This is a genomic window from Nonomuraea sp. NPDC049269 (assembly GCF_043197155.1).
In the GTDB taxonomy this organism is placed as follows: domain Bacteria; phylum Actinomycetota; class Actinomycetes; order Streptosporangiales; family Streptosporangiaceae; genus Nonomuraea.
The window spans coordinates 1-226,708 of record NZ_JBICSO010000008.1 but is presented as its reverse complement, the minus strand read 5'-3'; the positions used below and the strand labels follow the sequence as shown (position 1 = coordinate 226,708).

Sequence of the window (226,708 nt, the reverse complement as noted above, 5' to 3'; positions counted from 1 at the left end):
TTCATCTTGGGACGGTCAAGTCTGATCGTGGCGATCTGGTCGGCCACTTCTACGTGTACGAACTCACCCATGCTCAGGACACTACAAGCTGCTGACGGCGGACCAGGTCCAGCAGGTCGGTACGCGGGGTCCAGCCGAGCAGCGAGTGGAGGCGGCGGGTGTCGGCCAGCGAGTCGCCGGGCTCGTCAGGCGGCGCGGGTACGACGTCGAAGGTGAGCGAGGCCCCGGTCACCGTGGCCACCGCCTCCGCCATGGACCGGAGGGTCTGGCCGTGGCCCGTGCCGAGGTTCACGATGCCGGGGACGCCGATGAGCTCGATCATCGCGCGGGCGGCCTGCCGTACGTCGGTGATGTCGCGGGTACGGTCGAGCGAGCCGAGCACGCGCAGCGGGCGGCCCTCCTGGGCGGCGCGCAGCCATACCGACAGCGCCATGTCGGGCCGCTGCCCCTCCCCGGCGACGGTGAACGGCCGGACGATCGTGACGCCGGGACGGTCACGACAGAGTCGCTCCAGCGCGACCTTGCTCATGGCATAGCCGCCAATGGGACGAAGCGGATCCGACTCCGCGCTGGGGCGAACGGCGCCGAACTGCGCGCCGGACCGGCCGCGCGACACCCCACCACCCGGATCCGATTCCCCGCCGGACCGGCCGCGCAACGCGCCGCCGTACACGGAACTCGACGACGTGACCAGGAGCGGGACGCCAGGCGGCGTGATGGCCAGCACTCGCGCGCCCGCCAGCACATTGTCCCGCTGACGCCGCCACCCGATCCCAGGAGCGGCGTCACGCACACCCGCACACCCGGCCAGGTGATAGACCGCATCGGCGTCGGAAAAAACATCAGAAACGTCCAAGAGATCGGCCGTGATCACGGTGAGCCCCGGCCGCTCCTCGACCGGCCGGCGGTCGATGGCGACGACCGGCGAGCCGGACGACAGCAGGGCCGACGTCAGCGCACGGCCGATGAATCCGGCCGCACCGGTCACGATCGACGTCACCCGCCCCACCATAGGGCGTTAACTGCTGAAAAATATCTTCGCAAAGCTCTCGCCAGAGAAGGAAAATGTTGAAACGCTGACTCCGTCATTCCCCCAGTCGAGGAGCAGTAGATGCGCAGAGCGCTGGCGATCGCGGTGGTCGCCCTCCTGCCATTAGTCAACATGACACCGGCGGCCGGCACCACTGCCGAGGAACCCCCCGACCGGCAGGCGGCGTTCGCCGCGGCGGCCAAGGAGTTCCAGGTTCCGGAGAGCGTGCTGCTCGGTGTCTCCTATCTTGAGTCGCGCTGGGACGCCCACGCCGGGCAGCCCAGCAACGACGCCGGGTTCGGCCCCATGCACCTGACCGACGCGGCCGCCTTCACCGGGTCCAACCACCACGGCGAGGGCGAGGAGGACGCGCGCGGCGACGACGGCAGGCCGCTGGCCCCTGTAGCGACGACGGTCGCGCCCACGGAGATCCCGGCCTCGCTCAAGACCATGGACAAGGCCGCCGAGCTGACCGGTCAGAGCCACGAGGCGCTGCGGACAGACGCCGCCGCGAACATCCGGGGCGGCGCGGCGCTGCTGGCCGACTACCAGAAGTCGATCGGCGCGCCACTGAGCGCCGACCCGGGCGAGTGGTACGGCGCGGTCGCCAAGTACTCGGGCGCCGACGAGTCCGAGGCGGCCAAGGTCTTCGCCGACGAGGTCTACAGCACGATCGAGGACGGCGCCGAGCGGGTCACCGACGACGGGCAGCAGGTCAAGCTCACGCCCATCCCCGGCCTGGACCGGATCGAGAAGTGGCTGGAGAAGCTCGGCCTCAGGCCGCCGCGCCGCGACGGCGTCGAGTGCCCGAGGTCGATCTCCTGTGAGTGGATCCCCTCGGCCTACGCGCAGAAGCCGAACGGCGGCTACGGGCACTACGACCTGGCGAACCGGCCCGTCAGCCAGAAGATCAAGTACATCGTCATCCATGACATGGAGGGCTACTTCGGCCCGTCGATCGGGCTGAACCAGGACGTCAACTACGGCGCGAGCTGGCAGTATTCCGTGCGCTCCACCGACGGTCACATCGCCCAGCACATCAAGGGCAAGGACGTCGCCTGGCAGGCCGGCAACTGGTACATCAACGCCAAGTCCATCGGCATCGAGCACGAGGGCTTCCTGGCCGAGGGCAGCACCTGGTACACCGAGGCGATGTACCGCTCGTCCGCCAAGCTCGTACGCTACCTGGCGCTCCGGTACGATATCCCGCTCGACCGGGCGCACATCCTGGGCCACGACAACGTGCCGGGCACGCTGCCGACCACGGTGCGGGGCATGCACGAGGACCCGGGCCCGTTCTGGGACTGGAAGCACTACTTCGACCTGATCGGCGCGCCGCTGCATGGGTTCGGCGGCCCCAAGGCGGGCTCGATCATGATCAGGCCCGACTTCGCCACCAACAAGCCGTACTTCTACGGCTGCGACCGCAAGAACCCCGAGAACGCCTGCCCGCCCCTCAGCGCCGGCACCGTGTGGCTGCGTACCGAGCCGCGCGACGACGCACCGCTGATCAAGGACATCGGCAAGCACCCGACCGGCACCAACGACTCGCTCTACAGCGTGTACGACCACAGCGCCAGGGCGAGCACCGGCCAGCGGTTCGCCGTGGCGGAACGCCAGGGCGACTGGACCGCGATCTGGTACCTCGGCCAGAAGGGCTGGTTCTACAACCCGGCCTCGAAGCCGACCGCCGTCCCGTCCGCGGGCCTGGTGGTCACGCCGAAGCCGGGTCTGGCGACCGTCCCGGTGTTCGGCAGGGCGTACCCGGAGCAGGAGGCCTACCCGGCCGACATCCCGTACCAGGCGGTCACCCCGCTGCAGTACAAGTTCTCGGCCGGCGAGAAGTACACGCTGGCAGGAGAGGCGGCCAACGAGTACTACCGGGCGGTCACCTTCGACGAGGCCAGCCACAAGGTGGTCAAGGGCAAGACGAAGTACCTGCAGATCCAGTTCGGGCACCGGGTGATGTTCGTCAAGGCTGACGACGTACGGGTGTCGCTCGCCTGGTGAACTCCTTGACGGCGCGCCTGGTGCTCTGCAACGCCTCCTGAGAGGAGTCGAAGGTGCGCTGGGCGACGCCGACGAACACGCAGTCGACGACGAGGAGCTGGCTGATCCGGCTGGCCAGGGCGCCGGGACGGAACTCCGTCTCGCGCCCGGCCGAGATCAGCACGTGTTCGGCCAGCTCCGCGATCGACGAGCGCGGGTTGTTGGTGATGGCGACAGTCGTCGCGCCGGCCTCCCGCGCTCGCGACAGCGGTTCGAGCACGTCGGGTGTCTCGCCCGACGTGCTGATGCCGATCGCCACGTCGCCGGGCTTGAGCAGCACGGCGCTGACCAGCGCCAGGTGGACGTCCTGGAAGGCGTGGCTGGACAGCCCGATGCGCAGCAGTTTCTGGGCCACGTCCTCGGCCACCAGCCCGGAGGCGCTCACGCCGTAGGCGTCGATCCGCCTGGCGCCGACGATGGCGTCGACGACCAGGCCGAGGCGCTCCGAGGTGAGCTGGGCGACCGTGTCGTTGATCGCCTCCGACTCGGCCCTGGCCACCTTCTGGATGACCTCCGACAGCGGGTCGTCGGGCGCCAGGTCGCCGGGCACCAGCCGGTCGGGCTGGGCGGCCGCCGCGGCCAGGGCGAGGCGCAGCTGCGGGTAGCCGGCGAAGCCCAGGAGCCTGGCCGTGCGGACGATCGTCGCCTCGCTGGTGCCCGAGGCGGCGGACAGCTCGGTGATCGTGCTCCGAGCCACCGTCGCCGGGTCCTCCAGGATGAGCCGGGCGACCGTCTGCGCGGCCGGGGTCAAGGACGGAAGCACACCTCGGACCGTCGCCACCAGAGTGTCTGCCCGCAGGCCGTTCCCGCTGTCGTCCACCACGGTCCCGATTATGACGCTCCCCGAGCATTTTCCCTATTGTGCGGTCCAACCGGTCCGTTCACCGGAGCACGCCATTGGTCATGCCGGCGGGTTCCTCGGGAACGGCGATGAGGCCGAGCTCGGCGCGGGAGGCGGCCAGCGCGTGGTGCGGGACCACCCGGACCGTGTAGCCGAACGGGCCGGTGCGGTCCAGCGGGATCACGCCCGCGTAGTGGGCCCGGCCGTCGTCGTCGGAACCGTCGGTCCGCAGCGCCATGTACGCGGGGTGGACCAGCTCGTCGTGCGGCCCCACCCGGCCGTAGGCGGCCTCGACCAGGACGTCGCCCGGCTCCAGGTCGCCGAGCGCGACCGTGGCGTGCAGTTCGAGCGCCGCCCCGACCTCCGGGGCGTCGCCGATGCCCGACGCCTCCACGTGTTCGACCCGGACTCCCGGCCAGGCCCGTGCGACACGCACCCGCCAGGCGGCGAACCCCTTGGCCGCGGCGTAGGACTCGGCCGACAGCGCGCGGGCCGACAGCGCGGCGGGGAGGTACAGCCCGACCACGTAGTCGCGGAGCATCCGGCCCGCGAGCACCTTGGGGCCGAGCGAGGTGAGCGTGTGCTTGACCATCTCCAGCCAGCGGCGCGGCAGCCCGTCACCGGCCCGGTCGTAGAAGCGGTCGGCCACCTCGTGCTCGATCAGGTCATAGAGGGCGGCGGCCTCCAGCTCGTCGCGCCGGTCCTGGTCGGTCACCCCGTCGGCGGTGGGGATGGCCCAGCCGTTGGTGCCGTCGTACCACTCGTCCCACCAGCCGTCGCGGATCGACAGGTTGAGCCCGCCGTTCAGCGCCGACTTCATGCCCGAGGTGCCGGAGGCCTCCAGCGGCCGGAGCGGGTTGTTCAGCCACACGTCGCAGCCCTGGACGAGCAGCTGGCCGAGCGCCATGTCGTAGTCGGGCAGGAACACGATGCGGTGCCGCACATCGGCCCGGTCAGCGAACTTGACGATCTGCTGGATCAGCTTCTTGCCGCCCTCGTCGGCGGGGTGGGCCTTGCCCGCGATCAGGATCTGGACCGGCTTGTCGCTGTCGAGCAGCAGGTCCGTCAGCCGCTCGGCGTCGCGCAGCATGAGCGTGAGCCGCTTGTAGGACGGTACGCGCCTGGCGAACCCGATCGTCAGCACGTCGGGGTCGAGCGCGTCGTCGATCCAGCCGAGCTCGGCGTCGGAGGCGCCGCGGTCGCGCCATGCCTGGCGCAGCCTGACCCTGGCCCCTTCGACGAGGCGCCGCCGGAGCGTGCCTCTGATGTCCCACAGGTCTGCGTCCGGGACCTTCTGGACGCCTTCCCAGCCACGCGCCCGCTCGATCAGCGAGGGCAGCTCACGACCGGCCAGCTCCATGAGCTCGCGACCGACCCAGGTGGGCGCGTGGACGCCGTTGGTGATGGAGCCGATCGGCACCTCGTCGAGGTCGAAGCCGGGCCACAGTCCCTTGAACATCTCGCGGCTGACCGCGCCGTGCAGCTCGGACACGCCGTTGACCCGCTGGGCCAGCCGCATGCCCATGATCGCCATGTTGAACCGGCCGGGCTGCTCCTCGGCGCCGAGCGCGAGGATGCGCTCGACGGGCACGGTCGGCCAGGCGTTGCCGCCGCCGAACTGGCGCTCGATCATGTCGACGGGGAACCGGTCGATGCCCGCGGGCACCGGCGTGTGCGTGGTGAAGACCGTGCCCGCGCGTACGGCCTCCAGCGCCTCGTCGAAGGACAGGCGGGACTCGGTCAGCTCGCGGATGCGTTCGAGGCCGAGGAAACCGGCGTGGCCCTCGTTGGTGTGGAACACCTCGGGTTCGGCGTGCCCGGTGATGCGGCAGTACGCGCGGATCGCCCGTACGCCGCCGACGCCCAGGAGCAGCTCCTGCATGAGCCGGTGGTCGGTGCCGCCGCCGTAGAGGCGGTCGGTGACGTCACGGGCCGCGATGTCGTTGTCGGCCACGTCGGAGTCGAGCAGCAGCAGCGGCACCCGGCCCACCTGCGCCACCCAGAGCTGCGCGTGCAGCACCCGATCGTCGGGCAGGGAGATGCGGATCTTGACGGGTGTGCCGTCCTCCTCCTTCAGGAGGGTCAGCGGCAGGCCGCCCGCGTCGAGCGACGGATAGTGCTCCAGCTGCCAGCCCTCTGGCGAGAGCGACTGGGTGAAGTAGCCGTGGCGATACAGCAGGCCGACCGCGAGGATCGGCACCCCGAGGTCGCTGGCGGTCTTGAGGTGGTCTCCGGCCAGGATGCCCAGGCCGCCCGAATACTGCGGGAGGGCGGCGGCTATGCCGTACTCCGGGGAGAAGTAGGCGATGGCGTGCGCGGCGTCGGGCAGTGTCTGGTACCAGCGCGGCGCGGTCATGTATTCGCGCAGGTCGTCGGCGGCGTCGGCGAGACGCCGTAGGAAGCGGCGGTCAGCGGCCAACTCGGCAAGCCTGGCGTGGTCGACGGCGCCCAGCAGGGCGACCGGGTCGTGGCCTACCTGCTCCCAGAGGCGGGGGTCGACCTCGGCGAAGAGGTCGGTCGTCTCCGGATGCCATGACCAACGCAGATTGTGCACGAGCTCGCCGAGGGAGGCCAGCTCCGTGGGCAGGACGGTGCGGACGGTGAACCGGCGGATTGCTCTCACGTTTTCGAACCCTATGGGCTAGGAGGGACCTCTGAGTCCCTCACCTCCAGCAAGGCCGTTCAAACCCCTTCCGAGAAGAAGCATGAAGAGGAACTATTTGGGCAACTTCCCCCAATGTTGGTTCTCCTGGGGACACTCGGGAGGTCCTCCACTGCTGCCCACAATTTACATGCAAGGATCGTTCCTACCACGGAAGCCTCCGGCGGTACCGAGCGTGCCGTCGCAACCTTGAAATGCGATGATCGGACGAATTCCCATCACGGACATCTCCCCCGTCGTCGACTGCGGGCAGTGGCCCGCCAAGGCGGTCGCCGGCGAGACCTTCCAGGTCTCGGCGACCGTGTTCCGAGAGGGCCACGACGCCGTGGCCGCGGGCGTGGTGCTCACCGCGCCCGATGGGCAGCGCGGTCGCCTGAGACCGATGCGCGAGCTCGCGCCGGGCACCGACAGGTGGGGCATCAGCGTGTGCCTGCCGACCGAGGGTGACTGGCTGTTCCGGGTTGAGGCGTGGAGCGACCCCTTCGCCACGTGGCTGCACGACGCGGAGATCAAGATCCCGCGTGGCATGGACACCGACCTCATGTGCGAGGAGGGCGCCCGGCTGTTCGAGCGGGCGGCCAGGGCCGTACGGCAGGCCGATTGTCCCGCCCCCGGCAATGGAAACGGGAACGGAAACGGGAACGGGAACGGGAACGGGAACGGCAACGGTGACAGCGCGTGCGGGCACCGCGCCGCGCTGCTGGGCATCGCCGCCACGCTCCGCGACGAGCAGCTCGACCCGCGGGCCCGGCTGTCCATCGCGCAGTTGCCGGAGACGGCGGCGCTGCTGGAGGCGCATCCGTTGCGCGCCCTGGTGACCAGGGCGCGGCCGCGGAAGATCAGGGTGGACCGGCGCAGGGCCCTGTACGGCTCGTGGTACGAGTTCTTCCCCAGGTCCGAGGGCGCGGTCGTCAGCGACCTGGGCATCTCCAAGTCCGGAAATTTCCAGACCGCGGCCAAGCGCCTGCCCGCGATCGCCAAGATGGGCTTCGACGTCGTCTACCTGCCGCCGATCCACCCCATCGGCCACACCTTCCGCAAGGGGCGCAACAACACGCTGAGCCCCGAGCCCGACGAGCCGGGCTCGCCCTGGGCGATCGGCTCGGAGGACGGCGGCCACGACGCGATCCACCCCGACCTGGGGACGATCGAGGACTTCGACGAGTTCACCGCCCGTACCCGCGAGCTGGGCATGGAGGTCGCGCTCGACTTCGCCCTGCAGTGCTCCCCCGATCATCCGTGGGTCAAGGAGCATCCGGAGTGGTTCACGATCAGGGCCGACGGCACGATCGCCTACGCCGAGAACCCGCCGAAGAAGTACCAGGACATCTACCCGGTCAACTTCGACAAGGACCCCGTCGGCATCTACACCGAGGTGAAGCGGGTCCTGCGCCACTGGATGGACCACGGCGTGCGGATCTTCCGGGTGGACAACCCGCACACCAAGCCGGTGGGGTTCTGGGAGCGGCTGCTGGCCGACATCCACACGACCGACCCTGACGTGATCTTCCTGGCCGAGGCGTTCACCCGGCCGGCGATGCTGCAGACGCTGGCCAAGGTGGGCTACCACCAGTCCTACACGTACTTCACGTGGAAGAACTCCAAGCACGACGTGGAGACGTACCTCTCCGAGCTGGCCGGGGAGACCTCGCACTTCCTGCGGCCCAACGTGTTCGTCAACACTCCGGACATTCTTCACGAATACCTACAGCACGGCGGTAACCCGGCTTTCCGCATCCGGGCCGCGCTGGCGGCGCTCGCCTCGCCCACCTGGGGCGTCTACTCGGGGTACGAGCTGGGGGAGAATGTCCCTGTCCGTCCGGGTAGTGAGGAATACCTAGATAGTGAGAAATATCAGTACAGACCTCGCGACTGGGCGGCGGCTGAGCGGGCAGGGTGGAGCCTGGCGCCTTTCATCACTCACCTGAATTTGTTCCGAAGAGCCCATCCGGCGCTGCAGGAGTTGCGTAATCTACGGTTCCACCAGGTCGACCAACCGGACATCGTGTGCTTCTCCAAGCGGCTGCCGGGCGCCTACGACCCGGCCACACGACGGCACGGGCTGGGCGACGTCGTTCTGGCGGTCATCAACCTCGACCCACACCACACCCACGAGGCCACGGTCGAGCTGGACATGCCGGCGATCGGTCTCGACTGGAATGCCGAGTTCGTGGTGGACGACGAGCTTTCGGGCGAGTCGTATCGTTGGCGGCAGAACAACTACGTTCGCCTCGATCCCCACATCCAGCCTGTCCACATCTTCACCGTACGAGCCGCGCCACGGTAGAACAGAATTCAGCGGGGAGTCTTCAACGTGTGTGAAAGCGCCTCCTTCATGAGCACGAGGGAGTGCTCATGAGCTCCACACCCATTCCCAATCCCTTCGACGACGAGAAGCCGCACGATCCTTACTGGTACAAGCGCGCGGTCTTCTACGAGGTCCTGATCCGGGGCTTCGCCGACTCCAACGGCGACGGCACCGGTGACATCAAAGGTCTGATCGGCAAGCTCGACTACCTGCAGTGGCTCGGCGTCGACTGCCTGTGGCTGTTGCCGCTGTACGAGTCACCGCTGCGCGACGGCGGCTACGACATCGCCGACTTCATGAAGATCCTGCCGGAGTTCGGCGACCTGGGAGACTTCGTGAAGCTGGTCGACGAGGCCCACAAACGTGGCATGCGCGTCATCGCCGACCTGGTGATGAACCACACCAGCGACGCCCACCCCTGGTTCCAGGCCGCCCGCCACGATCCGGAAGGGCCGTTCGGCGACTTCTACGTCTGGTCGGACAACGACAACGCCTACCCCGACGCCCGGATCATCTTCATCGACACCGAGACGTCCAACTGGACCTATGACCAGGTCCGCGGCCAGTACTACTGGCACCGCTTCTTCCACCACCAGCCGGACCTCAACTACGAGAACCCGGCCGTGCAGGACGCGATGCTGGAGGTGCTCCGCTTCTGGCTCGACCTGGGCATCGACGGGTTCCGCCTGGACGCCGTGCCGTACCTCTTCGAGGAGGAGGGCACCAACTGCGAGAACCTGCCGCGCACGCACCAGTACCTCAAGCGGATCCGCAAGGAGGTCGACCGGCTCTACAACGACCGGGTGCTGCTCGCCGAGGCCAACCAGTGGCCGTCCGACGTGGTCGAGTACTTCGGCGACCCGGTGGGCGGCGGCGACGAGTGCCACATGGCGTTCCACTTCCCGCTGATGCCGCGCATCTTCATGGCCGTACGCCGGGAATCGCGCTACCCCATTTCCGAAATTTTGGCCCAAACGCCGAAGATTCCGGAACATTGCCAGTGGGGGATCTTCCTCCGGAACCATGATGAGCTGACGCTCGAGATGGTCACGGACGAGGAACGCGACTACATGTACACCGAGTACGCCAAGGACCCGCGGATGCGGGCCAACGTCGGCATCCGGCGGCGCCTGGCGCCCCTGCTGGAGAACGACCGCAACCAGATCGAGCTGTTCACCGCGCTGCTCCTGTCGCTGCCCGGTTCGCCGGTGCTCTACTACGGCGACGAGATCGGCATGGGCGACAACATCTGGCTCGGCGACCGCGACGGCGTACGCACGCCCATGCAGTGGGACCCCGACCGCAACGCCGGATTCTCCGACTGCGACCCGGGGCGGCTCTACCTGCCGGTCATCATGGACCCGATCTACGGCTACCAGGGACTCAACGTCGAGGCGCACCAGAAGAACAACGGTTCGCTGCTGCACTGGACCAAGCGCATGATCGAGATCCGTAAGCGGCACCCGGTGTTCGGCCTGGGTGAGTTCATCGAGCTCAACTCCTCCAACCCGAGCGTGCTCGCGTTCGTCCGAGAGCTGGGCGACGACCGGATGCTCTGCGTCAACAACCTCTCGCGCTTCCCCCAGCCGGTCGAGCTTGACCTGCGCAGATTCGTCGGCGTCTCACCTGTTGAGACGATGGGTGGGGTACCATTTCCGGCAATTGGCGAACTTCCGTATCTTTTGACGCTTCCCGGGCATGGTTTCTACTGGTTCACACTCCCACCGGCAATCACCCAGGAGGAGTAAGACGTGCTTGACGAGCTCCTTGCCGCATGGATCAGTCGCCAACGATGGTTCGGCGGCAAGGGGCGCGCGATCGACTCCTTGTCGATCGAGTCGGACGTAGTGATCTACGCCGACGACCCGGGACTACGCCACCTGATCGTGTCGGTGTGGCAGGGCGCCTCGCGAGACCGCTACCAGATCATGCTCGGTATGCGCACCGAGCTGCCCGACCGGCTGAAACACGCGTTGATCGGCACGCACGGCCACTACGCCTTCGATGACGGCCCCGGCCATCACGAGTGGTACGTCTACGACGCCGTCCACGACCAGGCCCTGACCCACTGGGTCCTGGAGTGCATGGCCCAGGGCTCCGGCTGGGACGCCGTGCGCTTCCGGCACCTGCCCGGCGTCACGATCGACACCTCACCGCGCAGCCTGGTGCTCGGCGCCGAGCAGTCCAACACCTCGCTCGTGTACGGGGACGCCTACATCTGCAAGTTCTTCCGCCGCCTGATCCCCGGCGTGAACCCGGAGCTGGAGATCATCACCGCGCTGGCCGTCCGCGAATCCCCGCACATCGCCAAGCCGTACGGCTGGATCGAGACCGACCTCGACGGCACGCCCACGACGCTCGCCATCATGCAGGAGTACCTGTCCACCGCCAACGACGGCTGGGACCTGGCTCTGGCCAGCGTGCGCGACCTGTACGCCTCGATGCCCGAGCTCTCGGCGGCCGACGTCGGCGGCGACTTCGCCGCCGAGGCGCACCGGCTCGGCGAGGCCACCGCCCACGTCCACCGGGAGCTGGCCGGCGCCTTCCCCACGGACGTGATCGAGGTGCACGAGGTCAAGCGGATGGCCGAGGGCTTCCGGCGGCGGCTGGGCCGGGCCGTGGGCGAGGTGCCGGAGCTGCGCGAGCACGTCCACGCGCTGGAGGACGCCTATCACCAGGTGGAGGAACTGACCGTCGAGGTGCCCGTGCAACGGGTGCACGGCGACTACCACCTCGGCCAGGTGATGCGTACCCCGATCGGCTGGGTGGTGCTCGACTTCGAGGGCGAGCCGGGCCAGCCCCTGGCCGAACGCCGGGCGCTGTCGTCCCCGCTGCGTGACGTGGCCGGGATGCTCCGCTCGTTCGACTACGCGGCCAGGCACCTGCTGGCCGACCACTCGGAGCCCGAGTCGCTGGAGCCGCGGGCCGCCGAGTGGGCCGACCGCAACCGGCACGCCTTCCTGGAGGGCTACGCCGAGGGCGGCGGGGTGATCACCCCGGCGGACGCGGCCCTGCTGCGGGCGTTCGAGCTGTCGAAGGCGGTGTACGAGGTGGTGTACGAGGCCCGCAACCGGCCCTCGTGGATCAGCATCCCGATGGCCGCCTTCCGCCGTTAGCGCAACTCTTCGATCAGGCCCGCCAGGCCCTGGGCACCGTGGCCGGCCGCCACCCGCCGGTCGAGGATGTCCTTCATGGGGAGCAGCAGATCCGGCTTCACCCCCTGCTCCTCGAAGGCGCGGAGCAGGTTGACCATGCCGACCCGGTTGACCTCCAGGTTGGAAACGTCGGTGGCGTAGTCGCCCGCCTCGATGTCGGCCGCCAACCGGGGCTGCATCGTGGCCATCGCGGTCAGCCACGGCACCAGCAGCTCCGAGGTGAACTCCGCCACTGGCCGCTTCTCCGAGGCGATCAGCGCCGCCGCCTCCAGGAACCCGGCGATCTGGCCGTACATGCCGGTGAGCATGGCCAGGTCGTACAGCGACGCGAGCCCCGCGTCCGCACCCAGGTAGCGCGGCCTGGCCAGCGCGCCCAGCGCCTGCTCGTACCGCTCGAAGGCGGGCTGCGAACCGCTGTAGAGGATCAGCGCGCCGGGCGTGCCGATCATCTGGGGCACGGCCATGATGCCGCCGTCCAGGTAGTCGCCGCCGCGCGCGGCCACCCACTCCGCCAGCTCCCTGGCCTCGGCGGGCCGGCCGTTGGTGAGGTTCAGCAGGACGCGGTCGTCCAACTGGACCGAGCCGAGGATCTCCCGTACGGCCGCGTAGTCGAGCACGCAGACGATGACCAGCGGACTGGCCTCGACCGCCTCCGCCGCGGTCGCCACGCTGGTGGCTCCCAAACCATCTGCCTTGCCGTCCGTACGGTTCCACACGGTGACGCTGTGACCGGCCTTCACCAGCGTCCGGGCCAATGCCTGACCCATGAGCCCCAGGCCGAGAATAGAGATACGCATGCTGAGCAGTCCTTTCCGTTGACGGCTTCCACACTGCTGGCCGGGGGTTATGGTCGGATTCGGACTGGATTACGGGGGGTTGATGAGATTCGGGGTGCTGGGCCCCCTCTCGGTGTGGACGCCGGACGGGCAGCCGGTCCAGGTGCCCGAAGCCAAGGTCCGCGCGCTGCTCGCCGACCTGCTGGCGCACCGCGGCCGGCCGGTCTCCACCGACCGGCTCATCGACGACCTGTGGGGCGACCGGCCGCCCGGCGACGCGCTCGCCGCGCTCCGGGTCAAGGTCTCCCAGCTGCGCCGGGCGCTCGGCGACCGTTCGCTGGTGGTCTTCCGGCCGCCGGGGTACCTGCTCGCGGTGTCCCCGGAGGCGGTGGACGCGGACCTGTTCCAGTCCCTTCTCGCCCGCGCCGGGCGGAGCGACGATCCGCTGGTACGGAAGGCGCTGCTGACCGAGGCGCTGGGCCTGTGGCGGGGGACTCCGTACGCCGAGTTCGGCGACTTCGCCCAGGCGGCCGCGGCCCGGCTGGAGGAGCAGCGCCTGGTGGCTCTGGAGGAGCTGGCCGAGACCCGGCTGGACCTGGGCGACCACGGGGCCCTGGCGGCCGAGCTGGCCGGCCTGGTGGCCGCGCACCCGCTACGCGAACGGCTGCGGGCCGCGCATCTGCGGGCGCTGTACCGGGCCGGGCGGCAGAGCGAGGCCCTGGCGGGGTACGGACAGCTGCGCGAACTGCTGGCGGACGAGCTGGGCATCGACCCCGCGCCCGAACTGACGGCCCTGCACACGGCAATCCTCCGCCAGGACCCCACCCTCGCCCCACCCCGCCCCGCTCCCCCGCCCTCCGGTCCACCACCCCTCGGCCCGGCCGCGCCGGACACGGATCTGCCGCACTCCGAGCCGCCCGGACCGGCCGGGGACCTCCCGCATGGCGAACGACCCGCGCCACTTGCGGGCCCGGCCGCGCCGGACGCGGGGCTGCCGCACTCCGAGGCGACTGGACCGGCTGTGGGCCTGCCGCGTGCCGGGGTGGCCGGACCGGTTGGCGGGCCGCCGGGGACGAATCTGCCCGCGTCGCTTACCGGGCTGATCGGGCGGGGCGTGGAGGTGGCCGAGGTGCGGGCGCTGCTGCGGGGCGGGCGGCTCGTTACGTTGACCGGGCCGGGTGGGGTGGGTAAGACCCGGCTTGCCCTGGAGGCCGCGGCCGAGCCCGGTCGGTCGTTTCCCGGAGGGGTGTGGCTGGTCGAGCTGGCGGCGATCACACCGCCCGCTGAGCCGGGTGTGGTGGCTGAGGCGGTGGCGTCGGTGTTGGGCGTCAGGGACGATCTGCCCGGGTCGGCGGTCGACCGGCTCGCCGCCGCGCTGCGTACCCGCGCGACGCTGCTCGTCCTCGACAACTGCGAGCACTTGGTCGAACAGGTCGCCGAGCTGGCCGAGCGGCTGTTGCGGGCCGCGCCCGAGCTGCGCGTGCTGGCGACCAGCCAGGAGTCGCTGCGTGTCCCCGGTGAGGTGCTGTGGAGTGTGCCGCCGCTCGGGCCGGAGGCCGCCGCGGAGCTCCTCGCGGCGCGGGCGGGCATCGAGGCGGGTGACGACGGCGTGGCGGAGATCTGCGCGCGGCTCGACGGGATCCCGCTCGCGCTGGAGCTGGCCGCCACCCGGCTGCGCGCGCTCACCCCGCGCCAGCTCGCCGCCCGGCTCGACGACCGGTTCCGGGTGCTGGCCACGGGGCATCGGGGCGCGCCCGCGAGGCAGCGGACGCTTCGGGCGATGATCGACTGGAGCTGGGAGCTGCTGACCGAGGGCGAGCGGCTGGTGCTGCGGCGGCTGGCCGTGCACGCCGACGGGTGCACGCTCGAAGCCGCCGAGGCGGTCTGCGCCGAACCCGGCCTGGACGTGCTCGACCTGCTGGCCAGGTTGGTGGACAGGTCGCTGGTGGTACGGGTGCCGGGCGGCAGGTACCGGCTGCTGGAGTCGGTCGCCGCGTACTGCCTGGAACGGCTGTCCGAGGCGGACGAGACGGTGGCGGTCCGGCTGCGGCACGCCCGCCACTACGCCGACCTGGCGGAACGCGCCGAGCCCGGCCTACGCGGACCCGAGCAACCGCGGTGGCTCGCGCTCCTCGACGCCGACGCCGCCAACCTGCGCACCGCGATCGAGACCTCACTCCGCCTCACCGCCCCGCAAGACGCCGTCCGGCTGGTGAATGCGCTGGCCTGGTACTGGGTGCTGCGTGGCAGGCTCGGTGAGGGGCAGCGGGCACTTGAGGCGGTGCTGGCCGTCGCCGACGACGCGCAGGCCCGTATCTGGCTGGCCGGGCTGCGGATGCTGGCGGGGCAGGGGCGGGCTCCCGACCTGGAACGACTGGCCGACATCGCGGATCCGGCGCGCCGGGCCAGGGCGCAGTGGTTCCTGGCCTTCACGCTGTACGGCTACGACGACCCGGCGGCCACCGACGCCTACCTGGACAGCGCCATGGAGTCCTTCCTCGCCGCGGACGACCGGTGGGGCACGGCGGCGGCGCTGAGTCTGCGGGCCAGGCGGGCGCTGCTGCGCGGTGATCTGGCGGCGCTGAGGCGGGACGGAGAGCGGGGGCTGGAGCTGTTCCGCGAGGTGGGCGACCGGTGGGGCGTGATGCGGGCCGCCGAGAACCTCGGCACGCTGGCCGAGATCACCGGCGACTACGAGCAGGCCGCGGAGCTGCGACGCGACGGGCTGCGCATCGCCGAGGAGCTCGGGCTGTGGAGCGAGGTGTCGGGTGCCCTGTCCAGGCTGGGCCGGGTGGCGCTGCTGACCGGTGACCTCGACGGGGCTCGGGAGCTGCACGAGCGGGCCAGGCGGCTGGCCGTCGCCAGGTCGGATGTGCCGTTGGAGGAGTTCGCCGAGGTCGGGCTGGCCTTGGTGGCGCGGCGGCAGGGACGGCTCGACGAGGCGGAAGGGCTGCTGCGCCGCTGGTTGCGCTGGGTGCGTCAGGTGGCGGGTGAGCCGGGGGCGGCGTTGATCCTGGCCGAGCTGGGGTTCGTCGCCGAGCTGCGCGGGGACGCGGCGGCCGCGCTGGAGTGGCAGCGGGAGGGGCTGGCGGTTGCGCGGCGGGTGGGCGATCCACGCGCGATCGCGCTCGCAATGGAAGGACTGGCGGGAGCCCAGGCGCTCGGCGGTCGGCACGAGGAGGCGGCCCGGCTGCTGGACACGGCCGGCGCGCTCAGGGCGTCGGTGGGCGCGCCGCTGCCCGATGCGGAACGCGGCGACGTCGATCGGATCGCGGCCGCGGTCCGGGTGGCGCTCGATCTGCGACGGTCGCGGGCCGCCACGACAGACCATTCCTGACCTGCAAATATCCGGGTTTGGCAGTCAAGGTAATGATTCACCATTACTCTTCGTGGGCGTTCCCGTACACACAGGAGTGATGGTGTTTCTCCAACTCGCGCTCGCCCTGTTCGTCGCCGTCGCCGGGCACGCAGGCGTGGTCGGCGCAGACCATCCGCTACCCAGCGCAAAGCGGCATTTCGCCCTGGCGGCTTCTCTCGATAAACCCAAGATTCCGCACTTTCGGTGATTGTCTCCGTGATTGCGGGCAGTGGCCTGGGTTGGAGGGTTGACGTAGGGCAAGGTGGGAGCATGCCGATGAGGACAGAGCTCGACCGACTCGCGGGCGGAGCGCACCACGATCCGCATTCCGTGCTGGGAGCGCATCCCGTCGAGGGGGGTGTCACGTTCCGCACGCTGCGCCCGCTCGCTGAGCGGGTGCGCGTGGTGATGGACGACGGAACGGCCCACGATCTGAAACACCAGGCCCATGGGGTGTTCGAGGTCACGGTCAAGGGGCTCGACAAGGTGCCCCCCTACGCCTTCAGCGTCCAGTACGCAGGCGCCGAGCCGTACCAGGCGCGTGATCCCTACCGTCACTGGCCCACGCTGGGGGAGGTGGACCTGCACCTGATCGGCGAGGGGCGGCACGAGCGGCTGTGGGAGGTGCTCGGCTCGCGCGTGATGCGGCACGAGGACGTCGACGGCACCGCGTTCGCCGTCTGGGCGCCGAACGCGCGCGGCGTCAGGGTCGTCGGCGACTTCAACCACTGGGACGGCACCGCCTACCCGATGCGCTCGTTGGGGCGTTCCGGGGTGTGGGAGCTGTTCATTCCCGATATCGGGCCCGGTGAGCGGTACAAGTTCCACATCCTCGGCGCCGACGGCGTGTGGCGGGACAAGGCCGACCCGATGGCCCGGCGGACCGAGGTGCCGCCGCAGACCGCCTCCGTGGTCGAGAAGTCGGCCTACACCTGGGACGACGCCGCATGGATGACCGAGCGCGCCGAGAAGGACGCGCAGCGGGGCCCCGCGAGTGTCTATGAGGTGCACCTGGGGTCGTGGCGGCCCGGCCTGTCCTACGTGGAGCTGGCCGACCAGCTCGTCGACTACGTCCACGACATGGGCTTCACGCATGTGGAGCTGCTGCCGGTGGCCGAGCACCCGTTCGGCGGGTCGTGGGGCTACCAGGTGACCTCCTACTACGCGCCGACGGCGAGGTTCGGGTCGCCCGACGAGTTCCGCCACCTGGTGGACCGGATGCACCAGGCCGGGATCGGGGTGCTGCTCGACTGGGTGCCCGCGCACTTCCCGATGGACGACTGGGCGCTGGCCCGCTTCGACGGCACCCCGCTGTACGAGCACGCCGACCCGGCCCGCGGCGAGCACCCCGATTGGGGGACCTACGTCTTCGACTTCGGCCGCCGCGAGGTGCGTAACTTCCTGGTCGCCAACGCGCTCTACTGGATGAAGGAGTTCCACATCGACGGGCTGCGGGTCGACGCGGTCGCCTCGATGCTCTATCTCGACTACTCGCGGCGCGAGGGCGAGTGGACGCCGAACGTCTACGGCGGCAGGGAGAACCTCGACGCGGTGGAGTTCCTCAAGGAGATGAACTCCGTCTGCTACCGGGAGGCTCCGGGCATCACGACCGTGGCCGAGGAGTCGACGGCGTGGCCGGGTGTGTCGCGGCCCGTGCACCTGGGCGGCCTCGGATTCGGCTTCAAGTGGAACATGGGCTGGATGCACGACACGCTCAGCTATCTACGACATGAGCCGATATTTCGCCAGTACCACCACCATCAGATGACTTTTTCGCTCATGTACGCCTACTCCGAGAACTTCGTGCTGCCGCTCTCCCACGACGAGGTCGTGCACGGCAAGGGCTCGCTGCTGGGCAAGATGCCGGGCGACGAATGGCAGCGGTTCGCCCAGCTCAGGGCCCTGCTCGCGTTCATGTGGGCGCATCCGGGCAAGCAGCTGCTGTTCATGGGCGGCGAGTTCGGCCAGGGCTCGGAGTGGTCGGAGGAGCGCGGGCTCGACTGGTGGGTGCTGGAGTTCGACGGGCACGCGGGCGTACAGCGGCTGGTCCGCGACCTGAACCGGCTCTACCGCGAGAACCCGGCCCTGTGGGAGCAGGACGCGTCCCCCGAGGGCTTCCGCTGGATCGACGCCGACGACGCGCGGGGTAACACGTTCTCGTTCGTCCGCTATGCGACCGATGGGTCCGCGGTGGCGTGCGTGGCCAACTTCAGCGGCGGGCCGTACGAGACCTACCAGCTCGGCCTGCCGTACGGCGGGCAGTGGGCGGAGACCGTCAACACCGACGCCTACGAATACTGGGGCAGCGGGGTCGGCAACATGGGCTCGGTCCAGGCCGTCGAGGAGCCCTGGCATGGCCTGCCGTACTCCGCCACGCTGCGGGTGCCGCCGCTGGGCGCCGTGTGGCTGCGTCACGACGGGCTGGGAAGTTGATGCCAGTTCGCTGAGAAAGGCGCGCCACCCCTGTGCGCGCCGGATAAATCCGCCTAAACTCCAAGATCGTGCGACTTCGCCCCTTAGTAGTGTGCGCGATCCTGCTGGCCTTGGTGCCCGCTGCTCCGGCCTTCGCCGACGACCCGACGCCTACGGCGACCCCCTCGCCGAGCGCGTCCCAGGAGAAGCTCGAAGACGGTCTGGCTCTCGATGGCGGCACCGTGCGCGCCATCGTCGAGCTGGCCGACCCGGGGCAGAACGCACCCGTCGCCAGCCAGGCGGCGGCCGACAGCGTGGACGTCGTCCTTCGGCCGGAGAGCCAGCCGTTCATCGTGGTCCAGGGCACCGCCGAGGAGCTCGCCGCGCTCGCCGAGGACTCGCGCATCACCTCGATCCACCGCGATCGCGCCTATCCCCCGACGGCGGCCAACAACCTCGTCCAGATCGGCGCCGACCAGGCGCACGCCCAGGGCTTCACCGGCACCGGTCAGGCGGTGGCCGTGCTCGACACCGGCATCGACGAGGACCACCCGAACTTCGGCAACCGGATCGTGGACGAGGCGTGCTTCTCCGCGGTGGACACGGGCGTGCAGTCGCTCTGCCCGAACGGCCAGACCTCGCAGACCGGCAAGGGCGCGGCCAACGCCATGACGGCCAAGTGCCTGGCGAACGGCGTGAACCTGTGCGAGCACGGCACCCACGTCGCGGGCATCGCGGCGGGCGACAGCGGCGTCGCGCCCGGCGCGGGGATCGTCGCGGTGCAGGTGTTCAGCCGGGTCGACGACGAGTCGGTCTGCGGCGAGGCGTCGTGCCTGCTGGCGTACGAGTCGTCGCTGCGGCTGGCCCTGGACTACGTGGCCGCTTCGACGCAGCCGATCGCCGCGGTGAACCTGAGCCTGGGCGGCGGGCTGTCCGAGACCTCGTGCGACGACAGCGAGGAGGGCGCGATCTTCAAGCCGAAGATCGACGCCCTGCTGGCCAAGGGCATCGCGACCGTGGTCGCGGCCGGCAACGAGTACTTCGAGGGCACCTCCTTCCCCGCCTGCATCAGCTCCGCGGTGGCCGTGGGCGCGAACGACGACAGTGACGCGATCGCCGACTTCTCCAACCGGGGAGCCGGGGTGGACCTGTTCGCGCCGGGCGTGGACATCGAGTCGTCGGTGCCCGACGACCAGACGGCCGTCTACAGCGGCACCTCGATGGCGACTCCGCACGTGGCGGGCGCGCTGGCGCTGCTGAAGGCGCAGTCCCCGCAGACCTCGATGCCCGACCTGATCACCAAGCTCAAGTCGGCCGGCCGCCCGTACGTCTATCAGGTCGGCGAGACCCAGGTCACCACGCCGCGCCTGGACGTGCTCGCCGCGCTGACCGGCAGCACCCCGCAGCCGCCCATCACGCAGACTCCGGCGCCGGCCCCCGAGGACCCCGACCCGTCCGACCCCGACCCCGAGCCCGACCCGTCGGACAGCAGCGGCCCCTCGCCGTCGCCCGAGCCGTCGGCGACGAGCACGACGACACCGGTCCCGGTGCCGACCCTCACCGTGACCGTGACGGTGACCGTCACCCCCACGGCTCCCGCCACGGTCTGTACGCGCGGCACGACCGGCACCCGCCTGACGGCCAAGAAGTGGGCCGTGGAGGTGCACCGGAGCAGCGGCAAGCTCTCCGACGCCACGCTCACCTGCTATCTGAAGCTGGTGCAGAAGGCCAGCACGGTCTTCCCCGAGCTGACCAAGGCGTCATCCCTGGGCACCGCGTACCGGGTGCTGAAGGCCAAAAAGACGAACAGGGAGAAGCTGGACGCCGCCCTGCTGACGGGCTGGCTGAACTGGGCCAACGGAACGAACGGGACCGCGACCTTGAAGTCCGCCGAGAAGGTGCGGCTTTCCGCGAAGTCCACGACCACCGCGCTGAAGAAGGCGGCCAAGACCGTCCTGCCGAAGTAGCGCAAAGGTTTCACTGGCTTACATGCGTCACTTGGGAAACAACGACATCACGGTTCACGTGCGTGGGGACTGAGCAGGCAATATAGCTCACCCCACCACGGAGGAACCAGTGAAGCTACGACCGCTGCTGACCGGCATGCTCGCGCTCGCCACGATCTCGGCCGCGCTCGTCGCGGCCCAGGCGGGCCACGCGGACAGCCTCGGCGCCGGTGGCCCGCTCATCAGCCCGGCGCTCGTCGAGGAGATGAAGACGACGCTGCGCGTCCGCTCGATCGTCGAGCTGCATCCCGGCCAGGACGCCGAGGCCGTCGCCCGGGACATCATCGCGGCCTCCGAAACGGCGCGGATCATCGAGACGGCGAAGTCGCCGAACTTCTTCGTGGCCGAACTCGACGGCGTGTGCCTGGACAGGCTCAGGAACGATCCCCGCGTCAAATCCGTCTACAAGGACGAGCTGAGCTCGGCGTTCCTGGACGAGAGCACCAAGGTGATCGGCTCCGACCAGGCCAACGCGGCGGGCTGGACCGGCAAGGGCACCACGGTCGCCGTCCTCGACACCGGCATCGACGAGGACCATCCGTTCTTCGCCGGCCGGATCGCGGACGAGGCCTGCTTCTCCTCCGCGAACCCGAGCGCCGAGGCCGTCTCGCTCTGCCCGAACGGGCAGCCCAGCCAGACGGGCCGCGGCGCGGCGAACGCCGAGACCCCGCTGTGCATCACGGACGGGCTCAACCAGTGCCGCCACGGCTCGCACGTGGCGGGCATCGCGGCGGGCGCGATGGTGCGGGGCGCTCCGTCCAACGGCGTGGCGCCGGGTGCGGCCATCCTGCCGATCCAGGTCTTCACCCGCATCAACAGCGCCGCGGCCTGCTCGGCGGCGGGAGCCCGTTCGGCTCCGTGCTTCCTGAGCTACACCTCGGACCAGAAGCTCGGACTGGAGTACGTCGAGAAGGCGGCGAAGAGACTGCACATCGCCGCGGTCAACCTGAGCTTCGGCGGCGGCATCTTCACCCACCCGTGCGACGACGATCCGCGGGCCGGCGCGCACAAGGCGCAGTTCGACGCCCTGCGGGCGCTCGGTGTCGCGCCCGTGGTGGCGGCGGGCAACTCCGGCCACGACGGCGTCGCCTCTCCGGCCTGCGTCTCCAGCGCCATCACGGTGGGCGCCACGGACGACACCGACCAGATCGCCTGGTTCTCCAACCGCGGCACGCTGCTGGACGTGTTCGCGCCCGGAGTCAAGATCAACTCATCGGTGCCCGACGACACCTGGGCCGAGCTGAGCGGCACCTCGATGGCCGCGCCGCACGTGACCGGCGGGTTCGCGGTGATGAGGCAGGCCTTTCCCACCATGAGCGTCGAGGAGATCGCGCGGCGGCTGCAGAGCACCGGCATGGACATTCCGTACAGTGCCTCCTTCTCCCAGGTGAACACCGAGCGGATCAACCTCGCCAAGGCCATCGGGCCGGCCCGGCCCGGCGTCTGAGGCCGCGCCGCGTCACGGGCGCTGACCACGTCCGGCCATCGGCAGGAGTTGGGTAACCCATGACCGACTCCTGCCGCTTAGGGTGGCTTTTATGGACGCAGGCAAGGCGATCTTGGACACGGTTGACAGGTATCGCCAGCGGCGCACCGCCCCGCTGGTGCTGGAGCTCGATCTCACCGAAGGGCTCACTGAAGGACCGCCGGCGGACCCGCTCTCCGCCGTGCTGTCCATGCGCAAGACGCGACTGTCCGATGTGCTGTCGGGGCTCAAGCGGGCCAGGCAGGACTCCAGGGTCAAGGCGCTGGTCGTGAAGATCGGCGGCAATCCGCTCGGTCTGGCGATGGTGCAGGAGCTGCGCCAGGCGGTGGCCCACTTCCGCGCCTCGGGCAAGCTGACCGTCGCGTTCGCCGAGACGTTCGGGGAGTTCGGCAACGCCACCGTGCCCTACTACCTGGCCACCGCGTTCGAGCGGATCTACCTGCAGCCGAGCGGCGACGTGGGCTTGACGAGCGTGGCGTTGGAGCAGCGCTTCGTCAAGGGCAGCCTGGCCAAGCTGGGCATCGGCTACGAGGGCGGCCAGCGGCACGAGTACAAGACCGCGGCCAACATGTTCACCCAGGACCACATGACCGAGCCGCACCGCGAGTCGATGACCCGCATCGTCGAGTCGGTCATCGAGCAGGTCACCGCGGGCATCGCCGAGGGCCGCCGGCTCGACCCGGCCAAGGTGCGTGAGCTCGTCGACCGCGGGCCCTTCATCGGCGCCGAGGCGCTGGAGGCCGGGCTGGTCGACGGCCTGGCCTACCGCGACGAGGTGTACGACGAGGTCAGGCAGGCCGCGGGCGGCGACCCGCACCTGCAGTACGTCTCCCGGTACGCCAGGGCCGCGGCCGTGCGCAAGCTGCCGCACCCGACGGCCGACGGCATCGCGCTCGTCCACGGCCACGGGCAGATCAGGTCCGGTCGCAGCGGGCGCAGTCCGCTCGGCGGCGGCGGCGCGATGGGCTCCGACACGGTGAGCGCCGCGCTGCGGGCCGCCCGGCGCGACGAGCACGTCAAGGCGATCGTGTTCCGGGTGGACAGCCCCGGCGGCTCGTACGTCGCCTCTGACACGGTCTGGCGCGAGGTCGTGCTGGCGCGAAAGGTCAAGCCGGTGATCGTGTCGATGGGCGACGTGGCCGCGTCCGGCGGCTACTTCGTCTCGATGGCCGCCGACGTGATCGTCGCCCAGCCCGGCACGCTGACCGGCTCCATCGGGGTGTTCGCCGGCAAGCCGGTGATGCGCGAGCTGCTGGAGAAGGTCGGCGTCAACTCCGAGCTGGTGGCCGAGGGCACCAACGCCGGCATGTTCTCCGCGACGCGCGCCTGGTCCCCCGAGCAGTGGGAGCGGGTCAACGCCTGGCTCGACCGTATCTACGATGACTTCGTGGGCAAGGTCGCCGAGGGTCGCGGCCTGACCCGCGACCGCGCCCACGAGCTGGCCCGCGGCCGGGTCTGGACCGGTTCCGACGCGCGGTCCTGCGGCCTGGTGGACGAGCTGGGCGGCCTCGAAGACGCGCTCGGCATGGCCAGGAAGCGCGCGGGCCTGGGCGCGGAGGCACCCGTGCGCGTCTATCCGCGGCTCAACCCGCTGGAGCGGCTGCGCGGACCGGAGTCGAGCGAGGACAAGGCCGCCGCGCTGACCCGGGTCCGCCTGGAAGCCTGGGGGCCGTTCGCCCGGCTCTCCGCCGAGCTGGGCTTCCCGGCCGCCGGGCCGCTGTCCCTCCCCGCGTGGTACAGGATTCAGTGATCCTGCCGGTCAGGAGCCCATCGGGCGGTAGCGGCCGCGGAGTCGTACCAGCGGCTGGACAGAGGACGTGACGTACGGCACCGCGAGCACGCGCGCGATGAACAGCGTGTGATCCCCGGCGGGGACCACCTGGGTGGTCTCCGCCTCCAGGGCCGCGACACCGTTCTCGACGACGATCGCGTCCGAGTGGGCGCCGCGGTGGTGCGCGATGCCCGCCACCAGGTGGCGGGCGCTGGGCCGGCCGGCGGCGGCGAATCGGCTGGCGATCGCGGCCTGCCCGGCCGACAGGAGCGAGGCCGCCCAGCGGTCCTGGCGCAGCAGCACCTCGCAGAGGTAGCCGTCGCCGCGCAGGCTCACCAGCACCAGCGGCGGCTCCAGTGAGACGGACATCAGCGCCGATACCGTGGCGCCCAGGTCGTCGCGGTCGTCGCGCACGGTGACCACCGCCACGCCCGCCGCGAGCTGCGCCATCGCCTCGGTGAACTCGCTCACGGCGAGAGCCCCCGGAGTCCGGGGACCCTCGCCGGGCGGGTCAGCCGAGGCCGTTGGAGGTCAGCCATTCCTTGGCCACCGTGGCGGGCTCGTCCTTGTTGACGGCGATCTTCTGCATCATGTCGAGCAGCGACTGCGTCGAGAGCTTGCCCGAGATGGCGTTGAGCGTGGTGGTGATCGTGTCGTTCATGGCCGCCTTGTTGACCAGCGGCGTCACGTTCTGGGCGGCGAAGAGGTTCTTCGTGTCCTGGAGCGAGACGAGGTTGTTGGCGGCGATCTTCGGGTCCGTGCTGAACACGTTGCCGACCTGGACCGTGCCGTCCTTGATGGCGTCGGCCGTGGTGGCGCCGGTGGCCTTCCAGTCCTTGAACTCGATCCCGTAGACCGACTTCAGCTCCTTCTCCCAGCGCTGCTTGAACTCGGGCGGAGCGCCGATGACCCAGGTCTTGGAGACCTTGGCCAGGTCTTCCATGGAGTTGAGCGACCCCTTGGTCTGCTCGTCCTTGGTGATCGTCAGGGTGTCCTTGTCCTCGGCGGGCGAGGAGTCGAGGACCTCCAGCTCGGGCGGCAGCTTCGTCTTGAGCTCCGCGTTGACCTCCTCGGTGGTCTTCGCCTTGGTCGCCTTGTCGACGAAGGCCAGCAGGTTGCCGTTGTACTCGGGCACTATGGTCAGCCCGCCGCTCTTGACCTGGTCGTAGATGACCTCACGGGTGCCGATGCCGGGCTTCTCCTCGACCTGTACGCCCTTGGCCTCCAATGCCTGGGCGTAAATGGAGGCGAGCAGCGTGTTCTCGTCGAAGTTGGCGGAACCGATGATCACCTTGCCCCCGCCACTGGCGGACGCCGAGCCGCTGGGCGCCGCGCTCGTGGTGTTGAGCGGATTGCCTCCACTGCCGCCGCCCCCACACGCGGCCAACGCGAGCGTCGCCGACAGCAGCACCGCCGCAGTGCTGAACATGCGTTTCATTCTTATTTCCTTCCTAAGCGGCAGGTATTAGAGAGATTAGCGGACCTTGACCCGCTGACTCACCCCTGGGGAGACCGTCACCCGCCGAACGACGGTGAACAGCACCTGCACGACAAGCGCGAACAACACAATCAGTACTGAACCCCCGACCACGCTCGCGTAATCCTGCGTGGCGAATCCGTCGATCACGAATCGGCCGAGCCCGCCCAGCCCGGTGTAGGCCGCGATCGTCGTGGTGGCCACCACCTGGATGGCCGACAGCCGGAGTCCCAGCAGGATCAGCGGCAGCGCCACGGGCACCAGCACCCGCCCGAGCACCTGCCCGCCGCGCAGCCCCATCCCGTAGGCGGCGTCACGGAGCTCCGGGTCCACGCCTCTGATGCCCTCGAAGGTGTTGACCAGGATCGGCGGTATGGCCAGCAGGACCAGCGGGATGATCACCGGCAGGATCGACGCGGTGCCGAGCAGCAGCACGAACAGCACCAGCAGCCCCAGCGTAGGCAGCGCCCTGGCCAGGTTGGCCGTGACGACCACGCCGAGGCCGCCCTTGCCGGTGTGCCCGATCAGCAGGCCGAGCGGGATCGCGATCAGCACGGCCAGGGCCAGCGCCATGAGCGAGAATTCCAGGTGTTCGAGCAGCCGCGTGGGGATGCCCGCCGGTCCCGACCAGTTCTCGGCCTTGCCGAAGAACTCCAGCAGCCAGTTCACGCGGACCTCCTAGCCCTGACCCAGGGGGTCAGCAGCCGCTGCGCGAGCACCAGGAGGCCGTCGGCGACCAGGGCCAGCAGCACGATCAGCACGATGCCGACGAGCGCGGGCGGCACGAACGGGTTCTGGTAGGCCCTGGTGAACAGCATCCCCAGACCGCCCTGCCCGATCAGCGCGCCGACACTCACGAGGCTGATGCTGGAGACGGCGACCACCCGGAGCCCGGCGAGCACGACGGGCGTGGCGATCGGCAGCTCGACCTGCACCAGGCGGCGCAGCGGCGTGAACCCCATCGCGACGGCCGACTGCCGCACGTGCTCGGGCACCGCGCCGAGCCCGTCCACCACGGACGGGATGAGCACGGCGCAGGCGTAGAGGGTCAGCGGCACGATCACGGTCGTCTTCGACAGGCCGGTGATCTGGATGAGCAGCATGAAGACCGGCAGCGAGGGGAGCGCGTAGAAGATGTTCATCACGCCGGACGTCGGCTGGAAGAGCCAGCGCCACCGTACGCAGGCCAGCCCCAGCGGCAGCGCCAGGACCAGCGCGACGACGATCGGCACCAGGGACATGACCAGGTGGTCGCCGAGCAGGTTCTTGATGCTGTCGACCCGTCCGGTGTCCCAGTTGCGCGCGATCCACTCCCATACGGAAGGGGGGCCGTCAGCCATCGGCCGCCTCCGCCAGAGCCTCGTCGAGCGCCTCTCTGGTGGCCACGCCGACGACCTTGCCGTCCTCGTCCACGGCCACCGCGCAGCCCGACGGCGACAGCAGCGCCGCGTCGAGCGTCGAGCGCATCGAGTCACGGCCGAGCACGAACATCCCGTACGACTCCAGCTCGCCGGGCCGCTCGCGCGAGATCCAGCCGACCGGCCGGTCATCAGCGGTGACGACCAGCAGCCACGGCTCGTCCGTCGGGCCCTCGAACCCCTCGGGCACGGTCAGGTCGGAGCGCAGGCGCAGGCCCTGCGTCGAGATGAACTGCAGGCGCCTGATGCCCCGGTCATGACCGAGGAACTCGCGGACGAAGTCGTCGGCGGGCTCCGAGAGCAGCGTCTTGGGATCGGCGAGCTGCGCCAGCTTGCCGCCCACACGCAGGACGGCGACCCGGTCGCCGAGCTTGATGGCCTCGTCGATGTCGTGGGTGACGAAGACGATGGTCTTGTTCAGCTCCGACTGCAGCCTGAGCAGTTCGTCCTGGAGGCTGGTGCGCACGATCGGGTCGACCGCGCTGAACGGCTCGTCCATGAGCAGCACCGGCGGATCCGCCGCGAGCGCCCTGGCCACGCCGACACGCTGCTGCTGACCGCCGGACAGCTGGAACGGGTAACGCTCGCCCATGACCGGGTCGAGCCCCACGCGTTCCAGCAGCTCCATGGCCCGATCCCGGGCCTTCTTGCGGTCCCAGCCGAGCAAATAGGGGACGGTGGCGATATTGTCAACGATCTTCCGGTGCGGGAAGAGCCCCGCCTGCTGGATGACGTACCCGATCCCACGCCGCAACGTCGGCGGATCGATGCCCTGCACGGGCACGCCGTCAAGGAGGATCTGCCCTTCTGAGGCATCGATCATCCGGTTGATCATTCGCAGGGACGTCGTCTTCCCGCACCCCGAGGGGCCGACGAACACGGTGATTTCACCCGTCGGCGCCTCAAGGCTCAGGTGATCAACGGCGACCGTGCCGTCCGGGTAGCGTTTGGTGACGTCGTCAAATGTGATCACGCGCGACCTCTCGCGTTCGTGGCGGGGACCGCAGCTCCCCCCTGCTACAGCCGCCGCATGATCTCTCAGAGCGACAAGACTACGGCGATCCTGACCGCTCTGTCCCCTCAGTCCCATCTGAAACGCTTCAGGTAGCTGCAAGTTTCATGCGAAATACGGTGCTGGTAGTGCGCTTTACCTGGGTAAGTTGGCATGATTACCACCAAAGACATCGACGCCGCACCCCCCACCCTCAAGCGTCCGCATTTCAGCAAGAGGATCCGGCCCCGTGACACACTCGCTCACCGATCACCCCTCCCAGGCGGAACTGATCGCGGAGCTCTACGACCGTTACGCCGCCGGGCTGTTCGCGTACTGCGCTGACCAGCTCGGGGACCACGGTTCCGCAGCCGACGCCCTGGTGTCCGTCCTCTCCAGCGTCCCGGCGACGCCGCCGCCGCGCGCCGCGCTGTTCGCGTTCGCCCGGCGCGAGATCCACCGCCGCGACGTCGTCTACGCGCCTTCGGTGGTCGACCCGCTGATCGACCCGGCGTCCGCGCTGGTGGAGCGGGCGCTGCGGGAGTTACGCCCGCACCAGCGCGAGGTGCTCGTGCTGGGCGAGGTGTGCGGGCTGGATCTCCACGAGCTGGCCTGGGTGCTCGACGTGGCGCCCGACACGGCGGAGGAGCTGGCCACCAGCGCCGCGCTCCGCTACCGGCAGGCGCTCGACACCGCGCTGGCCTACGTCGGTCCCCGCGTGTCCAAGCCGGTGGCCGACGTCTACGGGGCGCTCGGCGTCGCGCCGCTGCGCGACGTGCTGGGGCGGCTGCCGTGGCCGCCGCCGCCCGAGCATCTCCACTCGCGCTTCGCGTCCCAGGGCAGGCGCGGTCGTACGGCGGCGCCGATGTTCGTCAAGCCGCTCTGGCCGGGGCCGCCGACGTGGCCGCTACCGTTGAGCGAGGCGGATCCGGCGACCAGCACGGGGATCTTCCCGACGGAGCTGCTGACGCCGCCGTCTCCGTCCCGGGTGCCGGAACACGAGGCGCCCACTGCACCGATGCCGAAACTCCGGTTCGGGCCTGACGAGGCGCTTTCCGGGCCTGGCCAGGCGCTTTCCGGGCTCGGGTGGCGGCTGGAGGGGCCTGGCCGCGTTCCGCCCGGTCCCGATCAGGCGCCGCTCGGCGCGGACCAGGCTCCCGCGAGGCAGCGGTTCTTCACGCCCCGGCCGGCGAGCGCACGGTCAGCCTGGGAGGCCCTTTTCGGCGCGCGCCCGCCCAAAGACCTGCCCTCCAGCGCGAAGCCATCCCAGGATGCGTCTACTGACGCGAAAGGGGCACAGGACGCGTCCGCCAGCGCCAAGCGGCCCCAGGACCTGCTCTTCGGCGCGCGACCGGCCAAAGATGCGCCCGCAGGCGCGAGGCTGTCCAAGGACCCGCTCTTCGGTGCGTGGCCGCCCGAAGACACGCCCTCGGGCGCGAAGCCGTCCCTGGATCCGCTTTTTGGTGCGTGGCCGCCCGGAGGCGGGTCCTCTGGCGCGAAGCCGGTGCACGACGGGCCGTTCCGTCTGCCGCAGCCCGCTGAGCCAGTCTCCGGTAAGCCGGTCGGCGAGCCCGTAACGAGGCCGCCGTTCCCGCTCTCGGCGTCCATTCCGGGGGACGTGCTGGACGACGACGCGGTGACCCAGGAGCTGCCCGCCATCGGCGACATCCTCGTGCACAAGGGCCCGGCCAGGGAGCCGGGCGCTCTCTTCGTCCCGAGGTCCGCCGCCAAGGAGCCCGTCTATCGGATGCCGGCCCCGCTGATGTTCCCGCCCACCGTGGACGACCTGCCCATCGTGGACGACCTGCCCGACGATGTCCCGGACATACCGGCCGTACCGGAAGCCCGGGTACGGCCCGGCCGGGACAAGCACTACGACTGGGCCTGGGAGCTGGTCGGGTTCCTGGTCTGCGTCATCATCGCGATGATCGTGTTCTTCGCGGTGCCGCTCATCATCGGCCCGTGACCTTCGGGGCGCCCGGTCAGTCGGGTCAGTCGGCCGAGAGGATCAGGCCGCTGGTCGGGACGCCGGTGCCGGCCGTCACCAGGACGTTGCGTACGCCGCCCACCTGATTGGCGGAGGTGCCTCTGACCTGGCGTACGGCTTCGGCGATGCCGTTCATGCCGTGGATGTAGGCCTCGCCGAGTTGGCCGCCGTTCGGGTTGACGGGCAGGCGGCCGCCGAGCTCGATGCCGCCGTCCTGGAGATAGCCGGGGGCCTCTCCCCGGCCGCAGAATCCGAGCTCCTCCAGTTGGGCCAGGACGAACGGGGTGAAGTGGTCGTACAGGATGGCTGTCTGGATGTCCTGCGGGCTCAGGCCGGACATTTCCCATAAGCGTCGCCCGACGACTCCCATCTCGGGCAGGCCGCTCATGTCATCGCGGTAGTAGCTGGTCATCATCATCTGCCCCACGCCCGTGCCCTGCGCGGCGGCCGTGATCACGGCCGGGGAGCGGCGCAGGTCCCGGGCCCGTTCGGTGGTCGTGACCACCAGGGCCACGGCCCCGTCGCTCTCCTGGCAGCAGTCGAGCAGGTGCAGCGGCTCCACGATCCACTTGGACGCCTGGTGCTCCGCCAGCGTGATGGGCCGGCCGTGGAACCAGGCGGCGGGGTTCGTGGCGGCGTGCCTGCGCATGGCGACGGCCACCCGGCCGAAGTCCTCTGATGTGGCGCCGTAGGTGTGCATGTACCGCTGGGCGAACATCGCCACCCACCCTGCGGGCGTCATCAGCCCGAACGGCACGTGCCAGCTCATCTCCAGCCCCTGCGAGGTCGGCTGCCCGCCCAGGCGCGCGTCGGGCTGCCCGAACCTGCGGCCGGACCGCTCGTTGAACGCCCGGTAGCAGACGACGGTGCTCGCCGCTCCGGTCGCGACGGCCATGGCGGCCTGCGCCACCGTGCCGCACGCCGCGCCGCCGCCGTACTCGACCCGCGAGAAGTAGGTGAGCTCACCGGCGCCGATCTCGCGGGCGACGGCGATCTCCTGGTTGGTGTCCTGGGTGAAGGTCACCATCCCGTCCACGTCGCCTGGCGCCACCCCGGCGTCGTCGAGCGCGGCGAACACGGCCTCGGCGGCCAGCCGCAGCTCCGACCGCCCGGACCGCTTGCTGAACTCGGTGGCGCCGATGCCCGCGATGGCGGCTTGGGACTTGAGCACTTACCGCTCCTTCGTTGAGGTGATCAGGTCTCGTGCCGCCGTTGCGTTGGCAGGACCGCCCGCGAGGTCAGGGGGCCGAGGGGAGGGTGAGGGTGATCGTGCCGGTGGCGTGGTCGCCGAGGCTGACCTTGCCCCGCACCTCGACCGTGAACTCCCCCGCCTCCCGCGAGACGATCGTGCCGTTGAAGCTCAGCCGGTCGCCCGCGTACGCCGGGACGCCGAGTTTGACCTTGATGCGCCTGATGATCGCCTCGGGACCCGCCCAGTCCGTGACGTACCGTTCCACCAGCCCCATCGTGGTCAGGATGTTGAGGAAGATGTCCTTGGAGCCCTGCGCGCGGGCGCCCTCGACGTCGTGGTGGACCGGGGTGTAGTCCATGGTGGCGAGGGCGGTGGAGACGACCACTGTGGGCGTGAGGTCGATCGACAGCTCGGGAAGCACCGAACCGATCTCGACCTGGTCTTCGGTCAGCGTCCGCATCACGACTCCCATGGCGCCCACATAGGAAGAACAAGTTCGTCGTCCAAAGCACGATATGTCGTACGCAATGCCATGCCGATACCCACGGCGTCGGGCGGGCAGTCCACGATGTTCCCCACAATCCTCACCCCTTCTGGCAGCTCCACCACTGCCACCACAAACGGCGTCTCTCGTCCCGGGACCGGGGGATGGTGGTGCACGACATAGCTGTAGACGGTGCCCTCGCCGCTCGCCACGGTGTGGGTGCGGTTGGTGGAGCGGCAGGCGGGGCATATCGGACCTGGCGGGTGGCGTAGCTCGCCGCAGTCGGCGCAGCGCTGGATGCGCAGCTCGCCCTGCTGAACGCCTTCCCAGAAGAAGGCCGTGTCGTCGTTGACGGCGGGACGCAGCGGGTACGGCTTGCGGCTCGCCTCTGGGGAGGGTGCGGCGGCAGGCGGCGGCTGCTGCTGCGCGGCGGTGCGTGGGCGAAATTTCAGGATTCGGAACAGCATCTCGGCCACTGGGTCGTCTGCTTCGCCGTACCAGGTGACGTTCCAGGTGGCGAAGTAGCCCTCGCCGAGTGCCGTTCGCTTCGGGCCCACGAGGCTGGTGAAGCGGGTTGACGGGGTCAGGCGCTCGCCCAGCCGGGCGTACCGGTGATAGGTCTGCTCGCAGTTCGTCGCCACCACGCCCGTGTAGCCGTGGGCGTTCAGGGCGGTGATCATATCGTCGACCGGCGAGCGGTCCTTGGCCTCCCGGCGGAGGCCCTGCATGGTCCAGACCTGGATCATCGCGGGTGGGGCGAGGCCTTTTTCGAGGTAGGCCGGGTTCGTGTCGCCGAGGGCGTCCAGCCAATGCCTGATCATGGGCACGTTGATCGGGTCCGGGGCGGCGGCACCGCGCACCTCCCCGAGGGCGGCCTGCTTGTCCGCCAGCTCGCGCAGCTCCCTGTCCGCGCTCGGGGCGCCGATCGGCTGGTCGGTGGTTGTCGGGTCAGCCGTCGGCTGGGCGGTGCTTGTCCGGGCGTCCATCGGCTTGGCGTCCGTCATCGGGGCGGCCTCGGGAGGCTCAGTCCGAGCATCGCGATCAGCTCGCGTTGCACCTCGTTCACCCCGCCGCCGAACGTCAGCACCACCGCGCCCTTCACCCCGTGGTCGAAGCGCTCCAGGAGTTCAGCCGTCTCCGGGTCCGACGGATCCGCGTAGCGGGCCAGAATGTCGGCGATGAGCCGGCCGACCTCCTGTACCCGCTCCGAGGCGTAGATCTTGGTGGCCGACGCGTCGGGCGCGCCCAGCCAGCCGAGGTCCATGTTCGCCGCGACCTGCCAGTTGAGCAGCTCGTTCGTGCGGAAGTAGGCCCGCACCCTGCCCAGCGCCCGCCGTACGTCCGGCTGCTCCACCAGCCCGGTACGGCGCGCCCAGGCCAGGAAGCGGTCGTAGGTCTGGCCGAGGTTCCCGGCGGGGCCGAGCGTGACGCGTTCGTGGTTGAGCTGGTTGACGATCAGGTCCCAGCCCTTGTCCACCTCGCCCACGACCATGTTCGCCGGGACGCGGACGTCGGCGTAGTAGGTGGAGTTCGTGTGGTGGCGGCCGTCCATGGTGACGATCGGCGTCCAGGAGAAGCCCGGGTCGTCGGTCGAGGCGATCATCATCGTGATGCCCTTGTGCTTCTTGGCATCGGGGTTGGTGCGGGTGGCCAGCCAGATGTACTGGGCGTAGTGGGCGCCGCTGGTGAAGATCTTCTGGCCGTTGACGACGTAGTGGTCGCCGTCGAGCACCGCCGTGGTCCGGAGCGAGGCCAGGTCCGTGCCGGCCTCGGGCTCGCTGTAGCCGATCGCGAAGTGGCACTCCCCTGCCAGGATGCTCGGCAGGAACTTCTCCTTCTGCTCCGGCGTGCCGTACTGCATCAGGGTCGGCCCGACCGTCTGCAGCGTGATGAGCGGATACGGGACGCCCGCTCGCGCGATCTCGTTGGCGAAGATCTGCTGTTCGAGCGGGCCGAAACCGCCGCCGCCGTACTCCTTCGGCCAGCCGAGGCCGAGCTTGCGGTCGCGGCCGAGCCTGCGGCAGTGCTCCATGTAGGCGGTGCCGAACGGGTCCTCGGCGATCTTGCGGCGGTCCTCCTGGGTGAGGCAGTTCTGGAAGTACTCGCGCAGCTCGTCGCGGAGCCTGCGCTGGTCGGGGGTCAGGTCGATCAGCATCAGACGAGCGCTCCGATCAGGTCGAGCTGGGCGTCGGCGCCGCCGAGCAGGTGCGTCAGGTGCTTGGCGTGCGCGAAGTAGCGGTGCAGCGGGTACGTCACGTCGAGGCCCAGGCCGCCGTGCAGGTGCTGGCAGGTGTAGAGCGCCGTGAACGCCTCGCTGACGTGGAACGCGGCCACGGCCAGGTCCTCCTCGGCCGGCAGGTCGTTGGCGAGCAGCCAGGCGCCCGACCACACGGCCACGTCGAGCGCGCGCGTGGCGATGTAGACGTCGGCGATCTGCACGGTGACCGCCTGGAACTCGGCCAGGGCCCGGCCGAACTGCTTCCTGCTCTTGATGTACTCGGTGGTCAGTTTGAGAGCGCCGGCCAGCACGCCACTGGCCTGGGCCGCGACGGCCGCCGTGAAGAGCTGCCGCAGACCGGCGACCGCCTCCGGACCGGCCAGCCGCTCGGCCGGAGTCCGGTCGAACACGACAGTGGCCAGCGCCTCGCCGTTGGAGGCGAACTCCGGCTGCGCCGTCCATGAGCCGGTGGCCACGAACACGCCTTCATCGGCGGTGACCAGCACGTACGCGGCCTCGCTCCCGTACGGGACCCCGACCTTGCGCCCGGTCAGCACCCAGCCGTCGCCGTCCCGCTCGGCGGTGGTCAGGGGCGGGTCCGCCAGTGCCCTGCCTGGTTCACGGAGTGCCACCGTGCCGACGCTGTCAGCCGGCTGCTCCGGTTCCGGAGACGTGCCCACTGTCTGCCCGTATCGAGCCAGCGCCAGCGTGCTGACCAGCGTCGCCAGCGCGGGCACCGGTGCGGCCCGCGCGCCGACCTCGCGGAGCACCACGGCCAGTTCGACGGGCCCGAGCCCGGCGCCACCCGCGTCCTCCGGCACGCACACGCTCATCAGCTCCGCCTGGGACAGCGCCTGCCAGAGCCGCTCGTCGTATGGCAGACCGCTCTTCTCGTGCGCCTCCAGCCGCTCCGAGGTCGCCTCCTTGCCCAGGAGGTCGGCGGCCAGGATGCGCAGGTCCTGTTGAGTGTCATCCAGGTTGAAATCCACTATTTCTCCAAAAGGTGTTGCCGGCCGTGCCGGGCGAACTCCCGCTCGATCGCCGCGACGTCCTCGCCCTTCAGTAATCGGATCTCCGCGCCGGTCGGACGCCACCAGACCGGGTCGGCCGTCCACCAGCCCTCCTTCACCAGGACCCGCTTGACGACCTTGTGCGAGGAGGTCTGGGGCAGACCATCGGAGATGCGTACGTACCGGGGGAACGACTTGGCCCCCAGGTCGCGGCGAGAGGCGAGGAAACCGGCGAACGCGGCGGGGTCGAACGGCGCCTCCATGACGAGCGCCGCCATGACCTGGTCTCCGGCCGCCGCGTCCGGCACCGGGTAGACGGCCGCCTCGATCACGCCCGCGAACTCCCGCAGGACCGCCTCGATCGGGGCCACCGCCAGGTTCTCGCCGTCCACGCGGAGCCGCTCGGTGCCCCGCCCGGCGAAGAACACGTAGCCGTCGGCGTCCGCGTATGCCAGGTCGCCCGACCAGAACGCGCCCTCCCGCATGCGCTCGGCGTCGGCGTCCGGGTCGTTGTAGTAGCCGTCGAACAGGCCGAGGCCGCCGGTGTTCACCAACTCGCCGACCGCTTCGTCGGGGTTGAGCAGCCGCCCGTCCTCGACGCGGCCCGGCGTGCACGGCAGGCCGGTCAGCGGGCTGCGGATCTCGATGCCCAGCGGCAGCCTGCCGAGACAGCCGGGCGGGCCGGTCGGATCCGGGCTGAGCGAGATGGCCGTCTCCGTCGACCCGAACGCGTCGATCACATGGCAGCCGAACCGCTCCCCGAACCGCCTGGTCGCCGTGGCGCTCCCCTCGTTGCCGAAGGCGAGCCTCAGGGGGTTGTCCGCGTCGTCCGGCTGCCGGGGGGTGGCCAGGACATAGGAGAGCGCTTTGCCGACGTAGTGGAGGTACGTACAGCCGTAGCGTCTGATGTCCGGCAGCAGACCCGACGCGGAGAACCTCCGCCGCAGCACCAGCGCGGCCCCCGACGCCACGGCCGGCGCGTAGGCCGCCATGACGGCGCCGGAGTGGAAGAGCGGCATCGCGCAGTAGACGGCGTCAGTGGGGGCGAGCATCGCGGCGAGCGAGACGCCGGGGACGGCGATCTTCCGATGCGTGATCCGCACCGCCCGCGGCCGGCCGGACGTGCCGGAGGTGAAGATCAGCATGACCAGCGCACCGGGATCCGGCGCGTGCGTGTCCGGATCGCGTACGTCCGGCACGTGCGCGTCCAGGTCCGGATCCGGGTCGCGTACGTCCAGGTCCGGATCCGGGTCGCGTACGTCCGGGCCCGTCGTGAGCGCCGAGCCCCAGTCCGGGATGGGCGCCGATGCCACTCCCAGGGCGTCGGCCACGGAGTGCGCCATCGCCTCGTAGGGGCCGTCCCACAGCAGCAGGCCGACGTCGGTGGCGCGGGCGTCGCGGGTCAACTCTTCCACCGAGCGGGTGGGGTTCAGCGCCACCAGCACCCGCCCCGAGAGCGCGGCGCCGCCCAGCAGGAACACCATCTCCGGCACGTTGTCGCAGAGCACCCCCACGTGCGGCGGTCCGTCGAAGGCACGGGCGTTCAGCCAGGCGGCGGCGGTGCGGCAGGCGGCCACGTGCGCGCGCCACGACCAGACGCGATCCTCGAAGACCAGCCCCGGACGATCGTCGCCGGCCCGGGCCAGCAACAGTGCGGCGAGCGTGTCCGCGGCCATCGACCCTCCTAGCAAGCGCCCGGTCAACAGTTCCGCAAACTAGAACAGATTCTAATCTCTGTCCATAGGCGACACATCACAACAACTCCGGATATATGCCTGTAGCGGCTCAGACATGCGTCTATACAGGTTCTTTGTGACTCGTGGGTAACAAGCCGAGTTATCGAGAAATCAGATAACGTGTTCTCATGCGTACCCCGCAGCCGTCGTCCGCCGCGCCCCCCAGCGACACCGAGGGGATCATGGAGAGCCATTCCACATCCGGCGGTCACAGCGTCCGTACGCGTAGCCAGCACCAGCGCCGCAAGCGCATCGTCCAGGCCGCCGCCGCCCTCGCCTCGCGCGGCGGCGTCGAGGCGATGCAGATGCGCACGGTCGCCGAGCGGGCGGGCGTCGCGCTCGGCACCCTCTACCGCTACTTCCCGTCGAAGATGGACCTGGTCGTGGCGGTCGTCGGCGAGGAGATCGACCTGCTGGAGAGCAGCATCGAACGCCGTCCGCCGAGCGCCTCCACCCCGGCCGGCCGCGCGGTCGACGTGCTGATGCGGGCCACCCGTGGCCTCATGCGCGAGCCCGAGCTGGCCGACGCGCTGATCCGGTCGCTGATCATGGCCGAGGTGGAGACCCCGTTCGGCGATCGGATGACGGGACTGCTGCTGCGGGTCTCGGCCGGTCTCACGCGGGATCGGGCCAGCGAGGTGCAGCTCGACCTGGCGGGGTCGCTGTCCAGCGTGTGGGTGCAGGAGCTCCTGGAGATGCTCCGTGGCCGCCGCACGTACGAGCAGATCCAGCGCCGCATCGAAATCGCCGCCGCCAGGCTGGTGAATGATCTCTCTGCGCCGTAGTTTCACGGCTCCGCCCGCCGTACGGCCTGGCCCCTGATTCCTCAGCACCGCCCGCCGTACGGCTCAAAACACCTCTATTTTTTACGGCACCGCCTGGCCGCGTCAGACCACAGCCCTGAAGGTGCGGCGATACGTGTGAGGGGACACTCCCAGCGACGCGTGCAGGTGTTGTCTCATCGAGGCCGCCGTGCCGAAGCCCGACCACTCCGCCACCCGGTCCACCGGCAGGTCCGTGGTTTCCAGGAGGTGTCTGGCCAGTTCGATGCGTTGCTGGGTCAGCCATTGGCCGGGGCTCTGGCCTACCTCGTGGCGGAAGTGCCGGGTGAAGGTGCGTCGGCTCATGCCCGCGTGTTCGGCTAGGTCGGCCAGTTGGAGAGGGGTGGACAGGTGTTGGAGGGCCCAGGCTCTGGTGGGGGCGGTGCCGGTGGCCGATGGTTCGGGGACCGGGCGTTCGATGTACTGGGCTTGGCCGCCGTCCCGCCACGGGGGGACGATGCAGTGGCGGGCCACCTGGTTGGCTATCTCGCTGCCGTGGTCGCGCCGTACCAGATGCAGACAGAGGTCCACGCCCGCTGACGCGCCCGCCGAGGTGAGTACGTCGCCGTCGTCCACGAACAGCACGTCGGAGTCCATCCGCACCCCCGGGAAGAGGCGGGCGAAGCGCTCGGCATGCCGCCAGTGGGTGGTGGCCGGGCGGCCGTCGAGGAGACCCGCGGCCGCCAGGACGAAGGTGGCGATGCAGATCGACACGACCCGGGTGCCCGGACGTACCAGGGCGAGGGCGTCGAGCAGTCCGGGAGGCAGCGACTCCGGGCCGGTGATGTCCGCGAAGCCGGCGGCGGCGGCGATGACGACGGTGTCGGCGGTGGCCAGCGCGCTCGCGTCGTGTTCGACGGCGATCGCGTAGTCGGCGGCCGTGGCGACGGGGCCGCCGTCGAGCGTGCAGGTGATCACCTCGTAGAGCGGCTCGTCTCCCGGGCCCCGTGCCGTACCGAAGATCCTGGACGGCACGCTCAGCTCGAACGGGATCACGTTCGCCAGCGCCAGTACGACCACACGATGCATGGCCCGATCTTTACACATCTTGGCCACTGGGCCACTCGCAGACCGGTACCCAGGCGCAGCAGGCTTGGTGGCATGAAGATGCGCGCGATAAGCCAGGACACCTTGGGCGGACCAGAAGTGCTGAAGACAGTCGAGTTGGACAGGCCCACGCCGGGGCCGACCGAAGTACTCGTGCGGGTGCACGCGGCCGGGGTCAACCCCGCAGATTGGAAGACCCGGGCCGGCGGCGGTCATCTGGGGGTGCCGTTCGTGCTCGGCTGGGACGTCTCCGGCGTCGTCGAGCAGGTGGGCCTGGGCACGACCATTTACCAGCCCGGCGACGAGGTCTTCGGCATGCTCCGCTACCCGTACGGCAACGGCGCCTACGCCGAGTACGTGAGCGCCCCCGCCCGACATTTCGCCCCCAAGCCCGCGAACCTCGACCACACCCAGGCGGCCGCGATCCCCCTCGCCGCGCTGACCGCCTGGCAGGCGCTGGTGGACACGGCACGGCTGACGGAAGGCCAGCGGGTGCTCGTACACGCCGCGGCGGGCGGTGTGGGGCACTTCGCCGTCCAGATCGCCAAGGCACGCGGCGCGTACGTCATCGGCACGGCCAGCGCCGCCAAGCACGACCTGCTCCGCGACCTCGGCGCCGACGAACTGGTCGACTACCGCGACGAGGACTTCGCCGAGGTCGTCCGCGACGTCGACGTGGTGATCGATACCATCGGCGGCGACTACGGCCCGCGCTCGCTGCGTACCCTGCGCGAGGGCGGCACGATCGTCTCGCTGACTCTCTCGCTCCTGGACGCGGGCCTGCACGCGCAGGCGGCCGAGCGGGGCATCCGGTCGGCGGCCATGCTCGTCGAGCCCGACCACGCCGCGATGAAGGCGCTGGCCGCACTGGCGAAGGCCGGGAAACTGCGGGCCGAACTGGCCGCCGTGCTGCCGCTGGCGGACGCGGCCAAGGCCCACGAGCTGGGCGAGTCCGGCCGTACGACGGGGAAGATCGTCCTCTCCGTACGACAGTAACCGGGCCGGCCTCCGGGAATTCATCAGTCTGTCGGTGGCGGGAGCTATACAGGGGGTATGACTGAGAGGCCGTCAAACGAGGACTTCCTCCGGCAGGCTGATCCGCTGCGGCGTGAGTTGCTGGCGCACTGCTACCGCATGCTGGGGTCGGTGCACGACGCCGAGGACCTCGTCCAGGAGACCTACCTGCGCGCGTGGCGCGCTTACGACGGGTTCGAGGGGCGTTCGTCGCTGCGTACCTGGCTCTATCGCATCGCCACGACGGCCTGCCTGACGGCGCTCGACAGCCGGAGCAGGAGGCCGCTGCCGACCGGGCTCGGCGCGCCGGCGTCCGAGGCGACCGGCCCTCTGGTCGAGGGGGATGAGGTGCCGTGGCTGGAGCCCATACCCGACGGGATGGTCGGCGCCGGGGCCGGTGACCCCGCCGCCATCGTCACCTCGCGTGACAGCATCCGGCTCGCGCTCGTCGCCGCGCTGCAGCACCTGCCGCCCCGGCAGCGGGCGGTGCTGATCCTGCGCGACGTGCTCAAGTGGCGGGCCGCGGAGGTGGCCGAGGTGCTCGACACCACGACCGTCGCCGTCAACAGCAGCCTGCAGCGCGCCCGGGCCCAGCTCGACGAGGTGTCGCCGAGCCTCGACGACCCGGTCGAGCCGTTGACGGCCGAGCAGCGGGCCCAGCTCGACCGCTATGTGGCGGCGTTCCAGAACTACGACGTGGCGGGCATCGTGGAGCTGTTCACGAAGGACGCGGTCTGGGAGATGCCGCCGTTCACCGGCTGGTATCAGGGTGCCGACAACATCGGCCGGCTCATCGCGACCAACTGCCCCGCGAAGCAGCCCGGCGATCTGCGGCTGGTGCCGATCGAGGCGAACGGGCAGCCGGCGTTCGGGATGTACCTGCGGCGCGGCGACGTCTACGAGGCGTTCGGGCTGCCGGTGCTCACGTTCACCGGCTCGCGGGTCAGCCATGTCGCGATGTTCTTCGACCTCGGCCTCTTCGACACCTTCGGGCTGCCTCACACACTGAGCGGGACTTCCACCGGAAACTAGAACGCGTTACAGTCACGACCGGAGCATCGTTCTGGAGGCGACTGTGGGCACACCGGTGATCGTCGAGGCCGTCCGCACCCCCATCGGCAAGCGCGGCGGCTGGCTGGCCGAGCTCAAACCGCAGCAGGTGCTGGCCACCGCGCTCAACGGCCTGATCGAGCGGTCCGGGATCGACCCGGCGATCGTCGAGCAGGTCTTCGCCGGGTGCGTGACCCAGGCGGGCGAGCAGGGCGGGCATGTGGGGCGGCACTCCTGGCTGTACGCGGGCCTGCCGTACCAGGCGGGGGTGACCACGGTCGACGCGCAGTGCGGATCGTCGCAGCAGGCCGTGCACCTGGCGGCGGCGATGATCCAGGCCGGCGTGATCGACGTGGGCATCGGGTGCGGGGTCGAGGTGATGAGCCGGGCGCCGCTCGGCAGCAACGTCCTGCCCGCCAAGCCGAAGCCCGACGACTGGAACATCGACCTGCCCGACCAGTTCACCGCGGCCGAGCGGATCGCGGAGCGGCGCGGGCTGACCCGCGAGCGGCTCGACTGGTTCGGGGCGCGCTCGCAGCAACTGGCCGCCAAGGCGTGGGCCGACGGGCGGTTCGAGCGGGAGATCGTGCCCGTCGGGCAGGTACGCAGGGACCAGGGCTTACGCGAGACCACCGTCGACGGGCTCGCCAGGCTCAAGCCGGTGCTGGGCGAGAACGGCAGGCACACCGCGGGCACCTCGTCGCAGATCTCCGACGGCGCCGCCGCGGTGCTGGTGATGGGCGAGGAGACGGCCGCGCGGTACGGCCTGCGGCCCCGGGCGCGGATCCTGGCCCAGGCCCTCGTCGGCGCGGAGCCGTACTTCCACCTCGACGGGCCGGTGGACGCGACGGCGAAGGTGCTCGCGACGGCCGGGATGGCGATCGGCGACATCGACAGGTTCGAGGTGAACGAGGCGTTCGCGTCGGTCGTGCTGTCGTGGGCGAGCGTGCACGAGCCCGACTTCGACCGCGTCAACGTGAACGGCGGCGCGATCGCACTCGGCCACCCCGTGGGCGCCACGGGGGCACGGCTGCTCACGACGGCGCTGCACGAGCTGGAGCGCTCCGACTCGACGACCGCGCTGGTCACGATGTGCGCGGGCGGCGCACTGGCCACGGCCACGATCCTCGAGCGCATCACGTGACCCACCCCGGTTGAAATCCGGTACCAATCTCACGTTCCTTTCCCGCACACTCGACCGAGAACCAGCACGCTCAACGGGGGACACTGGATGAAGACGACCCGGCGCAGGCCGTACGCCGAGCAGCGCCCGCAGGACCTCGGCGGCGGGGTGTGGAGCGTGCCCGTGCCGATCCCCGGCAACCCGCTCGGCTACACACTCGTCTACGCCGTCGACTCCCCCAAGGGCCCCGTGCTGGTCGACGCCGGCTGGAACCACCCGGACGCCTGGGCGGCCCTCAGCGGCGGCCTGCGGACGCTCGGCCTCGACGTGACCGCGGTCCGAGGCGTGGTCGTCACCCACTTCCACCCCGACCACGCCGGGCTGGCCGGACAGGTCAGGGCGGAGTCCGGCGCCTGGATCGCGATGCACGAAGCGGACGCCGCGCTGGTCAGGCTCATGCACAGCTTCGCCGACGGCGAGCACCGTGACTTCCAGGCCGAGATGCTCCGGCGGGCGGGCGCCGGGCAGGACGACGTGGCGGTCGCGACGGCCGGCCGCCCGGACACGCCCGCACTGCCCGACCGCGAGCTGCGCGACGGCGACCTGGTCGACCTGCCGGGCCGAAAGCTGCGGGCCGTGCACACACCGGGCCACACCCCCGGCCACATCTGCCTGCACCTGGAGGACGCCGACCGCCTCTTCACCGGCGACCATGTCCTCCCCGACATCACCCCCCACGTCGGGATTTATCCCTATGACCGGGATGATGTTGATCCTTTGGGTGATTTCCTGGAGTCCCTGGACCGCGTCGGCGAGTTGGGCCCGCTGGACGCGCTGCCCGCCCATGAGTGGATATTTCCAGATGTAGCCGCGCGCGCCGCCGAGATCCGCCACCATCACGAGGAGAAGCTCCAGCGGCTCGGCGCCCTTCTGTCCGAGCGCGCGGAACCGCTGACCATCTGGGAGACCGCCGCGATGATGACCTGGAACCGGCCCTGGGACGACCTGTCCCCCGTACTTCGCGGCATGGCCGCGGGCGAGGCCGCGGCGCACCTGCGCACGCTGGAGGCGCGTGGCGCGATCCGCCGCGTCCCCGGAGTCGATACGGTGCGCTTCCAGGCCCTAGAATCCTAGACATCCGATGTCTAGGGAGAAAAGCGTGGCGGTCACCGACGCGGCCATCGACAAGATCAAGCAAATGATTCTCTCGGGCGAGCTCACGCCCGGCGACCGGCTGCCGAAAGAGGCCGACCTGGCCGAGCGGCTCGGCCTGTCGCGCAACTCGCTCCGTGAGGCCGTACGCGCGCTGGCGCTGATCAACGTCCTCGACGTACGTCAGGGCGACGGCACCTACGTCACCAGCCTCGAGCCGCGCCTGCTGCTCGACACCATGTCCTTCGTGCTCGACCTGCACCGTGACGACACGGTGATCCAGTTCTTCGAGGTACGCCGCATCCTGGAGCCCGCGGCGACGGCGATGGCGACCGAGCAGATGACCGACGCGGAGGTCGACGAGCTCCGGGTGATCCTGGAGTCGCTGCCCGCCGCGCCCACGGTGGAGGAGCTCGTGGCCAACGACCTCGACTTCCACCACCGGATCGCGCGGGGTTCGGGCAACAGCGTGCTCTGCTCGTTCATCGAGAGCCTGTCCGGGCCGACGACCCGGGCGCGGATCTGGCGCGGGCTGACCCAGGAGGGCGCGATGGAGAAGACGCGGGAGCAGCACACCGCGATCTACGAGGCCATCGCCACCCGCCAGCCCGACGTGGCGCGCTCCTGGGCCACGGTGCACATCGCGGGAGTGGAATCCTGGCTGCGCAAGGCCCTCGACTAGGGGTAGAAACCCTGCGTGCCCGACAAACTGGAGAAATATCGCAGTAAACGCGACGCCAGCCGTACCCCCGAGCCCGTCCCCGGCGCGGCCCCCGAGCCGGGCGACGGCGCGGCGTTCGTGATCCAGGAGCACCACGCCCGCTCCCTGCACTGGGACCTGCGGCTGGAGCGCGACGGCGTGCTCGTCTCGTGGGCGGTCCCCAAGGGGCTGCCCGCCGATCCGAGCACCAACCACCTGGCCGTGCACACCGAGGACCACCCGATGGAGTACCTCGACTTCCACGGCGAGATCCCCAAGGGCGAGTACGGCGGCGGCACGATGACGGTCTGGGACCGCGGCACGTACGAGACGGAGAAGTGGTCCGACCGCGAGGTCAAGGTCGTGCTGCGAGGCTCGCGGGCCTCGGGGCGGTTCGTGCTGTTCCAGACGGACGGCAAGAACTGGATGATCCACCGCATGGACCCGCCCTCCCGCGACCCCCTGCCCCCGCTCGACCCGATGCTCCCGGTCGAACGGACCCGGCTGCCGCGCGACGCGGACGGCCACGCGTTCGAGTTCGCCTGGGGCGGGGAACGCGTGCTGGTGCCGATCGACGGCGGGCGTACGGAGGCAGCGCGGCGGTATCCGTGGCTGCGCCCGCTCGCGGCGTCGTTCGGCAGCCGCGCGGCGGTGCTGGACGGCGAGGTCGTCACGCTGGCGGGCGCGGAGGTCCTGGTCTGCTACGACCTCCTCTACGACGACGGTCACTCACTGGTCGCGCTGCCGTACACGGCCCGCCGCGCGGCCCTCGAAGCGCTCGGGCTGGCGACCGCCCGCTGGCAGACCGCCCCCGCATGGCCGGGCCAGGCCAAGCCGGTACGGCAGGCGGCCCGCGAGCAGGGGCTGCCCGGCGTGGTCGCCAAGCGCCTGGACTCCCCCTACGAGCCGGGAGAGTCCAAGTCCTGGATCTTCGTCCCCGCCTGACGATCTTCACCCCCGTAGGGCGCCGACCGGTTCGTCGGGTGTGAAGTGCAGGGCGGGCATGGCGTCCGGCGTGAAGACGTCGTCCAGACGCCAGGTCGCGTAGCGGTGCTCGCACGGCGGGCCGGTCGCGATGGACAGGACGCGCTCGTCGAGGTCCATCACGATCGAGTACACCGTGGTGGACAGGTCGGCCTCCGCGGCGGCCGGATCGCGGTGGCGGCAGATCCCGTCGGGGAAGGAGAAGTGGTCGCGCAGCGCGGCCACGATGTCCTCGACGGTCAGCGCCCGTACCCGGGCCGCGTCCTCCAGCAGGTGACGGATCCGCGCGGGCCGCAGCAGCGTCAACGCCGAGGCCGCCACCTTCTCGTCGTGCAGCGGGAGCGGGCACTGGAAGTGGTTGGAATGCGCCAGCAGGCCGTCCTCCGGCAACAGGTGCCCGAACACGCCGGGCGCCACCTCCAGATCGATCGCCTCGCCTCCGGCGTCGGCGATGAGCACGTTCCCCGAGGAGACGCGGGTGACGTTCAGCGTCCTGCGCAGCGCGGTGCTCATCCGTGGCGCGTTCAGCACCCCGCGCAGCAGATAGTGGTACGGCACGCCCTCGCCCCCGGTGTCCCGGTCGGAGACGAGCAGGTTGGCGCAGACCCCGAGGCCCGCGGAGTTCAGCCCGCTCTTGGCCAGCATGCCCGCCTCGGCCAGCGTGAGCACCGAGAAGCCCTCGGTGTCGCGGGTCGCCAGCAGGAACGTGACGGGTCCCTGCTCGGGGTGCCAGTCCCAGTTCTGCGCGAGCAGGGTGTGGTCGTCGCGCGTGTACTGCGGCAGCACCGCCAACGAGGTACAGCCCTCGTCGTGGTAGCCGGTGCCGTAGAGCAGCTCGGTGCGCGCGTTGAGCGCCGTGATGTGCTCGACGCGCCTGCCCGCGCCCTCGGCCAGTCCCTCCAGCATCTCCGCGATCGTACGGTCGTAATCGCGCGCCACACGGAGATAGGTGGCGCCCCAGCGCAGCACGTCCGCGTCCGACAGCCCCGCGTCGTCGCGGAACCTGCGCAGGTACGTCGCCAGACTCCGCTCGACGAGATCGCTGGTCCTGCGGCCGATCTCGGCCCCCATCTCACGGGGCGTCCCTTCGACGGCGACGAGCGGCGGGCCCGCCGCCGGGTTGGGCTGGCCGTATTCGATCATGAATCCTCCAGTCGTCGGAACGCGCTGCGCACCTAGAAGCTGCCCCGGTTCAGCAGCCCCATTACCGGCCTGCCCAGAATCCGGGATTGGCCGGGGAATGCGACGGCAACCGATTGCGTCGTTCAGGGACCGAACGGGTCCGAGGCTATGCCGCACCGGTGGCGCCCTGGCGGGGTCTCTACGGGACCGGCGACCAATTCGTCACGATCATGGCGGCCAGCGCGTCATGAAGGTAGCGACCAACGCGTCATGGAAGTGGCGACCAGAACGTCACGATCATGGCGACCAGCGCGCCATCAGCGGCTGTTCGTGAGATGCTCAAGCCGTGGTCAGCAATGCGATGAACGGCGTCATTCCGCGTCATGCCGAACGTGCTGTGACCGAGGCTCTGGCGGACACTCGAGTCGTCTTCATCAACGGGGCTCGTCAGTGCGGCAAAAGCACGCTGGTACGAGTGGTCGCCAAAGGCCGGACCGCCGAGTGGCGAGACCTCGACACCGTGATCAACCGACAGGCAGCCACGGCCGATCCCGAGGGATTCGTGGCATTCCCGGATCTGATGGTCATCGACGAGATCCAGCGCGTGCCCGATCTACTGCTCGCCATCAAGTCGCAAGTCGACCGGGACCCAAGGCCGGGCCGTTACCTTTTGACCGGCTCGTCCCGCCTACTGGGTCTACGAGGACTGCCCGACACGCTTCCCGGACGGATGCAGACCATCGAGCTCTGGCCCTTCTCCCAGGGCGAGATCGACGGCACGCCCGATGGTTTCGTGGACGCCGTTTTCGCCGAAGGCGCCGAGTTGCATCACACGTCCGGCATTTCGCGAGGCGACTACGCCGAACGACTCGTCAGAGGCGGTTTCCCCGAGGCTGTCGCTCGGCCGACGGCCAAGCGCAGGCAACACTTCTTCGACTCGTACGTGGGCGACCTGATCGCGCGCGATGTCAGCCAACTGGTGGAGATCGAACGGACCACCGAAATGCGGGCCTTGATTCGGCTGGTCGCGGCCCGCTCCGGCCAGCTCCTGGTCGGCACCGGTCTGAGCAACGAGCTCGGCATCTCGGCCAGCACCGTCCGCCGCCATCTCGCCCTGTTGGAAGAGGTGTTCCTGATCAAGCGCATCCCCGCGTGGTCGAGGAACGTCAGCAATCGGGCCGTCGGAACACCCAAAGTCGCCTACGTCGACTCCGGCATAGCCGCGAACCTGGTCGGCGCCGACGCGCGCAGCCTGGTCCGGCCGGGCAGCCTGTTCGGCTCCTTGCTGGAGGGGTTCGTGCTGATGGAGCTCGCCCGCCAATTGACGTGGTCGTCGGAAAGAGTGGAGCTGTTCCACTTCAGGACCAAGGACAAGATCAAAGTCGACGCGGTTCTCGAGAACCGGCAGGGCCAGGTGATCGGGATCGAGGTGAAGGCCGCGTCAACCGTACGAGGTGAGGATTTCAGGGGGCTGAGGCATCTGGCTGACCGACTCGGGGACGACTTCGTCGCGGGCCTCGTGCTCTACACCGGCGATCAGACCTACTCGTTCGGAGACCGGATGCGAGCGATGCCGGTGAGTGCATTGTGGGAGATCGGTTAGGTGGATACTCAGGGGATGCGGATTTCCGAAATATCGCCTGATGGTGAGTCGGTGGGGCCTCGGTTGCTGGCTGTTCAGCATGCTGCTTACGCGATCGAGGCGAAGATCATCGGTGATGATCGTATTCCTCCGTTGAGTGAGACGCTCGAGGAGTTGCGGGCGCAGCCGTTGCGGTGGGCAGGGGCGTTCGACGAGGGTGAGCTGCTGGTCGGGGCCGTCGCGTGGGAGGAGACGGTGGATGAGGTGGACATCAACCGGCTGGTGGTCGATCCCGGGGCGCATCGGCGGGGAGTGGGCCGGGCGCTGGTCGAGAAGGTCATGAGCCGGGCGGATGGCCGCAGGATCGTGGTGTCGACCGGCCGGGACAACACTCCGGCGCGGCGGCTGTACGAGCGGCTGGGGTTCGCCGGCCTCGACGAGGTGGAGGTGATCCCGGGGCTGTGGATCGCCAACTACGCCTACGGCGGCTGAGCCAACCACCCTTGCCGGGCTCGTCGATGCCTGCGGTCACGGAGCCAGGTACGTCTGCCGGTGGATCTCCTACCGGGCCAGGAAGCGGGCCGCCCAGCATCAGGCTGCATAGCGGACCATAGACGCACAATGCCGAAGGGCACCGGGCCGACCGGTAATTGTGCGCAGACCGCGCGAGGCAGCGGAGCGACTCTGCGAGGACAGGGAACCGTGCTCCCCGAAGATCGGGGAGGTCCCCACGCGCCCACTACTCAGAGAAGGCTCTCTTGCCTATCGCGACAAAACGCACCTGGGTCACCGTCATCTCGCTGGTTCTCACACTGTCCGCCGTCATCGTGACGGTGCCGGCCAGTGCCTCATCCGCCAACATCCCCGACTACGAGGTCGTATTCGACACGAGCGGCAACACCTCGGGCAACAAGGGCGCCGATGTCACCTGCCCTTCGGGCACACGCGTGCTCGGCACAGGAGCCGAGATCATGGGCCCGAGCGGCGACGTCGTCATCGACGAGGTGGTACCGACGACGTACACGGTCAGCGCGTTCGGGATAGAGACCGGAGCGGGCACCTCGTCCTCCTGGATGATCCGCGTGTGGGCCGTCTGCGGCGACCCGGACGAGGCGACCAGGATTGTCAGCCGGACCGCCCCGCGGAACGGGCTGCTCCCCCTGACCGTCACCTGCGACCCCGGTGAGTTTCTGCTCGGCAACGGCTACCGGCTGGACGGAGCGGGCGGCAAGGCCGTCGTCGACTACATCAAGCCGCAGCTCAACGCGGTTCACGGCCACGCGACGTGGATCTCCTCATCGGCAGCACCGTATTGGACGCTCGAGATGTTCGCGATATGCGCGGAAGACGCACCACCGGGGCTGTGGATCTACAGCGACTCCACCGTGAACAGCCCGGCCCCCACCCTGCCCAGCAAGGAGCTCGACGTGGCCTGCGGCGGCGCCGGTGACAGGCAGGTGGTCCTGGGGACCGGGTTCGCCGTCCAGGACGAGATCGGATCCATCCCGATCACCGACATCACCCTCGACTATCTGGTCCCGAGCCGCGAGAAGGTCGAGGCCAAGGCGGCGGAGGTGGTGCCCGACAGCAGGTACTGGAACCTCGTGGTCTACGCGATCTGCGCCTACGAGGACTGACACCGCAGAGATCAGTGCGGACCCAGGCCCTGCATGCCTACCTGAGCTGCCGAAACGCTAACGCCCGCCACCGGGATGTCCTGGCAGCCGAACGACGTGAGCGCGTCCGAATCCGCTGCGAGAGGGGCATCCGCTGGGGGACGCCCGCAGAGGCTCCGTCGGGTCGGCGACGAGGCCACGGTCGTCGTCACCGAAATCGACTGCCTCAACACGGCGAACCTCTGCGGTCACAGCATTAGCTCGATCGTGGGAGAAGGTCCTCGGCCTCCAGTTCCGACCACAGGTTGTCGGGGACCGGGCGATCCCAGAGTGTGGCGTTCGTCGCGACCTCCTCCGGTGAGCGGGCGCCGATGACGATGGACGCGACCGCCGGATGCCGGAGCGGGAAGGCCATGGCCGCCTGCGGGAGCGCCACGCCGTACCTCTCGCAGATCTTGGCGATCCGTCTGGCGCGGCCGAGGATCTCGGCGGGGGCGGGCTCGTAGTCGTAGGTGCCCGAGGGGGTGGAGGTGGCCAGCAGGCCGCTGTTGAAGACGCCCGCCGCCAGCACCCGTACGCCCTGGTCGGCGCAGGCGTCCAGCAGTGGGAGCCCCGACTGGTCGAGCAGGGTGTAGCGGCCGGCCAGCATGACCACGTCGATGTCGGTCTCCTGGACGAACCGCAACGGCACCTGCCACTGGTTCATGCCGATGCCGACCGCGCCGATCACGCCCTGTGAGCGGAGTTCGGCCAGGGCGGGGTACGCCTCGGTGAGCGCCTGGTCGACGTGGTCGTCCGGGTCGTGGATCAGGGCGATGTCGACGCGGTCCAGGCCGAGGCGTTCGAGGGACTCCTCCAGCGATCTCCGTACGCCGTCGCGTGAGAAGTCCCAGACGCGCTCGAAGGCAGCCGGTACGTCGAAGCCCTGCTCGTCCCGGCCGACCCCGCCGGAGGGGACGAGCAGGCGGCCGACCTTGGTCGAGAGCACGTAGCCCTGGCGACCGGCGAGCGCGGCGCCGAGACGGCGTTCCGACAGGCCGACCCCGTAGTGCGGGGCCGTGTCGTACAGGCGCACGCCATGAGACCAGGCGGCGTCCACGGTCGCGCGCGCCTGCTCGTCGCTGACCGCCTGGTAGAGCCCGGCGATCGGCGCCGCCCCGAAGCCGTGGCTGGGCAGCTTGATCACGCCGTCCCTCAAAGCGTCCGTCGTCACGTCATCTCCCAGACCAGCGGCAGCGTTCCGGCGCCCTTGTCGAAGTCGCCGTCGAGCAGCCGGTTCATCTGGATCTGCCACGCCTGGTCGGCGGGATCGTCCTTGAGCGCCGCCTGCAGCGCGGCGTAGTCGTCGACCTCCACGAAATGGAACAGGTCGAGTCCGTCGCGGAAGATCCGCCAGGAGTGCACACCGTTCGCCCGCATGACCGTTTCCAGCTCGGCGGGGATCCGCGCGTGCTCCCGGTCGTATGTCGCCTCGTTACCGGGTTTGAGCCGGGTACGCAGTGCGATCCGTTCCATCAGTCCTGGGCCTTTCCGCCGGCGATGCGGCTGATGATGAGAGCGATCAAAATGATGCAGCCATAGACGACCGGCTGCCAGAAGCCGGAGACGCCCTTGAGCGTCAGGATGTTCTGGACGAGGCCGATCACCAGCACGCCGGTGAGCGCGCCGAGGATCGTGCCCTTGCCGCCGTCCATGCTGACGCCGCCGATGACGGCCGCGGCGAACACCATGAAGATCCAGCCCACGCCCTGGTTGGAGCCGATGGCGCCGAGCCGCCCGGTCTCCAGGACGCCGGCCAGCGCGGCCAACGTGCCACCGAGGATGAACACGCCCCAGAGCACCCGGTCCACCCGGATGCCCGCCGCCCGCGCCGCGTCGGCGTTGCCGCCGATCGCGTAGAGCGCGCGGCCGAGCCGTAAGTAGCCGAGCCCGGCGATGCCCGCCGCGAACAGCACGGCCGCGATCCAGATCGCCGCGGGCAGTCCGAACCAGGTGGCGCTGCCCAGATAGAGAATGGATTCGGGCAGCTCGAACAGCGTCTTGCCCTCGGTGGGGCCCAGTTGCAGGCCGTGCACGATGATCAGCATGGCCAGCGTGACGATGAACGCCGACAGCTGAAACTTGATGATCAGGAACCCGTTGAACACCCCGATCGCCGCCCCGACCAGCAGGCAGAGCGGGATCACCAACGGCCCGGGCAGGCCGAGCCCGAACCCACCGGCCGACGCCGGGATCACCAGCATCACCGCGATCGCCGGGGCCATGCCGACCGTCGACTCCAGCGACAGGTCGAACTTGCCGGCGATCAGGATCAGCGCCTCGGCCAGCACCAGCAGCGAGATCGACGCCTGCTGCTGGAGCACGTTCGTCAGGTTGCCGACCGACAGGAAGATCGGGTCCAGGAACGCGCCCACGACGAGCAGGATCAGGATCACCGGCACCAGCGTCAGGTCCCGGAACCTGGCGAGGCGCACCCGAGGGGGCGGCGCGGTCAGTGTTGTCACTCTTGTCGTGGTCACTCTTCGATGCCTTCCATCACGGCCACGAGCTCGTGGTCGGTCCACCCACGCGGCATGTCCTTCACGACCCTGCCGTGGAACATCACCAGCACCCGATCGCAGATGCGAAGGTCGTCGAGCTCGTCGGAGATCAGCACGGCCCCGGCTCCCCGCTCGACCGCGTCCTCGACGGCGCCGAGCAGGGCCTGTTTGGCCTTGACGTCGACGCCGGCGGTCGGGTTGATCACCACCAGCGCGGCCGGGTTGTCGACGAGCGCCCGCGCGAACACCACTTTCTGCGCGTTCCCTCCTGACAGGTCGCCGACGGGCTGGTCGGGCCCCTCGGTCTTGATGTCGAGCTCCCTGATCAGCTGTACGGCCTTGCTCCTGCGTCTCGCCGGTGAGATGACGCCGTACCTGCCGAGCTTGCGGGCGATCGGCAGCGTGCCGTTCTCCCCGACCGACAGCAGGGGGACGAAACCCTCGCGGTTGCGGTCCTCGGGCACGAAGCCGAGGCCCGCGCCCAGCGCGGCCGGGACGTCGCCCGGTCTGACCCGGGTGCCGTTGACCGTGACCGTGCCCGAGTCCGGTTTGTGCAGGCCGACCAGGGTCTCGGCCAGGCCGACCTTGCCGCTGCTGCCGGATCCGGCCAGGCCGACCACCTCGCCCGCCCGGACGGCCAGATCCACCGTCTGGAAGCGGCCGGCCAGCGACAGGCTCTCGGCCGACAGGACCACGGTGGCGTTCGCCGCGCCGCGGGTCCTGGCCTCGTACGCCGTCGTGGCCTCGCCCGTCATCGCCGCGACCAGTTCGTCGTGCGGCAGCGCGGCGACCGGTCTGGTCATGACCTGCCGGGCGTCGCGGAAGACCGTGACGCTCTGGCAGATCTCGTACACCTCATCGAGGTGGTGGGAGATGTACATCATCGTCACGCCCTGCTCGCGCAGCGCCCGCATGCGGGCGAACAGCCGCTCGATGGCCGGGCCGTCCAGCCGGGCGGTCGGTTCGTCGAGGATGATGAACCGCGCGCCGAACGACAGCGCGCGGGCGATCTCCACGAGCTGGCGCTGTTCGACGTTGAGATCACCCGCGAGCGCCTCCGCGTCCACGTCCACCTCGTACGTGCTGAGCAGGTCGCGGGCCTTTGCCCGGAGTGTCCGCCAATTGATCAGCCCGTTGGCGGTCTGGCGGTTGAGGAACAGGTTCTCGGCGACGGTCAGCGCCGGGATGATCGTCGACTTCTGGTACACGCAGGCGACCCGCTGCCGCCAGGCGTCGCGGTCGGCGAGGGCGGGCGCCGCCTCTCCCGAGAACAGCACCTCGCCCTCGTCCGGCCGCTGGAGCCCGGTGAGGATCGACACCAGGGTGGACTTTCCCGCGCCGTTCCTGCCGACGAGCGCGTGGGTCTCCCCCTCGGCGATCGTGATGCCCGCGCCGTTCAGCGCGACGGTCGGACCGAAGCGCTTCACGATATTTCGAGCTTCAACGTGATTTTTCATCACTTGACCTGGTTGCCCCAAAGGCTCTTGTCGTCCACATTGTCCTTCGTGACGAGCGGGGCGGGAAGCTGGTCCTCCAGGCCGTTCGGCAGCTGGATGATCGTGCTGTCGTGGTCGGTCGGCCCCGGCTTGAAGGTCTTGCCGTCGATCGCCGCTTTCGCGTAGTAGAGGGCGTACTTCGCGTACAGGTCGGCGGGCTGTGACACCGTGGCGTCGATGTCGCCCTTGCGGATCGCCTCGAACTCCTGCGGAATGCCGTCGTTCGACACCACGAACACGTGCTTCGCGTCGGTCGGCGGGACGAGCAGGCCCTTCTGCTTCAGCACCTGCAGCGTCGGGGCCAGGTGCACGCCACCCGCATGCATGTAGATCCCCTTGATGTCGGGGTTCTGCTCAAGCCTGGTCTGCAGCATGGACGCGGCCTTGCTGCCCTCCCACTCGGTCGGCTCCTCGAAGACCGTGATCCCGGGGAACTTGGTCTTCATGCACTCGCGGAACGCCTCGGCCCGGTCCCGCCCGTTGATCGAGCTCAGGGAGCCCATCAGCTGGACGACCTTGCCCTTCCCGCCGAGCTTCTCGCCGAGGAACTCGCAGGCTTTCGTCCCGTACGCCCGGTTGTCCGCGCGTACGACCATGTAGACCTGACCCTTGTCCGGCCTGGTGTCGACGGTCACGACGGGGATCTTCTTGTTCGCCAGCGTCTGGAGGGTCGTGGCGATCGCGCCGGTGTCCTGGGGGGCCATGACGATCGCCTTGGCCCCCTGGCCGATCAGCGCCTGAACGTTGTTGACCAGCTTGGTCACGTCGTTCTGCGAGTTGGTGGCGGGCATCAGGTCGACCTTGAGCTCGCTCGCCATCTGCGGGACGTACTTGATGTAGGAGTTCCAGAAGTCGGAGTCGGCGCGCGGGTGGTCGATGCCGATCTTCCCACCTCCTCCGCCGCCGCCTCCGCCTGTCGTCTGAGCTCCGGAACCGCACGCGGTGATGACCGCGAGGAGGGCCGCGCCTGCGGCTAAAGGACCTAGCTTCATGGTGGGGGGTTACCTTCCTCGAATGCCTTGCCTTGCCTGACGGGCCCTCGAATGCTTAGTTGACAGGCCGCAGCCGGAGTCCCTGCATGCCTCCGTCGACCGCGAGCGAGGTCCCGGTCGTGGCCCCGGCGTCGGGCCCGGCCAGGTAGGCGATCGCCGCGGCCACCTCCTCCGCGCTGACCAGGCGGCCCATCGGCTGCCTGGCGTTGAGCGCCTTCCGCTCCGCCACCGGGTCGTCGGCCGAGTCGAGCAGCCTGCCGACCCACGGGGTGTCCGCGGTGCCCGGGTTGACGCAGTTGACCCTGATGCCCTCCCGTACGTGGTCCGCCGCCATCGCCAGCGTGAGCGACAGGACCGCGCCCTTGGTGGCGCTGTAGAGCGCCCGGTTCGGCAGGCCCGCGGTGGCCGCGATCGAGCACGTGTTGACCACCGCCGCGTGCTCCGACTGCCGGAGGTACGGCAACGCCGCCCGGGTCACGCGGACCATGCCGAAGACGTTGACGTCGAACGCCTTCTGCCACTCGCTGTCCGGGTTGTCCTCGACGGTGCCCTGCGCCCCGATGCCCGCGTTGTTGACCACCACGTCGATGCCGCCGAGCCGCTCGGCCGCCTCGGCCACGGCCGCGCGTACGCCGGCGTCGTCCGTGACGTCCACCTTGATGCCGATGAACGGGTCGCCGGGCGGGTTCACGTCGAGACAGGCGACCTTCATGCCGCGCTCGGCCAGTAACGTGGCGGTGGCCAGGCCGATGCCGGAGCCGCCGCCGGTGACGATCGCTTTGAGACTCATGCGTCCCTCCAGATTTCGCCGCCGGGGAAGGTGTGGGCGGCGATCGATTCGGGGTGCATCGCCGCGCTGAAGCCCGGCGCGCTGGGGGCGGCGTAGCGGCCGTCCACGATGACCACGGGGTCGACGAAGTGCTCGTGCAGGTGGTCGACGTACTCGATCACCCGGTTCTCCATCGTGCCGCTCACCGCCACGTAGTCGAACATCGACAGGTGCTGCACCAGCTCGCACAGCCCGACGCCGCCGGCGTGCGGGCAGACCGGGATGCCGAACCTGGCCGCGAGCAGCAGGATCGCGATGTTTTCGTTAACACCGCCGACCCGGGCAGAGTCCAGTTGCAGGTATGAGATAGCACCCGCCTGCAGGAGCTGCTTGAACACGATCCGGTTCTGCACGTGCTCGCCGGTGGCCACCGGGATCGGCTTGATGCCCTCGGCGATGGCGGCGTGGCCCAGCACGTCGTCGGGGCTGGTCGGCTCCTCCACCCAGTGCGGGTTGAACGGTTTGAGAGCGTTCACCCAGTCGATGGCGGCGGGCACGTCCCAGCGCTGGTTGGCGTCGATCGCGATCGGGAAGTCGGCCCCGCACACCTCGCGGGCCACCCGGAAACGTCGGATGTCGTCGTCGAGGTCGGCGCCCACCTTGAGCTTGATCTGGCCGAAGCCGGCATCGAGCGCCTCTTTGCACAGCCTGCGCAGCTTGTCGTCGTCGTACCCGAGCCAGCCCGGCGAGGTGGTGTAGGCGGGGTACCCCTCACGCTTGATGTGTTCGACCCGCTCCCCCTTCCCCTTTTCGGCCTTTTTCAGGATTTCTAGGGCTTGTTCGGGCGTCAGCACGTCGCTCAGGTACCGGAAGTCGATGAGATCGACGATCTGCTCGGGCGTCAGCTCGGACAGCAGCAGCCAGAGCGGCTTGCCCGCCCGCTTCGCCTTCAGGTCCCACAGCGCGTTGACCACGGCGGAGATCGCCATGTGCATGACGCCCTTCTCGGGGCCCAGCCAGCGCAGCTGCGAGTCGTAGACCATCTCCTTGTAGAGGGCGCCCAGGTCCTCGACGTCCCGGCCGATCACGTAGGACTCGAGGGCGCTGATCGCCGCGGTCTGCACGTCGTTGCCGCGCCCGATGGTGAACGCGAACCCGTGCCCCGCGTAGCCGTCGTCGGTCTTGAGGACCACGTAGGCGGCGGAGTAGTCGGGGTCGGGGTTCATGGCGTCGGAGCCGTCCAGCTCACGGGACGTGGGAAAGCGGATGTCGTGCGTCTCCAACTCCACGATCCGGTAGCCGCTGGGTTCGGTGGGAGTCGTCATGCCTGGCCCACCGTCTGGCGCTGACGGCCGAGCCCCTCGATCTCCAGCTCCATCACGTCACCCGCCCGCAGGTAGGGCTGGCCGGGCATCCCCATGGCCACCCCGGCCGGCGTGCCGGTGTTGATCACGTCACCCGGATCGAGCACCATGAACTGGCTCAGATACCGGACGATCTCCGCCACGTCGAAGATCATGTTCTTCGTGACGCCGTCCTGACGCACCTCACCGTTCACCGACAGCCGCATGGCCAGGTTCTGCGGGTCGGGCACCTCGTCGGCGGTCACCAGCCACGGCCCGAGCGGATTGAACGTCTCGCACGACTTGCCCTTGTCCCACTGGCCACCCCGCTCCAGCTGGAACTCCCGCTCGGAGACATCGTTGGCCACCGCGTACCCCGCGATGACCTCGCGCGCCTCCTCCCGGCTGCCCAGGTAGCGGGCCCGCTTACCGATGATGACGGCCAGCTCCACCTCCCAGTCGGTCTTCAGGCTGTTGCGCGGCACGAGCACCTCGTCGTACGGGCCGACCATGGTGTTGGCGGCCTTCATGAAGACCACCGGCTCCGACGGAACCTCCGCGCCGGACTCGGCCGCGTGGTCGCTGTAGTTCAGGCCAATACAGACGATCTTGCCTGGCCGCGCGACAGGAGCGCCGACCCGCAGCCCCTCGGCCGCGATCACCGGCAGCGCATCGCGCTCGAGCGCGTCGCGGACGCGCGCTACTCCCCCGGAAGCGAGGAAAGCCCCATCGATCTCGGGCTCTCCGATGTCGCGCAGGTTGCCGGCGCCATCCATCACCACCGGGCGCTCCTGGCCGACAGGTCCTACTCGCAGCAGCTTCACACCGCATCCTTAGGTTATACATCCGATGTATCTAGCCCCGATGCTGGTCGGCCTCGGTGGGGCCTGTCAAGCCTTCACGCGCCGATACATCGGATCCGTGAAATCGGTCTTACGGCGAAGCCGCACTACAAACGGTTGCAATGGCGGGCAAAGAGCTGACATGCCTGACAGATTTCTGTCATACTAGCCGCATACATCGGATGGCATGCCGTCCACATGCCGGACTCCTTTCACCGGTACAACGGGTAGATCCTCGGATGTCTAGCGCGAATCGCTAGGCGGAGCCGAGGACATCCACCCCGCAGCCTTCCCCATCCGCCTCCACCACATGCCTCGCTTAACGGGTAAATCTCCCCAAAAGAGCCACAAACACCCGATGAATCGGCTGACCTGCCTCAACAGCCGGAATCGTTTACGGCAATCCCCGCGCTCACGCACCGCCACACCAATTGACGGACCCGACGGAGCGAGGAGCCCGGACGAAGGGATCGGCTCTTTGACCGCGGGGCGCGCCGAGGCGGTAGCCTCGAAGGAGTGATCAAGGTGCTGCTCGCCGACGACGAGGCTCTGGTCCGGGCGGGCGTACGAGCCGTCCTCGCCGCCGCCCCGGACATCGAGATAGTGGCGGAGGCGGGCAACGGACGGGAGGCGCTCGAACTCGCCCGCGCCCACCGGCCGGACGTGGCCCTGCTCGACATCCGGATGCCACTGCTGGACGGCCTGGGCACGGCGGCGGAGCTGCGCCGGGCGGCCCCCGAGATCGCGGTGGTGATGCTGACGACGTTCTCCGAGGACGACTACATCACCAAGGCACTGGACGGCGGGGCGAGCGGCTTCCTGCTCAAGTCGGGAGATCCGTACGAGTTGATGGCGGCGATACGGGCCGCGCACGGCGGCGCCGCGTTCCTCTCGCCGCAGATCGCCCACCGGGTGATCCGGCAGGTTAGCGGCGGCCGGATGAGCCGGCAGTCGGCGGCCAAGGAGCGGATCACGATGCTCACGCCGCGCGAGCGGGAAGTGCTGGCGCTGGTCGGCGCCGGGCTGTCCAACGCGGAGATCGGCGAACGGCTGTTCCTTGTGGAGGGGACGGTCAAGGCCTACGTGAGCGCCATACTGGGCCGCCTCGACATGAGGAACCGTGTCCAGGCGGCCGTGCTGGCGTACGAGGCCGGGCTGGTCCCGCACGACTGACGGGGCGGTTCACTCAGGCGTCGCGCCCGCGCATCACCCACGCTCCCGTGACGGCCGCCGCGACGGCCCACGCGATGAGCACGAGGCCAAAGGCCGTATCGCCGGCCATGAAGCGCTCCCCGGCAGGGCCGGGCGTGAAGTCCGCGACCGTGTTGAGGAACTCGGCGTTCAGCGACGAGGCGAACCCCTGCAGGCCGGTCGGGAGCACGTACAGCAGCGCGAACAGCACAGTGAGGGTCCCGGCCGATCTGCGGATCAGCGTGCCAAGTCCGAGGGCCAGCACGGCGATGAGCGTCATGTACGCCGCGATGGCGAGGATCCGCCCGGTCACCTGCCCGAGGTCGAATTCCCAGTATTTCCGCAGCAGCGGCGCGCTGGACGCCACACCGAGCGCGGCGATGAGCCCGCCGGCCGCGAGCGTCGCGGCGCCCACCACGGCTGTCTTGGCCAGCAGCAGCCGGGTCCGGGACGGCGTGCAGGCCAGCGTCACCACGATGCTGCGGGTGGCGTACTCGCCGGTCACCGCCAGCATGCCGAACGCCCCGAAGATGAGCTGCACCCATTCCACGGCCGCGAGGACCGAGGACACCGGCTCGACCGGTTGGCCCTGCCTGCGCAGGAAGCCCGCCGTGTCCTCCGCCTCCATCACCGCCACCAGCAGCATCGTCAGCAGGGCACCCCCGGCGAACCACCAGGTGGAGCGGATGGAGCGGAGTTTCAGCCACTCGGCGGCGGCCGCGGGCGTCAGGGCGGTCATGCTCGGGCTCCGAACTCGGTGCTGTCGGCGGTCAGCCGCATGTACGACTCTTCCAGCGAGGACTCGACGGGCCGCAGCTCGTACAGCGGCAGCCCCAGCTCGTACGCCCGCCGGCCGATCTGCTCGGTGGTCTGACCGGCGACGGTCAGCTCGTCCGGGCCGGTCCAGCGCGCGGCGGGCAGGACGTCGGCCAGGGGTCGCAGTCGCGGTCCGCGAACCCGCACCTCCGAGCCCGCGACCAGGCGCTCCATCGGCTCGTCGGCGATCAGCCGGCCCTTGCCGAGGACGATCAGCCGGTCGGCGGTGCGCTCCATCTCGCTCATCAGATGGGAGGAGACGAAGACCGTGCGGCCCTCGGCCGCGAGCGATCTGAGCAGGGTCCGGATCCACCGAACTCCGTCGGGGTCGAGGCCGTTGACGGGTTCGTCCAGCATCAGGACCTGAGGATCGCCGAGCAGCGCGCCCGCGATGCCGAGCCGCTGGCTCATGCCCAGCGAGTACGTCCCGGCGCGGCGGCGGCCCGCGTCGGCCATCCCGGTGAGGGCGAGGACCTGTTCGACCCTGGAGAGGGGCAGGCGCTGGCTCGCGGCCATGGCACGCAGATGGTCCCGGCCGCTGCGGGCGGGGTGAACGGCCTTGGCGTCCAGCAGGGCCCCGATCGTGCGCAGCGGACGGTCGAGCTCCGCGTAGCGGCGGCCGCCGATCAGGGCGGTGCCCGAGGTGGGGGAATCCAGACCCATGATCATGCGCATCGTGGTGGACTTCCCGGCGCCGTTGGGGCCGAGGAAGCCGGTGACCGTGCCGGGGGTGAGCTCCAGGGTGAGGCCGTCGACGGCGGTGATGTCGCCGTAGCGTTTGGTCAGTTCGGTCAGAGCGATCATCACTCGACCGTAGGAGTCCGGGGGTGAGCGCGGTCATGAACGATCGGCAACGGGCACCCCTGACTTTCGTCAGGTGTCGCGGCGCGCGGCACCGCATAGCCTCATCGCCATGAATCGGCTCCGGGACATGGTCGTGAAGGCGTTCCGGGACGGCGATCTGCTGTTGTGCCTGGCGATCACCTTGCCGATGTTCCTGGCGAACGAGTCGCCCGAGGTGGGGCAACCGCCCGGTCTCCCGCTGTCCTGGGTGCGGATCGCCGCCGTGCCGCTTCTGGCGCTCGCCGTGGCCGTGGGCCGGCGGCGGCCGGTCGTGGCGGCGGGCGTGCCCGCGGCGCTGGCGCTGGCGGTGACGCCAGAGCTGTACACCGACGGCTTCATGATCAGCCAGTTGCTGCTGGCGTTCCTGCTGGGGCGGCGGACCGCCGGCATGCGTCCCGGACTGCTGTTCTTCGCCGGGGTCTGCCTGGCCGGGCTGGCGGCGGCCAACCTCACCCCTGGCGCCACGCTGTCGACCTGGCTGTCGCTGGTCACCACCGCGGTGGCGATCATCCTGCTGCCCTGGCTGGCCGGACGGTACGCCCGCCAGCACGACGAGCTCGTCCGCACCGGGTGGGAGCTCGCCGAGCGGCTGGAGCGGGAGCGGGACCTGATCGGCGAGCGGATGCGGTTGGTGGAGCGCTCCCGGATCGCCGGCGACATGCACGACTCGCTGGGACACGAGCTGAGCCTGGTCGCGCTGAGCGCCGCCGCGCTGCAGGTCCATCCGGGGCTGGACGAGCCCGCCCGCAAGGCCGCCGCCGAGTTGCGCGCGTCCGCCGCGAAGGCCACCGAGCGGCTGCACGAGATCATCGGGGTGCTGCGCGAGGACGGCGAGACCGCGCCCGTGCTGCCCTCAGGCGACACCGTGGCCGCGCTGGTCAATCGGGCCGCCGCCGCGGGGATGGCGGTCCGGCTGTACGACGAGGTGGGGCGGCTGACGCCGATGGCCGACCGGGCGGCCTACCGGGTGGTGCAGGAGTCCCTCACCAACGCCGCCAAGCACGCGCCGGGCGCCGCGGTCACCGTACGGCTGGACTCGGATCCCGCGGCCGGGAAGGCGGTGGTCAGCGTAGTCAACACGGCGCCCCCGGCCGGGGCGGAATTCGACGCGGGGGCCCGGCCGGACCAGCGGCCCAGCCGGAGGCCGCCCGAGGCGGGATCCGGCGGTTACGGGCTGGTGAGCCTGGACGAACGGGTCCGGCTGGCCGGAGGCACGCTGCGGGCGCGGCCCGCCGACGGCGGCTTCGCCGTCACCGCGCGACTGCCGCTCACCGCAGAGGCCACGCTTACCGCCGGGGCTGCGGCGCTCACCACGGAGACCGCCGCGCTCACCACGGGAACCGCGGAAATCGCGGCCACACCGCCCGACTCCCGGCGGGAGCTCGCGCTCGCCCGCCGCAAGATACGGCGCAGCGTGATCGACGCGATCTGGATGCCGGTCGCGGCGGCCGCCGCCCTGCTGCCTCTGACCTCCGGCTACGACCTCTACACCGCGCACCGCTCGGTGCTGGACGCCGGGGTGTACGGCGAACTGCGCGTCGGTCAGAGCCTGGCGTCGCTGGAGTCACGGCTGCCGGCCTACCAGGTGGACGACGGCGGGCGGCCGAGAGGCGCACCCGCGGATCCCCAGGGCACCGACGAGTGCCGCTTCTACCGGATCAGTGCGAACTCACTGTCGCCGGCGTACCGGCTGTGTTTCACCGGCGGACGGCTGTCACACAAGGACGAGGTGCCGACCGTACGACGCTGACCAGCACGACCTTGTCGAGCCCACCCAACAGGAGGAGACCGGAGTGGGACGCGGGACCGGGAACGGGCGGGTGGCGACAACCGGGGCAGGTGGGCGGGCTAGCATGATCACGAACTGAGTGGACAATTGCGACATGGGGTGGAGCCGGGATGATGGCGGGGCGGGCGATTGACTGAGACGGCGCGGCGTAATAGAACACGTTTCAATAAGGTGCTTAACCAAGCGCTTGATCAGCCCATAGGCCCGAGGTGACTTCGAGTGCATATCAACCTTGTTGACCAGGACCACTACGCGACCTCCGGCCCACCACACGAGCAGCTACGCTGGCTGCGCGCCAATGAGCCCGTATACCGGCACGTGGACGAGCCCGACTTCTGGGCCGTCACCCGGTATGAGGACGTCGTCCATGTGTCCCGGCACTCGGACCTGTTCTCCTCGTCGAGGAAGCTGGCGCTCTTCAACGAGGTCACCGAGGAGCAGCGGGCGCTGCAGCGGCTGATGATGCTCAACCAGGACCCGCCGGAGCACACGCGGCGCCGGTCGCTGGTCAACCGGGGCTTCACACCGCGCACCATTGGAGCGCTCGAACAGCACATCCGCGACATCTGCGACGACCTTCTCGACAAGTGCTCGGGCGAGGCCGACTTCGTCACCGAAGTGGCGGCCCCGTTGCCGCTCTACGTGATCTGCGAACTGCTCGGCGCCCCGGTCACCGACCGGGACAAGATCTTCAACTGGTCGAACCGCATGATCGGCGCGCAGGACCCCGACTACGCCTCCTCCCCGGACGAGGGCGGCGCGGCGGCCATGGAGGTGTACGCGTACGCCAACCAACTGGCCGCCCAGCGCAGGGCGAACCCGCGCGACGACATCGTCACCAAGCTCATCCAGCCCGACGAGAAGAGCGGCGAGACGCTCGGGGAGGATGAGTTCGACCTGTTCGTCCTCTTGCTGGTGGTCGCCGGGAACGAGACCACCCGCAACGCGGCCTCCGGCGGGATGCTCGCGCTCTTCGAGCATCCCGAGCAGTGGCAGCGGCTCGTGGCGGACCCGGGACTGGCGGGGACGGCGTCCGACGAGATCGTCCGGTGGGTGTCGCCGGTGAACCTGTTCCGGCGTACGGCCACGGCGGACACGGTGCTGGGCGGGCAGCAGATCGGCGAGGGCGACAAGGTCGTGGTCTTCTACTCGTCGGCGAACCGGGACACCTCCGTCTTCCCGGATGCCGAAGTGTTCGACATCGGCCGCGACCCGAACCCGCACATCGGGTTCGGCGGCGGCGGGGCACACTTCTGCCTGGGCAATCACCTGGCGAAGCTGGAGCTGCGGATCCTGTTCGAGCAGCTGGCCCGGCGGTATCCACGGCTGCGGCAGACGGGTGAGGCGCGACGGTTGCGGTCGAACTTCATCAACGGCATCAAGGAGCTGCCGGTCGTCATGGGGTGATGGCCAGCCAGACGTTTGGTCGGCTGGTCATCATGGGTGATCGCGAGCCAGCCGGCCCGTAGACGCTGCCCCATACTTCATCTGGCGTGACCGAAGAGCAGGTCCCTCCACATGTCATGTGCCACGTGGAGGGACCAGCGATCACTCTCATGAATGACGGTCCTCTCGTTCCGGAAAGCTGTCCGGCGAATGAACCGCAACCCGCCGACCACGATCAGCTCGTAAAAGACCTCTGTGCAGTCGCAGGTCCACTTCACAACCCGACCGTCCGGCTCGCCCTGGCGTGGAGGGTGCCACGTCAGTTGGTCGTAGTGAGACTGCACGGCTGACACGTGCAGCGCCGAGCACTGAGGGGGAAACCGCCAGTGACCGAGCACCCAGCTCACCTCGTCACCACACCTTCTGTGGCGACCCCCGCAGCCACGCCTTCCCCAGCGCATCCAGGCACCGCCTGACCCGTGAACGTCTCTGCCCAGACCGCGCGCTGCCCCGCACCCAGCAACCGCACGCCCCACTTGAGCGAGACCTGCTCGACCAGCCACAGACCACGCCCGTGACAGTCGTCATCGCCGGACTCGCTCGATCGAGGAACCGTGTCCGCCCCGTCATCGGTCACCTCAACGCGAACGATCTCGGCATCAACCGCGATGACCTCCACCGTGATCACCCCGCCATACAGTCCGGAAGCGGTATGAATCAGCGCATTGGTGACCAACTCGCTGACGATCAATCGCGCATTCTCCACGTCTCGGTACCCTGCCGACGAAAGCATCTCCCCGACGCAGCGACGAGCCACCGCCACCGAATACGCCACCCCCGGCAACACGACCTCACCAAGAAACCGCTCCTCCACCGCGCCACCTCCCAGACCCGCGTAGCCGCGTCCACGTCGTACGCATCCACCCACCGACCCCGACCATGAACCCACGTGGAAATCCACTGCTCACCCCGCAAAGCGGCCCTCACGTACAGCGGACCCCGCGCCCTGCGTATGGTGATGAACGGCTCAACCCTCGACGGATACTCCACCGCCAGCGACAGCCCGAATTGCGACAGATCCCACGACAATCGCGCTAAGTGAATGAATCACTCCTATCCGTAGTCGAATTTGCGCATGCGGAACCTCCCTTGCGGGGGCGTCTTTAGGGCACGGCTGACGTTCGATTTCGCGCCGATCGAACCATGGCGAGGATGCGATGGTGCGACGATGGCCAGTGTCTATCGACAGGCTGCAGATTGGCAAGTGCCAGATAGCAGTTGCTAACTTGGTTGCTTGCTTGCCTGAGAGTGGAAGACTGGAAAGGTGATCCCGATGGCGCGCCCAGCACCCAGTCCGACCGTGCGGCGACGTCAGCTTGCGGCCGAGCTGCGTCGCCTACGCGAAGATCGCAATCTAGGTCTCGAACAGGTCGCCGAGCAGCTCGATTGGCACCCAACCAAGCTCAGCCGGTTCGAGACTGCTCGTCGGGCGATCCAGCCCAGCGACGCCCGAGCGCTGTTGGGCATCTATGAAGTCGACCCTGCCGAGCGGGACGCGCTGCTCGCGTTGGCGCGTGAGGCTCGTCAGCGTGGCTGGTGGCACGCCTACGGACCGGCAGTCCCTGAGTGGTTCGAGGTCTACGTGGGTTTGGAATCGGCAGCATCCGCGTTGCAGATCTATGAGAGCGAGTTCGTGCCGGGCCTGCTACAGACCGAGGATTACATCCGAGCGGTGCATCGAGCCTCTCTGCCCGACGTGCCGAGCGAGGACATCGAGCAGAGAGTTGCTGTCCGGCTGACGAGGCAGAAGCTTCTAACTGGCGAAAGTGCCCCGAATGTGTCCATGGTGATGAATGAAGCGGTGATTCGCCGTGTTGTCGGCGGCTCCGAGGTGATGTACGCCCAGCTTCAGCGGTTGCTTGATGTGGCAGACCTGCAGAACGTGACGCTGCAGGTACTGCCCTTCGCGGTCGGCGCGCATCCTGCTATGGACGGGGCGTTCCATGTCCTGTCCTTCGAATCCGCAGACCCGCGCGTGGTGTACATCGAATACCGCACCGGTACCCTCTATTTGGAGAAACAGCACGAAGTAGATCGGTATACGGTGATGTTTGACCACCTGCGCGAATCGGCGCTGCCCGCTGATCAATCATCGGCACTCATTCGGCAGGTAGCGCGCGATCTCCGGGCGTAGCAGACCAACCACAGAGAAGGGGGTGCGGGATGTCGAAAGATGACCTGTCCCGTGCCGTTTGGCGAAAGTCTTCCAAGAGCAACGGTCAGGGTGGTGCCTGCGTGGAGGTTGCCAGCAACCTGCCTGGCATCGTGGCCGTCCGTGACAGCAAGAACCCTGACGCCCCCGCGTTGGTGTTCACCCACGTTGAGTGGGAAGCGTTCCTCGATGGCGTGAGCAAGAAAGAGTTCGACTTGCCATAGGCGCTTTGACTAGGCCGTTTCTATGTTGAAGTGGCCATATCAAAGAGTGCCCGGTCGCCTTCCTGGCGACCCGGGCACTCTTATGTGGCCCTCAACTTTGAGCGGCGTTCGATCGAGCCTCCGGCGGGAACTCCGCTCCAGAATGATCTCCCGGAGCAACTCCGAGAGGCTGCCGCCAGCCCCGCGGAGACGCAGGACACTTTGGCCAACATACTTGCAGATCAAAGTGAAAGCAGGTATTGAGATGACTGGTGAAGCCATTGATTTGTCTGGTGTTGAATGGCGCAAGAGCAGCCTTAGCGCCCCAAACGGCCAGTGTGTAGAGGTCGCCTTCATCGGCCAACGCGTAGCCGTGCGAGACAGCAAGCACCCTAATGGAGCGGCATTGATCTTCACATCCGACGAGTGGCGAGCCTTCACCGGCGGCGTTCACTTGCAGGAGTTCGAGCTTCCCTCAGACTGAGCAGCCGGACATGCCTTAGAGCCCTCACTACTCCCAGATAAGGGCTCTACTGGTACAACATGGTGGAATTCGTAGGCGCTCAGCTCGTCGCCTGCGAACCCGATCCGCTTGATCGTCTCGCCATCAAGCGTGTCACTGTCGAATGCGGTCGAACTTCATCAACGGCATCAAGGAGCTACCGGTCGTCATGGGGTGATCGCCAATCAGACGTTCGACCGGCTGGTCCTCACGGGGTGATCGCGAGCCAGCCGGCTTGTAGACGCGGGCTCGCACCGCGTCTGCTCTGCGGGGCGTTCCTGTCACAACTTGCCGGGCTGTCCTGTCTAGACGGATGTAACCCCACCAACAACGGCAAGGAGTACATCGTGGATGCCCGCTTGAACCTCTTCGGCAACCCGATCGCAGGCAAGGTCATGAAGCACATCGTCTCGGCGGACAGGGTGATCGTGGACTCGACGCTGCCGGCCGCGACGCGGGAACTGGTGAAGCTCCGCGCCAGTCAGATCAACGGCTGCGGCTTCTGCACCGACATGCACACCAAGGACGCCACGCACGCCGGGGAGACCTCGGTACGCCTCAACCTGGTCGCGGCCTGGCGGGAGGCCAAGGTCTTCACCGACGCCGAACGCGCCGCCCTGGAGCTGACGGAACAGGGCACCCGCATCGCCGACGCGGCCGGTGGCGTCACAGACGAGGCCTGGGCGAACGCCGCAAAGCACTACGACGAGGACCAGCTCGCCGCCCTGGTGGGCCTCATCGCGCTCATCAACGCCTTCAACCGGCTGAACGTCATCACCCAGCAGCCCGCCGGCGACTACCAGCCCGGCCAGTTCGGATAACAAGCAGAAACCGGCCGCCCGATGCATGCCTTCCTCCACACGATGGCAGTATCGGTCGGCTGCGTCCTGGCCCTCGCTCCGGCCCTGCTGCCCTCCGCGCGCCCTGCCAGGAGGTGGCCGCACGTTGTCATGGCGCTCGGCATGGCAACCGGCCACTTGGGCGGCATGTTCCTCTCTGTCACGGTGCTCGCGTTGCTGACCGCCGCCTGGCTCTGCGGCTCCCCGTCCCGGCGCGCGGAGACCGGTCATCACATCCAGGACTTCGTGGTCATGTCCCTCCTCCTGGTGCTCACAGCGTTCAGGGGGCCTACCCTCGCCGTCGCTCCGTCCGGGCACGCGCATGGAGGCGGGTCTCTGACCACGGTGGCCCTGGTCATCGGGCTGGCCTGGACCTGCGCGCGGCTCATCCGCGTCCTGACCGAGCGGGGCGCGGACCGAAGGTCACTCAACCAGAACGCGTGCTCAGCCGGAATGGCGGCCAGCATGGCCTTCATGGCCCTGCTGGCCCTCTGATGCCGGTGGAAATTGCGTTTGACCAAGGTCACGTCTGATCAGGATCATGTCCCGGCATGAGGCTTAGGTGGGCGGTTGTGGCGTTGACGACAGCGCTGGCGACCAGCGGAGCGGCTGCGGCCGCGGCAGATGTCCCTGCGGGGATGAAAACGCTGGGTGGGACAGTTGCGAACGGCGTCGACGATGTGATGGAGCAAGGGGACTCGCCGCTGCCTCCGCCCAAGGGGCCGTGGCCGAAGTCCGGGACCCTCTCGGTTTTTCTGTGCTCGAAGAACATCGCGACGCCGAACTGCCACGGCAAGGCGACGACGGCGGAGCAGAAAAGGAGACTCGAGAAGCTCCTCAAGCGGCTGCCTGAAGTTTCCGGGGTGCGGTTCGTGGACCAGGACGAGTCCTACCGGAAGTTCCGCGAAGACTTCAGTGACAACAAGGCCCTGATCGCAGCCAGCCGCAAAAGCGACATGCCCGAATACTTCGATGCCAAGGTCAAGGTCGTGAACGCCAAGCAGGCCAACAAGCTGGCGAAACTGCCCGGGGTCGCCTCGGTCTATGAGTGGCGAACGGACTTCTGGCTCGGCAAGGCCCACGCCCAGGTCCGTCTCTGTGCTCCTCGGAATGACCAAGGGGCCTGCCAGGGCCGAGGTCAGACCACAGACCTTGAGCGTGACGCCATCTTCGAGGCGCTGCGAAACGTCGAAGGCGTAAAGAAGATCTACTTGGAGCCGCGAGCGCACGCGGTCAGTAACTGGCGGAATATCTTCGTCGGCAGCACCTCCAACTCGAAGGCCATCGCGTCAGTCACCGGTGAGAGCTTCCACCTGGTACTGGCCAACCCGTCCAACCTCACCCCGATCACCGCCGCGCTCAAAGGGCTTCCCGGGGTGGAGGAGGTCGCGCGACATCGCTGATGTCGCCTTTAGGGCGTTGTCACACATTGGGGCGCTGTCTTGTCTGAGCTGGTGAACGGCCGGATCGAGCCGGCCACTGACCCGCGAGGGGAAGCCTCATGAAAACCGATCACACTCACCACCTCGACAACCCCGACAAGAGCGGCCCGCCGCCGAAGCTCGACGTGGTCGGCACCGTACCGGGGGCACCGCCCGCGCCGGAGGGAGCGGAGGCGATGACGATCCTGGTCACGCTGCCCCCGAACAGCCCCGGTGCGCCGCCTCACCGCCACTCCGGGCCCGCGTACGGGTACGTGATCAAGGGGGCCGTCAACTTCGAGCTCGAGGGCGATCCCGTGCGGGTTGTCCGGCCCGGGGAGACGTTCTGGGAGCCCGGTGGGGACGTGATCCACTACCAGGACGGCAACCACCTCGCCGACGAGGAGTCACAGTTCGTGGTGACGATGTTCTGCGCACCGGGGCAGCCGATGCTGATCCCGGTCAGCCCGGAGGAACTGGAAGCTCGGCGAGACCGCCGCGCACCGCGGTCATGACCAAGGTCCCGCTGACCGCGCTCGTCCGCGATCACCTCACGCTTGCCCGTGAGGCGAACAGTGGCCGCAGTGCCACCACCATCCACGGTGGACACGATCGTTCGTTGCGGCAGACCGTGATGGCGTTGCGGCAGGGCGAGCACATCCACGAGCACGAGCATCCTGGCGAGGTCACGGTGCAGGTGCTGCACGGGCAGGTGCGGCTTGTCGCCGGGCCTGACTCGTGGGACGGGCTGCCGGGCGATCTGCTGGTCATGCCCGAACGCAGTCACCGCGTGGAGGCCGTGCAGGACAGCGCGTTCCTGTTCACCACCGCACGCTGAAAGCCGAAGAAGGGCGGGAACCGGGTACGGTTCCCGCCTTCAGCGTTGCCGGCGGCGGCGAGCGGCTCTGATGCGGGCGAGGATGCGGACCGTCTGGCGAGCGCCTGGTTGCCAGCCCTGCTGGATGAGGGTGTCCGCCACCTGATGGAGGAGGTCGGCGGTCTGGCCGGGGAAGACGTCTCGGCGGACGGCGATGATCCGCCAGCCGAGACCGCGTAGCTCCGCGCGGCGTCGCTCGTCGTGGAGTTGGTCCGCGGACGACGTGTGGTGCTGCTGACCGTCGTATTCGACCGCCACCTGGAAGTCCGGCCAGCCGAGGTCGAGGTAGGCGAAACGGTCGTCGGCCAGCGAGACGCGGATCTGGGTGCTGGGCCTGGGGAGGCCGCCGTCCACGAGGATGACGCGTAGCCAGCTCTCCCGGGGCGACCCGGCGCCCCGGTCGGCGAGGCTGAGCGTGTCACGTTGGTGCCATGAAGTGGAGAGGTGCCAGAGGGCCTCCAGGTCCACGCCGCGACGGAGGAACTGGTCCAGGGCGGCCACGGCCTCCATGCGGGGAAGCCAGCGGACGCAGTCGAGGGCCGTGCGCTCCTGGGTGGTGAGCCGGACGCCCTTGTGCTCCGTGATGTCGTCGGCGGGCAGGGTGGTCACGTGGGTGACACAGCCGGGGATCGCCAGGTGGCCGGGGGCAATGAGCTCGACCGGCCAGCCGTCTTGGGTGGCGTCGAGGCTCAGCACGTGCAGGCCCCAGACGTGGGCGGCCGTCCGACGGCACGCGACCGCCTGGGGGACCGACTGTGTGACGCGCCGGGCCCGCTCCGCCAGAGAGGAACGGGACGAAGGGGATGGCTCCGGGAGGGGTTCGTTCACGCCGTCCAGGATCAGGGAAAGACGGGGCGGCGTTGGGCGCCGAACCGCGTTCTGTGGACAGCCACAGCGGCTACGACGCGGACGCCCGCAACGCCGGAAGGACGTCAGTGGCCAGCCGTTCCAGTTGCCCGCGGAAGTCCGCCCCCACAGGCATGAGGTTCAACGAGGTGAACCCCAGCCCGACCAACCCCCTCAACCCCTCCACCACCTCCTCGGACGAGCCCGCCACCGTCGAAGGCTCGTCCGAGGTCCCGCCCACCAAAACCGGCACGTTGTACACGCACTCCACCTCCCGCCCCACTCGACCCGCAGCCGCCAGCATCCGCGCACGCATCTCCATCGCCACCTCAGGCGGCGCGAACCCCAGCGACGGGATCCACCCGTCCGCCAGCTCCCCCGTGGCCGCCAGCGCCCGGTTGCCGTAGGTGCCCAGCCATATGGGGATCGGACTGGCCGGTTTGGGCTCCAGCGCGGCGTCCAGCGTGTGATAGCGGTCGCCCTGATAGCTGAACAACGGTGACGACCACAGCCCTCGGATGATGTGGATCGCCTCCACCATCCCGTCGACCTTCTCCCGCGGCGTCGGCACCCCCAGCCCGAAGGCCCGGAACTCCTCGTCCGAATAGCCGCCGCCGAGCCCCAGGATCAACCGCCCCCCGGAGAGCCGGTGCAGTGACTCCGCCATCTTGGCCACCATCGCGGGCGGCCGGTTCGGCACCCCGAGGACCCGTGTGGCGACACGGATCCGCGAGGTGGCGGCGGCGATCCAGGTGAGCAGCGTCCAGATCTCGTACGTCGGCGACGTGCCGCACGGGTGGTCGGACGTCGACACGAAGTCGAACCCCAGCTCCTCGGCCAACCGCGCGTCCCCGACCGGATCGGCGCCCGGAGCCGCCGAAGCCGAGATACCCACACCGAACATGCGCGCCCGCCTCCCAGATTTGGTTTACATGGAACCTAGAACCAAAGTTGGTTACACGTCAACTAATCTGAGCGCCATGGGTGACCCGCGCTGGTTGGATGACGCCGAGTTCCGGGCCTGGCTCGGCTACCGCCGGATGCGGCTGCTCCTGGACGCCCAGGTGAGCCGTGATCTGCTGCGGGATTCGGGGCTGTCAGCCCCCGACTACGACGTGCTGTCGAACCTGTCGTCGACCGAGGGGCACCGGTGGCGGCTCACCAAGCTGGCCGAGCGGATGCTGTGGTCGAAGAGCCGGCTGTCGCGGCACATCTCACGGATGGAACAACGCGGCCTGGTGACCCGCGAGGAGTGCGAGACGGACGGCCGCGGCGCCGTGATCGTGCTGACCGAGGAGGGGCTGCGGGCCATCGAGGCGGCAGCCCCCGATCATGTGGAGTCGGTACGCCGCCACTTCATCGACCTGCTGACTCCGGAGCAGATCGACGTCCTGGGGGCCGTCGCGAGCACCGTGCTGACCCACCTGGGCGAGGAGAGCGACTAGGACACCCAGATGGGGCTCCAGTCGGCCACCTCGTGGAAGCGGCGCAGCTCGGAGAGCCCGGACAGGATGCCGCACCAGGCCGCGTACGGCGACCGACCGAAGCCGCTCTGCACCAGCGTCAGCCGCGTCTTGCCGCCGGACTCCGCCAGCTCCCAGGTGCCGATCCCGGCGCCGCCCCAGTCGACAGACAGCCGGCGCCCCGGCTCCAGCTCGACGATCTTCGCCGGGTCGGGGTTGTTCTCCAGCCCGCCCATGGCGAAGCGGCCGCCGACGTACGGCTCGATCTCGATGGGGAACCCGAACCAGCGGGTCGCCGACTCCGAGTCGATCAGCGAGTCGAAGACCTTCTCCGCGGAAGCGGCGATCAGCACTTCCGCCCGCAGGTCGGAGGCGGTGAAGTCGGCCTTCGGGGTCAGCGGGCGGCCCGCGAGGTGCTCGGCGAGGTTCGCCAGCATGAGGCACCAGTACGTCTGGATCACCCCGCGGATCGTCGACTCCGCGAGCGCCTCCTGGAAGTCGAAGTGGGTCTGCGACACCGACACGACGGTCGTCTCGGGTCCCTCCTCCGCCAGGCCGAACTCGACCGTGGTGTCCTCGCCGTCCAGCAGCCAGGAGAACCGCACCGTGCGCTCGTCGACGTGCAGTGGGCGCTGGTGCGGCGCGTCGCCCTCGGGGGTGTACCGGCCCCAGAACGCGTAGCGGTCCGGCAGGTCCACCTCGGCGTGCTCGGCCAGCCAGAGTCGCATCGTCGCGGCGTCGGTCAGCGCGTGGTGCACCTCCTTCACCGGTGCCTGGACACGGGCGCGGACAGTCATGGGCTCACTCATGTTCGTCTCCCTTGGGGTAGCAGGCGACGGCGAGCTTGAAGGCGTCACCTTCCGCTCCGCCGTACCTCGTGAACAGGTCTTGCAGCATCCCCTGCAGCTCGTTCAGGAACTCCTGACGGTCCTCGGGGCGCACGTGGATCTCCCCCGACAGCCCGATCGACGGCAGCTCCGTCGCGGTCCTGTCGAGTCCCGCGATGTCCGCCTGCACCTCTTCCATCAGGTCCAGCAGGTAACCCAGGCTCAGCTCGTCCTGCGTCCTGCGCAGACCGATCCGGCCGACCAGGCGGGGTGACAGCCAGTACGAACGCGCGCCCGCCTGGTAGATGCCCTCGTGGACACCGCGCACCTTCCGCTCCGACACCAGGTCGACCAGGCCCGCGTCCACCAGCCGTTTGACGTGGTAGTAGACGCGCTGTGGCGTCTGACCGAGCCGGGCCGCGACCTCTGTGCAGGTGCGCGGCTCGGCCAGTTGCCGCAGCACCTCGACGCGCTGCGGCTTGAGCAGCGCCTCGGCCTGCTCGATCTGTTCCAGGTACAGGACATCTCTCATCGCAAAAACCATCCTTTACATAAAATAGTATTTTGTCAATAGGGCATGCTCGAAGGAGCACCGCGCATCGGGGTCGATCAGGGCCAGGAGCTGTCCTGGTCGGGGTCGCCGCCGTTCGACAGCAGGCGGAGGTCGGCCTCGACCATCGTCGCCACCAGTTCGTCGAACGGCATCGTCGGCTCCCAGCCGAGCTGCACCCGGGCCTTCTTCGGATCGGCGCACAGCAGGTCGACCTCCGCCGGCCGATGCAGGGCCTGGTCGGTGACGACGTACTGCTCCCAGTCCAGGGAGGCCGCGCTGAAGGCGGCCTCGACCAGCTCGCGGACCGACTTCATGCGCCCGGTGCCGATCACGTAGTCCTCGGGCGTGCCGGCCTGGAGCATGAGGTGCATGGCCCGTACGTAGTCGCCCGCGAAACCCCAGTCCCGCCGGGCCTCCAGATTGCCGAGCCGGAGCTCGTTGTCGAGGCCGAGCTTGATCCGCGCCACGCCGAGCGAGACCTTGCGGGTGACGAACTCGGCACCACGCCGGGGCGACTCGTGGTTGAACAGGATGCCGGAGACCGCGTACATGCCGTAGGACTCACGGTAGTTCTGCGTGAGGAAGTGTCCGTACGCCTTGGCCACGCCGTACGGCGAGCGCGGATGGAAGGCGGTGCGCTCCGTCTGGGGCGTCTCGCTGACCTGGCCGAACATCTCCGACGACGAAGCCTGATAAAAGCGGATCTGGCCGGAGCCGGAGGCGGCGCCGCCACGCGACACGCCCGAGCACACCCGGATGGCCTCCAGCATGCGCAGCACGCCCATCCCCGTCACCTCGGCCGTGAGCTCCGCCTGCTCCCACGACATGGGCACGAACGAGATGGCACCCAGGTTGTAGACCTCGTCGGGCCGAACCCGTTCCACCGCCGAGATCAGCGACCCCTGGTCGAGCAGGTCACCGCGGACCACCTGAACGTCGGCCAGCAGCTTGCGCAGCCGCGACACGCGCGGGTTGGCCTGGCCACGCGCCAGCCCCCACACCTCGTACCCCTGACCGAGCAGGTACTCCGCCAAATAGGAACCGTCCTGGCCGGTGATGCCGGTGATCAGAGCGCGCCTGGCCAAGGGGTCCTCCCACTATCACGACCGCGTCCGTTTGGACGGGAATGTACAGCTAAGCGCCTCGATGCAGCGCCCAAGACTCCTAGAACACGTTCCACCGAACCACGCTCGGTCGCGCCAACATCGCAGTTCGCACGGCCTTTGGCGGCAGTTGTGAACAATTCCAGATGACCTACCGAATGGTAGCCTTCTCGGACTAAGGTCATCTTCACGGTACACGCCCATCTCTGGGTGCTTACCGGGCGAGAAAGGGGTGTCCGTGAGCGACACGCTGCGGATCGCACTGCTGTCCTACCGCAGCAAGCCGACCTGTGGCGGCCAGGGTGTCTACCTCCGCCACCTGAGCCGCGAGCTGGTCGCCCTTGGGCATCACGTCGAGGTGTTCTCCGGCCAGCCCTACCCGGAGCTGGACGAGGGCGTGATCCTCCAGAAGGTGCCGAGCCTCGACCTCTACCGCGACGAGGACCCGTTCAGGACCCCGAAGCTGCACGAGTACCGCGACTGGATCGACTGGCTGGAAGTCGGCACCATGTGGACCGCCGGGTTCCCCGAGCCGCTGACGTTCACGCTGCGGGCGCATCGCGAGCTGAAGAAGCGGGTGGGCGACTTCGACGTCGTCCAGGACAACCAGACGCTCGGCTACGGCCTGCTCGGCATCCAGAAGCTGTTCCCGGTGGTCGGCACCATCCACCACCCGATCAGCGTGGACCGGCGCATCGAGCTGGAGGCCGCCACCGGCGCCAAGAAGCTGACCATGCGCCGCTGGTACGCGTTCGTGAAGATGCAGGCCAAGGTGGCGCCCCGGCTGAGCCCGATCCTGACCGTCAGCGAGTCGTCGCTGGCCGACATCCACCGCGACTTCAACGTCCCGCAGGCGAACATGCGCCTGATCCCGCTCGGCGTCGACACCCGCTATTTCCACCCTCGCCCCGACAAGCCGAAGAAAAAGGGCTCGATCGTGGCGGTGGCCAGCGCCGACTCCCCCATGAAGGGCGTCGCCACGCTGCTGCGGGCCGTGGCCAAGCTGGCCACCGAGCGCGACGTCAGCCTCACCGTGGTCAGCAAGCCGACCGCCGGCGGGCCCACCGAGCAGCTCGTGCAGGAGCTGTCGCTGCAGGATCGGGTCCGCTTCGTGCACGGCATCTCCGACGACGAGCTGGGCGAGCTCATCGCCACCTCTGAGGTCTCCGTGGTGCCGTCGTTGTACGAGGGGTTCTCGCTGCCGGCCGTGGAGCACATGGCCTGCGCGACCCCGCTGGTCGCCAGCCGTACGGGCGCGCTGCCCGAGGTGGTGGGGGACGCCGCGATCCAGGTCGCGCCCGGCGACGCCGAGGAGCTGGCCGCGGTGCTGCGCCGCCTGCACGACTCTCCGGAGGAGCGCGAGCGGGTGGGCAAGGCCGGATACGAGCGGGTCATGGAGCGTTACACCTGGCGCGTCGTCGCCATGAAAACCGTCGAGGCGTACCGCGAGGCCATCGCGGCCCGCCGTACCCGCTGACCGAAGCTTCGAGATTTCAAGGAGATCGATAAGTGCTGACGGTGGACTTCGCCCGGCTGCCGGTCGGGCCCGGCGTGCGCGTGCTCGACCTGGGTTGTGGTGGTGGCCGGCATGCGTTCGAGGTGCTGCGCCGGGGCGCGGACGTGGTCGCCTTCGACATGGACCAGTCCGAGCTGGACAGCGTGGCGGCCATGTTCGTGGCGATGGACAAGGCGGGTGAGGTGCCGCCCGAGGCCAGTGGCGAGACCGTTCAGGGGACGGCGCTGGACATGCCGTTCGAGGACGGCTCCTTCGACCGGGTCATCGCGGCCGAGGTGCTGGAGCACATCCCCGACGACATGGCCGCGATGCGGGAGATCTTCCGGGTGCTCAAGCCCGGCGGCACGGCCGCGATCACCGTGCCGAGCTTCCTGCCCGAGCGGATCTGCTGGGCGCTGGACGAGGACTATCACACGGCCCCCGGCGGACATGTCCGGATTTATACGTTGGCTGAGCTGTCGGCGAAGCTGAAGTCCACCGGCTTCCGCATCGGCCCCCACCACCACGCCCACGGGCTGCACGCGCCGTACTGGTGGATCAAGTGCGCGGTCGGCGTCAACAACGACGACCACCCCCTCGCCAAGGCGTACCACGAACTGCTGGTCTGGGACATCATGAAGCGCCCACCGCTCACCCGGCTGGCCGAATCCCTGCTCAACCCGCTCATCGGCAAGAGCGTGGTGCTCTACGTCAGGAAGCCCGCCGCGTGATCTCACGCGAGGAGGCCGTTCAGACGGCCTTGAGCATCTCAGCGATCCAGCAGGACGACGGCGGCGTGCCCTGGCCGGAAGGCCACGTGGACGTGTGGAACCACGTCGAGTGCCTGATGGCGATGACCGTGGCCGGCCTGCGCGACCCCGTCACGCGGGGCTACGACTGGCTGGCCCGGCACCAGCGCGACGACGGCTCGTGGGCGATGAAGCTGGTCGACGGCGTCGCCACCGAGCCGGGCGGCGAGTCGAACCACGCCGCCTACGTCGCGGCCGGCCTCTGGCACCACCACCTGGTGACGGGCGACCAGCGGTTCACCGAGCTCAGGTGGCCGATGGTCAAGAGGGCGCTCGACTACGTCGTGGGGCTGCAGACCGAGCGCGGCGAGATCGTCTGGGAGCGTGACGCCCAGGGCCGGGCCTCCTCCTACGCGCTGCTCACCGGCTGCTCGTCGATCCACCAGGGCCTGCGCTGCGGCGTCCTGCTCGCCGACCACCTCGGTGACCCGCAGCCGCACTGGGAGCTGGCCGCCGACCGCCTGGCCCACGTGCTGGCCGCGCACCCGGAGGCGTTCACCGACAAGAGCCGCTACTCCATGGACTGGTACTACCCGGTGCTCGGCGGCGCCGTCCGGGGGCCGGCGGCGGAGGAACTGCTGGAGCGGGAGTGGAGCACGTTCGTGGTGCCGGGGCTGGGCATCCGCTGCGTCTCGGACCAGCCGTGGGTGACGGGCGCGGAGACGTGCGAGCTGGCGCTGGCCCTCGACGCGCTGGGCGACCGCGAGCGTGCCGCCCGGCTGTTCGCCGACATGCAGCACCTGCGCCATGAGGACGGCTCGTACTGGACAGGGTGGCAGTTCGCCAACAACCGCCACTTTCCGCACGAGCGGAGCGGATATACGGCCGCGGCGGCGGTGCTCGCGGGGGACGCGTTGTTCGCCTTCTCCCCGGGAGCGGGGATCTTCCGCGACATCAGCGCCGCCTCCGTCTCCCCCGCCGACCCGCATCTGTGTGGCTGCACCCCCGCCCGTGCGTGATCTTGTACGCGCAAGGGCTTTTGCGGGTTCTTTGCCGGGAAATGCGGAGCGGCACCGCTGAACGCCCCATTGCGGTTACTAGCTTCGTGAGTGGCCGTACGAGGCGTCTTCGGGGGAAGCGTGGGCGACACGGGCACAACAGCGTTCTTGGAGCAGGACAGGACTGAGCCGACGCTTTCGCCGGTTCACGGACTACGGAAGCTGCTGCTGAGGGAGCGGTCCGAAGCCGATCTGGCCCGGCGGAGGTTCCGGCTACGGCAGGGACATTGCCGGGTGGTCGTCGAAGGAGCCGAGCGGTCATACCTTTTCGGGTTCAACGCCGCTGTTTCGCGTGAAGTCTGCAAGATCGATGAAATGTCGCCTGAGCAGCGGAGCTTCGCCTATGAGGGGGCCGGTGCCGCCTGCACCGTGCTCGATCTGCTCACCATGACCCGGGGCCGGCGCCTTCACGAGCTACTGGCCGGCCCCGCCCAACTTCACCCGCACGCCGTGCACGTGGGCGCCGGGCGCGGCTACGCGCTGCTGCGCCTGCGGCCCATGTGGGGCGTCCGGCAGACGCACCCGCTGTTCCGCTGGCTGGCCGTGGACGGGTTCGGGTTCCAGTGGAGCCTGGCGCGGGCCGACCGGATGGTCGGCGAGCGGACTATGCCCGATCTGCTCACCAGGGCTCACTGCGCGATCTTCGATCAGGGCCTGGGCCGCCTGCTCTGGTATCACGAGTGCGCCTCGCCGGACGACGTGGCCGCCAGGATCGCCTCCTTCCCAGCGGGCCGGCGGGGCGATCTGTGGAGTGGTGTCGGGTTCGCGGCCACGCACACCGGTGGCGCCAACGCCGACGAGCTGTGGTGGCTGACCGATCACGCGGCAGCCGACGGGTTCCGTGCCCATCTGGCCCAGGGGTGCGCGTTCGCCGTGTCGGCCGGGCTCCAGGCGGGGACACTGCCGGGCCACGTGGCGCAGGCCGCACCGATCCTGGCGGGCGCGGAGCCCGACGAGGCCGGCGCGTGGGCCGAAGGGGCGCTCATCGAGCTCGGCCACGTCCCGCATACCCACGAGGACTTCCAGTCCTGGCGGGCCCACACCCGCAGAGCGTGGGCACGCGGGAGGCGGCGCTAGATCCCCGGAGCGACCCGCTCCAGGACGCGTAGCGAGCCCTCGGCCGAGGTCTCGGCGAACGCGCCCGAGGCGAGCGCCCGCAGGTAGATCCGGTAGGGAGCCTGGCCGCCCGCGGCCGGGTCCGGATAGATGTCGTGGAAGACCAGCGCACCGCCCGGCATGACGTGCGGCGCCCAGCCCTCGTAGTCGCGCGTCACCGGATCGTCGGAATGGCCGCCGTCGATGAACAGCATGCCCAAAGGCGTGTTCCAGAGCCGGGCCACCTGCTCCGAGCGGCCCACTATGGCGATCACCTCGTCCTCCAGCCCGGCGGCGGCGATCGTCTGGCGGAACGTCGGCAGCGAGTCCATCTTGCCGAACCGCGGATCGACCAGCGTCGGGTCGTGGTGGGCCCAGCCCGGCTGGATCTCCTCCGAGCCGCGGTGGTGGTCCACGGTGACGACCACGGACCCGGCAAGCCTGGCCGCCGCCCCGAGGTAGACGGCCGATTTGCCGCAGTAGGTGCCGATCTCGCAGATCGGCCCGAGTTTGCCGTACTGGCAAGCCGCCTCGAACAGGGCCAGGCCCTCCCCTTCCGGCATGAATCCCTTGGCATGCTTGGCTGCGTATCGCAGTTCAGGCGGCATCGTCATAGGGATGCACCCTAGTAGAACCGAACAACATTCCAGCGCCCCCTTGCCCGGCATTCTGCAACCTGTTCTACTTGGCAACGTGAATCAGCGCGCTCGCATCGCGATGTCCGGAGACGAGGTCACGGCCTTCCTGGAAGGGGCCCGCAAGCTCCAGCTCGCGACCATCAACCCGGACGGCACGCCGCATCTGGTGACCATGTTCTACGGGCTCGACGAGGGGCGGATCGCCTTCTGGAGCTACGCCAAGGCGCAGAAGGTCCGCAACCTGGAGCGCGACCCGCGGGTGAGCTGCCTGGTCGAGACGGGCGAGGACTACAACGAGCTGCGCGGCGTCCTGCTGTACGGCGAGGCCAAGCTGGTTGACGAGCCCGAGCAGGTCCTGGCCATCGGCTTGCTGGTCGCGCGCAGGATGACCCCGGGCGTGGCGGACGAGCTCCTGCTGCCTTATGTCGAACAAACCGGACGAAAGCGGGTTGCATACGTCGTCGAGCGCACCAAAGTGATCTCATGGGACCACAGGAGGCTCACATGAAGATCAAGGTCGATGAAATGGTCTGCGAAGCCAATGCCGTGTGCATGGGGCTCGCACCCGAGGTGTTCGACGTGGATGATGACGACCAGTTGCACATCCTGCTCCCGGAACCGCCGCCCGAACTCCTGGACCGCGTCCGTCACGCGGTCCGGTCCTGCCCCAAAGCCGCTCTTTCCCTTGAGGAATAGCTGGAGGAGGAACCCCCCATGCGCGCCGCCCTTCTGCACGCCGTAGGCGACGACAAGCTCGACATCCGCGACGATGTCACCCTCACCCCCGTCGGACCGACCGACGTACGGGTGCGGATCAAGGCTACGGGCGTCTGCCATTCGGACCTGTCGGCCATGTCCGGCGTGCTGCCGCAGCCCGTACCGCTCGTCCCGGGTCACGAGGGCGCGGGCGAGGTGGTCGAGGTGGGCGAGCATGTCAGCTCGGTCCAGCCGGGCGATCACGTGATCATCAACTGGCGTCCGTCCTGCCAGGACTGCGACCTGTGCCTGGGCGGCCAGCCGTACCTCTGCATGAAGTACGTGATCGAGGCGTTCACCAAGGGCAACTTCCGCTTCGGCGGCGACCAGACGGCGTTCGGGATGGCCGGGTGCGGCACCTGGGCCGAAGAGATCGTCATCCCCTGGCAGGGCGCGATCAAGGTCGACGCGGACATCTCGTGGGAGGCGGCCGCGCTGATCGGCTGCGGCATCACCACCGGTGTGGGCGCCGCCATCAACACCGCCAAGGTACGGCCCGGCTCGACCGTCGCCGTCATCGGCTGCGGCGGCGTGGGCCTGTCCGTCATCCAGGGCGCGCGCATCTCCGGCGCCCGGACGATCCTGGCGATCGACCCCCTCGCGTCCAAGCACGAGCTGGCCAAGAAGGTCGGCGCCACCCACGCCGTCACCCCCGAGCAGGTCCCCGAGGCGCTGAACGAGCTGACCGCCGGCAGCGGCTTCGACTACGGCTTCGAGGTGGTCGGCAAGGCCGCCACCATCCAGAGCGCGTGGCAGGTCACCCGCGCGGGCGGCGAGGTCATCGTGGTCGGCGCGGGCGCGGCGGACGACATGGTGTCGATCTCCGCGTTCAGCCTGCTGTTCGAGGGCAAGAACCTGCTCTCCAGCCTGTACGGCGAAGCCGACGTGCGGCACTACTTCCCCTACTTCGCCAAGCTCTACAAGGCCGGCCAGCTCGACCTGGAGTCGATGATCAGCGCCCGGATCCGCCTGGCCGACCTGAACGACGCCGTGGCCGCGCTCAAGGGCGGCGAGGTGCTGCGCCAGATCGTCCTCATGGACTGAGCCGTTCGAAGCCGTCCAGCATCGCGGTGAGGCCGAGGTCGAAGTGCTGGTCGATGCCCACGGCATCGGCGCTTTCAGCGAGCAGGTTGTAGCCGGGCGCCCCGGGCTCGGGCTTCCGGCTACGCCGCCGCGCGCCCAGCTGGACGGCGGCCAGGCCCATCGCGTGGCCGATGGTGTAGTCGCGCAGGGAGCGCGTCATCTGCAGGGCGACCTCGGGCGCGAATCCGGCCTCCCGCAGGGACGCGAGCGTCCGGTTGCCCGTGGCGATGGCCTTGGCCGACCGGATCGGCCGGGACGCGAACACCGGCACGGCATGCGGGTGCGCGGCCAGCGTGTCCCGCATGCGCCGGTAGGACTGTTCGAGCAGCGCGCGCCACGTGCCCCGCCAGGGCAGCGAGTCGACTCCGAACTCGTCGAACATCAGCTCGGCGACGGCGTCGAACAGGGCCTCCTGATCGTCGAAGTAGTAATAGACCGCCATCGGGTCGACGCCGATCTCGGCACCGAGCTTGCGCATGGAGAACTTGCCGAGCCCCATGGAGTCGATCACCGACAACGCGACACCCGCGATGTACTCCTGGCTCAGGGTGGGCTTCGCGGCCTTGCTCATGAGGAAATTATCCCGGAAGCACGCCTTGACCTTGACCCTGCGTCAGGGTCGGACCATCTCCTATGTACGCCATACAGAGGAGAAGACACATGACACCCCCCGTAGGACAGCTCTACGACGTCGCAGGACGGCGCCTCTTCCTTCACCGCTCGGGCAGCGGCGGTCCCAGCGTGGTGTTCCTGCCGGGAGCCAGCGCCGTCGGCCTGGACTACCTGAACATCCACGACCGCGTCGCCGAGTTCACCATGTCAGTCCTGTACGACCGCGGCGGCACGGGCTGGAGCGACCGGATGCCGCTGCCGCGTACCGCCTCCGAGACCGCCACCGAGCTCCGGGACCTGCTGCGGGCCGCCGGCGTACCCGCCCCCTATGTGCTGGTCGCGCACTCCCTCGGCGCGGCCCACGCCCGCCGTTTCGCGCAGCTGTTCCCCGGCGAGGTGGCCGGCCTGCTCCTGGTGGAGTCCTTCTACGAGGACTGGGACGTTCACATGCCCGAGCACCTGCACCTCGAGCGGACCCGTCAGCCGGAGCCCGGCCGGCTCCAGCTGTGGTTCATCAGCCGGCTCGCCCGCGGCTTCTACCGGCGCATCCTCGCGGGCTGGCCCGCGGAGCTCCGTGACCTGCTCGTCGAACGCCACGTCAGCCCCGAGTGGTGGCGGATCGGCGTACATGAGCGGAGCAACCTGCCGCAGCTGCGCGACGAGCTCCGGGACGGCGGACCCCTGCCCGACGTGCCGCTGATCGCGCTCACCGCGCTCGGGGAAGATCCTGGCCTGAAGCTGTTCATGTCGAAGAAATCCCGGCGCGACCTGAACGACGGCAAACGCCGTCTCTACGATGCCCTGGCCGGCTCGGTCCCGCGCGGTGAGCATCGTACGCTCGATGATGCCAGGCACAGCACCGTCCACACCGACCGCCCGGACGCCGTCGTCCAGGCGATCCGGGACCTGCTCGACCGGGCGGCCAAGTAACCGACAGAAAGGACGGCGTCGATGCTCACCATCGGTCAGCTCGCCGCTCATGTCGGCGTGACGGTGCGGGCGGTCCGCCACTACCACCAGCACGGCCTGCTCGCCGAGCCCGCGCGCGACGCCTCCGGCTACCGGCGCTACGACGCGCAGGCCGTGGTCGATCTGATCCGGATCAAGACCCTGGCGGCGGCCGGCGTGCCGCTGGCCCGCATCGACGAGCTGCTCAACGCCCAGCCCGACGAGTTCGCCAAGGCCATCGCCCGGATCGACCAGGCGCTGGAGGACAAGATCCGCGACCTCACCCGCCACCGCCACCGCATCGCCGAACTCGCCGCGGGCGAACGACTGTTCCTGCCTGCCGAGATCGTCGACATTCTCGACCGGCTCCGCGCTCTCGGCGTCAGCGAACGAATGGTGCGGATCGAGCGTGATGTCTGGATCCTCGCGGTGGCTCTCAGCCCCCAGGACGTGTCCGCGTGGGTGGCGGGTAAGAACGCCGTCTTCGACGACCTCGACTTCCAGCGCGTCTATCTCGCCTGCGACGAGGCGTTCGACTGGGATCGCAGCGACCCGCGACTGCACGAGCTCGCCGCCGCCATCGCCGACTGGGAGGCGCGACGGGGCGAGGAGCAGAGCAGGACTGAGACGGTCGGCTTGATGTTCTCGCACGTCATCGACTCCTCACCGGCGTGGCAGAGGGCGCTGGAACTACTCCCCGGAGAGCTGGCGAAACGGGAGAAGCGGCTCTAGACCGGCGGGTTGAAGCGGTGGTAGCCCGGGGCGGTCCAGCCCGCCGAGACCGAACCCGCGAGGTGTACCCACTTCTCCACCTCGAACCGCACCAGCCGCTGCGCCCCCGGCACGTCCCCCGGATCCCAGTCCACCCGGGCCCGGCCGGTCAGGTGCAGCGTCTCCCCGCGCTCCCAGTCCACGAACAGCAGCCCGGCCGCCGGGTTGACCTCCAGGTTCCCCAGCGTCATGTACATCGAGTTGCCGACATAGTCCGGGAAGACCAGCGACCCAGGCCCCGTGACCTTCACGAACCCTGGATTGCCGCCCCGGTGCGAGACGTCCGCGCCGAGCTGCTCGGCGCCCGTCGCGATGAAGAACGTGTCCGCCGCGCCGATCCACGCCTGATGACGCGCTGTCAGCGTGGTCCCGGCGCCGAGGCCGGCCGGGGTGCCGCCCGGAGCGGTCGTGGGCTCGCGGGTCTGGATGTATTTGGGGCAGTTCGAGTAGACCTGCTCCGTCCACACCACCAGCGCCTCGCCCGCCTGTACGGCCGTGCCGTTCACCCGCATCCTGCGCCGCGTGTGGGGCTCGATGGCGAGCAGGCCGAGGTCACGTTCCCCGGTGAACAGCCCGTGCAGGGGGTCGGGCGCGCCGGGCAGGGCGCGTACGACGATCGTGCGGTCGTCCTCGGCGGAGGCGAAACCGGCGGGGCCGGTCAGCACGCTCGCCCAGAGCCGGCCCAGGTTGTCGGCCGCGCCGGCGACGAGCAGGCGCTGCTGCCGCAGGAACTCGGCCGCCACCTCCGGGATCTCCGGGCGGGTGCGCGAGCTGCCGAGCTCCCCGCCCCGCGCTCCCGCCCGCCGCTGGACGGCGACCTCGCCCGGATGCGGCCCCATTAGAAGAACCCGCAGGTCGGCGCGCCAGAGGTGGGCGCGGGGCGGTCGCCGGCGCCGTCCGGGGCGAAGATCTCCAGGCGGATGCCGTCGGGGTCCTCGAAGAACACGCCTCCCGAGGACGCGCCTTCGCCGTGCGGCACGACGCCGTCGTGGTGCAGGGTGGCTCCGATCTCCCTGATGACCGCCTCAGCCTTCCGCACCGCCGCGAGGTCGGCGACCCGGAACGACAGGTGGTGGAGCCCCGGCCGCGTGGTGGCGAAGCGACCCTCGCTCTGCTGCCAGAGGGTCAGCATGAGCGTGCCGTCCTGGACCAGGAACGCGTAGCGGCGCCCCTCGTGCTGTTGCTCGCCCGCCGTGGTGAAGCCGAAGACGCGCTGGTAGAAGTCCAAGGACTTGGTGAGGTCGGTGACGTTGAGCCCGATGTGCCCGGTCTGGAACGACGACATTCCACACTCCCTCATCATCTAACGCATGAACGACCGATTGGCCGTTAGAAAGAACTATATAACGGCAAACCGGCGTCGCAAGCGTTAGATGCGGACTACTTCTTGTGCTCCCGGTAGTGCCTGGCCGCTCTGGCGCGGTTGCCGCAGGCGGTCGAGCACCACTCCTGACGTGGGTGTTCCTTCACGAAATAGAGCACGCAGCGTGGGGCCTGGCAGGTACGCAACTGCCCCCGTTCGGGCCCCGCCAGGAACTCGACAGCCGCCGTAGCGAGCGCGGCCCGGACCCGTGCCGACGGCTCGGCCGGCACGGCTGGCACGACGACGAGGGCCGGCTCCCCGCTCCAGGACAGTTGCGGGGCTCGCGGGGCGGCCAGAGCGGCGGCGTTGACCAGGGCCAACGACTCCGCGAAGCCGGGCAGGGCCGCCGCGTCCGCCCGGCTCGGCGGCTCCGGGGCCACGGCCTCGGCGAACAGCGCACGTACGGCCTGGCGCAGGCGTACGGTCTCCTCGCGCAGTGCCTCCGTGGCGGTGAAGCCGGGATCGGCGTCGAGGTCGGCCGCGTGCGCGCGTACCCAGGTTGTCAGGCCTTCGACATCGGACAGGCGGTCGACCAATCCGGACCGCTCCGCCCTGATCGTGCTGACGAAATCGAGGGTCAAGGACATTCCCCCAATCTAACGCCTGCGGGCACCGTCAACCGTGAGAGACCGTGAGTGTCACATTTTCCGCGGTTGGAGTGTCTTATAGGTAGCCGCCCGACCCGCCTGTGAGTCCAGGCGTCCGCGCAGGGGAGATGAATCCCGTTGGTGTCCATCCCGGAAGTCCCTTACACCGACCCCACCAGCTGGCGGATCGCCATGGAAGCCAGCGCGGCGAGCCTGTCGATGAGCACCCTGAACGGCCCTCGGCTCCTCGACGAGCTGCCGTGGTTCCGGGGTTCCTTTCGGCTGACTCCGGCTGGGCTACTGGCGGGATTCACCCTGCGACTGCCGCTGCCGACCCGGCCGACGTGGCTGCGGGAGGAGGAGACGGCCGAACTGCTGTGGGAGTCGGTGAGCCTCGAAGCCGCCGGGATCCCGAACCAGTTCAGCGGGCGGACCCGGCTGCGGCTCGGCCGACGGGAGACCTTCACGAGCGTGTCCGCTCTGTGCGCCAAGCTTCCCGTCGGCCGTTCCGGCCGCCCCTACCTGAAGATCGTCCTGGAGACGGTGTTTCCGTCTTTGAGCATGCGCTGGCCGCGCGAGGCACGACTGCGGCCGGTGACGCTCAAGCTGTTCAGCGAGATCCGTTTCGCCGAGACCACCCCGCTGTCGTGATCGCGGGCCCGTCACGCTGTCGCCGCCCTCTGTCCTGCTCGGCGGAGTTCAGCTAATGAGTCAGCGTACGGTCATCGCCCGCGAGCTCTACCTCTCCACGCCCGTGACCGTCATCGAGGGGGACCTTCTCGCCCCCGTACGCCTTCGACATCCGGCCCCGTAGTCTGCCCAGAGGGCCGCGCATGCCCTTCGGCGGGATGCCCGCGCTGTCGGGCTCGGCGACCGCCAACATCGGCACCGGCTCCTTGCCCCGCACGTGTGCCTCGATGTCGTCCGCCGCCGGCACGTGGGCCTCGACGAACCCACCGCCGGGCAACCGCTTGATCACACCCGATTCAACGCCATGGGAAATGGTGCCCGCGTCGTAGCGCTGGAGCCCCAGACACATCCGGTAGGTGATCACATACGCCAGCGCGGGCGCCACGAAGATCAGCACCCGGCCCGCGTACGTCGTCACATTGAGGCTGATGTGGAAATTGGCGGAGATCTCGTCGTTGGCACCGAGGAGCCAGAGCACGCCATAGAACACGACGGCCGTCATGCCGATCGCCGTGCGGTGCGGGTTGTCGCGCGGGCGTTCGGCGAAGTTGTGCTCGCGCTTGTCCCCCGTCACCCACTGCTCCAGGAACGGATACAACGCCAGACCCGTCAGGACGACGCCCAGCGGCGCCAGCGCCGGGATGATGACGTTGAGCGGCAGTGTGCCCGCATGGTCCGTGCCGAACAGGTTGATCTCCCACGGCCCCATGATGCGCAGCGCGCCTTCGAGGAAGCCCATGTAGAAGTCGGGCTGCGAACCCGCCGACACGTCGGCGGGCGTGTAGGGCCCGAACAGCCAGATCGGGTTGATCTGGGCGAACGTCGCCAGCCCCGCGATCACCGCGAACGTAAACAGGACGTACGCGCCCGCCTTGGCCATGAACGCCGGATAGAACGGCGCCCCCACCACGTTTCGGTTCGTCTGAGTCTTGCCGGCCATCTGGGTGTGCTTCTGCATCCACATGAGCACGAGGTGAGCGGAGACCAGCGCCAGGATGATGCCCGGGATGAGCAGGATGTGCAGCGAATAGAACCGGGAGATGACATCCCCGCCCGGGTACTCCCCTCCGAACAGGAAGAACGTCGCGTACGTACCGACCAATGGCAGCGAGACCAGCACACCCTCGGTGATCCGCAGACCGGCGCCGGACAGCAGGTCGTCAGGCAGCGAGTATCCGGTCAGCCCCTCAAGGAGCGCCAGCGTCAGCAGCAGCACGCCGATCACATGGTTGAGCTCGCGCGGCTTGCGGTAGGCGCCGTTGAAGAACACCCGCAGCGCGTGCACAAGAGTGCTCGCCACGAAAAGCAGCGCCGCCCAGTGATGCATCTGCCTGAGCAAGAGGCCACCCCGGACGTCGAAGCTGAGCTCCAGCGACGACGCGTAGGCCTGGGACATCAGGACGCCCTTGAGCGGGGCGTACGACCCGTCGTAGGCGATCTCCGCCATGCTGGGCTTGAACCAGAACGTCAGGAACGTCCCGGTCAGTAGCAGGAGAACGAACGCATACAGCGCGATCTCCCCCAGCAGGAACGTCCAGTGGTCGGGGAAGATCTTGCGCATGTTGCGCTTGAGGAAGTTGGCCGCGCCGAGCCGCTCGTCGAGGAAGTTCGAGGGGCTTGAGACGGCCTTCGGGATGGTCTTGAGCTCGTTCATCCGTGATCTACCCTCACGCCGACCTCCGCGTCAGGAACTGTGGACATGTCGCTCCCCGTTCTCGTGAACCTCTCCCCGTATAGACACGGCAAAGCGTGGAAATGTGACATGTCCGCCCGCGGCACGGAACTTCGGTATCTGTGCGTCGAGGAAGCCGCGCGACCGGATCACCTCGTCGGAGCAGGCAGGGCAGGAGCCCCAGTTGACCGCCGGTTCGGGCGGTCCTGCCGCGGCCGTCGCGTTGGGCGTACCTGCGAGCAGGAACGCCTGCGCGAGGGGGCCTGCCGAACGGACGTACTCAGGTGGTGGCCAGGGCGATCGTCGGGGACAGGCGGGCGGCGCGCATGGCGGGATAGAGGCCGGCGATCGTGCCGATGACGAGCGTGGCGCCGACCGCCCCGCCGATCGCCCACGGCGGCACGACGGGTGGCCAGCCCCGCGACACCGCGTACCCGGCCGTGGCCAGGGCGCCCAGCACCGACCCGGCGACGCCGCCGAGGGCGGAGAGCAGCAGGGATTCCGCCAGGAACTGGATGCGCACCTGCCCCCGGGTGGCCCCCAGGGAGCGCCGCAGGCCGATCTCCTTGCGCCGTTCCAGCACCGAGATCACCATCGTGTTCGCCACGCCGACCCCGCCGACGAGCAGTGCCACCGCGCCGAGCCCGAGCAGCAGGCTGGTGAACGCGTCCGCGGCGGCGGCCCGCGCCGCCAGCGCGTCCGACGGTCTGCTGACCTCGACCTGCTCCGGGTTCTCCGGGTTGACGGTACGCGGCAGCACCGCCCTGACGGCCGCCACCGCCTCCTCGCCCGAACGCTCGTAGATCGTCGTGGGGTGCCCGTCGAAACCCAGGTACGTCTCGGCCGCGGGGAACCCGAGGAGCACCGAGCGTTCGATCTCCGGGGCGAGCGGCATCGGCCCCAGAATGCCGATGACGGTGAACCATTGGTCGCCCATCCACACCCGCACGCCGATCCGGCCGAGGCCAAGCCGCTTGGCGGCCGCCGAGCCGAGCACAACGGCGGGTGCGCGTTCGGTGGCGGCGTTCAGCCATGTTCCTTTGGCGACGTCGCCCTCCAGCGTGGTCAGCAGCTCGGCGCTCGCCGCCTGGACGGAGATGCCGCCGGTCACCGCCTCGGGGATGTGGTCCGTGCGCCGTACGGTGGCATCGACCGTCCCGGTGGCCGAGGCCGTGCTGACGGGACCGATGCGCTCGACCGCGCTGAGCGCGGAAACGGGCAGCTCGGCCTTGTCGCCGAACAGGGTACGGCCGGGCGCGGCGGTGAGCAGGTTGGTGCCGAGCCGGTCGAGCCGGCGCAGCAGCTGCTCCCGCGACGAGGACGAGATACCGATCACCGCGATCATGGTGGCGATGCCGATGGCGATGCCGAGCGCGGACAGGACCACCCGGGCGGGGCGGGCCCGCAACCCAGCCGCCCCGACCCGCAGCACGTCAACGGTGCTGAGTCGGGAAGGGGACAGTCTCGCGCGCGTCACGGGCGGGCCCCCTTCGACGGGTTCGCGCGTCGCAGGCGGACTCCCCTCGACACCCTCGCGCGTCACGGGCGGGCTCCCTTCACGGCCTCCTCGGGAGAGCGGCGGAGGGCGCCGCTTTCCGGAGGGCACCGGCTGTCGTCGGCGATGATCTGGCCGTCGCGGACCCGGACCTGCCGCGGGCACCACTCGGCGATCTCGGTGTCATGGGTGATGATCGCGATCGTGGTCCCGGCGGCGTGCAGGTCGCTCAGCACCCGCAGCACCTCGGCCCCCGAGTGCGAGTCGAGGTTGCCGGTCGGCTCGTCGGCCAGTAACAGCGGCGGATCACCCACCACTGCCCTGGCGACCGCGACCCGCTGCTGCTCGCCGCCTGACAGCTGGTTCGGCGTGTGGTCCAGCCGGTGGTCCAGTCCGACCCGGGTCAGGGCGGCCTCGGCCCGCTCACGGCGCTGGCGCAGCGCGGTGCCGGTGTAGAGCAGGCCGTCGGCCACGTTGTCCAGCGCGCTCACGCCGACAGCCAGGTGGAACTGCTGGAACACGAACCCCAGCTGACGGGCGCGCAACGCCGACAACTCCCGGTCCGACAGCTCGGCCACGTCGTAGCCGGCGATGCGCACCGTCCCCGACGTCGGCCGGTCCAGGGTCCCGATCAACTGGAGCATGGTCGACTTGCCGGAGCCGGAAGGACCGACGATGGCCAGCAGTTCCCCGTACTCGACCGTCAGGTCCACACCACGAAGCGCCTCGACCTGTCCGCCGTAGACCTTGGTCACGCCCCGCAGCTCAACGATGCTCATTTCCCCAAGGCTCATTTCCCGAAAGCTCATTTCCCCAAGGCTCATTTCCCGAACGCTCATGGGGCGGGCACCCCGACCTTCGTGCCCTCCGCGATGCCCGGGCCGCTGATCTCCACCTTGCCGCTGCCGAACGCGCCGACCCGCACCGGCACGATCCTGGTGGCGGAACCCTCGACGACCTCGACGCCGAACCCGCCCTCGCGCAGCGCCAGCAATGCCTCGACCGGCGCGGCGAGCACGCCCTTGCGACGTTCGCTCTCCAGCTCGACGTCGACCGGGGCCTGGTCGAGCTTGGTATGTGGCGTCCTGCTCAGCGTGATGTCGACATCGACGGTCGTCTCGCCGCTGTCCTGCCCCTGCCCGGACTGGGCGGACTTGGCGACCGTACCCACCGAGGTGATCTTCCCGGTGATCCGCTCGCCGCCCGGCAGCTTGACGCCGACCTTGGCACCCTTCCTGGCCAGTTCCTGGTAGTCGGTGTCGAGATCCACATGGACCAGCCGCCGGATGCCGCTGACCGTGAGCACCCCCTGACCCGGGCCGGTATGCCCGCCGACCTCGACCTTCGTCTCGGTCACCCGGACCGGGGCGGGCACGAACACGACCTGCGCCGCGTCCACCTGCCCCGTCCGCCGTAGACCCAGGTCGTCCTGCCACTGCCTGACCGCCAGGTAGGTCGCGTAGGTGAAGCGCTGGTCCACGGTCAGGTAGTCGCCGTAGCCGAGCGCCTTCAGATTGCGCTCCAGTTGCTCGACGTCCGGGCCGTCGCTGACGCCCTGCTCCAGCCGCCGGTAGAGCGGCAGCTTGCCGTACATCAGCACGAGCGGCTTCCGGTCGACCTTGAGCAGCGGGTGGCCACGTCGGATCACCGCGCCCTCCGCGGCCACCCACGTGACCGTGCCGGCGACGCCGCCGGTCAGAAGGCGCTCACCGGAGTAGGTGAGCGCGCCGTCCACGGTCTTCGTGTCCACCAGATCCTGCCGGGCGATCGCCGCGGTGGCCGGAACCGGGGCCTTTCTGGACAAGGCCGTGCCAGTGCCGGTGCCGCCACCGTCGAGCAGGGCCAACACCGCCCAGCCAGCCGCAGCCGCGAGCAGGGCGGCACCGCTGAACGCGAGGACCTTCCTCATTTCGCGAGCGGGATGTCGCCCGCGAACTGCTTGCACGCCGCCTGCGCGTCCTTGACCTTCTGCTCCGGGGTTCCTTGTGGAACATTCAACTCGACCCGCCCGTCTGCGGTGGGGTCCGGCATGTCGATGCCGTGCTGGCGCATGCACTGGGCGAACTTGACCAGCAGGTCCCGCTTCTGCGGATCGAGCCCCTTCCCCTTCTCGCCTACCGCGGCCTGCATGAACTGTTTGCACGCATCCTGAGCCTTCTGCACTTTCTGCTCTTCCCCCGGGCGTTGCTGAATGGCGACCGGGCCGTTGGGCTCGGGGTCGGGCATGTCCACACCGTGCTCGCGCATGCACTGGGCGAACTTGAGCCCCGCCGCCTGCCTGTCGGTGGACGCCGACGCCGAGGACGAGTTCGACACTGCGGGACTGGCTGTGCTGCCGCTCGCGCTGGCGACGTCCCCCTCACCGGCCTTCGCACCGCACGCGGTGAGGGCCAGGGCCAGTACGGGCACGGCCAGCAGTAGACGGATGCGCATATCTCTCCTTGTTGGGTGGCTTTTAGGTATGTCGTTCGCCCCCACGTCTCTACTTGGACCGAGCACCGAGAAGCGTTTCAACACCCGGAAACGCGAACGGAGCCCTCGGGGGGATCACCACCCGAGGACTCCGTGAAGGGCGCGCGCTACCTGCTCGCGATATAGAAGTTCATGTCGGCGTAGTCGAAGGTGATGGCGTAGGGCTTGAAGAACTCATGGGTGAAGTTGGCGATCGTCTCGAACCCGAAAAGCTCAAGCCACGGCCAGCCGCCGACGACACCGGGAATGTTCCGGCCGACCTTGCGGCCGAGTCTTATCCTGGCCGGAGTGATCGGGTAGCTCGTCATCCCGCCGCCTGGCGTCGGGTGTTCGTAGTCGATCTCGATACCGGCTCGTTTCGCGTTCTCCTCGGTCGTCATGACGCCCATGCCCATGCCTCCCGTGTCGAGGGAGGCCACCCGTGGCCCGTAATCGTTGAGGCTGCCCAGCGTGCAGGGGACATGGTCACCCGCCAGCCACAACGGCAGCCGATCGGCCTCGGCACGCCTGGCCTCCAGCTGAAACTCCCGCAGTTGTGCTCCCGTCTTCCGCCGCAGGACGAGCGCCTGCTTCGCATAATCCATCGTGGCCAGGAAGTGATAAAGCAGCGTGGTCCCGATGACGCCCGAGGGCCGAGAGCCGTCCGGCAGGTTCGGCATTCTCAGGTCGTACCAGACGACCGGAACATTGCGCAGCACGATGTCACCCAGCCGAAACGACTCCATGACGCCGTGATATGTCGTGAGGGTCTGCCCGGCGGGATGACTCGTGCTGGTGGACACCGCGCGCAGACCGGCCTGCTCCGCCATCTCCGTGGAGAAGGCCAGCGTCGCCCCCGTGTCGATGAGGAAGTTCTTCTGCTCACCCCCATTCACCGCGCCTTTGACGCAGGGCAGCGGATCGACGCACACGAAGGGAACGCGCGTCTGCTGCGCGCCCCGCAGCTCATACGGCGTGCCGGACACGGCGGCGTACTGGGTGGCGAATGCCGCGTCACTCGGATCGCCGGTGCCCCGCAGCAGCGGAACCGCGCGGGCGACCTTGTCCTGCCGGACGAAGCATTCCGCCAGTTGCCGCTTCGAGAAGTTGTCGCCAGGGGCCAGATCGATGGCCTTGGTCAGGAACCTCTCGGCGTCTTCGAACTGGTTGGACAGCAGCGCGATGCGTCCGCGCTGCGCCACGGCGTGCGCGTTGCCGGGATCCTTACGCAGAAGGTACGCATAGCCCCGATCGGCCTGCTTGAACTCGCCGCTCTTGAAAAGCTGGTCGGGGTCGATACCCGATGTCGCGGAACTCAAGGCCACGGAGAGCGGCGCGCTCGTCCGGGGCGCCCCCAGTTGCTGGAGCATCACGCCGGCGCCGACGGCCAGACCGGCCCGCCGCAGGAACTTACGCCGATCCATGCTCTCGTCGTCGAACCATGTCGACGCTGATCGGTGTCGAGTCATGGGAGGCATTGAAGCCAGCAGCCTGTTTCTTCCCCGTTTCCTGCCTCGTGGAAGGTGTAGATGAACCGGCCGAAAGTACCCCCTTGCCCGTCGTGAATCCTGCTTTCGACCCGTGCCCTCCTCGGGGCGGCCTTGCAGGATGAGGCCCCATGCAACGCGAAGATCTCCCCCCGCAATCTCATCCCACGGGTCCGGCTGCGCCCTCCTCCGGTCGATCCCGGATCATCGCGCTCGACGTGCTGCGCGGGCTCACGCTGTGCGAGATCCTGCTCGCCAACATCCAGTTGATCGCCAACCACGGCACCGCGGTCGCGACGAAGCCCATGGGTGACTGGGACCCCTGGCTCGGGCTCCCGACCTTCTCCCTGCTGTTCGGTATCGGGTTCTCCCTGCTGCTGGGCTCCGCCGCGAACCGAGTCCCCCGCCCACGGCTGGTCCTGCTGCGCCGCCTCGTGGCGATGCTCGCCATCGGCCTCGTGCACATGCTGCTGTGGCCGGGCGAAATCCTGACCAAGTACGCCATCGTCGGCGTGCTGGTGCTGCTGCCCTCGACCTGGCTGCCGCGATGGGCCGTGGCCGGCCTCGCCGCCGCACTCATCCCGGTGTCACTGATCAACGGGGGCGGGCCCCTGCTGATCGCCGGACTGTTCCTGCTGGGCTCGGCACTGGTCCGCTACGGGGTCGTCGAAAAGATCGACCGGTCCATCCGAGGTCCGCTCCTGCTGGGCTTGGGCTTCGCGGCGGCGGTGGCCTGTGTCCTATGGGTACAGGCCGCCATGCACACCGAGGCGGACACGACGCAGCCGTCCTTCACCTCCGGCCTGGCCGAGCTGCTGTTCATCGGCGTGTACGTATGTGCCCTGCTGGTCCTGCTCCGAACGCCGCTGCGACCGGTGCTGCAGGCTCTCTTCGCGCCACTGGGCCGGATGGCACTGACCAACTATCTGACCGCCACACTCCTCGTCCTGGCGGCCAGCCGACTCCTCGGCCTGCCGATCGGCCAGTCCTCGCAGACGGCGTTCCTGGCCGCGGGAGCCATCCTCACCGCCCAGTGGCTTCTGTCCACCCTCTGGCTGCGCCGCTACCGCCAGGGCCCCATCGAGTGGCTCTGGCGCTGGGCGACCTGGGCGCACCGCCCGCCCCTCAGCGTTCGTTGAGCGGCTAGAGCGGCGGCTCATCTGGTGTGGACGGGCTGGGTGACCACCACACCGTTAGGATCGGGTCATGCCTTTGACGGTGGATGACGTCGACCGGTTCGAGCTGTCGAGGCCCCGTCTGGGGGCCATCGCCTACCGTCTCCTCGGCTCCGCGGACGAGGCGGAGGACGTCGTGCAGGAGACGTTCCTGCGCTGGCAGGCCACCGACGTCGACCGCGTCGAGGTCCCCGAGGCTTGGCTGACGAAGGTGCTCACCAACCTGTGCCTCAACCAGCTCACCTCCGCGCGGGCGCGCCGCGAGACCTACGTGGGCCGATGGCTTCCCGAGCCGCTGCTCGCCGGCGACCCGATGCTCGGCCCGGCCGACACCGCCGAGCAGCGCGAATCGGTCTCGTACGCGGTCCTCACCCTCATGGAGCGCCTGTCCCCCAACGAACGGGCCGTGTACGTGCTGCGGGAGGCGTTCGACTATCCGCACCGGGAGATCGCCGAGATCCTCGCCATCACCGAGGCAGCCAGCCAGCAGATCTTTCACCGCGCCAAGAAGCATGTCGCGTACGGCAAGGCCCGCGCCGAGATCGACGAAGCCGCCGCCCGGCGGATCGTCGAGGAGTTCCTCGCTGCCGCCACCAGTGGCCAGACCGATGAGCTCGTACGCCTGCTCACCAAGGACGCCATCTCCATCGGCGACGGCGGAGGGAAGGTTCCGGCACGCACCAAGGCGTTCGAGGGAGCCGTCGCGGTCGCGAAGTTCATGTGGGGCCTGTTCAAGCCCGCCGAGGCCAAGCGCGCCGTCGTCGGCGGCTCGCCCGAGATATACGCCTGGACCGCCAATGGCGAGCCCGCCGTTGTGGCCGTCGTGGCGGGCCGGGTCGTCGCCATCCTGTGCCTGGAGGTCACCGCCGAGGGCATCACCGCCTGCCGTACCCAGGCAAACCCCGACAAGCTCGAACGCGCGACCGAGCAATGGGCGGCGGCAAGCCATGGGGAGCCCCTGCTCGTCATGTGACGTGTCTCACATCGCGCGCCTGTCAGGAAACGGCGAGCCATCCGGTTCAAGTGACGAATCCGAACCGGACAGGAGCCCGAAATGAAGCACCGCATCATCGTTCTGGGAGCCGGATACACCGGAGCCAGCGCCGCCGGCCGCCTCGCCAAGCGGCTGCGCCGCGAGGACGTCGCCATCACCCTCGTCAACGCCGAGCCTGACTTCGTCGAACGCGTCCGCAACCACCAGCTGGCGACCGGCCAGGACCTCAAGCCCCGGCCACTCAGCGAGATCTACGCCGGCACCGGCGTCGAACTGAGGCTCGCGCAGGTCACCGGCGTCGACGTCGACCGCAAGACCGTCGCCATCACCGGCGCGAACGGTGCGGAAGAGCTGGAGTACGACACCCTCGTGTACGGCCTCGGCAGCGGCTGGAACAGCCAAGCCGTACCCGGAACCGCCGAGCACGCTCACCAGATCGCCGGCCGTACCGGAGCACTCGGGCTACACGAGCGCCTGGCGAGCCTCGATGCCGGACAGACCGTGGTGGTGGTCGGCGGCGGGCTCACCGGCGTGGAAGCCTCAACCGAGATCGCCGAAGCCCGCCCGGACCTCGACGTCGCCCTCGCCGCCAGCGGCAGCCTCGGCGACTGGCTCTCCCCCAAGGGCCGCGAACATCTACTGACGGTCTTCGGCAAGCTCGGCATCACCGCGTACGAACACACCGCCATCACCGGGGTCGAAGCCGACCACGTCACCACCGCCGACGGCAGGATCATCCCCGCCGCGGTCACCGTATGGACCGCCGGCTTCGCGGTCCACCCGATCGCCAAGGCAACCTTCCTGGAGGTTTCCGGCACCGGCCAGATCGTGGTCGACCGGACCATGCGCTCGGTTTCGCACCCCGATGTGTACGCCGTCGGCGACGCGGCCATGGCGATGGGCGCCGGAGACAAGCCGCTACGGATGTCGTGCGCCTCGGGAATCCCCACCGCCTGGCTGGCCGCCGACGTCATCGCGGCGCGCCTGACCGGCCGGAAGGTCCCGGACAAGACGATCGGCTACGCCAACCAGTGCATCTCACTGGGCCGCAAGGAGGGCCTGATCCAGTTCGTCACAGCCGACGACCGCGCCAAGCAGTCGGTCCTGCGCGGCCGGCTGGCCGCCGCCTACAAGGAACTGGTCTGCAAGAGCGCCGCATGGAGCGTCGCCAACCCGACACTGGGGATGCCGACCCGGCAGCACCGCGTTACGCATGAGCAGACGCTCAAGCAGAAGACTGCATGAACACAGCCCGCAGATCGCACGCACGAGGGTTGTGACCGCGGCCCACAGGCTTAGCTGGTGGTACCGGTGAGGAAGGTTCGCAGTAGCGGGTTGACCATCTCGGGGTTGTCCTCGTGGACGTTGTGGCCGGCGCCTGGGATGATCTTGACGGTGGCGTTCTGGAGGCGCTTGCCGTACTCGGTGGCATAGGAGGCGGGCAGCCACTCATCGGCTTCGCCCCAGACGACCAGCGTCTCGGCCCGGACCGTGCCCAGCGCGGCATCGGTAGCGGTGTAGTCCTGGCGGCGGACCAGCTTCACGAAGGCCTCCCGCTTTTCGGGCCTGGACATCCAGTGCCAGGTCTCATCCACCACCTCACCGCTGACCCGGTCCTGGTCGGCGAAAGCGGTGCGCAGGCTCTTCTCGAAGTCGGAGCGGCCCATCAGCTTGACGGCCAGCTCACCGACGACGGGAAGGGCGAACAACGCCGTCTGTGAGGCGGGTTCCTTGGCCAGCCCGAGCCCAGCGCGTCGGACATGGCCGGCAGGTCGTAGGCGAAGTCATCCTTGCCGGTCGTGTAACCCTGACTGGGCATGTCTACGGCGTAGACCGTGTGCTCCCTGGCCAGGACGGGGATCGTGTCACGATAGGAGTACTGCCACTGGGCCCCGCCCGCGATCAGGACGACCGGCGATCCGCTGCCCGTCTTGGTGTAGTGGAAGCGCGCCACCGGCGTCTCGACGTACACGGAGTGGATACGGGACAGGTACCGCGAGCGATAGCCGCCATCAGCGGACGGCTGCCAGACGTAAGACCCGCTGGACCAGGACAGCCGCTATCTCGGCTGCCGCTGACTCCTGTCGGCATCGAGCCCCGGATCGTCAGCGAGCGAATTTCTCGATGGCGGCCGGGGTGACGGGGGTGAAGAAGTTGACGAGGTTGCCGTCGGGGTCGCGCAACAGGAGCGAACGGTTTCCCCAAGGCATCGTCGTGGGCTCGTTGACGAAGTCCGCCACGAAGCCGGTCAGCTTCGCGTACACGCTGTCCACGTCGTCGACGAGGAACTCGATGATGACGCTGCGGTTCTGGGCCGGATCGGCGCAGCCAGGCGCGAACAGCGGCACGGTACGGGTGCTGCCGATCGCGAGGGTGGCCGAGGCGGTGTTGAGTTCGGCGAAGTCATCGTTGGACCAGCTCGCCTGGACTCCGGTGGCGCGCTCGTAAAAGCCGACGAGGCGGGCGACATCGCCGGTGATGATGCGGATCGAGACGAGGTTCATGGCGGTTCTCTCCAGGTAGGTCAGTGCTTCTGACCACACGCTACGAGCAATACTGGACAGAAACCGCCCAGTATCTGCAGGACGCTTAGGAACATGTCCCGACCCACTGCCCGCGTGCTCGCCCTGCTGGAGCTCCTGCAAGCGGGAGGCCTTCGAACCCTGGCCGAACTCGCCGACAGGCTCGACGTCGATGAGCGTACGGTGCGGCGCTACATCGACCACCTCATCGACCTCGACGTGCCCGTCGAGTCCGTGCGTGGCCGCTACGGCGGTTACCGGCTCGCCCGCGGTTACCGTATGCCGCCGCTCATGCTGAGCGACGACGAAGCGCTCGCCGTGCTGCTCGGCCTGGTCGCGGGCCGGCGGGCCGGCTTGATGACGGCCACCGGCACGGCGAGCGAGACGGCAGCGGCCAAGATCCGGCGGGTGCTGCCAGAGCGGCTCGGCCGCAGACTCGACGCCGTGCTCGACTCCCTCGCCTTCACGGCTCCGCCCGGCGAGTCGACCGCCCCGGAGACCGGAGTCCTGCTCTCGATCGCCGACGCGGTGCGCCATCACCGGCCGATCTCGATCCGGTACACCGCCGCCGACGGCAGACGCAGCGAACGCACGCTGCACCCCTACGGGCTCGTCGCCCACTCGGGCAACTGGTACGTGACGGGTGCGGATCCCGCGGTCGGCGAGGACCGGACGTTCCGGCTGGATCGCATTACCGGTACGAGAACTCTGCCCGGATCGTTTGAGCCGCCTGTTGGACTCGATCCGGCGAAGCGCGTCCTGACAGGGCTCGCCACCGCTCCGTACCGGCACGAGGTGATTCTGCGGATCCAGGGGACAGCCGAGCAGATCCGCACCCGGCTCCCGGCCAGCGTCGCGGTGGTTGAGGAGTCACCGTCCGCGAGCGGCGCAGATTCGGACACCAGGCAGTGGTCCCGTGTCGAGATCCGTGCCGAACGGCTTGACTGGCTGCCGGGCGTGCTCGCTTCGCTGGACCGGCCGTTCGTCATCGAGCAACCGGACGAGCTCCGCGACCTTGTCGCGGAGCTCGCCAACCGACTCATGTCCTCGGCCCGGCGAAGTCCGCCTCGCGTCTGACTGGTATCGGCAAGGCTTCCTCGGGTCAGCCCGAATTGTGTCGCACCGGTCATGGTGTTCGGTGGTTCGATCGGGTGGTCTTCTGCTGTGCAGGACCTGTTGGTGTCAGCGCCTCGCTCGAATCTTGTTGCCTCCTGGTCGCGGCTGTCCCGGTGCCTGGGTCAGATCATGTGGTTTGGCTTCCGGGTGTGCGGAGGGTTCGGCGGATGGCGTTGCGGAGCCAGTGGTGGGCTCCGTCGGCTGTGTGCCGGGGGTGCCAGGCCATGCCGATGGTCAGTGGTGGCAGTGCCAGGGGGATGTCGAGGAGGCACAGTCCGAGGGCGGTGGCGTCGTCGGTGAGGGGTGAGGGGGCGGCGCCGGAGAGTGCGGCAGGTACGAGGCAGACGATGTCGCTGCGGGTGGCGAGGGTCATTGCGGCCAGGTGGCTGGGGAGGACGACGCTGACCCGCCGGTGGAGGTTCTGCTCGGCCAGGGCGATGTCGAGGGGGCCGGTGAACCGGCCGCGGCGGCTGACCGCGACGTGCTGGGCGGCGGCGAGCCGGGCCGGGGTCAGGGGTCTTTCGGTGAGGGGGTGGCCTGGCCGGACGGCCGCCATCATGCGGAGGCTGACCAGTTCTTCGACCTGGGTTTCGGGGTCTACGTGGTCGATGGATCCGATCTCCAGGTCGATCCGGCCGTCGCGGAGGGTGGTTCCGGCCTCCAGTTCTTCGGCCCGGAGCCGGAACGAGACCCCCGGCGCTTCCTGCTGGGCCAGTCGCAGCAGTCCGGGGGCCAGTGCCGCGGCGACCAGGTCGGCGGCTTGGAGGGTGAAGGTGCTGCGCAGGCTGGCGGGGTCGACGCCTGTGCCGGGGCTGAGCAGTGCTCCGAGGCTGCGTACCACTGCGGCGGCTTCGTCGCGCAGGGACTGGGCGCGTGGAGTGGGAACCATGGTCTGTCCGGCCCGGACCAGGAGGGGGTCCTGGAGGATGCGACGGAGGCGGGCGAGGGTGCGGCTCATGGCGGCGGGCGAGGTGTGCAGGCGGGCGGCGGCGCGGGTGACGCTGTGCTCGGCCAGTAGGGCGTCCAGTGCGATGGCGAGATTGGCGTCGATGACCGGCTCTGGGCTGTTCACCAGCATCATTCCATTTCAGTCAATGATTCCATGCTGAAGTTCCCATTGTGGCAACACAGCCGTCCTCCGCAGGATGGGAGTCGTACCGATCCGGCACCTGCGAGGTTTTCATGATCGTTATTACCGCTCCCACCGGGAACATCGGCCGTCACCTGCTTTTTAAGCTCCTGGAGTCCGCCGCGGGGGAGGAACTGCGCGTGATCGTGCGCGACCCCGCCCGGCTTCCGGACGCGGCGCGCGGACGTGTCGAGGTGATCACCGGCTCGCACGCGGACACCGAGGTCCTCGACCGGGCCTTCGAAGATGCGGACGCCGTCTTCTGGCTCGTCCCCCCAGACGCCTCCCTGGCGCCGCACGACGCCTACAGCGGCTTCACCCGCCCCGCCGTGAAGGCGCTCGCTGTCCACGGTGTCGGCCACGTCGTCGGGGTCTCGGCGCTCGGGCGCGGTACCCCGGTCGCCGACCGCGCCGGTCTGGTCACCGCCTCTCTCGCCATGGACGACCTCATCGCCGGTACCGGTGTTGCCTACCGGGCCCTGGCCAGCCCGTCCTTCTTCGAGAACCTCCTGGAGGAGTCCGGCTCGATCCGCGACAAGGGCGTCTTCACCGACACCGTCGACGCCGACCGCAAGGCCCCCCTCGTCGCTGTCGCCGACATCGCGGCCGCCGCCGCCGGCCTGCTGCTGGACCGCTCGTGGACCGGCACCGACAGCGTCCCGGTCCTCGGGCCTGAGGACCTGTCCCCCAACGACCTGGCCCGCATCATGACCGCACAGCTCGGCCGCCCCGTCCGCTACGAACGCCAGCCGCTCGACGAGCTGTACACCACCCTCGTCGGCTACGGCCTCAACGAGGCATTCGTCCAGGGCGTCGTCGCCATGAAGCGAGCCAAGGACGAGGGCCTCGACGCCGGCGTCGCCCGCACCCCGGACACCGCCTCCCCCACCGGCTTCGAGCAGTGGTGCGCCCAGACCCTCAAGCCCGCCGTCCTCTCCTGAGGGCCCACCACCCGTCGCCGGAACACAGACCACCTACACCTTTGGAGGCGTCCTGATGCCCGCTGAGGAAACCGGACCGCCGGTCACGGCGTTCATGCTCGTCAAGACCACACCCGAGTGGCTCGCCCTGACCGTCCAGGAACGTGCGGACACCTTCACCACCCAGGTCCTGCCCGCGATCGAGGCCAGGACCAGCGGCGTCCGGTCACGCTTCTACGACACGGAGTTCTACTCCGCGCGCGTCACCGACGTCTGGGTGTGGGAAGCGGAAGACCACCACGCCTACCAGCTCCTGATCGACGCACTGCGCGAAACCGCATTCTGGGACCGCTACTTCGAGGTCGTCGACCTCCTCGTCGGCACCGAGAACGGCTACGCCCGCACCTACGGCCTCGATCCCGTCGCCACCATCACCACCTGACACACCGCCCACCCTGCACGGGGTAACACGCCTGTGGCCAGGGCAGACTCACCCCTGTCGGGTCCTCTTGCGGGGAGGAGACCACAGATGGACCAGAACAAGGTGACGGAGTTCCTGGGCAGCGCCGTCAGCGACCTGGGGGCGACCGAAGCGGCGGGCTCCGTCGTGATCGGTCACCGGCTCGGCCTGTATCGCGCCCTCGCCGAGGGGCCCGCGACTCCCGAGGAGTTCGCCGAGCGCACCGGGTGCCACCCGCGTTACCTCACCGAATGGCTGCGTGGGCAGGCCGCCGGGGGGTACGTCGGCTACGACGCGGCGACGGGCCGGTTCTCACTCTCGGAGGAACAGGCGTTCTGCCTGGCCGATCCGGCCGGCCCGAACATACCGGCGGCGTACCTCATCGCGCTGGGCATGCTGCGCGCCGAGCCGCGCATCACCGAGGCGTTCCGCACGGGCGCCGGCTTCGGCTGGCACGAGCACGTGGAAGACGTCTTCGTCGGGTGCGACGCGTTCTACCGGCCGGCCTACGTGGCCGCGCTGGTGTCGAGCTGGATCCCGGCGCTGGACGGGATTGAGGAGAAGCTGAAGGCGGGGACCGTGGTCGCGGACGTCGGCTGCGGCCTCGGGTCGTCCTCGATCCTCCTCGCGCAGTCGTACCCGCGTACCGCGGTCGTCGGCTCGGACTACCACGCCGAGTCCATCGAGCTGGCCCGCGAGCATGCCGCCGAGGCCGGGGTGGCCGACCGGGTCGACTTCGAGGTGGCCACCGCGCACACCTTCACCGGCACTGACTATGACCTGGTGACGATGTTCGACTGCCTGCACGACATGGGCGACCCGCTGGGGGCCGCCCGGCGGGTGCGGGAAGCGCTGGCTCCGGAGGGCGCGTGGCTGCTGGTCGAGCCGTACGCCGCCGATTCGGTGGAGGACAACTTCACCCCCGTGGGGCGGCTGTACTACAGCGGGTCCACGTTCCTCTGCGTGCCCAACGCGCTGTCCCAGCCGGGCGGCTACGCGCTGGGCGCGCAGGCGGGCGAGGCGAGGATCCGCGAGCTGAGTCGTGAGGCGGGCTTCACCCGGTTCCGAAGAGCCGCGGAGACCCCGTTCAACCTCGTCTACGAGATCCGGCCGTAGAGCGAATGTCGGTTCCGTTTGCTAGCGTGCGGCACTCGCCGGTAGTGATCCTGCACGAGCTCTCCCGGCAGTTCTTCATCGTCTGATCAGAGAGGGCGTGGACCCGGTGGATGACGATGAGAAGAGCACGCTGCTGATGTTCCTGGAGGCGCAGCGCGCCAGCGTTCTCGCGATCGTGGACGGCCTCGACGTCGAAGCGTTGTCAACCGCGATCCTGCCCTCGGGATGGACGGTGCTGGGTCTCGTGGAGCACCTCGGCTACGCCGAGCGGCATTGGTTCCAGGAGATCGCCACCGGATCCGCCGAGCCACTGCCCTGGCCCGACGAGCACACGCCGCTGAGCACACCGCGCCCACCGTCTGTGGTCTTCGCGTTCTACCGCGCCCAGTGCGAGCGGTCCAACGCCGTCCTTGCCGCGACTCCCTTGTCGACGCCCCCGCGGGGACGTCACCCGGGTCCGCTCGGGGACCAGGTCACCGACCTGCGGCGGATCGTCCTGCACATGATCGAGGAGACCGCCCGCCATGCGGGCCACCTCGACGTCGCCCGCGAACTGCTTGATGGAAAGACGGGGCTCGGGCCTCGATAGGTCTTTCGCCTCTGTTGCCGGGCAGGACGGACCAGCCAGTTCAAACGCCTCCGGCTGGAAGGCCGAATCGGCTCAGAAATTAGCCAGTCCCTCCGCCGGACAAGGCCGGGGTGCGCGAGGGGCGGGAGCCCCCCGCCCGGGGGCGAAGCCCCAAAGAAGCACGCCTGAGCGTCATTCGCGCGAAGCGCGCCCCACCGGGAGGACCTCGCTTGTCGGGGGTCGAAGGGGGCGAAGCCCTCTGGGCAGCACGCCACCTGCCCCACCGGGAGGCCCACGGTTGTGAGCCCCCGGCGAGGAGGCGTCAGGTGGTGGAGAAGGCCGCGTCGAAAGCGGTGGTCGGTGGGGTGATGGAGTTGAGGCCGCGGATGTAGCCCAACGCCTCCCGTGCCCCGTCCAGCCGATCCATCCCCGCGTCCTCCCACTCGATCGAGATGGGCCCGCTGTACCCGATCGAGTTGAGCGCCCGGAAGCAGTCCTCCCAGGCCACGTCTCCGCGCCCGGTGGAGACGAAGTCCCAGCCGCGCCTCATGTCCGCCCACGGCAGGTGGGAGGAGAGGCGGCCGCGGCGGCCGTCGCCGATGCGGACGCGGGTGTCCTTGCAGTCCACGTGGTAGATCCGGTCGGCGAAGTCCAGGATGAACGCCACCGGGTCGAGGTCCTGCCAGACCATGTGGGACGGGTCCCAGTTGAGGCCGAACGCGGGACGGTGGCCGATGGCCTCCAGCGTGCGCTGGGTCGTCACGTAGTCGTAGGCGATCTCGCTGGGGTGGATCTCGTGGGCGAACCGGACACCGACCTCGTCGAAGACGTCGAGGATGGGGTTCCAGCGGTCCGCGAAGTCCTGGTAGCCCGCCTCCACCATCGAGGCCGGCACCGGCGGGAACATGGCCACCGTGTGCCAGATCGACGATCCGGTGAAGCCGACCACCGTGTCGACACCCAGCAGGGCCGCGGCTCGCGCCGTGTTCTTCATGTCCTCGGCGGCCGCCTGGCGTACGGACTCGGGATCGCCCGAGCCCCAGATGCGGGCCGGCAGGATCGCCTTGTGGCGCTCGTCAATGGGGTGGTCGCAGACGGCCTGGCCGACAAGGTGGTTGGAGATGGTCCACACCTTGAGGCCATGCTTTTCGAGCTGCGCCTGCTTCGCCGAGACGTACGACGGGTCCGCGATCGCCTGCGCCACGTCGAAGTGGTCGCCGGAGCAGGCGATCTCGAGGCCGTCGTAGCCCCATTCGGCGGCGAGCCGGCAGACCTCCTCGAACGGCAGGTCAGCCCACTGGCCGGTGAACAATGTGACCGGTCTCATACGTCCTCCACGACTGTGAAGCGGCTGGAGTCAGCCGCGCTGCGCTCGACCGCGGCGAGCACGCGTTGCACCCGGAGGCCGTCGGCGAACGACGGCGCCGGGTCGTCGTTCGTGGCTATGGCCTCCAGGAAGTCCTTGATCTCGTGGGTGAAGGTGTGCTCGTAGCCGAGTCCATGCCCGGGCGGCCACCACGCCGCCGCGTAGGGGTGGTCGGGCTCGGTGACCAGGATGCGTTTGAAGCCGCCGTCGCCCTCGCTGACCCACAGCTCGTTCATGGCCTCGAAGTCGAAGGCGAGGCTGCCGAGCGAGCCGTTGAGCTCGATGCGCAGGGCGTTCTTGCGTCCGGTGGCGAACCGGGTGGCCTCGAAGGAGGCCACCGCCCCGCCGGAGAGCCGGCCGATGAAGAGCGCGGCGTCGTCCACGGTGACGGGCCCGGTCTCCGAAGAGCCCGACGAAAGCGGGCGTTCCTTGACGAACGTCTCGGTGAGCGCCGAGACGCCCACCACGTTCTGGCCGGTGATGAACTGGGCGGTGTCGATGATGTGCGCCCCGATGTCGCCGAGCGAACCGGAACCCGCCTTGTCCTTCTGCAGCCGCCACACCAGCGGGAACTCCGGATCGACGATCCAGTCCTGCAGATATTGGGCTCGTACGTGCCGGATCTCGCCGAGCCGGCCCTCCTCGACGTAGCGCCGGGCGAGCGCCACCGCCGGCACCCGCCGGTAGTTGAAGGCCACCATGTTCTTGCCGGACGACGAGGCCGCGGCCCGTACCATGGCCTCCGCCTCGGCCACGCTGTTGGCCAGCGGCTTCTCGCAGATCACGTGCTTGCCGGCCGCCAGGGCGGCGATGGCGATCTCGGCGTGGGAGTCGCCCGGCGTGCAGATGTCGACGATCTGCACGTCGTCGCGCCTGACCACTTCCCTCCAGTCGGTCTCGAAGTCGGCCCAGCCGAGCCGGGCGGCAGCGGCGGCGGTGTGCTCCTTGGACCTACCGGCTAGCACCGCCATCCGGGGTGCCAGCGGCAGGTCGAAGAAGGCGCCGACGCTCCGCCAGGCCTGGGAGTGGACGCGGCCCATGAACGCGTAGCCGATCATGCCCACGCCGACGGTGGTTTGGTCTGACATGCAACCCCCGATCAGGATTCGAAGCCGAGTGGCAAGTATTTCTCGACGTTCTCCTTGGTAATAGTCTCTGACGCGAGTGTGATCGACTGTGGGACCTGGTTCTCCACCAGGTCGCTCATGCCCTTCTCCTGCGCGATCAACCTGGCCAGTTTGATGGCCGAGGCGGCCATCGTGGGGCTGTAGGTGACGGTGGCCTTCAGCACCGACGTACCCGACTGGATCTCCTTCATGGCGTTCAGGGAGCCGGCGCCGCCGACCATGAAGAACTCGTTGCGCCCAGCCTCCTTGATCGCGGCGAGTACGCCCACGCCCTGGTCGTCGTCGTGGTTCCACATGGCGTCGATCTTCTTGTGCGCCTGCAGCAGGCTGGCGGCCACCGAGTTGCCCGTCTCCACGGTGAACTTGGCGTCCTGCTTGGCCGTGACGCTGAAGCCGAACGTCTTCAACGCGTCGGCGAAGCCCTTGCTGCGGTCCTGGGTCAGCGGGAGTGTCGCGATGCCCTGGATCTCGACGATCACCGGGTTCGAGACGCCCTTGTCCTTGAGCTGCTTGCCGATGAACTGACCGGCCGCGACGCCCATGCCGTAGTTGTCGCCGCCGATCCAGGTGCGGTACGCCAGCTTGTCGGGGAAGACCCGGTCGAGGTTGATGACCGGGATCCCGGCCTGGGTGGCCTGGAGCGCGACCTGGTTGAGCTGCTGACCGTCGTTCGGCAGGATCACCAGCGCGCTCACCTTGGCCGCGATCAGCGACTCGACGGCGGAGATCTGCTGGTTGATGTCGTTCGTCGGCTCGACGGGCTTGAAGTCGACGTCCGAATACTGCTTGGCGGCGGACTCGGCGTTCTTCGCGATGGCCGCGATCCAGCCATGGTCGGCCGCGGGCGCGGAGAAGCCGATGACGACCTTGGTGCCGGGCTGGTCGTTGCCGCTGGCCGCGGGAACGGGGGCGGGCGCCGCAGTGGAGGGCGCGGCCGCCGGCTCGTTGCTGGTGCAGCCGGCCGCTAACAGTACGGCTCCGCCGACAAGGAAACCCCTGCGCGCGACGTTGTTGCTCATGGTGCTCTCTCCTTCAGGTTCCGTCGCTGGAGAAGGACGGCGACGACGATGATCAGGCCCTTGGCGATCAGCTGGTCGCTGGTGTTGAGCCCGTTGAGGATGAACAGGTTCGTGATGAGAGTGAAGATCAGCAGCCCCAGGATCGAGCCGATGATCGTGCCTCGGCCGCCCGTGAGCAGGGTGCCGCCGATGATGACGGCGGCGATGGCGTCGAGCTCGTACAGGTCGCCGTGTGTGGAGGAGCCCGTGGTGGTGCGGGCCATGATGAGGATGGCGGCGATGCCGCAGCACAGCCCGGACAGGGCGTACAGGAGCATCGTGTGCCGGCGGACGTTGATGCCGGCGAGCCGGGCCGCCTCGGGGTTGCCGCCGACCGCGTACGTGCGGCGGCCGAACGTGGTGCGGTTGAGCACGATCCAGCCGAGCGCCACGACCAGCGCGAAGATGTAGACGAGCAGCGGCACGCCGAGCAGCCGCGTGGTCGACAGGTCCACGATCGCGCTGTTGTCGGACTGGATGATCTGTGTCTTGCGGTCGGACATGCGCTGGGCCAGCCCGCGGGCCGCGACCAGCATGGCGAGGGTGGCGATGAACGGCACTAACCGCCCGTACGCGATGAGCAGCCCGTTGACCAGCCCCGTGCCGGTGCCGACGAGGATCGCGCAGATCGCCATCACGGCCGGCCCGTACGCCTGCGTGGCCAGCGTGGTGGCCCAGACGGAGGCCAGGGCCATGGTGGCGCCCACGGACAGGTCGATGCCGCCGCCGATGATGACGAACGTGGCACCGACCGTGATGACACCGATGGTGGCGGCCAGCGACAGGATGCTGACCAGGTTGGAGGTGGTGGCGAAGTTCTCGGGTTTGGTGACCAGGCCGACGATCGCGAGCAGCACCAGCGCGATCACCAGGCCCAGGTGCCGGGTCTCCCCGAGCCAGGCCAGCGGGCCGGGCGCCCGTACGGCGAAACGGTCGTGCGGGCCCGCTTCTGCGGGGTTGCTCATCAGGCGGCTCTCCCATCCATGATCATGTCGAGCACGCGGTGCTCGTCGAGCTCTTGGGCATCGCCCTGGTGGATGACCGTCCCCTCGCGCAGCACCAGCACGCGGTCGGACAGGCCGAGCACCTCCGGCACCTCGCTGGACACCAGCAGCACGCCGATGCCCTGGTCGGCCAGTCCGCGGATCACCGCGTACAGCTCGGCCCTGGCGCCCACGTCCACGCCCCTGGTCGGCTCGTCGAGCAGGAGCAGCTTGCGGCTGCCGAGCAGCCAGCGGGCCAGTACGGCCTTCTGCTGGTTGCCGCCGGACAGCGTCTTGATCGGCCGTTCGGGGTCGGGCGGGCGGATGTCGAGCGCCTCGACCAGCCGCTGCGCCTCGGCCTTCTCACGGGCCCGGTCCATCCAGCCGAACCTGGCGAACCCCGGCAGGCTGCCCAGGGTGATGTTGGCGGTGACACTCTGGTCGAGCAGGAGGGCTTGGGCCTTGCGCTCTTCCGGGGCCAGGCCCATGCCTCGCCGTACGGTGCCGACGATGTCGCCCCGCCGTACGGGCTTGCCCGAGAGCACGACGCGGCCGGAGGCGCGCCGCGCGCCGTAGACCGCCTCCAGGATCTCCGAACGGCCCGAGCCGACCAGCCCGGCCAGCCCGACGATCTCACCGGCGCGCACCGAGAACGACACGTCGGCGAACGCGCCCGGCGAGCTGAGCCCCTCGACACGCAGCACCTCGTCGCCCGGGGACTCCGCGGCGCGGGGTGGGAAGACGTACTCGACGGTGCGGCCGGTCATCAGCGAGACGATCTCGGAGGTCGGGGTGTCGCGGGCGGGCAGGCCGACGGCGACCGTCCGGCCGTCCTTGAGCACGGTGACCCGGTCGCCGATCTCGCGGATCTCCTCCAGCCGGTGCGAGATGTAGACGACGGCGACGCCCTGCGCGGTGAGTTCGCGGATGATGCGGAACAAGTTCGCCACCTCGTCGTGGGCCAGCGCGGCCGACGGCTCGTCCATGATGATCAGACGGGCTTCGTGCGAGAGCGCGCGGGCCATCGAGACGACCTGTTTGGCGGCCGGTGACAGGCGGCCGACCTCGGCCTTCGGCCGGATCTCCGGGTGGCCCAGCCTGGCCAGCACGGCGCCGGCGGCCCGGTTGACCGCTCCCCTGTTCACGAAGCCGGCGCGGGCGTGCTCGTGGCCGAGGAAGATGTTCTCCGCGACGCTGAGCCCGTCGACCAGGTCGAGTTCCTGGTAGATGGTGGCGAAGCCGAGCCTGATGGCGTCGATCGGGCTGCCCGCCCTGACCTGCGCGCCGTTGAACTCGATCGTGCCCTCGTCGGGCTGGTGGACGCCCGCCAGCACCTTGATGAGCGTCGACTTGCCGGCGCCGTTCTGGCCGAGCAGGCAGTGCACCTCGCCGGCCCGCACGTCGAGGTCCACCCCGTCGAGCGCGCGCACACCGGGGAACTGCTTGACGATCCCCCTCATGACAAGCATCGGGGTCCCTTTCAGGCGTTGACGATGCGGTTGATGTTCTCGGGTGACAGGTAGTGCTCGATCGCCAGGATCCCGGCGCCCAGCGCGGCGGCGTTGATCCCGGTACGGCTCGGCACGATCGAGAGGTGATGCGTGGCCAGCGGCAGCGACCTGCGGTAGACCGTCTCCTTGATGCCCGCGAGCAGGTGCTCGTGGACCCGGGACAGGGCGCCGCCGATGACGATCACCTCGGGGTTGAAGAAGTTGACCAGGCTGGCCAGCACCTCGCCGATGAGCCTGCCCGCCTCTCTGACCAGCCGGAGCGCCTGCGTGTTGCCCGCCTGTACGAGCGCCACCACGTCGGCCCCCGTCTCGGCGGGGGTGCCCAGCTCGGTCAGCCTCCTGGCGACGGCCGCGCCACCGGCGACCGCCTCCAGGCAGGCGCTGTTGCCGCAGCGGCAGCCGGCGTCCTCGTGGCCGGAGACCCGGATGTGGCCGATGTCGCCGGCCGACCCCTGGGCGCCGCGGTGCAGCTTGCCCTCGGCCACGATGCCGCACCCGATGCCGGTGCCGATCTTGACGAACAGCAGGTGGCCGGCGTCGGGGTAGGCGTTGCGGTGCTCGCCGAGCGCCATGACGTTCACGTCGTTGTCGACGAGTACGGCGCAGCCCGCGAAGTGCTCGGGGATCGGGTAGTCGTTCCAGCCGGGCATGATCGGCGGGTTGTTGGGCCGGCCCGTGGCGAACTCCACCGGCCCCGGCACCCCCATCCCGATCGCCTTGAGCGCGGCCCGCGGGCGTCCCGCCTCGGTGAGCAACCGTTCCAGCCTCCTGTCGACGTGCGCCAGGACCGTCTCCGGGCCCTCGGCGATCAGCAGCGGGTCTTCGCACTCGGCCAGGACGTTGCCCGAGATGTCCATCAGCGCGATCCTGCAGTGCGTGGCGCCCAGGTCGACGCCGGCGAAGGCGTGGTCCTCGGTGTGCAGGCGGAGTTGCCGTGGCGGACGCCCGCCGGTGGACTCACCGCTTCCGGTCTCCGACACCAGGCCGCGCTCGATCAGCGCGTCGACCCGCTGGCTGATCGTGGACCTGGCCAGACCGGTGAGTCTGGCGAGGTCCGAGCGGGTGGTCGCGGAACCGGCGCTGATGAGGGTGAGAACGTCACCGGGCGAGCCCGGAGCGGAGGTCATGCGGCGACAATAAGATCACACATGCGGCAAATCAAGAGTGCAAGCCGCCCAAACCCGCCCAACTTACGCCGATAATCAAACAAAGCTCTCTGGATTCGGACATAAGGGCCGTTTGACCCCAATTGCCACCGACGCGCTCCGGCACTCCGACATGCCGGGCGGGCGCTCGGGACGCCAGGGGTCGGCCCTCGCGACCCGCCCGTACACGTCGGCGTCCCGGGCCGGCCTCGCCGCGAGATCAGCACGCCGGACGGCCCGGCCGGGCCGTCCGGATCGTCAACATATGGAGAACCATCAGTGGTCATTCGGTAAGAACCGTGCGGCGGACGGAGCGCCCATTAATAGGGCACATATAACGGGTTCTGTGATGAACACTTCGCTGGTATTCCGGGCGAAATGTCCCATGACCCGCACCGCCATCCACACGGGGAGTCCGAAATGAGAGAAAAAATCACGATACCTATTTTCGTGGCGATGGCCGCCGGAGGTGGGATCGCGTTTGGAACCGCCGGATTCGCGGCGGCCGAGTCCTTCCCCACCCCGAGCCCGTCCGTCACGAGGACCGTGACCCCCAGGCCGACACCCACGAGCACGAGGACCGTGACCCCCAGGCCGACACCCACGTCCACGAGGACCGTGACAGCCAGCCCGACGCCCTACCCGCCGAGGGTTACCTCCACCTCGTCGTCGCACGTCGACGTGCACGTCGACATCGACGATCCCAGAGGTAACTGGCATCACCACAACAACTGGGGCTGCGGCGGCCATTGCCATCACGGTCACAAGGAACTGCCGATGACAGGAGCGCCCGTGAAGGCCCTGGCAGCGGCGGGTGCGGGCTTGCTGCTGGTGGGAACCGCCGGCACAATGATCGCTATTCGGCGTCGCCGTTCTGCCAGTGCGAATTAAGACACGCCGAATCGTCATCGTCAGCCTGCTGGCTCCGGCCGCAGGTCTCACGCTGGCCGGGAGTTGGTCCGCGTACCTCGGTCTGAGCGTGCGAGACCACCTGCAGGCGACCAGGGACGCACTGGTCCTACTGCGCGCGAGCGACCCCGGCCGGCTGGCCGGGACGCTCGCGGACGCGCGATGGCACGCGTCCGAGGCCCGCCGGCTCACCTCCGGCCCGGACTGGTCGTTGATCGCCCACGCTCCCGTGGTGGGAGACGGCGCGACGACCATTCGCGGGCTGGCGGAGACGGTCGCGGAGCTGACCACCGCCCTGGCTGACGTGCACCGGGCCACCGCGCAGCTGATCATGGACGTCGAGCCCGCCACGGACGACCGGCCCGCCACGGACAGCCGGCCTTCCATGGCCAACGTGCGACAACTGCTGTCCGTCCTCGATTCGGCGGCACCGGTCCTGGACGCCGCCGCCGACCGAGTCGCCCTGGCGCGCTCACGCCTGTCCGTTACCCCGGCGGACACGGGCGTGAGCGCGGTGGACGAGGCACGCAGCACGACCCTGCGCGAAGTCGATCGGCTGCGCGGCTGGCTCGGTGCCGCGGCCGACGCCGCCGCCCTGGTGCCGCCGATGCTGGGCCACGACGGCCCTCGCCGCTATTTCCTGGCATTCCAGACAAATGCCGAAGCGCGCGGAACCGGCGGCCTGGTGGGTGCCTTCGGCATTCTGAAAGCCGGGCGCGGCCAGCTCGACATTGAACGGCTGGCCGCCAACAACCGCCTCTCGTCCAGTTCCGCTCCGGTCGCCGACTACGGGCCGGCATTCAGCGCGCGTTATGGGCCGAGCGCGCTTTCCCTGCTCTCCAATTCCAATCTTTCCCCACATTTCCCGTACGCCGCGAATACCTGGACCGCGCTGTGGGAACGGCAGACCGGCCAGCAGTTGGACGGCGCCCTCGCGACCGACCCGGTCGGTCTCTCCTATCTGCTGAAGCTCATCGGGCCGGTCACCCTCCCGGGTGGCGAGACAGTGACCGCCCAGAACGTCATCGACCTCACCGAGCAGGAAGCCTACGTCCGGTATCCGAACCCGGACGAGCGTAAGAAGTTCCTCATCACGATCGCCGGCGCCGTCAGCGAGGCGCTGACCCGGTCCCATCCGGATCCCGCCACGTTGATCTCCACCTTGTCGCAGCTGGTCGAGGAGCGGCGGATCCAGGTCTGGAGCCGCAGGGACACCGAGCAGCAACGTCTGGAGACGACGCCGCTGAGCGGCGTGCTACCGGAGAAGCCGGGACCGTTCGCCAGTCTGGTGATCAACAACTCCGGCGGCAACAAGCTCGACTACTACCTCAAGCGCTCGCTCCGGTACGACCTGGGCTCCTGCCGCCCCGACGGGCAGCGCGTCACGAGAGTGCGGGTCCGTCTCACCAACGATGTGCCGCGCCGGCAGCTGCCCACGTACGTCACCAGCCGCCTCGACCACCCCGACCGCCCGCGCGCCGTCGGGTCCAACCTACTCTGGGTGTCGCTGTACACCGGGGCCGGAGCGCAGAACGGTGGCGTGCGGATCAACGGCAAGCGGGCGAAGATCGTCAAAGAGGTCGAACGATCCCATCCGGTCTACTCCACCATGCTGGAGCTCGCTCCTGGGCAGTCGAAGACGCTGGAGTTCCTCCTGCTGGAGCCCGCCTCGGCCGCGCCGCCGCTGGTTCCCGTGCAGCCGCTGGCCCGTCCCCAGCAGACCCGGATCACCCAGGACCGCACCGGCTGCGGTCCGGAGTCCCAAATGATCGATAGCGAGGGTTAAAGAGCGGCGTGCCGCCAACGGCTGCCTGACCAGGGCGTTCTACCGTCGCGCCCATGGAAGGTAATTTCCGCATCCTGTTCGTGTGTACGGGCAACATCTGCCGCTCCCCTCTGGCGGAGCGGCTGGCCCGTTCGTCCCTCGGACCGTCGTTCCAGGTGACCAGCGCGGGCACCCACGCCGAACCGGGCATCGAGATGAACGAACACACACGGCGGACGCTGCTCCGTCTCGGCGGCGATCCCGGCGGCTTCGTCTCCCGCCCGCTGACCACCGAGGTGCTGGCCGCGGCCGACCTCGTGCTGACGGCCACCTCCGCGCACCGTGCCGAATCGGTGACGATGCACCTCCCGGCGGCCGGGCGTACCTTCACCATCGTCGAGTTCGGCACTCTGACCCGAGCCGTCGCGCCCACGGCGATCACCTGTCACCAGGATGCCGTACGGCGGGCTCACGCGCTGGTCGACGAGGTGCGCACGCTACGCGGCCTGGTCCCGGTGGACCGGCCCGACATCCTCGATCCCATCGGTGGCACCCGGTGGCACCACCGGATGGCGGGACGGAGGATCGCCAGATCGCTCGCCGTCCCGCTCCAGTTCCTCACACAGCCGCAGGTGCCTTGACCTCTGCCTTGGCGTCGGTCTCTGTCGTCTCGTACCCGTAGCCGTAGCCATAGCCGTCGTATCGGCTGGCCTTGGCCGGAACGAAGTTCATGACCGTACCCACGATGCGAGCGTTGATCGACGACAGCAGTTCCGTGCCTCGCAAGATGTGCTCCTGCCGGGTCTTGCCATAGCGGGCGACAAGCAGCACTCCGTCGCAGATCGCCGAGAGTGTCGCGGCGTCGGTGACCGGCAGCAGCGGCGGCGCGTCAATGATCACGATGTCATAGTCGCCCGCGACCTGATCGAGCACGTTGCGCATCCCTCGTGAGCCGAGCAGCTCACTCGGGTTCGGCGGGATCTGGCCGCTCGGCAACACGAACAGGCGCGGCTCGCCCCAGGGCTGGATCACCTGGTCCAGCCGCGCCTTGCCGATCAGCACATCCGTCAGGCCGACCGCGCCCTCGATGCCGAGGTAGGTCGGGATGCGCGGCCGGCGAAGGTCGCCGTCGACCAGGAGCACCCGCCAGCCCGCCTGGGCCAGGGTGATCGCCAGGTTGGAAGACGTCGAGGATTTGCCCTCGTTCGGCAGGCAGCTGGTGATGACCAGTGATTTGGGCTGCCGGTCCACGCCGATGAACTGCAGGTTCGTACGCAGCGAGCGGAACGCCTCCGACCTGCTCGATCGGCCTCTGGGCCGGACGATCAGCGGGTGACGCCGCGCGTCCCGCTCGTAGCCGATGATGCCGAGAGTCGAGCTCTTCGAGGTCCGCTGCAGTGTGTCGGAGGACTTGATGGTCGTGTCCAGACGGTCGCGGAGCACCAGCGTGGCGACGGCGATGAGCAGCGCGATCAGCACGGCGAGCGCCAGGTTGACCATCGGCCTGGGGCTGACCGGCGCCTGGGGGGTCTCCGCCTGGTCCACCACCGTGATCTTGATCGTGGGGCGGCTGCCGGGAGTGGGCCGTTCGATCTGGTCGATCAGCTGCGTGAACCGCGATCCCAGGGCGTTGGCCAGCTGTGCGGCGCGGGACGGGTCGCTGTCGGTGACCGTCGCACGGAGCAGGACGGTACCGGGGACCACTTCGGCCGCGATGTTCCCCTGCAAGCGCCGGATGTCATCGGGCGTGGTGATCTGGCTGACCACCCGGCGGCTGGACAGCAGGGTGGCATAGGACTGCACCCGCTGCGCCGACAGCATTCCCGCTTGGTACGCGGTGGAGAGGCTGCCTTCCCTGTCGTGGCCGGAGACCAGCATGGAGATCGTCGCGACGTACTGCGGAGGCGTGTTCGCGGTGACCACCACCGCCGCGCCTACCCCGATCCCCATCGAGAGGAGGAGAAGGAGCCAGTTCCGGCGCAGGAGCCGCAGGTAATAGAGCAGATCCACTGGATCAACGCCGCCTTTCACGGATTCTTGGAAGAGCATTCAGGTCTTCGATCGGCGCGTAGATGCGCACACCCTGCAGCAAGACGATGAGAACGACGGCGGTTCCGCCGGCGACCATCATCGTGACCAGGGGCGATATCAAGCGCAGGGCCATCATCAGGCAGCAGCAGCCGGCCGCGGCCGCGATCGCGCCGAGCGTCGCGGCGACCGCCCGGGTGGAGAGCCCCATCCGGCGGAGCCGGTGTGACACGTGGTCGGTACCACCTTTCAGCGGCGAGCGACCCGCCCGAATCCGCGAGATGAACACGACACCGGTGTCGACGGTGGCGACGAAGGTCGGTATGAGCAACCCGGCGAACACCCTGCCGGGGCCCTGCCCCATCACCAGGAGAACAGCCGAGCAGGTGAGCACGAACCCGATGAACAGGGATCCGGAGTCACCCATGAATATCCTCGCGGGCGCCCAGTTGTGCGGCAGGAACCCCAGGCTGGTGCCGGCGAGCGCGATCAGGAGCAGCCCCAACGCCGGCTGGCCGGTCACGAAGGCCGTCACACCGAGGAAGGCGGCCGTGACGGTGGTGACGGCTCCCAGCGCGCCGTCCATGTTGTCCAGCAGGTTGAAGGAGTTGAGCATCACGACGATCCACACGACCGTGAGCAGGCCGTCCAGCCATCCGTCGGCCGGCGTGGTGAGGTGGACCCCGGAGAGTACGACCCCGCTGGCCGCCCCGGCCTCCACGACCAGTCTGGTGACCGGGCGCAGCGGGCCGAGGTCGTCGATCAGGCCGACCAGTGACACCGCGGTGCCCGCCAGGAGGATCGCCATGATCTGGAGATCGGCGAAGCCGATCACCGCGATCACGGGCACGACCGTGCCGAACGTGATCGCGATGCCGCCGAGGAAAGGGGTCGGGCGGGCGTGGGCCTTCTGCTCACTGGGGCGATCGGTCAGTTCCCAGTCCAGCGCCAGGCGCTTCAACGGCATGATCGCCATACAGCTGATCAGGAACGCGGCCACGCCTGTGGCAAGGGCGATCGTCCCGTTCACCGGATGGACGCCGGAAGCTCTTCGCGAACCTGCTTGACGACCTCGACGAGGATCTCGTCGAGAGTGTGCCGTGGAGCCCAGCCGGTGAGCTCGCGAATCCTGGTGGTGTCGGGGACCCGGCGGGTCATGTCCTCGAAACCCTGCTGGTAGGCCTCGTGATACGGGATGAGGTCGATCGCGGACATGGACCCGGTATGATCGATGATCAGCTTGGCCAGGTCCAGGATGCTCACCTCGTTCGCGGAGCCGATGTTGAAGGTCTGCCCGACCGCCGCCTCGAGGTCGAGGAGCCGGAGCAGCGCGTTGACGACGTCCGCGACGTGCGCGAAGCAGCGGGTCTGGCTTCCGTCGCCGAAGACCGTAAGAGGCGCACCGCTGACCGCCTGCTGGACGAGACGTGGGATGACCATTCCGTAGGCCGGGCTCTGCCGTGGCCCCACGGTGTTGAACAGCCTGACGACGATCGTCGGCAGGCCGCGCTCCCGGTGATAGGCGTTGGCGAGGATCTCGTCGACGGCCTTCGCCGTGCTGTAGGCCCATCTCACCACGGACGGGCTGCCGAGGATGCGGTCGGCGTCCTCCTTCAGCGGTCCCGCCGAGTTCTTGCCGTAGATCTCGCTCGTACTGGTGATCAGGATCTTCTTCCGGTACCGGTGCGCGGCCTCGATGACGACCTCCGAGCCGCGGATGTTGGTCGTCAGGCAGCGAAGCGGCTGCTCGACGATCAGCTTGACGCCGACCGCGGCCGCGAGATGGACGACGACGTCGCACTGGTGGACCAGCTCGTCCACCATGAGTTCGTCCAGCACGGATCCCTGGACGAACTGAAGGTGGGGATGGTCGGCGGCGAGCGCGAGGTTCGCGACCCGTCCCGTCGACAGGTTGTCCACGATCACGACGGAGTCGCCGCGGGCCAGCAGCGCGTCGGTGAGATGGGACCCGATGAACCCGGCCCCGCCCGTAATCAGAAATCGCATCTGGTCACCTCACGCTTCCCGCTGAAGCGCGGTTGGCCCGGCGCTCTTCGTACAGCGATCGATACATGGCCTCGGTGTCGGCCACCAGGCGCTCCACCCCGAAGGAGGAGGAGGTCCAGTGGCGGGCGGACTCGCCCATCTGGTGTCTGAGTTCGGGGTCGCGCAGCAGTCGTACGGTGTGTTCCGCCAGCTCGCCGACGTCGGCGGAGCTCACGAAACCGGTGTGCTCATGCCGGATCACCTCGGCGACACTTCCCACCCTGGTGGAGACGGAGGGTCTTCCCGCCATCCCGGCCTCGATGAGCGCGACCGGCATCCCCTCGTTGTCGGAGGTGAGCAGGACCATGTCGGCGGCCGAGTAGACCGTCGCCACGTCGTTCCGCCATCCGAGCAGATGGAAGGAACCGCGCATGGGACCGATGGCCTGTTCCATCTCCTCACGGAGCTCGCCGTCTCCGCAGACGACGAAGTGGCAGTCGGGCACGCTCCGGAGCACGGCGGTCGCCGTGGCGACGAACCTGTCGGGCCGCTTCACCTGGGTGAGCCGGCCGACGAAGGCGACGACGGGCGCGTCCAGCGGGACCCCCAGAGACAGGCGGGCATCCTCGCGGCTGGGGATCGAGCCGAGCCCGACGCCGGGTGGGGTGACGATGTACTGCTCCAGGCGGCCGATTCCGGCCTCCAGCAACTCGTCGCGGACGCGGGCTCCGACCGTCACCAGACGATCGGACATCGACGCGAGAAGCCGCTCCGTCCGTACGTAGACAAATCGCTTGGGCGGGGAGAAGTGCCCATATAGAAGATGCCCGTGAAACACGTGTGCCAGGGCCGGGTTGATGCCGGACAGGCGGGCGGCCACGCGACCCAGCAATCCGGCCTTCGTTGTTCGCGTGTGGACGATATGCGGCCGGAACGCGCGGATCGCCTTGACCAGGTGCATGACAGCCCGGACGTCGTCAGCAGGCTTGATCGAGCGGCCGAGCCCAGGAACCCGGTGAACCGGCATCGCCGAGTCCCGGAGCAGGAAATGGTCCCCTTCTTCACCACCGACGTCACCCGTGTAGAGGCGATGGTCGAACTTGTCATGGTTCAACTGCGCGCACAACCCCGTTAGCTGAGTAGCCGGGCCGCCGATGTTCATCCGGGCGATGACATCCATGACTCTTATGCGGCCGTCCGGCTTCGCACAAGCTCCTGCGGAATGGGTCTTCATGCCGCAGACGCTAGCTCGGGCTTTGCTCCGCTCCATGGACTGAGTCGCGGTGACAACGGAATATTTGCATATCTTGTCCCCGCAGGTTATGGAATCGCATCGGATGGCACGACAAGCCGCTGTCTTCCAGCCGACTTACGGCGGTTCGGTGCGTCACGTCGATATCGGCGGGCCGCTCGTCGTATTCTTTGCGGGCCGCCCGGGTGGTGATCCCCGCGATCTCGCCATCGAAACTCCGGTTGGCATGGCGCTCGTTTGAACCATCAAACACCGATCGTTGAGGAGAACCGAGTGGAGTACCTTATAGTCGCCACCACCGTAATGGCTCTGGTCTTCCTAGTTTTGGCAAACTTTGGAAAGCATGCGGCGTGGCGGGTGCTTCCGGTGCTACTTCTTGCTTTCACCGTCCGACTTGTTGTGCACATCCTGGTCGTGCGACCAAATGTCGTCGGATACAGCGGCGACTATCTGGGGTATGAGGCCATGTCCACGGAGACCGCTGCGTTCTGGAGCCGCGAAGGTTTCCAGTTCGCCACCTCCGTTCCTAGTGCGTTCTTCGACTCCGTGGCTGTTCCGTGTTATGTCTTTGCCATCGTCATGTACCTGGCCGGTGGTCCAGCTCCGATCGCCTGTACTGGGGTCGTGGCCTTGATAGCGTGTGCGCTCTGCATCGTCATGTACAAGTTCGCGCGGCTGATCGGCGCCAACGAACGGTCGGCGTTTGCCCTGCTTGTCATGACCGCTTTTGCCCCCATGTTCGTTATATGTACATCAGATATGTTCAAAGATGGGTTCAACGCACTCCTCGTTGTGAGCTGCCTTTTCCTAGCAGCGTCCTGTGCGCGACGATTTGACACACGCAAGTTGCTGATGATTCCGCCACTCCTATGGACGCTGTGGTACGTACGTACATACATGGTGTTCATGTGTGGCTTTCCGGCGCTGCTCGGAATCCTGGGCTCCAGGGCCGCAGCGTTGACGCGCACTGTAGTGATCTTGGCTGGATTGCTAACGTCTGTCCTTTTTCTCCTTGGAAACGCCGGTGGCGACACACTCACAGATACGGCGCTGGGACAACTGGAATTCGGCCAGTCAGAAGAGGCGCGCAGCGCATACGCCAAGCAAGGTTCAGGTGTGTTGTTCGAGGACAACGGCAGCGCGTGGGATGCTCTGATTCCCAAGTTGTTCTACACACTCCTCGCCCCGTTTCCTTGGACGGATGGCAGCACGGCGCTGCAGCTGGCGAAGATCGAGACACTGGCCTGGTATTTCCTGCTGTACAGCGCGGTGCGCGGCGCGCGTCGACTATGGCGCTATGACCGGCGAATGCTCTTGATTATCATGCTGTTCATCGTGCCAAGCACGATCATCTACGCGACGACGGTGGCCAATATCGGCCTGATCTTCCGACAGCGCATTCCCATCGTCATGGTCACGAGCCTGCTATCTGCGGTGGCATGGAGCAGGAAGGAGGTCCCGGCGAACACTGAGGAAGTTTTGCCAGATGACGCCGAGGAACCGGTGACAGGACGAAAGGTTTAGCGATGCTGAAACGAGACCGGCCGCCTCTTCGCCGTGTCGCACTTCTCATCGGGCAGTTGGGACTGGGGGGCACCCAGACCCAGATATCTCTGCTCGCGCAAGGCCTGCACCGCAGGGGCATCGAGGTTCATCTATTGGTCGTATCGAAGGGGGGACCACACGAGGCGGCCCTCCGTGCTGCTGGAATAGAAGTGCATCATCTCGGCTTCGCCCGCAGACCGTCAGGCTCGGCCGACCTGGTGCGGTGCCTGCGAGGTTTCGCACGCCTCATTAACTTGCTGCGTCGTATTCGCCCTGATGTGCTACACGCCTATCTCTACGAGGGCCGCATGCTCGGACCGCCCGCCGCTCGGTTGGCGAGGGTCCCCGTCATGGTGGCCGGGCGACGCAATGCGGGTGAGCCGTCGCAGCGGAACCGGCGGGTACTCGCTCTCGAACGAGCGGCGACTCGGATCACCGATCACGTCGTCGCGAACGCGTTCGCTATCGCCCAGGAAACTCTCACCAACGTGAACATACCGGCAAGCAAGCTGAGCGTTATTTACAACGGTCTTCAGCCTTCCGCGTTCGACCATGCTGAGCCGGCGAGCATCGACACTGCCCTCCCCGTTGTGCTGTGCGTGGCCCGCCTAGCGCCGCAGAAGGGTCACGGTTTCCTACTCGAGGCCGCCTCGCGGCTTCTACAGCGAGGCCGGCCGTGCACATTCGTGCTCCTTGGCGACGGTCCGGAACGTCACCGTCTGAGTGAGCTGGCCCGCGAACTGCGCGTGGATGTTCGTCTCCTCGGAGATCGTGCTGACGTCAGCGCGTTTCTGGCCATTGCCGATGTGGTGGTTCTTCCCTCGCTTTGGGAGGGCCTGAGCAACGCGGTGATGGAGGCGATGGCTGTGGGGCTGCCGATTGTCGCCACCAAAGTAGGTGGTACGCCCGAATTGCTGGAAGGCCGCGGCCTTCTGGTCCCGGCGGGTGACGCGGACGGTTTGGCCGACGGCATCGCCCAGGTTCTCGACGACCCAGCTCTCGCGGTTTCCTTGGGACAGGCCGCGCGCGCCTGGGCGCGCAAGAACCTTGATGCGGACGTGATGGTCGATGACCACATCAACCTCTATCGGCGGCTCGCACTCAGCCGGAAGGACTGACCAATCTTGATACTTCTGGTGATTCCGTCGCAGACGCGCGTGCCCGGCGAAACCACATCACCTCGATGAACGCCAGCAGACTGTAGGCGATCGTGGATGACAGCGCGGCTCCCGCCGCGCCCCAGCTGGGGATCAGAAGCAGGTCGAGCACGACGTTCACGACGAGTGCTCCGACTGTGATCCCGGACATGGAGAGGGGGCGCCCAAGCCGAATCAGGTACTGCCCCGCCAGGCGCGCACTGGCGTACGCGGTGACCCCCGGACCCAGGATGGCAAGCGGGAGGACGCTTCTCTGATACGCGGGACCGAACACCCACGGGACCAGTAGCGGGGAGGCAGCGGCGAGAAGGCCCGCGCAGACCGATGAAGAGAGCAACGAGACTCGAAGTGCTCGCGCGGTCGCCACTCCGGACGCCGTCACATCACTGCTGGCCTGCCGTGGCAGGACGACCTGAGTAACGGCGTCCGCAGGCACACGGGCTATCGAGATCACGACTACAGCCACGCTGTAGAGACCGGCCTCAGACGAGGACACCAGTATGTTGAGCAGCAGGACGTCCGCCGCCGACCACAGCAGGAAATACTGCGCGATGACGCCGATATGGTGTCGCCCGGCCAAGCTGAGTTGGCGCCGGGCGAGTTCCCAGGTGACGTGGCCGAGGTTCGGGCGCAGGGCCCGCAGATACAGCGGCAGCGGTACGGCGGCGGACACGGCCCACATGACGACCACCGCGGAGAGGGTGAAGTGGCCCAGTACCGCCAGCACCGCCAGCGGCACGCAGTTGATCAAGCCGGAGATGAGGATGGCGCGGTTGACCAGGTCCACCCTGGCTTGGAGCGTCAGGATCCCCCGAAGATTCGTGATCGCCGCAACGGCGGGCACCGACGCCAGAGCCACCGCCAGGAGCAGCGCCGGCCGATTCGGAAACACCAGCGGTGACACGGCGAAGGTGCACAGGGCGGCCGCCGATCCCAGCCCCAGGCCGAGCAGAAGGCCGTTGGCGGTGAGCACACGGCTGAGAACGCCGTCCTTCCACAGCGCGATCTGAGTGTAAACGACGGTGAAATGCCCGAGGACGACGGCTCCAGAGGCCATGGCGACGATCATCGCGTACAGTCCCCTGCCCTCAGGCTGCAGGTAGCGTGCGATCAGGATGCTCGTGCCTGTGGCCAGCAGAAGGCGGAGCGCCTGGCTTGCCGCCGTCTGTACGGTCCTCGCCGTATCCGAGGCCCCCGAGGAGAGCAAGGCACGAATGAACAGCACTCCATGGGAGAGCCGACTGCTCGTATTGGCGCTCGAGGTGCCGTGTCGCACCGGGCTTCGCCTTGCCGCCTCACGCTGGTTACGTTCCACTCGAGTGATCTTCCTTATCGTGACGAGCACGGAGTCTGTGCCCCGCGATCACCGGGACGGCGATCGCGTTCACGTCAAGGGGCACAGCCTGTCTCGGTCATCACAGGACCGTCGGCAGTCACGTGCGCCCGATACCACAGCTCGAACTGGAGAAGAGGCCACAGCTGGGCACTGTGGTCGGTTCCGTCGATGTGCCGCTGGAGAAGGTTCCGGACGACCGATGGCCGAAAAATGCCTCTACTGCGGGCGGAAGCGTCGGTGAGCAGGTCGAAGGCCAGCTCACGAAGCTCACCACGGAGCCACGACGCCAGCGGCACGCCGAATCCCTGCTTGGGAAAGCCCACTATTTCCTTGGGCAGCCAAGGGGCGACGGCCCGCTTGAGCAGGACCTTCGTCCTACCGTTACGTACCTTCAGCCCGATGGGGAGGCCGGCTGCCCATTCCACAAGGTGATGGTCCAAGAATGGGGAGCGGGTCTCCAGCGAGTTGGCCATCGCGGTGATGTCCACCTTGACCAGGAGATCGTGCGGCAGGTAGCTCGCAATGTCCACGTCCAGGATGCGGCCGAGGTCGGTTGCCGCCGATGATCGCTCGAACGCCTCATCGAGTAGCCGGTAGCTGTCCGTATCCACCAGTTGATCGCGAAGCCCATCGCTGTAGATCTTGAGCTTTTGACGGTGTGTGTAGTGGGACATGAGGCGGGCGTAACGTCGCGATGGGCGCTCTGCGGCAAACTGCATCAGCCGTCCGAACCGCCGCGGCACGGATCCGTAAGTGGTCCGCTCCGCGATCACGTCGCCGACGCGGCCGGTCACCATCGCCAGACCAGGCGGCAAGACCGGAATCCATCTGGCCTTACCCATCAGAATGTAACGCTGGTACCCACCGAAACACTCGTCCCCACCGTCACCATTGAGCACTACGGTGACGTGCTTTCGACTGAGCTGCGCGACGTAGAAACTGGGCACGGCAGAGGAGTCGGCGAACGGCTCGTCAAAGTGCCATGCGATGCGCGGCAGGACGTCCAGCAGGTCGGATGTGACGACAAGCTCATGGTGGTCAGTGCCATATCGGTCCGCCACCATCCGCGCCTTGTGACGCTCGTCATATCGGCTGTCCTCGAAACCGATGCAGAATGTGCGTACCTGTCCGGGGCTCTGCATGGCCATGGCCGCGACTACCGCGGACGAGTCGACCCCGCCTGACAGGAACGCTCCAATGGGACGCTCACTCACCATTCGGATGCGGGTGGCCTCCAAGAACAGTTCGCGCAGTCGCTCCTCTTCCGCTCTCTCGTCCAGCACCGGCCGGGGCGTACTGTCCACTTCCCAGTAGCGCTGGACGGAGACGCTCCCCCGTTCCCAGACCAGCAAGTGCCCAGGGGGAAGCTTGTTCACGCCCTTGTAGATGGACCACGGCGCCGGAACGTACTGGTAGGTCAAATAGTGGTGCAACGCCACCGGATCGACCTCGCGGTGCAGACGCGGGTCCTGAGCCAAGGACTTCAACTCCGACCCGAACAGCAGCGAGTTGCCGTCCGTGCGCCAGAAAAGGGGCTTCTTCCCAACGCGGTCCCGGGCTATGAACAATCGTTCTCGCACCCGATCCCAGATGGCGAACGCGAACATCCCCCTGAGCCGGTGGACCATCTCGGTGCCGTACTCCTCATAGAGGTGGACCAGGCATTCGGAATCACCTGTCCCGCGCAGACGGTGCCCTTGCCTGGACAGATCTCGTCGCAACTCGGCGAAGTTGTAGATCTCACCGTTGAAAACGGCCACGACCTGGCCGTCCTCGCTGTAGACGGGCTGGTCGCCCGAAGCCACATCGATGATCGCCAGCCGTCGCATGCCGAGCGCCGCGTGCTCGTCGCTATGGAAGCCGTCGCCGTCCGGCCCGCGGTGCACGATGACGTCGCACATACGGCGTACAAGCGCCGGGTCGGGACGTGAGGTCGATACGATCCCGGCTATCCCGCACATCAGTCCTCCATCAGTCGGCGTACAAATCTGGATAGGTGTGGCGGTTTTTGCGTCCTCATCGCGAGCAGCTAATAGTGCGCCGAGCTCTCGGCCCGTCGGCGAATCGGCGTTCCGGATTCAACCATCCTGCCCCACGCGGGCGTGGCTCTGTCGCGGCACCAATCTATGATTGCTCGCGCCTGGAATTGTCTGCGGACTTCACGCTCGACATGAAACACATCGAAGACGTGCTGGCCAATCTTGCCGCAAAAATTGACAGGGCTTGGCAGTCGCGCAAACCCACATCGGAGACATCCGCTCCGCGACACGCCTGCCCTTCGGTAATCGCCCGTTCGGCCATTCTCTGTATCATGCCCATGTATGAATATGGCCGTTCCGGTCAGCTCGATAGTCGTTTGTTTGAGCGCTCAGGCGAGGAGAACCGATCGATGAAACCTGTAGAGCCCATCTCAGCGGATATCGTGAACCGGCCAGCGGGCAGCCATATCGTCGTGACCGGAGTCGCCGGTTTCATCGGTTCCCACATCGCGCGGTCACTGCTCGACGACGGCCGTCAGGTCGTCGGAATCGACCACTGCATGGGTCATCCGCAGGCGGTCATCGAACGGAACCTTCGGCTGAACGAGGCCAGTGAGCGCTTCACATTGCTGCGTGGCGACCTTGCGGAGATGCACCTGGAGTCTGTGCTCGACGGTGCCGACACCGTGTTTCATGTCGCCGCCCGGCCCGGCGTCCGCGATTCGTGGGGAGCGGAGTTCGCCGACTATGCGAGGAGCAACGTCGTCGCCACCCATCTCTTGATGGAGGCGGCCGCCCGTTCCGGTGTCCGCCGTGTGGTGGTGTCATCTTCATCAAGCGTCTACGGCGGTGCGCCGGACGGACCGGTGACCGAACAGGACCTGCCCGCCCCACTCTCCCCCTATGGGGTGACGAAGCTCGCCGCCGAGCAGCTGGCTCTCGCTCACGCGCGGCGCGCACGGTCCCGGCCCACCGTCGTGGCGCTGCGCTACTTCACCGTCTATGGGCCACGCCAACGTCGTGACATGCTGATCACCAGATTGATCGAGTCGGCGATGTCCGGTAAACCCGTCACGATCATGGGCGACGGCAAGCAACGGCGCGACTTCACCTTCGTCGCGGACGCCGTACGAGCCAATCTGCTGGCCATGGACGCCGACGTCGAAGCCGAGGCGCTGAACATCGGCACTGGCGTCATGACCTCCGTACTCGACGTGGCCGACCTCGTCGGTGACATCGTCGGGCGGCCAGTCGCTCTCGATTTCGGGAAGGGGCAGGCCGGCGATGTGCGAGACACGCATGCCGATGCCTCGCGGGCGAAAAGCCTGATCGGCTACGAGCCGACCATCGACCTGCGAACCGGATTGACGACGCAGGTGGAGTGGACCCTTGCGAACGAAGCGGTCTCCACACCGGGACAGTCACGTGAACATCACCACCGCCTTTACCCGAAGTCGAGGAAAAGTGCGAGCTGAACCAGAAGGCGGTTACCGCGCCTTCCCTGCCCCCAAGGTGCCATCGTGAAGGTCGCCCTGCTGATCGGCCAGCTCGTCCAGGGGGGAACCGAGAAGCAAGTCGCGCTGCTGGCACAGGGGCTGCGCGAGCGGGGCGACGAAGTTCATGTGCTCGTCATGTATGAAGGCGGCCCGTGGGAGACGGTGCTCCGCAGGGCGCGAATACCCGTGGTCCACTTCGGATTCCGACGCGGACCGATGTCCTTTCCGCTGAACGTCCGGTCATTCGCCTCCCTCGTACGGTGGCTTCGGCGCGTGCGTCCTGACGTACTGAACGGCTACCTGATTCGGGGCAACGTCGCAGGCGCGTGGGCGGGATGGTTGGCCCGCGTTCCCGTCGTGGTCGCCGGTGAGCGTGCCCTCGCCACGTTGACCGGCGCGGCGAGAGGAATGATGGTGCTCGCTCGCCTGTCCGACCGTGTCACCAGCTTGATCATCGCCAACGCGAGAAGCGTGGGAGAAGACGTCGCCCTGCGACGGCGAGTGCCACCGGAGAAGATCGCGGTGGTGTACAACGGGCTGTCGCTGCCTCCCTGCGAAGAGGCGGCGCAGCTCGACACGACGGCGCCCGTGCTGCTGACCATCGCGAACCTCTATCCCTACAAGGGGCATCGGTACTTGCTCGAGAGCATGGCGCTCCTGCGGGAGCGGGGGGTCAAGTGCATGCTGGCGCTGGTAGGTGAAGGTCCGGAACGTGCGGCATTGGAGAGCCAGGCCCGTCGGCTCGATATCGACGTCCAATTCCTTGGCCGCCGCACCGACGTGTCGGCGCTCCTGGCCCGGGCCGAGGTCGTCGTCCATCCCGGGCTGGCGGATGGGCTGTGCAATGCGATCATGGAAGCTATGGCGGCCGGCAAGCCCATCGTCGCGGCCGACGCCGGAGGCAACCGTGAATTGCTCGATGGCCGCGGTCTCCTTGTCCCGCCGAGGGATCCGCACCAGATGGCGGATGCGGTGGAACTACTTCTGACAGACCGGCCGCGCGCCGAGCGACTCGGCGCGGCCGCGCGCCGGTGGAGCATGGCGAACCTGAGTGTGGACACCATGGTGAATGCGCATGCCTCCATCTATGCACGCTTGCTGGAAGCGCGCATAGACCGCTGATCCAGGCCAACATCTACGAGTTGCCACTAGTTGAGGAGTCATTCGACTACCTGCTCTGCTTGGGGGTCATCCAGCACACGCCCGACGTGCAGCGTACGTTCAAGACGCTGTTCCATTATCTGCGTCCGGGCGGTCGGTTCTGCGTGGACGTGTACGCGGCGCCGGTGGCCTATCCACTGCCGCTTTCGACGATGCTCGGCTCCACACCGGTGCTGGGGCAATATGTGACCCGGCTCGTTCCAGTGGCCAACCGCATGCACCTGGGTCTGAAAGGTGACGCCACCGCGTGGCTGTGGTCGGTGCTCGACACCTTCGACTGGCTCGCGCCACCGCACGAGAAGCCGCAGACCCGTCGGCGGCTTCAGCAATGGGCGACCGATCTGGGCCTGCGTGAGTTCTCCATCGAGCGCCATCGCGGCCTGTACGTGATCCGGGGTGTCAAATGAGGGGCGGACGTGCGCGAGTCGCACGTCCGCCCCTTACGGGGAGTGATGACGGACCGAAGTGCCATTAGGCGCGGTAGGTCCAACCGGCCGCTCGCCAACGTTCCGGCGCCAGAGCGTTACGTCCGTCCAGAACGTTTCGGCTCCGCACGACCTCGCTGAGCAACGCGGGGTTCATGTCGTCGAACTCGGTCCAGTCGGTCAGCACCATGACGAGATCGGCATCGCGCGCGGCCTCGACGATCGTGTCGCCGTATTCGAGTTCGGGATGCATCCGCCTCGCAGTGTTCAGAGCGACGGGGTCGTACATGACGACCCGCGCACCCTCGCGGTGGGCGGCGACTCCTACGGCTATCGCGGGGGAATCCCGGACGTCGTCGGTATTCGGCTTGAACGCGGCGCCGAGGACGCAGACCCGCTTTCCCGCGTAGGCGCCTCCCAGCAGTTCCCGGCCGATCCCGAGAGCGCGATCCCGGCGACTCAGATTGACGGTGTCGATCTGCCTGATGAACGTGGCAACGGCGTCCAGGCCAAGGTCCGTCGCGCACGCGCACAGGGCACGGACGTCCTTGGGAAGGCAGCCGCCGCCGAAGCCGAGCCCTGGACCGAGAAAGCGCCGTCCGATCCTTTCGTCGTAGCCGAGCGCCTCGGCGAGCGGTAGCACAGAGGCGCCAGTGGCCTCACATATCTGCGCCACGGCGTTGATGAAGGAGATCTTCATCGCGAGAAACGTGTTGGCCGAGACCTTGACGAGCTCAGCCGTGGCGTAGTCGGTCACCACGAGGGGACAGCCGTCCTCGATGATCGATTGGTAGACGGCCCTGAGCATTTTCTCCGCCCACCGCGACTCCACCCCGAAAATGAGCCGATCGGGTTGGAGCGTGTCCTGGACCGCGTGGCCCTCGCGAAGGAATTCCGGATTCCACGCCACCTCCACCAGGCTGCCGGCAGCCTGCTCGCGGACGACGTCGGCCATGCGCCGGGCGGTTCCCACCGGCACCGTGGACTTCCCCACGATGATCGCCGGTCCGGCCACCCGCCGCGCCAGCTCGGCGAAAGCCGTCTCGACCCATCGCAGGTCCGCGTTGAAGGAGTCGGGCAGCTGCGGGGTCCCCACGCAGACGAAATGGACGTCCGCCCCGGCGATATCGTCGTAAGACGTGGTGAACCGGAGTCGGCCCGACTCCACACTCTTACGGAGCAACTCGCCGAGGCCGGGTTCGAAAAACGGCAGCTCGCACGCGGACAACCGCGCGATCTTCTCCTCCTCGATGTCCATGGCGATGACGTCGTGGCCGAGTTGGGCCATGCCCACCGCGTGGGCGGTGCCCAGATAGCCGGTGCCAACCACGCTTACTAGGAGGCGGCCAGGCGGTACATGATCCTGCAAAACTTGCTCCCTCGCTCGGTCATTGAATGTGCTGTGGCGATGTCGTCCCCGTCCACGTCGCCCGAGACGAATCAGATCACTTACTTTCTTACTCGGAGGCATCTGGAGCGCGGCAGTCAACGACGAAAAGACATGGAAGAGCTTCCTTCAAATCTGGCTATACGTGGTGCACATCGCGCGGTTGACCCGAGCGAGAAATGTGGACCGAACATTCGACCTCGCGTCCCCTCTGGGGGCGTGGACACGCCGGTATGTGTGTCACGCGTAGATATCCAGGATCGACCATCGTATTGTTGACGGCGTTGCCCGGTCAGCGATCGCACCTTTGTCGGTCGAGAACGATTTCCCCGTTCTGGTGTGGATCTAGCTTCGTGCGGACGCCCGCAACGCGCTCTTCGGATCATCTCTCGGATCGGAGTGAAGTCATGACGGTAAATGCAGCAGACAAGGCCGCCCAGGACCGATTCGCCTTCGGCGACAACTGGTTGAGCTTCCTGGAACTGGTCGACGAGCCCCGCATCGCCAAGGCGGTGACGTCACTAAAGGATGCCCTCGGCGTCTCCGACCTCGCCGGACACACCTTCCTGGACGTCGGCTGCGGCAGCGGCCTGTTCTCGCTCGCCGCGCACCGCCTGGGGGCAAGGGTCCACTCTTTCGACTTCGACGCCAAATCCGTCGCCGCGTCCGCGAAACTGCGCAGCATATTCGCGCCGCAAAGCGCCTGGAGCGTGGCCCAGGGGTCCATTCTCGACGAGGCTTACACTCGAACCCTGGGCGTGCACGACGTCGTATATTCCTGGGGAGTCCTGCACCACACAGGCGCCATGTGGCAGGCGATCGAGGCGGCCTCTCGGCTGGTCGCGCCCAATGGACTGCTGTACATCTCCATCTACAACGACCAAGGGCTGGCGAGCCGCCTGTGGTGGCGCGTGAAACGGCGCTACGTACAGTCCGGGCCGGTCGTGCGGCGCCAGCTCGTCCTCGCCTTCGGGACCTATTTTGGCATCCGTGGAGCCTTGGCCAGGGCCGTGAAACGAGCATGTGGCGCCAAGGTTCCACCTGCTGTCCGATCTCGTGGAATGTCCGCGCACCATGATCTGGTCGATTGGATCGGCGGCTTCCCCTTCGAAGTGGCGGCACCCGAGGAGATCTTCGGCGTGTTGCGCAGGCGCGGCTTCGATCTGCGCTACCTGAAGACTTGTGCGGGTGGGTACGGCTGCAATGAGTACGTCTTCGCTCGAGTCTCCGACGCTCCACTCGGCTGATCATTCGAGGGTCCAGCGCCGACCGAGCGGACCGTGTCTGGTCCCTGAGACTGGCACATCTCCCGACCGATTCGCTGTCGCCTGGCAGGGCGACTTCAGCACCTGTTCGACTGGTTGGCTTGTCGCAGCTCAGAACGAGTAGAGGCAGATCGATGGGGACGACCATGACGGTAGAGGGTGTCTGAAAAGGGTCGGGCGAGTCATGCTGACAGGGTGTCGGGGGCGTGAGCCTGGAGGCGTGCGATGGTCCCTCGGCGTCCGTACCCCACCGATCTGTCCGATGCTGAGTGGGAGCTGCTCGCTCCGCTGATTCCCGCCCCCAAGCCAGGTGGCCGGCCTACCGTCCATGAGCGCCGGGAGATCGTGAATGCGCTGGCGTACTGGGTGCGGGCAGGCTGTGCCTGGCGGCTGCTGCCCCACGACCTGCCGCCCTGGCAGACGGTCTACCACTACTGGCGCACCTGGCGGATTGAAGGCCGCTGGGAAGCCGTGCAGGCCCCCGCGGTCGGTGGCCCGCGCCCCGATGCCATCCGTAACGAACCAAAGACACTACGCATTCAACCTGTTGTAGCGCTGCGCCGCTCCGAGACCGGCCGGGCTCGAATAGCACGATCGGCACCCCGTCCAAGCGGCCCATGTCCCGGCACCTGGCCTGACCGATTGCCTCGCCTCAGCGTCCAGTTGTAGGCGCCTCCCCCAACCCGCGGCATCGCCTCTCAGGTCAGATCATGCGGCACCTCATAAACAGCGTAGTCTCCGGAACGGAACCGCAGTTTCGCGTAATCCGCGACTCGTGCGTTCGGGCTCACCCGCCGTTCGTCGGACAGCAACCAGCGTACGCCGTAACGCTCGACCATCCGCTGCAGCACATCTCGCGATGGCGCACTGAATGCCGCCTCGTTCAACGCCATCCTTTGATCATCCCAGAAGGGAATTTGCTCCACCGGCTGGCCCGGCTGCCAACGGCTCACGTTGGTCGGGGTATACGTCCACCCCTCAACCAGGACACGTCGTTCCGCCAGCGCGGCGACCCAGAAGTGCCGGCTGTCGCAAGGGTTCTCGTATCCCCAGAGACAGTGCGCGTTCGTGGCGATCAACTCGTCGGGCCGAGAATGGGACCGCAACCACCGCCCCGCCGGCATGATCCCGTCCGGGATCGACTCGGCCAGCACCGATCGCGTCAACCCAAAGAAATTAGTCGGAACGATGGGTGTTGAACGGTCCGGCAGCGAAAGAACACGTATGCACCAGGCGCCAGGGACACCAACACAGGTAATCATGATGAGCACAAGAGCCCCGACGCGAAGCTTGCCTCGCCTTCTGGCCATCAGCAAAACAGTCGTGAGAATGGCAACCGCGGCGAGGGCCAGATAAGGCCGATATAGCAGGGCATCCGTCTCACCGGAGTCCAGAGGTACCTTGACGTCACAGAGAGTACGGATCAGGCACGCAGCCGCCATGCCACCGATGACCGCGCAGACTGTCGAGCGGAGCGACAGGCGGGCCCGCCGCTTCAGGATGAGAAGCCCGAAGACAGCGAGAACGACCAGGTAGGGATAGGCCGCCTGGAGGAAGTAGGTCTGGGCATGGTGTGGGTGTCCAAACAGAAACACCGCGCTCATGCCGGCCACCCCCATACTGAGCATCAGGACCACGTCCGCCCGCAGGAGCAGCCGCCGCCGGGCCAGCAGTCCGACTATTCCGAGCCACATGACGCCCCAGCTCAGCACGTACAGCAAGGCGACGCCAAACAGTCCGGTCGGCGGCACGGACCCGCCACGTAGGCCGGTCAGTCCTTGCCAGGTCGCGCGCATCAGGGAGAGGGGATCGACCATCATCGCTTGCCGCGTGTTGCCGAACAGCACGAACTGCGCGTAGAGGAAACACACTCCGGTCAATCCGAGTGCGAAGAGAGTTCGCCAAGGCGTCTTACGCGCCCTGACCATCTGAACGACGGCGACAGTAGCGAGCCCGGCGGCGAGCAAGGGCAGATACACTGCCTTGGCGCCCATGACCACGACGATGAAAATCGCCAGGAGGAGCCACCTCCCCAGGCCAGGCTCCCAACGCGGTAGAAGATCGAGCAAGAGCAGGACGATCGAGGCGAACAGCAGGGCGCCAAAAGTCTCGGTCGGGCTGATCCACGATTGGACAGGCGTGAGGTTGAATATGCTGGCTTTCGTCCCCAGATAAAGATTTGGGGCCGCGATGAGCACTGTGCCAAGGACAGCCAGCAGTCCCCCTGCCCAGGAATTCATCAGCCGACGCCCGACCATTCCCAGCAGCACCACGAATGCTGCGAACATGGGCAGCATCCCAAGGCGGAACAGCAGGACCAGTGGTTCCACGCCTGTCACCCAGCTCGTCGCAGCGAAATGCGCGTAGACGAACCAGTGGTAAAAGAGCGGCTCGCCCCCGACCATCGGCGAAGTGGGGGGCATGTGGTGCTTGAGCTCACCGATCAATGCCAGATGATATGACATGTCGACGTGGGCCGTCCCCAACCCCGGCCAGGTGAGAGGGCTGGTCCTGAAGAATGACGCCCCGCTCCACGCCACCAGGTAGGCAACGGTGAGAGCGATGGACCAGGACCACCAGACAGGCGTCTCTTGACGATAACCGGCCCGCCAATGCTTACGGAGCCCGGGAACGAGCAGGAAAGCAAGATATGTCGCGACCGGCCATATCGCGACCAGCAATGGCGCGCCCACAGCGCGGGCGCCAATATAGGTGATCACCTGTATGGCGTAGCCGAGCACCAGGGCCAGCGCGATCTCTTCCGCCAGCGTGCGCTCGCCACTGTGCAGAGCCCGAAGGGTGAGCATGCCCGGAAGCACGAGACCGAACACGATAAAGACGCTGAAGACGGCCACATCCCAGCCGGAAACGCCGAAATAGCCGAGCACGAGCACCGCGAAGGCACTCACCAACCCCACCGGCAGCCAGGTCGAGATGTGGCGCGGTCCTCGATGCCGAGAAAGGTATCTCCCGATGGCCAGAAGACGGCTCGCTCGGACGTCTCCTGCCGGCTCGACCGGTCTCGGCGGAGCGCCCAGCTGGGATGGAGTTTTTGGCATGCGCACCAGCATGACGACACAAATGCGCTCAGGCAGGGTAGACGCCCGTAGTCGGCAATGTTTTGCTGCTCTTTTAACTGTCGAAAACTCTCTTGACCCTCACGGATGCCGTTCCGCCCGGCCCCGCGAGCACGCGGGAGCACGATTCATCCAGAATAATCCCCCCCAAATCTCTACCGAGATAAAGAATTGGAAAGAAGATCGTCGAACACGAGCGCGTGCGCATCCGCAGCGCACTCTGTTCGCCACTCTTGCGTTCATGACGACAACACCGCGCATCGCCCTTAGGCCTGCGGCTCAACTGGATCATCGTGGCAAAGGAGACGTTCCACCTATCACTCGCAAAGCACCGGTTCCATAAATTTAGGCGGCGCCGAGGGCGCTTTCGGGGGTTCTCATCGTGGTCGCGCTGATTCGCTACGGCGTTTCGGCCTCTGACAAACCACCGTCTGCCCCACTCCGGGAGTGCGCTCGCCTCTGACAAGTTCCGGCCATCCGCGCCAAGGCAGTCTCGTGTTGCCATTCGGCTGGCCCATGATGCACATGCTGGCGACCTCCCCTCCTGGCCGGACGGTGCGTCGCTGTTACGGGTCTCGGGCATCCCCGCTGGAACAGCCCACTCTATCGGCCCGGATCTTCTTCGCCGCTCATTCGCACGTCTATTGGCGACGCAACGGCGGCAGCACATCGGCGTAACCGACGTCTTTGGCCGTGGAATCGTGATCGAGGAGAGGGAAGTGCCAGTCGCTGAGAAGAGGACCGGTTCGGGGCGCCGGCTGATGCGGACCATGCTGATCGGGTCCGGAGGCATCGCGGCCGCCATTTTCTTGCTTGCCATTCCGGAGGCGGCGCAGACCAAGGTCGACCCGACCGCTGTCACAACGGTCGGCTCGCGGGTAGTGGAGAAGCCCCAGAAGGCGGTTGCGCCGGAGACAGCGAAGAAGCCGCCGAAGGCCAGGGAACCGAAGAAGTCGAAGGATCTCAAGAGGAAACGCGCGGGCCGCCGAGCGTCTTGCCCTCCGACCTCCGTCATCTGCATCGAGAACAGCCTGCCCGGCAACCCGGCCACTGAATGGGATGTGCAGGGAGCCGGAGACAGCAGCATTCAAGGCTATGCGACGCAGATGAGTGCCACCGTGGGGGAAACCATCCAGTTCAAGGTCGACACGTCGGCCACCGCATATCGGATGGATATCTATCGGATCGGCTACTACGGCGGCATGGGTGCCCGGAAGATGGCCACGATAACCCCTTCCGTCGCACCCCCCCAGATCCAACCGGCCTGCCTCAGGGACCCGCCGACCCAGCTGATCGACTGTGGCAACTGGAGCTTGTCCGCCTCTTGGACGGTGCCCGCCACGGCTGTTTCAGGAGTTTATATCGGTAAGCTCGTCAGGGAGGACGGAACGCCTGGGGCCAGCCACATCATATTCGTGGTCCGCGACGATACACGTCATTCAGATCTCCTCGTTCAGACCTCTGACTCCGCGTGGCAGGCATACAACGCGTACGGTGGAAGCAGCCTGTATACCGGTAGCAGTCCAGGGCGTGGTTACAAGGTCAGCTATAACCGGCCCTTCAAGACGAACTGCTGCCCCTGCTGCCAAGGCGGAAATGAAACCTGGTTCTTCAGAACTGAATACCCCATGGTGCGATGGCTGGAGCAGAACGCCTACGACGTAAGTTACACCTCCAGCATCGACACCGCCTCACGGCCGGCGGAGTTGCTCGAGCACAAGATATTTATTTCCTCGGGCCATGACGAATACTGGTCCGATGATATGCGAACTAACGTGGAGAACGCCCGGGACAATGGCGTCAACCTCGCCTTTTTCTCGGGCAACGAGGTCTTTTGGAAAACCAGATGGGAGAACAGCGTCGACTCGTCGGACACGCCGTTTCGCACGCTCGTCTGCTACAAGGAGACCCATGCTAACGCCAAAATCGATCCGAGCCCTCAGTGGACCGGGACATGGCGCGACACGCGTTTCTCCCCGCCGTCCAACGGCGGTCGGCCGGAGAACGGGCTGACGGGGACCCTCTTCAGGATCAACGGCCAAGTCAACGATGCGATGACCGTGCCGGCCGAGTTCGCGCCCATGCGATTGTGGCGCAACACGTCGATCGCGAACCTGACCCCCGGCCAAGTAGCAACGTTTCCCGCCGGAAGTCTCGGCTTCGAGTGGGATGAGGTTCCCGACAATGGATTCGAGCCGGCCGGGCCAGTGCGGCTTTCCAGCACGACCCTCCCCACCACGACCAAGTTCCTGCTCGACTTCGGCAGTACGTATGGCGCCGGTGTCGCCACCCACAGTCTGCTGCTGTACAAGGCCCCGAGCGGTGCGCTGGTCTTCGGCGCGGGCACCATCCAATGGTCGTGGGGACTCGATGCCGATCATTCGCAGCCGGGCATGCCGGTAGACATCCGGATGCAGCAGGCGACGGTCAATCTCTTCGCTGACATGAGGGCCCAGCCCGCCAGTCTCCAAGCAGATCTGGTCCCGGCCGTACCTTCAACGGATACGGGCCCGCCGACCTCGGCGATCACCAGTCCGTCGAGCGGCGCGACGGTGCCGGCGGGGGCGCCCGTCACCATTCAGGGAACCGCCGCGGACACCGGTGGCGGCGTCGTGGCGGGCATTGAAGTCTCCTTTGACGGCACGAGGTGGTTCCAGGCCACGGGCCGGACCAATTGGCAGTACACCTGGGTGCCCAGCGCGGTTGGATCGACGACGATTCGCGTCCGAGCGGTTGACGACATCGGCAATCTGCAGCCGACCCCGACCACTCAGACGGTCACAGTCGTCGTGCAGTGCCCCTGCAGCATCTGGGACCCGTCCACACTGCCCGCCGTCTCCTCGCACAGCGATACGAACTCGGTGGAAGTCGGAGTGAAGTTCCGAACCACGAGCGCGGGCACCATCACAGGGGTCAGGTTCTACAAGGGCACGTCCAACACGGGGACGCATATCGGCAACCTGTGGACTTCGAGCGGCCAACTCCTCGCCACGGCGACATTCACCAACGAGACAGCGAACGGCTGGCAACAGGTCAACTTCTCCACGCCGGTCCCAGTGGACATCAACACCACATATGTCGCCTCGTACTTCGCCCCGAACGGCAGATACGCCTGGAATAACTCGTATTTTACGACAGCGGTGGTGAACGGTCCGCTCACAGCGCTGGCCAGCGGCACAGACGGCGGTAACGGCGTCTTCAGCTATCGCGCCACGAGTGGCTTCCCGACGAGTTCGTTCTCGGCGAGCAACTACTGGGTCGACGTGGTGTTCTCGCCGTTCAGCACTCTGTGGGACAACCAGGCGACACCGGCCGTCCAGGCCAACCCCGATACCAACCCCGTGGTCCTAGGCGTGAAGTTCCAGGCGGCGACCACGGGCACTATCCGGGGGATCCGCTTCTACAAGGGAGCGCAGAACACCGGAAGCCACACCGGAAGCCTGTGGACCAGCGGCGGACAACTGCTGGCGAGCGTGACCTTCTCCAACGAGACAGCCTCCGGCTGGCAGGAGGCGTATTTCTCCACGCCCGTCAGCGTCGACGCGAACACCACCTATATAGCATCTTATAACACGACATCGGGGCATTTCTCTTATACATTGCAATATTTCACCGCACAATACACGAACAATCCGCTCATCGCCCTCGCGAACGGCGCCCAAGGCGGCAACGGCGTCTACACCTACAGCGGAACGAACACGTTCCCGACCAGCACGTACCGAGCCACCAACTACTGGGTCGACGTCGTGTTCGCACCATCGGACACCCTATGGCCGAATTCGGCGACGCCTGCCGTCCAGTCCAACCCTGGCACCAGCCCGGTGGTGCTCGGCGTGAAGTTCCAGGCGGCGTCCGCCGGCACGGTAAGGGGAATCCGCTTCTACAAGGGAGCGCAGAACACCGGCACCCACATCGGCAGCCTGTGGACCGCCGGAGGCCAGCTACTGGCGAGCGTGACCTTCTCCGGCGAGACAGCCTCCGGCTGGCAGCAAGCCTACTTCTCCACACCCGTCACCATAAGCGCCAACACGACCTACATCGCGTCCTATAACACTATATCGGGGCATTTCTCGTACACACTGCCATATTTCACCGCACAGTACACGAACAATCCGCTCATCGCCCTCGCGAACGGCGCCCAAGGCGGCAACGGCGTCTACACCTACAGCGGAACGAACACCTTCCCGACCAGCAGCTACCAAGCCGCCAACTACTGGGTCGACCTGCTCTACGATCCCAGCTAACACATGGGGCCGTACGGCTTTCGGGAGGTCCGAAATCCGTACGGCCCCTCGGCTCTATGTGAACAGGACGTCTACCCAATAGTTTGTGGATTGGTAAGTGCTGGTCGGGAACGTGTTAGTGGCACTGTAGGTATAGACGCAATTCCCCCCACTCGCCCCACTTTCTAGCGCGGTCAGCGGGTAATTCGCGTATTGCGATGTGAAATATTGCAACGTATACGAGAAATGCCCGGACACCGTATGATACGAGGCGATATAGGTGGTGTTGGCGCTGATCGTGACAGGTGTGGCGAAGTAGGCTTGCTGCCACCCGGACGCGCTCTCACCGGAGAAGGTCACACTCGCCAACGACTGACCGCCGCTGGTCCACAGACTCCCCACGTGAGTGCCGGTGTTCTGCGACCCCTTATAGAACCGGATCCCCCGGACCGTGCCCGTGGTCGCCGCACGAAACTTCACCCCCAGCACCACCGGGCTGGTGTCGGGATTCGACTGGACAGCAGGCGCCGCCGAAGCGGGCCACAGCGTGTCCGACGGCGCGAACACCACGTCGACCCAGTAGTTGGTGGCTTGGTAGCTGCTGGTCGGGAACGTGTTCGTTCCGCTGTAGGTGTAGACGCCGTTGCCCCCTTGCGCACCGTCCGCGAGGGCGATGAGCGGATTGCTCGTGTACTGCGATGTGAAGTATTGCAACGTATACGAGAAATGCCCTGATGTCGTGTGATAGGAGGCTACATAGGTGGTATTGGCGTCGATGGCGACCGGCGTGGAGAAGTTCGCCTGCTGCCAACCGGACGCGCTCTCTCCCGAGAAGGTCACACTCGCCAACGACTGACCATCGCTGGTCCACAGGCTCCCGGTGTGGGTGCCGGTGTTCTGCGCTCCCTTGTAGAACCGGATCCCCCGGACTGTGCCCGTGGTCGCCGCACGAAACTTCACCCCCAGCACCGTCGAGGTGCTGTCGGGATTCGACTGGACGGCAGGCGTCGCCTGGTTGTCCCACAAGCTGTTCGATACGTTTGCGATCGCTCCGGATGACTTGCTGGGGGCGAAGTGAATGATCGCCTCACCGTCGGCGGTGTCACCGCCGAGATAGACGGCCATGATCTGATGGCTCCCCGCCCCAAGACTCGAGGTCGTGATCGCCGCGATGCCCGAGGCATTGACGAAGTCCGAGTCCAGGGTGGTCGAACCGTCCTTGAAGACCACTTCGCCTTGCGGAATGACCGAGCCCGTCACCGCGGCCACCGTGGCGGTCAGGGTGACCGTCTGGCCACTCAGGGATTGGGTGGGAGATACGTTTAGCGATGTCGTCGTCGGCGGGTCGTTCGGCACGACGATGCGCGTCTTGGGACCGCTGGTGGTGCCCTGCAGGATCGCCGATTCGTCGATGGAGAAGGCTCGGCCGTACAGGGCGGCGCCAGAGCTCACCGTGACGTTGCCCGAGGCCATGACGTTGCCGCGGAAGGTGGAATTCGTACCCAGGGTCGCGGTGCCGCTGAGCTGCCAGAAGACGTTGTCCGCTTGGGCGCCCCGGAGGAGGTTGATGTTGCTGGCGTTCGCGGTGGTCAGGGTTGTGGCCTGAAAGACGAAGAGCGCGTCCGGGTCTCCCTGGGCATCGAGGGTGAGCGTCCCGGTGATCGTGAAGGAACTGCCCGAGGATGCGTAGACGCCAGGGTTCTTGGTAGTCCCGCCGAGTGCCGCGCCCACCGTGGCAGTGGGCGTCCGCCCGGCGGCATCGTCGTAGGCGCTGTCCAGGTCGCTCTTGGCCGCCGCCGCGGTGCCGTCGCCGGCGTGCGTGCTTCCGCTCACCGTGCCCGGCGGAAAGCCCACCACCGAACTTCCGGGACTCACTCCGAGATCTCCGGTGATCGCGGTCTGGTTGGTGTTGGACACGGCGTTTCCCACCAGAACCCCGAACGGTTCGGCATTGTTCAGGCTGATCGGCGGCACCGCACTGGCGATGCCGGGCAGTCCTACGATCACACCCGCCGCCAGGACGATCACGAGAACCATGGCGAGCAGGGAGCGAACGCGGCGGCGACAGGCGCTGATCATGAGCGCGCGGGCCCCGCGAAGGGGCGTGTTGGTGTAGCTCACACACCAGTTGTACTGCGAGGATATAGAGAAAGTAACTGGTTGGCCACGCTACGTAATGCTTGCCTTATCTGGTCACGGCCGACGCGCGCGGGCGATCAGTGAGACGCCCGGAAGCGACTTGACGGGCAGATATCGCTCGGCCACGATCACGGCGGTGAGCCCTATGTTGACCAGTCGCGACGTCTCCGTGACGTCGGATCCGGAGATGCGTTTCCTGCGGCTCGCCACGACCGGCCTGAGCAGGACGTTCCAGCTCCACACGCGATCGAGCACCAGGCCCTGACGGGTGAGCAGGGCACCCAGACCATCCCGCGTATACCTGCGCACATGCCCCGATGCAACATCATGCGCCGACCAAAGCTCCATGTCGCAGGGGACAGTGATCAGCGCTGTCCCTCCCGGCCGGAGCACGCGCGTGAGCTCGCGAGCGGCCTTGTCGTCCTCCTCGATGTGCTCCAGGACATCGAATGCCAGGACGAGGTCGAATCCCCTGTCGGGCAGGGGAAGATCCCGTGCGTCGGCGTGGATCGCCTGCAGCCCGCGCTCCCGGGCGAGGGCCACAGCCGTTTCCGAGAAATCCGCGACCAGCGCGTCCCATCCGTGCCGGACGAGCACGCGGGTATTGCCGCCTCCTGCCGCGCCGATGTCGAGCGCCCTGCCGGGCGCGCCGAGTCGACGTAGCTCGCGGCTGAGGATGGCACGCCGTTCGCGATACCACCAGTGCTGGTCTTCAAGTTCGACCGTACGACGAATCTCTGTGGCATCCATGGTTCCCCCTAAGTCAGGCGACGCCACCAGTTTTGGTGATCGCGATACCACCGCACGACGTCGGCGAGTCCCTCATCGAAAGGCACATGAGGGTGAAAGCCGATCGCCCGGATCTTGCCGCTGTCGACGGAGTAGCGTTGGTCGTGCCCGAGCCTGTCCGGCACGTACTCGACCATCTCCGCGCCCCTGCCGAAGAGGGCGAGCAGCCGTTCGGTGAGCTCTCTGTTGGTCAGTTCGAGCCCGCCGCCGATGTTGTAGACCTCACCGGCCGACCCCTTGTCGAGCACGAGCTGTACAGCCCGGCAGTGGTCGTCGACATGCAGCCACTCGCGGACATGCCGGCCGTCACCGTAGAGCGGCACTCGACGCCCGTCGATCAGGTTGGTGACAAAGAGGGGGACGACCTTCTCGGGGTGCTGGTAGGGGCCGTAATTGTTGGAACAGCGGGTCACCCGCACGTCCAGTCCGTACGTCTGGTGATAGGCCCGGCAGAGAAGGTCGGCTCCCGCCTTGGCCGCCGAATAGGGGGAGTTCGGCTGCAACGGCTCCGACTCGGTCCAGGAGCCCACCGCGACGGATCCGTAGACCTCGTCAGTCGAGACCTGGATGAACGTCCGTACGTTCGCGTCGAGGGCCGCCTGCAGGAGTGCCTGCGTGCCGTGGACGTTCGTGACGACGAAGTCTCCGGGGCCGGCTATCGATCGATCGACATGTGTCTCGGCGGCGAAGTTGATGATGACGTCATGACCCGCCACCACGTCGTTGAGCAGTCGGACGTCCGTGATGTCGCCGCGGACGAAGGTGTGGCGCGGATGGTCTTCGACCGGACCCAGATTCGCCAAGGTGCCCGCGTACGTGAGTTTGTCCAGCACGGTCACCTGGGCGTCCTCGGCGCCCGGATAGCGTCCAGACAACAGGGAGCGTACGTAGTGTGAGCCGATGAAACCGGCACCGCCCGCCACCAGGATCCTCATGCCTGCACCTGCACCCTGCTGTGGTCGCCGATCATGAGCTGGTGGGTGTTCGGCAGGCCCTCCGACCGGGTCACCTCGACATTGCGGCCGATCAGGGAGTAGGTCAGCCGCGACACTCCCCTGAGCGTGGAGTCCTCCAGGACGATGGCGTACTCCACCTCGGTGTTCTCCACCACGCAGCCCGCCCCGATGGAGGTGTAGGGGCCAATGTACGAACCGTTGATCTTGGCGCACGCGCCGATGATCGCGGGTCCCCGGATCACCGAGTTCTCCACTATTGCCCCGGGTTCGAGGGCGACGCGGCCGGTCACTTCGGAGAGCCCGTCAACGCTCCCCAGGATTCGCGGTTCGAGGCCTTCCAAGACGATGCGGTTGCACTCGAGCAGGTCCTGCAGCCGTCCGGTGTCCTTCCAATAGCCGCTGACGAGGTGCGAGTGGACACGAAAACCATGGTCGATGAGCCACTTGATCGCGTCCGTGATCTCCAGTTCGCCGCGCGCCGACGGAGCTATGGCCCGAACCGCCTCGTGAATGGCGGGGGAAAAGGTGTAGACCCCGACGATGGCGAGGTCGCTGCGTGGACGGTCCGGCTTCTCTTCCAGGGAAAGGATCTCGCCGCCCGGTCCCAACTCGGCGACCCCGTAGAACCGTGGCTCCGTGACCTTGGTAAGCAGGATCTGAGCGTCGTAGTCGGATTGGCGGAAAACCTTCACTGGACCGGTGATGCCGCCTATCAGGAAGTTGTCCCCCAGATACATCACGAAGGGCTCGTCGGCGAGAAAGTCTCTGGCGATCAGAACACAGTGGGCCAGCCCGAGGGGAGCCTCCTGAGCGATGTAGGTCACGTCGATGCCGAACCGCGAGCCGTCACCGATCGCCTCGCGGATCTCGTTTCCCGTATCACCGACGATGATGCCCACGCTGGTGATTCCCGCATCCCTGATCGCTTCCAGCCCGTAATGGAGCACAGGCTTGTTGGCCACGGGTACGAGTTGCTTCGCCGAGGTATGGGTCAACGGGCGCAGGCGTGTTCCTTTGCCGCCCGCCAGAACGAGTGCCTTCATCGCAGTCCGGTCCTCCCTCGAAGAACGCATGGCCATGGCGACTACAGTGTCTCCGTATTTATGTGGAGCCGGAAACAACACTCCGCGCCGATGCCGTCTTTGTCACCGCTGGTGCGACATCTTGCCGATCCTAGAAGTTTCCACGGCGCGAAACGTCCAGCTCCGGTGGATTAGGTAACTTATGGACACACTCGCCATGATGACCAGAGCCTGCGCGAGGAAAATAGAGATCCCGATGAGCTCGACCAGGATCGGCAGGCCGATGACGGAGGACAGCAGAAAGCTCAGCCCGACCGCGTAGAACCGCAGGTAGCCGACGAGCCACGAGACGCCAGCGCCCGAGAACACCACCAGCCGATACCAGGGATAGACGATCACCACGGTCGCGAAATGACTTACCACGACCACGAGAAGATAAGGAACCGTATCCCTAAGCAGGAGCAATCCCGCGACCAAGATACCGTAGTAGATCGCGGCGGTCAGGGCGCCGCCCAGCAGATATGTGATGCGCTGACTGAAGCCTGAGACAACGTCGCGGGTGGTCCGACCTTCTACTTCGACCATAAGGAAGACTGTAGCGGCGGCCGCAGAATAAACGCTGATAATCGGGGGAGCCAGTGTCGGTGTCGGTGGTAATACCGTGTTTCCGCTCCGCGCGGATTCTTCCGGTGCTGGTGCCCAGGCTCATCTCGGTCCTCGACGACCTCTCCGTACGACACGAGGTGATCCTCGTCGTGGACGGAAGTCCGGACGACACCTGGGAGACGGCCGTCGATCTGGCCAACCGGATCGACGCGGTTCAGGCCCTCCACCTCTCACGCAATTACGGCCAGCACAACGCGCTCGTAGCCGGAATCAGGGAGGCGCAATTCGACATCGTCATCACTATGGATGACGACCTGCAACATCCACCGGAGCAGATTCCCCTTCTCCTTGCGGCTCTGGAAGGCGATCGGCTGGACGTCGTCTACGGTGTCCCGCACGACGAGGAGCACGGATTTCTGCGGAGCCTGGCATCCCGGTCGATCAAGGCCGGCATGGCCAATGCGCTGGGGATCCGCACCGCGCGGGCGATCGGTGCCTTCAGGGCCTTCCGGACCCGCCTCCGCGATGGGTTCGAAGAGCTGTCGGGCCCGCACGCGTCCCTCGACGTGGCCCTGTCCTGGGTCACCACGAAGGTGGGCTCCGTAGGGGTGCACATGAACGAGCGGAGCGACGGGAAGTCCAATTACACGATAGGCCGGCTGGTCCGGCACACCGTGAACATGCTCCTGGGTTACAGCACGGCTCCGCTCCGGGCGGCGAGTTTTCTTGGCTTTCTGGCCGGGATCGTCGGCTTGCTCTTGGGCGCGACCGTACTCTGCCGGTTCGCCACCGGCGACACCACGGTAGCCGGGTTCACCACACTCGCCTCCATGGTCGCGCTCTTCTCGTCCGCTCAGCTGATCGCCATCGGTGTTCTCGGGGAATACATCGGCCGCATTCACGGAAGCGGAATGGGCCGACCGACCTATGTGGTGTGCGAGCGCGTCGGATCGCCGGAGAGTTTGAGCGTCCTGCGGCAGCCGCACGGCACTAGCGGCCGTGCACGAGCAGCAGTGGGCTCCGGATCAAGTGAACGGTGAGAACGGTCCGCACTGGTTCGAATCCGTACCTTACCCAGGCTCTCTGCACACGCGTGTTGTGCCCCTGAGTCGAGATGACGACTTCCTTCGCCCCTCTGACCAGGGTGCGGTCCTCGATCGCCTTGAGCAGATGCGCGTAGATGCCTCGCCCCTGAGCTTCAGAGACCACGCCGGCGAGCAGGATCTCCGTCCGGGGGCCCGTCTCCTCCACCGTGGCGAGCCCGAGAACGCGAGAATCCTCCTTCAGCACCACGCATCCTCCCTCACGAGCGGACCTGAGAGCCCATTCCTGATACCCGGCCAGCGCCTTGGCGACATCGAACAGGGGATTCGCGAGGTAGTGATTGCCGTATGCCGCGAAGATGTCGGAAATCAGTGCTCGCACCACACCAGGATCGATCAGTTCCGTCGCCGATATGTTCGGGGCCGCCCCCGGCGCGCGACCTTCGCCCGCGCACAGGCGCCAGTACGCCAGGGAGTCCGCGAACAGGACTGTCCGGCCGAGCGCGGTCAACTCCGCGAACCAGCCCCCGCGTTCAGCCGGGTATCGCAGCACAATGACATCTGCGGCCGATCCCAGAACGGCCTCGCGGATCGCGGAGAACGGGATATCGGACGCCGGGGGGACGTTCAGGCGCTCCACCGACCACCCGAACCGGGCGGATTCGAGCGGAGATTCCTGAGCTTGGATGGCTTCCGCCTCGAACACGTCATGCCAGGTCATCTGCGCACCTCATACGCCTGGACCGCGTCGATAACCCGCAGCACGTCGGCCTCGGCGAGATCGGCGAACAGCGGCAGCCGTACGAGCCTGTCGGTGATCTCGTCCGTGACCGGGCAGCCACCGGGGGCCGCCCGTCCGTACCGCAGCCCGGCGGGGGCGCTGTGCAGCGGTTGGTAGTGGAAGGCCGCCTGCACGCCCAGCGCGGCGAGGTGGCCGATGAACGCCTGGCGGCTCGCCAGATCGGGGAGCAGTAGGTAGTACAAATGGGCGGGATGGGCGCAGCCGTCCGGGACGGTCGGCTGGCAGATCCCGTTGTCCGCGGCCCAGTCCGCCAAGCCGTCGTGATAGGCCTGCCAGACGGCGTGCCGTCGAAGCTGGATCTGCTCGAAGGACTCGAGTTGCGCGGTCAGTTGCGCGGCGAGCACGTCGGATGGCAGGTAGCTGGAGCCGAGGTCGACCCATCGGTACTTGTCCACCTGGCCACGGAAGAACCTGCTGCGGTCGGTGCCCTTCTCTCGGACGATCTCGGCTCGCGCCATGAGATCGGGGTCGTTGAGGAGCAACGCGCCGCCCTCCCCACACTGGACGTTCTTCGTCTCGTGGAAGCTCTGGGCGGCCATGGAGCCGAACGACCCCAGAGGCCGGCCGCGGTAGGAGCCGCGCAGGCCGTGCGCGTTGTCCTCGACCAGCGCCAGGTCGTACCGCTCGGCGAAGCGGCCGATGGCGTCCATCTCGCAGCCGACTCCCGCGTAGTGGACGACCACGATCGCCCGCGTGCGATCGGTGACAGCGGCCTCCAGGAGCCGCTCGTCCACGTTCAGCGTGTCCGACCGGCAGTCGACGAACACCGGGACGGCGCCGCGCAGGGCGTAGGCGTTGGCCGTCGACATGAACGTGAACGACGGTATGAGCACCTCGTCGCCGGGCCGGAGACCGAGCAGGATCGCCGACATCTCCAACGCATGTGTGCAGGAGGTGGTCAGCAGCACCTGCCGAGCACCCGTCAACTCGCTGAGGAGCGCGGCGGCCCGGCGGGTGAACGGGCCGTCTCCGGAGGTATGTCCGTTACGCACGGCCTCCCCGACGTACGCGAGCTCGTTGTGCGAGACATGCGGCTGGTTGAAAGGAACCGTCCTGAGTGCTGTTGTGCTCACGGCTGCAGTGAACAACGAACAGACCGGCCACCACGCATTGCGGCCGCCTGATTGGTGAGCCCTTGCGTAAGTCTTACCCGTAGCCGACTCCACTGGACGGTCGTCAGCCCGACGGTGGCGTGATGTCCTTGAACGCGGCGCAGTAGGTGGTCCCCCACGCCGGTCCTGGGGGCGGCGGCGGGGGTGTGATCAGGCACGTGGTCTGGGCGAGGGTGCCGCCCTCGGTCAGTACGGTGATCAGCAGAGTGTTGAGCGGTACGGCCTCGGTCACGGAGACGCCGGTGACGCCCGGGGGGAGTCCCGGCACTGAGGCGAGGCTGTGCCATGCCCCTGGTGGAGCGGTCCGGGAGTCCCGGATCCACGGCGTGCCGCCTACGGCGTACACGGTGAAGTTCACATCGAAGGGGGCGAAGGTGAGGGAAACAAGCGTCGTGTCGGTACCCGAAGTCGTCCCTGGGAGGCCGGGCCGTCCTTGCCGCCCATCGTGCCCGGGCGCACCATCGTGCCCGGGCGCACCATCGTGCCCGGGCGCACCATCGTGCCCGGGCGCACCATCGTGCCCGCGCGGACCCTGGGGTCCGCGCGGACCCTGGGGTCCGGTGGCGCCCTTCTCGCCGCGGGGCCCGCGGCTCCCCCACGCGCACCGGAAATGCCGGCATCCGCAGTGTCGCCTGCGACAGTGCGCGTGGGCTACGGCGAGCACGTCCGCTCTGCTCAACTGCCTGTCGGCGATGGTGCTCGCGGTCGCCGTTCCCGGATTCAGCAATCCGAGATCACCACAGGCCAGCGCCAACGCGGCGGCCATGCCGGCTTTACGCAGGAACATGTTCTTCTCTCCTCCAACGCCATTTCCAGAGACGCGGTCATCCGCGGTTGAGTATCTGCTGGTTCACCACAGGTGATTCGCTCGGCGCGAAATGCACCCAGGCCTCATAGGCGGCGGTCCCGCCGTCCACATAAACGGCCGTGATCGGGTGCACGCCTCTGGTCAGCTCAGCGGTGGTGAACGTGGCGACGCCCGACTCGTCGAGCATGGCCGAGCCGATGATCGTGGAGCCGTCCCGGAAAACGACCTCACCAGTGGGGGAAAACCCTCGGTAGTCCCCACTCACGGCGGCGGTGAAGGTGACCGGCTCCTTTCTTCTGGCGGGGTTCGGCGACGAGGTGAGTGTTGTGCCGGTCGGCGGGTTGTCCGGGGTCGTCGCCCGCGTGGTGGGCAGGACGGTGGTGCCATCGAAGGTGACCGCCTCATGAAGTGCTACGGCGTGGCCGTACAACGCCGTGCCCTCGGTGACGTGGACCGAGTTCAACGCGAGGACGGCGCCGCGGAAAGTGGAGTAGCTCCCCAGAGTCGCGTCGCCGCCGACCTGCCAGATGACATTGCCGGCCTGGGCCCCGTTCACCAGGTCGATATTGCTGACTCTCGCCGTGTTCAGAGCGGAGCGGGCCTGGAAGATGAAGGCCGCATTGGGGTCGCCCTCGGCATCGAGCGTGAGCGTCCCGGTTATCTCGAAGACGCCTCCCGGGGTGTCATAGACGCCGGGTGCCATGATCTTGCCCCCGAGGTTGCGGGAAACGGTGGCGGTGGGCATTCGCGTCGCCGCGTCGCGGTAGGCGGCGGCGGCGTCGGCCATCGCTCTCCTTGAGGTCGCGTCGTCCAAATGGATGGCTCCCCGAATCTGCCCCGGCGGGAAGCCGCTCAGCTCATTGCCCGGGCTGACACCGACATTCCCGGTGACGCTGGTGAGGTTTGTGCTGATGACCGCGTCCCCTGCCACGGCCGCGCAGTTCTTGGCCATGCCGAGCTCCACCCGCGGCGGCGACTGCCGCGTCCTCGCCCCGTGTGGTGTGGCGTCGGGTACGCCCATCGCGAAGACGACGGCCGCAACGGCAGACATCCAGGTACGAGCCGCAGGCTTGGTCATGCGCACCAGTGTGGCGATAAGACCGCTCTAGACCTGCGGGGACATCCGTGTACGGCCATGTCCTTGCCGCTCTTTTGCCTGTGAATCGTGACCTGTGCCGACCGCCGAGAGGCACCGATGCCATTCCAGGGCGCGACACGCCTGGTCCGTCGGTGAATCGATGGTGCGGGAACTTCCGGCTCCTACAGTCGGATCGTGTCTCATCTCGATGTAACGGGGGCTCCTGACATGGGAGAGAAACTGGTGGTCGTCGGCCAAGGCTATGTCGGCCTGCCTCTGGCGATGCGGGCGGTCAGCGCGGGATTCGACGTTGTGGGCATCGACGTGGACCAGTGGCGGATCAAGCGATTGACCGCCGGCGAATCTTATGTCGAGGACATCGGGGACGACGAGCTGGTCGCCGCACACCGCTGTGGCCGCTATCTGGCCAGCACCGATTACGCCGACGCCGAGAGATTCGACATCTGTGTGATCACCGTGCCGACGCCGCTTCGCGAGGGCGTGCCCGATCTCCGGCACATCGCCTCGGCCGCCCAATCCATCGCGCCGCTCCTTCGGCCGGGCGCCACAGTGGTGCTGGAGTCCACGACTTACCCCGGAACCACCGAGGAATATCTCCTGCCCCTGCTTCAGGAAGGCTCCGGACTGCAGGCGCCCGAGGATTTCTACCTTGGCTACAGCCCCGAACGGATCGACCCGGGAAACACCCGCTGGCGGCTGGAGAACACGCCGAAGATCGTGTCCGGCATCGACGAGTCCTCGCTGAAAAGAGTCCAGGCGTTCTACGAGCGCATCGTGCGGGATGCCGTTCCCGTCTCCTCGGTTCAGGTGGCCGAGCTGAGCAAGCTCCTGGAGAACACCTTCCGGCACATCAACATCGCCCTGGTGAACGAGCTGGCCATCTTCGCGCGGCAGTTGGGGATCGACGTCTGGGAGGCCATCGACGCCGCTTCCACCAAACCGTTCGGATACATGCGCTTCACCCCCGGCCCGGGGGTCGGCGGGCACTGCCTGCCCATCGACCCGTCCTACCTGTCGTGGAAGGTCAAGCGCAGTCTGGGGCACAACTTCCGGTTCGTGGAGCTGGCGAACGACATCAACGACCACATGCCGGATCACGTCATCCACCGGCTGGCCCTCGCGCTGAACCAGCGCTCCAAGTCGATCAAGGGCAGCCGGGTGGTCGTGCTCGGCCTCGCCTACAAGAAGAACGCGGGAGACTGCCGCGAGTCGCCGGCGATCGAGGTGGCCAGGACTCTGCGCAAGCTGGGCGCGGATGTGCGCGCCGCCGACCCGCACGTGGACCACTTCCTGCTGCCGCACGGCATCGCGATCGTCGACGCCACCCGCCAGGAGCTCGCCAGGGCGGACGCGGTGATGATCCTCACCGACCACGACTGCTTCGACTACGAGATGGTCGAGCAGGCGAGCACCTTCGTCTTCGACACGCGCAACCGCTGCCGGGGGCCCAACGTCGAGCGGCTGTGACGGACCCTCAGGGGGCTACCCGCCGTCGAGCAGGTAGCCCCCGGCGTCGCTAGAGCATGGCCTTCATCGAGTCGGTGGCCGACAGCACGTAGGGCTGCTCGGCCATGACCGCGTCCCAGTTGTCCGCGAGCGACTCCGGCGTGAGGTCGTCGGACTTCCAGCCGGGCCCCTCCGCCACGAAGACCCGCGCCACCCGGCCGCCGCCGACGCTGAACACCTCGCCGCTCGGCGCGCACGACTCGTGCACCAGGTACGCCACCAGCGCGCTGACCCGCTCGGGCGTGAACTTGGCCTCGAACTCGGCCGGCAGCAGCGACTCGGTCATCCGCGTCCAGGCGATCGGCGCGATGGCGTTGGCCTTGATGCCACTGCGGGCGCCCTCGATGCCGAGCGTCTTGGTCAGGCCGACCAGCCCCATCTTGGCGGTGGAGTAGTTGGCCTGGCCGAAGTTGCCGAACAGACCCGCCGGGCTGGAGGTGTTGACGATGCGGCCGTAGCCGGCCTCCTTCATATAGGGGTAGGCGGCCTGGGAGACCAGGTAGGAGCCGCGCACGTGCACGGCCAGCACCCCGTCGAAATCCTCGACCGACATCTTCCCGAACGACCTGTCGCGCAGGATGCCCGCGTTGTTGACGACGATGTCGATCTTGCCGAAGGCGTCGATCGCGGCCTGCGCGATCGCCCTGGCCCCGTCCGGCGTGGCCACATTGTCGGCGTTGGCGATGGCCTGGCCACCGTTCTTGGTGATGAGCTCGACCACCTCGGCGGCGGGACCCGCGGAGGCGCCGGTGCCGTCGAGCGCGCCGCCCAGGTCGTTCACGACGACCTTGGCACCCCGCTCGGCCAGCAGGAGCGCGTGCGACCTGCCGAGACCGTGCCCGGCTCCCGTAATGATCGCGACCCTGTCATCGAACCGAAGCATCGAACCTCCAGCGCAGGAGAACAACGTTCTAGTAATGGCACAATAACCCGAGTCCGCTGCACCGTGACTGATCGTTGCGGATAGTGATCGAACAGTTCATTTTCTGCTAGAGTTCTGGGCTCCGCACGGGCGGCGCCCTCCAGCACCCGTCCGCCCTCCACCGGGCCTGGGAGGCCGGACATGCCGGTAAACACGCCCATTCGCGTGGTTCAGTGGGCCACCGGAGCCGTCGGCCGCTACGCGCTGCGCAGCGTGCTCAGCAGGCCGGGGCTGGAGCTCACGGGAGTCCTGGTCTATGACCCCGACAAGATCGGCAAGGACGCCGGCGAACTGGTCGGCCTGCCTTATACGGGCGTGTGCTGCACGGCCGACCCCGAACGCGTCATGGCCATCGACGCCGACTGCGTCCTGTACATGCCGCTGCCGGCCTCCTTCTTCGGCCCGGACCGGACCCTCGACCTGGAGACCATCTGCGCGCTGCTCGCCTCGGGCAAGAACGTCATCACGACCACCGGCTTCGTCTACCCCAAGTCGTATGGCCCGCGGGTGGTGGAGCGCATCGAGACCGCCTGCGCCAAGGGCGGCACCACGCTCCACGGCACCGGCATCAACCCGGGCTTCATGAGCGACTTCCTGCCGCTGGCCCTGACCGGACTGGCCGACCGGGTCGACCACATCTACGTGCGCGAATCATCGGACTTCCGCGGCCACCCGTCCCGCCAGGTCGTCGTGGACCTGATCGGGTTCACCCGCACGGCCAAGGACTACACGGCGGCGGTCCGGCCGTTCCGGACGTTCCAGCGCGCCCTCTTCGCCGAGAGCGTGCAACTCGTGGCCGACGCGCTCGACGTGCACCTCGACGAGGTGGAGGAGCGGGACGAGTTCGAGGTGGCCGGGCAGGCGTTCGAGATCGCGGCCGGCCTGGTCGAGGAGGGCGCGGTGTGCGCGTCGCGCTGGGTGTTCTCGGGCCTGGTGCGGGGGCGGCCGTTCATGACGGTCGAGGTGATCTACAAGGCCGACGCCCGAAAGGTGGATCGCTGGCCGGACCCGGGCTTCGCGATCCACATCGAGGGGGTGCCGCACATGACGATGGCCATCGACGAGGTCTCCCACGGCCTCGCCGCCGCAGCCGCCCACGCCATCAACGCCATCCCCGCCGTCTGCGCCGCCCCGCCCGGCATCTGCACCATCCTCGATCTCCCGCTTCCCACCGCCCGTGCCAGGGTCCGCACGAAATAGAAGAGAGAGATGATTTTTTCTCTCTCGCGATCGGTGCGTCACGCACGAGTATTCCTTTCTTTTTCTTTTACGGCCGGCAGTGGCCAGCCCCACCCACTGCACGGGGCTTGGCCCTGTCCAGGGATACGCTCCTGAGGTGTGCGGGGCCGGCCACCGCGACGAGACGGTGAGACCACGGCCACCCCCAAGCAAAACCCACCTCCCTCGAGGACAGGAGGCGCACTGTCTCCCGCGTTGTCGAGCCGGAGACACGCGCTCACGAATGGCTGGAGTCACCTGCTCACGAATGGCCGAGGGGACCTGCCCACGAATGGCCGAGGACGCCTGCTCACGAATGACGGCAGCCCTGGTCAACCGTGCGCACGTCACGGCGGCCAGCCCGCTCCACCGGAGGAGCGTGCCCCTGGACAGAGACCAGGCCCGTGCGGCGGGTGGGGCTGGCCACTGCCGGCCGTAATAAAAGAAATGAATGTCGGTTTTAGAAGTTAGTTGTGCGGAAGAAATCGCCCGTACTGGCCGCGGTGATAAAGGAGGGGACGGGCCGGAGTGGTGGAGGCGGCGGTGACGAGACCCACCACTAGCGTGTGGTCGCCTATTTCCACGGTTGTGTGCGGGATGCAGATGAGGTGCGCCGAGACGTCCTCCAGCAACGGTGTCTCGTGCGGGCCGGGACGCCACCGCGTGGGTGCGGCGAAGCGGTCGATGCCTCGGCGGGCGAAGCGGGTGGCCAGGTCGTGCTGGTGGCCGGCCAGGACGTTCACCGCGAAGTGGTCGGCCAGCCGGAGCCAGGGCCACGTGGTGGACGACTGGTCGACATAGAAGGACACCAGCGGCGGGTCGAGGCTGACCGAGGAGAACGAGGTCGCCGTGAGGCCCACCGGGACGCCTTCCGGCCTGGCCGTCACGATCACCACGCCGGCGGCGTGCTGGGCCAGGGCCGTGCGGAATTGGTCGGTGTCCAGGGAAATGGTCATCTCAGAGCTCCTTCCCTGGCGGCTGTCCGCGGCACGACGTGATCCGCTGTCTGCGGCACGACCTGATCCGCCCAGCGGGCCAGAGGCCCGTCAGCCGCATCCAGCTCTGGGAGTTCCGACTCCAGCAGTGCCAGACCCGGGGTGGGGACGAAGGCGCCCAGTTCCACCAGGAGGGGACGGAAGTGGACCTCCACCGCCAGCGCGTGCTTGGGGTGGCCCATGACGAGGATCGGCAGGGCCGCCGTGCCGGCCAGGGCGTTCGGCGGCAGCCGGTCCAGGAAGGCCTTGAGCAGGCCCGTGTAGGTCGCCTTGTAGGTGGGGCTGGCCACGACGGCCACCGAGGCGCTGGTGAGGAGTTCGAGGGCGATCTCCACGCTCGCGTCGGCCTCCGGCTGGAGCAGCGTCGGGGCGAGGGCCGACAGGTCGATGACGTCCCTCGCGCCCGTGTGACCGAGCCGGGCGGCGATGGCGTCGGTGGCCGCGACCGCCGCCCCCAGCGTGCGAGACCCGGGACGCGGGTTGCCGACGACGGTGACGATGCTCATGCGGACACTCCTGACGTCACGATGTTCTTCGAGGCAGCTCCCAGTCCGTAGTGGTCGCGGAGGGTGCGGGCCTCGTAGTCCTTGCGGAACAGGCCGCGGATCTGCAGCTCGGGGACCACCTGGTCGACGAAGTCCGCGAGGCCGCCGGGCAGGTACGGGGGCATGATGTTGAAGCCGTCGGCCGCGCCGTTCTCGTACCACTCCTGGAGCTGGTCGGCGATCTGCTCAGGGGTGCCCGCGACGACCCGGTGGCCGCGGCCGCCGGCGAGCTTGTTGATGATCTCGCGGATCGACAGGTCGCCGCGGCCCGCCAGGTCCTTGATCAGCTTGATGCGGCTCTGCTGGCCGTCCGGGTTGGGAGGAATGTCGGGCAATGGGCCATCCAACGGGTAGCCGGTGAGGTCCACGCCAAGGATGTTCGAGAGCTGCTGCACGCCGTACGCCGGGACGATGAGGTCCTCCAGCTCCTTCTCCAGCCGCAGCGCCTCACGCTCGGTCGAGCCGATGATGGGCGAGATGCCGGGCAGGATCTTGAGCTGGTACGGCGATCGCCCATACGCGGGGAGCCTGCCCTTGAGGTCGGCGTAGAACTCCTGGGCGTCTTCGAGGGTCTGCTGCGCGGTGAACACCGCCTCCGCGAACCTCGCCGCGAACTCCTTGCCGTCCTCCGACGACCCGGCCTGGACGAGGAGGGGGCGGCCCTGGGGTGAGCGCTGGATGTTCAGCGGGCCCTGCACCTTGAAGTGCGTGCCCACGTGGTCGATCGGCTTGATCCGCGAGACGTCGGCGTAGACACCGCTTCGCCGGTCGCCGACGACCGCCCCCTCCGCCCAGCTCTCCCAGAGCGCGTTCGCCACCTCCAGGAACTCCTCGGCCCGGCGGTAGCGCTCGCCGTGCGGGGGGCGTTCGATGCCGAAGTTGCGGGCCTCGGCCTCGCCGGCGGAAGTGACGATGTTCCAGCCCGCCCGGCCGCCGCTGATGTGGTCCAGCGAGGCGAACTTGCGCGCCACGTGGAACGGCTCGTTGTACGTCGTGGACACGGTGGCGATCAGGCCGATGTGGTCGGTGACGGCGGCCAGGGCGGCGAGGAGGGTGAGGGGCTCCAGCCCGCCCAGCGCGTTGTGCCGGACATTTCCCCATAGAGCGAGGCCGTCGGCGAGGAACACCGAGTCCAGCTTGCCGCGTTCGGCGATCCGGGCCAGTTCCTGGTAGTGGCGGATGTCGGTGATGCGGCTCGGCTCGGTCAGCGGGTGCCGCCACGCGGCCTCGTGGTGTCCGACGCCCATCAGGAAGGCGTTCAGGTGCATGGTCACGTGGTCCTCCAGGTGGAGAAGCGGCGCTCCAGGCGCACGAGGAGCAGGTTGAACAGCAGGCCGAGCACCGAGATCGTGATGATCCCCGCATACATGTCGGGCACCCGGAAGTTGTACTGCGCGTAGTTGATGAGGTAGCCGAGCCCCGCTTTGGCGCCGACCATCTCGGCGGCGACCAGCACGAGGATCGAGTACGCCCCGGCCAGGCGGATGCCGGTGAAGATGGTGGGCACCGCCGCGGGCAGGATGACCTTCTGGAACAACCGGAACGGCCCGAGCCCCAGAGACCTCGCCGACTTGATCAGGAGCGGGTCGACCCCTTTGACGCCCGCGATCGTGTTGAGCAGGATCGGCCAGGCGCAGGCGTACAGGATGATCGAGATCTTGGACGTCTCCCCCAGGCCCAGGACCAGCACGAACACCGGCAGCAGGGCCAGGGCGGCGGTGTTGCGGAAGAGCTCCAGGACCGGGTTCAGGAAGTCGGCCACCGGGCGATACCAGCCGATCAGCAGGCCCAGCGGGGTGGCGGTCAGGATGGCCAGCCCGAACCCCGCCAGCGACCTGACCAGGGAGGCTTGGGCGTGGTCCACCAGCTCGCCCCCTCGGAGCAGGTCGTACCAGGCGGCCAGGACGTCGCTCAGCGGCGGCAGGAAGGTGGGGTCCACCACTTGGGCCCTGGGAAGGATCTCCCAGACGGCGGCCAGCACGATGATCGCGGCGGACGCGTTGAACACCCGGCGGGCGACGCCCCAGGGGTTGCGGCGCCGACCCGTCACGGGCTGAGGGACCGGCGTGAGAGTCGTGACGGCGGACGGGTGGAGGTGATCGTTGTCAAGCGGGGAGGCCGAGAGGCCGGCCGTGCTGAGTGAGGGTCTGGCCAACGGAGCTCACCTCCTCGCGCAGCAGCGTCCAGATCGCGTGCCGGTACTCGCCGAACACCGGATCCGCCCGCAGGTCCCCTTCACGGGAGGCGAACGAGACCGGCACCACAGCCCGGATACGTCCGGGGCTGGGCGTCATGACGGCGACCCGCTGCCCCAGATAGACCGCCTCGTCGATGCCGTGGGTGATGAACACGATGGTCTTGCCGGTCTTGTTCCAGATGCGGAGCAGTTCTTCCTGGAGGGACTCGCGGGTCTGGGCGTCCAGGGCGGCGAAGGGCTCGTCCATGAGCAGGATGTCCGGGTCGTAGGCGAGGCTGCGGGCGATGGCGACCCGCTGCCTCATGCCGCCCGAGAGCTCGTGCGGGTAGCGCTCGTCGAAGCCGCGCAGCCCGACCAGGTCGAGGTAGCCGCGGGCGCGCTCACGGCGTTCGCGCCGCGGCACCCCCTTGGCCTCCAGCCCGAACTCCACGTTCGCCACCGCGGTCCGCCACGGGAACAGCGCGTACTGCTGGAAGACGATGCCCCGATCGAGTCCCGGACCCGAGACGGGCACGCCGTTGATGCGGATCTCGCCGCGCGTGGGCAGGGTCAGGCCGCTGAGCAGGTCGAGGAGGGTGGACTTGCCGCACCCGCTGGGGCCGACGAGGGTGAGGAACTCCCCTTCCGCCACGTCCAGCGAGACGTCGGACACGGCGGCGAAGGGCCGGTCGGAGCCGCGCACGGCGAACTCCTTGGTCACGGACACGAACTCGATCTTCATCGGGATCCTCCCGAGGCGAACGGGTTGTAGGTGTTGGTGTAGACGTCCTGGGCCTTGACCTGGCCGGGCTTGATCTCGCCGGCGTCCTCCAGCCAGGAGATCCACCGCTGGAACTCCTGCGGCTCGATCACCCCACCCTTGGTTGCGACGCCGCTGCTCTTCCAGAAGCCGACGGCGGTGGCGTCCTCGTTCCTGCCGCGCTTGGCGATGATCTTCTTGAACTCGGCCACGACCTCGTCCCGGCTGTGCGTCTGGGTCCACTGGATGGCCTTGGCAGTGGCCTCGACGAACTTCCTGGTCGTGTTCGGGTTCTGCTTGATGAAGCGGTCGGTGAGCACGTACGTCCCGGCCGAGAAGTTGCCGAACAGGTCGACGTCCTTGAACAGGGCCTTGAGACCGCCTCGCTCCAGCGCCTTGTCACGCAGGAGACCGCCGAGCACGGCGACGTCGATCTGTTTCTGGCGCAGCGACTGCTCGGTGCTGACGGGCGGCACGGCGACCAGTTCGACCTGCTTGACCTCGGCCGGGGTCAGGCCGCCGCGCTTGAGGTATTCCTTCAGCACGGCTTCGGCATGGGCGCCCAGGGTGTTCATGCCGACCTTCTTGCCGATCAGGTCGCGGGCGCTGTGGATCGGACTGTCCTGGAGGGTGAAGAAGCCCTGGTAGGAGTACTGGTCGCTGCCGTAGTAGCTGACGACCGCCTTGATCGGGGCTTTGGCGGCGACGAGCTTGACCACGGCGCCGTTGAACGCGCCGCCGAAGTCGCTCTGTCCCGTGGCGGCCGTCTGGATGTCCTGTGGTCCGCTGGTCGTGTTGCCGATCCACTTGAGCTTGACGGGTTTGAGATAGCCGAGCTCCTCGGCCAGCTCGGGGAAGGTGACGGCGCCGACACTGCCCTGGTAACGGAGCTCCTGGGTTTCGGTGGAGCCCTGGGCGGTGCCGCACGCCGTGACGGCCGTTACGGCAAGGAGGATGGGGACGAGGGAAAGAGGTCTGATCACGAGATGTCCTCAAATAAGGGGGGACAGGGACTAAGTCGTGATCAGTGACACTGTGCGCTGACGACGCGGCAGAAGTCGACATGCGCGCGCCGGGTCAGATCCGGGCTCATGCAGACGACGCTACGCAGGCTCGCGCTAGAAGTCAACATTTCCTACTGGGTTTACATGAAATTACTGAGCCCGCAGGTCAGGCGCCCGCGAACCACAGGTCCGGTTCGCCCGGAACGTGCCGCGCCCGCCCCCGCGACTCCAGCCACACCAGGTGCGCCAGCGTCTCGTTGTTGGCCGCCCGCCGCATGAACGGCGGGATCGTCTCCCAGGGCCGCGCCCAGGTCAGGCCGGTCGCGATGTCCCAGCAGCAGACCCCGCCGGAGGCGGCCCCGATCGCCCGCTCGATCTCCCCCAGCCGCTCCTCGTGATGCGCGATCACGTAGTCGACGCGTTCGGCCAGTTCCAGGAACCGGTACTCGTGCGCGGGCAGCACCTCCTCCACGTCCAGCTTCCGTACGGCAGCCAGCGCGTCGAGGTAGTCGGCCAGCGGATTGGGCGCGGACTGCGGGTGCACGGCCACCATCGGCGTGATCTTGGCTAGCACGTGATCGCCGGAGAACAGCAGCTTCCTGGACGGCGACACGAAGCAGAGATGGCCGGGCGAGTGCCCGGGAGTCCAGACCGCCCGCAGGTCCCAGCCGGGCAGGTCCAGCCGGTCCCCGTCCTCGACCAGCCGGTCGGGCTTGGCCATCGACACCATGTGCCTGATCATCATCGAGGCGCCGGCCAGCTCGTCCAGGGTCAGCTCGGGCACCCCCGACCGGACGAGCAGTGCCCGTTCGCGCTGGACCAGCGAGTCGATGGCGCTGTCGTCATACCGCTCGTGGACCAGGCGCGCGTCAGCGGGGTGCAGGGCGATCCACGCGCCCGACATCTCCCGGACCCGCCCGGCCAGGCCGTAGTGATCGGGGTGGATGTGGGTGACCAGCACGCCCTTGACATCGGTGATCGCGTACCCGGCGACCCGCAGTCCCGCGACGAGCGCCTCGTAGGCCTCGTCGGTGTTCCATCCGGCATCGACGATGGCGACCCCGTCCGGTAGTTCCAGAACGTAGACCAGCACGTAACGCAGGGGGTTCACCGGGATCGGCACCGGGACCGACCACAGTCCGGGCCGCACCCGCTCGACCTCGGGAATCGTTCCGCCGAGCCACGCCGCGCGCTGGGTCTCGCTGGATGGAGTCACCACGAACTTCGCCATGCAGAGCATTGTGCCCGAACCATGTTCTACTGAAGAGATGAAGCTGGCACGAGAAATCGCCGGTGACGGGCGTTTTGTCCGGCAGCCGAACCGTTTCACCGACCGCCTGGGCCCGCCGGAGCCGGGCCGCTACCGGCTCTACGCCTCCTACGCCTGTCCGTGGGCGCAGCGGGTGCTGATCGTCCGCAAGCTCCTCGGTCTGGAGGACCTGCTGGACGTGACGATCGTGGACCCGATCCGCGACGAGAAGGGCTGGCGGGTGCCCGGCGGCGAGTACCTGTCGGAGCTTTACCTGACCACCGACCCCGAATACGCGGGCCGCTACACCGTCCCCTGCGTCTGGGACACCGTGGACAAGCGCCTCGTCACCAACGACTTCCCGCAGATCACGCTAGATCTTGAAATGTCGTGGTCCACCTCCCCCGACCTCTACCCACGACACCTCAGAGCCGACATCGACGCGATGAACGACCGGCTCTACCACGGGCTCAACAACGCCGTCTACGAGGCGGGATTCGCCCGTGACCAGGGGGCGTACGAGGAGGCGGTGTCGCTGGTCTTCGCGACTCTCGACTTCCTGGAGGCCCGGCTGGCGGGGTCGGCGTACCTCTTCGACACGCTGACCGAGAGCGACGTGCGCCTGTACACCACCCTGGCCAGGTTCGACGCGGTGTACTACGGGCATTTCAAGTGCTCGATCAGGCGGCTGACCGACTATCCGGCGCTGTGGGCGTACGCGCGGAGGCTGTACGCGATCCCGGCCTTCGCCGAGACCACGAACTTCGACCACATCAAGCGCCATTACTACGTCACGCAGACGAACATCAACCCCAGCCAGATCGTCCCGGTGGGCCCGCTGCTCGACTGGAACGAGCCTGATCTCAGTCGGCCGTGAGCCCTGCGGCGATCTTCTTCAGCTCGCTGGTCGTCTTGGCGGCCCCGAGCTTCTTGGCGTAGACCGGGCTGATCATCACCTCGGCCCGCCGCCCCTCGCCCATGTTGAGGAAGAGAGTCGGGGTTCCCTTCCCACCGTCCTCGCCGACCCATTGCACGATCAGGTAGCCGGTCCGGTCGCCGATGGCCACCTCTTGGCCCTTCTTCTCGTCGCGGTACTCCTGCGTGCGTTCATCGACCTCCTGGACGGCCTGGCCTTCGTACACGAAGATCTGGACGCAGTAGAAACCGTGCTTGTCACCGTCGTAGTTCCATGAAGTCGTGTAGCTGTCACCGTGATCCAGCGACCAGTGGCCCCACTGCAGCCCATCGGGCAGGTAACCCACTTTGACGCGCCCGAAGGCCCTTCCGTCGCCCAGGTCCCCGAGATCGCGAGTCGGGGTCGGGAGGGGTGGGGTGTCGTCGATGGCGGGGACGTCCGGCTGCGACGTCTCAGAGGCCACGGCCGGGTCGCCGGGGCCGGGTACCGGTCCCTGCACCGCTACGGAGCCCGGGCCGAGGACCAGGTAGGCGGGCACCACGGCAGCGGCGACCGCCGCCGACGTGACCAGGGCGGCGAGCCTGACCCGCTGCTTCTTCCTCCTCGTGGACCGGAGTACCCGGTCCACGAGGTCGGGCGCGGCCCGCAACCTCGCGGTCTCGTCCGCCATGATCTGGCGAAGGTGGTCCTCAAGCGTGGACATTCCTGATCACTCCTTCCACTGTTCCGTCGCCGAGCGCCGTACGGAGCTTGGCCATCGCCTTCGACGCCTGACTTTTCACCGTGCCCACCGAGCAGCCGAGGATCTCGGCTGTCTGCGTCTCGCCGAGGTCCTCCCAGTACCGCAGGACGATCACCGCGCGCTGCCGGGGAGGCAGGGCGCGCAGGGCGTCCATGAGCATGCGGCGCAGGTCGATGTCGGTCTCCGGCGCCGCCGACTCCGGCGGAGTGTGCACCGGGATGATGTGCAGGATCGCCCGGCGCCGGGCCCGGCTGATGGCGGTGTTGACGATCACGCGTCGGATGTAGGGCTCGGGGTTGGCGTACCGCACCCGGTCCCAGTTTCGGTATGTGCGCTCCAGCGCCGTCTGCAGCAGGTCTTCCGCCTCAGCCTCGTTGCCGCAGGTGAGGTAGGCGACCCGCAGCAGGCTCGTGCCGCGTGCGGCCACGAACGCGGCGAATTCCTGTTCCTCGGCGCCGCTCACGCCTGTCCGTCCGATTTCACGCCTTCTAATACGCCTGGGCCACGCCAGGCGTTGCCTGGCGCCAAACGGCTGTCTCACAGGCAACCCCGCGGCTCGCCCAGGCGTATAGGGAGTCGTGATGAAACTCGTGACCACCCCGATCCGGGCGATGATCGCCGTCGGGACCGGACTGACCGCGGTGAGCGCCATCGCTCTGCTGGGCCCGCCGGCGGCGCCCGGCCTCCTGGACGCGCCGGACCTGCGGCTCACCGCCACTGTGACAACTCCAGCGGAAGGCACTTACTGGCATACGAAAACCCTGTGGAAGACCACCCATCCCCGGCAGCTCGGGAGCGGCTCGAACCGCTACTGGGTGGAGGAGCAGCGACTCCAGGAGTTGTGGACCTCGCGCGATGGAAAGGCCTGGTTCGGGTTCCGGACGCTGGGGACACGTCCGAAGAGCGCGGCCGACGAGAAGGCCTGGCGCCGCGACAGCTCGCCGACCAAGTGGAGCCGCACGGCTGATGGCAGGACCGTGTCCCTGTCCACCAAGCCGGACAAGGGCCGCGTCGGCGCCGTGAAGGGACCGGGCACGTTCTTCCTTGACGGGCAGCAGCTGACGTTCGAGGAGGTCCAGAGGCTGCCCGCAGACCCGAGCGGGCTGAAGACCTGGCTCGCGAAGGCCGCGCGAGTCTCAAGGGTTCCGGAAGATCGGGTCGAGGGCAATGTGAGAGAGGCGCTGCCCACTCTGCTGCGCGACCTTCCCGCGCCGAAGGAGGTTCGCACCGCTGCTTACCAGGCGTTGCTGACGATGCCCGGCGTCCGCTCCCTGGGGACGGCCAAGGACAGCCTGGGCAGGACCGGCGTGAAGGTCTCCATCGACCAGGAGCAGACCCGCGACGAGGACTCGGTCAGAACCGAGATGATCGTCGACACGGACGAGATGGTGCAGCTGGCCCAGAACCAGACGACCAAGCTCAACGGCAAGCTCTTCGTGAACAAGACCTACGCCGAGACCCTGTTCCAGGTCGGCTGGACCGACGCCGCGCCGTCGGTGCCCGCTCTCCCCTAGAACCCATCTCCTTTTACGGCTGGCAGTGGCCGGCCCCACCCTCTGTGCGGGGCTGGTCTCCCTCCAGGGGCACGCTCCTCCGGTTCACCGGGCTGGGCGCCGTGACGTGCGCATCCTTGACCGGAGCGCCCCCCTTCGTGAGCCGGTGGGGTTCGGTCAGCGGGGGCATGCGCACGAACAGCAGCGCCGAGGCCAGCACCACCGCGGCGGCGAGCGACCAGGTGGCCGAGAGACCGGCGTGGCCGGCCAGTGTGCCGAACATCACATTGGACAACCCCGCCCCCGCCTGCAGTGACAGGGAGCTCGTCGAGGTCACCGTCGTGCGCTGGGCGGCCGTGACGGCGTTGTGCGTCATCTCCAGGCACAGCAGCCCCGCCATCGCCAGCCCCGAGAACATGACGACATAGGCCAGCCCGGTGGCCGCGAAACCGAGCGGCCCGTCCAAACCGGCCGTGGCCGCCAGGGCGGCGATGGCCAGCGCGGTCAGGACGGCGCCCGCGACCGCTCCGCGTACCGAACCGCCGGCCAACCCGGCCACCCGGGGCGCGATCGCACTGCCCACCGCGCTGCCCGCGAACCCGAGCGCCGCCACGATGGCGTAACCGGTGCTGCCCAGCTCCGCCGTACCCGCCAGCGCCGCCAACCGGCCGGGGGTGAGCAGTTCGACGGCGGCCAGCGCCACGCCCGAAGCGGCGGCGGCCAGCATCAGGCGGCGCAGCACAGCGGCACCCGCCACCAGCCGCACTCCACCCGCGACGGTCACGGGCACGTCCCGGAGAACCCGCCCCAATGACCACCGAGCGCTCGACGCCCCGGCCGGCTGCCGCGCGTGCGATGGCTCGGGGAGTGCGAAGAGCACCGTCATCAGGAGCACGAGCCCGGCCGTCGCGCCCAGGAGCGGCGGCACCGCAAGAGGCGTCATCACCCCCGGCGGCACCGCGAGCGGCACGAACCCGCCCACCAGGGCGCCCAGGCACAGCGCCAACGACTCCATCGCGCCGCCGCGCGCCAACCCCGGCTTGAGGTCGGCGCCCGGGCCTTCGAGGTCGTGCAGCGTGTCGACGTACCAGGCGGTGGCGGGGCCGCTGGACAGGGCGCGGCCGATGCCCTTGAGCACCCAGGTGGCCAGGAACATCCAGAACGTGGTCGACACCGCCGTCAACGCGAGCGAGACGACGGTGAACGCGGCCGAGATCGCCAGGACCGTCCGGCGGCCGATCACGTCGGCCAGGCCGCCGGTGGGCAGTTCGAGGCCGAGGGTGACCATCGAGAACACGGTGGTGGCGAGCCCGACTTCGGCCAGGCTGAGACCTCTTTCGGTCATCAGCAGCACCGTGACGGCCATCGTCAGGCCAATGGGCAGCCAGGTCAGGAAACTGACCAGTAAGTAGCGGCGCAGCGCGGACCTGGGCGTCATCAGTTCTCCCGCTCTTCCTGTGGCGTGCGCGGGAAGACCGCCGACCAGACGCTCATCGGCACGGCGCCGGGGTCGTCCGCGTAACGGTCGCCGAGCTCCCGCACCAGCTCGTCGACGCGCTCACTGAACTCACGGACGGCCGCCGCGGGCAGCCGCACCAGATGGTCGCTCATCCCGGAGACCTCGACCAGCTCAGCGGGCCACTCCCCCGCCTCGAACGCCTCGAACGCCCGGCCCAACGCCTCCAGCTGGCGCAGGTGCATGATCCGGACGGCCTCCTGCCCCTCGGGCGTGGCCGCCATCTCCAGGTTGTCCCAGGAGGTGTAGCGGTGGCGGGCCCGCCAGCGGCGTTCCCGGCCGTCGCGGCGCTCCGGGTCCTCCTCGATGAAGCCGTACTTGGCCAGCTCGCGCAGGTGATAGCTGGTCGAGCCGGAGCTCTCCCCCACCTCGCGGCCCAGCTCGCTGGCCGTCGCGGGCCCCTCGGCGCGCAGCAGGCCGAGCAGCCGCACCCGCAGGGGGTGCGCCACCACCTTGAGCACCCGAGGATCGCTGATCTTGAACTTCTCTTCCACTCTTGAAGGCTAAACCGCAAAGGCAATTTTGCAAAGGGAATTTTGCGATCTCCTGGAGCGAATAAGCTGGGACGCATGCTTGACGACATCTGGGTGGACGAGGCGGTCTTCGCCCTGCGTCCCGACTTCGCGGTGCTGGTCATGACGGCGTACGACCTGCGCAACGGGCCGACCGACGACCGTTCCCGCGCCTGGCTCGCGGCGGCCGCGGAGCAGCCCGTACAGGCCGAGAAGATCGACGCGTGGAAGGACGCCTACCGCGCGTTCGGCGCCAAGCCGCAGAAGACCAGGCCCTCCGTCGACGCCCTGACCCGCAGGCTTCCACTGCCGGAGATCAACCAGGCCGTGGACGCGTACAACTCGATCAGCGTGAAGCACGCGCTGCCGATCGGCGGCGAGGACCTCGACCGCTACGTGGGCCCGGCGCGGCTGGTCAGGGCCGGCGGCGGCGAGGAGTCGGAAGAGGCGCTCGGGCAGCCGGAACCCGGCGAGGTGATCTGGCGCGACGACCTCGGCGTCACCTGCCGCAGGTGGAACTGGCGCCAGGTCGCGCGCACCCGGCTCACCGAGGAGACCACCAACGCGATCTTCCTCCTGGAGCGGCTGGAGCCCATGTCCCTGGAGGAGCTCAAGGAGGCGGGCGAGGAGCTGGCGGACCTGCTGACCGAGCTGTCCCCTGAGGTGCGGATCGCCAGCAGAATGGTGTCTGGGGGGAAATAAACCTGCTGCCCCACTGTTGATACCAAACGGTGATAATTGCGAGACCACCTGGATTGACTAGGGGGTCGTGACCTCTTCGGACTCTCCTGAGAGGATCAGACGAGGCAGCATGGCCTCTCCTGCGCGCGCCACCGAGCAAGACGAGTAACCTTGGACAGGTTCTCTAACATCAACGCCGATCTGCGGAAGAGGGCGATTTCCGCCGTGTCGTCTGAGTCGTCGCGGACAAACCCGCTGGCAAGCTTTGGACAGAACGAGTGGCTTGTCGACGAGCTGTACCAGAAGTATCTCCAAGATCCAGAGTCTGTTGACAAGGCTTGGTGGAACTTCTTCGCTGACTACAACCCTGACTACGGACCGGGCAGAATGCCCGCCAAGGAGGCGGGGAACGGCACTGTGACCGCCCCCGCTCCGACGGCGGCTCCTGCGAAGGCTGCGCCGACAGCTCCGGTCCCCGTTGCCAAGCCGAAGCAGCCCGCGGCCCCGGTGCCCGCGGGTGCCGAGGAGGTCAAACTGCGCGGTGCCGCCGCACGCACCGCCGCCAACATGGACGCCTCGCTCGTCATCCCGAGCGCGACCAGCGTCCGGGCCATCCCGGCCAAGCTGCTCATCGACAACCGCATCGTGATCAACAATCACCTCAAGCGGGGTCGCGGCGGCAAGGTCTCCTTCACGCATCTGATCGGCTATGCCGTCGTCAAGGCGCTGCGGGCCATGCCGGAGATGAACTACTCCTACACCGAGGTCGACGGCAAGCCGACCCTGGTCAAGCCGGAGCACGTGGCTCTCGGCCTGGCCATCGACGTCCAGAAGAGCAACGGCGAGCGACAGCTCCTGGTGCCTTCCATCAAGGGCGCCGAGGACATGGACTTCCGGCAGTTCTGGATGGCCTATGAGGAGATCGTCCGCAAGGCTCGCTCGGGCAAGCTCGGGGTCGACGACTTCACGGGCACCACGATCTCGCTGACCAACCCCGGCACCATCGGCACCGTCCACTCGGTGCCGCGACTGATGCCCGGCCAGGGCACGATCATCGGCGTCGGCGCGATGGAATACCCGGCCGAATACCAGGGCGCCGCACCCGACACGCTCTCGCGCCTGGCCGTCTCCAAGGTCATGACGCTGACCAGCACCTATGACCACCGGATCATCCAGGGCGCCCAGTCGGGCGACTTCCTGCGCACGATCCACCGGCAGCTGCTCGGCGAGGACGGCTTCTACGACGAGATCTTCGAGGCGCTGCGGATCCCCTACGAGCCGGTCCGCTGGGTCCAGGACATCTCGACCTCGCACGACGACGACGTGGCCAAGTCCGCTCGGGTGATCGAGCTGATCCACGCCTACCGCGTACGCGGCCACCTCATGGCCGAGACCGACCCGCTGGAGTACAAGCAGCGTAAGCACCCCGACCTCGACATCCAGTCACACGGTTTGACGCTGTGGGACCTGGAGCGCGAGTTCGCCACCGGCGGCTTCGGCGGCCGGCCGCTGATGAAGCTCCGCGAGATCCTGGGCGTGCTACGCGACTCTTACTGCCGCACGGTCGGCATCGAGTACATGCACATCCAGAACCCCGAGGAGCGGTCCTGGATCCAGGCGCGGGTCGAGAAGCCGCACGCCTCCCCGGCTCGTGACGAGCAGCTCAACATCCTGAGCAGGCTCAACACGGCCGAGGCCTTCGAGACGTTCCTGCAGACGAAGTTCGTCGGGCAGAAGCGCTTCTCGCTGGAGGGCGGCGAGTCCCTGATCCCGCTGCTCGACTCGGTGATCAGCGACGCGGCCGACGAGGACCTCGACGAGGTCGTCATCGGCATGGCCCACCGCGGCCGGCTCAACGTGCTCGCCAACATCGTCGGCAAGTCCTACGGGCAGATCTTCGGCGAGTTCGAGGGCAACATCGACCCGCGCACCGCGCACGGCTCGGGTGACGTGAAGTACCACCTGGGCGCGTCGGGCACGTTCACCGCTCCCAGCGGCAAGACGATCGCCGCCTCCGTGGTGGCCAACCCGTCCCACCTGGAAGCGGTCGACCCGGTGCTCGAAGGCGTCGTCCGTGCCAAGCAGGACCTGCTGGAGCGCGGCGAGGAGGGCTTCACGGTCCTGCCGGTGCTCATCCACGGCGACGCGGCCTTCGCCGGCCAGGGCGTCGTGGCCGAGACGCTCAACCTGTCGCAGCTGCGCGGCTACCGCACCGGCGGCACCGTGCACGTGGTGGTCAACAACCAGGTCGGCTTCACGACATCTCCGGCTTCGTCAAGGTCGAGCGTCTACGCGACCGACGTGGCCCGGATGATCCAGGCGCCGATCTTCCACGTCAACGGCGACGACCCCGAGGCCGTGGTCCGTGTGGGCGAGCTGGCGTACGAATACCGCCAGACGTTCCGCAAGGACGTCGTCATCGACCTCATCTGCTACCGCCGCCGCGGCCACAACGAGACCGACAACCCGGCCTTCACCCAGCCGCTGATGTACGACCTGATCGACGCCAAGCGCTCCACTCGTAAGCTCTACACCGAGGCGCTGATCGGCCGGGGCGACATCACGGTGGAGGAGGCCGAGCAGGCGCTCCGCGACTACCAGGCCAAGCTGGAGCAGGCGTTCACCGAGACCCGTGAAGCGGTGAAGAAGCCGCTGGAGGCGGGCGCGATGCGGGTGCCGCCCGCCGAGGTGATCAAGTGGTCGCACGACGAGACGCCGACCGCGATCACCGACGAGACGCTCAAGCGGATCGTCGACACCCAGCTCAACCTGCCTGAGGGCTTCACGCCGCACCCGCGCCTGGCGCCGGTGCTGCAGCGTCGCGGTCAGGCGGTCGAGCAGGACGCGATCGACTGGAGCATGGGTGAGACGCTGGCCTTCGGCTCGCTGCTCATCGACGGCCACCCGGTCCGCGTGGTCGGCCAGGACACCCGTCGGGGCACGTTCACCCAGCGCCACGCCGTGCTGGTCGACCGGGTGACCGGCGAGGACCACACCCCGCTCAAGGTCTTCAACCAGGGCACCACGAAGTTCTACATCTACGACTCGCTGCTCAGCGAGTTCGCGGCGTTGGGCTTCGAGTACGGCTACAGCGTCGTGCGCCCCGATGCCCTGGTGGCTTGGGAGGCCCAGTTCGGCGACTTCGTCAACGGCGCCCAGACGATCATCGACGAGTTCATCTCGTCCGGTGAGCAGAAGTGGGGCCAGAAGTCGGGTGTCGTGCTGCTGCTGCCGCACGGCATGGAGGGCCAGGGTCCTGACCACTCCTCTGGCCGCATCGAACGGTTCCTGCAGGTCTGCGCGCTCGACAACATGACGGTCGCGCAGCCCTCCACCCCGGCCAACTACTTCCACCTTCTGAGGTGGCAGGTCGAGTCGGGCAGGTGCAAGCCGATGGTCGTCTTCACCCCCAAGTCGCTGCTGCGGCACAAGCGGGCCACCTCGAAGGCGTCCGACTTCACCACGGGCACCTTCCAGCCGGTCATCGGCGACACCACGGTGGACCCGGGCAAGGTCACCAAGGTCGTGCTCTCCTCGGGCAAGATCTACTACGACCTGCTCGACCGGCGCGAGAAGTCGGGCCGCGACGACGTCGCCCTGGTCCGCCTGGAGCGGCTCTACCCGTTCCCGGCGGAGGAGCTCGCCGCCGAGCTCTCCCGCTACGGCTCGCAGGTCGAGCTGGTGTGGGCACAGGACGAGCCGGTCAACATGGGGCCGTGGCCCTACCTCACGCTCAAGCTGGCCGAGGACCCCGGCCTGCTGAGCGGCCGCTCGCTGCGCCGCGTCTCGCGGACGCCCAACAGCTCACCCGCGACCGGCTCGCACGCCAGTCACGACAACGAGCTTGAGGACATCTTGAGCGAGCTGTTCGGCTAGATCAGGCATCACCCAGTGAGCCCCCGCCTTCGGTGGGGGCTCACTGCTAAAATTGGCAGTTACTAGCAGCTAATTAGCTGCTAGTAACTACTAAATTTGGCAGGAACGATGCGGCGGCCACAGGATCCGCCTCCCTGGCGAAAACTCTGGCTCGAAGCCGACAGTCTCTGGCTGCTCTCGGCGGTCGACTCGGCGGAGCGCTACCTCCCCTGGGACGAGGTCCGGCGGCGCACTCCGCCGGCGGGACTCACGCACGAGCAGTGGTGGCTCGGACTCAAGATGGCCCGGCTGGGCATGCGCCGCGGCCTGCCGCTGGTCGACTCGGGCGGCCTGTCGTTCACGTACGCGCTGCCCGATGAGGTCCTTCGCGGAGTCGAAGCGCTCAACCGGGACCTGAGCGGCCGCATCGGCATCCCCGAACCGGTCACCGACCCGCTGACGCGCGACCGCTACCTGGTCAGCTCGCTGATCGAGGAGGCCATCACCTCCAGTCAGCTGGAAGGCGCGGCGACCACCTACCTGGTGGCCAAGGACATGCTCCGCAGCGGCCGGAAGCCCCAGACCGTCGACGAGACCATGATCCGCAACAACTACGTCGCCATGCGCCGGATCGGCGAGCTGCGCGACGAACCGCTCACCCCCGCCCTGATCTGCGAGATCCAGCGGATCGTCACCGAAGGCACCCTGCGCAACCCGGCGGCGGCCGGGCGCTTCCAGCTCCCGGGCGAGGAGCGCGTGGTCGTCGCCGACACCTACGGCGAGGTCCTCCACACGCCTCCGCCGGCCGAGCAACTGCCCGAGCGGGTGGGCCGGCTCTGCGACTTCGCCAACGGCGTGTCGCAGGCGGCTTACATCCCGCCGGTGATCAGGGCGATCGCCGTGCACTTCATGCTCGCCTACGACCACCCGTTCGAGGACGGGAACGGCAGGACCGCGAGGGCCCTGTTCTACTGGTCGATGCTCAACCAGGACTACTGGCTGACCGAGTTCATCTCCATCTCGCGCATCCTGAAGAACGCCCCCGCCCGCTACGGGCGCAGCTTCCTCCACGTCGAGCAGGACGAGAACGACCTCACCTACTTCGTCCTGGGCCAGCTCGGCGTGCTGAGACGGGCCGTCGACGATCTTCACGCCTACCTCGGCAGGAAGGCCGAGCAGGCCCGTGAGGTGCGGGCGAGTCTGGCCAGAGGGCGGACCGGGGCCTTCAACGGCCGCCAGATCGCCCTGCTGACTCATGCCAGCAGCCACCCCGTGGCCGAGTACACCGTCGCCGGCCACGCGGCCAGCCACCAGGTCGTCCTGCAGACCGCCCGGACCGACCTACGCGATCTCGAGCAGCGCGGACTCCTGACTAAAGTCAGACGTGGGCGTGCCGACGCCTGGATCCCAGCCGACGACCTGACGTCGCGGCTGCGTAATCAATGAATGGGAGCACGATGTACTTCACCGACCGGGGGATCGAGGAGCTGGTCGAGCGGCGTGGCGAGGAAGAGGTCAGCCTGCTGTGGCTGGGTGAGCGGCTGCGTGAGTTCGTCGATCTGAACCCCGAGTTCGAGACCCCGATCGAGCGCCTGGCCACCTGGCTGGCCCGGCTCGACGACGAGGACGACTGACGCGACATACTCATCGCCCGACAGACGCGATACATCTTGAGTTTTCGACAGACGCGACATATCGTGTCTCATGTGCAGATGTGTCGGCAGAAGGGGTGGGGATCATGCGGCAGTGGACGATCGAGGGGCCGGAGCAGCTGACGTTCGGTTCGGTGACCGCGCTCGACGTGCGGATCGTCGCGGGACGGGTGGACGTGCTGGCCAGCGACGGGCCCCCGACGCTGGAGGTGGCCGAGATCGACTCCGCGCCGCTGATCGTGACCTACGACGAGGAGAGCGGGGAGTTGAGCGTCGCCTACAAGGACCTCACCTGGGACGGGTTACTCGGCTGGCTGCGGCGTGACCGGCGCAAGAGCGTCCTGACGCTCACCGTGCCCAAGAGGTGCACGATCAACGCGGGGGTCGTCTCCGCCTCGGCGGTCGTGGCCGGGTTCGAGAAGACGACCCAGGTCAGGGGCGTCTCCGGGGACATCGTGCTCGACGGTGTGAGCGGTGAGGTGAGCGCCACCACCGTCTCCGGCGATGTCGAGTGCCGGGCGATGGACGGCGACCTGACGTTCACCAGCGTCTCGGGCGAGCTCACCGTCGCCGACGGTACGCCGCGCCGGCTCAGGGCCAACACCGTGTCCGGGCGGATCACCGCCGACTTGGAGCTGCGCCCGACCGGATATGTGACCTTCCACAGCGTGTCCGGTGACATCCTGGTCAGGCTGCCCGAGAACGTGGAGGCGGACGTCAGCATGAGGTCCACCTCCGGCAGGCTGGTCAGCACATTCGAAAACCTGTCAGACGCGAGCGGTCCGGGCGCCAAGTCGATGTCCGGGCGGCTGGGTGGCGGCATGGCCTCGGTGTCGGCGACTACGGTCTCCGGCGAGGTCACGCTGCTCAAGGGAGAGAAGCGATGAGCCCTGTCTTCGGTCACGGCCGGCTCCGGCTGTATCTGCTGAAGCTGCTGGAGGAGAGCCCTCGGCACGGGTACGAGGTCATCCGCCTGCTGCAGGACCGCTTCCTCGGCGTCTATTCGCCCTCCCCCGGCACGATCTACCCGCGGCTGGCCCGCCTGGAGGAGGAGGGGCTGGTGACGCACGAGGTGGTCGAGGGCAAGAAGGTGTTCTCGATCACCGACAGGGGCCGCGACGAGCTCAACGCCCGCCTCGACGAGCTCGACGACCTGGAGCAGGAGATCTCCGCCTCGGTGCGCGACATCGCCCGCGAGGTGAAGGAGGACGTCCGCGACACGGTCAAGTCGCTGCGCGACGAGCTCACCAGGATGGCCAAGGACGTCCGCACCGGCGCCGTCGACGACCCCAGGAGCCTCAAGGACCAGCAGAAGGCCAACCTCAAGCGGCTCAAGGAGCAGCAGAAGCGCCAGTGGATGGAGCACGCCACACACTGGCAGGACCACGGCGAGCGGCTCGGCGGCGAGTGGCGCCGGATCTGGTCCGAGGTCTGGAGCACGCTGGGCGGTGCCTCGCCCAGCCGCGCCGAGCTGGACGCCGAGCTGGGCGAACGCCTGGCCGACTTCGTCGCCCAGGTCCGCCGCGAGGCGTCGGCCGCCCCGCTCACCCGCAAGGCCATCGACGAGGTACGCGCCACGCTCGACGAGGCCGCCCGGCAGATCCGCGACTCCCTGAAGCCATGATCAGGCGGGGCCGGCAGATCCGCGACTCCCTGAAGCCATGACCAGGCGGGGCCGGCAGATCCGCGACTCTCTGAAGCCATGACCAGGTGGGGCCGGCCGCTACGCCGGGCGAAGAGCCCGCTCCAGGCCCCGCACGCTCCGGGCGGCCTTGCGTGCGTGATAGGGCATCGGCATATACCTCAACCGCTCCGGCAGGCGTGGGACGAGCATCGCCACCGCCCGCCCGAGGTGCCGCAGCCGCCGCTCGTCCCGCGCCGACCAGGGTAGATCCAGCTTCTCCCGTACGGCGGGCGGCAGCGTCCCCACGGTCACGAAGTAGTTGACCTCTCCTGACCCGGCACCCACCGGCGCCCAGAGCCGCCGCAGCGGCCGGGGCAGCCCGGGCGGCATCGGGGTCCCCCGCATGACGGCGAGCACGTCGAGCGCCGTCGGATGCGGTTCCAGCCGCTCGGCCACCATCTCGTCGAAGTAGGACCAGAACTCCTCGACGGTCGGCGGCATCTCCCGCTCCGGCACCCGCAGGATCGCGCCGAGCTGCCGCGTCTCCGCGTAGAGCCGGCGTTCACCGTCTTCGGTGTAGGGGGTGCCGAAGTAGCGGTTGAGGGTGACGAAGCGCTCGAACAGCGACAGGTGCACCCAGGCCCAGGCCGCACCGTTCAGCGCGTGGTAGCACCGGCCCTGTTCGTCCACCCCGCTGATCGGCTTGTGCAGCTCACGCAGCCGCTCGCCCTCGGCAGGGCCGTCCGCTCCGCCGTACACCCAGGTGTGGATCGAGGCGAGCGTGCGGTTGAGCCGGCCCCACGGGTCCTGCCTGTAGACGGAGTGCTGGGCGACGGCCGCGCCCACCGCCGGATGCATGGTCTGGAGGACCAGCGCGCTGCCCGCCACGAGCAGGTTGCGGTATTCGCCGGCGGTCTCCCAGTGCAACGAGCCTGGGCCGAACGGCTCGACGTCCATGACGGCGCCTCCCGGGGTGATACAACCTCACCTTCTTTGTATCATCCCGGGTGCACATAAGTAACCCTTCACTTATTCATCTGGTAAAGACGATTTTTCCGAAAATGTCACCCTCGGCCAGGGCGGCGAAGCCGTCACGGGCGTCCGACAGCGGCATCGTCCTGTCGATGACCGGCCGCAGCCCGGTCTGCTCCAGGAACACGGCCAGCCGCTGGAGCTGGTCGCGCGTGCCCATCGTGGAGCCGATCACCGAGAGCTGCAGGAAGAACACCCGGTTCAGGTCGGCGGGCGGGACCGCGCCACTGGTGGCGCCGCAGACCACGATGCGCCCGCCGGGCTTGAGCGACTTGAGCGAATGGTCCCAGGTGGCCTGGCCGACGGTCTCCATGACGGCGTCGACCCGCTCGGGCAGCCGCGCGCCGGGCTCGAAGACCTGGTCGGCGCCGAGCTTCACGGCCTGCTCCCGCTTGGCGGCCGAGCGGCTGGTCGCCCAGACCCGGTAGCCGCCCGCGCGGCCGAGCGCGATCAGCGCGGTGGCCACCCCGCCGCCCGCCCCCTGCACGAGCACGGTGGAGCCGGGCTCGAGACCAGCCTTGTCGAACAGCATGCGGTAAGCGGTCAGCCAGGCCGTGGGCAGGCAGGCGGCCTCCTCGAAGGTGAGCGCGGCCGGCTTGGGCACCAGGTTGCGGCGCGGCACGGCCACCCGCTCGGCGAACGTGCCGTCGTGAACCTCCGACAGCAGCGAACGCTTCGGGTCGAGCGTCTCGTCGGCCCCGGAGCCGATCACCGCGTGCACGATGACCTCGTTGCCGTCGGCGTCCACCCCGGCCGCGTCGCAGCCGAGCACGATCGGCAGCCGGTCCTGCCTGATGCCCACGCCTTTGAGCGTCCACAGGTCATGGTGGTTGAGTGCGGTCGCACGTACCGTGACGGTCGTCCAGCCGTCCGGGACCTGCGGCTCCGGATGCTCGCCGAGCGTCAGCCCGGCGAGAGGGTTGTCGGGATCGGTCTGTGTGGCGGTTACGGCGAACATGGCCGCACCTTACTTCAGCGTGATCCGGATCCCGTCGATGGCGTGCTCGACGAACGAGCGCGAACCCGAGGCGGCGATCTGCACGTCACCCCTGCACACGACCCGGACGGGCCGGCCACGGCCGTCGACCGACGGTGTCCTTGCGGCCTTCTGGCAGTCGGGGGTGGGAATGAGCGCGACCATGTCGCCGACGCCACCACCGAACCAGAGCTGCGGCCCGACCGGGTCGCCCCGGGCCGTCTCGCCGGGCTCCGCCAGGCGGATCGCGTCGCCGCTGCCGCTCAGGACGAGGTAGCCGTCCTTGCCGACCTTCCCGCGCAGGCTCTTGGCCGCCGCCAGCCGCTCCTCGAAGGCCAGCCCCTCGGGCGTGTCATTCATCGCCAGCCGCCACTTGCCGAACGCGAACATCAGCACCTGCCCGTTCGGGCCGCCCCCGGGCTGGCGCGGCCAGAGGGTGACGTTCGGGGTGAAGTTCCTGATCGGCTGTGCACCCCTGGAGATCTCCATCTCGCCGCCATAGGGGGCGTAGAGCCCGCGATAGTGGCCCGCCACCCAGGCGCCCACGAACGGGCGCGCGCCCAGCTCGTTGAGCCGTAGTTCGGCGGGGTAGCGGACGTCCGCGTGCCGCCCGTCGGGGAAGACCACCGGGATGACCTCGTCGCCGCCCTTGACCTTGGCCGGCGCGCGTACGACGTTGGGCGCGCCCTCGATCCTGGTCAACGACCGGATGGGCACGGGCACCGGCACCGGCGCGGCGCTCGGCGGCGGCACCTGCCCCGGCTCGGGGTCGCGGCTCGCGAGCAGGCCGACTATGCAGATCGCCGGCAACGCCAGCACCACCGCGATCCCGACCCACCGGCGCCGACCACGCTCGCCTGCCTCGATGACGTCGAACTGATCGGCCACGGTGATCCCCTGCCGAGTAGTGCGGCTGGCGTATCCGTCCTCAGTTCAGTTGAGCGGGTGCCGCCAGCGCAAGCCCTGGAACTTGGCGAAATCGGTGTCGCAGGTCACGAATTCACAACCGTGCTCGATGGCCAGTGCGGCCAGGTAGGCGTCGGGCAGAAGTTTGCCCGTGGCGCCCGATGCGCGGCAGAGCTTGGTGAAGATCTCCCAGTGTCTCGATCCGGCGTTCACCAGGACGGCATGCGGCTGGTTGCGGACGCTCTCCGCGAACCGGCAGGCCGTCTCGAACGGGGTGCTCTGCGGAATGCGGTGGTTGGTCACGACCCGCATGAAGCCGTTGATCACGAAGTCGCTGACCGCGTAGGCCTCGTCGCCGTTGACGACCTCCTCGACGAGGGCCAGGCATTCCTGATGGTGCTCGGCGTCGCGGCGCTGCGCGTTGACCAGGATGTTGACATCAAGCATCCGCATCGCGGCCGCCCAACTTCGCCAGCTGATGCTCCACGAAGTCCACTTCCATCAGCTCCTTGAGCTCCGCCCAGGTGAGCATGGGCCCAGGGACGGCGCCGGACACCGGCAGCTCCACGCGGGGCCGCTCGGCCGCCTCCGTGGAGCGGTTGAGTAGTTGTCGCAAGGCATCCTCCATCACCGAGGTGAGACTGCGTCCGTTTCGTGCCGCGTACGCCTTGGCCTCGTTGAGGAGTGCGTCGTCGATCCGCACCGTGGTCCTCCGCATGACACCAGCGTCCGCCGCTGACATAAAAATGTCAACAGCAGATAGTAATCATGCGCTCACAATTCTTGCACAGTTTTTAATCTCACCACCGCGCCACATTGACCTTTCCGTCGGATACCAGCCGCACCCGCCGGCCGACCAGTTCCCTGGACATCGCGTCCGCCAGGAGTTCCTCCTCCAGCACGTGAGCATGGGCCCGGCCCCCACCGGGCAGGTCGACCACGAGGATGCCCTTCTCCGCGACACCGTCGCGCCCATGCGCCACCGTGTAGCCGGCCACCGTGGCGGGGCCGTCGTACAGGGCGACGATCTCCACCGGGTCGGCGGTGAAGACGGGCGTGGCATCGCCCAGCGTGCCGCCCGGCTCCGTGGACCAGATCGCGTACGTGTGCTTGGTCAGGTGCATGCCGACGCCCGTCACCAGCCCGTGGCCCTGCTGGGCACGCAGCAGCCCCGCCATCGTGGCCGTCGAGTGCAGGACGTAGTCGCTGGAGGGACCGCCGGCGTACGGCAGGCCGCCGGTGACCGTCAGGCCGCGCCGGTCGAGCGGGTCCAGCTTGATCGCGTCGCACGCCTGCCGCAGCGCGATCGCGAAGCAGCTGTAGAGGTCGAGCGCGTGGATGTCCTCCAAGCCCAGCCCGGCGCGCGCGAACGCGGCCTCGGCGGTGCGCGCGATGGCCTGCGAGGCGCCGAGCGCGGGCCGGGCCGCCACCTCCCACGTGTCCTCGCCGTATGCCCAGCCGCGCAGGTAGACCCGCTGGTCGTCCGGTACGCCGAGCCGGTCGGCGAGTCCAGTGGACACCAGGATGACGGCCGCGGCCTGGTCGACCTCCCCCACGGCCACGGTGTCGCGGGTGTACGGCCAGCCGATGAAGCGGTGGCCGGTGACCAGTTCCTCCGGGGTTCGGGCGGTACGCCGCCAGGCGTGTGGGTTCGCGGCGGCGACCTCGGTCATCGGAGCCATCATCCGCGCCCGGTCCACCATTTCCTCATTTATCGACATACCGAGGGACGCGCGGCGGGCGGTCTCCATGATCGCGTAGGTGTGGACCGGCAGGAACAGCTCGTGGGCCAGCTCCGCCGGGTGCGGCGGGCGGTCCCAGCCGTAGGGAGGCTTGGGATCGGCCGGATGGCTCCATGGCACGTGCTCGCCCGCCCGCCGGTAGGCCCGGCGCGTGGCCAGCGCCTCGGCGCCGGCGATCAGGGCCGAGTCGAGCTCCCCCGCCGCGATCCTGCCCGCGGCCTCGCCGATGAGCAGCTGTGGCGCCGTTCCGCTGACCCTGGAGTACGCCCGGTGCCGGGGCGCGGCGCCCAGGCGGTCGGCGAGCCGGCCGACCGGGGAGTCGTACTGCCAGGAGTCGGTGTAGACGAGCTGGATCGAGTCGATCCGCTCGACCGGCAGCCGCGCCTCGCGAGCCGCCTCGCGCGCGACGTGCTCCCACAGGTCGAGTGGTTCCGGGCCCGGCTGCTCGCGAACGGTGCGCTGGGCCGTACCTATGAGACAGGGGGTGCGTGGATCCATGCCTCTCATCTAACCAGAATAACATTCGGTTGATAAGTAGTGGTGTTTGGTAATAACCGTTACCGGCGATACTAAAGGAGATCAACATGCCCATCCACCTGCGGAAATGCTTTCCTGCAATACATGCGATCTGGTTATTTCCACGACGAAACAGAACCGGTCCAGACTTTTTCGCGCCCTTTTCTGGCCGCGGGATTGCGCCATTCATTAACGTGCCGGGCGTTTTCCTGGCCCACCGGGGTGCTGCCCCCCGAACGCGGCCACTCCCGCGGAGCAGGCGGTCCAGTCCTGGACGCCCGACCTCCTCAAGCTGGCGGCCGACCACGACACCCGTTCCAGCGGCGTCAAGGGCAACAACTCCACCCCCGACGGCCCGCCCCGCAGCCCGAAAGCGCACGCGTTCTCCTTCGGCTACTCCGCCGGCGAGCACCCCGACGGCGACAAGCCGTCCACCGGCCGGCGCTACGGCAGGACGGCTCCGATGCCCGCCGCGCCGAAGTACAACCTGCAGGAGCACATCGGCCTCAAGTGCGCCTTCACCACCGGCGCCGGCGGTGGACCGCTACGACCACGTCTCGTCGCCGTACTTCAACACCGACTCCTACAAGGTCTACAAGGCCGCCGCGAACCGGTGGACCGGCAACATGCTGTAAGCACCTGCCTCGGCCGGGGCCTTCTCGCACTCCTACAGCGATCAAGAAAGACACCCGGGAAAAGCCTGGTAGACATCGAAGTCGCATCATGTACTATGCCTGTGACGTGCGGAAACGACCTTCACATGAGATCGGGTCCGCTATCCGGATGGCGCCCTTGACGCACTCCTTATGAGGTACAAGTCACGCTTGATCTGATAACGAATCGCCATCCGAGCTGCAATACAGTGAGTGATCTGGAAAAATCCATCGTTACACCCCCAGAACTACTAACCCCCAAAGGCAAGGCATTTCCATGATCCCCCGGGTCCGGCACCTGGTAGCGGCTGCCCTCAGCGCGCTACTGCTGCTGCCTGCCCTCGTGGGGACCGCTTCGGCCGCGACCAGCAGCCGCGTCTACTCGGTCACGCTGGCCAAGACGGTGGCGGACATGAAGAAGGTCGCCGAGTACTGGCAGCCCGACCGACTCAAGAAGGCCGACAACTACAGCCCCGCCACGCCGGCCTCGCAGTCCTCGCCCACCGCTACGGCCGCAGCCGGGGCGAGTCAGATCGTCACGCTGAAGCGCCCGAAGGGCCTGCTGAGCGTCGCACCCGTCCTCCCGCGCAACAGCACGGCCGCCAAGACCATGGGCAAGGTCTTCTTCCGTTTCGGCGACAAGGAGTACTGGTGCTCGGCCAGCGCGGTCGCGGCCAAGAACCGCAGCGTGGTGGCCACCGCCGGGCACTGCGCGTACGACTCGCGCCAGGCCAAGCCCGCCGATTACTGGATCTTCGTTCCCAACCCGGGTCCCGAGGGGGAGACGCCCGACGGCATCTACGTGGGCGCCGCGATCAGCATGCACGAGGACTGGCCGGGCAAGGGCGACTACGACTTCGACTACGCCTTCGTCACCGTGCACCGCGGCTTCAAGTGGGTGGAGAAGAACGGCCAGCTCGCGATGCAGGACGTCGGCCGTCTGCAGGACAACATCGGCGGGCAGGGTCTGACGATCGGCAAGGGCCTGGCCATCTCGATCTCCGCCTTCGGCTACCCGGCGGGCCCGCAGCCCGACGGCAGCCACCCGTTCAACGGCAAGACGCTGAAGGCGTGCTCGGGCACCACAAGGCGCACCATCGCCCCCAGCCTCGACCTGCAGTACGGCGTGCAGCTCCAGCCGTGCGACTTCAGCGCCGGCGCAAGCGGCGGCCCCTGGCTGATCAACTACCAGGCGGTCCAGAGGGTCGGATTCCTCAACGGGATCAACAGTCTGACCTGGAACAGAGACGCCAAGGGCGGCTACGACGCGGTGTCCTCGCCGACCTTCAACGCCACGACCGGCGACGTCTACCGACGCGCCGCAGCGCTCACTACACCGCAAAATGTGACGTAAGTTACACGTTCCGTATCGCCACCCCGAGTGATCAGCCGGTTTCAGATCTCGGGATGGTCACGGGCATGATCGTCGCGCTTGACTCCGCCAACAGGTAATTCACAGGACCAGAGTCAGACCGATAGGTTCCCGCCTGTCCGTTTGCTGCATTATGGGGCGCACGAGGCGCCCCGCGTCTGGAGTTTTACCTTGAAGCGCATCCTTCTCCCGGCCGGTGGCGCCGTTCTGGCGACCGGCCTCCTGGCCGCCGGCCTGGCAGGCACCGCTCAGGCACAGGGCGACATCGCCACCGACCCCATGGCCCGTACGACACAGCAGGCCTCCTCGGTCGCGTCCTTCTGGGCCGCGTCCAACTTCGCCGCCCTCCGCTCCGCCACCGCCTACACCTGGGACGCCAAAGAGGTCAGGAAGGTCGTCTCGAAGGGCGGCTACAGCCCTGACGGCAATCCGGGAAGCGCCACTCCCATCGGAGAGGAGAAGAAGGCCCCGGGCAAGGTTCAGAACGTGAACATGCCCAAGACGCTCGGCAAGGTCTTCTTCGTCGACGGCCAGGGCAAGTTCCGCTACTGCTCGGCCACGTCCATCCAGTCGAACTACCGCAACCTGGTCGCCACCGCAGGCCACTGCGTCTACGACACCGACAGCAACAAGGACCTACTGAACAACTGGGTCTTCGTGCCCGCCTACTACGAGGGCAAGGCGCCGTTCGGCATCTTCGTGGGCAAGCAGGCCTTCACCCACTACGACTTCGACACCTACGAGGACTACGACCGCGACTACGCGTTCGTGACCGTTTACAACGGCATCTCCTTCAACGGTGTGAAGCAGGTGGACCGCAAGGACTACGACCGCTTCGTCGGCCCCAAGCGGAACTGGGGCGGGCGCTACTACATCCTGCTGTCCAAGGACGCCGGCCGGCTCGGTGACGTCGTCGGCGGCCAGGGCGTGTCCTGGAACCAGCCCACCGGCAAGCCCGTCCGCGCCTTCGGCTACCCCGCGGGCCCGCACCCCGACGGCAACAAGCCCTACAGCGGCGTGACGCCGAAGTGGTGCTACAACAAGACCACCGCCAAGGCCGTGGGCGCTCCGTGGCTCAAGATCGAGGAGCACATCGGCCTCAAGTGCGCCGTGACGCCCGGCTTCGACGGCGGCCCCTGGCTGTCCAACTACAGCAACGGCAAGCGTCTGGGCTACGTCAACGGCGTGACCAGCACGTTCGCCGACCAGGACGGCAACGACCGCATCGACTACATCACCTCGCCGTACTTCGATGGTGAGACGGCCGCGGTGTACAACTCGGCCAAGAACGCCTGGTCCGGCAAGATCGTCGGCCCGAACGGCGAGCTGTACAAGTAACACCCCTCACCCGAAAAGGGGCCCGGCCGGGTTCGGCTGGGCCCCTTTTTCGCGCTTTTCCAAGATCATCACGGCGGATTCGGCGGTATTAGACGGAGCTCGCGCCAATCTGGTTCCTGTGATCTGAATCACATTGGCGCGCCCACGAAGCGTGTCGCACCCCTCACAGCCTCTCCGCCATGCCCCCTTCATACCCAGCGAAAACGTGGCAATTCGATCACCCTCCGCTAAGATCTCTGACTGGTAACGGAAAGGTCACGAGGGTAAGGGTGCCTTCCAGATGGGGCAGAACGGCTTTTACCTGCGGAGATCACCACGCTATGTTCCTTGCTATCCCTTTACTGACGCATGGGACGCATGTTGTGTCCCACGACAGAGCAAGGAGCAGTTCCCTTGAAGCGCATCCTCATCCCCGCCGGTGGTGCCATCCTGGCTACCGGCCTTCTGGCTGCCGGCCTCGCCGGTACGGCCACGGCCGCCAGCGACGTAGCCTCCGACCCGATGGCGAAGAGCGCCGCTGACGCGAAGGCCATCGCGGACTTCTGGTCGGCCACGAACAACGCCGCCCTCAAGGCGGCGAAGGAGTCCAACGTCTGGGACGCCGGCGACGTCACCAAGCTGCAGAGCAAGGGTGGCTACAGCGCGGACAGCAAGCCCGGCTCCTCCGTGCCGATCGGCCAGGAGAAGAAGACCACCGTCAAGGTTCAGAACGTGAACCTGCCGAAGACCATCGGCAAGGTGTTCTTCGTCAACAGCAAGGGCGAGAAGAAGTGGTGCTCCGCTTCTTCGGTCCAGTCGAAGTACCGCAACCTGGTCGCCACGGCCGGTCACTGCGTCTACGACACCGCCACCAACTCGGACGTCATGTCCAAGTGGGTCTTCGTCCCCGGCTACTACCAGGGCAAGACGCCGTTCGGCATCTACGTGGGCAAGCAGGCCTTCACCCACTACGACTTCGACGTGTACGAGGACTACGACCGCGACTACGCGTTCGTGACCGTGTACAACGGCATCCAGCTCGGCGGCGGTACCGCGAAGAAGGTCTCCAAGTCCGACTTCGAGAAGTACCAGGGCATCAAGGACGCCAGGGACGTCGAGATCTCGCGGGACGAGTTCCGCAAGTGCAAGCTCGACCCGACGTCCATCGAGGCGTGCTGGGCCAAGCGCGGCAGCAAGGCCGAGCCCACCGGCCCGGACTACCCCAACGCCGAGGTCGCCAAGGTCGAGGTCGCCAAGGCGGCCTACGAGGCCGCCAAGGTCGGCAAGGGCAACGGCAACAAGTTCGGCGAGCCCGTCACCGAGAACGTCACCAAGGCCGCCTACGACGCCTACACGGGTCCGGGCTCCAAGGTGCAGGACGCTCGTGGCAACTGGACCATCACGCACTACTACGTGCAGCAGTGGTACAAGCCCGGCACGGCGACCAAGTTCTACAAGACCGAGTTCTTCATCATCGAAGGTGCTGCCAAGGACGTCGGTCGCCTCGGTGACGTCGTCGGCGGCCAGGGCGTGTCCTGGAACCAGCCCACGGGCAAGTACGTCCGCGTGTTCGGCTACCCGGCCGCTCCGCACCCCGACGGCCACAAGAACTACACGGGCATCACGCCCAAGTGGTGCTACGGCAAGACCAGCAAGAAGGTCGTCGGCTCGGCCGCCAAGAAGATCGAAGAGCACGTCGCGCTCAAGTGCGCGATGACCGAGGGCGCCGACGGTGGCCCCTGGCTGCTCAACTACAGCAACAGCAAGCGTCTCGGCTACGTGAACGGTGTCACCAGCACCTTCAACGACCAGGACGGCAACAAGCGTGTCGACTACATCTCCTCGCCGTACTTCGACGGTGAGACCGCTGCGGTGTACAAGTCCGCGGCGAACGTGTGGTCCGGCAAGATCCTTTGAGTTGAGATCCTCTAAGTAACGCATCGCGCCCGTTTTAGGACGGTTCGCACAGCGGTAACTCGCGAAGGGCCCGGCATCGCCGGGCCCTTCGGCGTTCCCGGGGACAAATCTGAAGGGCGTTTTGACGCACGGCGCGCCCAGACGGTGCCATCAAGTCGATGTGATCTGCGTCACATCAGCCGGGTGGCCGTCGAGACGGCGGCACTCTCGCCACCGCAGCAACACTGACAACTTCCTTATGTTGATCTGCGGAAACGGTGTCATCCGGCACTTCCGGCAAGTCATCCTCTATCGCCGTTTAAACATCACGGAACGATCACGCCCGACTTAGCGCCCTTTTTCCCTCCAAAGCAGCTACCCGAGTTCAAGATCCACACTGTATGTTCCTGGCTATCCCTTTACTGACGCATGGGGCGCAAGAAGCTCCCCACGACAGCGCAAGGAGTTACCTTGAAGCGCATCCTCCTCCCCGCCGGTGGCGCCATTCTGGCCACCGGTCTGCTGGCTGCCGGCCTCGCCGGCACCGCTCAGGCCAGTGGCGACGTCGCGAGCGACGCGTTGGCGAAGACCCAGGCTCAGGCCGAAGAGACCCTGAACTTCTGGACCAAGTCCAACAACGCGGCCCTCACGCAGGCTGTGGCCTTCAACCCCGACTCGCTCGAGGTTGAGAAGATCTCCCGTGGTGGCGGCTATAGCGCCGACACCAAGCCCGGCTCCTCCGTGCCGATTGGCGAGGAGAAGAAGGTCGCCGTCAAGTCCCAGAACGTCAACCTGCCGAAGACCATCGGCAAGGTGTTCTTCGAGGGCCGCGACGGCAAGCTGTACTACTGCTCGGGCACCTCCGTCCAGTCGCAGTACCGTAACCTGGTGGCCACGGCCGGTCACTGCGTCTACGACATCGCCGGCAACGACGAGGTCGTTTCGCGCTGGGTCTTCGTCCCCGGTTACTACCAGGGCAAGACGCCTTACGGTGTGTACGTGGGTAAGCAGGCCTTCACCCACTACGACTTCGACGTGTACGAGGACTTCGACCGCGACTACGCGTTCGCGACCGTCTACAACGGCATTGGCGGCTCGCTGCGCCAGCCGACGAAGGTCGACCGGAAGACCTACGACGCCTACCAGGGTGAGAAGTTCACCAAGGACGTCACGGTCTCCGAGGACGAGTACAAGAAGGGCAAGCTCGACCCGGCGACCACGGACTACTACGACGTGGACCCGGGCTCGGCCGAAGAGGCCACCGGCCCGGACTTCCCCGGCGCAGTGGTGGACCGTCGTGAGGTCACCGGAGCCGTTTACAACGGCGCTGGTGTTGGCCAGGGCAACGGTAAGAGGTTCGGCGAGCCCGTCGTCGAGAACGTTACCTACAACGACTGGTTCGCGTACATCAAGAAGCAGAAGCCGAGCTGGCAGCCCGGTCAGCCCCTCCCGACTCCGACTGCCGCGTACCCCGCGACCGTCGGTGGCGACGGGCGGACCAACGCCACCCTCACGCACTACTACGTGCAGCGGTGGTTCAAGCCCGGCAAGGCTGTTCGCTTCGTCCGTCTCGAGTTCTTCACGGTCTCCGCTGCGCTCAAGGACGTCGGTCGCCTCGGTGACAACGTCGGTGGCCAGGGTGTCGCGTGGAACCAGGCTGCGGGCAAGGTCGTTCGTACCTTCGGGTACCCCTACGGCCCCAACCCTGACGGTTCCAAGCCCTACACCGGTGTTACGCCGAAGTGGTGCTACGGCAAGACCGCCAGCAAGGTCGTCAAGATCCCGGCCCGCAAGGTCGAGGAGCAGCAGTCGCTGAAGTGCGCCGTCACCGCCGGTTACGACGGTGGACCGTGGCTGGCGAACTACAGCAACGCGAAGCGTCTCGGCTACGTCACCGGCGTCACCAGCCTCATCGTGGACGTCGATGGCAACAAGCGCTACGACACGATCACCTCTGCCATCTTCGATGGCGAGACCGCCGCGATCTACAAGGCCGCTGCGGCCTCGTGGTCCGGCAAGCTCGTCAAGTAGTTAGCTGCGGGATCGAACGAAGGCCCTAGGTCGTCGTTCAACAGCTTCACCGAAGGGCCCGGCATCCTGCCGGGCCCTTCGGCCTTTCTGGGGTCTGACCTGGACCTCCAGCATTTTCCGTAACATTCCAGCACAATCTGTTACCAGAGTGACCAGAGGGTCGATAGGGTCTTTACAACTCGCTTGTTAACGTTGTGGAGATCTTCAGTGAAGCGCCTGCTCGTCCCCCTGACCGCCGCCAGCCTGAGCGCCGCCGCCCTCACCCTCCCCGCCAACGCCGCGCCCGACTGGGTTCAGGACCCACTCGCCCCCAAGGCCGCCGAGGCCTACAGCAACGCCTACTTCTGGCTCGACGCCAACGGTGCCGCGCTCAAGAAGGCCACGCAGTACAACGTCGATGCCAAGGACGTCCAGAAGCTGGTCTCCACCCAGGCCAAGGCGCCCGACGGCAAGCCGGGCTCGGCCTCCCCCACCGGCACGACGCCCGCCGTGGCCAAGTCCACGGCCGTGAACCTGCCCAAGACCATCGGCAAGGTCTTCTTCCTCGACAGCGCCGGCAACTACCGCTGGTGCTCGGCGACGTCCGTCCAGTCCAGGAACCGCAACCTGATCGCGACCGCGGGCCACTGCGTCTACGAGCGCGGCAAGGACGTCTTCGCCAAGTGGGTGTTCGTCCCCGGCTACTACCAGGGCAAGGCGCCGTTCGGCGTGTACGCGGGCGCCTACGCGTTCACCAGCTACGACCTCGACACCTACGACGACTACGACGGCGACTTCGCGTTCGTGGCCGTGCACAACGGCTTCGCGCTCCCCAACGACAAGAAGGTGTCGTTCAAGGAGTTCCAGGCATGGCGAGGCGACAAGTGGGTCAAGCCGGTTGAGATCAGCCCGGCCGAGTACGCCAAGTGCGTGCTCACCCTCGGCCACTGCTGGTCCCAGGGCGCCGACACCCCGGCCGACAAGGTGGGTCCCGACTTCCCCGGCGCGGTTCTGGAGAAGGTCGAGGCGGGCGAGAAGGAGTACACGGACGCCAAGACCGGCAAGGGCAACGGCTTCAAGCTCGGCGAGCCCGAGACCGTGCCCGTCACCCTGCCGGAGTACACCGCCTACAAGGGCCCCGGCAAGAAGACCATCGACAAGTCCGGCAACTACCTCATCACCCACTACTACACACAAAAGTGGGTCAAGCCCGGGTTGTCGCGCAAGTACTACATGGCCGAGTACGTCATCGGCATCGCCAAGGACCTGGGCCGGCTCGGTGACGCCGTCGGCGGCCAGGGCGTCGCCTGGAACCAGCCCATGGGCCAGAACGTCACCGCCTTCGGCTACCCCAGCGCCCCGCACCCCGACGGCGACAAGGCCTTCACCGGTGTGACGCCCAAGTGGTGCAGCGGCAAGACCGGAACGAAGAGGTACCAGGTCAACACGTTCAAGGTCGAGACGCACCAGGTGCTGAAGTGCTCGATGACCCCCGGCGCCGACGGCGGTCCCTGGCTGATGAAGTACGACAACAACAAGCGCACCGGCTACGTCAACGGCGTGACGAGCATGTTCCACGACCAGGACGGCAACGGCCGGATCGACTTCATCAGCTCCGCCTACTTCGACGGCGAGACCGCTGACGTCTACAACAAGGCCCAGTACGCGGCGACCAAGTCGATCGTCGGCCCCAACGGCGAGATGATGCAGTAGTAATAGGGACAACCTCGCGAGCCCGTCTCCGGATCGATCCGGAGACGGGCTCGCGTCGTAGGTAAGGCCTAAACGGCCGACAGCTCGCGCAGCGCCCGCACCGCAGGCTCGCTCTTGTACGGCTCCAGCCTCCTGCGCAGATCGGCCGCGTACGAGCGGGAACGCGCCGACTGAAGCTCACCCGCCAGCTTGAGCGCGGTCCCCGCCACCTCGCACGCCTCCTCGAGCTCACCGCACTGCAGCAGCCCGGCCGCCAGGAGCGACAGGTTGAACATCCGCCCCCGCACGAAGCGACCGTCCATGTCGAGCGAGCGACGCGCCTGCCGGACGACCCGCTCCCCCTCCCCCAGGTCGCGGAAGCAGTGGGCGAACTTGGCCGACAGATACGCCTCGTCGAAGTAGCTCAGCCAGGAGGGCTCGTCGCCGGGCGCCCGCGAGTCGAAGGCGACCTCGGCGGCGTGCAGCGCGTTGCCGCAGGAGCGGGCGTCGCCGAGGCCCGCGTGGGCGTGCGCCTCCTGTACCAGGCTCGAGCACAGGAGGGTGTGGACGCCCGCTCGGCGGGCCGAGAGCTGGGCGGCCCTGGCCAGGTCGAGCGCGTGGGCGTGCTGGCCCATGTAGATGGCCTGGTGCGCCATGCCGGCCAGGATCTCGCCGCCCAGCGCGTGGTCGTCGGCCCCTCTGGCCAGGCGCAGCGCCTGGATCAGGTAACGCTGGGCCAGGCCGTGCTGCTCCAGGTCGTAGGCCATCCACCCGGCCAGGCGGGTCAGCTCCGCGGCGGCCGCGGCCAGCTGCCTGCCGGTGGCCTCCCCGTACGTGCCCTCTTTGAGCAGCGGCGAGACCGCGGTGTCGAGGTACTTGATGACGGACGCGCGGACGCGTCCGCTGCCGAACCGGTTGTCGAGCTCACCGAAGGAGCGGGTGACCTCGTGGATCGCGGTGATGTCGGCCCGGCCGACCCGGCGCGAGCCGGCGCCGCCGGGGTGTTCCTCCGGCGGGGACGTCAGCCAGCGGACGGCCCCTACCGAGCCCGCGCCTATCGCGAAAGTCGAATCGATCAGGAATCGCCGTCTCTCCATATCGGCCCGCCACAGCGCCGTCACGGTCGCGACCCCTTCCTTCCACGTGTGCGTGAACTCCTGCCCGAGATCAAGGGGCGAGACGATGGCCGGCATGCCCACCTCCACCGGGGAGAAGGGTCTGCCGAGCCGTAGCGCGAAAATCTCGGTAAGGAGGCACGGCACAGGGTCCCGAGGCCGCTGACCGCCTATCCAGCGCAGCACGGAGCTGTGGTCGTACTTCAGGCCGGGGGCGCCGCGCGCGGCGCCCAGGTCGTTGAGGCACCTGGCCAGCCCCTTGTGGGAGAAGCCCGCCTCCGCGATCAGCTGCTGTAGCAGTCGATTGGGCTCGCGTTCCATCGCTCTCCTCGCGGCAACCGGAAGCCCGCTTCCTTACAGAGAGCCCTCTTTATAGCACGGAGAGTAAAGAAAGATTGGCGATTTCCCAAGGGGGCCGAGGGACTACAGGCGGGCGACCCCGTCGGCGCGGGCCTGGGCGGCCACGGCGGCGGTCACCGCGGGCGCCACGCGCTTGTCGAACGGGCTGGGGATGATGTACTCGGCGGTGACGTCGTCGCCCACCACGCCGGCGAGCGCGGTGGCCGCGGCCACCTTCATGTTCTCGGTGATCGTGGTGGCCCGGACGTCGAGCGCGCCGCGGAAGACGCCGGGGAAGGCCAGCACGTTGTTGATCTGGTTGGGGAAGTCGGAGCGGCCGGTCGCGACCACCCTGGCGTGCTTCGCGGCCACCTCGGGATGCACTTCGGGGGTGGGGTTGGACAGGGCGAACACGATCGAGTCCGCGGCCATCGAGGCGATGGCCGCCTCCGGCACGGTCGAGCCGGACAGGCCGAGGAAGACGTCGGCGCCCGCCAGGGCCTCCTCGGTCGAGCCCTTGTGACCCGCCTTGTTGGTGTCGCGGGCAAGGGCCTCCTTGACCGGGTTGAGCCCTTCCCTGCCGCTGTAGAGCATGCCCTTGGAGTCCGCGACCGCGATGTCACCGATGCCGGCCTCCAGGAGGATCCTGGTGACCGCGACCCCGGAGGCGCCGGCGCCGGCCACCACGGCACGCAGGTCGCCCAGGGAGCGGCCGGTCAGCCGGGCCGCGTTGGTCAGCGCGGCGAGGGCCACGATGGCGGTGCCGTGCTGGTCGTCGTGGAAGACGGGAATGTCGAGCAGGTCCCGCAGCCGGTCTTCGACCTCGAAGCAGCGGGGCGCGCTGATGTCCTCCAGATTGATGCCGCCGAACGAGGGCGCCAGTCGCACGACGGTCTCGACCAGAGCGTCGACGTCGGTGCAGTCGAGGCAGATCGGGACCGCGTCGACGCCCCCGAACTCCTTGAACAGCAGCGCCTTGCCCTCCATCACGGGCATGGCCGCGGCCGGGCCGATGTCACCGAGGCCGAGCACGGCCGTGCCGTCGGAGACGACGGCGACCACGTTGGACACCCAGGTGTAGTCATTGACCAGTGACGGCGTGTCGGCGATCGCGGTGCAGACGCGGGCGACCCCGGGGGTGTAGGCAAGGGAAAGGTCGTCGGCGTTACGGACCGGAATGGTGGATCGGACCTCGAGTTTGCCGCCGCGGTGCAATGCGAAGGCGGGATCGAGATCGAGGGATTCGAGGGAAGTGGGTGTGGTAGTCACAGCGACCCCAGTAGTCATCGGACGGATGAGACCTTCGGCAGACGGCGCGAGAGGCCTGGCTTCGGTAGCCGCCAGGATCCCCTCTTCGATCGTCTCGTGCGAGGGGTTACGGGGGTCACCCGTGGCTCCATAGTGCCACATGCTGAGATCAGGTCCGTCTCGGGACTGACTCCGTTCTGTTGACGCATTGTTAATTGTCGGATGACGATCTGCCGCAAAAACCCACTTAAACTACACAAAAAACAACTTTCCTTACATATCACTTGAGGAGGCCCGCCAATGGCCCTCTGGCCCAGAACGCGCCGTGGTTACACCACCGGCGCGCTCGCTCTGACCGCCGCTTTGGCACTGTCCGCCTGCGGCAGCTCCACTGAGACGGGCACCACCGGTGCCTCGTCCTCCGCACCCGCCACGGCGGCGGGCGGAGTCACGCTGGTCTCCCCCGGCAAGCTGACCACCTGCACCAACCTGCCGTACCCGCCGTTCCAGGCCAAGGACGCCAGCGGCAAGGTCGTCGGGTTCGACGTGGACATGATCGACCTGGTCGCCAAGAAGCTGGGCGTCACGCAGGACATCGTGGACATCGACTTCGACTCGATCAAGGGTGGTGCCGCGCTCAGCGCCGGCAAGTGCGACGTCGCCGCGGCCGGTATGACGATCACCGAAGACCGCAAGCAGCATCTCGACTTCTCCAGTCCCTACTTCGACGAGGTGCTCGGCCTGGTGACCAAGAAGGGCGCGGGCGTGCCCACGCTCGAGGCCGCCAAGGCCAAGAACCTGAGCGTCGGCGTGCAGGCCGGTACGACCAGCCTCACGCTGGCCAAGAACGCGGGCATCGAGGCCAAGGAGTTCAAGGACTCCGGCAAGCTGCTGCTCGCGCTGCAGTCCGGCCAGGTCGACATGGTCATCCAGGACCTTCCGGTCGTCGTCGACTGGATGAAGAAGCCGAACGTCTCCTCGGCCTATGAGCTGTCCGGCCAGGTGCCGACCCACGCGCAGTACGGCTTCGCCGTCAAGAAGGGCAACACCGCGCTGCTCAAGGTCATCAACGACTCGCTGTCCGAGGCCATCAAGGACGGCACCTGGTCCAAGGAGTACCAGCAGTGGATGGGCGCGGCGCCCGTCACGACCCCGACGCCCACCTCCTGATCATGACGACCACGCCGACCACCGCTGAGCCCGCCCGCAGCGGGCTCAGCCCCCGCCAGCGCCGCCGGATCAGCCTCGCCATCCAGTACGCCGTCTTCGCCCTCGTCCTCCTCGCGGTGATCCTGCTCGCGGACTGGCCGAAGATCTTCGAGAACTTCCTGAACGGAAAAGTCGCGGCGGGGATGTTCCCCACGCTGTTCACGGTCGCGCTGAAGAACACGCTGATCTTCACCGTGGCCGGCTATGTGATCGGCTTCGTGCTCGGTCTCGTGCTGGCGCTGATGCGGTTGTCCTCCGTAACGCCGTACCGGGTGGTCGCCCTCGTCTACATCGAGATCTTCCGCGGCCTGCCCGCACTGATCATCTTCCTACTGCTCGGGTTCGGCCTGCCGATCGCGTTCCCCGGGTTCAAGCTCCCCGGCGACGTCTACGGCACGGTGGCGCTCGCGCTGGGCCTGGTGGCCGCCGCCTACATGGCCGAGTCGTTCCGCGCGGGCATCCAGGCGGTGCCCAAGGGGCAGATGGAGGCGGCCAGGTCGCTCGGCATGAAGCCGGGCCGGGCGATGCTCTCGATCATCCTGCCGCAGGCCATCAGGATCGTGATCCCGCCGCTCACCAACGAGCTGATCCTGCTGTTCAAGGACTCCTCGCTGGTCTTCACGCTGGGCGTGACCGCGGCGACCACCGAGCTGACCAAGTTCGGCTCCGACACCACGATCGACCAGGCCAACAGCACGCCGCTGATCGTGGCGGGGGCCACCTACCTGCTGATCACGATCCCGCTCGGGTTCGTCGTACGCCGCCTCGAAGCGCGTCAGGGGAGGAAACGGTGACCCACGCCGTAGAGATCAGGGACCTGCACAAGCACTTCGGCACCAATGAGGTGCTCAAGGGCATCGACTTCACCGTCGAACCCGGCCAGGTGGTCTGCGTCATCGGCCCGTCGGGGTCGGGCAAGTCGACGCTGCTGCGCTGCGTGAACCTGCTGGAGACGCCCACCAAGGGCAAGGTGTTCGTCAACGGCCGCGAGCTGACCCATCCCGACGCCGACATCGACGCCACCCGGCGGCAGGTCGGCATGGTGTTCCAGCAGTTCAACCTCTTCCCGCACCTGACCGCGCTGCAGAACGTGATGATCGCCCAGCAGCGGGTGCTGAACCGGAGCAAGGCCGAGGCCGAGATCGTCGCCAGGGAGAACCTGGACAAGGTCGGCGTCGCCGACAAGTGCCACGAATATCCCGGCAAGCTCTCCGGCGGGCAGCAGCAGCGGGTGGCCATCGCCAGGGCCCTGGCCATGAACCCGGCCCTGATGCTCTTCGACGAGCCCACCTCGGCGCTCGACCCCGAGCTGGTAGGCGACGTGCTCGCCGTCATGCGCAAGCTGGCGGAGGAGGGCATGACCATGCTGGTGGTCACCCACGAGATGGGCTTCGCCCGCGAGGTGGCCGACCGCGTGGTGTTCATGGACGGCGGGGTGATCGTCGAGGACGGGACACCCGCCCAGGTGGTCGGCGACCCGCAGCATGAACGCACCCGCTCCTTCCTCAGGCGCGTCCTGCACCCAGAGGGCTGACCGCCACGAGGCGGCCGACGCGTGCGTTCAAAAGGCGTTCAAGGCGTCCAAGGCCGTCCGACGCGGGCGGGTCGCCCGGCGCGTGAGCGCCGAGCACGGCGGAGTGTCCGGTCTCCGGGCGCCCCGCCGCTCGTGTAATACTCCGGCATGGACCTCACCTCTTACGCCGAGTGGGCGGTCCGGTTGGTCAACGATCCGCACCCGCCACCCGAGCTCACAGGGCTGCGCGACGAACTGGCGGCCGTCTTCGACGGGACCGGTGGCGAGGAAGCCGTCGTGGCGCGCCTGAACGCGCTGCTCGTCCGCCATCCGGTGCGCCCGCAGCTCTCAGGCCACGACGGGCAGCGCTGGCACCTCCACCTGGCTGTGAGCGCCGACGGCACCGATGACGCCGCCGCCGGTGCCGCGATGGGCCTGGCCGCGGTCGTCGCCGAGCTGGGCGCCGACCGGCTCGGCCGGTGCCAGGAGCCGCACTGCCTGCGGGCCTTCCTCGACACCTCCTCCAACCACTCGCGCCGCTACTGCTCCGCCCGGTGCGCCAGCAGGGCCAACGTGGCCGCCTACCGCGCCCGCCGCAGAAGCGGCCAGTAGCGCAGCACCACCCGGCCCACGATGTCGTTCACCGGGCCGAAGTCCCAGCTGTCGCGGCGCCCACTGGCCCGCTGGTTGTCGCTCTCCAGCCACCAGCCGTCATCGCCATGCCATTGGGCCCGCTTGACGATCAGCCGATCGGGCTCGCCGGGGAGCCGCGCCACGACGAGGTCTCCGGGATGGACCGCGGCGCCTCGGCGTACGAGAAGCCAGTCGCCATCGACCAGAGCGGGACGCATCGAATCCCCCTCGACACGCACTCTCATGGGCTGTGACCCTCTCCTCCACGGGTGTTTGGACCCGAGTAAGGTCGGTAGGTGGACCAAGCTGATTCAGCATCAAGGAAGGACTTTCTGATGCTCGCACGACTGCTACGACCCAAGCATGTCGCTTCCGCACACTGCGACCTGCCCTGTGGGGTGTACGACCCCGCGCAGGCCCGGATCGAGGCGGAGTCGGTCAAGGCCATCATGGAGAAGTACGCGGCCAACGAGGACCCGATCTTCCGCGCCCGCGCGCTCTCCATCAAGGAGGAGCGGGCCGAGCTCGTGAAGCACCACCTCTGGGTGCTCTGGACCGACTACTTCAAGCCCCCGCACCTGGAGCAGTACCCGCAGCTCCACCAGCTCTTCTGGGAGGCCACGAAGCTGGCCGGCGCGGCGGGCGGCAAGGGCACGGTCGAGGTGGCCAAGGCCGAGGACCTGCTCGGCAAGATTGACGAGATCTCGAAGATCTTCTGGGAGACCAAGGCCGCCTAAATCGGCACAAAGGCTCTGTGCGGCGACCTTCCGCGCAGAGCCTTTTCCGTCGATGGCGAGTCTGAATCCGCCAACCACCTCCCAGGGGCGGTAAGTTGCAGTCAGCGTCATAACGCGAGGAGGAACGTGACCGAGGAAACCGAGACGCGGGCTGAGGGCGTGGCCGGCATCCGTGACGTGGTGAGCATCAGGCTCCCCGCCGCGAGTGCCTACCTGTCTGTGCTGCGTACGGCCACCGCCGGGCTGGCCGCACGGCTCGACTTCACGCTGGACGAGATCGAGGATCTGCGGATCGCGGTCGACGAAGCGTGCGCGATGCTGCTGAGCGAGGCCGTGCCCGGGACCGACTTGACCGCCGAATTCGAGCTGACCGGGCAGGAGATGCAGGTCAGAGTCGAAGTGGCGACGGTCGGCAGCTCCGCGCCCAAGAGGGACGACTTCGCCTGGATGGTACTGACCGCCCTGGCAGACGATGTGGAAGCGGTGATCGACTCTCCCGATCGCATGGCGATCGTCCTGCGTAAGCGCCGAGGCACGGCGAGGCCGGCGTGACGGAAAGGACTGGAGCCATGGCCACCAGCGACCACGCCGTCCCCGACAGGGTGCGTGCCCGCATCCTCTTCGCCGAGCTGGCCGAGCTGGGTCCCGATGAGCCGCGTAGGCAGCGCATCAGGGACGAGCTGGTCGAGCTTCACCTTCCTCTGGTCGAATACCTGGCCCGCCGCTTCCGCAACCGCGGCGAGTGGCTCGACGACCTCACTCAGGTCGCCACCATCGGCCTGATCAAGTCGATCGACCGCTTCGACCTCAACCGCGGCGTGGAGTTCTCCACCTACGCCACGCCCACGATCGTCGGCGAGATCAAGCGCCACTTCCGTGACAAGGGCTGGGCGGTGCGCGTGCCGCGCCGCCTGCAGGAGCTCAAGCTGTCGCTGACCAAGGCGATCAGCGAGCTGTCGCAGCGCGAGGGCCGGGCACCGACCGTCGCGGAGCTGGCCGCCTACTTGAAGATGACCGAGGAGGAGGTGCTCGAGGGCCTGGAGTCGGCCAACGCCTACTCCACCGTGTCCCTCGACGCGCCCGACTCCGGCGACGACGACGCGCCCGCCGTGTCCGACTCGCTGGGCATCGTGGACGAGTCGCTTGAGGGTGTCGAATACCGCGAGTCGCTCAAGCCGCTGCTCGAACGGCTGCCGCCCCGCGAGAAGCGCATCCTGCTGCTGCGGTTCTTCGGCAACATGACCCAGTCGCAGATCGCCACCGAGCTGGGCATCTCGCAGATGCACGTGTCCCGGCTGCTGGCCCGCACGCTGGCCCAACTACGCGAGGGCCTGACGGCGGACGACTAATCCTTCTGAGAGTCCTCGCCATACAGTGCGTGGGTGGTGGGGGGCGCGAGCAACGTGCCGAGGCCGGTGACGGCCACCAGGATCAACGGGATCCCAAGGAGCGGCTCGTCCGACTGGATGAGCGTGACCGCGACAGGGAGCACGAAGATCTGGGCCAGCACGCTGGGCGATCTCCCCCATCGCTCCATCTTGAACAGGCCGCCCCAGGCCACCCAGAGCAGTCCGGCGCCGATCAGCATCCCGAACGCCGCCTCGGCCAGCGCGCTGGTGACGTCCTCCGCGGCGCCGGTCAGCGTCTCCACGCCGACATAGAGGCCGAGGCCGAGCGCCACCAGGCCCTCCAGGGCGACGACGAGCGCGGCGACGAGAAGCGTCCAAGGTCGGTTCACGCCCCAAACCCTATCGGTGCCCCTTGCCGCCCCCAGATTCCGACTAATGGCCGATAAGCCAGATATCGGACACCGGCTACGCTGAACGACATGCGCGCGATGCTCCTGGTCAACCCCAAGGCCACGACCACGAATGCCCGCCGGCGCGACGTGCTGATCCGCGCGCTCGGCGCCACCGTCGAGCTGACCGTGGAGCAGACCCGATACCGGGGGCACGCGGCGACGCTGGCCGGCACCGCCCGTGCCAAGGGCTACGACGTGGTGGCGGTGCTCGGCGGCGACGGGACGATCAACGAGGCGGTGAACGGCCTGCTCAACGCCGTCAACGGCGACGACGCCGCGCACCTGGACGATCCCAGCTCCGGACGGCCCGCGCTGCTCGTCATCCCGGGGGGCAGCGCGAACGTGTTCGCCCGCGCCCTGGGCCTGCCGAACGACCCGGTCGAGGCCACGGGCGCGGTGCTGGAGGCGCTGCGCGACGGCCGCCGCAGGACCGTGGGGTTGGGGCAGGCCCTGTGGGAGGGCGAGAGCCGATATTTCACCTTCTGCTCGGGGATGGGGTACGACGCCGAAGTCGTCCGGGCGGTCGAGGGGCTCCGCGGCTCGGGCAGGAAGGCGACGCCGACGCGTTATGTGAACACCGCGTTGCGCCACTATCTCGCCACCGACAAGCACCACCCGGCGATGACGCTGACGGGCCCCGGCATCCCCGCCGCCAAGGGCGTCTACATGGCGATCATCTCCAACACCTCGCCATGGACCTACGTCGGCAACCGGCCGGTCAGCCCCACGCCCTGGGCCGGCTTCGAAACCGGGCTCGACCTGCTGGGGCTCCAGCGGATGGGCCTGATCTCGATGCTCCCCGTCATCCGGCAGATCCTCACGGAGCGTGACAGCCTTCCGTCGGGCCGGCACCTCGTCCAGCTGCACGACGAGCCCGAGTTCACGCTCACGGCGGCCCGCCCAGTGGCCTTCCAACTGGACGGTGACTACCTGGGAGAACGGGAATCGGTAACATTCCGATCTATCCCGAACGCATTACAAGTTCTGGTCTAGCTGGTTACATTCGGTCATTGTGTGACGCATCCGACATCCATCCCAGCCAAAACTTCCCACCAACCCCCTTGCGTGCACTCTCCGTGGCTGACAGGCTCAACTTTGACGTCGGAACGTAGGACCTTTAACAAGCCTTACCGGTCCGCTCCGGCGTACGGTGAGCAATCCCGGTCCCCTCCAGGATCCGGGTCATTGCTCGCGCGAGTTAGTGAAACTCTTCACAAAGTAGTAGCCGCACGGAGCCAACCTGAGGTTCCATCTACTAAGGAGTGAACGCATGGACTGGCGCCACAGAGCTGCCTGCCGTGACGTCGACCCCGAGCTGTTCTTCCCGATCGGCAACACCGGTCCGGCACTCTCGCAGATCGACGAGGCCAAGCAGGTGTGCCGCTCGTGTTCGGCGGTCGACCTGTGCCTGAAGTGGGCTCTGGAGTCCGGCCAGGACGCCGGCGTCTGGGGTGGCCTGAGCGAGGACGAGCGCAGGGCCCTGAAGCGCCGCAGCGCCCGTGCCCGCGCTCGCGCCTCCGCCTGACGAAACCGCCTGACGACCCGATCTCGTACGGCGGGCATGGGCGGACCCACACGCCTTGGGCAGCTGGGGCCTGCCGGAATATGCCCGCGGAACCCGCACGTGACGGGCCGCCGACACGCGCGCCCCGTGACAAGGGCACGCCGTCAGGCGGCCGGAAGCGGGATGGAGAGCGTCACTTCTGTGCCGCCCTCCAGACGAGGGGCGATCGCGAGCTTGCCCGAGAGTTCGCCCACCACGAGTGTGCGGACGATCTGCAGGCCCAGGCTCGTGGAGTTGTCCAGGTCGAAGCTGTCGGGCAGGCCCTGGCCGTCATCCCAGACGGTCACGCGCAGCCTGTCCGGAGTCGGTTCCACGACCACTTGCAGGTGTTTGGGGCGGCCGTGTTGCAAGGCGTTCTGCAGGAGCTCGGTGAGGGCCATCGCCAGAGGGGTGGCGATGAGCGACGGGAGGGTTCCGAAACTGCCTATCCGCCGTGGGGTGACCTCCGCCTCCGCCGCCGACACCTCGCCCGCCATCGCGATCACGCGGTCGGCGATGTCGTCGAAGTCGACGAACTCCTCCGGCGCGTGAGAGAGCGTCTCGTGCACGATCGCGATCGAGCCGACCCGCCGAACCGCCTCCTCCAGCGCCTCCCGCCCTTCGGGCACGCGCAGGCGCCGCGCCTGGAGCCGGAGCAGGGCCGCCACCGTCTGCAGGTTGTTCTTGACCCGGTGGTGGATCTCGCGGATCGTCGCGTCCTTGGTCATCAGCTCGCGTTCGCGGCGGCGCAGCTCGGTGACGTCGCGGATGAGCACCAGCGCCCCGATGCGGCCGCCGCCGACGATCAGCGGGATCGCCCGGAGCTGCACGATCGTCCCGCCGGACTCGACCTCGGTCTCCTTGGCCGCCCGCCCGCTGGCCACGATCATCAGGTCCTCGTTGATGGGCTCGTCGGAGTAGCAGAGCGTGGCGGTCACCCGGCCCAGCTCGGCTCCGACCAGATCCGCGTGCAGGCCGAGCCGCCGGTAGGCCGACAGGGCGTTCGGCGACGCGTACGTGACGCGGCCCGCCCGGTCGAGCCGCAGCAGGCCGTCACCGACCCGCGGGGAACGGACCAGGATCGGCTCCTCGCCGGAGAACGGGAAGCGCCCCTCCGCCACCATCTGAGCCAGGTCGGAGGCGCTCTGCAGGTAGGTGAGCTCCAGGCGCGAGGGGGTGCGTGCCGAGGACAGGTTCGTGGAGCGCTGGATCACCGCGAGGAAGCGGGCCTCGCCGACCGGGACCGCCCGGCGTACGGGGATGGTCTCCTCGCGGACGGGCACGCCCGTCGACCAGTCGGGGTCGCCCTCGCGGCAGATGCGCCGTTCGTTCCACGCCGTGTCGATCAGGTAGCGCTCGCCCTTGGCCGCGACGGTGCCGACGATGTCGTCGTGGTAGACGGTGGGTCCGGTGGTCGGGCGCATCTGCGCGATCGCGATCCAGCCGCCGCCCTCGCCCTGGAGCGGCGCCCACAGGATGAGGTCGGCGAACGACAGGTCGGCCAGCAACTGCCAGTCGGAGACCAGCGAGTGCAGCCAGTCGAGGTCCGCCGCGTCGAGAGCGGTGTGGCGGACGACGAGGTCGCTGAGAGTCGGCACGAGTGCATCATGCGTGCTTTCCCGCGGAACAACCAAACCGGCGTCCCGGCCCGCGCCGCCCGCCGGCTCACCCATCGGGCCTCGAACGCCGGTGAACACGGGCGTGTCATCGTGCGGTCAACCGTCGATTTTCGGGAATCTCACATGGTGATAACCGTCACACCGTCCCGCGAGGCGGGACCGTGCTGAGCGCTGCGGAGGTGATCGACACGTTGATCCTCTTCGGCGCGGCCTCGGTTGCGGCCACGCCTGCCCCTGTGTATATCCTTCACAATCAACCTGAGCTGCCCGAACCGGCATGTATCACGGCGGGCAAGCCCGGTCTGACGACGAGCGAGCCCGTGCCCGTGTCGTGCCGGTGGTTGACCGCTCGGGCCATTCTGAGTTCCGATGATCTCGCGGTGATCAGACACGCCCTCACCGCCGTGGCAGAAGTGAAGGTGAGAGCGTGACGGACGACGGCCCTCGCGTACCGAAGTACTACGACGTGAAGCGGAGCCTGCTCGAGCTCACCAAGAGCCTGTCCGCCGGTACGGCGCTGCCCCCCGAGCGGGCGCTGGCCGTACGCTTCGAGACCTCGCGCACCACGGTCCGTCAGGCGCTGACCGAGCTGGTCGTCGAGGGGCGGCTGCTGCGCATCCAGGGCAAGGGCACGTTCGTCGCCCAGCCGAAGGTGGCGCAGGTGCTGCAGCTCACGTCGTACATCGGCGATCTGCGCACGGCCGGCCTGGAGCCCGACACCAAGATCCTGGAGATCGGCTACATCACCGCCGACGAGCCGCTCGCCCGGCGGCTGGCCATCAACCCCGGCGGGCGCGTCCTGCGGATCCACCGCCTGCGCCTGGCCAACGGAGAGCCGGTCTCGATAGACACCACCCACCTGTCGGCCCGCCGCTTCCCCCGGCTGCGGCGCGAGCTGGAGGTGCACGCGTCGCTGTACGAGACGCTGCACAACGCCTACAACGTACGGCTCACCGACGCCGAGGAGATCATCGAGACCGTCCTGGCCACCCCGTACGACGCCAAGGCCCTGGGCGTGGACGTGGGCCTGCCGATGCTGCTCCTGACCCGGCACGCCTTCGACGCCGACGGGAACCCGGTCGAGTGGGCGCAGTCGCTCTACCGCGGCGACCGGTACAAGTTCGTCACCCGCCTGCGCCGCCCCTAGCAGGCGGCCTTCGGCAGGTCGCAGACCTTGTCCGTCATCCGCTCCGCCTGGGAGATGAGACCCTTGAAGCGCTTGAGCGGCAGGCTCTTCGTGGGCCAGGCCGATCCGCCTACGACATAGACGGTCGCGCCGTTGCGTACGACGACCGCTTGTTCGCCGTTCTCGAAGAACCGGCCGCCGGCCCGCAGAGCGTCGTCGCCCACCTTGAGTGGCTTGGTGTAGTAGTGGTGGCGATCGGGGCCCTTGCCGAAGTTCGCGCAGCGGGACAGGTCCGCGCGCAATCCTCGCATCGCCTCGCGGGCGGCGGAGACGCTCTTGTAGACGACGAGCTGCTCGTACTTGACCGTGTCTTCCGATCGGTAGTGGACAGCCCGGGTCGCCAGGCGATCGGCGGTCGAGGCCGTGCGGCGCTCGCACGGGTTCAGCCGCAGCGGGAGTCCTTTCGACTCGGTGATCGTGTAGGTCTCCCATTTCTTGGCCGGTGGGTGGGTCTCCAGGAAGAGCGTCCCGGCGGGCAGGGAGCCCGCTCCCATCGACATCACCGCGGCGGCGGCCACAGCCATCCCCATGTGTAACATCTGGCCTCCATGTCATGTCTCATCCCATGAGATGTCCATTAATAGCGAATCGTTCGGCTATTACGGGACTTCTTGCCATAGCGGGGTGATTATGGCGGCATGGCAAAGGCGATCGAACAACCCGTTCCCGGCATCACGGTCGGCCACGCTCTCCTCGCCCGCTCCAAGGGCACGGCCCAGCCGGTGGACAAGATCGTGCATGACGGCGACACGATCAACATCGCGGCCGACGGCAACTTCGGCGTGCGCCTGCTCGGTGTCGACGCTCCCGAGGTCAGCTTCGAGTTACCGCGCAACCCGAACTTCCCCGACTTCCCCAAGGGCTTCGTCTCCATCGACAAGCCCGCCTGGACGACCTTCCTCACCGACCCGTTCGAGAAGGGCTACCAGGAGCTCACGCTCCGCACGGCCCTGCACAACAACCTGCTGGCCAGGCTGGGCCCGGCGGCCGCGCCCAACCACGCCGCCCACGCGGCCCCGGCCACCCAGGCGCTCAAGACCATGATCCAGCTCGACATCACCGAGCAGGCCCTCACCGACGAGACGTTCAAGATCAGGCTGGCCTTCGCGCACGAGATCCTCGACAGGTACGGCAGGCTCCTCTGCTACGTCAACCGCGACCAGCGCGAGAAGCCCCGTCCCGACCCCTACAACGAGCGGCTGCTCGCGGCCGGGCATGTGATCCCGTACTTCATCTGGCCCAACGTCGACCCCTTCGTACGCCAGGAGGGCCGCCTGACCGACGCCGTGCCGTCCCCGGGCAGCGCCAGGACGGTCGCCGAAGCAGGCGCGCTGGGCCGGGCCAGGCAGGCCGTACGACGGGCCCGCGAGGCGGGGCTGGGCCTCTGGGACCACGCGAACCCGCTCGCCGTGCTGCCGTTCGAGCTGCGCTTCCTGGCCCAGCGCCGGGCGCCTGACCGCTACGTGCTCGACCTGTCGGACAACGCCAGGGAGTTGCTGCATCCGCAGAGCTACTTCCGTATCCCCAACCCCGAGGACCGGCTGTTCATCAACGCCGAGCACGCCCCGTTGTTCAGCGAGAAGGGCTGGTCCGTCCCGCCGCTGTGAGGGGGTGGGGTTAGCCCCACCCCACAGGCGCACACCAAGCCCATGTCGCGCATCCCCGTAGGTCAATACGGTTGGTCGCATGAAAGTCCCCCGCCCGTGGTCGGCACGCGCCTGGCTCGACACGGCGCACGTCGTGATCGGGCTGCCCGTCGGCATGGTCCTCGCCGGGCTGACCGTCGCGTGCGCCGCGGCGCCGCCCCTGATGCGCCGCGGCCTGCCGCACTTCACCCGGGTGCAGCGCTCCCGGTTCGAGGCGTTCCTCGGGGTGCGCATCCCGCCGGTGCGCTCACCGATCAGCTACCGCAGCCACATCACCTGGCGGCAGATCGGCTACCACGTGCTCTCGCCGCTGGTGGGGCTGGCCGGGGCCGTCCTGGTCGCGTTCGCGTGGGGGGCGGCCGTGGTGGGGCTGACGGCGTTCCTGCAGCCGATGCTGCAGGACCCGCCGCTGGTGTTCCGCTTCAACCTGCGCAATCCGGGCGTGGTCTCCGCCTACATGGCCGTCGGGTTCGTGCTGCTGCTGGTGGCCCCGGCCCTGGCACGGGCGATGGCGCACCTCGATCTGTCGGTGGCGCGCACGCTGCTCGGCCCCAGCCGCCACGAGCTGGGACAGCGGATCGAGACGCTGACCGAGAGCCGCGCCGGGGTGATCGACGCGGCCGACGCCGAACGGCGGCGCATCGAGCGAGACCTGCACGACGGCGCCCAGCAGCGGCTGGTCTCCCTGGCCATGAACCTCGGACTGGCCCGCGCCACGCTGACCGACCTGCCCGAGCCCGCCCGCGAGGCGATCGAGCGGGCGCACGAGGAGTCCAAACAGGCGCTCAAAGAGCTACGCGACTTCGTCCGCGGCCTGCACCCGGCCGTGCTCAACGACCAAGGGCTCGACGCGGCGCTCTCCGGCATCGCCGCGCGCACCCCCATCCCGGTGCGGCTCCGCGTCGACATCGGCCTACGCACTTCTCCTACCATCGAGGCGGTGGCGTTCTTCATCGTGTCCGAGGCACTCACCAACATCGCCAAGCACGCGGCGGCCACCAGAGCCCAGGTGAGCGTGGTGCGCGAGCGCGACCGGCTGTCCCTGCTCATCTTCGACGACGGCTGCGGCGGCGCCACGCTCGACGGCGGCACCGGGCTGCGCGGCCTGGTCCAGCGGATCGACTCGGTCGACGGAACGCTCCGCCTGTCCAGCCCGCTCGGCGGGCCGACCACGATCGAGGTGGACCTGCCGTGCGAGTAGTGCTGGCGGAAGACTCCGTACTCCTGCGCGAGGGGCTCGTCCGGCTGCTCGACGCGGCCGGCATGCGGGTGGTGGCGGCCGTGGACGACGCTGAGAGCCTGCTGCGCGCCGCCGAGGAGCACCTGCCCGACCTGGTGGTCACGGACGTGCGTATGCCGCCCACCCACACGGATGAGGGCCTGCGGGCGGCCCTCGTGCTGCGCCGCGAGCACCCCGGCATATCCGTGCTGGTCCTCTCCCAGTATGTGGAGGAGCGCTACGCGGCCCGGCTGCTCGCCTCGGCGAGCGGTGGCGTCGGTTACCTGCTCAAGGACCGGGTGGCCGACGTGACCGACTTCATCGACGCGCTGCGCAGGGTGGCGGCGGGCGGCACCGCGCTGGACCCGGAGGTCGTCGCCCAGCTGCTGCTGCGCGGCCACAGCGACCCGCTGGACCGGCTGACGCCCAGAGAGGGCGAGGTGCTCAAGCTGATGGCGGAAGGCCGCTCCAACGCGGGCATCGGCCAGGAGCTCGTGCTCAGTGAGGGGGCGGTCGGCAAGCACATCGGCAACATCTTCGCCAAGCTCGACCTGTCCCCTGCCGAGGGCGACCACCGGCGGGTCCTCGCCGTCCTGCAGTTCCTCAAGATCAGGAGTCTGTCATGAGGGCCTTGTGGCTGAGCGCGGGCGCCATGGTGACCGTGTTGGCTCTGCTGGGCACCAGCAGCGTGCTCTGGGGCGCATTCGCCTACGCCCGTCCACCGATAGAGACCACCAGCAGGAGCATCCCGTTCAAGCTGTCTCGGTTGAAGGTGATCGTGGCGCGCGGAAACGTGAATGTCAGCATCCATCCCGGCGAGGCCGGCGAGCTGTTTCTCGAACGGTCGCTGCGCTGGTCCAAGCAGAAGCCGGGCGTCAAGGAGGACTGGGACGAGCAGCGGACGCTGCGGCTCGACGTTTCCTGCCCTGGCATGGACCAGCCGGACGCGCCGCTCTGTCAGGCTCACTACACGCTGTTCGTGCCGGAGGAGACCGACATCGAGACGGAGTCGGCCAATGGCGGCCTCGATGTCCACGACATCTTCGGCGACATCCGGATGACCTCCGAGTCGGGTGAGCTGCGGGCCTACCGGACCTCGGGCACGGTCTGGGCCAGGAGTGGTTCCGGCGATGTCACGGGAGTCGGGCTCACCGGCGGCGAGGCGGACATGGAGACCGGCGCGGGTCGCGTCGACCTGTCCTTCGACGCCGCTCCGACGAAGGTCCGCGCGGTCGTCAGGACCAGAGGGGATGTCGTCGTGGTGGTCCCCGACCTGGGCTACGACGTGACGGCGAGCGCCAAGCGGGCCGACGTCAACGTCAAGAAGGACCCCACCTCACCAAGGAAGATCACCATACAGTCGCAGAATGCTCTTGTGATGCCCTGCTGCGAGTGACTCTCCGGGGACCCGAGCGTTGACATCTGTTTACTCGGGTGACTCGTTGGTAGGTTCCCGGGCATGGAGTCTGCGAAGCACGCCGGTGACGCCGCCGTCGCCGTGTCCAAGGCCTACGGTGTCGAGACCATGTTCACTCTGTCGGGAGGGCACGTCTTCCCGCTCTACGACGGCGCCGTGCACGAGGGCATGCGGATCCTCGACGTACGCCACGAGCAGAGCGCCGTGTTCGCCGCGGAGGCCACAGCCCGGCTGACCAGGACACCCGGGCTGGCCGCTCTGACGGCGGGGCCCGGCATCACCAACGGGATCAGCGGCGTCGCGACCGCGCACTTCAACGGCTCTCCAGTGGTGGTCATGGGCGGGCGAGCGCCGCGCTCGCGCTGGGGCAGCGGCGCGCTGCAGGAGATGGACCACCCGCCCCTGCTCGGGCCGATCACCAAGCTGTCGTTCACCGCGAGCGGAGCCGACTCGGTCGGCCAGGATGTCGAGTCGGCCTTCCGCACGGCCATCGCGCCGCATCGCGGGCCGGTCTTCCTCGACTTCTACATGGACGACCTGTTCGCGCCATCGCCTGTGCACCCGGTCGAGACGCAGAGCCCGTCCCCCCTCGAACCCGACCCCGAGTCCCTGGCCACCATCGCCAGGCTGCTCACCGAGGCCGAGCGCCCGGTGCTGGTCTACGGGTCCGACGTGTGGATGGACCGGGCCGAGGAGGCCGCGCGCGACTTCGCCGAGAACTGGCGGCTGCCGGTCATCCCCAACGGCCAGGGCCGCGGCATCCTGCCCGCCGGCCACGAACTGCTCGTCACCCGGGCCCGCGGCCTCGCCTTCGCCGAGGCCGACCTGGTCGTCGTGATCGGCACCCCGCTCGACTTCCGGCTCGGCTACGGCTGGTTCGGCGGCAAGGAGGGCCGGTCGCCGGCCAAGGTCGTGCACATCGCCGACGCGCCGTCCCAGCTCGCCACCCACACGCAACCGGCCGCGTCCGCCGCCGGCGACCTCTCCGTGGTCTTCTGGAGCCTCGGTACGGCCTGCGGCGACGCCGGCCTGAAGCCCACGGCCTACTCCGGCTGGGTGTCGAAGCTGTCGGAGGCCGCCGCCGCGGCGATCGCCGGCGACGCCGGCCTGCTCGGGGCCGACTCCGACCCGATCCACCCCATGCGCATCTACGGCGAGCTCGGCAAGGTGCTCGCCGACGACGCCGTGGTGATCGGAGACGGCGGCGACTTCGTCTCCTACGCGGGCAAGTACGTCGAGCCCAAGCAGCCCGGCAACTGGCTGGACCCGGGCCCCTACGGCTGCCTGGGCACCGGCCTCGGCTACTCCATCGCGGCCCGCCTGGCCCGGCCGTCCTCGCAGGTGGTGCTGCTGCTGGGCGACGGCGCGGCCGGGTTCTCGCTCATGGACGTCGACTCGCTGGTCCGGCACGGCCTGCCGGTGGTCATGATCTGCGGCAACAACGGCATCTGGGGCCTGGAGAAGCACCCCATGCAGCTGCTCTACGGCTACGACGTGGCCGCCGAGCTGCAGCCGCAGTGCCGTTACGACCAGGTGGTGACAGCGCTGGGCGGCGGCGGCGAGCTGGTCACCCGGCCGTCGGAGATCGGGCCCGCGCTGCGTCGGGCGTTCGACTCCGGCGTGCCGTACATGGTGAACATCGCCACCGACCCCCAGGTCGCCTACCCCAGGACCACGACGGGGATCTGACTACCTGACGCTGAGCGAGGGCGTCGGCGTCGGGGTGCCCGACGGGCAGGGACCGCCGTCGATGACGACGATCTTGACCGGTTTGGTCACATCCAGCCACGTGCCGCCGTCGGGGAAGGTCTGGCCGATCTTCCCGCAGGCGGTGCCCTGCTCGGTGGTGGTCTGGTTGTCCATCCTGATGGTGAAGCCCACAGCCTTGATCCGCTGGGTGGCCACCGCGTACGGCAGCTCGACCACGCTGGGGACCTGCTTCTTCACGACCTTGGGGGTCGTCGTCGGCGTGCTGCTGGGGGTCTTGGTCGGCGTCTTCTCCTCCGTCGGGTCCGGAGTCGGCGTCGTCTCTTTCTCCGTCGGCTCCGCGGTCGTCTTGGTGGGGAGCGCCGCCTGCGTGGTCGGCTTGGCCTTGGGCGTGGTGCGCCTGGCGCGCGGCGTCGTCGGGGTGCTCTTGTCGGTGGTGGGAACGGAGTTGGCCATGCCAGTCGTAGTGGCGGTCGGCCCGGCCTCGGGCTCGGCATTGATGCCCGTCAGCGCGACGGCACCGGCGCCCGCCCCGAGAACCACCGCGGCCGCGATCCCGGCGATCAGACCGCCCCTGCGGGGCGCCTTGGCGGCGCTGCGACGGCCGCCCTGCCGCGGCCCGGCCATCGTCTGCGCCTCCTGCCGCGCAGCCTGGTAGGACCCCGTCTGATGCGGACCCGCCTGACGGGCTCCTGTCTGGTGCGGACCGGCCTGGTAGGACCCCGTCTGGGGACCCGCCTGGTGGGATCCCGTCTGATGGGGCCCGGACTGGCGAGATCCCGTTTGGTACGCCTCCATCGGCGCGGCCATGGTGGCACCCGTCGCCAGCGGCGCCGGCTCGGGAGCGGGCGTCTCGCCGGCCGCGATCTTGCGTGCCGTCTCGCTCATCGCTCTGGCCGTCGGGTAACGGGCGAGCGGATCCTTCGACAGGGCCCGCTCGACGAGCGCGCGCACGGACCGGGGGATGTCGGTGGGCAGCGGCGGGGGCGCCTCACGGATGTGCTTGAGCGCGATCGTGACCGCGCTCTCGCCGTCGAACGGCCGCTGCCCCACCAGGCACTCGTACGCCACCACGCCCAGCGCGTAGATGTCGACCGCGGGCGTCACCGGCGCGCCCTCGGCCTGCTCCGGCGCGCAGTAGGCGGCGGTGCCGAGCACCATGCCCGCGTCGGTGAGCCGGTTGGCCACGTCCGAGCGGGCGATGCCGAAGTCGGTCAGCACGAGCGTGCCGTCACGCTGGACCAGCAGGTTGCCCGGCTTCACATCACGGTGCACGATCCCCTGTTCGTGCACCGCCTGCAGCGCCGAGGCCGCCTGCGCGATCAGCTCCATCGCCGGCTGGGGCGGGATCCGGCCCAGCCGCATCAGCAGCCTGTCGAGCGGCTCCCCGTCGACGAACTTCATCACCAGATAGACGGTGTCGCCGCTCACACCGTAGTCGTAGACATCGACGACACCCGAATGGTTGATCGTCGCCATCGCCCTGGCCTCGGCCTGGAAGCGCGCGACGAAACCGGGATCGTCCATGCGGCCGGGCAGCAGCACCTTGACGGCGACAGTGCGCGCCAGCACGATGTCCTCGCCCCGCCACACTTCGCCCATGCCACCGGCGCCAATGCGGGTGTCCAGGCGATACCGCCCCGCCAGCGTCGTCCCTTGGGCTACCATGACTCCCCCGTTACCCCCCTACCTCTATAACCTCTCCCACCCCAAGGTTCAACAAAGCGAAGTTGTGTCGCGGTGAGGTAACACAGAGGTCACGGAACTTCGAGAGTGTACGACTCACGAGTCCCACGTGCCACTTGAATGCTGTAAGCCCTACAAACTCTATCCTGCGGCCTTCTGACCTCACTTGTCCGCGTTTCCGGGAGATCTGGGCTCTTGACAGGGGCCCATTGTGATGATCGCAGTAGGCTGGCGGCATGACGCTCGCTCCAGGGCTCCGCGCCCAGCTGCTCATCGTGGTCGAGGAGTCGGACACAGCGCAGAAGATCGGCAGTGGTGACGTCCCGGTGCTCGCCACTCCACGGCTCCTCGCGATCGCCGAGATGGCGACGCTCAAGGCGGTGCGTCCGCATCTCGCTCCCGGCGAGACGACCGTCGGCACCCGCGCCGAGCTGGCGCATCTGGCCGCCAGCCCGGTGGGCACGCATGTGGAGATCACCACCGAGCTCACCGAGGTCGACGGCAGGCGGCTGGTCTTCGACTTCGAGGCCCGCGACAAGCGGACGGTCATCGGCCGGGGCACGATCGAGCGGGTGCTGGTCGATCGCGCCAAGTTCATCGACCGCGCCATCCGCTGAACCAGCGGCTACTCGATGACGGCGATCAGGTCGCCTTCCTGGATCACGTCACCCTCGCTGACCTTGAGCTGCACGAGCACGCCGTCGTCCTCGGCCAGGACCGGGATCTCCATCTTCATCGACTCGAGGATGACCAGCGTGTCGCCCTCGGCGATCGTCTGACCCTCCGAGGCGACGACCTTCCAGACGTTCGCCACCATCTCCGCGCGTACCTCGGCCACCGCGACTCCCCTCTTCCAATGAGCTAACAATGCCATGTGCGCCTAGGCGCGCATCCGCCCGACCAAGCCCGTGTCATAGTCGCCGCTGACGAACTCCGCGTCGTCCAGCAGCTCGGCACAGAACGGCAGGTTGTTCTTGGGTCCTTCGACGACGAAGCCCGCCACGGCCTCACGACCGGCCCGCAGCGCCTCGGCCCGGCTCGCGCCGAAGACGCAGAGCTTGGCCATGAGGGGATCGTAGAACGGCGTGACCGTGTTGCCCTCCTCATAACCTGAGTCCACCCGGACGCCCTCGCCGACCGGCTCTCGCCATGCGGAGATCTTGCCGGGCCCCGGGAAGAACCTCTTCGGGTCCTCGGCGTAGACGCGGAACTCGATGGCGTGGCCGCTGGTCTCCGGCTTCACCTCGGGATTCTCGCCCGCCGCCACCCGAAGCTGCAGCTCGACCAGGTCCAGCCCGGTGACCAGCTCGGTGACCGGGTGCTCCACCTGGAGCCTGGTGTTCATCTCCAGGAACACGAAATCCTGCTTGTCGGCGTCGACCAGGCACTCCACGGTCCCCGCGCCCAGGTAGCCGACGGCCTCGCCGGCCCGTACGGCCGCGGCCAGCATGCGCTCGCGCAGCTCGGACGTGATGCCGGGCGACGGCGACTCCTCGACGACCTTCTGGTGGCGGCGCTGCACAGAGCAGTCGCGCTCGCCCAGGGCCACGACGGTGCCGTCGGGCCGGCCGAGGATCTGCACCTCGACGTGGCGGGCCCGCTCGATGTAGCGCTCCAGCAGGATGGCGGGCCCGGCGAGAATGTCGCCCGTGGCGAACCTCGCCGCCGCCCTGGCTGCCTGCTCGAACGCCTTCGCCAGCCCCTCGTCGTCGTGGGCGACGCTCATCCCGATGCCACCGCCACCGCCGGCGGTCTTGACCATGACCGGATAGCCGATCCGGGCCGCCGCCCGCAGCGCCAGCTCCAGATCGGTGACGGGCTCCCGGGTGCCGGTCGCCACGGGCACACCCGCGTCCTCCATCAGATTTCGGGCGTTGATCTTGTCGCCCATCTGATCGATGGCCTCGGGAGCCGGGCCGATCCACACCATCCCGGCGTCGATCACCGCTCTGGCGAACGCCGCATTCTCCGCGAGAAACCCATAACCCGGATGAATCGCCCGCGCGCCGGTGGCCCGAGCCGCCTCCAGCACCTTCCCGGCGTCCAGGTAGCTCAACTGGGGGTTGGCCGGCCCGATCAACACGGCCTCGTCGGCCTCGCGCACGAACGGGAGATCCGCATCGGCCTCGGAGTGGACGGCGATGGCCCGCAGCCCCAGCCGCTTGACCGTCCGGATGATCCGCCGGGCGATCTCCCCTCGATTGGCGACCAGGACAGGACCCAGTGTGTCGATAAGCACCCGCCCACCCTACGACCGCGAGGCTCTGCGCCTTTTCCCGCTAAACAACGGATCCGGCGAGCCGCTTCTGTAGGAACCCTACAATCGCAACGCGCCAGGCCCGGCTCCAGCTGCGTAGGACCTACAGGGGCGATTGCCCACGGCACCGGTCTCACCGTCTCGTCACGGCGGCCGGCCACGTGCGGGGTCAGCGGGCGTATTCCTGGAGGCGCCCGGCCATGGTCGGCGGGTGGGTCTTGCCGGGCTTGCCGTACCAGCTGGGCGGCCTTTCAGAGTTTGTGGACGCCGAGCCGATCGACGACGCGCGTCATCGCCTCGATCGCGTCGGGATCGTACGCGGTGCCGGCGGCCAGCCGCAGCCGCTCCAGTGCCGCGCCCCCACGATCGCGATCGGCGGAGCCGCCGACCAGGTCGTCGTAGGCGTTGGCCGCCTTGATGATCCGGCTGGACAGCGGCGGGTCCTCGGCGATCTGGTCGCACTGACGGCGTACCAGCTCGGCCACCCGGTCGAGCACACCCGTCTGCTTGATCACCTCGGCCCCCAGCTCGGCGATGCGGCGCGCTTGGGCTGGATCGGCGAGCACGGTCGCGCCACCCGGAATGGGATCGCTCAGGGACAGCTGACCGATGTCGTGCATGAGCGCGGCGTATTCGAGCTCCAGCAGCTCCGGCTCCGCCATGCCCAGCTCCCTGCCGACCGCCACGGCCAGCCGGCTCACCCGGCGCGAGTGGCCCGGCTCGACGTAGCCGCCGACCTCCGTGACCCGTGACAGGGCCCGTACGGTCTGCAGGTAGGTGGCGCGGATCCCGGCGTACTTGCGGAAGGCCACCTGCGTGACCAGCAGCGGCGCGGCGAAGACCAGCAGCGCCACCAGGTCCATGCTGTGGGTGGCCAGCGCGAGCAGCACCCCGGAGGCGGCCACGGCCGCGCCGAGCGGGAAGGCCATGTTGATCTCGTCGCGCACGGCCACCCTGAAGGCGGTGCGCACCTGCTCGGCCCTGAGCAGGGCCGCGATCAGCACGTCGATCAGCAGGGTGAGCGTGATGAGCGTGACCATGACGCCGAGCGCGGGCCACCACGTCGGCGGGTCCTGCCGGGTGAGCTGGTAAAGAGGGTCGGCGAGCGGCCGGAAGGCGAAGGCGAGCAGCGCCCCGGTCAGCAGGCGGCGTGCCATGGCGTCGAGGCGCGGCGGACGGCCGACCGCCAGGTGCGGCAGCGCGCCCGCGATCATGCCGACCGCGATCACGGCCACCACCTGGAGCGCGGTGTGGCGCAGCGGGTTGTCGCTGAGGTCGAGCAGCAGCGTGTAGCCGAGCGCGGCGGCGGCGCCGATGGGCGCGACCTCCCTGTTGCCCGGCATGGTGAGCCGGGCCAGCTCGCCGACCGCGATCAGCGCGCCGAACCCGATCGCGATCTCGGGCCGGTCGAGCCCCACGGCCGAGGTGTGCGCGACGCCGGCCACGGCCACGAGTCCCGCCCCGCAGATGAGCAGCAACTGCCCGGAGTCGAGGCTCTGCAAGGCACGCGTCAAGGCCCGCTCACCACTTCGATCGGCCTGGTCGGGTCGTCATGGTCCTTGATCGGGTTCTCGGTCGCCTCGGGTGGCGGGGGCTCGACGCGGCGCGGCGGCTGCCACGGGTCGCGTTCGAGCGCCCTGGCGAAGGCCGCCACCATGACCGGGTCGAACTGGCGGCCGGCGTTCTTGCGCAGCTCTTCGACGGCCACCTCGACCGAGCGGGCATGGCGGTAGGAGCGGTCGGACGTCATCGAGTCGAACGCGTCGGCCACCGCGATGATCCGGGCGAACTCCGGGATCTCGTCGGCCGCGAGTCCCATCGGGTAGCCCTTGCCGTCGTGGCGCTCGTGGTGGTGCATGATCCCGGCGTACGCCTCGTCGAGGAAGTCGATGCCGCGGACGATCTCCAGCCCGCGCATCGGATGGAGCTGGATGGCGGCGAACTCCTCCTCGGTCAGCGGTCCCTCCTTCTGCAGCACCTTGGTCGGCACGCCGAGCTTGCCCACGTCGTGCAGCATGCCCGCGTAGCGGATGGCGCGCAGCCGCTCCAGTCCCATGCCGATCTCCTGGGCGATCATCGAGGAGGCGAGCGAGACGCGGGTGCAGTGGCCCCGGGTGTAGTAGTCCTTCGTCTCGACCGCCTGGCAGAGCGCGGCGATCGTGGCGTCGTAGGAGCGCTGCTGCGCGTGATACTGGCCGAACGCCCAGCGGGCGACGAACAGCGGCAGCAGCACCAGCACCGCCGAGATCGACTGCACGGTCGCCCAGAGCCCCGCCACCAGCAGCCCGAACGTGCCGTAACCCAGGTAGGACAGCAGGAACTGGACCATGCCCCGCAGCGGCACCTCCATGGCCCGCACCCGGGTCGCCAGCCGGATCATGGTCAGCGTGAGCATGATGTTGAGCGGCACGAACACGCCCGTGGCCGCCGCGTAGGGGCCGATGAGGTCGTCGAAGACGTTGACTCCCGGCACCCCCGAGACACCGCCCAGCCCCTGGTAGACCCAGCCGGCCGCGTAGCCGCAGATCGCGAACTGCGCCCCGTTGAACAGCCGCTTGATCAACGGCAGGCCAGGACGCACGCTGAAGACCGCCGTGAACCCCACCAGAGCGGCCCCTTCTGGACCGATCAGGACGACAGCGGCCAGAGCTGCAGAGAAGCTCACGGACACCGCGAACTGCTCCACGTTCAGCAACGTCGGCATCGACTCGCAGACCAGGAACAGCAGCGCGAGCACCAGCAGGATGCCCAGATCGCCGGGCGCCACCAGCCGCCCGGAAGTGATCACGCTACGTCCGATGAGGACGGTCGCCGCGCCGATGACGGCGATGAGGTAGACCTTCGCAGGCCACGGCAGATCACGCATTGCGGCCCCCTAGGGTGCTCAGGTCCAGGACACCCCGGTTGGCAGGGCCCCGCCCCCGCTCATCAACAGTGTCATCACGGGAGTGATCAGCACCGCGGCCGCGATCAGCCGGGCGATCATAGCCTTCAGCATCTACTCGCCTCCACGCCGACTCTCTACGTCGACTCCTGTGGCTCACGCTACAGAAGGCGCGGTCAGCGCAGGGCCGGAGTTGAGAATCGCAAGCAAAGCGTAATCAATCCACTACCTGGGGCGACTAACGGCCCATTCGACGGTGCTCTTCAACCCGGTCGCCAGGTCGGTGCGCGGCTGCCAGCCGAGCCCCTCGCAGGCCGGCACCGGGTCGACCGCCATGGCCGGCAGGTCACCCACGCGCGGTGGCGCGAACCCGGGCTTGTCCTGCGCGTCGGCCGCGTCGGCGATCAGCGAGTGCAGCTTGCGGTCGGTGGTCTGGATGCCGGTGCCGAGGTTGAACCTGCGCCCGTTGCCGTCGGCCCCGCAGGCCCTGACGAAGCCGTCGACCACGTCATCGACATAGACGTAGTCGCGGGTCTGCGTGCCGTCGCCGTAGAGCACCGTGGGCGTGCCGCTGAGCAGGCCGTCGGTGAAGATGGCCACCACTCCGGCCTCGCCTTCCGGCGACTGGCGCGGGCCGTAGACGTTGGACAGCACGAGGGTGGTGTATTCGATGCCGTAGAGCGCGCGGAACGTGGCGAGATAGGTCTCACCGCTCAGCTTGGAGGCCGCGTACGGCGAGCGCGGGTCGGTGGCGGCGTCGCCGGGCACCGGGATCGTGGCGGGCCGGCCGTAGACCGCGACGGAGGAGGCGAACACCACCTTGCGGGTGTTGCCCTCACGGGCGGCGGTCAGGATCGACGCGGTGCCCTGGACGTTCACACTGGCGTCCTGGACCGGGTCGGCGACGCTCCCGCGCACGCTGATCTGCGCGGCGAGATGGCAGATGACCTCGGGCCGCAGCTCGGCGGCCAGCGCGATCACGGCCGGATCGCGGACGTCGAGCTCATGCAGGCGGAAGCGGTCGTGTGTGGCCGCCTCGGCCAGGTTGTCCCTGCGGCCGGACGAGAAGTCGTCCACGACCGCGACGTCGTGCCCCTCCGCCAGCAGACGGTCGACGAGATTCGACCCGATGAATCCGGCACCCCCGGTGACAAGCACGCGCATGGGGGAATCTTAGTCGGACAGCTCCGACCTCACCTGCGCGATGCGGGCCAGCACCTTGGAGCGCAGGTCGCCGGGGACCGGGTCACAGCCGCAGTGCTTGGCCACGAGCGCCTTGATCGCCTTGTCGAGGTCATATTCCTTCAGACAGGGGCTGCACTCCTCGAGGTGCACGCGGATCTCCACCACGTCGCCCTCGGTCAGCTCCCCGTCGAGGTAGGAGTAGACCTTGTCCAGCACTTCGCGACAGTCAGTGTCGTGCGGGTTGCCACAGCTCATTTCGATCCCTCCGCCGGGACCAGGCCACGCTCGCGAGCATAGTCTTCGAGAAGTCCACGGAGCTGCCTGCGACCGCGGTGCAGCCTGGACATCACGGTGCCGATCGGGGTCCCCATGATGTCGGCGATCTCTTTATACGGGAAGCCCTCGACGTCGGCCAGGTAGACCGCGATCCTGAACTCCTCGGGCAGCACCGCGAGGGCCTGCTTGATATCACCGTCGGGGAGGTGTTCGAGCGCCTCGACCTCGGCCGACTTCAGGCCGCTCGACGTGTGCGACTCAGCGCGGGCGAGCTGCCAGTCCTCGATCTCCTCGGTGCCCGACTGCTTGGGCTCGCGCTGCTTCTTGCGATAGCTGTTGATGAAGGTGTTCGTCAGGATCCGGTAGAGCCACGCCTTGAGGTTCGTACCTTCCTGGAACTGGTGGAACGACGCGAACGCCTTCGCGAAGGTCTCCTGTAGCAGGTCCTCCGCGTCCGCGGGGTTCCGGGTCATCCGGAGCGCCGCGGAGTAGAGCTGCTCGAGGTAAGGCATCGCTTCGCGCTCGAACCGCTCACTTCGCTGTTCCAGAGTCTCCGCGCCTGTCGCGGGCACCGGACCCACCCCCCTAAGATCACCGGTGGCCGACTGTGGCGGTACACCGTATTCAGGGGAGAATACCCGCTCGTCACGGACTGGTCCGTCACTGGGGAGGGGTTCGAGCAATGTGAGCATGCACGTCGCAACACGCCCGCGCCCGCGTCTGTTCCCGCAAGATAGAAGGTGACGAACAACCCGGTGCGGGGATAACGATACGTACCGGCTGGTAGCCATTTTCCCGGAACCCAGGAGTCGCGTGTGCTGCCCATTCCGGCCGAGGAACTGAACGGCTCAGGGACGCTCGGGCCGTACTGGACCTTCTACCGCGCCGTTGTCGCCGAGCAGCTGACCCGGTGGCTCCCCGACCAACCCTCCGTCGTACTCGACCTGTCCGGCGGCCGGGGGCGCTGGTCCGGCCAGGCCGCCAGAGCCGGGCATCGGGTGATCGAGCTGGTCGACTTCCGCCGCACCGCCTCACTGGCCTCTTCCCTGGCCGCTCCGCTGACGACCGACCCGCAGGCGCGGCTGCGCGACGCCGGGCGCGTGCGCCACGTACGCGCCGACGACCTGACGTTCCTGCCCGACGAGAGCGTGGACGCGGTGGTCGCCGAGGAACGCGCCATGTCGATCGAGCTCATGGCCGAATCGGCGATGGACGACGTGGCCCGGGTGCTGCGGCCCGGCGGCCGGGCGCTGGTCTGCGTCGACTCCCTGGTGCTGGGCATGGCGATCCTGGCCGAGCAGGAGCAGTGGCAGCACCTACGGCAGACGGGCGAGGTCATGCTGGTGCCGTGGCCCGACGGCAGCATCACCCGCTGCTTCAGCAGTGGGCAGCTACGCGAGCTGCTGACCGGCGCCGGGCTGGAGGTGGAGTGGGTACGACCGCGGACCGTGCTGTCGCCCTCCACCGTCGACCACGTACTGGGCTCCGACGCCAGGGCACTGGCCTGGCTGGTGCGCACCGAGCTCGACGCGCACCCCGACGACGACGACACGGTCGGCATCCACCTCGTGGCCAGCGTCCGCAAGGTGTGACCCGGGGGCAGCTATCGGCGGCGCTCCCGCTTGCCCTGGCACTCCACGCACCGCGCGGCCTCCGGGCGGGCCTCCAGCCGGCCCTCGGGCACCGGCTTCTCGCAGTCGACGCACCTCCCGTACGTGCCTTCGTCCAGGCGTTTGAGCGCGTCGATCACCGCCCTGCGCTGCGTCGTGGCCACGGTCAGCATGGCCTGGGCGCGGTCGGCGTCGGTCAGGTCGGACCCCGCGTCGGCCGCGGAATACTCGCGGATCCCGACGGGGTCGCCCTGCAGCACCCCGATCGATCGGTCCAGGTCCGCGAGAATCTTCTCCAGCCGCTCACGAGCGGTCGTGTCGTCCACGAATCCGCACCTCCGGGTGACAGGGGGGCAAGCCGCAGCGGGACTCCCCGGAAGTCCAACCCGGCGCGAAGAGGGCATGTGTGGCGGTGACTCCGGGTAAACGGATGCATCGCTTTCCTCACCAGATGCCCACTTAGCGTGACTCTTACACCTTTAGCGGAGAGCGGTTTCCTCCCCTGGTGGTAGGGGTTTGATGAGATCTGAACCGTTGTTCCGGACATTGTTGACATCAGTGGAAACGGCCACCGCCGTCAGCTGCCCGGTGTCGGCGGGCACCAGCAGCCCCGAGGCCTGCTCGGGGTCGGTGAGCTTGGGGTCGAGCCACTCCGCCCAGCGCTCCCGCTCGATCATCATCGGCATCCGGTCGTGGATGCGGCCCAGCTCGTCCTCAGCGTCGGTGGTGATGACCGTGCAGGTCACCAGCCACTTGAGCGGATCGTCGTCGTCGCGCGACTTGTCCTTCCAGAACTCGTACAGACCCGCCATCGCCAGGACACCACCGTCCTCCGGGTGGATGAAGTACGGCTGTTTCTTCTTCTTGTCGCCCTCGACCGGCATCCACTCGAAGTAGCCGTCGGCGGGCAGCAGGCACCTGCGCTTGGCGAACGCCTGGCGGAAGGACGGCTTCTCGGCCACCGTCTCGACCCTGGCGTTGATCATCCGCGACCCGACCGACGGGTCCTTCGCCCAGGCCGGCACCAGCCCCCACTTGACGATCCGCAGCTGCCGCACGGCCCGCTCGGCCTCCTTGGGCACCCGGCTGAGGACGGCGTAGACGTTCTTGGTGGGCGCGACGTTGTAGTCGGGCCCGAGCTCCTTGTCGGGGTCACCGTCGAGCTCGACCTGGAACTCCTCCAGCAGCTCGTGCTTCTTGCGCGCCGACGCGTATCTCCCGCACATGTCCCCACACTGCCACGTACGGCCTACGACCGCATGCACGCCCTTCTCCGTAAAGTTCACCACCGCCAGTAGGCTTTGACCCATGCCCGCACCGCACTGGCCCGCACCCACCGCGACCGCACCCGTGGTCGCGTCGATCCGCCTGCCCGGCTCCAAGTCCGTGACCAACCGCGCGCTGCTCCTCGCCGCTCTGGCCGACGGTCCCGGCGTGGTGCGCCAGGCACTCCGCAGCCGCGACGCCGACCTGATGGTGGCGGCGCTGCGCGCGCTGGGCGCCACCCTGACGCCGGCGAACGAGACCACGGCCGCCGTCGACTGGCAGGTGACCCCCGGCCCGATCCGTGGCGGCGCGAGCATCGACGCGGGCCTGGCGGGCACCGTCATGCGCTTCGTGCCGCCGATGGCCGCCCTGGCCGACGGCCCGGTCTCCTTCGACGGCGACCCGCACGCCCGCAAGCGTCCCATGGGTCCCATCCTCGACGCCCTGCGCGCCCTGGGCGCCCGCGTGGACAACGACGCCCTGCCGTTCACCGTCCACGGTCCCCTCGCGGGCGGCGAGGTCACGCTCGACGCGTCGGGGTCGTCGCAGTTCGTCTCGGGGCTGCTGCTCACGGCGGCGCGCTTCGAGAAGGGCGTCACGATCCGCCACGTCGGCCCGCCCGTGCCGTCGCAGCCGCACATCGAGATGACGATCCAGATGCTCAGGGCGGCCGGGGTCACGGTCGACGACGGAGAGCGCGACATCTGGCGGGTCGAGCCGGGACCGATCGCGGCCAGGGACCTGGCCGTCGAGCCCGACCTGTCCAACGCGGCGCCGTTCCTGGGCGCGGCTCTGGTCACGGGCGGCACGGTCACCATCCCCGGCTGGCCGTACGAGACCACGCAACCGGGCGACGCCCTCCGCGACCTGCTCACCTCGATGGGCGCCACGGTCCGGCTGACCCCCGCGCCGCACGAGGCGACCGGTGCCGCCGGTTCCCTGACCGTGACGGGCACCGGCCGGATCGAGGGCATCGACGCCGACCTGCGCGAGGTGGGCGAGCTGACGCCGACGATCGCCGCGCTGGCCGTGCTGGCGAGCTCGCCGTCCCGGATCCGGGGCGTCGCGCACCTGCGCGGCCACGAGACCGATCGCCTGGCCGCCCTGGTCACCGAGATCACCCGGCTGGGCGGCGACGCGGAGGAGACCGACGACGGCCTGATCATCCGCCCCCGCCCCCTGCACGGCGGCGTCTTCCACAGCTACGACGACCACCGCATGGCCACGGCCGGGGCCGTCATCGGGCTGGCGGTCCCGGACGTCGAGGTGGAGAACATCGCGACGACGGCCAAGACGCTCCCGGAGTTCGTCCAGATGTGGACGAACATGCTGGGCGAGCAATGACCACCCCCGCGATCCTGCCGGGTGCACAAGCAGGTGGCCCGGCGGTCGGCATGGTGGGGCGGTTGTGCGGGCACAACCGCCCCGTAGGCCGACGCGGTGGAGCGGCGGGCAGGCGCGATCCGCTTGGCGGCCCGCGCGGTGGGGCAGCGTACGGACAGGACGGCGCCACCGACCGCCACGGTGGGTGGGCCGCGCACAGCAGCAACGATCGCATGGGGGTAGACCGCTGAGAAAGCGGGAGTACGACGAGGACGACGTACGGATCAGGCCGAGCAAGGGCTCACGGCCGCGGACCCGTATTCGGCCTGCGCATGAGGACGCCGTAGAGGGGTTCGTGGTCGCCGTGGACCGGGGCCGCTACACCGCGCTGGTCGAGCCGGAGCGCGCCAAGGGATCGGCCCAGAAGCGCAAGCAGCCCGAGCGCCGCATGGTCACCGCGATGAAGGCGCGCGAGCTCGGCCGCAAGGGCATCGTCGTCGGCGACCGAGTGGCCCTGGTGGGCGACGTCTCGGGCCGCCCCGACGCCCTGGCCAGGGTCGTACGCGTCGAGCCGCGGACGTCGATGCTGCGCCGTTCGGCCGACGACGTCGAGGACACCGACGGCATCGAACGCCCCGTGGTGGCCAACGCCGACCAGCTGGTCATCGTGACCGCGCTCGCCGACCCGCCACCCCGGCCGCGCATGATCGACCGGATCCTGGTGGCCGCCTTCGACGCCGAGATCGACACGCTCCTCTGCCTCACCAAGTCGGACCTCGGGCCGCCCGACGACCTGGTGGCGATGTACGAACCGCTCGGGGTGTCGCACGTCGTCGTGCACAAGGGCGGCTCGCTGGACGAACTCCGCGACCACCTCACCGGCCGCCTCAGCGTCATGGTCGGCCACTCGGGCGTCGGCAAGTCAACTCTGGTCAACGCCCTCGTGCCGGCCGCCAACCGCGCGGTCTCCCAGGTCAACGCCGTCACCGGCCGCGGCCGCCACACCTCGACCTCAGCCGTGGCCCTCGAACTCCCGGAGGGCGGCTGGATCATCGACACGCCCGGCGTACGCAGCTTCGGCCTGGCCCACGTGTCGGTCGAGACGGTCCTGGCCTCCTTCCCCGACCTCATCGAAGGCACGGTCACCTGCCCGAAGGGGTGCACACACCTGGACGCCGACTGCGCGCTGGACGCGTGGGTGGCGGCCGGCCACGCCGAGCCCGCCCGCCTGGAATCCCTCCGCCGCCTGCTCTCCAGCCGCGAGTCTCCGCCAGACCTTTAATTTTCTGTTACGGCCGGCCCGGTGGGCCCCACCCGCCGTACGTGGCTGGGCCCTGTCCAGGGGCACGCTCCTCCGGTGATGCGGGGCTGGGCACCGTGACGTGCGTCCTCTTGACCATCTCCGTGGTCAACCCTGCGGCCGGCAGGACTTATCAGAAAAAACAGCCATCCAGCACTGGACAGGACTTACCAGAAATGCGAGCCCGCTTGACTGATGTTCGGGAGGTAAGTCACGGTAGCGTGGCTCTTCGTGCAGGGTTATAACGATGATCTACGTCTGGCGCACGTCATGGCGGACCACGCCGACGATCTGACCATGCGGAGGTTCAAGGCGGTCGATCTCAAGGTCGACACCAAGCCGGACCTCACGCCGGTCAGCGATGCCGACCGTGCCGTCGAGGAGGCCATTCGCGGCACCCTCCGGCGAGCCCGGCCGCGGGACGCGGTCGTGGGCGAGGAGTTCGGCAAGACGGGCTGGGGTGCCAGGTCGTGGATCATCGACCCGATCGACGGCACCAAGAACTACGTACGCGGCGTCCCCGTATGGGCGACGCTGATCGCGCTGATGGAGTACGGCCAGGTCAAGGTGGGCCTGGTGTCCGCCCCGGCCCTGGGCAAGCGCTGGTGGGCGGCCACCGAGGGCGGCGCCTGGACCGGCAAGAGCCTGACCAAGGCGACCCGGATGCGCGTCTCGTCGGTGGCCGATCTGGAGGACGCGTCGTTCTCCTACTCCAGCTTCGGCGGCTGGGAGAAGATGGGCCGGCTCGACAACTTCCTCGACCTGGGGCGGGCCTGCTGGCGCACCAGGGCCTATGGCGATTTCTGGTCGCACATGATGGTCGCGGAGGGTTCGGTGGAGGTGTCGGCCGAGCCGGAGTTGTCGCCGTGGGACATGGCTGCGCTCACCGTGATCGTCGAGGAGGCGGGCGGCAAGTGGACGGACCTCGCGGGCGTGCCCGGCCTTGAGGGTGGCAGCCTGGTCTGCACCAACGGCATCCTGCATGACGAGGTCCTCAGACGCCTGAACGCCTCGTAGAGAGCGTCTGAACGGCTTACAGAGCCAATACCCGGGCGACGGCGTCCAGCAAGCTGTCGCGATATGTCCCCCCGAAGAGCACCACATGGACGAGCAGCGGGTGCAGTTGGTGCAGCGGCACCCGGCCCCGCCACCCGTCCGCGAGCGGCGTCTCCTCCTGATAGGCCCCCAGGATCCGATCCAGATAGGGCGCCCCGAACAACGCCAGCATCGCCAGGTCCGTCTCCCGATGCCCGCCGTGCGCGGCCGGGTCGATGAGCACTCCGCGACCATCCGACCAGAGCACGTTCCCGTTCCACAGATCGCCGTGAATGCGCGCCGGCGGCTCCGGCGGCCCCGCCACCTCGCCGAACCGCGCCACTGCCCGCTCGATGAGAGCCACGTCCCGCGCGGGCAGCCGCGCCTGCCGTACGAAGGGGAGCACTCGGCGGGCCGCGTAGAAGGCCGGCCAGTCGTCGGCAGGCGAGTTGTCCATCGGCAGATCGGCGATGAAGCCCGGCCAGGGGGCGCCGAAAGCGGGCGCGCCGGCGCGGTGCAGCCGAGCGAGGTCGCGCCCGAGCCGCTCGGCCGCCGCCGCGGTCGGCGACGAGGTGTCCACCCACGACAGTACGAGCCGATCCCGCGAGACCTCGATCACCTCCGGCACCGCGATGACCTCGCCCAGCCAGCGCAGGCCTTCCGCCTCGGAAGTGAACACCGGAGAAACGGTTCCGGTCTTCGCGAACACCACCCGCCCGTCGTCGAGCACGCCCCGCTGCAGCCGCCAGCCGTGGGACGCCCCGAGGTCCTCAGTCGATCTCATCGGCGATGTGCTTCGCGACGCCTTCGGAAGCGGCCTCGACCAGGCGCAGCACCTCTTCGAAGCCCTCGGGCCCGCCGTAGTAGGGATCGGGCACCTCGGCCCCGGCCCGCGCGGCGGGGTCGAACGAGCGGAACAGCCGCACCTCCACACCGTCGGGCGCGATCCGCCGCAGGAACGACAGGTTGTCCCGGTCCATGGCCAGCACCAGGTCGTAGCGGTCGAACCAGCCGGAGGTGAACTGTCTGGCCCGGTGGGCGGAGCCGTCGTAACCGTGCTCGGCCAGCGTCCGCAGAGCCCGTTCGTCCATGGGATCCCCGACGTGCCAGCCGCCGGTGCCCGCGCTGTCGACGGCCACTCGTTCACCGAGTCCGTGCTCGGCCAGGGTCCGTCTGAGCACCGTCTCGGCCATCGGCGAGCGGCAGATGTTCCCCATGCACACCAGGCATACGCGATAGGTCATAGCTCCCATCATGAGGGTGACCAGGCCCGTTCACCGTCCGTTCACCCTTGGTAGGGGGATTGAGTCACTTTGGCTGCATACCTTCGTGGCGACTAAGGACCAAGTGGGAGGAACCCAACCGTGAAGTATGCAGGCCGGCTCGCCGCCGTCGCCGTAGTCGGCGCGCTCTCGCTCGCTGCGTGCGGCACAGACAACAACAGTGCCGGTGGTGACGCCACAGCGTCCGCCGGTGCCAGCAGCGCTGCGGGTAACGACAATGGTCTGAGCGGCACGATCAACGCCGCCGGATCCTCGGCCCAGGCCAACGCGATCGACCAGTGGAAGAAGGACTTCCAGAGCAAGAACCCCGGGGCAAGCCTGAACTACCAGCCCAGCGGTTCCGGCGCCGGTGTCCAGGCGTTCATCCAGGGCACGGTCGCCTTCGCGGGTTCCGACTCGGCTCTCAAGGACGACAAGGGCGAGCCCGCCCAGGCCGACGCCCGGTGCAAGACCGGCAAGGCCATCAACATCCCGATGGTGACCGGCCCGATCGCGGTCGTCTACAACCTGCCCGGCGTGGACGGTCTGCAGCTCTCGCCCAAGACGCTCGGCGGCATCTTCAGCAGCAAGATCACCAAGTGGGACGACGCGGCCATCAAGGCCGACAACCCGCAGGCCAAGCTGCCTTCGACGCCGATCCAGGCGTTCCACCGGGCTGACGAGTCCGGCACCAGCGACAACTTCACCAAGTTCCTCAAGGCGACGGCCGAATGGCCGTACGAGCCGGCCAAGGCGTGGCCCGCCGAGGCCAAGGGCCAGGGCGCGAAGGGCTCCGACGGCATCGCCTCCTCGGTGAAGGGCGCCGAGGGCTCGATCAGCTACGTCGAGATGTCGTTCGCCGACAACTCCCAGCTCCAGAAGGCCAAGGTCGCCAACGGCGCGGGCGAGTTCGTCGAACTGAACAGCGACAGCGCGGCCAAGACGATCGAGACCGCCGAGGTCAAGGGCACCGGCAACGACCTCAAGCTCGGCATCGACTACGCCACCAAGACCGCGGGCGCCTACCCGATCGTCCTGGTGACGTACGAGATCACGTGCGAGAAGGGCCTGCCCGCCGACCAGTCGAAGCTGGTCAAGGCCTTCCTCACCTACACCGCCAGCGACGAGGGCCAGGCCGCGCTGAAGGACCTGGGCTACGCCCCGCTCTCGGGCGATCTGCTCACCAAGGTCCGCACCGCCGTCGAGGCGATCTCCTAACTGCCGATGACGACCAACGTTCGTACCCGTGATGGCGGACCGGCCACTGGCCGGCCCGCCTCGCGGCGCAGCCATGGTGAAGGGCCCTTCCGATACGCCGCCACCGGCGCGGGCATCATCTTGCTGGGGATCATGGCGGCCATCGCCGTCTTTCTCATCAGCGAGGCGATCCCCGCCCTGCAGGCGAACAAGGGTCACTTCTTCTCCGAGCTGACCTGGGACCCGAACGGCAGCCAGGTCTTCGGCATCGCCGCTCTGGCCTTCGGCACCGTGCTCAGCTCGGCCCTCGCGCTCGTCATCGCGACTCCCATCGCGGTCGGCGTGGCGCTCTTCATCTCCCACTACGCGCCCCGCCGTCTGGCCGGGCCGCTCGGCTACCTGATCGACCTGCTCGCCGCCGTACCCAGCGTGGTGTACGGCCTGTGGGGCGTGGCCTTCCTGGTGCCGCTGCTCAAGACGCCGTCGCAATGGTTGAACGAGAACCTGGGCTGGTTCCCGCTGTTCGCCGGCGAGGGCGCGATCGGCGGCAAGACCATGATCGCCGGGTCCATCGTCCTGGCGATCATGATCCTGCCGATCATCGCGGCCATCTCCCGCGAGGTGTTCCTCCAGGCTCCGAAGATGAACGAGGAGGCGGCGCTCGCGCTCGGCGCCACCCGCTGGGAGATGATCAGGATGGCCGTGCTGCCGTTCGGTCGCCCCGGCGTCATCAGCGCCGCGATGCTCGGCCTCGGCCGGGCGATGGGCGAGACCATCGCGGTCGCGCTGATCTTCCCCGCCACCTTCGACATCACCTTCGAGATCCTCACCCCGCACGCCAACAGCATCGCGGCGAACATCGCCAACGGCTTCGGTGAGGCCACCCCGATCGGCAGGGGCGCGCTGATCGCGTCCGGACTGGTGCTGTTCGTCATCACCCTGCTCGTCAACATAGCCGCCCGCATGATCATCAACCGCCGCAAGGAGTACGCGAGGGCCGGCGCATGACCACGATCCAACACATCTCGACCAGCCGCCGCATCAAGGACCGTGTGGTCCAGGGGCTGGTCTACCTGGCGTTCGCGCTTGCCGTGGTACCGCTCGTGTCCGTGCTCTGGCTGGTGGTCAAGAACGGCCTGGCGCGCTTCGACCTGGACTTCCTCACCCACTCGATGCGCAACATCGGCGCCCGCGACGTGGGCGGCGGCGCTTACCACGCGATCATCGGCACGCTGGAACAGGTCCTGATCGCCTCTCTCATCTCCGTCCCCATCGGTCTGCTGACCGCGATCTACCTGGTCGAGTACGGCAACAGCGGCCGGTTGAGCCGGGCCATCAGCTTCTTCGTGGACGTCATGACCGGCGTCCCCTCTGTCGTCGCGGGCCTGTTCATCCTGGCGTTCTGGGTCCTGTTCCTGGGCCAGCCGTTCTCCGGGTTCGCCGGGGCATTGTCACTGTCGATCCTGATGATGCCGACCGTGGTCAGATCGGCCGAGGAGATGCTCCGCCTGGTCCCGAACGACCTGCGCGAGGCCTCGTACGCGCTGGGCGTGGCCAAGTGGCGCACGATCATGAAGGTCGTCCTGCCGACCGCGCTGACCGGCATCATCACCGGCGTCATGCTGGCCGTGGCCAGAGTCGCCGGCGAGACCGCGCCGTTGCTGCTCACCGTGTTCTTCACCGACTCCATCAACAACGACCCGTTCAGTGGGCCGCAGATGGGGCTCCCCCTCTTCGTCTTCGACCAGGCGGGCCGTCCCAACGTCACCGCCGTGGATCGGGCCTGGACCGGAGCCCTCACGCTCATCCTGATCGTCATGCTGCTCAACCTGGTGGCGCGCCTGATCGCCCGGTGGCGCTCACCCGCCAAAGGCCGATAAGGGGTAAAGCCACTATGTCCAAGCAGATCCAGGTCTCCGGCCTCGACGCCTACTACGGCGGGCACAAGGCTATCGAGGACGTCTCGATGACCATCGAGCCGCGTTCGATCACGGCGTTCATCGGCCCCTCGGGGTGCGGCAAGTCGACGTTCCTGCGCACCCTCAACCGCATGCACGAGGTCATCCCCGGCGCACGCGTGGAGGGCAAGGTCCTGCTCGACGGCGAGGACCTGTACGCCTCCACCGTCGAGCCGGTCTCCGTGCGCCGGATGATCGGCATGGTCTTCCAGCGCCCCAACCCGTTCCCCACGATGTCGATCTACGAGAACGTGGCCGCCGGGCTCCGCCTCAACGGCCGCGTGGCCAAGTCGGAGATGGACGGCGTCGTCGAGACGTCGCTGAAGGGCGCCAACCTCTGGAACGAGGTCAAGGACCGCCTCAACAAGCCCGGCGCTGGCCTGTCGGGCGGCCAGCAGCAGCGGCTCTGCATAGCCAGGGCCATCGCGGTCCAGCCGCAGGTGCTGCTGATGGACGAGCCCTGCTCCGCGCTCGACCCGATCTCCACGCTGGCCATCGAGGACCTGATGGCCAAGCTCAAGGACGACTACACCATCGTGATCGTCACCCACAACATGCAGCAGGCCGCCCGGGTCAGCGACCGGACCGCCTTCTTCAATCTCACCGCGCAAGGTAAGCCCGGCAAGGTTGTCGAGATGGACGAGACCTCCCGCATGTTCACCAATCCCACCGAGAAGGCGACCGAGGACTACATCACCGGGCGCTTCGGCTGATGATCCACCAGCAGGCGGCATCCACTGTGAACGGGGACACCAGGACGAAGCCCATCCTGCTCATCGCCGATCCCGACGACGGAGTCGTGGAGGACGTGGCCACCGCCCTCGAACGCGAGGGCGTGTCGGTCACCGGCGTCCCCGACGGGGCCCAGGGCCTGATCCAGGCCGGGGCGCTGCAGCCTGACGTGGTCCTCGTGTCCGCCACGCTGCCGGTCATCGGCGCCGTCGACTTCGTCCGCGCGGTGCGGCTCTCGCGGACCGTGCCCGTCTTGCTCGGCGTCGGCGAGGGGCACGCCGAGCAAGCCGTACAGGCACTCGCCGCCGGCGCCGTGGCCTGCGTGGCCAGGCCGTACCGGGTGCCGGAGTTATTGCCGTTCATCCACGCGGCCTCTCCGGACGGGCACAAAGTGCTGGTCGTGGGCGGCGTCGAACTCGACGCGCAGGCCTACCAGGTACGGGTGGACGGGCGGATCGTGCACCTGCCGCTGCGCGAGTTCGAGCTGCTGCAGTACCTGATGAACAACGCGAACCGTACGGTCACACGCGAGCAGATCATGCGGCACGTGTGGCACACGGGGTCCAGCACCTCGACGAACACGATCGCGGTGCACGTCAAACGACTGCGCGCCCGGCTGGGCGACGACGAGGACACGCTGATCCAGACGGTACGCGGCGTGGGCTACCGACTGGTCACACCCGGCACCTCCGGCCCGGCGTGATCCGTTCGTTCAAGTACTGCACGAGCGGAACGACTTCATGATCCGCTCGGTCACGCCCTCGACAGTCGCGATGCCCGGGCCAGTGTCGGCGTTGTTCTCGGTCAGTACGGCCACCGCGTAGTCGTGGCCGTGGCCGCGGATGAGGCCGACACTGATGATGGCCCAGCGCTTGTTGGACACGTGCTTCAGCCAGCCGTTCTTCAGCGCTACCCGGTCACCCTTGCACCTGGCGGCGCCCACTCCCCAGTCCTGGCCGTCGATCACCTTGCCCATCAGCCTGAGCACCTGCGCACGGTCTTTGGCCCGGAGCGGGCTCTTGGCCGACACGAGCGCCTTCATCAGGCGTACCTGATCCTCGGCCGAGGTCCTGGTGATGCCCCAGCAGTAGAGATCGACGCAGTTACCCGGAACGCCCTGAGTGTGCCGGAGGCCGTACTTCCTACCCGCCTTCGTGAACCCGGCGGCCCCGCCGATGCGCAGCCAGAGCCGGTCGGCGGCGTGGTTGTCGCTGTAGCGGATCATGAGGTCGGCGTCGCGCTTGGTGGCCTTCGAGAGCTTGTGCCAGGGGGTCTTGAGGAGGAGCGCCATGAGGATCTGCACTTTGGCGGTGCTCGCGGTGATCAGGCGTTCGTTGCGGTGATAGCGGTAGAGGCGGCCGGTGGTGAGATCTTTGACCATGGCCGTAACGGGACCCGGACGACCGGCCAGGTAGCGATCGAGCCGCTTGGTGATCTTCTTGGCCTCGATCGGCGGGTCCGGCTTCGACTTCTTCGGAGGCTCCCTCGATGCCTGGACTTCGACCTTGGACTTCTTCGGAGGCTTCGCCAGCGCCGGAACTTCGACCAAAGCCTGCTGCTGGGGCAGGATCGCAGCTCGCTGGTGGAGCGCGACGGGGCGCGGGGCCGGCTCTCGCTCGGGAAGCGGCCAGAGCGCCAAAGGCACCAGGAGGAGACCCGCCAGAACCACGCGGGAGTATCCCCCGACGCCTCGCCCCGCGACCATCCGTGAATTATCACGAATGATGGTGATATGACGCTAGTGGCCAGTGGTGACCAGTTCGGCGATCGCGCCGTCGTCACAGGTGTCCCAGTAGCCACACCCAGGGCGACATAGAGAGTGCCCCAGCCAGAGGTGGGCTCAGCCTCGGCGCACGCCCCTCAAACGGCTTCCGCCGGAGGGACTCTCGTGGCCGACCTGGACGCCAGACCGCTGCTCACGATGCACGCACACGCACGGATCGGCCTGACCGAGCTCGCCCCTTCTGCTGGGCGTAGCCAGGGGACAGTACAGGCACGAGCGGAGAAACTGACCGCCCGCGGCGTGATCGAGGACTTCGGGCCGACGATCTCACCGAATCGCGCTGGCTACGTGATCCCGGCCTTCGCCTGGCTGCGGATCGCCCAAGGTCGCCTGATGGAGGCCGTGGCAGCCCTGGCCCGGCTCACTGCTGGCTGCGGGACATGTGGAAGCAAGCCGTCCAGGCGCCGTCCACCGCCCTGGACCGGCCTGCTGCCAGCTGCCGGAGCGTGCGGAAGTTCACCGTCCAGGTTGCCGTCCACCGCTGCAGCACGCGGTGAGCGGTGCAGGATCCGGGCGGCCAGCACGACCTCCTGCGCCAAGTCGTCGGCAAGGGCACCGAACCATTCGCAGGAGATCATCGCGCGCATCCTGGCCTCCTCGACGATCCAACGTACGGGCGCCACGATCTCGGTGTCGGCGCAGATCCCGTAACGCATCGAACCGCTGTTGACGGACGGATAGCAGCCCTTCGAGTCAGCGTGACCAAGCCGCTGTGACTGGCTGGGGGTCAGGAATCCGGATCGGGGTCTTCGAGGGTCGGGATCGCCGGGGAGAGCAGTGAATCGGTGTGCTCGCTCAGTTGGCCGCGTACAAGCCGGTAGACGCGGAACTCGTTCGGGTGGGTGCCTTCGTCGTCCCAGAGGTGCAGCAGTCCGTAGGAGCCGGGCGCGAGCCGGCCGATCCGCTGGAACAGGTCGAGGAGGGTGTCGGCCCAGCCGCTGTCGTGGTTGGGATGGCCGGCGACGTGCAGGGATGGGATGCCGTTCAGCCAGCGCAGATCGATCAGGCCGTAGTCGGGGATCTGGGCCAGGTAAGCGCGGATCTCCTCCACTTGCCGTTCCAGCAGGCTGTCGTAGTCGTCCTCGACGCCGGCCGTCTCGCGGATGGTCACCCACCCGTGGTACTCCATCGTCGCCGTCCCTCTCGTCCAGAGGTCCTGAAACGCAGAAAGGGCCCCACGCATAAGCATGGAGCCCTTCCCGAACAAAGATTGTCCGGCGGTGACCTACTCTCCCACACCCTCCCGAGTGCAGTACCATCGGCGCTGGGAAGCTTAACTTCCGGGTTCGGAATGTAACCGGGTGTTTCCTTCCCGCCATAACCGCCGTAACCCTATGAAACAAACAACAGACGAAAAACCCATCTGTTTGTTGTCTCAGAATTGCCTAGTGGACGCGAGCAAGATGCTTTGTGGTCAAGTCCTCGGCCTATTAGTACCGGTCAGCTCCACACGTTACCGTGCTTCCACCTCCGGCCTATCAACCCGGTCGTCTACCGGGAGCCTTACCCATTCTCATGGTGGGAGACCTCATCTCAAGGCGAGCTTCCCGCTTAGATGCTTTCAGCGGTTATCCCTTCCGAACGTAGCCAACCAGCCGTGCACCTG

General features: G+C 68.2%; 215 protein-coding genes, 2 rRNA genes and 1 pseudogene (1 of these 218 cut by a window edge). 105 read left to right on the top strand and 113 right to left on the bottom strand.

All coding sequences use genetic code 11. The annotated features are described in order from the left end of the window. Positions 1-71, bottom strand: partial view of an enoyl-CoA hydratase/isomerase family protein gene (locus ACGFNP_RS40420; RefSeq protein WP_393327927.1) — the 5' portion only. The gene continues 703 nt to the left of window position 1, outside the view; 71 of the gene's 774 nt are visible here — the first part of the coding sequence; it begins with the start codon at positions 69-71; its stop codon lies off the left edge, out of view. Positions 72-73: 2 nt separating this feature from the next. After that, on the bottom strand, positions 74-1,000 hold the full coding sequence (locus ACGFNP_RS40415) for an NAD-dependent epimerase/dehydratase family protein (RefSeq protein ID WP_393327924.1): 927 nt from the start codon (positions 998-1,000) through the stop codon (positions 74-76). A gap of 111 nt (positions 1,001-1,111) precedes the next feature. Between ACGFNP_RS40415 and ACGFNP_RS40410 the strand changes: the two genes are divergently transcribed. Further along, positions 1,112-3,040: an N-acetylmuramoyl-L-alanine amidase gene (locus ACGFNP_RS40410; protein ID WP_358337164.1), complete on the top strand. Its 1,929-nt coding sequence runs from the start codon at positions 1,112-1,114 to the stop codon at positions 3,038-3,040. Here ACGFNP_RS40410 and ACGFNP_RS40405 read toward each other — a convergent pair. Then, positions 3,003-3,902 carry a MurR/RpiR family transcriptional regulator gene (locus tag ACGFNP_RS40405; protein WP_308127249.1) on the bottom strand — a complete coding sequence of 300 codons (900 nt, stop codon included), beginning with the start codon at positions 3,900-3,902 and terminating at the stop codon, positions 3,003-3,005. The two genes, ACGFNP_RS40410 and ACGFNP_RS40405, sit on opposite strands and share 38 nt — an antisense overlap. Positions 3,903-3,960: 58 nt before the next feature. Next, a complete protein-coding gene (gene glgP, locus ACGFNP_RS40400) occupies positions 3,961-6,543 on the bottom strand; it encodes an alpha-glucan family phosphorylase (protein ID WP_393327919.1) in 2,583 nt (860 codons plus the stop codon). 238 nt (positions 6,544-6,781) lie between these two features. Here glgP and ACGFNP_RS40395 point away from each other — a divergent pair, with 238 nt between their 5' ends. The 3 genes from ACGFNP_RS40395 (at position 6,782) to ACGFNP_RS40385 (ending at position 12,006) form a co-directional block, all read left to right on the top strand. Beyond that, positions 6,782-8,869: an alpha-1,4-glucan--maltose-1-phosphate maltosyltransferase gene (locus ACGFNP_RS40395; RefSeq protein WP_393327916.1), complete on the top strand. Its 2,088-nt coding sequence runs from the start codon at positions 6,782-6,784 to the stop codon at positions 8,867-8,869. 68 nt (positions 8,870-8,937) lie between these two features. Beyond that, positions 8,938-10,638: a maltose alpha-D-glucosyltransferase gene (gene treS, locus ACGFNP_RS40390; RefSeq protein ID WP_358337156.1), complete on the top strand. Its 1,701-nt coding sequence runs from the start codon at positions 8,938-8,940 to the stop codon at positions 10,636-10,638. Between the two features lie 3 nt (positions 10,639-10,641). Then, complete coding sequence (locus ACGFNP_RS40385; RefSeq protein WP_393327912.1) at positions 10,642-12,006, top strand: aminoglycoside phosphotransferase; 1,365 nt, start codon at positions 10,642-10,644, stop codon at positions 12,004-12,006. Here the strand turns inward: ACGFNP_RS40385 and ACGFNP_RS40380 are convergent. After that, positions 12,003-12,842 (bottom strand): NAD(P)-dependent oxidoreductase, encoded by an 840-nt coding sequence (locus ACGFNP_RS40380; RefSeq protein WP_393327910.1) that lies wholly within the window; start codon positions 12,840-12,842, stop codon positions 12,003-12,005. The genes ACGFNP_RS40385 and ACGFNP_RS40380 overlap by 4 nt on opposite strands. Before the next feature lie 82 nt (positions 12,843-12,924). On the opposite strand from ACGFNP_RS40380, the gene ACGFNP_RS40375 reads away from it, so the two are divergent. From ACGFNP_RS40375 to sppA, 6 genes are all read left to right on the top strand, one after another. Continuing rightward, positions 12,925-16,158, top strand: coding sequence for a BTAD domain-containing putative transcriptional regulator (locus ACGFNP_RS40375; RefSeq protein WP_393327907.1), 3,234 nt, complete (start codon positions 12,925-12,927; stop codon positions 16,156-16,158). A gap of 79 nt (positions 16,159-16,237) precedes the next feature. Continuing rightward, a complete protein-coding gene (locus ACGFNP_RS40370) occupies positions 16,238-16,387 on the top strand; it encodes a hypothetical protein (RefSeq protein ID WP_358337144.1) in 150 nt (49 codons plus the stop codon). A 68-nt stretch (positions 16,388-16,455) separates the two neighbouring features. Then, positions 16,456-18,612, top strand: a complete 2,157-nt coding sequence (glgB, locus tag ACGFNP_RS40365) for a 1,4-alpha-glucan branching protein GlgB (protein WP_358337198.1) — start codon at positions 16,456-16,458, stop codon at positions 18,610-18,612. Between the two features lie 68 nt (positions 18,613-18,680). Further along, positions 18,681-20,558, top strand: coding sequence for a S8 family serine peptidase (locus tag ACGFNP_RS40360; RefSeq protein WP_393327904.1), 1,878 nt, complete (start codon positions 18,681-18,683; stop codon positions 20,556-20,558). Positions 20,559-20,667: 109 nt separating this feature from the next. After that, complete coding sequence (locus ACGFNP_RS40355; protein WP_393327901.1) at positions 20,668-22,044, top strand: S8 family serine peptidase; 1,377 nt, start codon at positions 20,668-20,670, stop codon at positions 22,042-22,044. 91 nt (positions 22,045-22,135) lie between these two features. Next, complete coding sequence (gene sppA, locus ACGFNP_RS40350) at positions 22,136-23,833, top strand: signal peptide peptidase SppA (RefSeq protein ID WP_393327898.1); 1,698 nt, start codon at positions 22,136-22,138, stop codon at positions 23,831-23,833. Between the two features lie 9 nt (positions 23,834-23,842). On the opposite strand, the gene ACGFNP_RS40345 is transcribed toward sppA, so the two are convergent. Genes ACGFNP_RS40345 through ACGFNP_RS40325 form a run of 5 tightly spaced genes read right to left on the bottom strand, consistent with a single transcriptional unit; the run spans position 23,843 to position 27,722 of the window. Then, on the bottom strand, positions 23,843-24,325 hold the full coding sequence (locus ACGFNP_RS40345; protein ID WP_358337134.1) for a flavin reductase family protein: 483 nt from the start codon (positions 24,323-24,325) through the stop codon (positions 23,843-23,845). Positions 24,326-24,365: 40 nt separating this feature from the next. Beyond that, complete coding sequence (locus tag ACGFNP_RS40340; RefSeq protein WP_358337131.1) at positions 24,366-25,292, bottom strand: ABC transporter substrate-binding protein; 927 nt, start codon at positions 25,290-25,292, stop codon at positions 24,366-24,368. Positions 25,293-25,328: 36 nt separating this feature from the next. Beyond that, entirely contained in the window at positions 25,329-26,000 is a 672-nt protein-coding gene (locus ACGFNP_RS40335) for an ABC transporter permease subunit (protein ID WP_358337128.1), read from the bottom strand. After that, positions 25,997-26,671 (bottom strand): ABC transporter permease, encoded by a 675-nt coding sequence (locus tag ACGFNP_RS40330; protein ID WP_358337125.1) that lies wholly within the window; start codon positions 26,669-26,671, stop codon positions 25,997-25,999. The genes ACGFNP_RS40335 and ACGFNP_RS40330 overlap by 4 nt, the downstream gene beginning before the upstream one ends. Next, positions 26,664-27,722 carry an ATP-binding cassette domain-containing protein gene (locus tag ACGFNP_RS40325; protein ID WP_358337122.1) on the bottom strand — a complete coding sequence of 353 codons (1,059 nt, stop codon included), beginning with the start codon at positions 27,720-27,722 and terminating at the stop codon, positions 26,664-26,666. Before ACGFNP_RS40325 ends, ACGFNP_RS40330 begins: the two co-directional genes overlap by 8 nt. A gap of 268 nt (positions 27,723-27,990) precedes the next feature. Here ACGFNP_RS40325 and ACGFNP_RS40320 point away from each other — a divergent pair, with 268 nt between their 5' ends. Beyond that, complete coding sequence (locus tag ACGFNP_RS40320) at positions 27,991-29,706, top strand: hypothetical protein (RefSeq protein WP_393327894.1); 1,716 nt, start codon at positions 27,991-27,993, stop codon at positions 29,704-29,706. 25 nt (positions 29,707-29,731) lie between these two features. Here ACGFNP_RS40320 and ACGFNP_RS40315 read toward each other — a convergent pair whose 3' ends face one another. From ACGFNP_RS40315 to ACGFNP_RS40290, 6 genes are all read right to left on the bottom strand, one after another. Continuing rightward, complete coding sequence (locus ACGFNP_RS40315; RefSeq protein ID WP_393327891.1) at positions 29,732-30,898, bottom strand: lipid-transfer protein; 1,167 nt, start codon at positions 30,896-30,898, stop codon at positions 29,732-29,734. Positions 30,899-30,965: 67 nt separating this feature from the next. Then, positions 30,966-31,379 carry a MaoC family dehydratase gene (locus tag ACGFNP_RS40310; protein WP_358337114.1) on the bottom strand — a complete coding sequence of 138 codons (414 nt, stop codon included), beginning with the start codon at positions 31,377-31,379 and terminating at the stop codon, positions 30,966-30,968. Further along, entirely contained in the window at positions 31,379-32,407 is a 1,029-nt protein-coding gene (locus ACGFNP_RS40305; RefSeq protein WP_393327888.1) for a bifunctional MaoC family dehydratase N-terminal/OB-fold nucleic acid binding domain-containing protein, read from the bottom strand. Before ACGFNP_RS40305 ends, ACGFNP_RS40310 begins: the two co-directional genes overlap by 1 nt. Continuing rightward, positions 32,404-33,558: an acyl-CoA dehydrogenase family protein gene (locus ACGFNP_RS40300; RefSeq protein ID WP_358337108.1), complete on the bottom strand. Its 1,155-nt coding sequence runs from the start codon at positions 33,556-33,558 to the stop codon at positions 32,404-32,406. Before ACGFNP_RS40300 ends, ACGFNP_RS40305 begins: the two co-directional genes overlap by 4 nt. After that, the gene (locus ACGFNP_RS40295; RefSeq protein WP_393327885.1) at positions 33,558-34,610 is read right to left on the bottom strand and encodes an acyl-CoA dehydrogenase family protein; all 1,053 of its coding nucleotides are present in this window, start codon (positions 34,608-34,610) and stop codon (positions 33,558-33,560) included. The genes ACGFNP_RS40300 and ACGFNP_RS40295 overlap by 1 nt, the downstream gene beginning before the upstream one ends. Beyond that, positions 34,610-36,307 carry an AMP-binding protein gene (locus tag ACGFNP_RS40290; RefSeq protein WP_393327882.1) on the bottom strand — a complete coding sequence of 566 codons (1,698 nt, stop codon included), beginning with the start codon at positions 36,305-36,307 and terminating at the stop codon, positions 34,610-34,612. Before ACGFNP_RS40290 ends, ACGFNP_RS40295 begins: the two co-directional genes overlap by 1 nt. A gap of 242 nt (positions 36,308-36,549) precedes the next feature. On the opposite strand from ACGFNP_RS40290, the gene ACGFNP_RS40285 reads away from it, so the two are divergent. After that, complete coding sequence (locus tag ACGFNP_RS40285; protein WP_358032310.1) at positions 36,550-37,152, top strand: TetR family transcriptional regulator; 603 nt, start codon at positions 36,550-36,552, stop codon at positions 37,150-37,152. A 102-nt stretch (positions 37,153-37,254) separates the two neighbouring features. Here the strand turns inward: ACGFNP_RS40285 and ACGFNP_RS40280 are convergent, their stop codons facing one another. Next, a complete protein-coding gene (locus tag ACGFNP_RS40280) occupies positions 37,255-38,217 on the bottom strand; it encodes a GlxA family transcriptional regulator (protein ID WP_393327879.1) in 963 nt (320 codons plus the stop codon). 78 nt (positions 38,218-38,295) lie between these two features. Between ACGFNP_RS40280 and ACGFNP_RS40275 the strand changes: the two genes are divergently transcribed. The 6 genes from ACGFNP_RS40275 to ACGFNP_RS40250 all read left to right on the top strand — a co-directional run bounded on the left by ACGFNP_RS40275 (position 38,296) and on the right by ACGFNP_RS40250 (position 44,219). After that, a complete protein-coding gene (locus tag ACGFNP_RS40275; RefSeq protein WP_393328710.1) occupies positions 38,296-39,231 on the top strand; it encodes an NADP-dependent oxidoreductase in 936 nt (311 codons plus the stop codon). A 57-nt stretch (positions 39,232-39,288) separates the two neighbouring features. Then, entirely contained in the window at positions 39,289-40,281 is a 993-nt protein-coding gene (locus tag ACGFNP_RS40270) for a sigma-70 family RNA polymerase sigma factor (protein ID WP_358337096.1), read from the top strand. Between the two features lie 43 nt (positions 40,282-40,324). Beyond that, the gene (locus tag ACGFNP_RS40265; RefSeq protein ID WP_393327876.1) at positions 40,325-41,443 is read left to right on the top strand and encodes a steroid 3-ketoacyl-CoA thiolase; all 1,119 of its coding nucleotides are present in this window, start codon (positions 40,325-40,327) and stop codon (positions 41,441-41,443) included. 87 nt (positions 41,444-41,530) lie between these two features. Beyond that, positions 41,531-42,556: an MBL fold metallo-hydrolase gene (locus tag ACGFNP_RS40260; protein WP_358337090.1), complete on the top strand. Its 1,026-nt coding sequence runs from the start codon at positions 41,531-41,533 to the stop codon at positions 42,554-42,556. A gap of 25 nt (positions 42,557-42,581) precedes the next feature. After that, complete coding sequence (locus ACGFNP_RS40255; RefSeq protein WP_358337087.1) at positions 42,582-43,256, top strand: FadR/GntR family transcriptional regulator; 675 nt, start codon at positions 42,582-42,584, stop codon at positions 43,254-43,256. A gap of 15 nt (positions 43,257-43,271) precedes the next feature. Then, entirely contained in the window at positions 43,272-44,219 is a 948-nt protein-coding gene (locus ACGFNP_RS40250) for a DNA polymerase ligase N-terminal domain-containing protein (RefSeq protein ID WP_393327872.1), read from the top strand. 6 nt (positions 44,220-44,225) lie between these two features. Here ACGFNP_RS40250 and ACGFNP_RS40245 read toward each other — a convergent pair whose 3' ends face one another. Next, positions 44,226-45,401, bottom strand: coding sequence for a C45 family autoproteolytic acyltransferase/hydolase (locus ACGFNP_RS40245; protein ID WP_393327869.1), 1,176 nt, complete (start codon positions 45,399-45,401; stop codon positions 44,226-44,228). A 325-nt stretch (positions 45,402-45,726) separates the two neighbouring features. On the opposite strand from ACGFNP_RS40245, the gene ACGFNP_RS40240 reads away from it, so the two are divergent. The 4 genes and pseudogenes from ACGFNP_RS40240 to ACGFNP_RS40225 all read left to right on the top strand — a co-directional run. After that, a complete protein-coding gene (locus tag ACGFNP_RS40240) occupies positions 45,727-46,983 on the top strand; it encodes an ATP-binding protein (RefSeq protein ID WP_393327866.1) in 1,257 nt (418 codons plus the stop codon). 132 nt (positions 46,984-47,115) lie between these two features. Next, a complete protein-coding gene (locus tag ACGFNP_RS40235) occupies positions 47,116-47,454 on the top strand; it encodes a GNAT family N-acetyltransferase (protein ID WP_393327863.1) in 339 nt (112 codons plus the stop codon). A 266-nt stretch (positions 47,455-47,720) separates the two neighbouring features. Further along, complete coding sequence (locus ACGFNP_RS40230; RefSeq protein ID WP_358337072.1) at positions 47,721-48,599, top strand: hypothetical protein; 879 nt, start codon at positions 47,721-47,723, stop codon at positions 48,597-48,599. Positions 48,600-48,613: 14 nt separating this feature from the next. Then, positions 48,614-48,739, top strand: a pseudogene (locus ACGFNP_RS40225) (IS630 family transposase); the annotation flags it as partial. A gap of 95 nt (positions 48,740-48,834) precedes the next feature. On the opposite strand, the gene ACGFNP_RS40220 reads toward ACGFNP_RS40225, so the two are convergent. Genes ACGFNP_RS40220 through ACGFNP_RS40185 form a run of 8 tightly spaced genes read right to left on the bottom strand, consistent with a single transcriptional unit; the run spans position 48,835 to position 56,542 of the window. Continuing rightward, positions 48,835-49,791, bottom strand: a complete 957-nt coding sequence (locus ACGFNP_RS40220) for an aldo/keto reductase (protein ID WP_393327859.1) — start codon at positions 49,789-49,791, stop codon at positions 48,835-48,837. Continuing rightward, a complete protein-coding gene (locus ACGFNP_RS40215; protein WP_358337066.1) occupies positions 49,788-50,093 on the bottom strand; it encodes an L-rhamnose mutarotase in 306 nt (101 codons plus the stop codon). Before ACGFNP_RS40215 ends, ACGFNP_RS40220 begins: the two co-directional genes overlap by 4 nt. Then, the gene (locus tag ACGFNP_RS40210) at positions 50,093-51,082 is read right to left on the bottom strand and encodes an ABC transporter permease (protein WP_358337063.1); all 990 of its coding nucleotides are present in this window, start codon (positions 51,080-51,082) and stop codon (positions 50,093-50,095) included. Before ACGFNP_RS40210 ends, ACGFNP_RS40215 begins: the two co-directional genes overlap by 1 nt. A gap of 11 nt (positions 51,083-51,093) precedes the next feature. Then, positions 51,094-52,545, bottom strand: coding sequence for a sugar ABC transporter ATP-binding protein (locus tag ACGFNP_RS40205; RefSeq protein ID WP_393327856.1), 1,452 nt, complete (start codon positions 52,543-52,545; stop codon positions 51,094-51,096). 29 nt (positions 52,546-52,574) lie between these two features. Then, a complete protein-coding gene (locus ACGFNP_RS40200; protein ID WP_393327853.1) occupies positions 52,575-53,606 on the bottom strand; it encodes a sugar ABC transporter substrate-binding protein in 1,032 nt (343 codons plus the stop codon). A gap of 55 nt (positions 53,607-53,661) precedes the next feature. Further along, positions 53,662-54,396, bottom strand: coding sequence for an SDR family NAD(P)-dependent oxidoreductase (locus tag ACGFNP_RS40195; RefSeq protein ID WP_393327850.1), 735 nt, complete (start codon positions 54,394-54,396; stop codon positions 53,662-53,664). Beyond that, positions 54,393-55,700, bottom strand: coding sequence for an L-fuconate dehydratase (locus ACGFNP_RS40190; protein WP_393327848.1), 1,308 nt, complete (start codon positions 55,698-55,700; stop codon positions 54,393-54,395). The genes ACGFNP_RS40195 and ACGFNP_RS40190 overlap by 4 nt, the downstream gene beginning before the upstream one ends. Beyond that, the gene (locus tag ACGFNP_RS40185) at positions 55,697-56,542 is read right to left on the bottom strand and encodes a fumarylacetoacetate hydrolase family protein (RefSeq protein ID WP_358337047.1); all 846 of its coding nucleotides are present in this window, start codon (positions 56,540-56,542) and stop codon (positions 55,697-55,699) included. The genes ACGFNP_RS40190 and ACGFNP_RS40185 overlap by 4 nt, the downstream gene beginning before the upstream one ends. 534 nt (positions 56,543-57,076) lie before the next feature. Between ACGFNP_RS40185 and ACGFNP_RS40180 the strand changes: the two genes are divergently transcribed. After that, positions 57,077-57,733 (top strand): response regulator, encoded by a 657-nt coding sequence (locus tag ACGFNP_RS40180; RefSeq protein WP_393327845.1) that lies wholly within the window; start codon positions 57,077-57,079, stop codon positions 57,731-57,733. A 13-nt stretch (positions 57,734-57,746) separates the two neighbouring features. Here the strand turns inward: ACGFNP_RS40180 and ACGFNP_RS40175 are convergent, their stop codons facing one another. Further along, positions 57,747-58,490 carry a hypothetical protein gene (locus ACGFNP_RS40175; RefSeq protein WP_393327843.1) on the bottom strand — a complete coding sequence of 248 codons (744 nt, stop codon included), beginning with the start codon at positions 58,488-58,490 and terminating at the stop codon, positions 57,747-57,749. Further along, on the bottom strand, positions 58,487-59,371 hold the full coding sequence (locus ACGFNP_RS40170; protein WP_358337038.1) for an ATP-binding cassette domain-containing protein: 885 nt from the start codon (positions 59,369-59,371) through the stop codon (positions 58,487-58,489). Before ACGFNP_RS40170 ends, ACGFNP_RS40175 begins: the two co-directional genes overlap by 4 nt. A gap of 109 nt (positions 59,372-59,480) precedes the next feature. Here ACGFNP_RS40170 and ACGFNP_RS40165 point away from each other — a divergent pair, with 109 nt between their 5' ends. Then, positions 59,481-61,160, top strand: a complete 1,680-nt coding sequence (locus ACGFNP_RS40165; protein WP_393327840.1) for a sensor histidine kinase — start codon at positions 59,481-59,483, stop codon at positions 61,158-61,160. 258 nt (positions 61,161-61,418) lie between these two features. Further along, positions 61,419-62,606, top strand: coding sequence for a cytochrome P450 (locus ACGFNP_RS40160; protein ID WP_358337032.1), 1,188 nt, complete (start codon positions 61,419-61,421; stop codon positions 62,604-62,606). Between the two features lie 382 nt (positions 62,607-62,988). On the opposite strand, the gene ACGFNP_RS40155 is transcribed toward ACGFNP_RS40160, so the two are convergent. Then, positions 62,989-63,459: an ATP-binding protein gene (locus ACGFNP_RS40155; RefSeq protein WP_358337029.1), complete on the bottom strand. Its 471-nt coding sequence runs from the start codon at positions 63,457-63,459 to the stop codon at positions 62,989-62,991. Positions 63,460-63,918: 459 nt separating this feature from the next. On the opposite strand from ACGFNP_RS40155, the gene ACGFNP_RS40150 reads away from it, so the two are divergent. The 8 genes from ACGFNP_RS40150 (at position 63,919) to ACGFNP_RS40115 (ending at position 68,600) form a co-directional block, all read left to right on the top strand. Continuing rightward, positions 63,919-64,779 (top strand): helix-turn-helix domain-containing protein, encoded by an 861-nt coding sequence (locus ACGFNP_RS40150; protein WP_393327837.1) that lies wholly within the window; start codon positions 63,919-63,921, stop codon positions 64,777-64,779. A 29-nt stretch (positions 64,780-64,808) separates the two neighbouring features. Beyond that, on the top strand, positions 64,809-65,021 hold the full coding sequence (locus tag ACGFNP_RS40145; RefSeq protein WP_358337023.1) for a DUF397 domain-containing protein: 213 nt from the start codon (positions 64,809-64,811) through the stop codon (positions 65,019-65,021). 214 nt (positions 65,022-65,235) lie between these two features. Further along, a complete protein-coding gene (locus tag ACGFNP_RS40140) occupies positions 65,236-65,484 on the top strand; it encodes a DUF397 domain-containing protein (RefSeq protein WP_393327834.1) in 249 nt (82 codons plus the stop codon). Positions 65,485-65,849: 365 nt separating this feature from the next. Further along, complete coding sequence (locus ACGFNP_RS40135; RefSeq protein ID WP_358337017.1) at positions 65,850-66,323, top strand: carboxymuconolactone decarboxylase family protein; 474 nt, start codon at positions 65,850-65,852, stop codon at positions 66,321-66,323. A gap of 42 nt (positions 66,324-66,365) precedes the next feature. Further along, positions 66,366-66,836 carry a hypothetical protein gene (locus tag ACGFNP_RS40130; protein WP_358337014.1) on the top strand — a complete coding sequence of 157 codons (471 nt, stop codon included), beginning with the start codon at positions 66,366-66,368 and terminating at the stop codon, positions 66,834-66,836. 77 nt (positions 66,837-66,913) lie between these two features. Next, positions 66,914-67,744, top strand: coding sequence for a permease-like cell division protein FtsX (locus ACGFNP_RS40125; RefSeq protein ID WP_393327830.1), 831 nt, complete (start codon positions 66,914-66,916; stop codon positions 67,742-67,744). Between the two features lie 98 nt (positions 67,745-67,842). Beyond that, positions 67,843-68,277, top strand: coding sequence for a cupin domain-containing protein (locus ACGFNP_RS40120; protein WP_219533765.1), 435 nt, complete (start codon positions 67,843-67,845; stop codon positions 68,275-68,277). Then, positions 68,274-68,600, top strand: a complete 327-nt coding sequence (locus ACGFNP_RS40115) for a LuxR family transcriptional regulator (RefSeq protein ID WP_358337007.1) — start codon at positions 68,274-68,276, stop codon at positions 68,598-68,600. Before ACGFNP_RS40120 ends, ACGFNP_RS40115 begins: the two co-directional genes overlap by 4 nt. 39 nt (positions 68,601-68,639) lie before the next feature. On the opposite strand, the gene ACGFNP_RS40110 is transcribed toward ACGFNP_RS40115, so the two are convergent. Then, a complete protein-coding gene (locus ACGFNP_RS40110; protein WP_393327827.1) occupies positions 68,640-69,467 on the bottom strand; it encodes a hypothetical protein in 828 nt (275 codons plus the stop codon). 70 nt (positions 69,468-69,537) lie between these two features. Then, positions 69,538-70,389, bottom strand: a complete 852-nt coding sequence (locus ACGFNP_RS40105; protein WP_393327824.1) for an LLM class flavin-dependent oxidoreductase — start codon at positions 70,387-70,389, stop codon at positions 69,538-69,540. A gap of 76 nt (positions 70,390-70,465) precedes the next feature. Between ACGFNP_RS40105 and ACGFNP_RS40100 the strand changes: the two genes are divergently transcribed. Next, a complete protein-coding gene (locus ACGFNP_RS40100) occupies positions 70,466-70,930 on the top strand; it encodes a MarR family winged helix-turn-helix transcriptional regulator (RefSeq protein ID WP_393327821.1) in 465 nt (154 codons plus the stop codon). On the opposite strand, the gene ACGFNP_RS40095 is transcribed toward ACGFNP_RS40100, so the two are convergent. From ACGFNP_RS40095 to ACGFNP_RS40085, 3 genes are all read right to left on the bottom strand, one after another. Beyond that, on the bottom strand, positions 70,927-71,757 hold the full coding sequence (locus ACGFNP_RS40095) for an SRPBCC family protein (RefSeq protein ID WP_393327818.1): 831 nt from the start codon (positions 71,755-71,757) through the stop codon (positions 70,927-70,929). The two genes, ACGFNP_RS40100 and ACGFNP_RS40095, sit on opposite strands and share 4 nt — an antisense overlap. Then, complete coding sequence (locus ACGFNP_RS40090) at positions 71,750-72,307, bottom strand: helix-turn-helix domain-containing protein (protein ID WP_358336991.1); 558 nt, start codon at positions 72,305-72,307, stop codon at positions 71,750-71,752. Before ACGFNP_RS40090 ends, ACGFNP_RS40095 begins: the two co-directional genes overlap by 8 nt. 77 nt (positions 72,308-72,384) lie before the next feature. Then, entirely contained in the window at positions 72,385-73,413 is a 1,029-nt protein-coding gene (locus tag ACGFNP_RS40085) for a GDP-mannose 4,6-dehydratase (RefSeq protein ID WP_358336988.1), read from the bottom strand. A 250-nt stretch (positions 73,414-73,663) separates the two neighbouring features. Between ACGFNP_RS40085 and ACGFNP_RS40080 the strand changes: the two genes are divergently transcribed. From ACGFNP_RS40080 to ACGFNP_RS40065, 4 genes are all read left to right on the top strand, one after another. Next, the gene (locus ACGFNP_RS40080; protein WP_358336985.1) at positions 73,664-74,908 is read left to right on the top strand and encodes a glycosyltransferase family 4 protein; all 1,245 of its coding nucleotides are present in this window, start codon (positions 73,664-73,666) and stop codon (positions 74,906-74,908) included. A 32-nt stretch (positions 74,909-74,940) separates the two neighbouring features. Further along, entirely contained in the window at positions 74,941-75,657 is a 717-nt protein-coding gene (locus tag ACGFNP_RS40075) for a class I SAM-dependent methyltransferase (RefSeq protein WP_219533774.1), read from the top strand. Beyond that, positions 75,654-76,694, top strand: coding sequence for a prenyltransferase (locus ACGFNP_RS40070; protein ID WP_393327813.1), 1,041 nt, complete (start codon positions 75,654-75,656; stop codon positions 76,692-76,694). Before ACGFNP_RS40075 ends, ACGFNP_RS40070 begins: the two co-directional genes overlap by 4 nt. A 90-nt stretch (positions 76,695-76,784) precedes the next feature. Further along, entirely contained in the window at positions 76,785-77,810 is a 1,026-nt protein-coding gene (locus ACGFNP_RS40065) for a DUF1702 family protein (protein WP_393327810.1), read from the top strand. Here the strand turns inward: ACGFNP_RS40065 and ACGFNP_RS40060 are convergent. Then, positions 77,807-78,436 carry a class I SAM-dependent methyltransferase gene (locus ACGFNP_RS40060; RefSeq protein WP_393328708.1) on the bottom strand — a complete coding sequence of 210 codons (630 nt, stop codon included), beginning with the start codon at positions 78,434-78,436 and terminating at the stop codon, positions 77,807-77,809. The two genes, ACGFNP_RS40065 and ACGFNP_RS40060, sit on opposite strands and share 4 nt — an antisense overlap. A gap of 85 nt (positions 78,437-78,521) precedes the next feature. Here ACGFNP_RS40060 and ACGFNP_RS40055 point away from each other — a divergent pair, with 85 nt between their 5' ends. From ACGFNP_RS40055 to ACGFNP_RS40045, 3 genes are read left to right on the top strand one after another with little or no spacing between them, the layout of a single operon-like run. Continuing rightward, the gene (locus ACGFNP_RS40055; RefSeq protein WP_393327807.1) at positions 78,522-78,974 is read left to right on the top strand and encodes a pyridoxamine 5'-phosphate oxidase family protein; all 453 of its coding nucleotides are present in this window, start codon (positions 78,522-78,524) and stop codon (positions 78,972-78,974) included. Then, positions 78,971-79,162: a ferredoxin gene (locus ACGFNP_RS40050; protein WP_219533778.1), complete on the top strand. Its 192-nt coding sequence runs from the start codon at positions 78,971-78,973 to the stop codon at positions 79,160-79,162. Before ACGFNP_RS40055 ends, ACGFNP_RS40050 begins: the two co-directional genes overlap by 4 nt. 18 nt (positions 79,163-79,180) lie before the next feature. Continuing rightward, positions 79,181-80,266, top strand: coding sequence for a Zn-dependent alcohol dehydrogenase (locus ACGFNP_RS40045; protein WP_358336973.1), 1,086 nt, complete (start codon positions 79,181-79,183; stop codon positions 80,264-80,266). Here ACGFNP_RS40045 and ACGFNP_RS40040 read toward each other — a convergent pair. After that, positions 80,256-80,876, bottom strand: coding sequence for a TetR/AcrR family transcriptional regulator C-terminal domain-containing protein (locus ACGFNP_RS40040; RefSeq protein ID WP_393327803.1), 621 nt, complete (start codon positions 80,874-80,876; stop codon positions 80,256-80,258). The genes ACGFNP_RS40045 and ACGFNP_RS40040 overlap by 11 nt on opposite strands. An 89-nt stretch (positions 80,877-80,965) precedes the next feature. Between ACGFNP_RS40040 and ACGFNP_RS40035 the strand changes: the two genes are divergently transcribed. Together ACGFNP_RS40035 and ACGFNP_RS40030 are read left to right on the top strand one after the other, a co-directional pair. Beyond that, positions 80,966-81,847, top strand: a complete 882-nt coding sequence (locus ACGFNP_RS40035; RefSeq protein WP_393327800.1) for an alpha/beta fold hydrolase — start codon at positions 80,966-80,968, stop codon at positions 81,845-81,847. A 21-nt stretch (positions 81,848-81,868) separates the two neighbouring features. After that, a complete protein-coding gene (locus ACGFNP_RS40030) occupies positions 81,869-82,597 on the top strand; it encodes a MerR family transcriptional regulator (protein ID WP_358336964.1) in 729 nt (242 codons plus the stop codon). On the opposite strand, the gene ACGFNP_RS40025 is transcribed toward ACGFNP_RS40030, so the two are convergent. The 3 genes from ACGFNP_RS40025 to ACGFNP_RS40015 form a co-directional block, all read right to left on the bottom strand. Further along, complete coding sequence (locus ACGFNP_RS40025) at positions 82,594-83,475, bottom strand: pyridoxamine 5'-phosphate oxidase family protein (protein WP_393327797.1); 882 nt, start codon at positions 83,473-83,475, stop codon at positions 82,594-82,596. The two genes, ACGFNP_RS40030 and ACGFNP_RS40025, sit on opposite strands and share 4 nt — an antisense overlap. Further along, a complete protein-coding gene (locus ACGFNP_RS40020) occupies positions 83,475-83,921 on the bottom strand; it encodes a VOC family protein (protein ID WP_358336958.1) in 447 nt (148 codons plus the stop codon). The genes ACGFNP_RS40025 and ACGFNP_RS40020 overlap by 1 nt, the downstream gene beginning before the upstream one ends. Positions 83,922-84,016: 95 nt before the next feature. After that, positions 84,017-84,586 (bottom strand): CGNR zinc finger domain-containing protein, encoded by a 570-nt coding sequence (locus ACGFNP_RS40015; protein WP_393327794.1) that lies wholly within the window; start codon positions 84,584-84,586, stop codon positions 84,017-84,019. A 141-nt stretch (positions 84,587-84,727) separates the two neighbouring features. Between ACGFNP_RS40015 and ACGFNP_RS40010 the strand changes: the two genes are divergently transcribed. Then, positions 84,728-85,237 carry a hypothetical protein gene (locus ACGFNP_RS40010; RefSeq protein WP_358336951.1) on the top strand — a complete coding sequence of 170 codons (510 nt, stop codon included), beginning with the start codon at positions 84,728-84,730 and terminating at the stop codon, positions 85,235-85,237. Positions 85,238-85,289: 52 nt separating this feature from the next. On the opposite strand, the gene ACGFNP_RS40005 is transcribed toward ACGFNP_RS40010, so the two are convergent. The 6 genes from ACGFNP_RS40005 to ACGFNP_RS39980 all read right to left on the bottom strand — a co-directional run bounded on the left by ACGFNP_RS40005 (position 85,290) and on the right by ACGFNP_RS39980 (position 92,363). Continuing rightward, a complete protein-coding gene (locus ACGFNP_RS40005) occupies positions 85,290-86,930 on the bottom strand; it encodes a cytochrome bc complex cytochrome b subunit (protein ID WP_393327791.1) in 1,641 nt (546 codons plus the stop codon). Between the two features lie 298 nt (positions 86,931-87,228). After that, a complete protein-coding gene (locus tag ACGFNP_RS40000) occupies positions 87,229-88,425 on the bottom strand; it encodes an ABC transporter permease (protein ID WP_393327788.1) in 1,197 nt (398 codons plus the stop codon). A 62-nt stretch (positions 88,426-88,487) separates the two neighbouring features. Continuing rightward, positions 88,488-89,222 carry an ABC transporter ATP-binding protein gene (locus ACGFNP_RS39995; protein ID WP_358336942.1) on the bottom strand — a complete coding sequence of 245 codons (735 nt, stop codon included), beginning with the start codon at positions 89,220-89,222 and terminating at the stop codon, positions 88,488-88,490. A gap of 56 nt (positions 89,223-89,278) precedes the next feature. Then, complete coding sequence (locus ACGFNP_RS39990) at positions 89,279-90,352, bottom strand: peptidoglycan-binding protein (RefSeq protein ID WP_393327784.1); 1,074 nt, start codon at positions 90,350-90,352, stop codon at positions 89,279-89,281. Then, the gene (locus ACGFNP_RS39985; RefSeq protein WP_393327781.1) at positions 90,349-90,876 is read right to left on the bottom strand and encodes a hypothetical protein; all 528 of its coding nucleotides are present in this window, start codon (positions 90,874-90,876) and stop codon (positions 90,349-90,351) included. Before ACGFNP_RS39985 ends, ACGFNP_RS39990 begins: the two co-directional genes overlap by 4 nt. A 146-nt stretch (positions 90,877-91,022) precedes the next feature. Continuing rightward, positions 91,023-92,363: an aspartyl protease family protein gene (locus tag ACGFNP_RS39980; protein ID WP_393327778.1), complete on the bottom strand. Its 1,341-nt coding sequence runs from the start codon at positions 92,361-92,363 to the stop codon at positions 91,023-91,025. Between the two features lie 149 nt (positions 92,364-92,512). On the opposite strand from ACGFNP_RS39980, the gene ACGFNP_RS39975 reads away from it, so the two are divergent. From ACGFNP_RS39975 to ACGFNP_RS39965, 3 genes are all read left to right on the top strand, one after another. Then, positions 92,513-93,520 carry a DUF418 domain-containing protein gene (locus ACGFNP_RS39975; protein WP_393327776.1) on the top strand — a complete coding sequence of 336 codons (1,008 nt, stop codon included), beginning with the start codon at positions 92,513-92,515 and terminating at the stop codon, positions 93,518-93,520. A 67-nt stretch (positions 93,521-93,587) separates the two neighbouring features. Then, positions 93,588-94,529, top strand: a complete 942-nt coding sequence (gene sigJ / locus ACGFNP_RS39970) for an RNA polymerase sigma factor SigJ (RefSeq protein WP_358336927.1) — start codon at positions 93,588-93,590, stop codon at positions 94,527-94,529. Positions 94,530-94,610: 81 nt separating this feature from the next. Beyond that, the gene (locus ACGFNP_RS39965) at positions 94,611-95,795 is read left to right on the top strand and encodes an NAD(P)/FAD-dependent oxidoreductase (protein ID WP_393327774.1); all 1,185 of its coding nucleotides are present in this window, start codon (positions 94,611-94,613) and stop codon (positions 95,793-95,795) included. 50 nt (positions 95,796-95,845) lie between these two features. On the opposite strand, the gene ACGFNP_RS39960 is transcribed toward ACGFNP_RS39965, so the two are convergent. From ACGFNP_RS39960 to ACGFNP_RS39950, 3 genes are all read right to left on the bottom strand, one after another. Beyond that, positions 95,846-96,259 carry an alpha/beta fold hydrolase gene (locus ACGFNP_RS39960; protein WP_393327771.1) on the bottom strand — a complete coding sequence of 138 codons (414 nt, stop codon included), beginning with the start codon at positions 96,257-96,259 and terminating at the stop codon, positions 95,846-95,848. Further along, positions 96,217-96,522: an alpha/beta fold hydrolase gene (locus tag ACGFNP_RS39955; protein WP_393327768.1), complete on the bottom strand. Its 306-nt coding sequence runs from the start codon at positions 96,520-96,522 to the stop codon at positions 96,217-96,219. The genes ACGFNP_RS39960 and ACGFNP_RS39955 overlap by 43 nt, the downstream gene beginning before the upstream one ends. 133 nt (positions 96,523-96,655) lie before the next feature. Further along, the gene (locus tag ACGFNP_RS39950) at positions 96,656-97,093 is read right to left on the bottom strand and encodes a VOC family protein (protein WP_393327765.1); all 438 of its coding nucleotides are present in this window, start codon (positions 97,091-97,093) and stop codon (positions 96,656-96,658) included. A 54-nt stretch (positions 97,094-97,147) separates the two neighbouring features. Here ACGFNP_RS39950 and ACGFNP_RS39945 point away from each other — a divergent pair, with 54 nt between their 5' ends. Further along, entirely contained in the window at positions 97,148-98,149 is a 1,002-nt protein-coding gene (locus ACGFNP_RS39945; protein ID WP_393327762.1) for a helix-turn-helix transcriptional regulator, read from the top strand. A gap of 166 nt (positions 98,150-98,315) precedes the next feature. Here ACGFNP_RS39945 and ACGFNP_RS39940 read toward each other — a convergent pair whose 3' ends face one another. After that, on the bottom strand, positions 98,316-99,260 hold the full coding sequence (locus ACGFNP_RS39940; protein ID WP_393327759.1) for a LysR family transcriptional regulator: 945 nt from the start codon (positions 99,258-99,260) through the stop codon (positions 98,316-98,318). Positions 99,261-99,370: 110 nt separating this feature from the next. On the opposite strand from ACGFNP_RS39940, the gene ACGFNP_RS39935 reads away from it, so the two are divergent. The 4 genes from ACGFNP_RS39935 (at position 99,371) to ACGFNP_RS39920 (ending at position 102,402) form a co-directional block, all read left to right on the top strand. Continuing rightward, positions 99,371-100,258, top strand: a complete 888-nt coding sequence (locus ACGFNP_RS39935; protein WP_393327756.1) for an NAD(P)H-binding protein — start codon at positions 99,371-99,373, stop codon at positions 100,256-100,258. Between the two features lie 55 nt (positions 100,259-100,313). Further along, positions 100,314-100,679, top strand: coding sequence for a darcynin family protein (locus tag ACGFNP_RS39930; RefSeq protein ID WP_358336907.1), 366 nt, complete (start codon positions 100,314-100,316; stop codon positions 100,677-100,679). Positions 100,680-100,766: 87 nt separating this feature from the next. Then, positions 100,767-101,813 (top strand): class I SAM-dependent methyltransferase, encoded by a 1,047-nt coding sequence (locus tag ACGFNP_RS39925; protein ID WP_393327752.1) that lies wholly within the window; start codon positions 100,767-100,769, stop codon positions 101,811-101,813. A gap of 106 nt (positions 101,814-101,919) precedes the next feature. After that, the gene (locus ACGFNP_RS39920) at positions 101,920-102,402 is read left to right on the top strand and encodes a DinB family protein (RefSeq protein WP_393327749.1); all 483 of its coding nucleotides are present in this window, start codon (positions 101,920-101,922) and stop codon (positions 102,400-102,402) included. Between the two features lie 301 nt (positions 102,403-102,703). Here ACGFNP_RS39920 and ACGFNP_RS39915 read toward each other — a convergent pair whose 3' ends face one another. The 6 genes from ACGFNP_RS39915 to ACGFNP_RS39890 are packed head-to-tail and all read right to left on the bottom strand — an operon-like array spanning position 102,704 to position 109,553. Next, positions 102,704-103,708 (bottom strand): sugar phosphate isomerase/epimerase, encoded by a 1,005-nt coding sequence (locus ACGFNP_RS39915; protein ID WP_219533806.1) that lies wholly within the window; start codon positions 103,706-103,708, stop codon positions 102,704-102,706. Further along, positions 103,705-104,835: a Gfo/Idh/MocA family protein gene (locus ACGFNP_RS39910; RefSeq protein WP_393327746.1), complete on the bottom strand. Its 1,131-nt coding sequence runs from the start codon at positions 104,833-104,835 to the stop codon at positions 103,705-103,707. Before ACGFNP_RS39910 ends, ACGFNP_RS39915 begins: the two co-directional genes overlap by 4 nt. Positions 104,836-104,846: 11 nt before the next feature. Then, positions 104,847-105,893, bottom strand: a complete 1,047-nt coding sequence (locus ACGFNP_RS39905) for a substrate-binding domain-containing protein (protein ID WP_358336895.1) — start codon at positions 105,891-105,893, stop codon at positions 104,847-104,849. Further along, complete coding sequence (locus ACGFNP_RS39900) at positions 105,890-106,897, bottom strand: ABC transporter permease (RefSeq protein ID WP_358336892.1); 1,008 nt, start codon at positions 106,895-106,897, stop codon at positions 105,890-105,892. Before ACGFNP_RS39900 ends, ACGFNP_RS39905 begins: the two co-directional genes overlap by 4 nt. Continuing rightward, positions 106,897-108,384, bottom strand: coding sequence for a sugar ABC transporter ATP-binding protein (locus ACGFNP_RS39895; RefSeq protein WP_393327743.1), 1,488 nt, complete (start codon positions 108,382-108,384; stop codon positions 106,897-106,899). The genes ACGFNP_RS39900 and ACGFNP_RS39895 overlap by 1 nt, the downstream gene beginning before the upstream one ends. A gap of 11 nt (positions 108,385-108,395) precedes the next feature. Continuing rightward, on the bottom strand, positions 108,396-109,553 hold the full coding sequence (locus ACGFNP_RS39890) for an ROK family transcriptional regulator (protein ID WP_358336886.1): 1,158 nt from the start codon (positions 109,551-109,553) through the stop codon (positions 108,396-108,398). 898 nt (positions 109,554-110,451) lie between these two features. Between ACGFNP_RS39890 and ACGFNP_RS39885 the strand changes: the two genes are divergently transcribed. Both ACGFNP_RS39885 and ACGFNP_RS39880 read left to right on the top strand, forming a co-directional pair. Then, positions 110,452-112,266: a DUF4012 domain-containing protein gene (locus ACGFNP_RS39885; protein ID WP_393327742.1), complete on the top strand. Its 1,815-nt coding sequence runs from the start codon at positions 110,452-110,454 to the stop codon at positions 112,264-112,266. 53 nt (positions 112,267-112,319) lie between these two features. Next, complete coding sequence (locus ACGFNP_RS39880) at positions 112,320-112,886, top strand: hypothetical protein (RefSeq protein ID WP_393327740.1); 567 nt, start codon at positions 112,320-112,322, stop codon at positions 112,884-112,886. Here the strand turns inward: ACGFNP_RS39880 and ACGFNP_RS39875 are convergent. The 4 genes from ACGFNP_RS39875 to ACGFNP_RS39860 are packed head-to-tail and all read right to left on the bottom strand — an operon-like array spanning position 112,864 to position 117,439. After that, entirely contained in the window at positions 112,864-114,294 is a 1,431-nt protein-coding gene (locus tag ACGFNP_RS39875) for a polysaccharide biosynthesis tyrosine autokinase (RefSeq protein WP_393327737.1), read from the bottom strand. The genes ACGFNP_RS39880 and ACGFNP_RS39875 overlap by 23 nt on opposite strands. Next, a complete protein-coding gene (locus ACGFNP_RS39870) occupies positions 114,260-115,303 on the bottom strand; it encodes a glycosyltransferase family 4 protein (RefSeq protein ID WP_393327734.1) in 1,044 nt (347 codons plus the stop codon). Before ACGFNP_RS39870 ends, ACGFNP_RS39875 begins: the two co-directional genes overlap by 35 nt. Next, positions 115,300-116,280, bottom strand: coding sequence for an NAD-dependent epimerase/dehydratase family protein (locus ACGFNP_RS39865; protein ID WP_393327731.1), 981 nt, complete (start codon positions 116,278-116,280; stop codon positions 115,300-115,302). The genes ACGFNP_RS39870 and ACGFNP_RS39865 overlap by 4 nt, the downstream gene beginning before the upstream one ends. A gap of 4 nt (positions 116,281-116,284) precedes the next feature. After that, positions 116,285-117,439 carry a glycosyltransferase gene (locus tag ACGFNP_RS39860; RefSeq protein ID WP_393327729.1) on the bottom strand — a complete coding sequence of 385 codons (1,155 nt, stop codon included), beginning with the start codon at positions 117,437-117,439 and terminating at the stop codon, positions 116,285-116,287. Between the two features lie 157 nt (positions 117,440-117,596). On the opposite strand from ACGFNP_RS39860, the gene ACGFNP_RS39855 reads away from it, so the two are divergent. Genes ACGFNP_RS39855 through ACGFNP_RS39845 form a run of 3 tightly spaced genes read left to right on the top strand, consistent with a single transcriptional unit; the run spans position 117,597 to position 120,174 of the window. After that, a complete protein-coding gene (locus ACGFNP_RS39855; protein WP_393327726.1) occupies positions 117,597-117,752 on the top strand; it encodes a hypothetical protein in 156 nt (51 codons plus the stop codon). Positions 117,753-117,784: 32 nt separating this feature from the next. Next, a complete protein-coding gene (locus ACGFNP_RS39850; RefSeq protein WP_393327723.1) occupies positions 117,785-119,035 on the top strand; it encodes a hypothetical protein in 1,251 nt (416 codons plus the stop codon). A gap of 2 nt (positions 119,036-119,037) precedes the next feature. Next, positions 119,038-120,174: a glycosyltransferase gene (locus ACGFNP_RS39845; RefSeq protein ID WP_393327721.1), complete on the top strand. Its 1,137-nt coding sequence runs from the start codon at positions 119,038-119,040 to the stop codon at positions 120,172-120,174. Here ACGFNP_RS39845 and ACGFNP_RS39840 read toward each other — a convergent pair. Together ACGFNP_RS39840 and asnB are read right to left on the bottom strand one after the other, a co-directional pair. After that, the gene (locus tag ACGFNP_RS39840; RefSeq protein WP_393327719.1) at positions 120,158-121,528 is read right to left on the bottom strand and encodes a lipopolysaccharide biosynthesis protein; all 1,371 of its coding nucleotides are present in this window, start codon (positions 121,526-121,528) and stop codon (positions 120,158-120,160) included. The genes ACGFNP_RS39845 and ACGFNP_RS39840 overlap by 17 nt on opposite strands. A gap of 74 nt (positions 121,529-121,602) precedes the next feature. Next, positions 121,603-123,510 (bottom strand): asparagine synthase (glutamine-hydrolyzing), encoded by a 1,908-nt coding sequence (gene asnB, locus ACGFNP_RS39835; protein WP_393327716.1) that lies wholly within the window; start codon positions 123,508-123,510, stop codon positions 121,603-121,605. 209 nt (positions 123,511-123,719) lie between these two features. Here asnB and ACGFNP_RS39830 point away from each other — a divergent pair, with 209 nt between their 5' ends. The 3 genes from ACGFNP_RS39830 to ACGFNP_RS39820 are packed head-to-tail and all read left to right on the top strand — an operon-like array spanning position 123,720 to position 126,592. After that, positions 123,720-125,003: an NAD-dependent epimerase/dehydratase family protein gene (locus tag ACGFNP_RS39830; protein ID WP_393327713.1), complete on the top strand. Its 1,284-nt coding sequence runs from the start codon at positions 123,720-123,722 to the stop codon at positions 125,001-125,003. Positions 125,004-125,048: 45 nt separating this feature from the next. Then, the gene (locus ACGFNP_RS39825) at positions 125,049-126,146 is read left to right on the top strand and encodes a glycosyltransferase (protein WP_393327710.1); all 1,098 of its coding nucleotides are present in this window, start codon (positions 125,049-125,051) and stop codon (positions 126,144-126,146) included. Next, the gene (locus ACGFNP_RS39820) at positions 126,056-126,592 is read left to right on the top strand and encodes a class I SAM-dependent methyltransferase (RefSeq protein WP_393327707.1); all 537 of its coding nucleotides are present in this window, start codon (positions 126,056-126,058) and stop codon (positions 126,590-126,592) included. Before ACGFNP_RS39825 ends, ACGFNP_RS39820 begins: the two co-directional genes overlap by 91 nt. Positions 126,593-126,656: 64 nt before the next feature. Here ACGFNP_RS39820 and ACGFNP_RS39815 read toward each other — a convergent pair whose 3' ends face one another. Then, entirely contained in the window at positions 126,657-127,940 is a 1,284-nt protein-coding gene (locus ACGFNP_RS39815) for a UDP-glucose dehydrogenase family protein (RefSeq protein WP_393327704.1), read from the bottom strand. 464 nt (positions 127,941-128,404) lie between these two features. Between ACGFNP_RS39815 and ACGFNP_RS39810 the strand changes: the two genes are divergently transcribed. Together ACGFNP_RS39810 and ACGFNP_RS39805 are read left to right on the top strand one after the other, a co-directional pair. Beyond that, positions 128,405-129,244 (top strand): class I SAM-dependent methyltransferase, encoded by an 840-nt coding sequence (locus tag ACGFNP_RS39810; RefSeq protein ID WP_393327701.1) that lies wholly within the window; start codon positions 128,405-128,407, stop codon positions 129,242-129,244. Positions 129,245-129,487: 243 nt separating this feature from the next. Beyond that, the gene (locus tag ACGFNP_RS39805) at positions 129,488-129,931 is read left to right on the top strand and encodes a transposase (RefSeq protein ID WP_393327698.1); all 444 of its coding nucleotides are present in this window, start codon (positions 129,488-129,490) and stop codon (positions 129,929-129,931) included. Positions 129,932-129,960: 29 nt separating this feature from the next. Here ACGFNP_RS39805 and ACGFNP_RS39800 read toward each other — a convergent pair whose 3' ends face one another. Beyond that, positions 129,961-132,171, bottom strand: a complete 2,211-nt coding sequence (locus tag ACGFNP_RS39800) for a hypothetical protein (protein ID WP_393327695.1) — start codon at positions 132,169-132,171, stop codon at positions 129,961-129,963. A gap of 887 nt (positions 132,172-133,058) precedes the next feature. On the opposite strand from ACGFNP_RS39800, the gene ACGFNP_RS39795 reads away from it, so the two are divergent. Further along, positions 133,059-136,583: a DUF4082 domain-containing protein gene (locus ACGFNP_RS39795; RefSeq protein WP_393327692.1), complete on the top strand. Its 3,525-nt coding sequence runs from the start codon at positions 133,059-133,061 to the stop codon at positions 136,581-136,583. A 54-nt stretch (positions 136,584-136,637) separates the two neighbouring features. Here the strand turns inward: ACGFNP_RS39795 and ACGFNP_RS39790 are convergent, their stop codons facing one another. The 5 genes from ACGFNP_RS39790 to ACGFNP_RS39770 all read right to left on the bottom strand — a co-directional run bounded on the left by ACGFNP_RS39790 (position 136,638) and on the right by ACGFNP_RS39770 (position 142,053). Then, positions 136,638-138,683, bottom strand: a complete 2,046-nt coding sequence (locus tag ACGFNP_RS39790; RefSeq protein WP_393327690.1) for a DUF4082 domain-containing protein — start codon at positions 138,681-138,683, stop codon at positions 136,638-136,640. Between the two features lie 72 nt (positions 138,684-138,755). Then, the gene (locus tag ACGFNP_RS39785; protein WP_393327687.1) at positions 138,756-139,451 is read right to left on the bottom strand and encodes a class I SAM-dependent methyltransferase; all 696 of its coding nucleotides are present in this window, start codon (positions 139,449-139,451) and stop codon (positions 138,756-138,758) included. A gap of 8 nt (positions 139,452-139,459) precedes the next feature. After that, positions 139,460-140,425: a dTDP-glucose 4,6-dehydratase gene (gene rfbB / locus ACGFNP_RS39780; RefSeq protein ID WP_393327684.1), complete on the bottom strand. Its 966-nt coding sequence runs from the start codon at positions 140,423-140,425 to the stop codon at positions 139,460-139,462. Continuing rightward, the gene (locus ACGFNP_RS39775) at positions 140,422-141,489 is read right to left on the bottom strand and encodes a glucose-1-phosphate thymidylyltransferase (protein WP_393327681.1); all 1,068 of its coding nucleotides are present in this window, start codon (positions 141,487-141,489) and stop codon (positions 140,422-140,424) included. The genes rfbB and ACGFNP_RS39775 overlap by 4 nt, the downstream gene beginning before the upstream one ends. A 102-nt stretch (positions 141,490-141,591) precedes the next feature. Continuing rightward, positions 141,592-142,053, bottom strand: a complete 462-nt coding sequence (locus tag ACGFNP_RS39770) for a GtrA family protein (RefSeq protein ID WP_393327678.1) — start codon at positions 142,051-142,053, stop codon at positions 141,592-141,594. A 53-nt stretch (positions 142,054-142,106) separates the two neighbouring features. Here ACGFNP_RS39770 and ACGFNP_RS39765 point away from each other — a divergent pair, with 53 nt between their 5' ends. Then, positions 142,107-143,114, top strand: coding sequence for a glycosyltransferase family 2 protein (locus ACGFNP_RS39765; RefSeq protein WP_393327675.1), 1,008 nt, complete (start codon positions 142,107-142,109; stop codon positions 143,112-143,114). Here ACGFNP_RS39765 and ACGFNP_RS39760 read toward each other — a convergent pair. The 4 genes from ACGFNP_RS39760 to ACGFNP_RS39745 form a co-directional block, all read right to left on the bottom strand. Then, positions 143,065-143,838 carry a GNAT family N-acetyltransferase gene (locus ACGFNP_RS39760; RefSeq protein ID WP_393327672.1) on the bottom strand — a complete coding sequence of 258 codons (774 nt, stop codon included), beginning with the start codon at positions 143,836-143,838 and terminating at the stop codon, positions 143,065-143,067. The genes ACGFNP_RS39765 and ACGFNP_RS39760 overlap by 50 nt on opposite strands. Then, positions 143,835-144,992: a dTDP-4-amino-4,6-dideoxygalactose transaminase gene (gene rffA, locus ACGFNP_RS39755; protein ID WP_393327669.1), complete on the bottom strand. Its 1,158-nt coding sequence runs from the start codon at positions 144,990-144,992 to the stop codon at positions 143,835-143,837. The genes ACGFNP_RS39760 and rffA overlap by 4 nt, the downstream gene beginning before the upstream one ends. 103 nt (positions 144,993-145,095) lie before the next feature. Further along, complete coding sequence (locus ACGFNP_RS39750; RefSeq protein WP_393327666.1) at positions 145,096-145,299, bottom strand: hypothetical protein; 204 nt, start codon at positions 145,297-145,299, stop codon at positions 145,096-145,098. A gap of 556 nt (positions 145,300-145,855) precedes the next feature. Next, positions 145,856-146,917: an ice-binding family protein gene (locus tag ACGFNP_RS39745; protein WP_393327663.1), complete on the bottom strand. Its 1,062-nt coding sequence runs from the start codon at positions 146,915-146,917 to the stop codon at positions 145,856-145,858. 228 nt (positions 146,918-147,145) lie between these two features. Between ACGFNP_RS39745 and ACGFNP_RS39740 the strand changes: the two genes are divergently transcribed. Next, positions 147,146-148,405 (top strand): nucleotide sugar dehydrogenase, encoded by a 1,260-nt coding sequence (locus tag ACGFNP_RS39740; RefSeq protein ID WP_393327660.1) that lies wholly within the window; start codon positions 147,146-147,148, stop codon positions 148,403-148,405. Between the two features lie 49 nt (positions 148,406-148,454). Here the strand turns inward: ACGFNP_RS39740 and ACGFNP_RS39735 are convergent, their stop codons facing one another. After that, a complete protein-coding gene (locus ACGFNP_RS39735; RefSeq protein ID WP_358336829.1) occupies positions 148,455-149,327 on the bottom strand; it encodes an SDR family oxidoreductase in 873 nt (290 codons plus the stop codon). A gap of 180 nt (positions 149,328-149,507) precedes the next feature. Between ACGFNP_RS39735 and ACGFNP_RS39730 the strand changes: the two genes are divergently transcribed. Next, complete coding sequence (locus ACGFNP_RS39730; RefSeq protein ID WP_393327657.1) at positions 149,508-150,566, top strand: dihydrodipicolinate reductase; 1,059 nt, start codon at positions 149,508-149,510, stop codon at positions 150,564-150,566. Positions 150,567-151,051: 485 nt separating this feature from the next. Here ACGFNP_RS39730 and ACGFNP_RS39725 read toward each other — a convergent pair whose 3' ends face one another. From ACGFNP_RS39725 to ACGFNP_RS39695, 7 genes are all read right to left on the bottom strand, one after another. Then, entirely contained in the window at positions 151,052-151,540 is a 489-nt protein-coding gene (locus ACGFNP_RS39725; RefSeq protein WP_358336823.1) for a flavin reductase family protein, read from the bottom strand. After that, positions 151,537-152,085, bottom strand: coding sequence for an NADPH-dependent FMN reductase (locus ACGFNP_RS39720; protein ID WP_393327653.1), 549 nt, complete (start codon positions 152,083-152,085; stop codon positions 151,537-151,539). The genes ACGFNP_RS39725 and ACGFNP_RS39720 overlap by 4 nt, the downstream gene beginning before the upstream one ends. Beyond that, complete coding sequence (locus ACGFNP_RS39715; protein ID WP_358337185.1) at positions 152,082-153,392, bottom strand: LLM class flavin-dependent oxidoreductase; 1,311 nt, start codon at positions 153,390-153,392, stop codon at positions 152,082-152,084. Before ACGFNP_RS39715 ends, ACGFNP_RS39720 begins: the two co-directional genes overlap by 4 nt. Positions 153,393-153,394: 2 nt before the next feature. After that, a complete protein-coding gene (locus tag ACGFNP_RS39710) occupies positions 153,395-154,174 on the bottom strand; it encodes an ABC transporter permease (protein WP_393327650.1) in 780 nt (259 codons plus the stop codon). Between the two features lie 55 nt (positions 154,175-154,229). Continuing rightward, on the bottom strand, positions 154,230-155,042 hold the full coding sequence (locus tag ACGFNP_RS39705) for an ABC transporter ATP-binding protein (RefSeq protein ID WP_358336814.1): 813 nt from the start codon (positions 155,040-155,042) through the stop codon (positions 154,230-154,232). After that, a complete protein-coding gene (locus tag ACGFNP_RS39700) occupies positions 155,039-156,043 on the bottom strand; it encodes an ABC transporter substrate-binding protein (protein ID WP_358336810.1) in 1,005 nt (334 codons plus the stop codon). Before ACGFNP_RS39700 ends, ACGFNP_RS39705 begins: the two co-directional genes overlap by 4 nt. Before the next feature lie 187 nt (positions 156,044-156,230). Next, on the bottom strand, positions 156,231-157,295 hold the full coding sequence (locus ACGFNP_RS39695) for an MBL fold metallo-hydrolase (protein ID WP_393327646.1): 1,065 nt from the start codon (positions 157,293-157,295) through the stop codon (positions 156,231-156,233). Positions 157,296-157,332: 37 nt separating this feature from the next. On the opposite strand from ACGFNP_RS39695, the gene ACGFNP_RS39690 reads away from it, so the two are divergent. Continuing rightward, positions 157,333-158,190: a glutathione S-transferase family protein gene (locus ACGFNP_RS39690; RefSeq protein WP_393327644.1), complete on the top strand. Its 858-nt coding sequence runs from the start codon at positions 157,333-157,335 to the stop codon at positions 158,188-158,190. Here ACGFNP_RS39690 and ACGFNP_RS39685 read toward each other — a convergent pair. Beyond that, positions 158,177-158,932, bottom strand: a complete 756-nt coding sequence (locus ACGFNP_RS39685; RefSeq protein WP_358336801.1) for a hypothetical protein — start codon at positions 158,930-158,932, stop codon at positions 158,177-158,179. The two genes, ACGFNP_RS39690 and ACGFNP_RS39685, sit on opposite strands and share 14 nt — an antisense overlap. Next, on the bottom strand, positions 158,919-159,434 hold the full coding sequence (locus ACGFNP_RS39680) for a SigE family RNA polymerase sigma factor (RefSeq protein WP_358336798.1): 516 nt from the start codon (positions 159,432-159,434) through the stop codon (positions 158,919-158,921). The genes ACGFNP_RS39685 and ACGFNP_RS39680 overlap by 14 nt, the downstream gene beginning before the upstream one ends. Before the next feature lie 118 nt (positions 159,435-159,552). Here ACGFNP_RS39680 and ACGFNP_RS39675 point away from each other — a divergent pair, with 118 nt between their 5' ends. Beyond that, entirely contained in the window at positions 159,553-160,485 is a 933-nt protein-coding gene (locus ACGFNP_RS39675) for a hypothetical protein (RefSeq protein WP_393327640.1), read from the top strand. 13 nt (positions 160,486-160,498) lie between these two features. Here ACGFNP_RS39675 and ACGFNP_RS39670 read toward each other — a convergent pair whose 3' ends face one another. Together ACGFNP_RS39670 and ACGFNP_RS39665 are read right to left on the bottom strand one after the other, a co-directional pair. Continuing rightward, a complete protein-coding gene (locus ACGFNP_RS39670) occupies positions 160,499-161,902 on the bottom strand; it encodes an MFS transporter (protein ID WP_393327637.1) in 1,404 nt (467 codons plus the stop codon). Then, positions 161,902-162,474 carry a winged helix-turn-helix domain-containing protein gene (locus ACGFNP_RS39665; RefSeq protein WP_393327634.1) on the bottom strand — a complete coding sequence of 191 codons (573 nt, stop codon included), beginning with the start codon at positions 162,472-162,474 and terminating at the stop codon, positions 161,902-161,904. Before ACGFNP_RS39665 ends, ACGFNP_RS39670 begins: the two co-directional genes overlap by 1 nt. A 75-nt stretch (positions 162,475-162,549) precedes the next feature. Here ACGFNP_RS39665 and ACGFNP_RS39660 point away from each other — a divergent pair, with 75 nt between their 5' ends. The 6 genes from ACGFNP_RS39660 (at position 162,550) to ACGFNP_RS39635 (ending at position 170,304) form a co-directional block, all read left to right on the top strand. Further along, positions 162,550-163,194 carry a phenylalanine--tRNA ligase beta subunit-related protein gene (locus tag ACGFNP_RS39660; RefSeq protein WP_358336785.1) on the top strand — a complete coding sequence of 215 codons (645 nt, stop codon included), beginning with the start codon at positions 162,550-162,552 and terminating at the stop codon, positions 163,192-163,194. A gap of 204 nt (positions 163,195-163,398) precedes the next feature. Continuing rightward, positions 163,399-167,049, top strand: coding sequence for a multifunctional oxoglutarate decarboxylase/oxoglutarate dehydrogenase thiamine pyrophosphate-binding subunit/dihydrolipoyllysine-residue succinyltransferase subunit (locus tag ACGFNP_RS39655; RefSeq protein ID WP_358336782.1), 3,651 nt, complete (start codon positions 163,399-163,401; stop codon positions 167,047-167,049). A 108-nt stretch (positions 167,050-167,157) separates the two neighbouring features. Next, entirely contained in the window at positions 167,158-168,474 is a 1,317-nt protein-coding gene (locus ACGFNP_RS39650; protein WP_393327630.1) for a Fic family protein, read from the top strand. Between the two features lie 11 nt (positions 168,475-168,485). Next, entirely contained in the window at positions 168,486-168,662 is a 177-nt protein-coding gene (locus tag ACGFNP_RS39645; protein WP_181308704.1) for a DUF6104 family protein, read from the top strand. 104 nt (positions 168,663-168,766) lie between these two features. After that, positions 168,767-169,567 (top strand): DUF4097 family beta strand repeat-containing protein, encoded by an 801-nt coding sequence (locus ACGFNP_RS39640; protein ID WP_358336776.1) that lies wholly within the window; start codon positions 168,767-168,769, stop codon positions 169,565-169,567. Next, positions 169,564-170,304, top strand: a complete 741-nt coding sequence (locus ACGFNP_RS39635; protein WP_393327627.1) for a PadR family transcriptional regulator — start codon at positions 169,564-169,566, stop codon at positions 170,302-170,304. Before ACGFNP_RS39640 ends, ACGFNP_RS39635 begins: the two co-directional genes overlap by 4 nt. Before the next feature lie 99 nt (positions 170,305-170,403). Here ACGFNP_RS39635 and ACGFNP_RS39630 read toward each other — a convergent pair whose 3' ends face one another. From ACGFNP_RS39630 to ACGFNP_RS39605, 6 genes are all read right to left on the bottom strand, one after another. Then, positions 170,404-171,261, bottom strand: a complete 858-nt coding sequence (locus ACGFNP_RS39630; protein ID WP_358336770.1) for an oxygenase MpaB family protein — start codon at positions 171,259-171,261, stop codon at positions 170,404-170,406. Positions 171,262-171,337: 76 nt separating this feature from the next. Next, the gene (locus ACGFNP_RS39625) at positions 171,338-172,294 is read right to left on the bottom strand and encodes a zinc-binding dehydrogenase (protein WP_214640131.1); all 957 of its coding nucleotides are present in this window, start codon (positions 172,292-172,294) and stop codon (positions 171,338-171,340) included. 9 nt (positions 172,295-172,303) lie between these two features. Next, positions 172,304-173,200, bottom strand: coding sequence for a hypothetical protein (locus tag ACGFNP_RS39620; RefSeq protein WP_393327624.1), 897 nt, complete (start codon positions 173,198-173,200; stop codon positions 172,304-172,306). A gap of 45 nt (positions 173,201-173,245) precedes the next feature. Beyond that, positions 173,246-173,671 (bottom strand): type II toxin-antitoxin system VapC family toxin, encoded by a 426-nt coding sequence (locus ACGFNP_RS39615; protein ID WP_393327622.1) that lies wholly within the window; start codon positions 173,669-173,671, stop codon positions 173,246-173,248. Next, on the bottom strand, positions 173,658-173,936 hold the full coding sequence (locus tag ACGFNP_RS39610; protein ID WP_393327619.1) for a DUF6364 family protein: 279 nt from the start codon (positions 173,934-173,936) through the stop codon (positions 173,658-173,660). The genes ACGFNP_RS39615 and ACGFNP_RS39610 overlap by 14 nt, the downstream gene beginning before the upstream one ends. A gap of 82 nt (positions 173,937-174,018) precedes the next feature. Further along, on the bottom strand, positions 174,019-175,467 hold the full coding sequence (locus ACGFNP_RS39605) for an acetyl-CoA synthetase (RefSeq protein WP_393327617.1): 1,449 nt from the start codon (positions 175,465-175,467) through the stop codon (positions 174,019-174,021). Between the two features lie 939 nt (positions 175,468-176,406). Here ACGFNP_RS39605 and ACGFNP_RS39600 point away from each other — a divergent pair. From ACGFNP_RS39600 to ACGFNP_RS39580, 5 genes are all read left to right on the top strand, one after another. Further along, the gene (locus ACGFNP_RS39600) at positions 176,407-177,483 is read left to right on the top strand and encodes a trypsin-like serine peptidase (protein ID WP_393327614.1); all 1,077 of its coding nucleotides are present in this window, start codon (positions 176,407-176,409) and stop codon (positions 177,481-177,483) included. A 189-nt stretch (positions 177,484-177,672) separates the two neighbouring features. Next, the gene (locus ACGFNP_RS39595; RefSeq protein ID WP_358336750.1) at positions 177,673-178,839 is read left to right on the top strand and encodes a hypothetical protein; all 1,167 of its coding nucleotides are present in this window, start codon (positions 177,673-177,675) and stop codon (positions 178,837-178,839) included. A 393-nt stretch (positions 178,840-179,232) separates the two neighbouring features. Beyond that, on the top strand, positions 179,233-180,735 hold the full coding sequence (locus ACGFNP_RS39590) for a trypsin-like serine peptidase (RefSeq protein WP_393327611.1): 1,503 nt from the start codon (positions 179,233-179,235) through the stop codon (positions 180,733-180,735). A 450-nt stretch (positions 180,736-181,185) separates the two neighbouring features. After that, a complete protein-coding gene (locus ACGFNP_RS39585) occupies positions 181,186-182,745 on the top strand; it encodes a trypsin-like serine peptidase (RefSeq protein ID WP_393327608.1) in 1,560 nt (519 codons plus the stop codon). 207 nt (positions 182,746-182,952) lie between these two features. Continuing rightward, entirely contained in the window at positions 182,953-184,437 is a 1,485-nt protein-coding gene (locus ACGFNP_RS39580; protein WP_393327605.1) for a hypothetical protein, read from the top strand. A 68-nt stretch (positions 184,438-184,505) separates the two neighbouring features. Here ACGFNP_RS39580 and ACGFNP_RS39575 read toward each other — a convergent pair whose 3' ends face one another. Both ACGFNP_RS39575 and ACGFNP_RS39570 read right to left on the bottom strand, forming a co-directional pair. Further along, positions 184,506-185,852, bottom strand: coding sequence for a hypothetical protein (locus ACGFNP_RS39575; protein WP_358336738.1), 1,347 nt, complete (start codon positions 185,850-185,852; stop codon positions 184,506-184,508). Positions 185,853-185,954: 102 nt separating this feature from the next. Beyond that, on the bottom strand, positions 185,955-187,157 hold the full coding sequence (locus ACGFNP_RS39570) for an NADP-dependent malic enzyme (protein ID WP_358336735.1): 1,203 nt from the start codon (positions 187,155-187,157) through the stop codon (positions 185,955-185,957). A 261-nt stretch (positions 187,158-187,418) separates the two neighbouring features. On the opposite strand from ACGFNP_RS39570, the gene ACGFNP_RS39565 reads away from it, so the two are divergent. The 4 genes from ACGFNP_RS39565 to ACGFNP_RS39550 all read left to right on the top strand — a co-directional run bounded on the left by ACGFNP_RS39565 (position 187,419) and on the right by ACGFNP_RS39550 (position 190,452). Continuing rightward, a complete protein-coding gene (locus ACGFNP_RS39565; RefSeq protein WP_358336733.1) occupies positions 187,419-188,288 on the top strand; it encodes an ABC transporter substrate-binding protein in 870 nt (289 codons plus the stop codon). Then, positions 188,243-189,121 (top strand): amino acid ABC transporter permease, encoded by an 879-nt coding sequence (locus tag ACGFNP_RS39560; RefSeq protein ID WP_358336730.1) that lies wholly within the window; start codon positions 188,243-188,245, stop codon positions 189,119-189,121. Before ACGFNP_RS39565 ends, ACGFNP_RS39560 begins: the two co-directional genes overlap by 46 nt. Continuing rightward, a complete protein-coding gene (locus tag ACGFNP_RS39555; RefSeq protein ID WP_358336727.1) occupies positions 189,118-189,861 on the top strand; it encodes an amino acid ABC transporter ATP-binding protein in 744 nt (247 codons plus the stop codon). The genes ACGFNP_RS39560 and ACGFNP_RS39555 overlap by 4 nt, the downstream gene beginning before the upstream one ends. A 147-nt stretch (positions 189,862-190,008) precedes the next feature. Further along, positions 190,009-190,452 carry a CGNR zinc finger domain-containing protein gene (locus ACGFNP_RS39550; protein ID WP_358336724.1) on the top strand — a complete coding sequence of 148 codons (444 nt, stop codon included), beginning with the start codon at positions 190,009-190,011 and terminating at the stop codon, positions 190,450-190,452. On the opposite strand, the gene ACGFNP_RS39545 is transcribed toward ACGFNP_RS39550, so the two are convergent. Further along, positions 190,422-190,778 carry a S24 family peptidase gene (locus tag ACGFNP_RS39545; protein WP_358336721.1) on the bottom strand — a complete coding sequence of 119 codons (357 nt, stop codon included), beginning with the start codon at positions 190,776-190,778 and terminating at the stop codon, positions 190,422-190,424. The genes ACGFNP_RS39550 and ACGFNP_RS39545 overlap by 31 nt on opposite strands. Positions 190,779-190,808: 30 nt before the next feature. Between ACGFNP_RS39545 and sodN the strand changes: the two genes are divergently transcribed. From sodN to ACGFNP_RS39530, 3 genes are all read left to right on the top strand, one after another. Continuing rightward, entirely contained in the window at positions 190,809-191,210 is a 402-nt protein-coding gene (sodN, locus tag ACGFNP_RS39540; protein WP_219533868.1) for a superoxide dismutase, Ni, read from the top strand. Positions 191,211-191,336: 126 nt separating this feature from the next. Then, positions 191,337-191,762: an anti-sigma factor gene (locus ACGFNP_RS39535; protein ID WP_214640148.1), complete on the top strand. Its 426-nt coding sequence runs from the start codon at positions 191,337-191,339 to the stop codon at positions 191,760-191,762. Positions 191,763-191,779: 17 nt separating this feature from the next. After that, a complete protein-coding gene (locus tag ACGFNP_RS39530; RefSeq protein WP_214640149.1) occupies positions 191,780-192,559 on the top strand; it encodes an RNA polymerase sigma factor SigF in 780 nt (259 codons plus the stop codon). Here ACGFNP_RS39530 and ACGFNP_RS39525 read toward each other — a convergent pair. Beyond that, positions 192,556-192,948, bottom strand: coding sequence for a hypothetical protein (locus tag ACGFNP_RS39525; protein ID WP_358336717.1), 393 nt, complete (start codon positions 192,946-192,948; stop codon positions 192,556-192,558). The two genes, ACGFNP_RS39530 and ACGFNP_RS39525, sit on opposite strands and share 4 nt — an antisense overlap. 90 nt (positions 192,949-193,038) lie before the next feature. Here ACGFNP_RS39525 and ACGFNP_RS39520 point away from each other — a divergent pair, with 90 nt between their 5' ends. Both ACGFNP_RS39520 and ACGFNP_RS39515 read left to right on the top strand, forming a co-directional pair. Next, on the top strand, positions 193,039-194,004 hold the full coding sequence (locus tag ACGFNP_RS39520) for a diacylglycerol kinase family protein (RefSeq protein WP_358336714.1): 966 nt from the start codon (positions 193,039-193,041) through the stop codon (positions 194,002-194,004). A gap of 277 nt (positions 194,005-194,281) precedes the next feature. Then, positions 194,282-194,536, top strand: a complete 255-nt coding sequence (locus ACGFNP_RS39515) for a WhiB family transcriptional regulator (protein ID WP_214640152.1) — start codon at positions 194,282-194,284, stop codon at positions 194,534-194,536. Positions 194,537-194,679: 143 nt separating this feature from the next. Here the strand turns inward: ACGFNP_RS39515 and ACGFNP_RS39510 are convergent, their stop codons facing one another. Then, on the bottom strand, positions 194,680-196,152 hold the full coding sequence (locus ACGFNP_RS39510) for a histidine kinase N-terminal domain-containing protein (RefSeq protein WP_358336711.1): 1,473 nt from the start codon (positions 196,150-196,152) through the stop codon (positions 194,680-194,682). Between the two features lie 182 nt (positions 196,153-196,334). Here ACGFNP_RS39510 and ACGFNP_RS39505 point away from each other — a divergent pair, with 182 nt between their 5' ends. Together ACGFNP_RS39505 and ACGFNP_RS39500 are read left to right on the top strand one after the other, a co-directional pair. After that, a complete protein-coding gene (locus ACGFNP_RS39505; RefSeq protein ID WP_358336708.1) occupies positions 196,335-196,604 on the top strand; it encodes a hypothetical protein in 270 nt (89 codons plus the stop codon). Continuing rightward, a complete protein-coding gene (locus tag ACGFNP_RS39500; protein WP_219533873.1) occupies positions 196,601-197,320 on the top strand; it encodes a GntR family transcriptional regulator in 720 nt (239 codons plus the stop codon). The genes ACGFNP_RS39505 and ACGFNP_RS39500 overlap by 4 nt, the downstream gene beginning before the upstream one ends. Here the strand turns inward: ACGFNP_RS39500 and ACGFNP_RS39495 are convergent. After that, complete coding sequence (locus ACGFNP_RS39495) at positions 197,317-197,898, bottom strand: hypothetical protein (RefSeq protein ID WP_393327595.1); 582 nt, start codon at positions 197,896-197,898, stop codon at positions 197,317-197,319. The genes ACGFNP_RS39500 and ACGFNP_RS39495 overlap by 4 nt on opposite strands. A 99-nt stretch (positions 197,899-197,997) precedes the next feature. On the opposite strand from ACGFNP_RS39495, the gene ACGFNP_RS39490 reads away from it, so the two are divergent. The 5 genes from ACGFNP_RS39490 (at position 197,998) to ACGFNP_RS39470 (ending at position 203,330) form a co-directional block, all read left to right on the top strand. Then, complete coding sequence (locus ACGFNP_RS39490; RefSeq protein WP_393327593.1) at positions 197,998-198,966, top strand: thermonuclease family protein; 969 nt, start codon at positions 197,998-198,000, stop codon at positions 198,964-198,966. A 79-nt stretch (positions 198,967-199,045) separates the two neighbouring features. After that, positions 199,046-200,206, top strand: coding sequence for a sensor histidine kinase (locus tag ACGFNP_RS39485; protein WP_393327590.1), 1,161 nt, complete (start codon positions 199,046-199,048; stop codon positions 200,204-200,206). After that, the gene (locus ACGFNP_RS39480; protein WP_393327587.1) at positions 200,197-200,850 is read left to right on the top strand and encodes a response regulator; all 654 of its coding nucleotides are present in this window, start codon (positions 200,197-200,199) and stop codon (positions 200,848-200,850) included. Before ACGFNP_RS39485 ends, ACGFNP_RS39480 begins: the two co-directional genes overlap by 10 nt. Continuing rightward, complete coding sequence (locus ACGFNP_RS39475) at positions 200,847-201,620, top strand: hypothetical protein (protein WP_358336690.1); 774 nt, start codon at positions 200,847-200,849, stop codon at positions 201,618-201,620. Before ACGFNP_RS39480 ends, ACGFNP_RS39475 begins: the two co-directional genes overlap by 4 nt. Positions 201,621-201,683: 63 nt before the next feature. Then, positions 201,684-203,330, top strand: a complete 1,647-nt coding sequence (locus ACGFNP_RS39470; protein ID WP_358336687.1) for an acetolactate synthase — start codon at positions 201,684-201,686, stop codon at positions 203,328-203,330. On the opposite strand, the gene ACGFNP_RS39465 is transcribed toward ACGFNP_RS39470, so the two are convergent. Next, positions 203,331-205,016 (bottom strand): protein kinase, encoded by a 1,686-nt coding sequence (locus ACGFNP_RS39465; protein WP_393327583.1) that lies wholly within the window; start codon positions 205,014-205,016, stop codon positions 203,331-203,333. A gap of 254 nt (positions 205,017-205,270) precedes the next feature. Between ACGFNP_RS39465 and ACGFNP_RS39460 the strand changes: the two genes are divergently transcribed. Continuing rightward, the gene (locus tag ACGFNP_RS39460; protein ID WP_393327580.1) at positions 205,271-205,651 is read left to right on the top strand and encodes a thioesterase family protein; all 381 of its coding nucleotides are present in this window, start codon (positions 205,271-205,273) and stop codon (positions 205,649-205,651) included. Positions 205,652-205,659: 8 nt separating this feature from the next. Here the strand turns inward: ACGFNP_RS39460 and ACGFNP_RS39455 are convergent, their stop codons facing one another. The 7 genes from ACGFNP_RS39455 to ACGFNP_RS39425 form a co-directional block, all read right to left on the bottom strand. After that, entirely contained in the window at positions 205,660-205,872 is a 213-nt protein-coding gene (locus ACGFNP_RS39455) for a biotin/lipoyl-binding carrier protein (protein ID WP_393327577.1), read from the bottom strand. A 42-nt stretch (positions 205,873-205,914) separates the two neighbouring features. Further along, positions 205,915-207,273, bottom strand: a complete 1,359-nt coding sequence (locus ACGFNP_RS39450) for a biotin carboxylase N-terminal domain-containing protein (RefSeq protein WP_358336678.1) — start codon at positions 207,271-207,273, stop codon at positions 205,915-205,917. Positions 207,274-207,542: 269 nt separating this feature from the next. Then, positions 207,543-208,805: an HD-GYP domain-containing protein gene (locus ACGFNP_RS39445; protein WP_214640166.1), complete on the bottom strand. Its 1,263-nt coding sequence runs from the start codon at positions 208,803-208,805 to the stop codon at positions 207,543-207,545. Continuing rightward, positions 208,802-210,157 carry an HD-GYP domain-containing protein gene (locus ACGFNP_RS39440; protein ID WP_358336675.1) on the bottom strand — a complete coding sequence of 452 codons (1,356 nt, stop codon included), beginning with the start codon at positions 210,155-210,157 and terminating at the stop codon, positions 208,802-208,804. The genes ACGFNP_RS39445 and ACGFNP_RS39440 overlap by 4 nt, the downstream gene beginning before the upstream one ends. Positions 210,158-210,400: 243 nt before the next feature. Continuing rightward, the gene (locus tag ACGFNP_RS39435; RefSeq protein WP_393327573.1) at positions 210,401-211,339 is read right to left on the bottom strand and encodes an NAD-dependent epimerase/dehydratase family protein; all 939 of its coding nucleotides are present in this window, start codon (positions 211,337-211,339) and stop codon (positions 210,401-210,403) included. Between the two features lie 9 nt (positions 211,340-211,348). Next, positions 211,349-211,615 (bottom strand): mycothiol system anti-sigma-R factor, encoded by a 267-nt coding sequence (gene rsrA / locus ACGFNP_RS39430; protein ID WP_214640169.1) that lies wholly within the window; start codon positions 211,613-211,615, stop codon positions 211,349-211,351. After that, entirely contained in the window at positions 211,612-212,217 is a 606-nt protein-coding gene (locus tag ACGFNP_RS39425; RefSeq protein ID WP_214640210.1) for a sigma-70 family RNA polymerase sigma factor, read from the bottom strand. Before ACGFNP_RS39425 ends, rsrA begins: the two co-directional genes overlap by 4 nt. Before the next feature lie 234 nt (positions 212,218-212,451). Between ACGFNP_RS39425 and ACGFNP_RS39420 the strand changes: the two genes are divergently transcribed. Beyond that, positions 212,452-213,228: a methyltransferase domain-containing protein gene (locus ACGFNP_RS39420; protein WP_358336669.1), complete on the top strand. Its 777-nt coding sequence runs from the start codon at positions 212,452-212,454 to the stop codon at positions 213,226-213,228. Positions 213,229-213,239: 11 nt separating this feature from the next. Here the strand turns inward: ACGFNP_RS39420 and ACGFNP_RS39415 are convergent, their stop codons facing one another. Both ACGFNP_RS39415 and ACGFNP_RS39410 read right to left on the bottom strand, forming a co-directional pair. After that, positions 213,240-213,572 (bottom strand): TraR/DksA family transcriptional regulator, encoded by a 333-nt coding sequence (locus tag ACGFNP_RS39415; RefSeq protein ID WP_393327569.1) that lies wholly within the window; start codon positions 213,570-213,572, stop codon positions 213,240-213,242. A gap of 153 nt (positions 213,573-213,725) precedes the next feature. Further along, positions 213,726-214,511, bottom strand: coding sequence for an SOS response-associated peptidase (locus ACGFNP_RS39410; protein WP_393327566.1), 786 nt, complete (start codon positions 214,509-214,511; stop codon positions 213,726-213,728). A gap of 43 nt (positions 214,512-214,554) precedes the next feature. On the opposite strand from ACGFNP_RS39410, the gene aroA reads away from it, so the two are divergent. The 3 genes from aroA (at position 214,555) to hisN (ending at position 218,152) form a co-directional block, all read left to right on the top strand. After that, entirely contained in the window at positions 214,555-215,856 is a 1,302-nt protein-coding gene (gene aroA, locus ACGFNP_RS39405) for a 3-phosphoshikimate 1-carboxyvinyltransferase (RefSeq protein ID WP_393327563.1), read from the top strand. Positions 215,857-216,082: 226 nt separating this feature from the next. After that, positions 216,083-217,117 carry a ribosome small subunit-dependent GTPase A gene (gene rsgA / locus ACGFNP_RS39400; protein WP_393328706.1) on the top strand — a complete coding sequence of 345 codons (1,035 nt, stop codon included), beginning with the start codon at positions 216,083-216,085 and terminating at the stop codon, positions 217,115-217,117. A 249-nt stretch (positions 217,118-217,366) separates the two neighbouring features. Beyond that, positions 217,367-218,152: a histidinol-phosphatase gene (hisN, locus tag ACGFNP_RS39395; protein WP_393327560.1), complete on the top strand. Its 786-nt coding sequence runs from the start codon at positions 217,367-217,369 to the stop codon at positions 218,150-218,152. Positions 218,153-218,168: 16 nt separating this feature from the next. Here the strand turns inward: hisN and ACGFNP_RS39390 are convergent, their stop codons facing one another. Both ACGFNP_RS39390 and ACGFNP_RS39385 read right to left on the bottom strand, forming a co-directional pair. Continuing rightward, positions 218,169-218,954, bottom strand: a complete 786-nt coding sequence (locus ACGFNP_RS39390) for a fructosamine kinase family protein (protein ID WP_393327557.1) — start codon at positions 218,952-218,954, stop codon at positions 218,169-218,171. Further along, positions 218,941-219,414, bottom strand: a complete 474-nt coding sequence (locus ACGFNP_RS39385) for a low molecular weight protein-tyrosine-phosphatase (RefSeq protein WP_358336657.1) — start codon at positions 219,412-219,414, stop codon at positions 218,941-218,943. Before ACGFNP_RS39385 ends, ACGFNP_RS39390 begins: the two co-directional genes overlap by 14 nt. A gap of 120 nt (positions 219,415-219,534) precedes the next feature. On the opposite strand from ACGFNP_RS39385, the gene pstS reads away from it, so the two are divergent. The 5 genes from pstS to ACGFNP_RS39360 are packed head-to-tail and all read left to right on the top strand — an operon-like array spanning position 219,535 to position 224,022. Further along, the gene (pstS, locus tag ACGFNP_RS39380) at positions 219,535-220,650 is read left to right on the top strand and encodes a phosphate ABC transporter substrate-binding protein PstS (RefSeq protein ID WP_358336654.1); all 1,116 of its coding nucleotides are present in this window, start codon (positions 219,535-219,537) and stop codon (positions 220,648-220,650) included. 6 nt (positions 220,651-220,656) lie between these two features. Further along, entirely contained in the window at positions 220,657-221,637 is a 981-nt protein-coding gene (pstC, locus tag ACGFNP_RS39375) for a phosphate ABC transporter permease subunit PstC (protein ID WP_358336651.1), read from the top strand. Then, the gene (gene pstA / locus ACGFNP_RS39370; RefSeq protein ID WP_393327553.1) at positions 221,634-222,509 is read left to right on the top strand and encodes a phosphate ABC transporter permease PstA; all 876 of its coding nucleotides are present in this window, start codon (positions 221,634-221,636) and stop codon (positions 222,507-222,509) included. The genes pstC and pstA overlap by 4 nt, the downstream gene beginning before the upstream one ends. Before the next feature lie 14 nt (positions 222,510-222,523). Beyond that, positions 222,524-223,300 (top strand): phosphate ABC transporter ATP-binding protein PstB, encoded by a 777-nt coding sequence (pstB, locus tag ACGFNP_RS39365; RefSeq protein WP_358336645.1) that lies wholly within the window; start codon positions 222,524-222,526, stop codon positions 223,298-223,300. Next, on the top strand, positions 223,300-224,022 hold the full coding sequence (locus ACGFNP_RS39360) for a response regulator transcription factor (protein ID WP_358336642.1): 723 nt from the start codon (positions 223,300-223,302) through the stop codon (positions 224,020-224,022). Before pstB ends, ACGFNP_RS39360 begins: the two co-directional genes overlap by 1 nt. 9 nt (positions 224,023-224,031) lie before the next feature. Here ACGFNP_RS39360 and ACGFNP_RS39355 read toward each other — a convergent pair whose 3' ends face one another. From ACGFNP_RS39355 to ACGFNP_RS39335, 5 genes are all read right to left on the bottom strand, one after another. Then, positions 224,032-225,024 carry a serine hydrolase gene (locus tag ACGFNP_RS39355; protein ID WP_393327549.1) on the bottom strand — a complete coding sequence of 331 codons (993 nt, stop codon included), beginning with the start codon at positions 225,022-225,024 and terminating at the stop codon, positions 224,032-224,034. Positions 225,025-225,386: 362 nt separating this feature from the next. Further along, positions 225,387-225,758, bottom strand: coding sequence for a hypothetical protein (locus ACGFNP_RS39350; RefSeq protein WP_393327546.1), 372 nt, complete (start codon positions 225,756-225,758; stop codon positions 225,387-225,389). 71 nt (positions 225,759-225,829) lie between these two features. Further along, entirely contained in the window at positions 225,830-226,231 is a 402-nt protein-coding gene (locus ACGFNP_RS39345) for an Imm7 family immunity protein (RefSeq protein ID WP_358336633.1), read from the bottom strand. An 83-nt stretch (positions 226,232-226,314) separates the two neighbouring features. Further along, positions 226,315-226,431 (bottom strand): 5S ribosomal RNA (rrf, locus tag ACGFNP_RS39340). An 81-nt stretch (positions 226,432-226,512) separates the two neighbouring features. After that, positions 226,513-226,708: ribosomal RNA gene (locus ACGFNP_RS39335) — 23S ribosomal RNA — on the bottom strand; the annotation flags it as partial.

Bases quoted from the DNA above. Each gene is read 5' to 3' on its own strand.
- ACGFNP_RS40410 (WP_358337164.1), top strand. From the start codon at position 1,112: ATGCGCAGAGCGCTGGCGATCGCGGTGGTCGCCCTCCTGCCATTAGTC.
- ACGFNP_RS40395 (WP_393327916.1), top strand. From the start codon at position 6,782: ATGATCGGACGAATTCCCATCACGGACATCTCCCCCGTCGTCGACTGC.
- treS (WP_358337156.1), top strand. From the start codon at position 8,938: ATGAGCTCCACACCCATTCCCAATCCCTTCGACGACGAGAAGCCGCAC.
- ACGFNP_RS40380 (WP_393327910.1), bottom strand. From the start codon at position 12,842: ATGCGTATCTCTATTCTCGGCCTGGGGCTCATGGGTCAGGCATTGGCC.
- ACGFNP_RS40375 (WP_393327907.1), top strand. From the start codon at position 12,925: ATGAGATTCGGGGTGCTGGGCCCCCTCTCGGTGTGGACGCCGGACGGG.
- ACGFNP_RS40370 (WP_358337144.1), top strand. From the start codon at position 16,238: ATGGTGTTTCTCCAACTCGCGCTCGCCCTGTTCGTCGCCGTCGCCGGG.
- glgB (WP_358337198.1), top strand. From the start codon at position 16,456: ATGAGGACAGAGCTCGACCGACTCGCGGGCGGAGCGCACCACGATCCG.
- sppA (WP_393327898.1), top strand. From the start codon at position 22,136: ATGGACGCAGGCAAGGCGATCTTGGACACGGTTGACAGGTATCGCCAG.
- ACGFNP_RS40340 (WP_358337131.1), bottom strand. From the start codon at position 25,292: ATGAAACGCATGTTCAGCACTGCGGCGGTGCTGCTGTCGGCGACGCTC.
- ACGFNP_RS40330 (WP_358337125.1), bottom strand. From the start codon at position 26,671: ATGGCTGACGGCCCCCCTTCCGTATGGGAGTGGATCGCGCGCAACTGG.
- ACGFNP_RS40310 (WP_358337114.1), bottom strand. From the start codon at position 31,379: ATGCGGACGCTGACCGAAGACCAGGTCGAGATCGGTTCGGTGCTTCCC.
- ACGFNP_RS40305 (WP_393327888.1), bottom strand. From the start codon at position 32,407: ATGACGGACGCCAAGCCGATGGACGCCCGGACAAGCACCGCCCAGCCG.
- ACGFNP_RS40300 (WP_358337108.1), bottom strand. From the start codon at position 33,558: ATGCTGATCGACCTGACCCCCGACCAGCGCAGGCTCCGCGACGAGCTG.
- ACGFNP_RS40290 (WP_393327882.1), bottom strand. From the start codon at position 36,307: ATGGCCGCGGACACGCTCGCCGCACTGTTGCTGGCCCGGGCCGGCGAC.
- ACGFNP_RS40285 (WP_358032310.1), top strand. From the start codon at position 36,550: ATGGAGAGCCATTCCACATCCGGCGGTCACAGCGTCCGTACGCGTAGC.
- ACGFNP_RS40280 (WP_393327879.1), bottom strand. From the start codon at position 38,217: ATGCATCGTGTGGTCGTACTGGCGCTGGCGAACGTGATCCCGTTCGAG.
- ACGFNP_RS40275 (WP_393328710.1), top strand. From the start codon at position 38,296: ATGCGCGCGATAAGCCAGGACACCTTGGGCGGACCAGAAGTGCTGAAG.
- ACGFNP_RS40270 (WP_358337096.1), top strand. From the start codon at position 39,289: ATGACTGAGAGGCCGTCAAACGAGGACTTCCTCCGGCAGGCTGATCCG.
- ACGFNP_RS40260 (WP_358337090.1), top strand. From the start codon at position 41,531: ATGAAGACGACCCGGCGCAGGCCGTACGCCGAGCAGCGCCCGCAGGAC.
- ACGFNP_RS40245 (WP_393327869.1), bottom strand. From the start codon at position 45,401: ATGATCGAATACGGCCAGCCCAACCCGGCGGCGGGCCCGCCGCTCGTC.
- ACGFNP_RS40215 (WP_358337066.1), bottom strand. From the start codon at position 50,093: ATGGAACGGATCGCACTGCGTACCCGGCTCAAACCCGGTAACGAGGCG.
- ACGFNP_RS40200 (WP_393327853.1), bottom strand. From the start codon at position 53,606: ATGAAGCTAGGTCCTTTAGCCGCAGGCGCGGCCCTCCTCGCGGTCATC.
- ACGFNP_RS40195 (WP_393327850.1), bottom strand. From the start codon at position 54,396: ATGAGTCTCAAAGCGATCGTCACCGGCGGCGGCTCCGGCATCGGCCTG.
- ACGFNP_RS40190 (WP_393327848.1), bottom strand. From the start codon at position 55,700: ATGACGACTCCCACCGAACCCAGCGGCTACCGGATCGTGGAGTTGGAG.
- ACGFNP_RS40175 (WP_393327843.1), bottom strand. From the start codon at position 58,490: ATGACCGCCCTGACGCCCGCGGCCGCCGCCGAGTGGCTGAAACTCCGC.
- ACGFNP_RS40170 (WP_358337038.1), bottom strand. From the start codon at position 59,371: ATGATCGCTCTGACCGAACTGACCAAACGCTACGGCGACATCACCGCC.
- ACGFNP_RS40165 (WP_393327840.1), top strand. From the start codon at position 59,481: ATGAATCGGCTCCGGGACATGGTCGTGAAGGCGTTCCGGGACGGCGAT.
- ACGFNP_RS40150 (WP_393327837.1), top strand. From the start codon at position 63,919: ATGGCGCGCCCAGCACCCAGTCCGACCGTGCGGCGACGTCAGCTTGCG.
- ACGFNP_RS40145 (WP_358337023.1), top strand. From the start codon at position 64,809: ATGTCGAAAGATGACCTGTCCCGTGCCGTTTGGCGAAAGTCTTCCAAG.
- ACGFNP_RS40130 (WP_358337014.1), top strand. From the start codon at position 66,366: ATGGCAGTATCGGTCGGCTGCGTCCTGGCCCTCGCTCCGGCCCTGCTG.
- ACGFNP_RS40120 (WP_219533765.1), top strand. From the start codon at position 67,843: ATGAAAACCGATCACACTCACCACCTCGACAACCCCGACAAGAGCGGC.
- ACGFNP_RS40115 (WP_358337007.1), top strand. From the start codon at position 68,274: ATGACCAAGGTCCCGCTGACCGCGCTCGTCCGCGATCACCTCACGCTT.
- ACGFNP_RS40105 (WP_393327824.1), bottom strand. From the start codon at position 70,389: ATGTTCGGTGTGGGTATCTCGGCTTCGGCGGCTCCGGGCGCCGATCCG.
- ACGFNP_RS40100 (WP_393327821.1), top strand. From the start codon at position 70,466: ATGGGTGACCCGCGCTGGTTGGATGACGCCGAGTTCCGGGCCTGGCTC.
- ACGFNP_RS40095 (WP_393327818.1), bottom strand. From the start codon at position 71,757: ATGAGTGAGCCCATGACTGTCCGCGCCCGTGTCCAGGCACCGGTGAAG.
- ACGFNP_RS40090 (WP_358336991.1), bottom strand. From the start codon at position 72,307: ATGAGAGATGTCCTGTACCTGGAACAGATCGAGCAGGCCGAGGCGCTG.
- ACGFNP_RS40060 (WP_393328708.1), bottom strand. From the start codon at position 78,436: ATGCCGCCTGAACTGCGATACGCAGCCAAGCATGCCAAGGGATTCATG.
- ACGFNP_RS40050 (WP_219533778.1), top strand. From the start codon at position 78,971: ATGAAGATCAAGGTCGATGAAATGGTCTGCGAAGCCAATGCCGTGTGC.
- ACGFNP_RS40045 (WP_358336973.1), top strand. From the start codon at position 79,181: ATGCGCGCCGCCCTTCTGCACGCCGTAGGCGACGACAAGCTCGACATC.
- ACGFNP_RS40040 (WP_393327803.1), bottom strand. From the start codon at position 80,876: ATGAGCAAGGCCGCGAAGCCCACCCTGAGCCAGGAGTACATCGCGGGT.
- ACGFNP_RS40035 (WP_393327800.1), top strand. From the start codon at position 80,966: ATGACACCCCCCGTAGGACAGCTCTACGACGTCGCAGGACGGCGCCTC.
- ACGFNP_RS40030 (WP_358336964.1), top strand. From the start codon at position 81,869: ATGCTCACCATCGGTCAGCTCGCCGCTCATGTCGGCGTGACGGTGCGG.
- ACGFNP_RS40025 (WP_393327797.1), bottom strand. From the start codon at position 83,475: ATGGGGCCGCATCCGGGCGAGGTCGCCGTCCAGCGGCGGGCGGGAGCG.
- ACGFNP_RS40020 (WP_358336958.1), bottom strand. From the start codon at position 83,921: ATGTCGTCGTTCCAGACCGGGCACATCGGGCTCAACGTCACCGACCTC.
- ACGFNP_RS40015 (WP_393327794.1), bottom strand. From the start codon at position 84,586: ATGTCCTTGACCCTCGATTTCGTCAGCACGATCAGGGCGGAGCGGTCC.
- ACGFNP_RS40005 (WP_393327791.1), bottom strand. From the start codon at position 86,930: ATGAACGAGCTCAAGACCATCCCGAAGGCCGTCTCAAGCCCCTCGAAC.
- ACGFNP_RS39995 (WP_358336942.1), bottom strand. From the start codon at position 89,222: ATGAGCATCGTTGAGCTGCGGGGCGTGACCAAGGTCTACGGCGGACAG.
- ACGFNP_RS39990 (WP_393327784.1), bottom strand. From the start codon at position 90,352: ATGAGGAAGGTCCTCGCGTTCAGCGGTGCCGCCCTGCTCGCGGCTGCG.
- ACGFNP_RS39985 (WP_393327781.1), bottom strand. From the start codon at position 90,876: ATGCGCATCCGTCTACTGCTGGCCGTGCCCGTACTGGCCCTGGCCCTC.
- ACGFNP_RS39980 (WP_393327778.1), bottom strand. From the start codon at position 92,363: ATGACTCGACACCGATCAGCGTCGACATGGTTCGACGACGAGAGCATG.
- ACGFNP_RS39975 (WP_393327776.1), top strand. From the start codon at position 92,513: ATGCAACGCGAAGATCTCCCCCCGCAATCTCATCCCACGGGTCCGGCT.
- sigJ (WP_358336927.1), top strand. From the start codon at position 93,588: ATGCCTTTGACGGTGGATGACGTCGACCGGTTCGAGCTGTCGAGGCCC.
- ACGFNP_RS39965 (WP_393327774.1), top strand. From the start codon at position 94,611: ATGAAGCACCGCATCATCGTTCTGGGAGCCGGATACACCGGAGCCAGC.
- ACGFNP_RS39945 (WP_393327762.1), top strand. From the start codon at position 97,148: ATGTCCCGACCCACTGCCCGCGTGCTCGCCCTGCTGGAGCTCCTGCAA.
- ACGFNP_RS39935 (WP_393327756.1), top strand. From the start codon at position 99,371: ATGATCGTTATTACCGCTCCCACCGGGAACATCGGCCGTCACCTGCTT.
- ACGFNP_RS39930 (WP_358336907.1), top strand. From the start codon at position 100,314: ATGCCCGCTGAGGAAACCGGACCGCCGGTCACGGCGTTCATGCTCGTC.
- ACGFNP_RS39925 (WP_393327752.1), top strand. From the start codon at position 100,767: ATGGACCAGAACAAGGTGACGGAGTTCCTGGGCAGCGCCGTCAGCGAC.
- ACGFNP_RS39915 (WP_219533806.1), bottom strand. From the start codon at position 103,708: ATGAGACCGGTCACATTGTTCACCGGCCAGTGGGCTGACCTGCCGTTC.
- ACGFNP_RS39910 (WP_393327746.1), bottom strand. From the start codon at position 104,835: ATGTCAGACCAAACCACCGTCGGCGTGGGCATGATCGGCTACGCGTTC.
- ACGFNP_RS39905 (WP_358336895.1), bottom strand. From the start codon at position 105,893: ATGAGCAACAACGTCGCGCGCAGGGGTTTCCTTGTCGGCGGAGCCGTA.
- ACGFNP_RS39900 (WP_358336892.1), bottom strand. From the start codon at position 106,897: ATGAGCAACCCCGCAGAAGCGGGCCCGCACGACCGTTTCGCCGTACGG.
- ACGFNP_RS39895 (WP_393327743.1), bottom strand. From the start codon at position 108,384: ATGCTTGTCATGAGGGGGATCGTCAAGCAGTTCCCCGGTGTGCGCGCG.
- ACGFNP_RS39890 (WP_358336886.1), bottom strand. From the start codon at position 109,553: ATGACCTCCGCTCCGGGCTCGCCCGGTGACGTTCTCACCCTCATCAGC.
- ACGFNP_RS39880 (WP_393327740.1), top strand. From the start codon at position 112,320: ATGGAAGGTAATTTCCGCATCCTGTTCGTGTGTACGGGCAACATCTGC.
- ACGFNP_RS39875 (WP_393327737.1), bottom strand. From the start codon at position 114,294: ATGCTCTTCCAAGAATCCGTGAAAGGCGGCGTTGATCCAGTGGATCTG.
- ACGFNP_RS39865 (WP_393327731.1), bottom strand. From the start codon at position 116,280: ATGCGATTTCTGATTACGGGCGGGGCCGGGTTCATCGGGTCCCATCTC.
- ACGFNP_RS39860 (WP_393327729.1), bottom strand. From the start codon at position 117,439: ATGGATGTCATCGCCCGGATGAACATCGGCGGCCCGGCTACTCAGCTA.
- ACGFNP_RS39855 (WP_393327726.1), top strand. From the start codon at position 117,597: ATGGCACGACAAGCCGCTGTCTTCCAGCCGACTTACGGCGGTTCGGTG.
- ACGFNP_RS39845 (WP_393327721.1), top strand. From the start codon at position 119,038: ATGCTGAAACGAGACCGGCCGCCTCTTCGCCGTGTCGCACTTCTCATC.
- asnB (WP_393327716.1), bottom strand. From the start codon at position 123,510: ATGTGCGGGATAGCCGGGATCGTATCGACCTCACGTCCCGACCCGGCG.
- ACGFNP_RS39830 (WP_393327713.1), top strand. From the start codon at position 123,720: ATGAAACACATCGAAGACGTGCTGGCCAATCTTGCCGCAAAAATTGAC.
- ACGFNP_RS39810 (WP_393327701.1), top strand. From the start codon at position 128,405: ATGACGGTAAATGCAGCAGACAAGGCCGCCCAGGACCGATTCGCCTTC.
- ACGFNP_RS39805 (WP_393327698.1), top strand. From the start codon at position 129,488: ATGGTCCCTCGGCGTCCGTACCCCACCGATCTGTCCGATGCTGAGTGG.
- ACGFNP_RS39785 (WP_393327687.1), bottom strand. From the start codon at position 139,451: ATGGATGCCACAGAGATTCGTCGTACGGTCGAACTTGAAGACCAGCAC.
- rfbB (WP_393327684.1), bottom strand. From the start codon at position 140,425: ATGAGGATCCTGGTGGCGGGCGGTGCCGGTTTCATCGGCTCACACTAC.
- ACGFNP_RS39775 (WP_393327681.1), bottom strand. From the start codon at position 141,489: ATGAAGGCACTCGTTCTGGCGGGCGGCAAAGGAACACGCCTGCGCCCG.
- ACGFNP_RS39770 (WP_393327678.1), bottom strand. From the start codon at position 142,053: ATGGTCGAAGTAGAAGGTCGGACCACCCGCGACGTTGTCTCAGGCTTC.
- ACGFNP_RS39760 (WP_393327672.1), bottom strand. From the start codon at position 143,838: ATGACCTGGCATGACGTGTTCGAGGCGGAAGCCATCCAAGCTCAGGAA.
- ACGFNP_RS39745 (WP_393327663.1), bottom strand. From the start codon at position 146,917: ATGACCAAGCCTGCGGCTCGTACCTGGATGTCTGCCGTTGCGGCCGTC.
- ACGFNP_RS39740 (WP_393327660.1), top strand. From the start codon at position 147,146: ATGGGAGAGAAACTGGTGGTCGTCGGCCAAGGCTATGTCGGCCTGCCT.
- ACGFNP_RS39735 (WP_358336829.1), bottom strand. From the start codon at position 149,327: ATGCTTCGGTTCGATGACAGGGTCGCGATCATTACGGGAGCCGGGCAC.
- ACGFNP_RS39730 (WP_393327657.1), top strand. From the start codon at position 149,508: ATGCCGGTAAACACGCCCATTCGCGTGGTTCAGTGGGCCACCGGAGCC.
- ACGFNP_RS39725 (WP_358336823.1), bottom strand. From the start codon at position 151,540: ATGACCATTTCCCTGGACACCGACCAATTCCGCACGGCCCTGGCCCAG.
- ACGFNP_RS39720 (WP_393327653.1), bottom strand. From the start codon at position 152,085: ATGAGCATCGTCACCGTCGTCGGCAACCCGCGTCCCGGGTCTCGCACG.
- ACGFNP_RS39715 (WP_358337185.1), bottom strand. From the start codon at position 153,392: ATGCACCTGAACGCCTTCCTGATGGGCGTCGGACACCACGAGGCCGCG.
- ACGFNP_RS39705 (WP_358336814.1), bottom strand. From the start codon at position 155,042: ATGAAGATCGAGTTCGTGTCCGTGACCAAGGAGTTCGCCGTGCGCGGC.
- ACGFNP_RS39695 (WP_393327646.1), bottom strand. From the start codon at position 157,295: ATGGCGAAGTTCGTGGTGACTCCATCCAGCGAGACCCAGCGCGCGGCG.
- ACGFNP_RS39690 (WP_393327644.1), top strand. From the start codon at position 157,333: ATGAAGCTGGCACGAGAAATCGCCGGTGACGGGCGTTTTGTCCGGCAG.
- ACGFNP_RS39685 (WP_358336801.1), bottom strand. From the start codon at position 158,932: ATGTCCACGCTTGAGGACCACCTTCGCCAGATCATGGCGGACGAGACC.
- ACGFNP_RS39675 (WP_393327640.1), top strand. From the start codon at position 159,553: ATGAAACTCGTGACCACCCCGATCCGGGCGATGATCGCCGTCGGGACC.
- ACGFNP_RS39670 (WP_393327637.1), bottom strand. From the start codon at position 161,902: ATGACGCCCAGGTCCGCGCTGCGCCGCTACTTACTGGTCAGTTTCCTG.
- ACGFNP_RS39660 (WP_358336785.1), top strand. From the start codon at position 162,550: ATGCTTGACGACATCTGGGTGGACGAGGCGGTCTTCGCCCTGCGTCCC.
- ACGFNP_RS39650 (WP_393327630.1), top strand. From the start codon at position 167,158: ATGCGGCGGCCACAGGATCCGCCTCCCTGGCGAAAACTCTGGCTCGAA.
- ACGFNP_RS39645 (WP_181308704.1), top strand. From the start codon at position 168,486: ATGTACTTCACCGACCGGGGGATCGAGGAGCTGGTCGAGCGGCGTGGC.
- ACGFNP_RS39640 (WP_358336776.1), top strand. From the start codon at position 168,767: ATGCGGCAGTGGACGATCGAGGGGCCGGAGCAGCTGACGTTCGGTTCG.
- ACGFNP_RS39635 (WP_393327627.1), top strand. From the start codon at position 169,564: ATGAGCCCTGTCTTCGGTCACGGCCGGCTCCGGCTGTATCTGCTGAAG.
- ACGFNP_RS39630 (WP_358336770.1), bottom strand. From the start codon at position 171,261: ATGGACGTCGAGCCGTTCGGCCCAGGCTCGTTGCACTGGGAGACCGCC.
- ACGFNP_RS39625 (WP_214640131.1), bottom strand. From the start codon at position 172,294: ATGTTCGCCGTAACCGCCACACAGACCGATCCCGACAACCCTCTCGCC.
- ACGFNP_RS39615 (WP_393327622.1), bottom strand. From the start codon at position 173,671: ATGCGGATGCTTGATGTCAACATCCTGGTCAACGCGCAGCGCCGCGAC.
- ACGFNP_RS39610 (WP_393327619.1), bottom strand. From the start codon at position 173,936: ATGCGGAGGACCACGGTGCGGATCGACGACGCACTCCTCAACGAGGCC.
- ACGFNP_RS39605 (WP_393327617.1), bottom strand. From the start codon at position 175,467: ATGAGAGGCATGGATCCACGCACCCCCTGTCTCATAGGTACGGCCCAG.
- ACGFNP_RS39600 (WP_393327614.1), top strand. From the start codon at position 176,407: ATGATCCCCCGGGTCCGGCACCTGGTAGCGGCTGCCCTCAGCGCGCTA.
- ACGFNP_RS39575 (WP_358336738.1), bottom strand. From the start codon at position 185,852: ATGGAACGCGAGCCCAATCGACTGCTACAGCAGCTGATCGCGGAGGCG.
- ACGFNP_RS39570 (WP_358336735.1), bottom strand. From the start codon at position 187,157: ATGACTACTGGGGTCGCTGTGACTACCACACCCACTTCCCTCGAATCC.
- ACGFNP_RS39565 (WP_358336733.1), top strand. From the start codon at position 187,419: ATGGCCCTCTGGCCCAGAACGCGCCGTGGTTACACCACCGGCGCGCTC.
- ACGFNP_RS39550 (WP_358336724.1), top strand. From the start codon at position 190,009: ATGGACCTCACCTCTTACGCCGAGTGGGCGGTCCGGTTGGTCAACGAT.
- sodN (WP_219533868.1), top strand. From the start codon at position 190,809: ATGCTCGCACGACTGCTACGACCCAAGCATGTCGCTTCCGCACACTGC.
- ACGFNP_RS39530 (WP_214640149.1), top strand. From the start codon at position 191,780: ATGGCCACCAGCGACCACGCCGTCCCCGACAGGGTGCGTGCCCGCATC.
- ACGFNP_RS39520 (WP_358336714.1), top strand. From the start codon at position 193,039: ATGCGCGCGATGCTCCTGGTCAACCCCAAGGCCACGACCACGAATGCC.
- ACGFNP_RS39515 (WP_214640152.1), top strand. From the start codon at position 194,282: ATGGACTGGCGCCACAGAGCTGCCTGCCGTGACGTCGACCCCGAGCTG.
- ACGFNP_RS39495 (WP_393327595.1), bottom strand. From the start codon at position 197,898: ATGTTACACATGGGGATGGCTGTGGCCGCCGCCGCGGTGATGTCGATG.
- ACGFNP_RS39490 (WP_393327593.1), top strand. From the start codon at position 197,998: ATGGCAAAGGCGATCGAACAACCCGTTCCCGGCATCACGGTCGGCCAC.
- ACGFNP_RS39485 (WP_393327590.1), top strand. From the start codon at position 199,046: ATGAAAGTCCCCCGCCCGTGGTCGGCACGCGCCTGGCTCGACACGGCG.
- ACGFNP_RS39475 (WP_358336690.1), top strand. From the start codon at position 200,847: ATGAGGGCCTTGTGGCTGAGCGCGGGCGCCATGGTGACCGTGTTGGCT.
- ACGFNP_RS39470 (WP_358336687.1), top strand. From the start codon at position 201,684: ATGGAGTCTGCGAAGCACGCCGGTGACGCCGCCGTCGCCGTGTCCAAG.
- ACGFNP_RS39465 (WP_393327583.1), bottom strand. From the start codon at position 205,016: ATGGTAGCCCAAGGGACGACGCTGGCGGGGCGGTATCGCCTGGACACC.
- ACGFNP_RS39460 (WP_393327580.1), top strand. From the start codon at position 205,271: ATGACGCTCGCTCCAGGGCTCCGCGCCCAGCTGCTCATCGTGGTCGAG.
- ACGFNP_RS39440 (WP_358336675.1), bottom strand. From the start codon at position 210,157: ATGCGTGATCTGCCGTGGCCTGCGAAGGTCTACCTCATCGCCGTCATC.
- ACGFNP_RS39435 (WP_393327573.1), bottom strand. From the start codon at position 211,339: ATGCGCGTGCTTGTCACCGGGGGTGCCGGATTCATCGGGTCGAATCTC.
- rsrA (WP_214640169.1), bottom strand. From the start codon at position 211,615: ATGAGCTGTGGCAACCCGCACGACACTGACTGTCGCGAAGTGCTGGAC.
- aroA (WP_393327563.1), top strand. From the start codon at position 214,555: ATGCCCGCACCGCACTGGCCCGCACCCACCGCGACCGCACCCGTGGTC.
- ACGFNP_RS39390 (WP_393327557.1), bottom strand. From the start codon at position 218,954: ATGAGATCGACTGAGGACCTCGGGGCGTCCCACGGCTGGCGGCTGCAG.
- ACGFNP_RS39385 (WP_358336657.1), bottom strand. From the start codon at position 219,414: ATGACCTATCGCGTATGCCTGGTGTGCATGGGGAACATCTGCCGCTCG.
- pstC (WP_358336651.1), top strand. From the start codon at position 220,657: ATGACGACCAACGTTCGTACCCGTGATGGCGGACCGGCCACTGGCCGG.
- pstA (WP_393327553.1), top strand. From the start codon at position 221,634: ATGACCACGATCCAACACATCTCGACCAGCCGCCGCATCAAGGACCGT.
- pstB (WP_358336645.1), top strand. From the start codon at position 222,524: ATGTCCAAGCAGATCCAGGTCTCCGGCCTCGACGCCTACTACGGCGGG.
- ACGFNP_RS39360 (WP_358336642.1), top strand. From the start codon at position 223,300: ATGATCCACCAGCAGGCGGCATCCACTGTGAACGGGGACACCAGGACG.
- ACGFNP_RS39355 (WP_393327549.1), bottom strand. From the start codon at position 225,024: ATGGTCGCGGGGCGAGGCGTCGGGGGATACTCCCGCGTGGTTCTGGCG.
- ACGFNP_RS39350 (WP_393327546.1), bottom strand. From the start codon at position 225,758: ATGCGTTACGGGATCTGCGCCGACACCGAGATCGTGGCGCCCGTACGT.
- ACGFNP_RS39345 (WP_358336633.1), bottom strand. From the start codon at position 226,231: ATGGAGTACCACGGGTGGGTGACCATCCGCGAGACGGCCGGCGTCGAG.